This window comes from Pseudoalteromonas sp. H105 (assembly GCF_001469215.1).
Classification (GTDB): Bacteria; Pseudomonadota; Gammaproteobacteria; order Enterobacterales; family Alteromonadaceae; genus Pseudoalteromonas.
Genome location: NZ_LOFH01000002.1, coordinates 1 through 230686, shown reverse-complemented (window position 1 = coordinate 230686; position 230686 = coordinate 1). Strand labels below are relative to the sequence as shown.

Annotated in this window: 183 protein-coding genes and 5 pseudogenes (1 of these 188 cut by a window edge); 87 read left to right on the top strand and 101 right to left on the bottom strand. The window is 40.2% G+C overall.

The annotated features are described in order from the left end of the window. Positions 1-602 carry the 5' portion of a uracil phosphoribosyltransferase gene (gene upp, locus ATS75_RS04580; protein ID WP_058559252.1) on the bottom strand. The gene continues 28 nt to the left of window position 1, outside the view, so only the first 602 of its 630 coding nucleotides appear in the window; the start codon lies at positions 600-602; its stop codon lies beyond the left edge, outside the window. A 239-nt stretch (positions 603-841) separates the two neighbouring features. Between upp and ATS75_RS04575 the strand changes: the two genes are divergently transcribed. Continuing rightward, entirely contained in the window at positions 842-1636 is a 795-nt protein-coding gene (locus ATS75_RS04575) for an ABC transporter substrate-binding protein (RefSeq protein WP_152996182.1), read from the top strand. Here ATS75_RS04575 and ATS75_RS04570 read toward each other — a convergent pair. Continuing rightward, positions 1626-2600 (bottom strand): Gfo/Idh/MocA family protein, encoded by a 975-nt coding sequence (locus tag ATS75_RS04570; RefSeq protein WP_058559250.1) that lies wholly within the window; start codon positions 2598-2600, stop codon positions 1626-1628. The two genes, ATS75_RS04575 and ATS75_RS04570, sit on opposite strands and share 11 nt — an antisense overlap. Further along, a complete protein-coding gene (locus ATS75_RS04565) occupies positions 2601-3557 on the bottom strand; it encodes a kinase (protein WP_058559249.1) in 957 nt (318 codons plus the stop codon). Between the two features lie 372 nt (positions 3558-3929). Here ATS75_RS04565 and ATS75_RS04560 point away from each other — a divergent pair, with 372 nt between their 5' ends. Genes ATS75_RS04560 through ATS75_RS04545 form a run of 4 tightly spaced genes read left to right on the top strand, consistent with a single transcriptional unit; the run spans position 3930 to position 8421 of the window. After that, complete coding sequence (locus ATS75_RS04560) at positions 3930-5099, top strand: response regulator transcription factor (RefSeq protein ID WP_058559248.1); 1170 nt, start codon at positions 3930-3932, stop codon at positions 5097-5099. 16 nt (positions 5100-5115) lie between these two features. Then, on the top strand, positions 5116-6912 hold the full coding sequence (locus ATS75_RS04555; protein ID WP_058559247.1) for a PAS domain-containing sensor histidine kinase: 1797 nt from the start codon (positions 5116-5118) through the stop codon (positions 6910-6912). 2 nt (positions 6913-6914) lie between these two features. Continuing rightward, on the top strand, positions 6915-7262 hold the full coding sequence (locus ATS75_RS04550) for a response regulator (protein ID WP_058559246.1): 348 nt from the start codon (positions 6915-6917) through the stop codon (positions 7260-7262). Next, positions 7252-8421, top strand: a complete 1170-nt coding sequence (locus ATS75_RS04545) for an EAL domain-containing protein (protein WP_058559245.1) — start codon at positions 7252-7254, stop codon at positions 8419-8421. The genes ATS75_RS04550 and ATS75_RS04545 overlap by 11 nt, the downstream gene beginning before the upstream one ends. Before the next feature lie 492 nt (positions 8422-8913). On the opposite strand, the gene ATS75_RS04540 is transcribed toward ATS75_RS04545, so the two are convergent. Continuing rightward, a complete protein-coding gene (locus tag ATS75_RS04540; RefSeq protein WP_058559244.1) occupies positions 8914-9972 on the bottom strand; it encodes a serine hydrolase domain-containing protein in 1059 nt (352 codons plus the stop codon). 270 nt (positions 9973-10242) lie between these two features. Here ATS75_RS04540 and ATS75_RS04535 point away from each other — a divergent pair, with 270 nt between their 5' ends. After that, on the top strand, positions 10243-12168 hold the full coding sequence (locus ATS75_RS04535) for a hypothetical protein (protein WP_058559243.1): 1926 nt from the start codon (positions 10243-10245) through the stop codon (positions 12166-12168). Positions 12169-12466: 298 nt separating this feature from the next. On the opposite strand, the pseudogene ATS75_RS04530 reads toward ATS75_RS04535, so the two are convergent. The 12 genes and pseudogenes from ATS75_RS04530 to dnaK all read right to left on the bottom strand — a co-directional run bounded on the left by ATS75_RS04530 (position 12467) and on the right by dnaK (position 25231). Continuing rightward, positions 12467-13512 (bottom strand): annotated as a pseudogene (locus ATS75_RS04530) (transposase). 213 nt (positions 13513-13725) lie between these two features. Then, complete coding sequence (locus ATS75_RS04520) at positions 13726-14097, bottom strand: hypothetical protein (protein ID WP_058559241.1); 372 nt, start codon at positions 14095-14097, stop codon at positions 13726-13728. A gap of 17 nt (positions 14098-14114) precedes the next feature. Continuing rightward, positions 14115-14249, bottom strand: a complete 135-nt coding sequence (locus ATS75_RS20725) for a hypothetical protein (protein WP_268801556.1) — start codon at positions 14247-14249, stop codon at positions 14115-14117. 170 nt (positions 14250-14419) lie between these two features. Continuing rightward, on the bottom strand, positions 14420-14989 hold the full coding sequence (locus ATS75_RS04515; protein WP_058559240.1) for a hypothetical protein: 570 nt from the start codon (positions 14987-14989) through the stop codon (positions 14420-14422). A 242-nt stretch (positions 14990-15231) separates the two neighbouring features. Beyond that, positions 15232-15606, bottom strand: a complete 375-nt coding sequence (locus ATS75_RS04510) for a hypothetical protein (protein WP_058559239.1) — start codon at positions 15604-15606, stop codon at positions 15232-15234. Between the two features lie 626 nt (positions 15607-16232). Then, positions 16233-16865: a tyrosine-type recombinase/integrase gene (locus tag ATS75_RS04505; protein ID WP_082665399.1), complete on the bottom strand. Its 633-nt coding sequence runs from the start codon at positions 16863-16865 to the stop codon at positions 16233-16235. Between the two features lie 100 nt (positions 16866-16965). Continuing rightward, positions 16966-17376, bottom strand: a complete 411-nt coding sequence (locus ATS75_RS04500) for a hypothetical protein (protein ID WP_058559238.1) — start codon at positions 17374-17376, stop codon at positions 16966-16968. Continuing rightward, positions 17373-18323: pseudogene (locus ATS75_RS20580) on the bottom strand (RHS repeat domain-containing protein); the annotation flags it as partial. The gene ATS75_RS04500 and the pseudogene ATS75_RS20580, both read right to left, overlap by 4 nt. 302 nt (positions 18324-18625) lie before the next feature. Then, positions 18626-20881: an acyl-CoA dehydrogenase gene (locus ATS75_RS04490; RefSeq protein WP_058559236.1), complete on the bottom strand. Its 2256-nt coding sequence runs from the start codon at positions 20879-20881 to the stop codon at positions 18626-18628. 213 nt (positions 20882-21094) lie between these two features. Next, positions 21095-21556: a Cys-tRNA(Pro) deacylase gene (gene ybaK, locus ATS75_RS04485; RefSeq protein WP_058559235.1), complete on the bottom strand. Its 462-nt coding sequence runs from the start codon at positions 21554-21556 to the stop codon at positions 21095-21097. 400 nt (positions 21557-21956) lie between these two features. Further along, the gene (gene dnaJ, locus ATS75_RS04480) at positions 21957-23099 is read right to left on the bottom strand and encodes a molecular chaperone DnaJ (protein WP_058559234.1); all 1143 of its coding nucleotides are present in this window, start codon (positions 23097-23099) and stop codon (positions 21957-21959) included. A 212-nt stretch (positions 23100-23311) separates the two neighbouring features. Beyond that, positions 23312-25231, bottom strand: a complete 1920-nt coding sequence (gene dnaK / locus ATS75_RS04475) for a molecular chaperone DnaK (RefSeq protein ID WP_058559233.1) — start codon at positions 25229-25231, stop codon at positions 23312-23314. Between the two features lie 242 nt (positions 25232-25473). On the opposite strand from dnaK, the gene ATS75_RS04470 reads away from it, so the two are divergent. After that, positions 25474-26289, top strand: a complete 816-nt coding sequence (locus ATS75_RS04470) for an acyl-CoA thioesterase (RefSeq protein ID WP_058559232.1) — start codon at positions 25474-25476, stop codon at positions 26287-26289. Here ATS75_RS04470 and ATS75_RS20575 read toward each other — a convergent pair. Together ATS75_RS20575 and ATS75_RS20570 are read right to left on the bottom strand one after the other, a co-directional pair. Further along, entirely contained in the window at positions 26278-26769 is a 492-nt protein-coding gene (locus tag ATS75_RS20575) for a transporter substrate-binding domain-containing protein (RefSeq protein ID WP_235591128.1), read from the bottom strand. The genes ATS75_RS04470 and ATS75_RS20575 overlap by 12 nt on opposite strands. Further along, positions 26718-27053 (bottom strand): hypothetical protein, encoded by a 336-nt coding sequence (locus ATS75_RS20570; RefSeq protein WP_235591127.1) that lies wholly within the window; start codon positions 27051-27053, stop codon positions 26718-26720. The genes ATS75_RS20575 and ATS75_RS20570 overlap by 52 nt, the downstream gene beginning before the upstream one ends. A gap of 158 nt (positions 27054-27211) precedes the next feature. On the opposite strand from ATS75_RS20570, the gene ATS75_RS04460 reads away from it, so the two are divergent. The 3 genes from ATS75_RS04460 to ATS75_RS04450 are packed head-to-tail and all read left to right on the top strand — an operon-like array spanning position 27212 to position 30736. After that, entirely contained in the window at positions 27212-28432 is a 1221-nt protein-coding gene (locus tag ATS75_RS04460) for a PqiA/YebS family transporter subunit (RefSeq protein ID WP_058559566.1), read from the top strand. Between the two features lie 9 nt (positions 28433-28441). Then, entirely contained in the window at positions 28442-30097 is a 1656-nt protein-coding gene (gene pqiB, locus ATS75_RS04455) for an intermembrane transport protein PqiB (RefSeq protein ID WP_058559231.1), read from the top strand. After that, positions 30098-30736, top strand: a complete 639-nt coding sequence (locus ATS75_RS04450; RefSeq protein ID WP_058559230.1) for a PqiC family protein — start codon at positions 30098-30100, stop codon at positions 30734-30736. Here ATS75_RS04450 and ATS75_RS04445 read toward each other — a convergent pair. The 5 genes from ATS75_RS04445 to ATS75_RS04425 are packed head-to-tail and all read right to left on the bottom strand — an operon-like array spanning position 30723 to position 37990. Then, on the bottom strand, positions 30723-31223 hold the full coding sequence (locus tag ATS75_RS04445) for a GNAT family N-acetyltransferase (RefSeq protein WP_058559229.1): 501 nt from the start codon (positions 31221-31223) through the stop codon (positions 30723-30725). The genes ATS75_RS04450 and ATS75_RS04445 overlap by 14 nt on opposite strands. 22 nt (positions 31224-31245) lie before the next feature. After that, positions 31246-32271: a zinc-binding dehydrogenase gene (locus tag ATS75_RS04440; protein ID WP_058559228.1), complete on the bottom strand. Its 1026-nt coding sequence runs from the start codon at positions 32269-32271 to the stop codon at positions 31246-31248. A gap of 16 nt (positions 32272-32287) precedes the next feature. Next, a complete protein-coding gene (locus tag ATS75_RS04435; protein ID WP_058559227.1) occupies positions 32288-33664 on the bottom strand; it encodes a TolC family protein in 1377 nt (458 codons plus the stop codon). Beyond that, entirely contained in the window at positions 33657-36812 is a 3156-nt protein-coding gene (locus ATS75_RS04430) for an efflux RND transporter permease subunit (RefSeq protein WP_058559226.1), read from the bottom strand. Before ATS75_RS04430 ends, ATS75_RS04435 begins: the two co-directional genes overlap by 8 nt. A gap of 8 nt (positions 36813-36820) precedes the next feature. Further along, positions 36821-37990: an efflux RND transporter periplasmic adaptor subunit gene (locus tag ATS75_RS04425; RefSeq protein WP_058559225.1), complete on the bottom strand. Its 1170-nt coding sequence runs from the start codon at positions 37988-37990 to the stop codon at positions 36821-36823. Positions 37991-38111: 121 nt separating this feature from the next. On the opposite strand from ATS75_RS04425, the gene ATS75_RS04420 reads away from it, so the two are divergent. Continuing rightward, the gene (locus tag ATS75_RS04420) at positions 38112-39059 is read left to right on the top strand and encodes a LysR family transcriptional regulator (RefSeq protein WP_058559224.1); all 948 of its coding nucleotides are present in this window, start codon (positions 38112-38114) and stop codon (positions 39057-39059) included. 242 nt (positions 39060-39301) lie between these two features. Here the strand turns inward: ATS75_RS04420 and ATS75_RS04415 are convergent, their stop codons facing one another. Continuing rightward, the gene (locus ATS75_RS04415) at positions 39302-40165 is read right to left on the bottom strand and encodes a DUF6279 family lipoprotein (RefSeq protein ID WP_058559223.1); all 864 of its coding nucleotides are present in this window, start codon (positions 40163-40165) and stop codon (positions 39302-39304) included. A gap of 492 nt (positions 40166-40657) precedes the next feature. Between ATS75_RS04415 and ATS75_RS04410 the strand changes: the two genes are divergently transcribed. Beyond that, the gene (locus ATS75_RS04410) at positions 40658-41383 is read left to right on the top strand and encodes a tetratricopeptide repeat protein (RefSeq protein ID WP_058559222.1); all 726 of its coding nucleotides are present in this window, start codon (positions 40658-40660) and stop codon (positions 41381-41383) included. Positions 41384-41482: 99 nt separating this feature from the next. Here ATS75_RS04410 and ATS75_RS04405 read toward each other — a convergent pair whose 3' ends face one another. The 12 genes from ATS75_RS04405 to ATS75_RS04350 all read right to left on the bottom strand — a co-directional run bounded on the left by ATS75_RS04405 (position 41483) and on the right by ATS75_RS04350 (position 55341). Beyond that, positions 41483-42904 carry a coniferyl aldehyde dehydrogenase gene (locus ATS75_RS04405; RefSeq protein ID WP_058559221.1) on the bottom strand — a complete coding sequence of 474 codons (1422 nt, stop codon included), beginning with the start codon at positions 42902-42904 and terminating at the stop codon, positions 41483-41485. A 113-nt stretch (positions 42905-43017) separates the two neighbouring features. Next, a complete protein-coding gene (locus ATS75_RS04400) occupies positions 43018-44490 on the bottom strand; it encodes an SLC13 family permease (protein WP_058559220.1) in 1473 nt (490 codons plus the stop codon). Between the two features lie 10 nt (positions 44491-44500). Then, on the bottom strand, positions 44501-45463 hold the full coding sequence (locus tag ATS75_RS04395) for a porin (protein ID WP_058559219.1): 963 nt from the start codon (positions 45461-45463) through the stop codon (positions 44501-44503). Between the two features lie 198 nt (positions 45464-45661). Then, a complete protein-coding gene (locus ATS75_RS04390; RefSeq protein ID WP_058559218.1) occupies positions 45662-47026 on the bottom strand; it encodes a sigma-54-dependent transcriptional regulator in 1365 nt (454 codons plus the stop codon). Next, positions 47023-48759 (bottom strand): sensor histidine kinase, encoded by a 1737-nt coding sequence (locus tag ATS75_RS04385; protein ID WP_058559217.1) that lies wholly within the window; start codon positions 48757-48759, stop codon positions 47023-47025. The genes ATS75_RS04390 and ATS75_RS04385 overlap by 4 nt, the downstream gene beginning before the upstream one ends. 46 nt (positions 48760-48805) lie before the next feature. Further along, the gene (locus tag ATS75_RS04380) at positions 48806-50701 is read right to left on the bottom strand and encodes a TonB-dependent receptor plug domain-containing protein (protein WP_235591126.1); all 1896 of its coding nucleotides are present in this window, start codon (positions 50699-50701) and stop codon (positions 48806-48808) included. 203 nt (positions 50702-50904) lie between these two features. Beyond that, on the bottom strand, positions 50905-51168 hold the full coding sequence (locus ATS75_RS04375; protein WP_058559215.1) for a CBU_0592 family membrane protein: 264 nt from the start codon (positions 51166-51168) through the stop codon (positions 50905-50907). Between the two features lie 1021 nt (positions 51169-52189). Next, positions 52190-52441 (bottom strand): hypothetical protein, encoded by a 252-nt coding sequence (locus tag ATS75_RS04370; protein ID WP_058559214.1) that lies wholly within the window; start codon positions 52439-52441, stop codon positions 52190-52192. 48 nt (positions 52442-52489) lie between these two features. After that, positions 52490-52894, bottom strand: a complete 405-nt coding sequence (locus ATS75_RS04365) for a DUF1761 domain-containing protein (protein ID WP_058559213.1) — start codon at positions 52892-52894, stop codon at positions 52490-52492. 242 nt (positions 52895-53136) lie between these two features. Beyond that, positions 53137-53667, bottom strand: a complete 531-nt coding sequence (locus ATS75_RS04360; protein ID WP_058559212.1) for a response regulator transcription factor — start codon at positions 53665-53667, stop codon at positions 53137-53139. Continuing rightward, positions 53667-54914: an ATP-binding protein gene (locus ATS75_RS04355; protein WP_058559211.1), complete on the bottom strand. Its 1248-nt coding sequence runs from the start codon at positions 54912-54914 to the stop codon at positions 53667-53669. The genes ATS75_RS04360 and ATS75_RS04355 overlap by 1 nt, the downstream gene beginning before the upstream one ends. 22 nt (positions 54915-54936) lie before the next feature. After that, positions 54937-55341, bottom strand: a complete 405-nt coding sequence (locus ATS75_RS04350) for a DUF4440 domain-containing protein (protein ID WP_058559210.1) — start codon at positions 55339-55341, stop codon at positions 54937-54939. A 405-nt stretch (positions 55342-55746) separates the two neighbouring features. Here ATS75_RS04350 and ATS75_RS04345 point away from each other — a divergent pair, with 405 nt between their 5' ends. Both ATS75_RS04345 and ATS75_RS04340 read left to right on the top strand, forming a co-directional pair. After that, a complete protein-coding gene (locus ATS75_RS04345; protein WP_058559209.1) occupies positions 55747-56814 on the top strand; it encodes a ketoacyl-ACP synthase III in 1068 nt (355 codons plus the stop codon). Positions 56815-56999: 185 nt separating this feature from the next. After that, on the top strand, positions 57000-57386 hold the full coding sequence (locus ATS75_RS04340; RefSeq protein WP_058559208.1) for a VOC family protein: 387 nt from the start codon (positions 57000-57002) through the stop codon (positions 57384-57386). A 1-nt stretch (position 57387) separates the two neighbouring features. Here ATS75_RS04340 and ATS75_RS04335 read toward each other — a convergent pair whose 3' ends face one another. Together ATS75_RS04335 and ATS75_RS04330 are read right to left on the bottom strand one after the other, a co-directional pair. Continuing rightward, the gene (locus ATS75_RS04335) at positions 57388-58755 is read right to left on the bottom strand and encodes a leucyl aminopeptidase family protein (RefSeq protein WP_058559207.1); all 1368 of its coding nucleotides are present in this window, start codon (positions 58753-58755) and stop codon (positions 57388-57390) included. Positions 58756-58848: 93 nt separating this feature from the next. Beyond that, positions 58849-59274: a hypothetical protein gene (locus tag ATS75_RS04330; RefSeq protein WP_058559206.1), complete on the bottom strand. Its 426-nt coding sequence runs from the start codon at positions 59272-59274 to the stop codon at positions 58849-58851. A gap of 101 nt (positions 59275-59375) precedes the next feature. Between ATS75_RS04330 and ATS75_RS20065 the strand changes: the two genes are divergently transcribed. From ATS75_RS20065 to ATS75_RS04315, 3 genes are all read left to right on the top strand, one after another. Continuing rightward, complete coding sequence (locus tag ATS75_RS20065; RefSeq protein WP_082665421.1) at positions 59376-59549, top strand: oxidoreductase-like domain-containing protein; 174 nt, start codon at positions 59376-59378, stop codon at positions 59547-59549. Between the two features lie 278 nt (positions 59550-59827). Next, positions 59828-62407, top strand: coding sequence for a TonB-dependent receptor plug domain-containing protein (locus tag ATS75_RS04320; protein WP_058559204.1), 2580 nt, complete (start codon positions 59828-59830; stop codon positions 62405-62407). A 108-nt stretch (positions 62408-62515) separates the two neighbouring features. Continuing rightward, entirely contained in the window at positions 62516-63958 is a 1443-nt protein-coding gene (locus ATS75_RS04315) for a tetratricopeptide repeat-containing sulfotransferase family protein (RefSeq protein WP_058559565.1), read from the top strand. On the opposite strand, the gene ATS75_RS04310 is transcribed toward ATS75_RS04315, so the two are convergent. Continuing rightward, positions 63936-64835, bottom strand: a complete 900-nt coding sequence (locus ATS75_RS04310) for an alpha/beta fold hydrolase (protein ID WP_058559203.1) — start codon at positions 64833-64835, stop codon at positions 63936-63938. The genes ATS75_RS04315 and ATS75_RS04310 overlap by 23 nt on opposite strands. Positions 64836-64975: 140 nt before the next feature. On the opposite strand from ATS75_RS04310, the gene rlmF reads away from it, so the two are divergent. Both rlmF and ltaE read left to right on the top strand, forming a co-directional pair. Beyond that, positions 64976-65908: a 23S rRNA (adenine(1618)-N(6))-methyltransferase RlmF gene (rlmF, locus tag ATS75_RS04305; protein ID WP_058559202.1), complete on the top strand. Its 933-nt coding sequence runs from the start codon at positions 64976-64978 to the stop codon at positions 65906-65908. A 22-nt stretch (positions 65909-65930) separates the two neighbouring features. Further along, positions 65931-66938, top strand: coding sequence for a low-specificity L-threonine aldolase (ltaE, locus tag ATS75_RS04300; RefSeq protein ID WP_058559201.1), 1008 nt, complete (start codon positions 65931-65933; stop codon positions 66936-66938). Here the strand turns inward: ltaE and ATS75_RS04295 are convergent. From ATS75_RS04295 to ATS75_RS04250, 10 genes are all read right to left on the bottom strand, one after another. Next, entirely contained in the window at positions 66921-67505 is a 585-nt protein-coding gene (locus ATS75_RS04295) for a thymidine kinase (RefSeq protein ID WP_058559200.1), read from the bottom strand. The genes ltaE and ATS75_RS04295 overlap by 18 nt on opposite strands. A gap of 126 nt (positions 67506-67631) precedes the next feature. Further along, complete coding sequence (locus ATS75_RS04290) at positions 67632-68114, bottom strand: methylated-DNA--[protein]-cysteine S-methyltransferase (protein WP_058559199.1); 483 nt, start codon at positions 68112-68114, stop codon at positions 67632-67634. After that, the gene (locus ATS75_RS04285) at positions 68111-69475 is read right to left on the bottom strand and encodes a DNA-3-methyladenine glycosylase 2 family protein (protein ID WP_058559198.1); all 1365 of its coding nucleotides are present in this window, start codon (positions 69473-69475) and stop codon (positions 68111-68113) included. Before ATS75_RS04285 ends, ATS75_RS04290 begins: the two co-directional genes overlap by 4 nt. Before the next feature lie 83 nt (positions 69476-69558). Further along, on the bottom strand, positions 69559-70167 hold the full coding sequence (locus ATS75_RS04280; protein WP_058559197.1) for a superoxide dismutase: 609 nt from the start codon (positions 70165-70167) through the stop codon (positions 69559-69561). Between the two features lie 31 nt (positions 70168-70198). Then, positions 70199-70705, bottom strand: coding sequence for a hypothetical protein (locus ATS75_RS04275; protein ID WP_058559196.1), 507 nt, complete (start codon positions 70703-70705; stop codon positions 70199-70201). Positions 70706-70792: 87 nt separating this feature from the next. Then, positions 70793-71284, bottom strand: a complete 492-nt coding sequence (locus tag ATS75_RS04270; protein WP_058559195.1) for a GNAT family N-acetyltransferase — start codon at positions 71282-71284, stop codon at positions 70793-70795. Between the two features lie 4 nt (positions 71285-71288). Beyond that, on the bottom strand, positions 71289-76025 hold the full coding sequence (locus tag ATS75_RS04265; RefSeq protein ID WP_058559194.1) for a PAS domain-containing protein: 4737 nt from the start codon (positions 76023-76025) through the stop codon (positions 71289-71291). A 103-nt stretch (positions 76026-76128) separates the two neighbouring features. Then, on the bottom strand, positions 76129-79254 hold the full coding sequence (locus ATS75_RS04260) for an efflux RND transporter permease subunit (protein ID WP_058559193.1): 3126 nt from the start codon (positions 79252-79254) through the stop codon (positions 76129-76131). 10 nt (positions 79255-79264) lie between these two features. After that, positions 79265-80533, bottom strand: coding sequence for an efflux RND transporter periplasmic adaptor subunit (locus tag ATS75_RS04255; protein ID WP_235591125.1), 1269 nt, complete (start codon positions 80531-80533; stop codon positions 79265-79267). A gap of 52 nt (positions 80534-80585) precedes the next feature. Next, positions 80586-80966 (bottom strand): hypothetical protein, encoded by a 381-nt coding sequence (locus ATS75_RS04250; RefSeq protein ID WP_058559192.1) that lies wholly within the window; start codon positions 80964-80966, stop codon positions 80586-80588. A gap of 595 nt (positions 80967-81561) precedes the next feature. On the opposite strand from ATS75_RS04250, the gene bfr (ATS75_RS04245) reads away from it, so the two are divergent. Together bfr (ATS75_RS04245) and bfr (ATS75_RS04240) are read left to right on the top strand one after the other, a co-directional pair. Continuing rightward, positions 81562-82035, top strand: coding sequence for a bacterioferritin (gene bfr, locus ATS75_RS04245; protein ID WP_058559191.1), 474 nt, complete (start codon positions 81562-81564; stop codon positions 82033-82035). Positions 82036-82045: 10 nt separating this feature from the next. Next, on the top strand, positions 82046-82510 hold the full coding sequence (gene bfr, locus ATS75_RS04240; RefSeq protein ID WP_058559190.1) for a bacterioferritin: 465 nt from the start codon (positions 82046-82048) through the stop codon (positions 82508-82510). Positions 82511-82795: 285 nt separating this feature from the next. Here the strand turns inward: bfr (ATS75_RS04240) and ATS75_RS04235 are convergent, their stop codons facing one another. The 9 genes from ATS75_RS04235 to ATS75_RS04205 all read right to left on the bottom strand — a co-directional run bounded on the left by ATS75_RS04235 (position 82796) and on the right by ATS75_RS04205 (position 91897). Next, positions 82796-82990, bottom strand: coding sequence for a (2Fe-2S)-binding protein (locus ATS75_RS04235; protein ID WP_058559189.1), 195 nt, complete (start codon positions 82988-82990; stop codon positions 82796-82798). 469 nt (positions 82991-83459) lie between these two features. Further along, on the bottom strand, positions 83460-83561 hold the full coding sequence (locus ATS75_RS20720) for a transposase (RefSeq protein ID WP_082665398.1): 102 nt from the start codon (positions 83559-83561) through the stop codon (positions 83460-83462). Positions 83562-83709: 148 nt separating this feature from the next. After that, entirely contained in the window at positions 83710-84318 is a 609-nt protein-coding gene (locus tag ATS75_RS20715) for a transposase (protein ID WP_082665397.1), read from the bottom strand. Positions 84319-84372: 54 nt separating this feature from the next. Further along, on the bottom strand, positions 84373-85095 hold the full coding sequence (locus tag ATS75_RS20560; RefSeq protein WP_235591124.1) for a transposase: 723 nt from the start codon (positions 85093-85095) through the stop codon (positions 84373-84375). Positions 85096-85303: 208 nt separating this feature from the next. Next, a complete protein-coding gene (locus ATS75_RS04225) occupies positions 85304-86488 on the bottom strand; it encodes a hypothetical protein (RefSeq protein WP_058559188.1) in 1185 nt (394 codons plus the stop codon). Between the two features lie 353 nt (positions 86489-86841). Further along, positions 86842-87933 (bottom strand): IS91 family transposase, encoded by a 1092-nt coding sequence (locus tag ATS75_RS04220; protein WP_058559187.1) that lies wholly within the window; start codon positions 87931-87933, stop codon positions 86842-86844. After that, the gene (locus tag ATS75_RS04215; protein WP_058559186.1) at positions 87930-88763 is read right to left on the bottom strand and encodes a tyrosine-type recombinase/integrase; all 834 of its coding nucleotides are present in this window, start codon (positions 88761-88763) and stop codon (positions 87930-87932) included. The genes ATS75_RS04220 and ATS75_RS04215 overlap by 4 nt, the downstream gene beginning before the upstream one ends. An 859-nt stretch (positions 88764-89622) precedes the next feature. Further along, positions 89623-90573 carry a TolB family protein gene (locus ATS75_RS04210; RefSeq protein WP_058559185.1) on the bottom strand — a complete coding sequence of 317 codons (951 nt, stop codon included), beginning with the start codon at positions 90571-90573 and terminating at the stop codon, positions 89623-89625. A 142-nt stretch (positions 90574-90715) separates the two neighbouring features. Beyond that, complete coding sequence (locus tag ATS75_RS04205; protein WP_058559184.1) at positions 90716-91897, bottom strand: serine hydrolase domain-containing protein; 1182 nt, start codon at positions 91895-91897, stop codon at positions 90716-90718. Between the two features lie 291 nt (positions 91898-92188). On the opposite strand from ATS75_RS04205, the gene ATS75_RS04200 reads away from it, so the two are divergent. Beyond that, on the top strand, positions 92189-94474 hold the full coding sequence (locus ATS75_RS04200) for a winged helix-turn-helix domain-containing protein (RefSeq protein WP_161936883.1): 2286 nt from the start codon (positions 92189-92191) through the stop codon (positions 94472-94474). A gap of 142 nt (positions 94475-94616) precedes the next feature. Here ATS75_RS04200 and ATS75_RS04195 read toward each other — a convergent pair whose 3' ends face one another. The 4 genes from ATS75_RS04195 to ATS75_RS04180 form a co-directional block, all read right to left on the bottom strand. After that, positions 94617-95495 (bottom strand): PD40 domain-containing protein, encoded by an 879-nt coding sequence (locus ATS75_RS04195; RefSeq protein ID WP_058559182.1) that lies wholly within the window; start codon positions 95493-95495, stop codon positions 94617-94619. Positions 95496-95982: 487 nt separating this feature from the next. Continuing rightward, a complete protein-coding gene (locus ATS75_RS04190; protein ID WP_152996181.1) occupies positions 95983-96681 on the bottom strand; it encodes a transporter substrate-binding domain-containing protein in 699 nt (232 codons plus the stop codon). Between the two features lie 461 nt (positions 96682-97142). Continuing rightward, positions 97143-97877, bottom strand: a complete 735-nt coding sequence (locus ATS75_RS04185) for a substrate-binding periplasmic protein (protein ID WP_058559180.1) — start codon at positions 97875-97877, stop codon at positions 97143-97145. Between the two features lie 534 nt (positions 97878-98411). Then, on the bottom strand, positions 98412-99017 hold the full coding sequence (locus tag ATS75_RS04180; RefSeq protein ID WP_058559179.1) for a DUF998 domain-containing protein: 606 nt from the start codon (positions 99015-99017) through the stop codon (positions 98412-98414). A 319-nt stretch (positions 99018-99336) separates the two neighbouring features. Between ATS75_RS04180 and ATS75_RS04175 the strand changes: the two genes are divergently transcribed. Together ATS75_RS04175 and ATS75_RS04170 are read left to right on the top strand one after the other, a co-directional pair. After that, the gene (locus ATS75_RS04175; protein WP_082665419.1) at positions 99337-100077 is read left to right on the top strand and encodes an alpha/beta fold hydrolase; all 741 of its coding nucleotides are present in this window, start codon (positions 99337-99339) and stop codon (positions 100075-100077) included. Continuing rightward, a complete protein-coding gene (locus ATS75_RS04170) occupies positions 100070-100972 on the top strand; it encodes a GGDEF domain-containing protein (RefSeq protein ID WP_058559177.1) in 903 nt (300 codons plus the stop codon). Before ATS75_RS04175 ends, ATS75_RS04170 begins: the two co-directional genes overlap by 8 nt. Before the next feature lie 26 nt (positions 100973-100998). Here the strand turns inward: ATS75_RS04170 and ATS75_RS04165 are convergent, their stop codons facing one another. The 5 genes from ATS75_RS04165 to ATS75_RS04145 form a co-directional block, all read right to left on the bottom strand. Beyond that, positions 100999-101322, bottom strand: coding sequence for a hypothetical protein (locus tag ATS75_RS04165; protein WP_058559176.1), 324 nt, complete (start codon positions 101320-101322; stop codon positions 100999-101001). A gap of 82 nt (positions 101323-101404) precedes the next feature. Next, positions 101405-102166, bottom strand: coding sequence for a substrate-binding periplasmic protein (locus ATS75_RS04160; RefSeq protein ID WP_058559175.1), 762 nt, complete (start codon positions 102164-102166; stop codon positions 101405-101407). 275 nt (positions 102167-102441) lie between these two features. Beyond that, a complete protein-coding gene (locus tag ATS75_RS04155; protein ID WP_058559174.1) occupies positions 102442-102963 on the bottom strand; it encodes a DUF6436 domain-containing protein in 522 nt (173 codons plus the stop codon). Continuing rightward, positions 102947-104413: a methyl-accepting chemotaxis protein gene (locus ATS75_RS04150; RefSeq protein ID WP_058559173.1), complete on the bottom strand. Its 1467-nt coding sequence runs from the start codon at positions 104411-104413 to the stop codon at positions 102947-102949. Before ATS75_RS04150 ends, ATS75_RS04155 begins: the two co-directional genes overlap by 17 nt. Before the next feature lie 110 nt (positions 104414-104523). Further along, entirely contained in the window at positions 104524-105078 is a 555-nt protein-coding gene (locus ATS75_RS04145) for an isochorismatase family protein (RefSeq protein WP_058559172.1), read from the bottom strand. 127 nt (positions 105079-105205) lie between these two features. On the opposite strand from ATS75_RS04145, the gene ATS75_RS04140 reads away from it, so the two are divergent. Further along, entirely contained in the window at positions 105206-109732 is a 4527-nt protein-coding gene (locus ATS75_RS04140) for an EAL domain-containing protein (protein ID WP_235591123.1), read from the top strand. On the opposite strand, the gene ATS75_RS04135 is transcribed toward ATS75_RS04140, so the two are convergent. After that, positions 109729-112500: a hybrid sensor histidine kinase/response regulator gene (locus ATS75_RS04135; protein ID WP_058559171.1), complete on the bottom strand. Its 2772-nt coding sequence runs from the start codon at positions 112498-112500 to the stop codon at positions 109729-109731. The two genes, ATS75_RS04140 and ATS75_RS04135, sit on opposite strands and share 4 nt — an antisense overlap. A 377-nt stretch (positions 112501-112877) precedes the next feature. Beyond that, complete coding sequence (locus ATS75_RS04130) at positions 112878-113765, bottom strand: cation diffusion facilitator family transporter (protein ID WP_058559170.1); 888 nt, start codon at positions 113763-113765, stop codon at positions 112878-112880. 309 nt (positions 113766-114074) lie between these two features. On the opposite strand from ATS75_RS04130, the gene ATS75_RS04125 reads away from it, so the two are divergent. The 7 genes from ATS75_RS04125 (at position 114075) to ATS75_RS04095 (ending at position 120132) form a co-directional block, all read left to right on the top strand. Next, positions 114075-115448 carry a diguanylate cyclase domain-containing protein gene (locus tag ATS75_RS04125; protein ID WP_082665395.1) on the top strand — a complete coding sequence of 458 codons (1374 nt, stop codon included), beginning with the start codon at positions 114075-114077 and terminating at the stop codon, positions 115446-115448. A 183-nt stretch (positions 115449-115631) separates the two neighbouring features. Further along, complete coding sequence (locus ATS75_RS04120) at positions 115632-116585, top strand: SPFH domain-containing protein (protein WP_058559168.1); 954 nt, start codon at positions 115632-115634, stop codon at positions 116583-116585. Positions 116586-116601: 16 nt separating this feature from the next. Then, positions 116602-117054 (top strand): NfeD family protein, encoded by a 453-nt coding sequence (locus tag ATS75_RS04115; RefSeq protein ID WP_058559167.1) that lies wholly within the window; start codon positions 116602-116604, stop codon positions 117052-117054. 343 nt (positions 117055-117397) lie between these two features. Next, the gene (locus ATS75_RS04110) at positions 117398-118279 is read left to right on the top strand and encodes a patatin family protein (protein ID WP_058559166.1); all 882 of its coding nucleotides are present in this window, start codon (positions 117398-117400) and stop codon (positions 118277-118279) included. Further along, positions 118276-118716 carry a GNAT family N-acetyltransferase gene (locus ATS75_RS04105; RefSeq protein ID WP_058559165.1) on the top strand — a complete coding sequence of 147 codons (441 nt, stop codon included), beginning with the start codon at positions 118276-118278 and terminating at the stop codon, positions 118714-118716. Before ATS75_RS04110 ends, ATS75_RS04105 begins: the two co-directional genes overlap by 4 nt. Positions 118717-118845: 129 nt before the next feature. Next, positions 118846-119652, top strand: a complete 807-nt coding sequence (locus tag ATS75_RS04100; RefSeq protein WP_058559164.1) for a substrate-binding periplasmic protein — start codon at positions 118846-118848, stop codon at positions 119650-119652. A gap of 9 nt (positions 119653-119661) precedes the next feature. Beyond that, positions 119662-120132 carry a DM13 domain-containing protein gene (locus ATS75_RS04095; protein WP_058559163.1) on the top strand — a complete coding sequence of 157 codons (471 nt, stop codon included), beginning with the start codon at positions 119662-119664 and terminating at the stop codon, positions 120130-120132. Between the two features lie 22 nt (positions 120133-120154). On the opposite strand, the gene ATS75_RS04090 is transcribed toward ATS75_RS04095, so the two are convergent. From ATS75_RS04090 to ahpC, 3 genes are all read right to left on the bottom strand, one after another. Beyond that, the gene (locus ATS75_RS04090; RefSeq protein WP_058559162.1) at positions 120155-120559 is read right to left on the bottom strand and encodes a GFA family protein; all 405 of its coding nucleotides are present in this window, start codon (positions 120557-120559) and stop codon (positions 120155-120157) included. A 136-nt stretch (positions 120560-120695) separates the two neighbouring features. Continuing rightward, positions 120696-122279 (bottom strand): alkyl hydroperoxide reductase subunit F, encoded by a 1584-nt coding sequence (gene ahpF / locus ATS75_RS04085; RefSeq protein ID WP_058559161.1) that lies wholly within the window; start codon positions 122277-122279, stop codon positions 120696-120698. A 151-nt stretch (positions 122280-122430) separates the two neighbouring features. Next, a complete protein-coding gene (gene ahpC / locus ATS75_RS04080; RefSeq protein WP_058559160.1) occupies positions 122431-123000 on the bottom strand; it encodes an alkyl hydroperoxide reductase subunit C in 570 nt (189 codons plus the stop codon). A 222-nt stretch (positions 123001-123222) separates the two neighbouring features. Here ahpC and ATS75_RS04075 point away from each other — a divergent pair, with 222 nt between their 5' ends. The 16 genes from ATS75_RS04075 (at position 123223) to ATS75_RS04000 (ending at position 136553) form a co-directional block, all read left to right on the top strand. After that, entirely contained in the window at positions 123223-123642 is a 420-nt protein-coding gene (locus tag ATS75_RS04075; protein ID WP_058559159.1) for a DUF3429 domain-containing protein, read from the top strand. Between the two features lie 64 nt (positions 123643-123706). Next, positions 123707-124069 (top strand): hypothetical protein, encoded by a 363-nt coding sequence (locus ATS75_RS04070; RefSeq protein WP_058559158.1) that lies wholly within the window; start codon positions 123707-123709, stop codon positions 124067-124069. Between the two features lie 56 nt (positions 124070-124125). Then, complete coding sequence (locus tag ATS75_RS04065) at positions 124126-124965, top strand: GGDEF domain-containing protein (protein ID WP_058559157.1); 840 nt, start codon at positions 124126-124128, stop codon at positions 124963-124965. A gap of 47 nt (positions 124966-125012) precedes the next feature. Beyond that, positions 125013-125822 carry a class I SAM-dependent methyltransferase gene (locus ATS75_RS04060; RefSeq protein ID WP_058559156.1) on the top strand — a complete coding sequence of 270 codons (810 nt, stop codon included), beginning with the start codon at positions 125013-125015 and terminating at the stop codon, positions 125820-125822. Then, positions 125819-126808: a Gfo/Idh/MocA family protein gene (locus ATS75_RS04055; protein ID WP_058559155.1), complete on the top strand. Its 990-nt coding sequence runs from the start codon at positions 125819-125821 to the stop codon at positions 126806-126808. Before ATS75_RS04060 ends, ATS75_RS04055 begins: the two co-directional genes overlap by 4 nt. A gap of 291 nt (positions 126809-127099) precedes the next feature. After that, a complete protein-coding gene (locus tag ATS75_RS04050) occupies positions 127100-127960 on the top strand; it encodes an EamA family transporter (protein ID WP_058559154.1) in 861 nt (286 codons plus the stop codon). Positions 127961-128573: 613 nt separating this feature from the next. Next, on the top strand, positions 128574-129227 hold the full coding sequence (locus tag ATS75_RS04045; RefSeq protein WP_058559153.1) for a thermostable hemolysin: 654 nt from the start codon (positions 128574-128576) through the stop codon (positions 129225-129227). Further along, positions 129224-130693, top strand: a complete 1470-nt coding sequence (locus ATS75_RS04040) for an AMP-binding protein (RefSeq protein ID WP_058559152.1) — start codon at positions 129224-129226, stop codon at positions 130691-130693. The genes ATS75_RS04045 and ATS75_RS04040 overlap by 4 nt, the downstream gene beginning before the upstream one ends. After that, the gene (locus ATS75_RS04035) at positions 130686-131369 is read left to right on the top strand and encodes a TenA family transcriptional regulator (RefSeq protein WP_058559151.1); all 684 of its coding nucleotides are present in this window, start codon (positions 130686-130688) and stop codon (positions 131367-131369) included. Before ATS75_RS04040 ends, ATS75_RS04035 begins: the two co-directional genes overlap by 8 nt. Continuing rightward, positions 131366-132136, top strand: coding sequence for an SDR family oxidoreductase (locus ATS75_RS04030; RefSeq protein WP_058559150.1), 771 nt, complete (start codon positions 131366-131368; stop codon positions 132134-132136). Before ATS75_RS04035 ends, ATS75_RS04030 begins: the two co-directional genes overlap by 4 nt. A 17-nt stretch (positions 132137-132153) precedes the next feature. Continuing rightward, positions 132154-132801, top strand: coding sequence for a hypothetical protein (locus ATS75_RS04025; protein ID WP_058559149.1), 648 nt, complete (start codon positions 132154-132156; stop codon positions 132799-132801). Between the two features lie 8 nt (positions 132802-132809). Continuing rightward, on the top strand, positions 132810-133469 hold the full coding sequence (locus tag ATS75_RS04020; RefSeq protein WP_058559148.1) for a response regulator transcription factor: 660 nt from the start codon (positions 132810-132812) through the stop codon (positions 133467-133469). Then, positions 133469-134785, top strand: a complete 1317-nt coding sequence (locus ATS75_RS04015; protein ID WP_058559147.1) for an ATP-binding protein — start codon at positions 133469-133471, stop codon at positions 134783-134785. Before ATS75_RS04020 ends, ATS75_RS04015 begins: the two co-directional genes overlap by 1 nt. Then, complete coding sequence (locus tag ATS75_RS04010) at positions 134778-135122, top strand: cupredoxin domain-containing protein (protein WP_058559146.1); 345 nt, start codon at positions 134778-134780, stop codon at positions 135120-135122. Before ATS75_RS04015 ends, ATS75_RS04010 begins: the two co-directional genes overlap by 8 nt. Next, the gene (locus ATS75_RS04005; RefSeq protein WP_058559145.1) at positions 135109-135843 is read left to right on the top strand and encodes a hypothetical protein; all 735 of its coding nucleotides are present in this window, start codon (positions 135109-135111) and stop codon (positions 135841-135843) included. Before ATS75_RS04010 ends, ATS75_RS04005 begins: the two co-directional genes overlap by 14 nt. Before the next feature lie 26 nt (positions 135844-135869). Beyond that, entirely contained in the window at positions 135870-136553 is a 684-nt protein-coding gene (locus ATS75_RS04000; RefSeq protein ID WP_235591140.1) for a hypothetical protein, read from the top strand. Positions 136554-136595: 42 nt separating this feature from the next. Here ATS75_RS04000 and ATS75_RS03995 read toward each other — a convergent pair whose 3' ends face one another. Next, a complete protein-coding gene (locus tag ATS75_RS03995) occupies positions 136596-138620 on the bottom strand; it encodes an ATP-binding protein (protein WP_058559143.1) in 2025 nt (674 codons plus the stop codon). Positions 138621-138863: 243 nt separating this feature from the next. Between ATS75_RS03995 and ATS75_RS03990 the strand changes: the two genes are divergently transcribed. Further along, positions 138864-139553 carry a VC0807 family protein gene (locus ATS75_RS03990; RefSeq protein WP_058559142.1) on the top strand — a complete coding sequence of 230 codons (690 nt, stop codon included), beginning with the start codon at positions 138864-138866 and terminating at the stop codon, positions 139551-139553. Between the two features lie 11 nt (positions 139554-139564). On the opposite strand, the gene ATS75_RS03985 is transcribed toward ATS75_RS03990, so the two are convergent. Continuing rightward, a complete protein-coding gene (locus tag ATS75_RS03985; RefSeq protein WP_058559141.1) occupies positions 139565-140161 on the bottom strand; it encodes a TetR/AcrR family transcriptional regulator in 597 nt (198 codons plus the stop codon). A 159-nt stretch (positions 140162-140320) separates the two neighbouring features. Between ATS75_RS03985 and ATS75_RS03980 the strand changes: the two genes are divergently transcribed. Beyond that, entirely contained in the window at positions 140321-141370 is a 1050-nt protein-coding gene (locus ATS75_RS03980; protein WP_058559140.1) for an efflux RND transporter periplasmic adaptor subunit, read from the top strand. Beyond that, complete coding sequence (locus ATS75_RS03975) at positions 141370-144432, top strand: efflux RND transporter permease subunit (protein ID WP_058559139.1); 3063 nt, start codon at positions 141370-141372, stop codon at positions 144430-144432. Before ATS75_RS03980 ends, ATS75_RS03975 begins: the two co-directional genes overlap by 1 nt. Positions 144433-144594: 162 nt before the next feature. Here ATS75_RS03975 and ATS75_RS03970 read toward each other — a convergent pair whose 3' ends face one another. From ATS75_RS03970 to ATS75_RS03960, 3 genes and pseudogenes are all read right to left on the bottom strand, one after another. Then, positions 144595-144804 (bottom strand): hypothetical protein, encoded by a 210-nt coding sequence (locus tag ATS75_RS03970; RefSeq protein ID WP_058559138.1) that lies wholly within the window; start codon positions 144802-144804, stop codon positions 144595-144597. 64 nt (positions 144805-144868) lie between these two features. Continuing rightward, positions 144869-145066, bottom strand: a pseudogene (locus ATS75_RS03965) (alpha/beta hydrolase family protein); the annotation flags it as partial. 52 nt (positions 145067-145118) lie between these two features. Next, complete coding sequence (locus ATS75_RS03960; protein WP_414858275.1) at positions 145119-147545, bottom strand: S9 family peptidase; 2427 nt, start codon at positions 147543-147545, stop codon at positions 145119-145121. 196 nt (positions 147546-147741) lie between these two features. Between ATS75_RS03960 and ATS75_RS03955 the strand changes: the two genes are divergently transcribed. The 5 genes from ATS75_RS03955 (at position 147742) to ATS75_RS03935 (ending at position 156294) form a co-directional block, all read left to right on the top strand. Beyond that, positions 147742-148749 (top strand): LacI family DNA-binding transcriptional regulator, encoded by a 1008-nt coding sequence (locus ATS75_RS03955; RefSeq protein ID WP_058559135.1) that lies wholly within the window; start codon positions 147742-147744, stop codon positions 148747-148749. Further along, entirely contained in the window at positions 148746-149966 is a 1221-nt protein-coding gene (locus ATS75_RS03950; RefSeq protein WP_058559134.1) for a glycosyltransferase, read from the top strand. Before ATS75_RS03955 ends, ATS75_RS03950 begins: the two co-directional genes overlap by 4 nt. 226 nt (positions 149967-150192) lie before the next feature. After that, complete coding sequence (locus ATS75_RS03945; protein ID WP_082665394.1) at positions 150193-151425, top strand: threonine/serine ThrE exporter family protein; 1233 nt, start codon at positions 150193-150195, stop codon at positions 151423-151425. A 678-nt stretch (positions 151426-152103) separates the two neighbouring features. After that, on the top strand, positions 152104-154665 hold the full coding sequence (locus ATS75_RS03940; protein WP_058559133.1) for a TonB-dependent receptor: 2562 nt from the start codon (positions 152104-152106) through the stop codon (positions 154663-154665). Between the two features lie 219 nt (positions 154666-154884). Then, positions 154885-156294 carry a TonB family protein gene (locus ATS75_RS03935; RefSeq protein ID WP_235591122.1) on the top strand — a complete coding sequence of 470 codons (1410 nt, stop codon included), beginning with the start codon at positions 154885-154887 and terminating at the stop codon, positions 156292-156294. Here ATS75_RS03935 and ATS75_RS03930 read toward each other — a convergent pair. Then, a complete protein-coding gene (locus ATS75_RS03930; protein WP_058559132.1) occupies positions 156275-158410 on the bottom strand; it encodes a winged helix-turn-helix domain-containing protein in 2136 nt (711 codons plus the stop codon). The genes ATS75_RS03935 and ATS75_RS03930 overlap by 20 nt on opposite strands. Positions 158411-158568: 158 nt before the next feature. Between ATS75_RS03930 and ATS75_RS03925 the strand changes: the two genes are divergently transcribed. The 4 genes from ATS75_RS03925 to ATS75_RS03910 all read left to right on the top strand — a co-directional run bounded on the left by ATS75_RS03925 (position 158569) and on the right by ATS75_RS03910 (position 169882). Further along, positions 158569-161193 carry a TonB-dependent receptor gene (locus ATS75_RS03925; protein WP_058559131.1) on the top strand — a complete coding sequence of 875 codons (2625 nt, stop codon included), beginning with the start codon at positions 158569-158571 and terminating at the stop codon, positions 161191-161193. Positions 161194-161286: 93 nt separating this feature from the next. Further along, positions 161287-163335 carry a S9 family peptidase gene (locus tag ATS75_RS03920; RefSeq protein ID WP_058559130.1) on the top strand — a complete coding sequence of 683 codons (2049 nt, stop codon included), beginning with the start codon at positions 161287-161289 and terminating at the stop codon, positions 163333-163335. Between the two features lie 825 nt (positions 163336-164160). Further along, complete coding sequence (locus tag ATS75_RS03915; RefSeq protein WP_058559560.1) at positions 164161-166821, top strand: glycoside hydrolase family 16 protein; 2661 nt, start codon at positions 164161-164163, stop codon at positions 166819-166821. 79 nt (positions 166822-166900) lie between these two features. Beyond that, positions 166901-169882: a TonB-dependent receptor gene (locus ATS75_RS03910; protein WP_058559129.1), complete on the top strand. Its 2982-nt coding sequence runs from the start codon at positions 166901-166903 to the stop codon at positions 169880-169882. A 95-nt stretch (positions 169883-169977) separates the two neighbouring features. Here ATS75_RS03910 and ATS75_RS03905 read toward each other — a convergent pair whose 3' ends face one another. Continuing rightward, complete coding sequence (locus tag ATS75_RS03905) at positions 169978-170175, bottom strand: CPXCG motif-containing cysteine-rich protein (protein ID WP_058559128.1); 198 nt, start codon at positions 170173-170175, stop codon at positions 169978-169980. A 165-nt stretch (positions 170176-170340) separates the two neighbouring features. Further along, a pseudogene (locus ATS75_RS03900) lies at positions 170341-170765 on the bottom strand (hypothetical protein). Between the two features lie 156 nt (positions 170766-170921). Here ATS75_RS03900 and ATS75_RS03895 point away from each other — a divergent pair. Genes ATS75_RS03895 through ATS75_RS03860 form a run of 8 tightly spaced genes read left to right on the top strand, consistent with a single transcriptional unit; the run spans position 170922 to position 181237 of the window. Beyond that, entirely contained in the window at positions 170922-173252 is a 2331-nt protein-coding gene (locus ATS75_RS03895; protein WP_058559559.1) for a TonB-dependent receptor, read from the top strand. Positions 173253-173264: 12 nt separating this feature from the next. Then, a complete protein-coding gene (locus ATS75_RS03890) occupies positions 173265-175418 on the top strand; it encodes an FAD-dependent oxidoreductase (RefSeq protein WP_058559127.1) in 2154 nt (717 codons plus the stop codon). Position 175419: 1 nt separating this feature from the next. Continuing rightward, positions 175420-176238: a DUF547 domain-containing protein gene (locus ATS75_RS03885; protein ID WP_082665393.1), complete on the top strand. Its 819-nt coding sequence runs from the start codon at positions 175420-175422 to the stop codon at positions 176236-176238. Next, positions 176225-177472: an ABC transporter substrate-binding protein gene (locus ATS75_RS03880; protein WP_082665392.1), complete on the top strand. Its 1248-nt coding sequence runs from the start codon at positions 176225-176227 to the stop codon at positions 177470-177472. Before ATS75_RS03885 ends, ATS75_RS03880 begins: the two co-directional genes overlap by 14 nt. Next, positions 177473-179194: an ABC transporter permease gene (locus tag ATS75_RS03875; protein WP_058559126.1), complete on the top strand. Its 1722-nt coding sequence runs from the start codon at positions 177473-177475 to the stop codon at positions 179192-179194. Beyond that, positions 179184-179834, top strand: coding sequence for an ATP-binding cassette domain-containing protein (locus tag ATS75_RS03870; RefSeq protein ID WP_152996179.1), 651 nt, complete (start codon positions 179184-179186; stop codon positions 179832-179834). Before ATS75_RS03875 ends, ATS75_RS03870 begins: the two co-directional genes overlap by 11 nt. Further along, positions 179827-180459 carry a CDP-alcohol phosphatidyltransferase family protein gene (locus ATS75_RS03865; RefSeq protein WP_058559124.1) on the top strand — a complete coding sequence of 211 codons (633 nt, stop codon included), beginning with the start codon at positions 179827-179829 and terminating at the stop codon, positions 180457-180459. The genes ATS75_RS03870 and ATS75_RS03865 overlap by 8 nt, the downstream gene beginning before the upstream one ends. Further along, positions 180452-181237 carry a sterol desaturase family protein gene (locus tag ATS75_RS03860; protein WP_058559123.1) on the top strand — a complete coding sequence of 262 codons (786 nt, stop codon included), beginning with the start codon at positions 180452-180454 and terminating at the stop codon, positions 181235-181237. The genes ATS75_RS03865 and ATS75_RS03860 overlap by 8 nt, the downstream gene beginning before the upstream one ends. Positions 181238-181300: 63 nt before the next feature. On the opposite strand, the gene ATS75_RS03855 is transcribed toward ATS75_RS03860, so the two are convergent. The 5 genes from ATS75_RS03855 to ATS75_RS03840 form a co-directional block, all read right to left on the bottom strand. Next, complete coding sequence (locus ATS75_RS03855) at positions 181301-182782, bottom strand: S41 family peptidase (protein WP_058559122.1); 1482 nt, start codon at positions 182780-182782, stop codon at positions 181301-181303. A 189-nt stretch (positions 182783-182971) separates the two neighbouring features. Beyond that, the gene (locus ATS75_RS03850) at positions 182972-183409 is read right to left on the bottom strand and encodes a hypothetical protein (protein WP_058559121.1); all 438 of its coding nucleotides are present in this window, start codon (positions 183407-183409) and stop codon (positions 182972-182974) included. Between the two features lie 122 nt (positions 183410-183531). Further along, entirely contained in the window at positions 183532-183792 is a 261-nt protein-coding gene (locus tag ATS75_RS20045; protein WP_082665391.1) for a PspC domain-containing protein, read from the bottom strand. A gap of 293 nt (positions 183793-184085) precedes the next feature. Beyond that, on the bottom strand, positions 184086-184478 hold the full coding sequence (locus tag ATS75_RS03845; RefSeq protein ID WP_058559120.1) for a hypothetical protein: 393 nt from the start codon (positions 184476-184478) through the stop codon (positions 184086-184088). A 303-nt stretch (positions 184479-184781) separates the two neighbouring features. After that, positions 184782-186302, bottom strand: coding sequence for an aldehyde dehydrogenase family protein (locus tag ATS75_RS03840; RefSeq protein ID WP_058559119.1), 1521 nt, complete (start codon positions 186300-186302; stop codon positions 184782-184784). Between the two features lie 175 nt (positions 186303-186477). On the opposite strand from ATS75_RS03840, the gene ATS75_RS03835 reads away from it, so the two are divergent. From ATS75_RS03835 to ATS75_RS20815, 3 genes and pseudogenes are all read left to right on the top strand, one after another. Further along, the gene (locus ATS75_RS03835) at positions 186478-187398 is read left to right on the top strand and encodes an AraC family transcriptional regulator (protein ID WP_058559118.1); all 921 of its coding nucleotides are present in this window, start codon (positions 186478-186480) and stop codon (positions 187396-187398) included. Positions 187399-187612: 214 nt separating this feature from the next. Further along, positions 187613-188296, top strand: a pseudogene (locus ATS75_RS20820) (methyl-accepting chemotaxis protein); the annotation flags it as partial. A gap of 33 nt (positions 188297-188329) precedes the next feature. Further along, the gene (locus ATS75_RS20815) at positions 188330-188698 is read left to right on the top strand and encodes a CZB domain-containing protein (RefSeq protein WP_414858274.1); all 369 of its coding nucleotides are present in this window, start codon (positions 188330-188332) and stop codon (positions 188696-188698) included. A gap of 443 nt (positions 188699-189141) precedes the next feature. On the opposite strand, the gene ATS75_RS03825 is transcribed toward ATS75_RS20815, so the two are convergent. Beyond that, positions 189142-189558, bottom strand: a complete 417-nt coding sequence (locus tag ATS75_RS03825; protein ID WP_058559116.1) for a hypothetical protein — start codon at positions 189556-189558, stop codon at positions 189142-189144. Positions 189559-189568: 10 nt separating this feature from the next. Further along, positions 189569-190648, bottom strand: a complete 1080-nt coding sequence (locus ATS75_RS03820; protein ID WP_082665390.1) for a porin — start codon at positions 190646-190648, stop codon at positions 189569-189571. 394 nt (positions 190649-191042) lie between these two features. Here ATS75_RS03820 and ATS75_RS03815 point away from each other — a divergent pair, with 394 nt between their 5' ends. Then, a complete protein-coding gene (locus tag ATS75_RS03815; protein ID WP_058559115.1) occupies positions 191043-193235 on the top strand; it encodes an OsmC domain/YcaO domain-containing protein in 2193 nt (730 codons plus the stop codon). A 154-nt stretch (positions 193236-193389) separates the two neighbouring features. Here ATS75_RS03815 and ATS75_RS03810 read toward each other — a convergent pair whose 3' ends face one another. Further along, positions 193390-193986, bottom strand: a complete 597-nt coding sequence (locus ATS75_RS03810) for a lysophospholipid acyltransferase family protein (protein ID WP_058559114.1) — start codon at positions 193984-193986, stop codon at positions 193390-193392. A gap of 189 nt (positions 193987-194175) precedes the next feature. Between ATS75_RS03810 and ATS75_RS03805 the strand changes: the two genes are divergently transcribed. Together ATS75_RS03805 and ATS75_RS20710 are read left to right on the top strand one after the other, a co-directional pair. Beyond that, positions 194176-195057: a transporter substrate-binding domain-containing protein gene (locus ATS75_RS03805; protein WP_058559113.1), complete on the top strand. Its 882-nt coding sequence runs from the start codon at positions 194176-194178 to the stop codon at positions 195055-195057. A 261-nt stretch (positions 195058-195318) separates the two neighbouring features. Continuing rightward, on the top strand, positions 195319-195453 hold the full coding sequence (locus ATS75_RS20710; RefSeq protein WP_268801555.1) for a hypothetical protein: 135 nt from the start codon (positions 195319-195321) through the stop codon (positions 195451-195453). A gap of 95 nt (positions 195454-195548) precedes the next feature. Here the strand turns inward: ATS75_RS20710 and ATS75_RS03800 are convergent, their stop codons facing one another. Next, positions 195549-198431 carry an insulinase family protein gene (locus ATS75_RS03800; protein ID WP_058559112.1) on the bottom strand — a complete coding sequence of 961 codons (2883 nt, stop codon included), beginning with the start codon at positions 198429-198431 and terminating at the stop codon, positions 195549-195551. Positions 198432-198602: 171 nt separating this feature from the next. On the opposite strand from ATS75_RS03800, the gene ATS75_RS03795 reads away from it, so the two are divergent. Next, entirely contained in the window at positions 198603-199022 is a 420-nt protein-coding gene (locus ATS75_RS03795; protein WP_058559111.1) for an MAPEG family protein, read from the top strand. Between the two features lie 50 nt (positions 199023-199072). On the opposite strand, the gene ATS75_RS03790 is transcribed toward ATS75_RS03795, so the two are convergent. Then, a complete protein-coding gene (locus ATS75_RS03790) occupies positions 199073-199813 on the bottom strand; it encodes a peptidylprolyl isomerase (RefSeq protein WP_058559110.1) in 741 nt (246 codons plus the stop codon). 264 nt (positions 199814-200077) lie between these two features. Here ATS75_RS03790 and ATS75_RS03785 point away from each other — a divergent pair, with 264 nt between their 5' ends. Then, on the top strand, positions 200078-200260 hold the full coding sequence (locus ATS75_RS03785) for a hypothetical protein (RefSeq protein ID WP_058559109.1): 183 nt from the start codon (positions 200078-200080) through the stop codon (positions 200258-200260). A gap of 87 nt (positions 200261-200347) precedes the next feature. Next, complete coding sequence (gene ushA / locus ATS75_RS03780; protein WP_058559108.1) at positions 200348-201982, top strand: bifunctional UDP-sugar hydrolase/5'-nucleotidase UshA; 1635 nt, start codon at positions 200348-200350, stop codon at positions 201980-201982. A gap of 246 nt (positions 201983-202228) precedes the next feature. Here ushA and ATS75_RS03775 read toward each other — a convergent pair whose 3' ends face one another. Beyond that, on the bottom strand, positions 202229-203179 hold the full coding sequence (locus tag ATS75_RS03775) for a hypothetical protein (protein WP_235591121.1): 951 nt from the start codon (positions 203177-203179) through the stop codon (positions 202229-202231). Beyond that, positions 203169-204041 (bottom strand): hypothetical protein, encoded by an 873-nt coding sequence (locus ATS75_RS03770; RefSeq protein ID WP_058559106.1) that lies wholly within the window; start codon positions 204039-204041, stop codon positions 203169-203171. Before ATS75_RS03770 ends, ATS75_RS03775 begins: the two co-directional genes overlap by 11 nt. Positions 204042-204282: 241 nt before the next feature. On the opposite strand from ATS75_RS03770, the gene ATS75_RS03765 reads away from it, so the two are divergent. From ATS75_RS03765 to ATS75_RS03755, 3 genes are all read left to right on the top strand, one after another. Further along, positions 204283-205146: a S1/P1 nuclease gene (locus ATS75_RS03765; protein ID WP_058559105.1), complete on the top strand. Its 864-nt coding sequence runs from the start codon at positions 204283-204285 to the stop codon at positions 205144-205146. A 34-nt stretch (positions 205147-205180) separates the two neighbouring features. After that, the gene (locus ATS75_RS03760) at positions 205181-208387 is read left to right on the top strand and encodes a TonB-dependent receptor (protein WP_058559104.1); all 3207 of its coding nucleotides are present in this window, start codon (positions 205181-205183) and stop codon (positions 208385-208387) included. A gap of 279 nt (positions 208388-208666) precedes the next feature. Further along, positions 208667-211741, top strand: coding sequence for a TonB-dependent receptor (locus ATS75_RS03755; RefSeq protein ID WP_058559103.1), 3075 nt, complete (start codon positions 208667-208669; stop codon positions 211739-211741). A gap of 63 nt (positions 211742-211804) precedes the next feature. Here ATS75_RS03755 and ATS75_RS03750 read toward each other — a convergent pair whose 3' ends face one another. Then, the gene (locus ATS75_RS03750; RefSeq protein WP_058559102.1) at positions 211805-212236 is read right to left on the bottom strand and encodes a MarR family winged helix-turn-helix transcriptional regulator; all 432 of its coding nucleotides are present in this window, start codon (positions 212234-212236) and stop codon (positions 211805-211807) included. Between the two features lie 139 nt (positions 212237-212375). Here ATS75_RS03750 and hmgA point away from each other — a divergent pair, with 139 nt between their 5' ends. Continuing rightward, complete coding sequence (hmgA, locus tag ATS75_RS03745) at positions 212376-213668, top strand: homogentisate 1,2-dioxygenase (RefSeq protein WP_058559101.1); 1293 nt, start codon at positions 212376-212378, stop codon at positions 213666-213668. A gap of 12 nt (positions 213669-213680) precedes the next feature. After that, positions 213681-214310, top strand: a complete 630-nt coding sequence (maiA, locus tag ATS75_RS03740) for a maleylacetoacetate isomerase (protein WP_058559100.1) — start codon at positions 213681-213683, stop codon at positions 214308-214310. Here the strand turns inward: maiA and ATS75_RS03735 are convergent. Next, a complete protein-coding gene (locus tag ATS75_RS03735; RefSeq protein ID WP_058559099.1) occupies positions 214307-214540 on the bottom strand; it encodes a TIGR02647 family protein in 234 nt (77 codons plus the stop codon). The genes maiA and ATS75_RS03735 overlap by 4 nt on opposite strands. A 435-nt stretch (positions 214541-214975) precedes the next feature. Between ATS75_RS03735 and ATS75_RS03730 the strand changes: the two genes are divergently transcribed. Continuing rightward, on the top strand, positions 214976-215278 hold the full coding sequence (locus tag ATS75_RS03730; RefSeq protein WP_058559098.1) for a DUF1496 domain-containing protein: 303 nt from the start codon (positions 214976-214978) through the stop codon (positions 215276-215278). A gap of 100 nt (positions 215279-215378) precedes the next feature. Beyond that, positions 215379-215642, top strand: a complete 264-nt coding sequence (locus tag ATS75_RS03725; RefSeq protein WP_058559097.1) for a VF530 family DNA-binding protein — start codon at positions 215379-215381, stop codon at positions 215640-215642. On the opposite strand, the gene ATS75_RS03720 is transcribed toward ATS75_RS03725, so the two are convergent. The 3 genes from ATS75_RS03720 to ATS75_RS03710 all read right to left on the bottom strand — a co-directional run bounded on the left by ATS75_RS03720 (position 215643) and on the right by ATS75_RS03710 (position 220667). Beyond that, entirely contained in the window at positions 215643-217268 is a 1626-nt protein-coding gene (locus ATS75_RS03720) for a diacylglycerol kinase family protein (protein WP_058559096.1), read from the bottom strand. 263 nt (positions 217269-217531) lie between these two features. Next, positions 217532-218566, bottom strand: a complete 1035-nt coding sequence (locus tag ATS75_RS03715) for a branched-chain amino acid aminotransferase (RefSeq protein WP_268801554.1) — start codon at positions 218564-218566, stop codon at positions 217532-217534. 400 nt (positions 218567-218966) lie between these two features. After that, positions 218967-220667, bottom strand: coding sequence for a cyanophycinase (locus tag ATS75_RS03710; RefSeq protein WP_058559094.1), 1701 nt, complete (start codon positions 220665-220667; stop codon positions 218967-218969). Between the two features lie 443 nt (positions 220668-221110). On the opposite strand from ATS75_RS03710, the gene ATS75_RS03705 reads away from it, so the two are divergent. The 3 genes from ATS75_RS03705 (at position 221111) to iadA (ending at position 226776) form a co-directional block, all read left to right on the top strand. Next, positions 221111-224038, top strand: coding sequence for a TonB-dependent receptor domain-containing protein (locus tag ATS75_RS03705; RefSeq protein ID WP_058559093.1), 2928 nt, complete (start codon positions 221111-221113; stop codon positions 224036-224038). Between the two features lie 152 nt (positions 224039-224190). Next, on the top strand, positions 224191-225597 hold the full coding sequence (gene yfcC / locus ATS75_RS03700) for a putative basic amino acid antiporter YfcC (RefSeq protein ID WP_058559092.1): 1407 nt from the start codon (positions 224191-224193) through the stop codon (positions 225595-225597). 12 nt (positions 225598-225609) lie between these two features. After that, the gene (gene iadA / locus ATS75_RS03695; protein ID WP_058559091.1) at positions 225610-226776 is read left to right on the top strand and encodes a beta-aspartyl-peptidase; all 1167 of its coding nucleotides are present in this window, start codon (positions 225610-225612) and stop codon (positions 226774-226776) included. A gap of 278 nt (positions 226777-227054) precedes the next feature. Here the strand turns inward: iadA and ATS75_RS03690 are convergent, their stop codons facing one another. The 4 genes from ATS75_RS03690 to ATS75_RS03675 form a co-directional block, all read right to left on the bottom strand. After that, positions 227055-227381 carry a hypothetical protein gene (locus tag ATS75_RS03690; protein ID WP_058559090.1) on the bottom strand — a complete coding sequence of 109 codons (327 nt, stop codon included), beginning with the start codon at positions 227379-227381 and terminating at the stop codon, positions 227055-227057. A gap of 444 nt (positions 227382-227825) precedes the next feature. Next, the gene (locus ATS75_RS03685; protein WP_058559089.1) at positions 227826-228275 is read right to left on the bottom strand and encodes a hypothetical protein; all 450 of its coding nucleotides are present in this window, start codon (positions 228273-228275) and stop codon (positions 227826-227828) included. Positions 228276-228781: 506 nt separating this feature from the next. Beyond that, positions 228782-229318, bottom strand: a complete 537-nt coding sequence (locus ATS75_RS03680; RefSeq protein WP_058559088.1) for a hypothetical protein — start codon at positions 229316-229318, stop codon at positions 228782-228784. Between the two features lie 344 nt (positions 229319-229662). After that, positions 229663-230667 carry a transposase gene (locus ATS75_RS03675; RefSeq protein WP_201020947.1) on the bottom strand — a complete coding sequence of 335 codons (1005 nt, stop codon included), beginning with the start codon at positions 230665-230667 and terminating at the stop codon, positions 229663-229665. Between the last annotated feature and the right edge of the window lie 19 nt (positions 230668-230686).

Below are 230686 nucleotides of genomic sequence, written 5' to 3'. Positions count from 1 at the left end.
GCATCACCTAGACCAGGGATGATATACCCCTTTTCATTTAAATGTGAATCAAGTGCAGCCGTGAAAATCTCAACATCAGGATGTGCCGCCAAGGTTTTTTCAACCCCTTCAGGCGCCGCCACAAGTACAATGACTTTAATTTCTTTACAGCCTGCTTTTTTTAGCATATCGATTGTGGCAATCATCGATCCACCCGTTGCCAACATCGGATCAATCACTAAGCTTAAACGTTCATCAATTTTACCCACCAGCTTTTCAAAGTATGGAATTGGCTCTAGGGTCTCTTCGTTACGTTGTAAACCCACAACACTGACTTTTGCAGCTGGTAACAGTTGCATTACGCCATCCATCATACCAAGGCCTGCGCGTAAAATAGGCACCACGGTAATTTTTTTACCTTTAATGTGCTCAACGTCTAATTTATTGCCATCCCAACCTTGCACTTCTACCTTTTCAAGCGGTAAATTTTTAGTCGCCTCATAAGTTAATAACGTGCCGACTTCAGATGAGAGCTCACGAAAACTTTTTGTGCTTATACCAAATTCACGCATTAAACCAAGTTTATGCTGAACGAGAGGGTGATTAATTACATGAATTGCCATTATTGTTGCCTGATAAGGAGAAAAACATGATTTATTTTAACGTAAAAAATTACAATAAGCTGAAAAAACCAAAGATTAACAATAAAATTTTCTACCTATACACATAACGCTCAGATATAGGTCGCTTTAGCGCATTTTGTTTTAATTGCACTATAATCAATAATTATGCAGCCACTGAAATATGCGCTATGCCTCACTTTTTCTGCTATGTTTTATTATTTTTTATCGCATCAACACACATGGCCAATGCAGCAAGTAAAGTGGCCCCTTTGCATATTCAGCTTGTGACAGACTTTGCCCCACAGCTAGACGATACGCCGCAAAACGCTGCGACCAAACTCATGCTAGACATAGAAAAAGCATTAGATGGCCAATTAAGCTTGGCATTTGTACCTGCAAGCCGCTTACGAGAGTGGAAGCAACTTCACACTTCACCAGATGTGTGCTTGTATAGAAAAGTAAAAAACGCCGCAAGAGAAGAAAATGCTATTTTTAATCAGTATCCAATCATGGCCTTCCCCGCCAATCGTTTGATCACACTTAATAAACCTCACCTCCCAAAACAAATGTCCTTGGCTGATGCCATTGGCAAATACAGGCTTAAAGTAGGGTTTACCAGTGGTCGTTCCTATGGTGAAGAGATAGATAATTACCTAAGCGTAAACTCTGGATCGTTTATTGCTCTAGCAGGCACAACAAGCGCTGCCCGATTGAGCAGGATGCTATTTGAGAAAAAAATTGATGCCATTATTGAATTTACCGCCGTCTTTTTTTCGCGCCACAACAAAGACCCCCGCATAAATGATGCGCAGTACATCGAGATAAAAAATGCAAGTAACACACTGTTTGGTTATATAGCATGTTCAAAATCACCACAGGGTAAGCAAGCAATAAAACTGTTTGATAACGTATTGCAGCAAGAAAATATTCAACGACAAGTCATTAGCGCACACATTAATATTTTTGATTCAGCTGAAGAACGTCGATTGATTAGTGCGCTAAAACGTGCCTATCAAGTCCCAGTCAAGGAGTAAGAATTTGCTGCATCACCCAACTTGTGTGCGTCGCACTGTGCGCTGTTGACGGGTGAGTATGCCCCTTTAAAAGTGATTCAGCCATATTTTGCACATGATAAAGCTGAATATTTTGCGGATTAGCAATGTCATGTTGTTGCACCCCTTTATCATTCGTAACCGTTATAGGGCGCTCATCAAACACACTAAAACGTATCTCGCCGTTTGAGCCGTAAACAATCACATCATCAAAACGCGAAAAACCACCAAAGTTCCAGCTGCCAGAGCCAGTTACGCCTTTTTTGTGCTGCCAGCATGCTGTAATCGCATCAAACGCGCCATACAAACCTTGTTGATTAGTCGCCATCCCGCTGACTTTTTCATACTCACCAAATAAAAAGCCAAACAAATCTAACCCATGGCTGGCCAAGTCATCAAAATAGCCACCTGGCGCAATGTTTTTATCGGTTCGCCAATTATACTGCCCTGATAAATCAAGTGGGTTAGGTGCTTTGTTGAGATGCCAACTGATATGACGGACATCCCCAATGGCCTGTGCATCAAGCAATGCTTTAACGTGATTAAAGCGAGGTAACGAACGCCTATAATACGCAACAAATACAGCAAGGCCTTTATCAGCAAAGGCGTTATTAATTTGTAAACTTTCTTGGTACGTGGGTGCAAGTGGTTTTTCGATACAGCAAGGTTTGCCTGCGTCAGCCACTTTTAATGCGAGGGCTAAATGGCTATCCGGAGGCGTTGCAATGTACACCGCATCTATATGAGGGCAATTAATTAATGCATCAGCATCTGGATAGACATGGGGGATCTGATGGCGCGCAGCGTACTCAATGGCTAATGCCTTATCCCGACGAGTAACACCATACAATTCAAAGGCGTCTGTTTTTTGATAGGCTGGGCCACTTTTAACTTCAGTAACGGCACCACACCCTATCATTCCCCAGCGTATGACTTGGCTGCTCATTTATATTCGTCCTGTTTGTTCATAGTGAATAACTGTATCGTATTGCTTAAGCATGTACGCGTTTATTTTACCATGCGCCGGGCTCCAGCCTGCTAAAAAACGATAAAAATCGGTCCAGGCATAAGGCCAAAGTGCTTGCCATTGAGTAATGACTGACTGAGCGTCGCAAGGTATATTAAAATGTTTAATTGCACAGCTTAAAAAAGAGTAATATGCATCGAGGTATTTATCCGTGAGAGTGAGTAAGGCGTGTTCATCCAAACAGCTCCCCAGAAAATACATTAAATCAACAATGCCAACTCCTTTACCAACATATTGAAAATCATAACCTAATACATCTAATGTTTGGCTATTGATTGCAAAGTTTGCCAGTTTTGCATCTCCATGAATGAGTGTATTGTATTCACACGTATTGAGTTTATTTTCCACTCTATGAGCTAACTGCTTTAATTCCCCATTGGGCATGTTTGCATATTCATCTGGGCGAGTTGATAAATGCCAGTAATTTCCCTCATTCCAGAGTTCATCCCCATTATTATTCAGGTGATAAGCATGAAAATAAGCCAGCCATTTAACAATCGACAAAATGTGTTCATCGCAAGGGACTGCCGGGGTAAAACCTTGCTGTGTAAAATCAGCAAAAACAAGTACGTAATTTTGGTCTTTTTTTAATGTGTTAAAACACGTTAAAGCACGGCATTGCAGCGGTAGTGTGTCGCTATAACGACGATACCAGCTGTATTCAACGTGATAAGAGTGTTTTTTGCGGTCAATTGCCACAGCACTTTGTGTAATACGGGGATGGTTGATATGATCGGGTACGTTAATCGCTTTTAACACACAGGGTTTATCATCTAATGAACACCTAACTATTTCACCACACCCACTCCACAGTGACGTAATTGTCTCCCCTATGCAGACACGACTAAAGTGTGCGTTTAATAACTCGATGTACATTTATCAATAGGCTCCAAAAGTAAAGAGTTTCGCTTAGCGAAACATGGTCACAGGTATAAAAGTCATCATGTCACAAGCGCTCATGACCATATATCAATCTTTTAATTTAATTCACAGGTTATACCTTGATTCTTAAACTCATTATTAATAAAAAGTAATGACAAATACGTTCCTCAAATATCAATTTGACAGATTCAGTTACCATGGTTAAAGCACAGTAACGGAGTAAACCCGCTGATTAGCTCTGAAAAAATAAGGGGTTGCCCCTTTTATCTATCCATTCCTTATTTATTTAACTGTTTGTAATTTCTCATAGACAGTCTATAAATAAAATAGGCGTTAACTGTAGCGTCAGCTTTAATGGAGTATTCAATGGCAGCGGCAGTACCCAAAGATCCCATCTTTATCATAGAAGATGAAATTCATTACACAGAGCTCTACACTGAAGTCTTAAAAGATGATTTTAACTGCGTGTGTTTTGATAATGCGCGTAATGCCCTCACTGCACTAGAGTCAATGTCACCTAAAGTTATTGTTTTAGACTTACACTTACCGGACCTAAATGGTATTGATTTTTGTAAAGCACTCAAAGCACAAACAACTAACAATACAGAACCAGACATTATCTTTGTATCAGGAGAAACGGATAGTAATATTAAGTTAGCCGCTTTTGAGGTCGGTGCATCCGACTTTATAACTAAACCATTTGAGCTTAAAGAGTTACTCTTCAAAGTAAAAAGTAGTATCAAAAGAAAAGCCCAAGAAGAGTCATACAAACAAGATATTACAGATAGTCAAAAGCTCATTCACACCACCATGGAACAAGCATCGCAATACAGCATTGTAATGCGCTTTTTTAAGAATTTAAGCCATTGCCAATCAATTGAAGAAGTGGTTAATTTGTTTTTTACAACGATGGATAGCTTTCAACTTCCCTGTTCTATAAGAATCGCGCTTCCCACTATTGCCTACTTTCAAAGTAATAAAACAGACGTACCACCGATAGAAAAAGAGGTATTCGAAATCTTACATGATAAAGGCCGAATATTTCCTTTTTCCAACAGGATGATTATCAATGATAAACACGTTTCATTTATAATCAAAGCATTGCCAGACGATGAACATGCCATTGGGCAGATCCGCGATTATGTCGCTGCCATCATCGAGGGCCTAGAAGCAAAAGTACTTGAACTGTATTCGCAGCTAGGCATGAACGAAGCCATAAAAAAATTAACCGAAAACATTACAGCGCTAAAACAAGGCGTAAACGCGCACAATGAAATAACAAACTCTGTAATGTCTAATATGATGTTAGAAATAGCCAGTAGTTATCACGTCTTAGATATGACTGATGCCCAAGAGGTGTTTCTTAGTGGTTTAGTTGAAAAATCAACAAATGACTTAAGCAAAGCGGAAGAACATTTAGTGACAATAATGGGCGGATTGGAGGGCATTAGAGCGAGTATGTTGAATGTTCAAAAAGCAGTCGAAGGCGGGCATGATTCATCACAAGCAACATCAGATGATATAGAGCTGTTTTAAATTAAGAGACGTTAATATGTATAAAAAGTTTTTTAATTACTCTAATGAGTTACTTTGCATAGCCAACATGGATGGTTATTTTATCGATGTTAACAGTACGTTTGAAAAAACACTGGGTTACTCTAAAGCTGAATTGGTATCCAAAAAGTTTATAGATTTTATTCATCCCGACGACAAAGAAACCACAATAAAAGAGATGGAAAAACTGTCTAGTGGTGGGCAAACACTGAAATTTCAAAATCGGTACTTGGATTGTTCAGGCAACATATTATTTATTGAGTGGAACGCCTTCCCCGACACAGATACAGGGTTGATTTACGCTGTAGCGCGCAATGTAACGGACGAAAAAATAATCAACAATAATTATGTGCAATTACAATCAGCACTTACCAAGAATGTGATTTATGCAACAACCGATTTAAAAGGAAACATCACCCAAGTAAATGATAAGTTCTGTCAGGTCAGCGGATACTCTCGTGAGGAGTTGATTGGTAAAACGCATCGCATCGTTAACTCGGGTTTCCATGATATCTCTTTTTTCAAAGACATGTGGAAGACGATTTCTAAAGGCCATATCTGGACTGGTTCCATCACCAATAAAAGAAAAGATGGTCGCCTCTATTACCTAGAAAGCATTATTATCCCCATATTTGACATTAATAAAAAAATAGAAGGTTACACAGCAATTCGCTTTGATATTACTGACAAAATTGAATTTGAAGCCAAATCTAAAAAAATATTAAAAATACTCAACGAAACAAGCTCCATCGCTAAGATAGGTGGGTGGGAACTTGATGTGAAAACAGGTGAACTTTCTTGGACAGATGAAACCTTTAAAATACTCGGTGTAGAAAAAAAGAATAGTCAAACACCTGTTTTACCGCAAGGGCTTAGCTTATTTGTGGAAGAACATAAACCTCTCATTGATGAAGCGGTCTCAAAAGCGATTGAATTAGGCATACCCTACGAACTTGAACTTCAAGCACAATCTGAGGACGGTGACATAAAATGGATTTTCACCGATGGCAAACCAAATTATATTGATGGCAAAGTAGCAACACTTTCTGGCACAATCCAAGATATTCACGATAAAAAAATCACTGAAATTAAATATAATCAGGAGCGTCAAAAAAGCATTCAAAATGCTAAATTTGCTGCATTAGGAGAGTTATCCGCAAGCATAGCCCATGAGATTAACAACCCGCTGGGCATTATTTCGGGCTACTCGGAATTACTCAAGTATCAGGGAAACAGTGAGTCAAATGGAAAGTTAGACGCTATATTAAAATCATGCGACCGTATCTCGTATATTGTAAAAAACCTAAAGCGGTTTTCGCGAACAGATGATGAGCCTATAAAAACCCGATTTGAATTAACAGAACTGACTAAAGAAGCGATTTCATTGGTCATGCCTAAAATAAAGCGCAGTTTAATTAGGTTTACCCCTGCTTTGAATGGCCCAGCCTATATTTACGGCAATGAAATAGAAATAGAGCAAGTCATTATAAACCTGTTAAACAATTCGATAGATGCAATAAATGGCCAGGAGGAACCTTGGCTAAATATCGCGGTAAAAGTACATGCAAACTCAGTATTAATTGAAGTCACAGATTCAGGTGATGGCATACCAAGAGATATCCAACTTAAAATGTTTGAACCGTTTTACACCACCAAGGAAACCAATAAAGGCACAGGGCTTGGTCTTTCTGTTGCGAAAGGGATCGTAGATGACCATAACGCAATCATTGAGATTGATGATTCATCACCAAACACACTAATCAGGGTTACGTTTAATGTAGCTGAGGTAAGTTAACCATGGCTAATATTGTATATTTAGACGATGAAAAATGCCTAACGGACATTTTTGAATTGGTTTTTGAGGATTCTGCTCATACTATCATTACATTTAACCACGAAAACGACGCGATTAAACATTGCCAGCAAAGCCCACCTGATATCTTCTTTGTCGATTATAGATTAGAAAGCATGTTAGGCGATGCAGTTGCCCATCAATTACCTCACGGTATTGCGGTTGTTTTAGTGACTGGCGATTTGAAAATTGAAAGCGACTTTATATTCAGTCATATAATCAACAAACCATTTAAGCTTGATGAACTGGTTAATGTTGTTGAAAAATTAGGCGCTAATAAACATGAAAATTGAGCGTTTAATCGTACTCGACGACGACCCATTGTATGTAGAAATGTTTAGCGATTTTTCTAAGCACCTCAACATTGAATATAAAGGGGTTGCCACCTCTCGCGCACTCTTTGAAATTGATTTAAAACCATCCGATTTAATTTTGCTAGATGTTTATTTAACTGGAGAAGATGGCCTAGACACCATTACAGCACTAGAAAGCCAAGGGTATGAAGGATATTTAAGTTTAATGTCTGGTGCATCAGACAATGTGCTTACTCCATTGTATTGTTATATTGAGTCTTTACAAATAAAACAACTCCCCAGATTAAATAAGCCAGCGCGTTTTAAAGAAGTGATAACGCTCCTTGGAACTGAACCTAAAGAATTAATTAATCAGACGTCCCCTTCTTTAGGTATCGAAAATTCACAGATTCTATTAGATTCTCGCACGTTAAATGAATGGTTTAAAAAAGAGTATATTTTCCCTGTTTTTCAGCCTCAAGTATGTATTACGACAAACAAAATAATTGGAATTGAATGTTTAGTTAGAGTAAAACACCCTGACATAAAAAGCTTACAGCCACTAACCTTTATTAATTTATTAGAGGCAGCTAATTTGATCAGCGAATATACGCTGTTAATGCTTGATTGTGCGTTACATAAATTGAGTCAGTTATTGATTAATAATAGCAATTTATCCTGCTCATTCAATGTGTCTGCGCTTAGTTTAACTGAACAATTTGCAGATTCATTTCGTCTAAAAATAACGCAACATAATATTCCTCCAAAGCAAGTGATTATAGAACTGACCGAGTCCTCTGCCGTTAATATGAATAAAGAAGCCCTCTATGCCATATCACGATTAAAAGTATCAGAGTTTCCATTATCAATTGATGATTTTGGCACTGGGTACTCATCTATCAGGCAATTAGTGGATCTTCCTTTTGATGAATTAAAAATTGATCGAAGTTTCATTGTCGATGTCAAAGAAAACATCAAATCACAAGCGATCTTAAATGCAACTATCGGACTTGCTAAGAGCCTTAATTATCGACTTGTTGTAGAAGGTGTTGAAACACAAGAGCAAATAAACTTCTTTAAAGACAAGGGCAATTTAGTTATCCAAGGTTACTATAACTTTAAACCCCTTGAGTTTAATGAATTAAATAAACTGTTTTAAATCACATATAAAAAAACCACATTTAATATCGAGTACGTTATGTGGCTTTTTAAAAATCTGCGCTCATTGTTTTTACTCAAAGGCGTGTGCTGTTTACCCACCCAAACACAATACAAAGTGCAAAATGCGATTAAACTTACTAGGGCCTGTTTACCTTTCAAGGTTAAATTTACAGCAACCTGTTTGATATTTAGGCAAGGCAGCGCCTATGTGGTGTGCTATTCCCCATAAATAGGCGATAACGCAGCACCAATGCCAAACAGGCGCTGCCATTCGGGTTCTACCTAAGGGCGATTAGCTCTTTGTTGCCTACATGGAGGTGGTAAGGGGCGTGAGCACTTAGCTCGGTTTTGACTTAGCCCACTAGGTTACATACCTCACGCCGCGATCAAAACGCCCCGAGTTTGAACAAATTTTAATCCGCAAAGGTCAACAGACCCTAGCTAATAAAAACAAAAAGGGCCCGATGATTTCCTCTTGGCCCGTTCAAGTTTAGTCTATGTCAATTAAGCCCATAATGTTAGAAGCAAGCCTATCGGATGGAAATTCCTCTTCATTAGCAAGCACTGCAACAAAGTAACCGTTGTCTTCTGAGCGCAAAATATAACTAATAAACCCATCAATCCCGCCACCATGCTGATAAAATGTCTCATCATGACGATTAGTACTGACGCTCCACCCAAGCGCGTAGCCATTTAAGCCAACGGTATACATTTTTTGCGTCGACTCTTCAGAAATCAAGGCACGGTTTGTCACCCCATGATGCCATTTATACAAATCCTCCACAGTTGATACTAATGACCCAGCCGCATAGGGTGTTGTCATAGATAAATTACTTACAGCGCTATCGTTGCGGTAGCCTTGTGCAAATTGATCATAGCCAATGCGATCTTTACCGTAACTGCTATTGGCCATATCAAGCTTTTGAAATATAGACTGCTCAATAAAATCGGCATACGTCATTCCTGATACTTGTTCAATTATATACCCTGCAAGTACATAGTTAGAATTGGAATACGTATACTGGGTGCCGGGCTCAAACGTTTGCGGTTCATGTTTAAATTTTTCAATTAAAGCAAGAGGGGTAAGCGCCTTGTTTTTATATGACTTAAAATCATCGCGATCTGTATAATTTACAATCCCACTGGTCATGTTTAGCAAGTGAGTTAACGTAATATTATCGCCATTAGGGTAATCATTGATATACATTGATAGGGGATCATTAAGTGATAACAAACCTCGCTCTTCGAGCATTAACATCGCCATTGATGTAAATTGTTTGGTTATGGAACCAATCCGAAACACCGTATCGGGAGTATTTTCGACTTTGTTTTGCCGCTCGGCATAACCATAACCCCGACTCAGCAATACGTGTCCATCTTTAGCAACCAATACTGACCCCGAAAAATCTTGGCTTGCAACATACTCAGCTAATGTCTGGTTTTCTTTTGGTTTTGTCACCTCTACTTTTTTGTCATTCGTACAGGCAATAAGAGTGAGAGATATCACTGAAAAGATAAGTGATTTAAACAAAGGTTTCATAATATTCATTTTGGTTTACTCCGCTAGCAATCATTGGATTAATCGTATCAGAGCTTACGTAACAGCAATGTTGGCAATTTGTTTGAAAATGTTCACTTAATTTAACAATTAGTGTTTTTTGTATTTAAAAGAGGTGTGTTCTTTTAATCATAAATATCGATTGCCAAGTAATAATATTAATTAAAGTGTTTACTTTTAGTTACATAGTGCCTTTGACGGCTTTACCCTATTGAGGTAAATTACTGCTGCTAAAAAACAACAAAATATTAAAGGATGTAAATGAAAAAGCTGATTAGCATTTCACTGCTTGCAGTGGCATTAACTGCCTGCGAAGATACAAAAAAAGAGACTGACCCAATCGAGTTGAATACCGCACCGACGCTCTCAGCTCCTTTATCAATTAAAACAAAAGCCTTACAACCTTTTAGTTTAGAGGTTGATCTTTACGATGCCCAAAATGATGCAATCACGGCTATGCTAATAACCCCTCCTGAATGGGTGAGTGTTAGCACACGTGATAACAAAGCAACCTTTAATGTTGACCCCAGTCTTTTTGACGTTGATAGCCATACATTTATCGTTGAATTATCTGATGGCCAAGCAAGTAACCAATATCAGTTAACTGTTGACGTTGAAGAAAATAGAGATGCATGGCAGCCCATAGAACTTAACGATAGTGAAATAATAGGAAACTGGCACACCGAAGACCAAAACATGCTTATTTCGTTCGCTACCAAAGATAGAGGCATCCTATTCAATGACACTATTTTAAGCAGTTTTCTTTGGGCTAACCCTGATGTCATTACATTAAGCACGCAGTTCGTACCAAATTGTATTGGAGACGGCTGTGCGCAAAGAGAGCTAATAGAAATTGATGTGCTTGCAAAGCGTGATGATGCGATTCGCGTTGAATTTTTTAATGTGACTGAAGATAAAGGTGAAGTAGTCACGCTTTATAAAGATATTCCTTCGGCTATTTCTTCGGGGTATTACACTAATCACTCAATTTCATCATACAAGATAGTGAGTCACTTAAACGCAGAAAGTGAAGACAGCTTTTTTGAAACGCAAATTGCAATTTCGTTACCTATGTATGATAGCGCGGGTACAACAACAGACGCAGAATACGTCGACTTCTCTGCTGTATTACAAGGTACTCGACTCACAATAAACTCAGCTAAAACAGTTGCCACCATTGATAAGCTTCAAAAAAATAATGAAGGAAATACGTTTAATGCGCAGTTTGATGTAAACCTAGAGCATGCCGATGTGGTAGCGCAATTTAATGAATTCCTCGTGCTCAAGTTATCTCATTCATTAAGCTACCATGATGACTTAACAGCCAATAACATTCTTGAAACACCTGAACTACTCGCTGCTATGGACACGCAAGAAAGCATTTTTGCTGTAAGGGTAATAAAGCCTATGGCAGTGCCAACACTAGAAACAGGCAAACGCTATACAGGGCGCCTCATACAAGGGCAAGTAGACACAGGTGAAGGCCTTGCTATTCGGTATGTACCTTCAAGCTTTTTAGTCTCTGCAAATGACAATGCAACCGTATCCTTTGACAACCCAAAAACGGGCGAGACGTTTAATTGGCATTTAAGCCTTGATAATAATGGCGAGACAATCAAAGTATCAGGCAATGGTGAAGAATCGACATTACATTTCTTTGAGCTTTTTGATGGGCAAACAATCGTAGCGCATGCACGTAATAAAGAGCAACGCCATACTATGCTAGGTTACCCACTTCTTGAGGTAATCGATGAAGAAGAGGTAACACTCGCAGATTACAAACATTTCTTTAATTACCTGCGCGAAGACTATAACTCTGGCTACAGTTCAGCTTACTGGTATTTAAATGATGACAATACCGGTTCTTTCCTAAGTTTTGCACAAAATGGGCTTACAAATTCTTCTAGCTTAGAACCAAACACATACTGGCAATTTGAAGAAGATAACAGCATTACATTTGCAATGATGTCAAACTGCCCAGAAGCAACTGATTTTACAACCTGTAAAACCAGCATTTTAGCAAATGAAACAGGTACATACCTTTCCCTTATTAACTTTAAGTTACTCCACAAAGATGGCAATAACTACTTGTTAGACCGTTTGTTTTGGCAACGCGTGTACGATTATAGCGAATCAACGTACAAGGAAAATATCTACCAAAACAGCTACTGGTTAGGCAAATCATAAATTAAATCCAGAGTGCCGCTTTTGTATAAAGGTATAAAAGCAGCACACTAATTATCATAAAAAACTAAATATAACCGCGCATAGGGCTCTAGAATCGTAAATAAACTAGACAGCCACTTTAATTAAGTAAATATGACTGTGCGACTAAGTTTACTCTTTTGGACTAAAAACTTATTTCTTTTCTGTTTTCACTAACACATCGCTCATTAAGTGAGCGTTTATCACTGTTACACCTAAATTACACGCATAAAAATAACTGCATGATTGCAGTTTTCATTCTTATTGAGGACTTTTAACTTTATGCCAACAGCTTTTCGCTGTTGCTGACGTTGCTACGCCGTTTTCTGTTCAAGTTTTCACAGTAACTCTCTTGTGAGGTCGTCCTACCTACTGCGCCATGAAATACCCGCGTAAGTTGCGTAGTCAGTTTTAACCAGTTTTCTGGGGAAATATTGACTCTTTCTAGTAAAGGTAAATGTGTGCTTTCAATATACCCGCGTTTACCTTCTCGTATACAACGCCCTGTTAATTCAACTAGTTCAAGGTAGGATTTAAGTTCAAACGGTAATCCTTTTGGCATAATTTGACGTGGCATGCCGGCAAAACGCAATAGTTTTTTTGGTTGCTTGCCTTCTGTTACGCTTTCTAATCGTTTTTGTACGCTTGTGTGGTCCGATGCTTCCGGTGTTTGCGCCATTTTTGCTCTGATAGGATTTAAATCAACGTATGCCATACAGGCGGCGAGTGCGGCTTCATCAAGCAAGGCTTGTGACTTGAACCTTCCTTCCCACAAAGTTGTAAGGAAAAACTTTGAACGCCTTAGGCGGCCCGAAGGGTGAGCGCCATGGATGGCAGCGAGTAAAACCTACCTGTGCAGTTATCTTCTTTATTTGCTTTGCGCGCTATATCTTCATTTAGCAAACGCATAAACCAGCTAATACTTGATAAGCGTTCGCGATACTGTTTGACCGTTTGATTAAAAAAGATGAGTTCTGCTTTACTTAGCTTCTCACCTTGTACGTATTTCTGCGTTAACAAGGTGCCTTTACACAGTTTATGCCAGCGAATAACAATCGCTTTGTCATTAAGTCTGTTGGCTTTTTTATCATCTACATACAGCACTAAATGAGTGTGGTTACTCATGACTGCATAAGCACATACATCAATGCAAAATACCTTGGCTAATCCAAGCAGCTTATCTTCAACCCAGCCTCTGTGATGCTCAAAAGACTGACCTGTAAAACGATCTTCACCGCACAAAAAAGCACGTCGAACACAACGTGAAATACAGTGATAATACTTTGTATCTGCCAAACTTACTTGACGCTTTCTTGCAATTGCCATGTGACACCCTAATCATATTTTGCACTAATTAAAAGTTAGTGCAAAATATAAAAAATACAAACATTAGGATGGGTGTCTTCTTTATTTCTCTTCTTTATTTCACCAGCCTTTTGATTGATATTAAGAGTATAGCCAGTATTCAAATCTACAAACTTAGTTGCACCAAAGCACTCGAATGAAAAAAAAGCCAACCACAATAAAATTCTCATAAATTTACTCTCCAGTATCATGATTCATTACCGCCTGAGACCACTTGTATGCAGGAGTTTCAAAATCACCTCCCCCTTTGAAGGCGGCGGTGCCCGGTGATGATGTGTGCCAGTATTCATGCAGAAGAACCTCAGCTAATCCCGATGTAGTTGTCTTTCCTTGCAAAACAATCCCTCCTGCAAACAATTGAACTGACTTAACTTTCTTGTCTGGACCAAAACGCTCAACTATAGCGCCAGTATGTTTTTTCTTGGATATTTTGTCATCTAGGTGTAGGGAGCCCTTGTTCTTGGACCACTCAAAAGGGGTGCTATCGAACTCATCAACACTTAGGCCTGCGCAGTCAGATGGTGATGCAGCGCAAAATGAAGTCATTTTCTCCCTAGCCAGCCTCAAACATTAAGATGGGTGTCTTCTTTGTTTTTGCGTTCACGAACATCTTTATATTTGCGGGTATTGGTAACTTTCGAGTTTTCGGTGTTTGGGGTGGGTGTTCTGTAATCTTCTAAGTTGCTGATATTACTCATCGGGTTCTCCGTAACTTTCGAGATTATAGCTGAAAGTGGGAATGTTTTATACGGTGATGAAGATTGCTAGTAATGCTGAAGAAGGTGTGACGCTGTGATGATGGATGAATTGAAACGGGTGTAAATGATCAAAATACCAGCAAAGCTGGTATTTTGATCATTTTTGAAGGTTACTTACAGCTTAATCTACTAGGTAGGTTTGTTAGGTGCTTTTTTATTAACCCCCACTCATCAAGCGCAGCGAGTGGTATATCAGCCTTTAGATGATATTTAGCAGAGTTGGTTGTTATCGTGCATTCACCCATAGTATCGGATAAGGTGAAGCAACTACCGATATAGCCCTTCATTGAGAGCGAACTTGAAGAATCAAATAGGTGAAATACACCCACAGACTCCTCATCTTCCACCTTCACCAAATTGTTGACTGTTGATAACTGGTCTTTGTCCAGCATGGCTACGTGTGACTCAAGCTCACTAAAAAACTTTGATGTAACGGCTTTATCTGATGCCGTTATGTGAACATATACATCACCAGAAAGGTTGCTACTCCAGTCATTTAAGTCTTGAGTGATTGTGACCTCTTTCGTGACACTAGAATTCAGCATATCCGCAGCAACAAGTTGTTCGTTGCTAACACATATTTTCTGGTTTGATATTAATTCAAACTCTGTCTCTGACGAACAGGAAGCCAAAGAAACTAATGCGAGCATCCCGCAAAGCAATCTCATGTTTATATTCATATTACCTACCTTGCTGGGTCATGGTGCGAGTCTTCATTAGATATATAGCCTTGTCCAAAGCACATATGCCCACACCAAGAATCAAATACTCTTGTTGCGCCGTTTCTGGTTGGAAACCAAATTCCAAAACTTGGTAAATTGGCTATTTTATTTGTCATCCACGCCTGTGCTGATACGAATGGAACATAACCTCCAAACCCTATTGGAGTTCCTCCGTAAACGTGTGGACTTAAACCTTGGTTTTAGAATACCTTATGATGAAAAACAGCAGCTTGATACTTATCTAGAACTCCCCACCTTTCACCTAGCTTACCAGTGAAATCCCTTTGAACTGCAGTTGCATGACCTCTCATTACTGCAATCCCAACATTTTCCATAAAAGAGTTTACATCACCAATACTGGCATCTGAAGATAACTTCCCAGACATGACGCCATCGTATATTAACCTACCCTTTAAAACTTGAGCCATATCCCTATGCGCATCAGTTACAGCCGAGTGTTCAGGGTCCCACAATGCGAGCCCAGCTAATGACCACGGGTCTCCACTCTCGTGACGGGAGTTCCAATATTCCTTCATTTTACCGTCGGCTGCAAACTGCCTTTGCTCAGCAGTCAATGGTGCATGACCTTCTCCACTGGTACAACAGTATCACCTACCGCTAGTCCAACACTAACCTACCCAATTTCCCAACATCATCAATCCGTTAGTAATCATTTCATAGTTGCCCATCATCATCAACAAAAGTTGACCCCATGATGCGTTTATCTTGGTTAGCATCATCAAGACTTCAAGAGCCACAACTTATCATCAAGGTATTAGTAGCAATTTAAAACCGCCTAATGCTTGCTGATAGGGGGTTGGATAGTTGAAGTGGCGGAGATGGTGATGATGTGTAGAGATGACTGGGTGGTGATTATGATGAATGGTGTTTGAATATTAAGTATGACTTGGACGCTGCACGACAAGGTTGCCTATTGAACACTTTACATTGCTTGCGGAAGAAACCGACCAGCAATTACGCTAACCCTTATCTTCACTGGCTTTCATGCTGGTTATTGCAAGCCGACTAGAGACCGACCACATAGCTAACAACCATCAGTGTAGTTAGTGTAGTTTTACCTTTCATTTAACAAAACTATTTTAAATTTTTCTCTATGAATAGTTTATAAAAAAGGGGGCTAAAACTACACTGCTACACCAAAACTACACTAGTCATCAGCAATGTCAGATTGCTAGTAATGTTAATTCCAGAAGTTATCGAACCGACCAACAGCAAGCTCTGTATAGCGAACAGTGTGCTGGATATTCTTGTGACCCATGTAATGCTGAATGGCACGAGTATCTTGTTGAGAGTTCACGAGAGCAAAGCCAGTGCTATGTCTTAACATGTGATGATGGATGGGGAATGGTAACTTAGCTTTATCACCAGCACGTTTTATCATCTTACGAACTGTACTGGTTGTTATAGGGCTTTTTCGTTCAGTAATGAAAATGTATTGGGTGTCGGGGTAATCACGTTTCAGTTTACGTAATGCCCGAATTTCGTCACCTGATAATGGATGAACACTGGCAACGCCATTCTTCAGTCGGTTCACATGAATCAAACCTTGGTTCAAATCAATCTGCGACCACTTCAAATTGACCAACTCAGACACACGCAATGCATGACGGTAACTCATCATCACCATTGTCATATCTCTGTGACCATGGCGTCCGACATTCTTTGCAGCTTTGATGATGCGATTTACTTCATCGGGTAGAAGATATTCACGTTCACGAACTTGGCTGTATTTGGGTGGGACTGGAAGAACTTTCCGATTTTCGATGGTTGGGGTGGTGCTGTGATGATGCTTGAACTCTACAACTTTACTCATATTGGCTCCGTTAACTTTCCCGATTATACGCGAAAATGGGAATGTTTTATACGGTGATGATGGGTTACCTGCCACAATAAGGTGACAGGTAACAGACCTGTTACTTAGAGTGCCTTATTATCTGTTTAACATTGAATATTTGACCTTTATTAAACCCTCCATAGCCCCTGTTTTTCGCATCAAACTCCCCTGTAACCCTAACATACTCTCCATCTAATTCAGTAAGCCCCTCTAAGTTTTCAGAGGTAATCCATACAGGTAGGTGTATGCTTAGTGATGACTCAAAAACGTCTTCAATAAAATATTCCTTACTAGGGTATAGAGTGGCCAAGTCTAAATCAAATTTATATACACCAGTTATCTCAATATTCTTTCCATGAAATTTATCTGGGCTAACAAGTACTTCATACATGGAAACTGAAATAACCTCTATATCACTTTTTGCATGACCCCTTACGAATAAAGAAGTCGACATGAACATTAAAATCAGTATTAATTTAAAATTTTTCATCTTTTCAGTGCCTTTTTTATTTCTCTTCTTGATAAATTTGCGTCCGAAGGATTCCAGTTTGGAGAAATAGAGCCTGTACTTAACGTCCTGACCTGATACTGCCCACCCTTGTACTCGAGCACCTTTATAACTCCAGATGGTGTTCGAAAGTAATTAGGCGCATTTTTTTTGACCAGAAACGAATGGTCGCCAGGTCCTGGCATTTCCCTTTTTTTTGTAGTTGCCTCTGCCATACCACTATGAGGATGGTTGCTTTCAACATGTGAATGAGCTACAAAACGAATATTTTTAGGTGAGTCGAAACTGCAACCTTTATTATTGCAAGACTCAGGTTCTATGTGTTTCCCTGATTTATCAACTAAAATCCCCTGTTCCTTGGTCCCACCACTTTCAAAGTTATTGATTATTTCTGTAGCTTGACTGTCCATTTCCTTTGTACCTAGTACATCTTTGCTGGGTACCGAAAGTTTTGCACTAGTTGACTCTTCAGCACTGCCTGTAACAGATATTTGACTTTGATTGGTACCACCATTCCCTTCTCCCGACTTTTGAGCAATATTTTTCTGACTGCCTATATCCATACTGGCGACTTTGCCACCGCTGTAAGTCGCTGAAAAAGATTGTGTCTTTGTTGCCCCATTCCCCGTTGTAAAGGTAGCAGTACCAGACACATCAGTCGTCACTGTACGTTTAATTCTTGATCCAGTTACAGCAACTTTTTCTGTGGTTTTGGTGTGCTCTATTTTTGTAAGCTCTTCTTTAGCATACCCAGTCGGATCAGTCCCCGCCAGAGGATTATTCATAATATACGAATACGGGTTTATCGACTGTGAATTTCCAGGTGACTGAATAAGCGGATCTACACTCATAAACCTGCCAAGGTTATAATCGTACACCCGCCCGTTCATATGAATGAGCTCTACATTATCTAAATGTTCGTGATCGGTAAAGCCTCTTCGTGTTTTAGCATCCTCTAAGTCATCAAGTTTTGAATTGCCATACGGCTTTAACTCGCCACTGGCTAGCCGTGGTTTACCAAATGGGTCAAAATTACGCTGTGCTGTGGGCCATACGTAAAGGTGAGGGTTTTATCGTCTTTTATAATTTGTGTTGGCTTGTCCATTTCGTTTTAAATGGCACGAGTAATTTAATAACCGCGAACAAAAAAGCCCACACAATTTTGTATGGGCTTTTGAATATAAAAGCGCCCGAACTGCTGGGCGCTTACATTGTTGAATTAAATCAAATATTACTGATTAACAACGCTTTTCAGTGGGTTTACTGGCTTTGCATTTTCATCTAACAAGTTTAAGTCAAAATCAAACTCATCAACACGAATTGCGCGTTCACGCTTTTTGTTGTAATCAATTAGTTTTGCATACTCATCTTCTGTGATGATGTTAGCCACAAGCGCATTATCAAGTGTTAACGCAAAACGGATACCTGGCTTGATTGTTTTGCTGCGCAACGCTTTTTTAACTTTTGCAAGTAAGTCTAAACACGCCATTTTAGCTTGGTATGCTTGTTCATTAATATGATGACCGTCGCCTTCAACTGGCTTAACTAAATGCGTGATTTGCTTTTTAAACGCTGTATCTAGCTGTGCTTGCTTAGAAAGTTCACGGATTAAGTCATCACTGATCTTTGGCATTTTAGTTGAGTAGTTCATGGTAATGAAACGCATAAACTTACGTGTACCACTTGCTGGGAAGTTATCTAAAAACTTGTGCAATGCTTCTTCAGCGCTTTGAAGAGCAAAACGAGTTGCATAGTGGAAGTATGGCGCTGCTTGTTCACGCTCACTGCTCGCTACTTTTTGCTCGTAGTACTTGATTGATGCCATCGCCGCATATAAAAAGCTCATCACATCACCTAGGCGTGCAGAAAGCATTTCAGCTTGCTTAAGTTTACCGCCAAGCACTAGTAACGAGAAGTCAGCATATACAGCGAGTTTAGCAGATAACTTTTGCGCTGCTTTTTCGTATTCGCGCACTTCTGGCAATTTAGACTCAGCACCCGCGGTAAATGGTAAAACACCTAAACGGAATGCACGTAAGCTGTTACCTACACTGTAACCAACTGTTTTACGTAGTATGCTGTTGAATTCTTTGTCTGCGTTTTTATCTTCACTGTGGATTGACTCAACCATAGATTGTAAATATGGGTGGCAACGCATAACACCTTGACCAAAAATCATTAGGTTACGAGTTAGAATGTTTGCACCTTCTACCGTGATAGCAATAGGCTGTGCCACATAGCCACTGGCTAATGTATTTTGCGGGCCATTTTGAATCGCTTTACCTGCTTGGATATCCATTGCTGAATCAAGTACATCGCGACCAATCTCTGTCATGTGGTATTTTGCAATCGCTGTAACAACGGATGGTTTTAAGCCCATGCCTAAGCCTTCAGTTGTCAGCACTCGCATCGCTTCTTGAAGGTATGTTTTACCTGCAATGTCTGCTAGTTTTTCTTGAATACCTTCAAACTGACCAATGGCTAAGCCAAATTGCTCACGCACTGCGGCATACTCAGATGCACCTTTAAATGCAACTTGTGACGAACTTACACCTAATGCCGGTAATGAAATACCACGGCCAGCGCCTAAGCAGCTAACAAGCATTTGCCAACCGCGGCCGATGTTCTTTTGACCACCAATAATGAAGTCCATTGGTACAAATACTTTGTTACCACGGGTAGTACCGTTGTAAAAGCGAATACCCATAGGATCGTGGCGATTACCAAGCTCAACACCTGGGTGCTCTTTTGGAATAAGCGCACAGGTAATGCCTAGGTTTTCTTTGCCGCCAAGTAGACCATCAGGGTCAACTACTTTAAAGGCTAAACCAAGCACAGTCGCGATAGGTGCTAACGTGATGTAACGTTTGTCCCATGTAATTTCAAGGCCTAATACTTCTTCACCTTTATACATGCCTTTAGTCACGGTGCCTAAATCAGGGATACCGCCTGCATCAGAACCCGCTTCTGGGCTAGTCAATGCAAAACAGGGAATATCACGGCCATTTGCTAAGCGTGGTAAGTAATGAGCTTGTTGCTCTTTTGTACCAAAATGAAGGAGTAACTCACCCGGACCTAATGAGTTAGGTACCATTACCGTTACCGCCACCGCAGAGCTTTTAGTCGCAATGGTTCCTACGATAGTTGAGTTAGCATAAGGGCTAAACTCTAACCCGCCGAACGACTTAGGGATGATAAGTGAAAAGAAACGTTCTTTTTTAAGAAAATCGAGAATGTAATCAGGTAAATGAATACCATTTTGAATCTCTGTATCATCAATCATACCCATTAGTTCTTGTAACGGGCCATCTATAAAGGCTTGCTCGTCTGCACTTAATGTTGCAGCTGGCACAGCGCGCAAGGCGCTAAAATCAGGCTTACCTTGGTAGATAGAGCCCTCTAACCAAACATCACCCGCATCAAGCGCTTCTTGTTCAGTAATAGAAATACTAGGTAACACTTTTTTTAATTTTGTACGTAAACTCATGATTAACTCATCCGACCAGATAATTTATAGTACTATTACGTCATAAAAATCGCTTTAGATCAATTGCTCTAACCAACTTTTTAACACTTTTTTCAATTTATTTATTTTTGGTATGCATAAGTTATTGAATAAAAACAGCTTACACGTGTAAGCTGAATTGAGGGTATTTTTGATTTTTGGTTCAATAAAAGCGCAAATCTATCATCTTATTTATCAAAAACACGCAAACGTTGCCTGTGTAAGTTTTTTTAAATCGAAAGGACAAAGCGCTATCTCAAGGCCGCGCTTACCTGCACTCACATAAATGGTGTTAAACTTTTCGGCACTGTGATGAATATACGTATCAAGGCGCTTTTTTTGCCCAAGCGGGCTGACTCCCCCTAAAATATAGCCCGTACTGGCAGTCACTTTTTTTGGTTCACCCATCGCTACTTTTTTAACTCCACATGCTTTAGCCAGTTGCTTTAAATTGACCTGCTGCGATACCGGCGTAATTGCTACAACGAGTTTGTTATTATTGGCTTCTAACACTAACGTTTTAAATACTTTTTCTGCATTTAATTCAAGATTTTCAATCGCTTCGAGTCCAAAGTGTGCTGCTGTTGCATCATGTTCATAACTTAATACGGTAAAGTTAATGTGCTCTTTTTCTAAAAGTATAATGGCCGGTGTCATTATTATTTATCCTTAAACCTGTACGTTAACCGTACTGCAAATGATTACATAGTTTGTAGAATATTTGGCCAGCAATAAAGCAAAAGTTGATTTTTATTTGGTTATTCATTGCACTAAAAAAAACATTATAAATAACCTGAATTCTGGATAATAAATTTATCTCCAGCGGCGACTTGTAAAAATTTATCATTTAATATCCGTATATTGATACATCTCTTAACCAGAGTTCAGGTTAAATAAAAATCTGGTTTTAATTTTATGCAGGGAAGGTTAACGCTTAGGCGGAGGGAGTGCTGCTAAATATAAGCGCGTACTTATGATTGAATACACACGCTATTTCTTTCAAAATATATTAAAAATGGCGCCATTTGGCACCATTTTTTAAATCACTTAACGATTGTTACTTGGTCAAATCATCAAAGAATTTTTTCACGCCATCAAAGAAGCCTTTTTCTTTAGGGCGGTTTTTTGAACCATCTTTGCCCATGCTCAGCTCAAGCTCTTCAAGTAATTCACGTTGACGTTCGTTTAAGTTAACCGGTGTTTCAATAACCACTTTGCAAAGCAAATCACCAACTGCACCACTGCGCACTGATTTAACACCTTTGCCACGCATGCGGAACATTTTGCCCGTTTGGCTCTCCGCAGGTATTTTAAGCTTAGCGCGACCGTCAAGCGTAGGTACTTCAATCTCACCGCCTAGGGCTGCTGTGGTGTAACCGATTGGTACTTCACAGTAGAGGTTGTTACCATCACGCACGAAGATTGGGTGTTCACGTACCGATACTTGCACATATAAGTCACCCGCAGGTGCTCCATGAGCGCCCGCTTCACCTTCACCAGACAAACGAATACGGTCGCCCGTATCAACACCCGCTGGTATTTTAACTGATAAAGTTTTGGTTTTCTCTACACGGCCTTGGCCATGACAACTGTTACAGGGATCAGAAATTATCTGGCCTGTGCCATGACACGTAGGACAAGTTTGCTGCACTGCAAAGAAACCTTGGCGCATTTGTACTTGGCCTGCACCGTGACACGTTGTACATGTTTTTGGTTTAGAACCAGGTTTTGCACCGCTGCCGTCACATGGAGAGCAACTCACCCACGTTGGCACTTTAATTTCAACTTCTTTACCACGAACCGCTTCTTCTAAGCTTAAGTCCATGTTGTAACGTAAATCGGCACCACGTTGTTGGCGAGATTGACGACGTCCACCGCCACCTCCGCCAAAGATATCACCGAAAACATCACCAAAAATATCACCAAAATCACCTTGGCCGCCACCAAATCCACCGTGGCCACCGCCACCACCTTGTTCAAAGGCTGCATGGCCATATTGGTCATACATTTGGCGCTTTTGATCGTCGGTTAAAATTTCGTACGCTTCTTTTACTTCTTTAAACTTACTCTCAAGCTCTTTATCACCGGCGGTACGATCTGGATGATATTTCATCGCTAAGCGTTTATACGCTTTTTTAATGTCTCTTTCGCTGGCATCTTTTGCCACACCAAGAACTTCATAATAATCGCGTTTTGACATATCTATCACACTACTCTTTTGCTACTGCAGCTTGGCTGCGGATAAACCGATAAATCAAATCGATTTACCATTCATTTTTAAGCTATTTTACATGTACGTCTTACATGCAAAAGGCGCGTTAAGCTTTAGCCTACGCGCCTCATTTGTTCATCCTAACTTAAACACCCAATTTAGTCATGGTGTTTTGCATTAGTGAGAAGCGTTGGCAACAATTACTTGTCGTCTTTTACTTCTTCGAACTCTGCATCTACAACGTCGTCATCTTGTTTAGCTGACTGTTGTGGTTGCTCGCCAGCGTCACTGCCAGTTTGTTGTGCTTTAGCTTGCGCGATTTCCATCAATTTTTGTGACTTTTCAGCAAGCGCTTGAGTTTTAGCCTCAATCTCTTCTTTGTTGTCACTCTTAATAGCCGCTTCTAGTTCTACAACAGCCGCTTCAATTGCTTCTTTGTCTTCACTAGGCAGTGCATCGCCAGCTTCATCGATTTGCTTACGCGTACCGTGAACCATTGCATCAGCTTGGTTACGTGTCGCTACTAGCTCTTCGAATTTTTTATCTTCTTCAGCGTTAGCTTCTGCATCACGAACCATTTTCTCTACTTCTTCATCGCTTAAGCCTGAAGACGCTTGAATCGTGATCTTTTGCTCTTTACCTGTATCTTTGTCTTTCGCTGATACATGTAAGATACCATCCGCATCTACATCGAAAGTAACTTCGATTTGTGGTGTACCACGTTGTGCTGGACGAATACCTTCTAGGTTAAATTGACCTAGAGATTTATTGTCGCTAGAACGTTTACGCTCACCTTGTAAGACGTGGATTGTTACCGCAGCTTGATTGTCTTCAGCTGTTGAGAACGTTTGCGATTTCTTAGTAGGAATCGTTGTATTTTTCTCAATTAGCGCAGTCATTACTGAACCCATCGTCTCAATACCTAAAGACAGTGGAGAAACATCGAGTAATAATACGTCTTTAACGTCACCTGCAAGTACACCACCTTGAATTGCAGCGCCTACGGCTACTGCTTCATCTGGGTTAACATCTTTACGTGGCTCTTTACCAAAGAACTCAGCCACAGTTTTTTGTACTAATGGCATACGTGTTTGACCACCAACAAGAATGATGTCGTTGATGTCGCTTACAGATAAGTCTGCATCAGCAAGTGCGCGTTTAAGCGGCTCAATTGACTGAGTAACTAAATCTTCAACAAGTGACTCAAGCTTAGCACGTGTTAGTTTCACGTTCATGTGCTTAGGACCTGTTGCATCTGCTGTTACATACGGAAGATTTACTTCTGTTGATTGTGCAGATGAAAGTTCAATTTTTGCTTTTTCTGCTGCTTCTTTAACACGTTGCATTGCAAGTGGATCGGTTTTTAAGTCGATACCTTGGTCTTTCTTGAATTCAGCTACTAAGTAGTTGATTACACGGTTATCGAAATCTTCACCACCTAAGTGAGTATCACCGTTTGTCGCAAGTACTTCAAATGTGTGCTCACCTTCAACTTCATCAATTTCAATGATTGATAAATCAAAAGTACCACCACCTAAGTCGTATACTGCAACGATGTTCTCGCCTTTATTTTTATCCATGCCGTATGCAAGTGCAGCAGCTGTTGGCTCATTGATAATACGTTTAACTTCAAGACCCGCAATACGACCCGCATCTTTTGTTGCTTGACGTTGTGAATCATTAAAGTATGCAGGTACAGTGATAACCGCTTCTGTTACTTCTTCACCTAAGAAGTCTTCCGCCGTCTTCTTCATTTTTTTAAGTACTTCTGCTGAAATTTGTGGAGCAGCACGTTTTTCGCCGCCCGCTTCAACCCATGCATCGCCATTATCTGCTTTGATAATTTCAAAAGGCATGATGCCGATATCACGTTGTACTTCTTCGTCTTCAAAACGACGGCCGATTAAACGCTTAATCGCAAATAATGTGTTAGTTGGATTTGTCACTGCTTGACGTTTTGCAGGTTGACCAACTAATGTTTCACCATCTTGCGTGTACGCAATGATTGACGGTGTTGTGCGATCGCCTTCCGCATTTTCAATTACGCGTGCTTTATCGCCATCTAGTACTGCAACACAAGAGTTAGTAGTACCTAAATCGATTCCAATAATTTTACCCATGAATCATCTCCAACTTCAAAATTCGTTAATACGTTCGATGACTAGTAAATAGGGATGCCCCAAACTGAATTCAACTGTAAAAATGAAAAAAAAGTAATTTTTTGTCATTTATTTTGCAAATAACCTTATAAGAAGTGTGGATTGCTGTTTTTTAGACCATTCCCGCCCGTTTTCGCAAGTGGTCTGATCAGTTTTTGTGTGATATAAATTACGTTAACAACTTATTATTAATAGGAACAGTTATGCACTTTGATGATTTATTACACGCTGCAACAAATATTGGTAACATGCCAGCGCTTGAGCAAAAATCAGCGACCATGCAATTTCCAGCTAATTGGTGCCAAGGTAGAACCGCATTTGGCGGGTTATCTGCTTCACTACTTTATCAAGCTATGCGCCAACAAATTGAGCCATCGCGGCGTTTACTATCATTAAGCACAAATTTTGTCGGTCCCTTATTAGCCGATACAGATTTTTCATTGCATGTTGAAATATTGCGTGAAGGTAAAAATAGTACACAGGTATTAGCAAAAGCCATGCAAAATGATCAAGTAAGCGTGATTGTTCAAGCATGTTTTGCTAAATCACGTAATTCTGGAATTCATGTACCCGTGTCAAAAGAAATGACTTTAACCCCTGTGGATCCTCGCTATACGCTTCCTTTTAAGTCAGGTGCCATGCCTGAATTTTTCCAACATGTCGATTTATGTCCACAACAAGGTGGTATGCCGTTTGTTGGTGCAGATACTTCGCATTTAGGTGGTTGGATGAAATTAAAGCACACTCCACAACATTTAAATGAAGCACACATTATCGCGCTTACCGATGCTTGGCCCCCCACTCTATTACAAATGTTTCAGCAACCTGCGCCGGCAAGCAGTATGTCTTGGTATTTAGAATTCGTGCAAGAACCACAATTAGCTGCGAGTGAATGGCTAGGGTTTGAAGCAATAACCCATCATTGTAAAGATGGGTATGGACTTGAAGATGGGGCTATTTGGTCACAATCCGGTGAGCTCATTGCGCTAACACGACAAACTGTGGCCTTATTTGACTAAGCCATCGTCTGGGGCAATCGCATAATTAGTGCCATCAAAGGCCATAATTGCGTTATATTCACCACTTTTTTTGATATGGGCTAGTCCCGTATCAAAAAGCGCTTGCAACTTCTTATTGTTAAAATATGCAGGACGCGCGGCTTCACTGAATATAGGGTGTATTGTTATCTCTTTTGTGTCGTTGTCTTGCTGATATTGCTGTAGATAATACAAAAATACACGCTTTTCGAGTACGACTACATCGACCCACTCTTTCATTAAATGATCAACCTGGGCTTCCTGATTTACAACTTCTTCGTAGTAATTTAATCTCGCAGTCACCCTTTTATAAGGATGAGGTAAAAATGAAGTGGCATTTTGAAAAGCTAATACACTTTTACCTGTTAACGCATAAACAGAATTTATCTTAAAATTATTTTTAGTCAGGCTTACTGCCACATTTTGATAGGACAAAAGGCTTTGACTCGGGTAGATTCCCATAATACGGAGCCTGCGTAATTCACCGCAACATCTATTTCAGATTGCTCTAAGGAGTACTCTACGCGTTTATTAGACATGTAGATAATATTCAAATCAGTGATGCCTTGGCTTTTAAAAGCCGCTTTGATTAGTTCTAGCTGCAAACCTGAATTGTCTTTACTAAATACGTAAGGAGGTAATGAAGGGCTTACGCCAATATTGATAGGATTAGTCGATTTTTGCTCTGTCAGAGCATGCGTGTTGACGCAAAATAAAATGAGGCAGAAACAAAATAATTTATTCACAAATGGACCCTTGAGGCATAGATTCCGCCCAAATGCGTACGTATATGACTCTATTCACTGTAATACTAATAATAGTGTATTTAAAACAATCATCCAATTGTAATTCATATTTATTTAATGCAGACTTTAATTAGTGTGTACTTTATTTGGCCATCGCATTGCAAACAGCTTGTCCTAACTGTGACTTAATTATTGAGCTACCTCAAATAGCAGCCAAGCAGATAGCTGTGTGCCCTCATTGCCGCACTAAATTGTCTAGCGCAAATACAAACAATGACATCCTTATTGTTGCATTAAGTATCAGTGCATTAATCATGCTTTTAAGCAGTATGTTCTACCCTTTTATTTCATTCAGTAGCAGCGGTATTACGCAAACCATCACGTTACCTGATGCAGCAAAAATTTTATTTAATTATGACAGTGAATTACTCGGTATCTTTATTGACGTAAGCATCATTGGTTTGCCCATGGCGTTACTTGCATTACTCATTCCACTTCACTTAGGGCTTTTAAAAGTACTGCCGTTTGCTATTGCAAAACGTTTACTCAAATTCACGTTGGCGTTAGAGCCATGGATCATGTCAGAAATTTTTCTGATTGGTGTGCTTGTCAGCATGGTCAAAATAATGTCGATGGCGGACATTAGCTTTGGGATTAGCTTTTGGGCTTATATCTGTTTTGTCATTTTTTATATTGCGGCCCTCACACATTTAAATCGTCAACGCCTATGGGAGCAGGTGCGGCCACTTGCTAATATTAGTGAAGCAAACAGCGGCGACAGAGGTATTGATAGAAATATTAGAGCATGCCACGTGTGTCATCAATTGTCAGAACATGAATATTGCCCTCGCTGCCACAGTAAGGCCCATGTTCGTAACCCTAATAGTATTCAAAAAGCGCTCGCGTGGTTGTTAACTTCCGTAGCGTGTTATATCCCTGCAAATGTATACCCAATAATGTATACCACCAGCTTAGGGGATCAATCTGCGTCTACGCTAATCGGTGGAGTGATTGTGCTATGGCAAGCAGGCTCCTACCCTATCGCGATAATTATATTTCTAGCGAGTGTGGTTGTGCCACTGGCAAAAGCGCTGATATTAATCTTTTTGTGTATTATCGTGAAATACCCAGCAAATAGTCAGTCAATACGGTATACCAAAGTGTATCAATTAACTGAGTTTATTGGTAAATGGTCTATGATTGATGTATTTGTAGTCGCAATTCTAGTAGCCTTGGTGCAGTTGGGTAATTTAATGTCTGTGAGTCCGGGTATCGGGACTGTGTTTTTTACTGCCATGGTGCTCAGCCAAATGATGGCTGCACACGCATTCGACCCTCGACTTCTTTGGGATTCGCCAAATAACGTAACACGTAATTAGAGAAAGTGCATGAGTGAAACAGCCAACGTAAAACAAGAGCCTCGAATTTCTGCTATCTGGATTATCCCAATAATAGCGTTATTTGTGGGCACGTGGATGTTATACCAGTACCAAGCAAATAAGGGCGCGACGATATACATCACCATGACACAAGCGGAAGGAATTATAGCCGGTAAAACGGAAATAAAAGTGCGTAGTGTCAAAATAGGCCAAATTGATCATATTCGACTTTCTGATGATACAAATAGCGTCATTGCGCGCGCGCAAATAGAAAAACATTACGATAGTTTACTGACAGAAGACGCCACTATGTGGGTCGTAAAACCGCGTATTGATGAAACCGGTATTAGTGGCATGAGCACCTTGTTATCTGGTGTGTATTTAGAATTTGCCCCAGGAGAAAGCAAGCAAACAAAAGAACATTTTACGTTACAAGATGAACCGGCATTGATTGGCAAGGATGTCAAAGGTGGACGCTTTGAATTACAAAGCTATCATGCCGAGGTAATGGATGTTAGCACCAGTATTTATTATAAAAATTATAAAATTGGCCAAGTAGAAACCGCTACCTTTGATTGGAAAAACCAAGCGATGAAATACGGCATCTTCATTAATGAGCCGTATCAAAATTTAATTACTCTTAACTCAATCTTCTGGGTGAATGCAGGAGTAGAAATTGACTTATCTGCCGATGGCATTAACGTCAATACTGGGTCTTTAAGTAAACTACTTAAAGGCGGTATTTCTGTTGGCTTACCAGAACAGCAAGCCCCTGGTGACAGCGCCAATGATGGTCATGTGTTTTCATTGAGTAAAAGTTATAAACATGCCCTTGAAGAACGCTTTTATGATTTTGACTACTACCTGATTGAATTTGAACAGTCGATACGTGGTTTAAGAGCAGGTGCCCCCGTTGAATATCGAGGTATGCGCGTTGGTACTGTCGTCGAGGCTCCTGCCAATGTGATGATCGACGGCGTGCCCGCTCACTTTAGAACAGATAATACCGCAGTCCCTGCACTGATAAAAATTGAATATGGCCGCATATCTCATAACAGTGATCAGGCCCGTGACTTTTGGCGGAACAGTGTAGACGGATGGATAAAAAATGGTTTGCGAGCTTCTCTTAAACCAGGAAACCTGCTTACTGGTGCCGTTTATGTTGATTTTGACATTTACCAAGATGCCGTCGAAGCAGAGCTAACAACGGTTTCTCAATACCAAGTATTCCCAAGCGTTTCCAGTGGGATCACGGTCTTGGCGGATCAAGTCTCAGATGTACTCAATAAAGTGAATAACTTAAAGATTGAAGACAGCCTTGCTCAAATGCAATCTACATTCACTGATTATCAAGCGCTTGCCAATGAAATGCGTGACTTGCTTAATCAACAAGATACACAAGATTTGCCCGGCGATATTAATCGTAATTTTGCAGAAATGACCAAAAGCATGCAACAATTTGATGTCACGATGAAACAGTTCGAAAAAACCATGGCAAGTTATCAGCAAGGTTCGCAATTTCATCATCAATTACAACAAACGCTTTCTGAATTTAAGCGCTTAAGTGAAGAGTTACAACCTTTAACACGTGGCTTAAATGAACAGCCAAACATGTTTATTTTTGATAAATCACTACCAGCCGATCCCACACCGAGGAAACAATAAATGCGCATTTCTACGTTAATAAACACGCTGCTCGTTACCTGCTGCATGCTTGGAATTGGCGGCTGTAGCCAAGCATTAAATGCGCCAGTGAAGTATTTTCAGTTCAATCAAAAAATAACCCCCATGGTTCGCACCAGCGATAATACCGATGCTCAATTACGTATATTAACCGTCAATTTGCGGGGGGCATTAAACAATCGCGGTATTGCCTTAGAAGTTGACAATAATCAGATCACGGCTGCAAATTATCACTTATGGAGTGAAGCACCAGATAAAATGCTAACAGCAAGCGCACACCAAACTCTGTTTAGTCAATTAGATAAGTGGATGGTCGTAAAAGGCTTACCTGTCATAACCGATACCGATCAGCAAAGCTTTTATGAAATTGAATATGAAATTCATCATTTCAATGGAGACAACGCAGGGAATGCAGACATATCAGGATTATGGCGCTTGTATCACAGCACATTCGAAAATGGCCGCACATTAAAGGAAATTCACTATTTTAGTGAACTTACGCCCTTAAAGGATGATGATTATAGTGGCCTCGTTGAGACCCTCGAACAAACTTGGTTAACTATTAACTTAAAGGTTGCGGCGCAATTGAAAGCAATCCAACTTAACATTAAAACCCCCTAATATATAAGCTAATTGGCTGTTTATCAGAACTTGCTATAACATCCGTTACCTTTGAAAAGTTTAGCTTTTTAAGTATTCGCTGTGACGCTGTGTTACCTGTTGATGTAATTGCTGTGATCTTTTTAAAACGATTTTTTACATGACGAATCAACATATCACATGACTCTGTTGCGTAGCCTCTCCCAGTATATTGTGATAAAAATGCATAACCAATATCTGGAAAATGTAAATAATCTCGCTTAAACAGACCGACCATACCAATCGGTGTAGAATCTTTAAGTGTTACGATGTAAGGGCCAAAGCCATTTATTTGATGGGAATTGATGAATGCGTTTTGAATATAATCCTCCGCCTGCTCGCGTGTATAAATCCCTTTATCTGCAATGTTTTCATAAAAACAGGGCTGATTTAGCAGCATCAAAATAAAAACGCTGTCACTCAATTGACCTTTTCGCATTATTAAGCGTTGTGATTTGATATTATCCATAACATCCTTTATGCCCACGTTTTTAACTTTGGCTCACCTTTACAACTTGCTTACCAGTAAACCCACCTTGTAGCTGTTTATTAAGTGCTGTAGAGACATTAGAAGCATTAAACTCAACAGAAATAATACAAGGAATGGTCAATGTTTTGTTTGCAAGGCTTTCTAATAGCAAATTACCCATAAAGCTCATTCTTTGCTGTGCACATAGGCTATTTGCAAGCCACGCACCACCTAATGAAACAATACCGATATTGGGAGCTCGGCGAAACATCAACTCTTGCTCAAAGGCAGGTAACGGGTTCAAACACGCGATGCGCCCACAAAAACGCATTAACTCAACATTACGGATGGTCGCTTCTCCCCCAATTGAATCTAGGACGGCATCAAAGCCTTGCGGCCCAAGCTCTCGGCGAATTTTATCGGCTAATTTTTTATCTTGATAATCAAATGCAACATCGGCGCCTAATTGCTTAACAAGCTTATGGTTTCGTTTACTCGCCGTCGTAAACACTGTAGCACCACGTTGTTTAGCAAACTGAATTGCAAATTGACCAACAGCACCTGCTCCGGCCTCAATTAATATTGAATCCCCTTCGCTTAATTGCAATTTGTCCAACGCAACTAATGCCGACATTCCTGCGCAAGGTAATGTTGCAGCATGGCTTGATTTAACCGAATCTGGGATCACTGACACCGCAAAATTAGGGACTTTTACGTATTCAGATAACACACCTTGCTCACCTAAATTTCCGTGGAACATCACGCGGCTACCTACACCGGGGAACACGCCTTTATCAGCCTTAACCACTACACCAACAGCATCTAAGCCTAATGTATGTGGGTAACTCCATTTACAAAAACCCGTTTTAGCGAACTGCGCATCCGTGGGGTTTAACCCCACATACTCCACTTTTATTAACAAATCATTCCCTGATACATCAGGCACAGGTATTTCACGTTCACAAAGTAAAATCTGCTCGTTAGGTTCCTCAAGTACAATTGCACGCATGGACCTTGGAATTGTCGATAAAATATCAGTATGTGGCATTAATGACTCTATTTAACTAATTAACTAGCGCATAGCTCCAACGTCCATTGAATACTTGATAGGTAGCTACCTTAGCAAGTAACGATGAAACGGTTGAATCAACTGCATTCTCTTGGGCTATTAAAACATCCTGTCGCGCATCTAACAACTCTAAGTAGGGTATTTGCCCTTCTTCATACATCGCTTGTGCTTGTAGAAATGCATTATTTGCATAGTTAAAACGCGCGTTGGCGTACGTACTTTGTTCAGCGTGTTTAACTAAACGCTGCAACGCTAATTCACTTTCGCTCATCGCATTTAACACGACTTGTTGGTATTGACTGTAAGCCGCTTGCGTTAAATATTGCTGGGCATCACGTTGAGCAAGTAAAGCAGGGTAGCTTAATAATGACCACTGGACCTGCGGGGTTAACTGCCATTGCTGTTGTGTATCCGATAACCCAGTACTCCCTAAACTAATAACCCCTGCAAATGCATTTAAGCTAATATCAGGCAATAATGCTTTACTTGCTGCCACGCTAAGTGAGTTGGCTTGACTAAATTCAAACAGTGCTCGGCTAATATCTGGCCTCAATGCAATCGCATCGCTTGGATTAACCAAACTGACCGCAAATTGGTGAGTAAATACGTCTCTCTCGTCCGCGATAGTCAAGTCACTTGCAAGCTGCCCTGTGAGTAAAGCTAACATAGACAAGTCACTAAATTGAGCAAATTCAATCTCAGGTAACAATGCTTGTTGTTGCTTTAACTGCGCTAGCGTACGATTCAAATCAAGCTCACTTGCCATCCCTTCTTCAACACGTGCTTTCAATACATCAATACTTTGTAAGAGTGCGTCTATTTGAAACGTGATGATTTGCCTTTTTTGTAAGTTACCTTGGTAACTTACAAAACCTTTCACCACTGAAGAAAGTGTTTCTATTTGCAATACCCTTACTTGCTCAGCTTGACTCATTGCACCGGCATTTGCAGCATCAACCAGTGCAGTGACTTTACCAAACAAGTCTATTTGCCAATCTAAATTAGCACCACCTTGCGATTGCTGTGATTGACTATTTCCAACGCTGGTACGTGTCGCACTTACGCTAATATTCCCTTGCGGTAAATACTCCGCGCGTTTGGCACCTAACCGCGCTAACGCACTTTGTAATTCAAACTGGCGGGTTTTTAAATCAAAATTATTACTGCGTGCTTTCATCACCAAGTCATTGAGTTGCTGTGAGCCTAATTGTTGCCACCAATTGAGCTCATCGGTCCCTTGTAATTGCTGTGCGATTTGCGTTTTCTCAACAAATGACTGTAAATCTGATTGATACTGCTGCTCATCAATTTTGCTCGCACAACCGCTTAGTAAACCAGCAATAATCACAGCCGTTAATCGTAACTTATTCATTAATTTGTTCCTTTACTGGTGCTTTACGTGTCTTGGTTACTAAGATATAAAATACCGGCGTAAACAATAAGCCAAACACGGTGACCCCTATCATGCCTGAAAATACCGCATTTCCCATTGCATGACGCATTTCAGCACCAGCCCCTGTTGCGAACACAAGTGGAATAACACCAGCGGTAAAAGCAATTGATGTCATTAGTATTGGACGTAAACGCATCCGACAGGCTTCTAAAATGGCGTCAAAATGACTCATGTCCTGTTTGGTTTTATCTCTTGCAAATTCAACCATCAAGATGGCATTTTTCGATGCCAGTGCCACTAACACAATTAACGCAATTTGCGTAAAAATATTATTATCATCGCCCACTAACCACACACCCATTAATGCAGAGAATATCGTCATGGGTACAATCAAAATAATAGCTAATGGCAAACGTAAACTTTCATACGTCGCTGCTAATACCATAAACACAAGTAAAACAACTAATGGGAAGACATACACCATGGTGTTACCCGCTAAAATTTGCTGGAATGTCACTTCAGTCCATTCATACTCAATGCCTGTAGGAAGTGTATCGGCTAAAATAGCTTCAATTGCTTGCTGTGCTTGATCAGAGCTAAAACCAGGTGCAGGACTGCCATTGAGTTCAGCACTTGGGTAACCGTTGTAGTGCATAACGCGATCTGGCCCAATAGTCGAAGTGGCAGTTAGTACAGAACCAAGTGGCACCATGTTGCCTTGATTATTACGCACTTTGAGGTTTAATATCTGCTCTGGATCGAGCCTGTATTGAGCATCTGCTTGCGCGTTCACTTGGTACGTACGACCAAACATATTAAAATCATTTACATACATTGAACCTAAGTATATTTGCAACGCATTAAAGACTTCATCCAGAGGAATGCCCTGTATTAAAGCTTGCTCACGGTCAATATCAATATCCATTTGCGGCACTTGAATACGAAAGCTTGAATACATCCCCATTAACGCAGGATCTTGCTGTGCTTGTCCAATCACCGCTTGAAGGCTATTAAATAAGGCTTCAAAGCCTTTATTGGCACGATCTTCAATTTGTAGTTTAAAGCCACCCGTAGTCCCTAAACCTTGAATTGGCGGTGGCGGGAATACAGCAACAAATGCCTCATCAATTGCTGAAAAACGCTGGTTCAATTGTGCGGCAATTGCCATGGCAGATAGATGTGGATCTGCTCTTTCGCTAAATGCATCTAAAGGAGTAAACACAATGGCGCTGTTGGGGCTATTCGTGAATCCGTTAACAGACAATCCAGGAAACGCCACTGTATTTGCAACACCGGGCACGTTTAATGCGATTTCTTGCATTTGCTTTACAACATCTTGTGTGCGATCAAGGCTTGCAGCATCAGGCAGCTGCGCGATGGCAACTAAGTATTGTTTATCCTGCGCAGGAATAAACCCACCTGGAACAGCATCAAACAGCTTAATTGTGCCGCCAACTAATGCAATATAAACAACCATGACGATCACACTCATACGCATTAATTTTTGTACCAGCTTTTGATAGCCCTTAGCGCCGCGGTCAAATAGGCGATTAAACGGATTAAACAACCAACGACCAAATAAGCGATTAAGTAAACGTGTTAATGCATCAGGTTTTGCATCATGGCTTTTAAGTAATAAAGCAGATAATGCAGGTGACAGTGTCAAAGAGTTGAAGGCTGAGATGACCGTTGATATGGTGATCGTTAATGCAAATTGTTTATAAAATTGACCCGATAGACCACTAATAAACGCGGTAGGAATAAACACGGCACACAATACCAATGCAATCGCAATAATTGGACCGGTAACTTCAGTCATCGCCACCCGTGTCGCTTCGATAGGTGATAACCCTTGGCCGATATTTCGCTCAACATTTTCAACCACCACAATCGCATCATCAACCACAATACCAATAGCCAAGACTAAACCAAATAACGATAATGTATTAATTGAGACACCTAACCATTGCATAACCGCAAACGTACCAATCAACGAAACTGGAACAGCAATTAATGGGATAATCGATGCTCGCCACGTTTGTAAAAACAATACGACCACAATCACAACCAGCGCAATGGCTTCAAGTAAAGTAGCAATAACGGCATCGATTGAGCCACGTACAAATACGGTCGGATCATAAACGATATCGTACTCAACACCGGCAGGAAACGCCTCTGATAATCGCGCCATAGTCTCACGCACTTGATCCGAAAGCTCAATCGCATTTGAACCCGGTCGTTGGAATATAGGCATAGCCAATGCAGGTTGATTATCAAGCTCAGCACGCAATGAGTACGTGTTTTGCCCCAAATCCACTCGTGCAACATCACTCAAGCGTGTTAACTGACCCTGCTCACCCACTTTAATAATGACCTGCTCAAATTCTTCAACACTGTTCAAACGCCCTTTAACATTCAGCAATACTTGAAATTGACTCTCTGTGGACGCAGGCTGTGCACCTAAACTCCCTGCCGCCACTTGTTTGTTTTGAGCCCGAAGCGATGAAACAACATCCATGGCTGTCAAACCACGGGCAGACAATGCATCTGGGTTTAGCCACACTCGCATAGAATACTGGCCACCGCCAAATAACTGCACATCACCCACACCCGCTAATCGTGCGATCTGGTCTTTAATATATAAATCAGCATAATTCGATAGGTAGGCTGTATCATGTGTTTTCTGTGGTGAATATAAATGTACAACCATGGTCAAATCAGGCGATGATTTTTCTGCAACCACACCCAAGCGTTGAACTTCTTGAGGTAGGCGGGGTAACGCACTGTTTACGCGGTTTTGCACTTGTACTTGTGCTCTATCAAGATCGGTACCAAGCGCAAATGTGACCGTTAGCGTCATTCGGCCATCACTGGTCGCTTGTGAAAACATGTACAACATGTTTTCAGTACCATTTATTTCTTGCTCCAAAGGTGTTGCCACCGTTTGAGCTATAACCGTTGGGTTTGCACCTGGGTAGTTAGCGGTTACAACCACGGTAGGGGGAACGACTTCAGGATATTCACTCACGGGGAGCTGAAATAGGGAGATCCCACCAGCAATGAGAATAATTAACGACAGCATCGCTGCAAAAATCGGTCGCTGAATAAAAAAGTGCGAAAATTTCATGGTGCGTCCTACTTCTTAGCCATTAAGTTATGAGAAGACGGTTGTAACGTAAAGGCAATACCCGAGGTATCTAATGTTACTGTGTTAGGTGCTACAGGCATCCCTGGGCCAACTCTAGCAGGGCCATTGACAGCAATAACATCAGTGTCAGATAAGCCTGACGTTACCACCCTAAAACGCCCATACCGTTCACCCACAGTGACCAACTTGTACTGCAAAATATTGTTCTCGCCAATGGTTAATACAAAACGGTTTTTAAGGTCGGTGCCAATAGCACGATCAGGCACAATTATGTGCTCTTGCACTACATTAGCTGCGAGTTTTATACGCGCAAATGACCCTGCACGTAATTCATTTTGCGATTGTTCAAAACGTGCTCTTACGCGCAATGTGCCTGTCGCAACGTTAATCTGATTATCGATAAAATCGATATACCCTGCATGGTCAAATGTTGCTTCACCGACTTTTTGCATCACAACCGCTTGCTTATCTTCGCGAGTCACATCGCTAAGTGAACGATTCCATGTGCGTTCGTCTACATCAAAATACGCATACATGGTTTTATTCGACACAATCGAGGTTAAAACAGAGTGCCCAGCTTGCACATTATTGCCTTTAGTAATGTTCGCGCGAGAGATAATACCGTCTATCGGTGAGCGAATTTGAGTAAAAGCCAAATCAAGCTCGGCTGCGGTTAATTGCGCTTCATAAGCCGTAAGCTGTGCTTGGCGTTGATGCAATGTTGAAGTGCGTGATTCAGCTTGTTCTGTTGAAATTGCTTTGCGCTGCGTTAATCGTTCAGCTCTTTTTGCTTCGCTGCGCGCTTGTTCTAATGCAGCTTGGGCGCTGGTGACTTGCGCTTTCAAACTTGCTACATTAGCCGCGTAAGGACGTGCATCTAGCTCAAATAATAAGTCGCCTTTTTTAACCGCATCCCCTTCTTCAAACGCTATATTCTCAATGACACCCGAAACACGCGGCATCAAAGAGACTTCCTCAGGTGCCTCTAAGCGTGTTGTGTATGTATGCCAGCTTTGCACTGGTTTTGTAACAACCGTTGCCACATCTATGGGTTGTAGCTGTTGTTGTTGTGAATTTTGTTGTGCTGGCTCTTCTGCACACCCGCTTAAAGTTAACAATGCCGCTAAAATTGCGGTAGCTATTAAATGTTTGTTCATATCGACGCTTCTCCATTTTATCTATTGCTAAATGGTACGGAACAAACATGCGGACAAAAACCATAGATTTTCAAATTCATTAATGCCAAAATGGCATCAATTATTGCTGAGTGGATTAATTATGGACACAACGAGTCGTTTATTGATGCTATTAGAAGTCGTCGAGAGAGGATCGTTTGCTAAAGCGGCTGAAACACGCAATATCGACCGCTCAGTGATCTCAAAACAAATTAGTCGCTTAGAAGATGACTTAGGTGTTCGATTGCTAAATAGAACAACACGGTCTTTTTCGCTAACCGCTGCTGGCGCTGAAATGATAAAGAAAGCGGCAGAGCTCAGAGAGCTGCTAGGTGAAACCGTTCGCCTTGCTGAGAATTACCATCAAGAACCTCGCGGTGTACTTAAAATAACCTCCTCTACAATTATTGGCAGACGTTACTTACAACCCGTTATAAACGACTTTCAGAAACGCTTTCCGCAAGTAGAAGTTGAATTGAGACTTGATGATAAGTTAGTGGATTTAGTATCTGAAGGGTTTGACTTGGCTTTTCGTGTTGGTGAACCCAAAGACTCTTCGCTCATTGCCCGTAAAATTGCACGCAATAGATTATTACTATTAGCGTCACCTGAATTTATAAGCACTTATGGGATGCCTAAATGCATTGAAGACTTGGCCGATTTACCTGCCGCAAGCTACTCAAGTACGTCATTAAGGGTCGAAGGAGTACGCTACCTTGATCAATATGGTGATGCCCAAGAGCAAAAAATAAAAAGTGTGTTTAGAGCAAATGATGCCGAAGTGTTGCTGGATAAAACGCTCTCTGGTACAACTTATGTGCTGGCCCCCGCATTTATAATAGATGACGAGGTCACTTCAGGGCGATTAATACCGTTATTAACAGATCTACACCTTACAGAGTATAGTGCAATGTACGCAGTGTATCCTCATCGAGATTTACCCGTTAGAACACGTCTTTTCTTTGATGCTATAAGAGAACATTTAGGCAAAGACACGCCACTTTGGGAAAAAAATGTGCCTGATTTTGATCGTATGTATCGTGGGCGTTAGGACGTCTTTTTAAGATTATTAATCAAAATTAGCTTCTATCAGTGCCATAATGACACGGTTTCTGCTATTTCGTTTTGCTTTGTCGCACCTGCCATTAAACACTGTAACAATGAAGTTCATTTGTTTATATTGCGCAACGCCCAGAACTACCTAGTAGCTATAGGCTGTTCATTAATAAAATACTTAAGAAACGAACTAAAATAGAAAGTCTTAACCAGTAGACTTACCACCGTCGGATCGGGCTAATCGGCTATTAAGTCATCTATTTCTTCAATCATATCGCTAAACTTATCCTGTGCATGTTCTATCTGCTTTGCTGTTAATGTTTCACGTAATGAGACTAATAGTCTCGCGTACTGCGCGCGATTTTGCTTGTTCAACGCAATCAACTCATCACTCATAAAAGCCTCGCGATCGGTAATAATATGCATCATATTTTGTTCAAATACTGGCGGAGTGATGGCTGGATCATCAAATACAGTGATCAAGGCCTCTAACCGTGTCGTTTTGTAACTTTGCCACAGGTTGAATCGTGATACATAATTATCATTTGCTATCGAAATGAGCGTTACTTGTTGCTTAGAAAGCTTACCTAACCACTCTTTGTATGTGTCTATTTGTTTTTTTAGTCGCGAATCGCTTCGTTCTCTGTCTGTTTGCTTATTGTATTCTACCTGCTCTTCATTCATATCATCACGAATTGTAGAAATAAGATGTGTTCTTTGCTTGTCGTCAAGCGTTTTAGCCACTTCAATTAAGGGCATCGCAATATGATTTACCAATGTCTGCCAATGACCGCTTGAACGATTAAAGTGCTCAATCAATGCTTGCTCTGTTGGGGAGTTATTCAGTAACGTTTCTAGATGAATAAGATCTGTTTTATAGAGGGGTAACTGGCTTTCTCTATGCCAATCACGTGTGTCTTTTACTAACGACTTCATTATTTTTGATTGCTGTTTGTTCAAGTCGATATAATCATCAATCCAAAAACCAGACAACCACCCTATATTATTATAAGTAAAAGTTGCTGAGCATCCACTTAGGAACACAATGAGCGCAACCAACAAAGTATTTCTAAAATTTAACTTATTATTTTTTTTATGCATGTAATAGACCCGCGGTTATTCTAACAATAACTTAATTAACTTTAGTTATACCACAAATAAATGTGTTTAGATCACAAACAAATGATAATGATTACCACTTAGTTGTTGACTAAACAATCAAACTAAGTGATAATCATTTGCATCATCGCAAAGTAAACTATTTTATGTCCCGACCTCAGTGCCTAAGGATAGAGTAACCAGCACGGATGCTGGACCTATTATATTTTGCGTTGATGAAGAGCGTGCCGCTTCAGTGAAACCCTTTACTCGACCCAATGTGTTTCATTTTAAGATCACACTTACTTGCTACATTGCTCATATCGGTGACGGTAGATATGAATCAAAAAGCCCCTCAGGGGCTTTTTTTATTTCTTTAATTTATTCCTTAATATCTGTATCTTACCCTCATTATTACGATTTTTAATTATAAGTTGGGGTTTTCTGCAGCTTAGAACTAAAATTACATAGTTACAACTTATTGGAGGTTTTGTCATGTGGCAACCGAAATTAAAAGTATTGTTAATGATGGGTGCGTTAAGCATATCTAGTTTTACTCATGCGGGCTTAGAGGAAGGGATTAAAGCCGCCAATGAAGGGCAATTTGAAGAAGCATTAAAAGAGTTTAATTACCTTGCAGACAAAGGGTTTGCACCAGGTATTTATGAACTTGGACAGTTATACGAAAATGGCCACGGTGTAACACGAAATTATCGTAAAGCGGCTGAACTTTACCAACAAGCCGTTAAGAAAAAGCACGTTGACTCTATGTTTGCGCTCGCTGTGCTCTATGATGAAGGCAAAGGGGTAAAGCTCGATAAACAAATGGCCGTGTCTTTATTTAAACAAGCTGCTGAAAAGAACTTACCAGCCGCGCAATTTAATTTAGGTGTTATGTATTCAAATGGCGATGGCGTTATACTTGACTACAAAGAAGCACTTAAATGGTATGAGAAAGCGGCAGGCAATAACTACTCTCTCGCTCAATTCAATATTGCGTTAATGTATTTTGAAGGACTAGGCGTACAAAAAAATATCGAAAAATCGTATATTTGGAACTCAGTGGCTGAGTTTAACGGCAATTTAAATGCCAGCCATAGCCGTAAACTTGATGAAAGAAAGATGCTTCCAGCCGAAATAGCTGAAGCTAAAGAAAAAGCGAATGAATTATACGAACGAATTCAGGCTGGTCTTTACGCTGGTGAAGGCAGAATATATTAATAATTAGTAGTCCTAATGAACCTGCCCGTTACAACAACTAATTAAAAGAAGTTGAATCGGGCGTGTATTATTTTAATATCACTGCGTCGCTGGTGTGTTTTAATTGCGAAAGTACATCCATCTAAGCAGCTTAATAAGCAACCTATTTTGTGATAACAGTAAATTTAAGCGCGGGTTAAATTTACCACTTACTAATTTACTTCTTACATGGCTAAAGGTAATAAACCCTTCTCTGCCATGATAATTCCCCATACCAGATTGCCCTAAGCCACCAAATGGAATATCTTCTGCTGTCACTTGCATCAGCGTATCATTGAGCGCTAATGTACCACTTTGTGTTTGCATCTCAATAGAATGGTTTATCTCCTTATCATGACCCATTACATACAATGCCAAAGGTTGAGGATGGTTATTAATGTATGCGACTGCATCAGGTAATGCCTCATAACCCATAATGGGTAATATCGGCCCAAATAACTCTTCTTGCATCATCAACATATCATCATTCACATGTGTCACTATGTGCAAACCCATACGATGCTTCTGCTGGTCTGTCATATTCTCATCAAGGGGCTGTATTATTTGTGCGCCTTTATTTTTTGCATCCTCAAGTAAACAACTTAGCCGTTTATAATGGTGCGCATTTATTACAGATGTTAAGTTTTTTCCCTCAACACCAAGCCCATAATGCTTTTTATATAACCTGCACAACGCTTGCGTTAACTGATGCTGTAAAGTGTTAGGCACTAAGACATAATCCGGTGCGACACAAATTTGACCTGCATTTGACATTTTACCAAATAAAATCGCTTTGGCTGCTTTATCAATATCTGTTACTGGTGTGATCAAAACAGGAGATTTCCCGCCTAACTCTAGCGTTACTTGGGTCAAGTTTTTACTCGCAGCAGCCATGACATGGCGCCCAACATTGGTCGACCCAGTAAAAAATAAATGCGCAAATGGCAAACTTGAAAATTGCTGACTTAATGGCGCCTCACCTTCTATTACCGTGCAATGCTCACTCAATTCTTCACTAAAAAGTCGCTTTATGATTTGGTTAGTCTGAGGCGTAAATTCACTCAGCTTAAGAAGCACGCGGTTACCCGCTGCAAGCGCAGTAGCAACAGGGACCAAGGCTAGTTGTATAGGATAGTTCCAAGGAGAAATTATACCCACGACTCCCATTGGTTGGTAACTAACAGAGACTGAAGAAGGCGCTAACGATATACCCGCATGACGAGGCGTATCCTTTGACCACTTAGGAAGGTGTTTAATATTATGAGAAATTGCTTTTATTGTCGGTAATATATCACCCATTACGGTATCAAAACCCGTTCTATACCCAAAGTCCTTCGACGTTGCTGCTACTAACTCATCTTCCAATGAAATAATCTTGCTTTTAAGTATTTTGAGTAAAGTAATACGATCTTTAATTGCGGGATAAGGAGTACCATTAAAACGCGTTTGCATTACAGTAAATGCAGACGTTAAATCAGCCGAAATACTCGTACTATCAGTCAAAAGAATGCCTGTTTATTAAAATAAGGAGTGGATTACTATAACTTTGTTTACTTAGATGGGCAATAAAGAGTGCTTATGCATCGCCTAAGCACTCTGGGTTGGGTAACTATGATTTAGAATTTAAAAATAGATGCTGCTAACGTCATTGTAACTAATGTTATCAACACAATAGCGATGATGTTTAAAACGAACCCTGACTTAATCATATCGCGAATCTGTATCTGACCAGAGCCAAAGACAATCGCGTTAGGGGGCGTTGCAACAGGCATCATAAAGGCACAACTACATGCAATTGCAGCAGGAATAACCCACACTAATGGTGTGCCTGTGATAGATTCTGCCACCGGCCCTAGTAATGGTAAAAAGCCAGCAGCAGTTGCTGTATTACTGGTTATTTCAGTTAAAAATGTGATTAAAGTTGCCACCAACAATACACTCAACACTAAGGGTATGGTGTCTGCTCCTTCAATCATGTGCGCAATGTATTCAGCTAAACCAGAGGATTTTATTTGCGCAGCGAGAGTTAAACCGCCACCAAAGAGCAATAACACGCCCCAAGGTACGCCTGATGTACTTTGCCAATCTAAAATACGCTCATTACTGCCTTTGTTTGCTGGTAAAACAAATAACAGTAATGCAGCAGCAATCGCAATTCCCGTATCAGATATTTTCAAGCCCGTGACATCACCAAGTAAAGGCCTAAAAATCCAACACACAGCTGCCAATGCAAATACCACTAGCACACCTTTTTCTGCACGTTGCATAGAACCTAGCTCTATCAACTGAGAACTAAAAAGTGATTTAGTATCTATTTTTGCAGTACCTGTCTCTGATCTATCAACTTTATACGCAAACTGTGTGAGCCATACCCAACAAATAAACAACATAACGAGAGATAAAGGAACACCCACCATCATCCATTGTGAAAAACCAATTTCAATTTGATAACTATCCGATAAATAGGCTGCCATTAATGCATTAGGTGGCGTTCCAATCAATGTAGCGATACCACCGATACTTGCGCCATACGCAATCGATAATAATAGTGCTTTACCAAAGCCATTGTTATCAGGGTTCGACTGTTGGACTAGGTGCGTGATTGATAATGCAATCGGCAACATCATCACTGCGGTCGCTGTGTTAGACATCCACATTGATAAAAAAGCAGTTACAAGCATCATCGCTAAAATTTGGTAACTAGGCTTAGTTCCCGCATAAAGCATTGTTTTCAATGCTATACGTTTATGTAGGCCCCAGCGTTCCATGGCAATCGATATTAAAAACCCGCCCAAAAATAAAAAAATCAGAGGATGAGCATAAGGTGCAGCAACACTTTTAATCGATGCAATATCCGCTAAAGGTGAAAACACGAGCGGCAAAAGTGATGTCGCGGGTATAGGCACTACTTCACTTACCCACCACGATGCCATCCAAAATGCTAAACCAGCAGTTCGAAAAGCGGCTACACTCAGCCCTGATGGAGGATCCATTAGGCAGGTGATTAACATTATGCATGGACCTAACAACAGCATAATATACTGCATAAGCGGTGACTTACCTTGATCGTTATTGATTAATTCACTCATCACTTACCCCTTAAAATTTGTACTTAAGGCCTAATGCAAGGCTGCTATCGCTTTGTTGATCAAGATCTAAATCTGTATAAAACAAATAAGCACGTGTTTGTTTGTCAAAAACATAATCAACCCCTGCAGTCCATTGACTACCATCGTTACCATGACGTAATTGTGAATCGTCGCTGGCAAATTGGATCTTAGGTACCCATTTATTTAATGTATAACTTGCACTAACCACATAGCCATTACCTGATTTGCTGCCATCGAGGGATTCACTGCGCTGATAAATTGCACCAAATTGCCATTGTGCTTGTTTAAGCACACCCGCTACACGAGTTGCATTAATATTATTTAAAGAATCAACATGGCTAATAGCGACATAATAGTCTTTATTTTTTAATCCACGATCGCCGTAAATAACCGTCGCAGCAAAGCCAGCTTCATTATTCGCACTGTCATCTTTTGGTGCGTAAGTTAGGGATAGTTGTACACCCGAAAAAGATTTTGATGTGTATGTTAGCGTGTCACCTAATCTATCTTGCCCTGGTAAAAGCTGAGCGATATCCGCTTGCGTTTCATTAAAGTTATCGACTTTTCCCTCAGAGTATTTGAATCGTGTATCGTTACGCCCAATAACCACTTCACCAAAACTTCCCTTTAAACCTAAATAGGTATTTCGCGCACTAAACGGCTCGCTGGTATTATCGTGTTCAAACCCTTTAACTTGCACTTCGTACTTAAAAACTGCGCTAAGTGACTCAGTTAATGCGTGGTTACCTTTAACGCCAATACGAGAAAAAGGTGCGTCAATTTGAGTGCCTTCACTTGCATATCGCATGATGCCTTCATCTGTATGGGCTATTTGTACTTCTGCTTTTCCGTAAATATCGTACTCGGCTGCATATGCATTTTGCAAAGGGGCCAATAAAGCAAGCGTGGAGGCTGCAAGTAGTAACGTTTGATTTTTATCTATTTTAGTCATTGTGTGCCTTCATTATTATTAAGGTTATTTGTTGTTCCTAGATATAAAGGCAAATTTGTTGCCAACCTGTAAATTAAAATTAAAGGCATTATAAATCATAACTTTAAAATAAATTAAAAGAATATTAATCACATTTATGGGTAGAAGTCCACACAATAAGAAAAGACCTTTGTCACCAAATCCACCCATTTGGAATCGCTAATCTTTAAACATATCTTTATTCAAACCATACTTGCTCATCTTGTCGTACAGTGTTTTACGAGCAAGTTGTAGTGTTTGCATGGTTTGCTTAATGCTTCCTTGATTACGCTCTAACGCTTCTTCCAATAATGATTGCTCATAAAAGCTTACCTTCTCTGCTAAGCTAAGATCCATAGGAGGAGTTGATTGATTTACATTGTTTGCCCCAAAGGCAAGGTCAGCACCCAACAAAACAGCCCGTTCGGCCTGGTTTCGAAGCTCTCTAACATTACCAGGCCAATCATACTGCAATAAGTATTGTTGCGATTGGGCATTTAATGGGGCTGGAGGTTTATGAAAACGCGTAGCGGCAATTGAACTAAAGTGCTTAAACAGTAGAGGAATATCTGCTTTTCTATCTCGCAGTGCAGGAATACTGACTTTCACCAAGTTTAAGCGATAATATAAATCCGCGCGAAACTTGCCTTCATCCACTAACGTTAATAGCTCAACTTTTGTTGCGGCGACGATTCTAACGTCTAAATCGATTGGCGTATTTTCGCCGACAGGTGTCACTTTTCTTTCTTCAAGCACTCGCAATAGCTTTATTTGCAATGACATTGGCGTACTTTCTATTTCATCAAGAAATAAAGTGCCGCCTTGTGCAAATTCAAATTTACCTTTTCTGCTTTGCGTTGCCCCTGTATAAGCACCGCTGGCAGCCCCAAAAAGCTCACTTTCAATTAATTGTTCTGGAACGGCACCACAGTTAATTGCCACAAAATTACAATTTGAACGATTACTCTGGTCGTGTAAGTACCGAGCCACCAGCTCTTTACCTGTGCCCGTTTCACCTTCAATCATTACATCAGCAGGTGTATCAATGACCGTGTTTAATAGGTGCATCATATGTTGCATTTGGGGCGTGTCGCCTAAAATTCTAACGCCTGGCGCCGATGTTTTCTCAACCGCCAACTTCAATGCACGGTTTTCCATAACAAGCGCACGCTTGTCACATGCGCGTGCAAGACAATCCAGTAGTTGTTCATTGAGGGGCTTTTCAAACAAATCGTATGCCCCTAGTTGCATTGCTTTTACGGCAACAGACACATCTGCAAATCCGGTTAAAAATATAACAGGGAGTTCGCTGTCAAATGCACGGACTTGCTCAAGCATCGCCAAACCATCCATTTTTGGCATATTAATATCACTGATCACAACACCGTTAAATCGCCTCGTTAATTTAGATAAAACAACAATGGGGTCACTAAAACATTGCACTTGATAACCTTCTATCTCAAGCAGTTGCTTGAGCGAGTCTCGGATCATTGCTTCATCATCTATAACAATGACCTGTTTACACGGCTGATCTAACTCAGTCATATACTTCCTTTATCCGAGGCTAAAGTAATCATAAATTGTGCTCCTCCATTTGGTCGGTTATGTGCTGTCAGGCAACCATCAAACGAATGAATTATCTGTTTCGAAATTGATAAACCAAGGCCCAGTCCATTACTGGACTTAGTGCTATAAAATGGTTCAAATATAGTCCCCAAGGCATGTTGCTCAATCCCTGGACCGGTATCTAATATTGAAAATTTAACTCGCCCATCAAACCGCTCAAGTTCAAAGCTTAACTCTTTAATACTTTGATCCGCCATTGCTTGGCTCGCATTGGTGATCACATTCACTAACACTTGCTCAAATTTAACACCATCCACCCAAACTGTAACTGCACTCTCTATCTCTATGGGCTTTACCACAATTTGATTTTGCTTGAGCTGTGCATTCGCAATCAACATCGCATTTTTTAATAGTTGAGAAAGGCTTTGTGAGCGCAACTGTGTTTGCGCAGGTTTACTAAAATGTTTCAACTGCCCTACTATTTGATGTACACGTTCAATCAAGCCCTGCACAATAACAATATTATCTTGAGCTGCTTGAACATTTCCTTTAGCAATCAATTTTTTTGCGCTCACTAAGTAGGTACTCATCGCGCTGAGCGGTTGGTTGATTTCATGATTTATGCCCGCACTCAACTGCCCTATTGTGGCTAACTTAGCAGATTGCACTAGTGCCATTTGTGCTTTTTCTAAAGCATCTGTTCGTTCAATAACTTCTTGTTCGAGGCTATGGCGCGAATAAAGTAACTTTTTGTAACCTGCAAAACGTGACATTAATACATAACCCATTATGAGGGTTAAAATATAAAAAACGCTTAACCAGAAAAGGCGAGGTATTTGAGAAAAGTTAACTGAGGACACATCCACCAAAACAGTCATTTTAGCGTCCAGTTGCTTGATTTTAGATTCTGCAAAAACAAACTGAGTAAATTCTGTATCTTGCTTTATATTTAATAACTCAATCTCTTGGGCATGACTTGTAAAAGTCGCTATTTTTTTAGGTATATGATTCAGGTAACTTCGTTTACTAATTAGTTTTTCAAGCTCTGTTTCACTAAACAATCTCAGTGTGTTCAATCGCCATTGCGCTTTACTAGACATCGCAATAACACCATCGCTAAGTGTTAAATAAAAGTGACTTGTTTGGGACGCATTAAGTAACAGTCGGTCATTTTCAAATTTAGACACGTTTACTTTTAACGCCACAACACCAATAATATTTTCACCCTCATATATGGGTTCTGAAAAATATATCCCCCGTTCGTTTGAGCGTAACCCAAGGGCAAAGTAAGCAACTTTGCGACCTGCTACGGCCTCATAAAAATAAGGCCGAAAAGCAAAGTTATTACCAATATAAGAATAATCTAACTGCCAGTTACTAGAAGCAACTACGTCCCCTTTGAGATTAAGTACATACACATCGGACGCACCGCTTGATTGCTGTATGTCTGCCAAGTAGTTATTAACCGCACTGGCGGATTTGTCATTATTATGAATAAGGCCTGATAGCAATTGATTGTCTGTCACAAGGTGGGGGATCGCAGTAAATCGAGCCAGCTCAGTGTCTAAATAACGACTTAATTGGGTTACTTGTTGCTTGGCTTGCTCTGCGCTTTGTTGTAAATCATACTGGCGCCCAAGCCAAAATGCGCACACAAGTAGAGTAAGCAATATACCAAAACTCACTATATATTTTTTTGAAATGCGCTGCATTACCTATTGTTTACCTAGAAGAGTGTTGTAAGGGCGCGGCTCCCTTTTAAAAGTCCATTGAATAGTTTAACGATATTTCTCTAGATACGCCAGCCACGGCGCCATTTTCCACTCTGGGATCATAGGTATTATATTGTTTATCAAATAGGTTATACACTTTAAATGTTAAACGGCTTGTATCATTTATCGCGTATTGTGATGTCGCGTAAAATAACATATAACTTGACTGCTGGAAGACGTCTGCCCCTAAAGTTTCGCCTTTGACTTCACCACGCCATAAACCGTTTATACTGAATAGCCATTGGTCCAACTGGTAGCTGGTGACAATGCTTGCAACGCGCTTAAAGGTTGGCTTTATCGGTTTATCAAAATACTGGGTGTAGGTGCCCGTTACCGAAAAATCCGCCGTTATGTTCCATCGGCTATCAAACTCTAAACCTCGATTAGTGTCATCTAACTGATTTGAAAAAGTGAACATATTAGTATTATTCAACTGGGGCACGGTGGTTATAAAATCATTTAACTGATTATGAAATAAAACCATATTCGAATGCCAGGTATTCGCTTCATGCCGCCATACAAGTTCTGTTGTTTTAACATATTCAGATCTAAGATCTGGATTACCGACAGTAACATCATCATTTGAATATAACTCATTAGTAACAGGCGTTCTAAATGACTCACCGTACTGTAATTTAAACGTATTTGCGGGCGTAGGTTGATAAATAGTGGCAAAACGTGGTGACAATTTACTGTCAATATCTTTTACGTCGTCAAAACGACTGCCCAAAAAGACAGTAATGTGTTCAGAGAAAGGGATTTTTAACTGTCCGTACAAACTGTGTGTCTCGAATGTGGCTTTGAGGCTTGCAAACGGTGCAAACTCTTCAAACGTCATAACACTGCCTAAATAATAAGCATCTTCTAAGATGATGTTGCCACTAATTGGGTCATAAAAATTGGTCCGCACGCCAGCCGTTTTCTGCTCAGCATCAGAGTATTCAAACCCGGCATTAAGCACCCAGTCGTTAGTAAGCTGATGTTTAAAATCTATGTTAACTTTTAAGTCAGTCGTTTGCCATGCGGGTCCATTTAAAAAATCATTGCTTGCAAAAGGGTTATCGTTAGCTGCTAAAATTAACCCCGCACTTTCAATATCATGTTCTGAGTACGCCACCTTAGTCGTTAATTCTGTATGTGTATTTTGCAACCAGTCGTATCCTAATGAGATAAATCTGTTCTCACTACGATGTTGATTTTGTTTAGAATAACCAGCAAGATTTATGAACTCATTCAGTTCAACTTTGTTATAGCGGCCTCGTACTTGCAGCGCATTGATATTTAGACCTGCCTCGAAATACATTGACTCTAATGGATCTCTTACACCTTGCGGATAATATTCACCGTCTTTTTTATTAATTGCCAAAGTAGCAAATGCGTTTATATCTTCATTAAATTTATAATGCCCACTTAACGACAAGCCTTGCTTAGCGTTTGACCCTAGCATAGCAGTAACTTCATTAACATCTTGTTTAGTAACAACATTCATCACACCCATAAACGCATTACTGCCATAAAGTGCAGAGCCAGGACCACGGATAAATTCAACTTTTTCAATAATCTCAATAGGTATGAATGGCATATAAACAGATGCCTTACCAAAAGAAGATTCGTTAATACGCTCACCATTGATCATGACTAAAACATTACCACTGTCTAAGTAAACACCGCGAGCGTGATCCTTGGGGACAGCGCCTACCCAATCTCCACGTGTAGATTGCATGCCAGGCACAAAATTCATAAGTTCGTAGGCGCTATCGACACCTAAAAGGCTTATTTTTTGTTTATTAAAAACGGTAATAGTAGAGGGAGCTGAGGCAAGTGTTTCTGAGGTGTTAGAACCAATATCGACCTGAACGTCGAGTAAATCTTCAAAACTCATAGAGAATAAGTCTTCAGATTCCACAGCTAATAGTGGAGCTGCGCTTAAGGACAATAATATAAGAAAAGATCGCTTTAAAATCATTACGCCACTCAACACCTGTAATTAATAAAAATGCAATTGGTACGTTATGATACCACCCATTTACAATATTAATACAAATGTGTCATGGCGTAAGTTTTTTTTCGATAATTTTTCGCGTTTTAGGCGTTTGAGCTTACTGGTTTTGCTTTTAAATATTTATATAAGCCGATTAACGAAGCTGCTATCCAGAAAATCTCAATAACAAAACTCGCTAAATTGAAGTTATAACAAAGACTTATCAGTAGCAATATCGCACCAGATAAATTCATTATGTTATAAAGCAAACCAGTCGGTGTTGCTTTGCCCAGTTGCAGCATAAAAAACGCGCCTACAACTAAAAAAGTACCTGTCATACCAATAATATCAAATAAAAGTGCAATCACGGGGGGTTCCCTTGTCCATTACTATAATTACCCACACTACTGGCCCATTCCATGGGGAGGGTTGTTTTCATTCATTGAAACAGCAAACCGAGCAAGTTTAGCAGGGTAAGAAAATTGCCACAGGATAAATGTCCGCTTTTAAAATGAACTATCTCTAAAAAGGTCTGTAAGCTTGATCAACAATAGCGCTTTATTTTTGCATAACACATTTACTTCACCGAAGAATCTGTTGGCATCTGATTATATGTATTTAACATTAAGCTGAATCGCCTCGCACTTTTAGGTATGCAAGAGAAAAAACTGCCTCTATGTTGTTCTTAAGCCTCATATTTATGTCACATAAAGTATAAATCGAGTGATAAACTGAGACTCATTTAACAAAGTGAGTCTTATTAAAACAAGGTTAACTGCAAAATTCACTGATATTTAAGTGTGTTTAAAGCGATATTTATATAATCTAAAAAACAAGTAAAAAGGCGAAATTAATGTGAAGAACATTCCAATAAAAAATGCATAAAGAACAACTTTTCTTTTTGATACAGAGTGGTCGGCTGATATCCATAGGTTTGAACATACAAATATAAGGCTGTATAAAGTTAAGATTGGTATTAAAACCGATGCATCAAAATTGTATCCTTCCATACCTAAACTCCTCGCTGAAATTAAATTTAAAAACGGTAAAATAATTTTTACCGCAAATGCTACCACGATGTTAATTATGTAACCATGTTTAGTTTTTTATTGGGGTTACTAAAAATGTGTGAGGGTAATTTAGCCTCATACTAACTTGGCATTTATTCAGTGTTATTTGACCTATTACCTTTCATCAAAAAGTGTTCACTCTATTTACCAGTTTAAAGCCGTTGAATAACCTTACACTAAAGACAGTAAATTGAGCTCAATAGAGTCAGAGCATAAATTTATTAAAGCAACTATATTGGACTTGATATAGTAATATTCAACCACTCCAGACTTTGCTTTACACATTTTTAATTCACAAAATCGCTGAGGTTTTGTACAGTCACTTCAACGTTACTTTACCGCCAATTATTTTATAAGCAGGTGCGCCGCGGATCATGGTTTCGCGGGCAAAAGGACGTTCGCATTGAGGGCATATACACGGTGTAGAAGTGAAGTCTTGGCTTATGCGCTCAACAAAGCATTTAACGAGTGCGCCTTTTCCGCCTTTGCGGTATTTATATAGCTGCGCTTTGCAGTGCCCGCAAAAGATATCAACTGTTTTTGTCGGTCCTTTTTTATTCGGCTTTGCCATAACTCACAGGGGGATATGTTGTAAATAACAGGCTTAAAGTGTATCAGCTTAGGGCAGTAAACCCAAAATTAAGCCCATAATTGTAAATTGCAAAATATGATAACCGCTGTTAATCATAAATAATTTAAGAGGGCGCTGTTCAAATAAGTAAGTGATACCGTAAGCGCTTCCAATCCAACAGACACCAATTAAAAAAGCGGCTCCAACGCTAAACCCCACGCTAGGTGTTGGTCCAAAAAATAACGACAAACTAAAGGCAATAATTAAAGACAGAATAAAACTACCACCAAAGACCCTTTTTGGATTCACTGTTTTTAAATCTAACTCTGTCAGACCACACCCCTCCATCCATGCTCGCTGAAAAAGTAAAGGTGAATACCAAAGACCGCCCAGAGCAAACGAAGATAGAGCAGCAATAAAAACGGCAAAAAAATTAACTTGGGAAAAATCCATAAGAGCTCATTATGACAACTTAAATAAAATGAATATTTTTACTATAGTTAATGAATCCTATTGCAGCAACAAAAGCTAACAGCAAAATTTAACAAGCTCAGCTATTCAATCCGATGTTGAATAACAAGGTATTGATTTTTATTTATTATATAGCATGTTCTCTTATACATAGAACATGCTATTTAATTAGAAAATCTGACTTTTCCGATGATCGTATAGCTAAATTACATATGTCATTGAAGCTATCGCTTAACAGGTTTTTTCTGTAATTTTCGCTGTAATGTACGCCGGTGCATATTGAGTTGTCGCGCTGTTGCAGAAATATTCCCCTGATTACAATGCAATACTTGTTGAATATGTTCCCACTCTAACCGCTCTGCTGACATCACTGTATCGGATGCACTAACCACCTCTGTTGGCAGATCCGTATTTGGGCATAATGCATTCACTAGCGTAGGCATATCCACCGGCTTTGTTAGATAATCATTAGCGCCTAAGCGCATGGCTTCCACGGCTGTTGCAATACTTGCAAACCCCGTTAACAAAACGATGTGGCACTGAGGTAATAAGCCCCTCAATGGAGTAAGAAGCGCCATTCCATTCTCATCTGCAAGCTTCATGTCTAATAAAAGATGGGTCGGTGTAATTTGCTCTGCGAGCACTAAAGCCTGTTGGCTAGTATGTGCCACATTGCAAATAAACCCTTGTTTGGTTAATCGTCTTGATAAAGTGCTGGCGAGGCTTTCATCATCTTCGATTATGAGCAGTCTCATTAATCACCTTCGTTCGTTAATGCCAGTTTTACTTTTGCCACAGCACCGCCTTGTTCATGGTTAAACAAGGTTAAAGAGCCCTGCAGACGCTCAAATGTTGCATTTGATAGCATTACAGCTAACCCCATGCCTGAGTTACTCGGCATTAACTGCCCGCCAAGCTGGTTTAGTTGCTCTTTAGTAAAGCCTTTCCCATAATCGCGTATTAATAAGCTTAGGTCTTGCTCACTGCCTTGATTAGAAAATTGCCAGCTTAATGTCAACTGATTTTGATTATTTTGTTGGTTCGCCGTTGTGGCATTTTGTAATAAATTTAATATTGCTGGCAATAACATTGCATCGCTTACAACACTCACATTGGGCGTTTCATTTTGCCATGTGAGCTGCTGATCTGGATAGTGTAACAATATTGTATCTTGAATTTGTTGCGCTAGATCTAATAACCGGACAGAACTTATATTACTGTGTGTTCTCAACTGCGCCGACAGCTCTCTGAAATGATTTAATTGCGCTTTACACTGCGCAAGGGGTTTTTGCATCTCAGTGATTAATGCATTGTCAGGTTGTTCTTCCTGGAGCTCTTCAAATATCAATTGAAGATTAGCGATTGGACTTGCTAACTGGTGAGTTATTTGCACCGCTGCACCATCAAGTGTGACAATTTGCTCGGAGCGTAATTGCTTCTCTCTAACGCTAGCAATAGTTTGCTCTCGAAAACGTAAAGCGCGATTCATTGCCCCCACAACTAAGGCAATCACACTGGCACTGATCACAAAATTGACCCACATTCCAATAAAGTGACTGGTCATATCCATATCATGCATGCTGTGTTGAGGCACTTTTACTAGTAATAAGCTGTATGCCGCGATAGCCAAAATTGCAATGTAAGCTAAGCCCTTAGCGCTGACACTCACCGCAGCAATCATAATTGGTAACAGTAATAGCGACACAAACGCATTCGTTGCACCACCACTGAGTGATAATAATATAGTTAAAAATAACACATCAGCTGTGAGCTGCATTAACATGCCTATCTCGTTGGCTTTGCTAACATTACGATAAGCAATCACACTAAAAATTTGAAAAAGCGCCTCTAACGAGATAACGAGTAATAACTCATAAAGGGCAATTTGATGCTCAAGTAGAAAGTAAACAGCGATCACTGCGAGCAGTTGTATTGCAATTGCGCCAGATCGTAACATCAACAATCGGCTAATGGCGGGGTCTGTCCGCGTTAAAAATGCCATAACAGTAAAACCTAAAAAAGAGTTAATCTTCGTCCATTGAGATGGAAAAAACTGCACATGGGGTTCCTTGATGAAACACCATTTTCCAAGATGAATTTGTATAACGCCATAATGACATTCGAATTGAATAATTAAATTCTGCGCGTGCTGAGCGTCGATAAGCAGCTTGGTAACTTAATTGTGCAATCTCCTCGCTGAGCATGCGGCCTTTAAAATTTTGATTATAAAACTGCGGAACGACTTCTGTAGGAAGACGCGTTAATACTTCAAACTTACTAAACACAGTTCCATTACTGGCTATTTCAATAAAATCATCATCGAGCAACGCATCTAGAGCGTTAGCCGACTGACGGACTTCTGGCTCAAGTAATTGACGTTCTACCTCTATTAAGTGGTTAAATAATGAAACCTTAATTTTACTACTCATAGTAGCTCCTAATGTTGTTTGAAACTCTATTAGTAAGTGTGATCAGCACTAGTGATATGCTAAGTTTGCTGCTAGCTTTTCTTATTGATAATAAACAGTTGTATATAATTACTCAACAAAGAGACCAGCTGTAAAGTCAACTTGCGATTTGATATTGAAATGAGCTACGTATTTAGGCACCTCATTAATTGTACGCGCTCTGAGTAGTCAAATTTACTTGATTAAACAAGTAAATTATAAGCCGAATTCATTTTATATAGCTAATTTATCAACGACCATTGACGCAAATTTGTTTAAATACCAATATTTACAGTGTAAACCTGCATCTAACTAGTGTTACAAGCTGAATTTTGGTATAAACACATCATTAATGACAGATGTCTGACCACTTAAAGAGAACACACTATGTCTTACGCACACATTACTGGTTGGGGTAAATGCATTCCACCAGCACGCATTAGCAATGATGAAATAAGCCAACTAGTTGATACTAATGATGAATGGATCACATCTCGTACAGGTATAAAATCGCGCAGAGTCAGTCATGTAAGCACCGCAGAGTTAGCGACCGTTGCTGCTAAACATGCCATTGCATGCGCTGGTATTGATGCTAAAGACATTGATCTTGTTCTTCTGGCAACCTGCACACCGTCAACGATGGTGGCAAATACAGCCTCATTGGTACAAAAAAATATTGGTGCTATAGGTGCCGCTGCCATGGATACAAACGCTGCATGCTCAGGCTTTTTATATGCAATGCAAGCCGCAACAGCACAAATTCAAGCGGGTATGATTAAAAAAGCGGTGGTGATCGCTGCTGAGCGCATGACGTGGTATGTAAACTGGGATCGTCGAGATAGTGCCGTATTATTTGGCGATGGCGCGGGTGCTGTTGTTTTAGAAGCTGCGGATACGCCTGCGGGTCTACTGGGCACCAAAACGGGCTGCGACAGTGAAGACCGTGATATTTTACACATTACCAATTTTGGCAGTGACATAGATAAATACAGCCCAGCGGGTCCATCTGATTTGTTGTTTGAAGGCCGTGAAATATTTAAACGTGCTGTTAAAGGCATGAGTGAAGCATGCGATGATGTTCTTACTCAAGCAAACTTAAGTTTAGACGAAATCGATGTATTGGTTCCTCACCAAGCTAACCTTCGAATCATTCAAGCAATTCAGCACCGTTTGAAGGTTGATGATGAAAAAGTAATGGTAAACATTGGCGAATATGGTAATACTTCAGCTGCAACAATCGCTATCGCGTTATGTGAGGCTGTTGAACAAGGCTTAATAAAGCCGCATGCAAATATTATGTCAGCCGCTTTTGGGGCTGGTTTAACGTGGGCAGCAAGTTATATCAAATGGGGGGATCGGGTAAAGCCTATAGCAATAAGTGACGCGACACTACCACCTTGTGAACAATCAGGATTAGAGCTTGTTGCTGCAGCGGCCGCTGCGTGTAAGCAATAAGTACAAACTTAGCTAGTGCCTGTTTTGACCTTTCAAGGTTAAGTGTACAGCAATTTGCTTAGTATTTAGACAAGGCAGAGACTGTGTAGTGTGGTAATTCCCTATAGATAGGTGATAACGCAGCATCAATGCCAAACAGACCCTAGTCTTAAGCGCGTATATACGCGCTTTTTTTATGGAGCATTATGGAACTTTTAGCCATTCATCATGCTGCAATAATCTGCAGTAATTACATTGAATCCAAGGCTTTTTACACAAAGATACTCGGATTAACGGTTATCAATGAGCACTATCGTGAAGAACGGGATTCTTATAAGTTGGATCTTGCACTTGCGGATGGCAGTCAAATAGAACTTTTTTCGTTTCCTGATGCGCCTATCAGGCCTAGCTACCCCGAAGCACAAGGACTTAGACACTTAGCATTTGCAGTCAAAGATATAAAACAAGCAAAACACGTATTAGAAGCGCAAGGTGTTGATGTTGAGGAGATAAGAGTGGACGAAATCACCGGGAAAGCGTTTACATTTTTTGCCGATCCCGATGATTTACCTTTAGAGTTATACCAAGTTTAATTTACGCACTTTCAAAACGACTTTGTAGGTAATTAAATACGGCACGAACACCCAGCGCTTCGCCGCCTGCAGGGCGACCCGGTAATGAACGTAAGTTCCATGCCATTACATCAAAGTGAACCCAATCAGTTGTAGGCTCTACAAACTCTTTTAAGTAAAGCGCAGCTGTTATTGCGCCACCAAATGGTGTATTTGAGCAGTTAGTCATATCAGCAACATCACTCTTTAAAAAGCCTTTGTATTGTTCAAATAACGGTAACTGCCACACAGGGTCGTTCACCCCCATGCCTGAGTCGATAATACCATTAGCTACATCACGATTCGTTGAGAAAAAGCCTGGTAGCTCCGTCCCCAATGCAACACGACATGCGCCTGTAAGGGTTGCAAAATCGATCAGTAATTCCGGCTCATCATTTTGCGCTTCACTAAGTGCATCACATAACACTAAGCGGCCTTCTGCATCTGTATTATCAATCTCAACCATAATACCCTTACGGGTTTTAATCACGTCACCTGGACGAAATGCGTTACGCGACACGGCATTTTCTACTGCTGGTACCAGCACACGAAGCCGAATAGGTAAACCAGCGGCCATAATAAGCTGCGCGAGACCAATAACATGGGCAGCGCCTCCCATGTCCTTTTTCATGTTACGCATACCAGAGCTTGGCTTTAAATCTAATCCACCTGAGTCAAAACACACACCTTTACCTACAAGGGTAACTAGAGGTGCATTTTTATCGCCCCACTTTAAATCAAGCAAGCGAGGTTTATTTTCACTCGCACGGCCAACCATATGAATAGTAGGGTAATTTTGTTCTAATAATTCATCACCAACCCATTCACTAAATTCGCCTTGATATGTAGTAGCAAGGTCAGCCATCACTTGCGATAAGTGCTGAGGCATCATATCTGCAGCAGGTGTATTCACCAAGTCACGAACAAGATTAATAGCACTCGCTTGGTGGTTTAAGCGTGTAAAAATAGCTTTATCTTCGATAGCCAATTGTGCTTTTACCGCACTGTTGACTTTATATTCGCTAAACTCATAACCACCTAACATAAAACCAAGTGCTATTTGTTCTAATTTTTCATCAAGGTCTTGAATTTGATAACGGCCTTCAGGTAATTTTGATGCTAAATCACCCGCCAACCAAAAATCATCAAGACTATCAACCAAGCAGTATGCATGTGCCAATGAGCCTGATTGTTCATTAACAACCAGGGCTAAACCGTGCTTTTTGAAATCACAACTTTTCAACCAGTTTTGTAAAAAAATGGACTGCTGCTCTAACCAATCTGAAAGATTACTTCTAGTAACAAAAGATAAAGGAATTCCAGAAGAAGTATGACAAATTAATGCACTCATTGAATGACTCATTTAGTAAAAATTTATACCTAGCATACCAATAACCCTAAACAAAAGGTATAGGTTAAACGTCGACTTCCCTAAGTTGCGGCATTATTTTTTTACAGATTGATCACTTGAATGGTTTTTCTGTTCATCTTTTACGATTTGTTGATCTATTTCTTTTAGTGGCTTATTGATGTTAAAAGAACTAGGCAGCACATCAACCCCCACCCATCGTCCTAACTTCACAACCAAAGGAATTGTAATGGGTGCAAAGGGTAAAACAGCAAATACCCCAAGCCCTAATCCCTTAAGAATATCAACAAATTGACTATTCGCCTTTGCTAACTCTTCTTTAGTCACATCACCTTGGGTATAACGACGGTAAATTGAAAGCATTTCTTTAGTTTCGTGTTTTTCTTGCGCCAAAGCAATTTTTAACGCCACCATCGCGCGCTTAAAACGCAAATGCTGGCGCCTCTTACCTATTTTGACAACGCGAATAGGTGCCCGGTGAATTACTTTGTATAATTTCATTGCGGCATTTTCACATAGCCGAGCGTGTTCACAAAGTAGAATTTACATTTGCTGTGATATACTTTCTCTACTTAAAAACAAATGAAATCGTACCTGTTAAAATGAACCCACACGCGTGTCAACCAAAAACACAAGAACAACCCAAAAAACCACAAAGGCCTGCTTCAGACGAATGCTGTGGAGGCGGCAGTTGTTGCCCATGTGTATGGGATGAATACCGCGATGCATTAAAGCAATGGCGCGAATTAACAACTCAAAACACTCCTGATTCATAATATTCTTATGAGTCTATGAAAAAATTAAATTAATTTTTAAAATAATCGGGCCGATCAGGCTTAAGTTTGAGCAAATCGTATGATGCCCACCTAAAAAACTCGTTATTTTTCAGGTAGGTTAGCAACTTTTAATTTTCCTCTATATAAAAAACAAAAAAACCTTTCTTTTTAACATCTTGCACAACTGGTTAACAATATGTATAAATAAATCACACGGTTTAGTTTACAACGCTAAAATTAGTGTGAAAATTATAATAATTCTAACTGGGGAAATTAGAATGAAATTGAAAAACAACATGTTAAACAAAGCAGTTAAACTTGCATTGACGACCACAACAGCCGGCTTATTTATGTCTGGTACTGTTATGGCTGAAGAAGCGCAAACGACTGTAGTAAAGAAAAATGTAGAGAAAATAGCCGTTGTGGGTACGCGCTCTGCGCCTCGCTCAATTGGTGACTCACCTGTTCCTATTGATATTATCGGTGGAGAAGAATTAGGCAAATCAGGTAACACTGACATGCTAGAACTCCTTAAAGGGTCGGTGCCTTCTTTTAACGTTCACCAAAACCCTATCAGTGATGCTGCATCACTGGTTCGTCCTGCTAACTTACGCGGCCTTCCATCTGACAGCACATTGGTTTTATTAAACGGTAAACGCCGTCATCGTGCATCAGTTATTGCTTTTTTAGGTGGCGGTATTAATGATGGCGCCCAAGGTGCTGATATCTCAGTTATTCCTAGCATTGCGTTGAAACAAGTGGAAGTACTGCGTGATGGTGCTGCTGCGCAATACGGTTCAGACGCCATTGCAGGTGTTATGAACTTTGTGTTGAAAGATGCCTCTGAAGGCGGAAGCTTTGAAGTACGCCAAGGTGAATACTTCGAAGGCGACGGCGATACAACACAAATCTCTGGTAACGTCGGTTTACCGTTTACTGATAGCGGTTTTGCAAACTTGAGCTTTCAATATAAAACGGCCGATGCTACAAGCCGCTCTGTCCAACGCCCTGATGCCGCAGGACTTGCAGCGGCAGGTGTTCCTGACGTTTCTTCATTAGCACAGATCTGGGGTGCACCAGAAGTTAATGACGATATCTCTATTTTTGGTAATGTTGGTTTAGAGCTAACCAATGACTCTGAGTTTTACATGTTTGGTAACTATTCAGAACGTGACGTACGTGGTGGTTTCTATTATCGTAATCCACACACTCGCCCTGGCGCTTACTCAAATGACGGTGGCAAAACACTGCTTGTTGGTGATTTAACCGGCGACATGAGCGGTAACTGCCCAACTGACATTGCAATAGATGATAATGTGTTAGACAACCCTGATTACATTAACCTTGTTGCTAACAACCCAGACTGTTTTGCATTCAATGAAATGATCCCTGGTGGTTTTACACCAAACTTCGGCGGTAATATCACCGATACGTCATTAACAATTGGTACCAAAGGCGAGTTTACGGGTGGGTACCTTGAAGGTGCTTATTATGACTTAAGTGGTACAGTGGGTCTTAACGAGTCACGCTACTTTATTTATGACACTATCAATGCGTCATTAGGTCCAGAAACGCCTCGTGATTTTAGCCCTGGTAAGTATTCTCAACTTGAGAAAAACTTTAATTTTGATTTATCAAAAGGTTTCGATTTTGGTCTAGCATACGATGTTAACGTTGCGGGTGGCCTTGAATGGCATGAAGAAACATTTACTGTTACTTCAGGTGATGTTGCTTCATTCACAGCAGGCCCATTGACTGAGCAAGGGTTTGGTATTGGTTCTAATGGTTTCCCTGGCTTTAAGCCGTCAGATGCGGGGGAATATACACGTCGCAACTACGCAGCTTATATGGACGTGGAAGCGCCATTCACAGAAGAATTTTTACTGGGCTTAGCACTTCGTTTCGAAGACTACGACTCATTTGGCTCTACAACAAACTACAAGCTTACGGGTCAATATCATTTGACCGACGATTTGAATGTTCGTGGTTCAATCAGTACGGGCTTTAGAGCACCTACGGTTGGTCAGGCTAATGTTAGTAATGTTCAAACAAACTTAAGTAGTGGTGTATTAGTGGATTCTGCGCTTTTACCACCAACAAACCCAATTGCGGTTCAATTAGGCGGTACAGAACTACAACCTGAAGAATCACAAAGCTATACCTTTGGTGCTGTTTATACTATTGGCGACTTATTTTTCACCGTTGACTACTACAACATTCAAGTAGAAGACCGTATCAGTCAATCAGATAAAATTGAGCTAAGCCAAGCTGATAAAGACACGCTAGAAGCCGCAGGTGTTCCAAATGTACAAAACTTAGCGCAAGTAAGCTTTTTTACTAATGACTTTGATACGACCACACAAGGTGTTGACTTAGTTGCTAACTATTCTGCGGAATTACTGGGTGGTAGTTCAACATTTAGCTTCGCCTATAACTGGAATGACACTGAAGTCACTCGCTCAAGCCCAATTACAGGTGAATTTAAAGTAAGCCGACTTGAAAACGATTTACCAAATCATCGTTCAACATTGAGCTGGGCTCAGCAATGGGAAAGCTTCTCTGCATTCACTCGCTTAAACTACTATGGTGAATACCAGGGCGTGCACGTTGATTATGATGCAACAGCTAAAACAGCAGATGCAGCATTTACATTAGACGCAGAAGTGACTTACTTCTTAAATGATGAAATGAGCTTCTCTGTAGGTGCACAAAATTTACTCGACCAAGAAGCAGAAAAGTTAGATTTCTTTAATGCGACGCAAATCCCTAACAATAACTGGGGTGGTAAATATTATGAAACATCGCCTTATGGTATCAACGGTGGTTTCTACTACGTAAAAGCAACGTATACTTTCTAACCTAAGATTGTAACGTCAATTAACGTCTCTGGCGAAATGTAGAAAGAGTTCTCTTTCACATTTCGCCTTTTTCGTTTTATAGTGACAAAAAAACAAATATATAAACGCATGCTACTGAAAAAAGCCAATGAACTTCTCGCACAAAATAAATTAAAAGACGCTGAATTTCATTATAAAACAATACTAAAAACCGACCCTCAAAACGGCGGCGCCTTATTTGGTTTAGGCCGAATAGCACTTCGTTTAGGACGTTTTGATGCAGCGGTGTATCTTTTGCAAAAAGCGTGTGAACGCCTTCCTAACATGCTTGAGCCATTGCATGCTCTTGCTGATGCATTTAACGGCGTGAACTCCCCTGAAGATGCGTTAAAAGTATTAGAGTATGCAAAATCTCTGGCAAGCCATAACCCTGATCCGCATTACTATCTTGCACAGCATTACCTTACCCATGGTGAACTAGATAAAGCGCATACCACATTTGCCCAAGCACTGAGTATCGGACTTTACCCCGTTACTGCCTACATTCTGTACGAGCTTGTTCAATTGGGTCGTTTTGATAAACAACACAACTACATCAGTAATTTGCACCACCTGTTAACACAAACGAATAACTTACGGCTAAAAATGGTGTGTTATTACGCCTTAGCTAGAAGTTATGACACACTTGATGATATCGACCAAGCTGTAAATTATTATAAGCTCGCTAATAACCTACAGTTTCAATTGACTGATTTTAAAACGTGGCAGTTAAATGATTTTTATAGCGCGTTGATTGAGCACCACCCTGCGTCAATTTTTGCTGATATAGATAAACACTTTACAGGGTCTGTTACTCCTGTATTTATTATTGGCATGCCGCGCAGTGGTTCAACACTATTAGAGCAGATTATTGCCAGTCACAGTGAATGCGCGAGCATTGGTGAAGATACAACAATCAGCAGAGATGTGGTACCGTTTATAGAACATAAAACACAACTATCATACCCAGCCTGTGTCATGGCATTGACGCCTGCAATAATAGAACAAGCCCGCGACATTTATACACAAAGGTTAAAGCAGGCTAAACCTATTCGCCAATTCATGATTAATAAATTACCGGCTAATTACCAATCAATGGGGTTAATTAAGTTGCTTTTCCCAAATGCAAAATTTATTGATATGCAACGTAATTTTGAAGCAACAGCGTGGTCAGTTTACAGCAATTATTTTGCTGAAAATGAGCCCTACTTTTGCTCAATACCTGAGTTCAAAACATACTATAGTTTATATCAATCACTCATGGAGCACTGGCATCGTTCGTTTTCACACTCCATACTTACAGTACAATATGAAGAGCTTGTGAACGATCCTAACGTTCAACTCAACACCGTGTTTGATTTTTTAGGCTGCGAATTTGAACCCACCTGCCTCGACTTTTATAAGTCCAAAAAACCCGTTACAACACTGAGTAAAGGCGCTGTTCGCGAACCAATAAACACCAAAGCAACAGCGCATTACAAACGCTTTGATAGGGCGCTACAGCTTTTACTTAATGAGCCGCAAACCAACTGAGCAAATCTGTAAACTGATCATGTTTTGCGTTCGGGTGAGTCAGCATATTTATGTGATCATAATCATGCTTATGTCCATGCCTGCGGCCATAAATTTGCAGTGACTGCTTGCCTTTGCCCGACTCGTCCATAAACTTTTGAATATCGATAGGCTGGGCCAAAGCTTTATCTTTTACACCCGCAATATGTAAGGTGGGGGGTAATTGCATCTGACGAACCACTTTTGCGTAATCAAAGCCGTCGTCAGAATCTACCCATGGTCGTCTTTTTGCCCACTGCATGCTTTGATAGTGAGACTTTTGTGTTTCATCGTCACTACCCCACCTTAATTTTTTGGCCGGCAGGTAGCCGTACTTTTTAGCTAAAATAGGCGCTAAAAAATACCAAATAACATTACCTTGAAAATATTTTTTTGGGTGGTGATTATACAGAGAGCGCTTAGTGCCAAAATACGCGCACGCTTTTACCTCATTGATGTAGTTTGGGTAACGTGCAAAAACGCTGTTCATCAACACGCCTCCCCATGAATGCGCAACCCAATATGAAGGCGGTGCTCCCTCAAGCTCTTTAATTTTAGCAATATAAGCGGGAATATCTTCAGTTATAGCTTCTGTTTGTCCGTACTGGGCCCTTGGTGAAATAGCAGGACGGCTCTCTCCCCTGCCTCGTAAATCTGCAACATAGCAAACATACCCGTGCTCAGCTAAAAATGGCGCCAAGCCTTTATTACTGTGGGTATAAAATATTTTGCCATTTTCAACGGCGCCGTGAACAAACAACACCGAAGGGCCTGATTTAGTCGCATTATAAATGCGCCTTAAATGTAATGTTTGCTGTTCGTCGAGCTGAATATATATAGATTCTTGGGTTACAGACATAGTCGCATACCGTGTTATTATTTTATCCTTTAATGCAACTCATCCTACCAGTATTTAAAAAATATAACACTGCTAATTTTACAGCACTTTTGCAATCAAAATGATAAACTACCCTCTTGTTCTCTCTGCAAATAGTACCCATGAAATCTGCGCCTAAAAAATCAAAACTTCATCCTCGTAATCGCCATAACCAAGGGTATGACTTTGCGCTGCTAACACACAATGAGCCTGCACTATCAACGTATTTAGTTGAAACACCTACAGGTCAAAGAAGTATTGACTTTAGTGACAATAAAGCAGTTAAAACGCTCAACCAAGCCTTATTAAAAAGCTATTATAATGTCGATTTTTGGGACCTGCCGGCGCATAACCTGTGCCCCCCGATCCCCGGGCGCGTCGATTACATACACTACCTCGCTGATTTAATTGCGGATGATAATAACGGCGTGATCCCAACAGGAAAACAAGTAAACGTTTTAGATATTGGTACTGGCGCCAGTTTAGTTTACCCGCTCACAGGCAGTGCTGAGTATAATTGGGCATTCACAGGCACAGACATTGACCCCGTTTCAGTTAAACTTGCAAAGCAACTTGCGCAATTTAATCACCGTAAAATGAGTATTAAATTACAAAAAGATCCTAAACACATTTTTCAAGGTGTCATTAACGCAAAAGATTTATTTCATCTAACGCTTTGCAATCCGCCTTTTCATGCCAGTGAGCAAGCAGCCGCACAAGGTAGCGAACGCAAGTGGCGTAACCTTGGTAAAGCACCTAAATCAACGCTTAATTTTGGTGGCCAAAATAACGAATTATGGTGCGAAGGTGGCGAGGTAAAATTTATAACAACCATGATCAACGAAAGTACAGACTTTTCAGAGCAGTGCTTATGGTTTACCTCCTTAGTGTCGAAAAAAGAATCGCTTCCAATCTTACAAGAGATATTAAGCCAACACCCTGTAGCCGAAGTTAAGGTCGTAGACATGGCACAAGGTCAGAAAGTAAGCCGTTTTATCGCGTGGTCTTACTTTGACAAAACAACACGCGAAGAAATATGCCAAACGTTAAGCTAAAGGCCCAAATAAGGAACTCAAAATGATCGACTTTCGTTCAGACACGGTTACCCAACCTTGTGATGCAATGCGCCAAACCATGAACAATGCCCCATTAGGTGATGATGTTTATGGCGATGATCCCAGTGTTAATGCTCTCGAGAAATACGCCGCGCAAAAGCATGGCTTTGCCAGTGCATTATTTTGTAGTTCAGGTACTCAAGCTAACTTATTGGCGTTAATGGCGCATTGTGAACGTGGGGATGAATATATCTGCGGCCAACGTGCCCATAACTATAAGTTTGAAGGCGGTGGTGCAGCCGTACTCGGTTCGATTCAACCGCAGCCAATAGAAAACGAAGCAGACGGCAGTCTATGCTTAGACAAAGTAAAAGCGGCGATTAAAGCCGATGACTTTCACTTTGCTAAAACCAAATTAGTCAGCCTTGAAAATACCATTGGTGGCCAAGTGCTTTCCCTTGAATACCTTAGCAAGGCACGTGAGTTTGTTGATGCGCATAAACTTGCGCTGCATTTAGATGGCGCAAGAGTCTATAACGCGGCAGCTAAACTGGGTGTCGATATAACACGTATAACGGGCCACTTCGATTCAGTCTCGGTGTGTTTATCTAAAGGTCTTGGCGCACCTGTAGGCTCGGTGCTGCTTGGCAGCGAAGCGCTTGTTGCAAAAGCACGCCGCTGGCGTAAAGTGCTTGGCGGAGGTATGCGCCAAGCAGGTATGCTCGCAGCGGCCGGGCAATATGCACTTGAACACAATACTAAGCGCTTATCCGATGATCATGACAATGCGTTGTATTTAGCAATGCAACTCAACACCCTCAGTGGCTTTAATGTAGAGCTTAATAGCGTAGAAACAAATATTGTCTACGTAAATGTCGATGCCAATATTGACTTAGCGGTTATGTGTCAACGATTAGCAACTCAAAATATACTGTTTTCACCCGGAACCCCACTTCGTTTAGTGACACATTTGGGTATCACTAAAGAGTCGGTCAATACGTTTATACAGGCATTAGCGGCTGAGATTTAACGCCGCTTTATAATGTTTGCGGCAAACTGAGACATAACGGTCATTGCCGCCAATTTCTACTTGATTACCATCAGCAATCGCTTGCCCATTTTCATCTGTTCGCAGCACATGGTTTGCTTTACGACCACAATGACACACGGTTTTTAGCTCAATTAATTTGTCAGCCCACGCCAATAAATACTGTGACCCAATAAAGAGCTCGCCTCTAAAGTCATTACGCAAGCCATAGCACAATACAGGGATCCCCAGTTCATCAACCACATCCGTTAATTGTAAAACCTGTTTTTTTGATAAAAATTGACTCTCATCGACTAAAACACAGTGGCGTTTTTGTTCTGAATTAAGGTTTTTTATGAGTTCAAATACATCTTTATCTGCATCAAAAGTATGCGCGTCAGCTTGCAACCCTATGCGTGATGACACTTTACCCACACCGGCTCTATCATCTATCGCAGCAGTTAATATCACAGGCTCCATGCCTCTTTCGCGATAATTAAATGCCGATTGTAGTAATGTGGTTGATTTACCCGCGTTCATTGCAGAGTAATAAAAATACAGCTGAGCCATCTATTTACCTTGAACTGATCACCATAAAAAAGAGCAAGTATGCTAGCGCATATTCGCCCTTTCATCACCTTTTATATGCCATCCTGAACAAAAACAGTTATTCATCGGCCTTTTGAAGTCTCGTTATTATATCCCTTCATGTTTTAACAACCACTCTTTTCGCTCTAGCCCACCTGCATAACCTGTTAATTTACCGCTAGCACCAATAATACGATGGCATGGCACAATAATACTGATTGGATTTTTACCATTGGCCGCCCCAACTGCGCGAACAGCTTTAGGATTATTTAACGCATTAGCGATATCACTGTAGCTTTGGGTTTGACCAAAAGGCACCATCATTAACGCCTGCCATACCGACTGCTGAAACGCAGTACCTTGGGTATCTAAAGAAAGCGAAAAACTCTCTCGTTGCTTATTAAAGTATTGCGCTAACTGCTTTGCACATTCAATAATATGCTTGTTGGTGACTTGCTCAATGCTTATTTGCGGGTGTTGCGTCGGTGGATAAAAACCAACGTAACTGACCCCTTTATCTGTTGCTTGGATAATAATAGAGTCAATGGGGCTTGATATGCTCGTTTGAATTACATGCTTGGGCTTGTTCATACTAATTGCTGCCATAGTTGAAATGTTAAGTAGCTGCGAAAAGGTGAACAGCTATCAGTATCAAAATGCGGTGCGCTAGCTTGCGCTTTTTTAACACCTAAATCACCATCAAGTAAAATATCTGGCTGACTTTGTCCTCGCAGTTTTGCATAGTTCACAGTCCATGGGCCTATTCCTTTGAGTTCTAACCACTCGTCTAAATCCTCACAATGAGGATGTTGCACACAAAACTCCGCCAGGTTCCGCAGTGCATTTTTTCTTGCTTGCGGCATTTTGAAGAAGCTCAGCTCACTGGCTGCTACGGCATCTGGGGTTGGAAAATATATGTGCTCATTGTCTTGTTTATCACCCAGCTCACTCACTAAAAGCGCCACTAAGTTATGAGCAGCCGTCACACTTACCTGCTGTCCTAACACCGCTCTGATCCCCGCCTCAAATGAAGACCAAATACCGGGCAGTCTCAGCCCTTTAGTTAAAGAAATCGCGTCATTGATATGCTCATCTAAATGGCTCTCAATTAAAGTAGTATCAGCATCTAAATCCAGTACGCGGCGTATAATCATTAAAACTGGATGCAAATAACGTGGCTCACTTATTTCTATCTCAACTAAAAAACAATGCTTTTCTTGTTCGAATCTAGCTGTAAATTGCCCTTGATATAACTCAGTCTTAAAGCTTCGCCCATAGCTACACTCTGTCAACCATTCAATCGGTGTAATCAAGCGTTTGGCTAAAAATTGGTGTAATGCTTGCCAGTTATAAGGCGGGCGAAAAGGTAGCTTTAATTTTATGGTCGATTCGCTGGGTTTAACACTGGTCCGCATTTTACTTGGGCAAATATGTAGTTGCTGCAAAAACGCATCGTTAAAACGTCGAATACTATTAAACCCCGCTGCAAAAGCAATATCAGCAATAGGTAAACTGGTTTCTTGTAACAACCTTTTGGCAAAATGGCATTGATTAAAAATACGATATTGCGTTATTGAAATACCAAAGTGTTGACTAAATAAACGCCGAAGGTATCGGCTGGTTACACCTAATCGATCTGCTAACTTTTCGCAGCTTTGCGGCTCGCTAAAGTTACTGTCAAGAAGCTGTTTAGCACGTAGTGCCGTGGTTTTTACGCCTTGCCATGCACTACTCCCTGGCGCACTATCAGGGCGACAACGAATACACGGCCGAAAGCCTGCTTGGGCAGCACTGTGCGCATATTGATAATATTCGACGTTGTGCTCTTTTGCGGTGGGAGCAGGGCAAATTGGCCTGCAATATATACCTGTGCTTTTAACAGCAATAAAAAAGAGTCCGTCAAAGCGATGATCGCGACTTTGACGGGCATGTTGCCAATGACGAGTATCCATAAATTAATGCTCAAACTAACTGCTACTGGCAACTAGATTACGCGAAAAAAAACAGTTTACTAGCCATTTTCGGCACTCAACGTTTAAATTGCAGCAAGGTAGCGACGCTGCACTTCGTCCCAATTAATAACATTATAAAACGCTGCAATGTATTCTGGACGACGGTTTTGATATTTTAAGTAGTAGGCGTGCTCCCACACATCTAATGCTAAAATAGGCGTATTACCCTGCATCAAAGGACTATCTTGGTTCAAGCTGCTTTGAACCACTAGCTCTTTATTTTCAGTAACACATAACCACGCCCAACCACTACCAAAGCGACTTACAGCAGCATTGGTAAATTGCGTCTTAAAACTATCAAAATCAGTAAATGCACTGTCAATTGCCTGAGCCAATTCGCCTTGCGGTTCGCCTCCCCCATCAGGGCTCATAATAGTCCAAAATAAGGAATGGTTGTTATGGCCACCAACATGCTCTTGCACCGCTTTTTGTAATGACTCTGGTAGTGTCGTTATTTTACGTAATAATGTTTCTGTGTCTTGCTGCGCGTAATGAGTCCCTTCAAGCGCTGCATTGGCTTTATTTATATAGGTTTGGTGATGCAATGTATGGTGTATTTCCATAGTTTTAGCGTCAATATATGGCTCTAATGCATCGTACTCATAAGGTAGTACAGGTAGTGTGTATGCCATGATTACTCCTTTAAGGCTTAAGGTTTGTTGATCAATGCACGGTTGCAGCTTGATCAAATGAAAAACTTAACGTGTAATTTATTTGTTCAATCAAATGTGGGTGATGGCTGTGCATCTGGGCAAATTGGACAAGTTCTAAATAGGTTTTATGGTGATGATGTACCACAACAGCTCGCACCGAATTACACGGATGCTCAATAAGGTGGCTCAAAGTAAGGTGTACATTGCACAACCATTTACAAGCCTGTTCACATTGATTCATAGCACGGTAGGTATCGGCGAGGTTATGGGCTGCAACCACTAATGCCGGACAACAATGTTCAATTGCACCGATAACCGACTGGCAAACTTTTGCTCGACTAAACTGGCTTAATAGATGGGCTGCAAGAGTGTGCGCTGTGGTGTATTTATCTCTTGCTTCAAGCAAAGCTCCGCGTTCAAAGGCATAGTTGCCCGCCATTATGTTGGATTGCCAAGGAGTCAGTGCTTGATCGACTTGTGGTAAGTCTAACTTGTCATTAAGTTGAGGGCGTGCCATTAAATCACCTGCACAAAATTATATTGATACGTTTAACTTACACAGCAACACAACTTAATGCAAATGATTTTTATTTATATTGCGATTTCAGCATTTAGCAAAATCGCTCAATTCTTGCCCTGTTAATCGGTAGATAATCCACTCATCTTGTGGCTTTGCGTTAATGCTATTATAAAAATCAATCGCAGGTTTATTCCAATCCAATACTACCCATTCGAAACGACCACAGTCTTTACTAATTGCTTGGCGTGCTAGGTGCTTCATTATTAATTTGCCCGCTCCTTTACCTCTGCTATCGGGGCTCACATATAAATCTTCTAAGTACAGACCATTTTTACCAAGCCACGTAGAGTAGTTATAAAAATAAACAGCAAAGCCAATTGGCGTATCGCCCTCTAAACAAATTATGCTATGTGCTGTGGCGTCATCACTAAACAAGGTGTTTAAAATTGCTTGCTCATCAGTTTTAACCGCATCGGGCTCTTTCTCATAAATGGCCAGCTCAGTAATAAAATGAAGGATAGTAGCAGCATCTGAAGGCTGAGCATCCCTAATAATTATCGATTTAGAAGTGTTCATTGTTTTAGTATTGTCCTAATTTATCTTTTAATCTGTCTAGTTGAATAGGTTTTGCTAGGTAGTCATTCATGCCAGCCGCTAAACAATTATCGCGATCGGAATCCATTGCATTAGCTGTTAAAGCAATTATAACAATGTCTTGGTGCTTAACCCCAGCTTTGCCTTCACGAATAGCCTGTGTTGTCTCAAACCCGTCCATTATAGGCATTTGGCAATCCATTAATACCAGACTAAAGTAATGTTCTGGCGATTTTGACAGTGCAGTTAAGGCTTGAACACCGTTTTCAGCTAATGTGTAATCATACCCTAATTTATTCAGCATGAGTTTTGCGACTTGTTGATTAATCGGGTTATCCTCAACTAACAAAACACGATGGTGCTGGTTTTTTTTATTCATCCTTAAAGATGAAATGTAACTCGACGTTACCAAAGGCAAGTTACCCAAATCCGCCTTTTGAGTAATAACAGCCATCGTCGCAATTAAGTCAGCCGTGGTAATTGGTTTTGGGAAATAAGCCTGAAACCCTGCATCGCTGTATTTTTGTGCGCCTTCCATGCCAGCAATACTGGTCATCATTACCAGCGGCATATTTTTAATATTATCATCCGCCTTCATTATGCGGCACAGCTCAATACCATTCATTTTGGGCATTTGCATATCAAGTACAGCAATATCATAAAGCGGCTTATTTTCTTCAAAGCACTTTTTGCACAACTCAAGCGCTTGGTCAGCATCACTAGCAAGCTCAACACTTGCCCCCCAATGTTCAAGCTGTTGGCTAATAACAATTCTATTTGTTTCATTGTCATCTACAACGAGCACTTTAAGATGGCTTATATCTGCACTTGGCAAGCTTTGTTGGCTTTCAACCCCTCCGCGCAAAGTGAACGTTGCGGTAAATTCACTCCCTTTACCCACTTCACTGTGGACACTCACTCTTCCACCCATAAGCTCTGTTAACTGCTTGCAAATAGCTAAACCTAAACCGGTGCCACCGTATTCACGAGTTGTCGATGCATCCACTTGTGAAAATGGAGTAAACAACTCTTTTTGTTTCGCCACGTCTATCCCGATGCCCGAATCTTTAACGCTCACAGTCAATTTATATTCATCAGCGTTTGATTGTACATCAGCACTGATCACCACTTCGCCAGCGGGTGTAAACTTAACGGCATTACTTATCAAATTTGTTATAACTTGGCGAATACGTCCTGGATCACCCTTTAGATCGGCAGGCACAACACCTACAACATCTAAGATAATTTCAACATTTTTACCCTGTGCAGAATGTGCTTGGGCTTCGGCTATTTCGCCCAGTAAATCACACGCATTAAAATTAATACTTTCAAGCTCGATTTTACCGGCTTCAACTTTTGAGAAATCTAAAATATCATTGATGACCGAGAGCAAAGAATTCGCACTATTTTTAGCAATAGAGACTTTGGTTTGTATTGGTTTATTTAAGGGCTCTAACTCAATGAGTTCAAGCATGCCTAATACGCCATTCATAGGTGTTCTTATTTCATGGCTCATGGTCGCTAAAAACTGGCTTTTTGCAAGTGCAGCTTCGTTTGCTTTTGCCAAAGCAACTTTTAGTTTTTCAGCCGTTTGCTTACGCCGTTCAGACATTAAAACACTGCCAATCAGTGTAGCCAGTGACCGCAAGTATGTTTCTTCATTCTGACTCCACGCCCGAGTTTCACCCACACATTCTGCACTTAATACACCTAAAACCCCCTCTCCTGTTGATATAACAGTATCAAGTATAGATTTAATATTATGTGCCTTAGTGTAGTCTTCAACAAATTCGGACGTGGTGGAATGAACCGTTATATCTTCAATAGCAACAACGCCATTATCAAAGAGCGTGTTATAATAAGAAGGATAATCACCCACTCTCAATGTTAAATGCTGAGGTTGCACACCCTCTTCGCTAATGTATAAACTCATGCATTTCATTTCTTGTTTATGAGCATCAAATAACCAAATAGACGCCCGTTTAACATCGAGTACATCACACATTGCATGAGTAATTATATCTTTGACAAGCTCGAAGCTCCCTGTTTGTATCTCTGGTGACACAGTTAAACTGGCTAAGTTTTTATTGTATCTATTTGCTTTAATACTCTCTAATTCAAGCCGTTTATGTGTATCTATGTTTTGGAATGAACCATAAACACGAACGCATTGTTGGCCTTTGAATTCACTTTGGCCTATTGATCTTACCCATCGTTCTTTGCCCGTTTTAGTGATGATGATCAGATCAACATCCCAACTTTTACCTTGGCTCACAGCGCGTTCAAATAATCCACTAATGGCTTCTCTGTGTTCACCCGCTTTATAAAAGTTGAGTGCTTGATCTAAAGCAGGCTCAAAATCAACATCAACCTCATGAATGACTTTAACCTCTTCAGACCAATAGAGCGTGCTTTTTTCAAGGTCAACTTCCCATGCACCAATTTGACCCTGTTTACTCATTGCTTCAAGCAAACTTTGTTGGCGAGAAATCTGAGATTGGGTTAGGTATCGTTCAGTAATATCTAATATAAAGCCATCTAAATACAATACATTACCTTGTGCGTCATAAACCGCCTGCCCTTTTTCATGCACCCAACGAATACTGCCATCCAACGCAATTAATCGAAACTCGATTGACCACGGTGCTTGTTTTGCCACTTGCTGATGCACTTGCTGCTCAACAGTGACCACATCATCTTGGTGTATAAGTTGAGTAAATTCAACGCTGTAATTATTAACAATGTCCAGCGGATCATAGCCCGTTATGGCTTTGGTTTGATCGCTCATATACAGCATTGTCCAGGTTTTATCATATTTACAGCGGTATACAATGCCAGGAATATTCTCAACTAAAGACGTGAAACGATCACGCCCTTGCTTCAGTTGAACTTCAATTTCTTTTCGATCAGTAATATCGAGATGAGTACCAATCATACGTTTTGGTGTGCCATCGTTGTTCCATTCAACAACACGTCCAGTGTCTAAAATCCATATCCAGTGACCATTTCTATGCCTCATCCGTGTTTCAGCCACGTAGTAATCCGTTTGACCACAGAAGTGCTCAGATAGCTTTTTCTCTGACTCTCTCAGATCATCAGGGTGTGCATTATCAAGCCAAGTACTTATTGCTGGTTCAAGCTCATCCAGTGAATAGCCAATAATCTCAGCCCAACGGTTATTAAATGTCACCTTGTCGGTCTCAATATTCCAATCCCAAATCCCCACCGCAGTACTGTCAAGCACCAGCTCTAATTGCGTTTTGTGCTGCTCCAACTCAAACTCTTTCTGTTTGAGGGCAGTAATATCATTACGGATAGCAATGAAACTTTGTGGGTACCCTCGCTCATCTAGAAATGGAGAAATAGTTGTATCAACCCAATACAAATCACCCCTTTTTGATTTATTGCATATTTTCCCACGCCATACTTGGCCACTTTTAATCGTTTTATAAAGTGTTTCAAAAAAGCTCGCGGGGTGTTCGCCTGAGTTCAAAATGCGATGATTCTGACCGATTAATTCAGACTCAGCGTAGCCACTAATTTCGCAAAATTTTCGATTTACAAACGTGATTGTCCCTTTTACATCCGTAATCGCAACAATCGAGTGTTCGTCTAGTGCTGCCTTTTGATCTTCCAACTGCTTCAGTGCGCCTTTGAGCGCATCGCTTTGTTGCTCCAAATCAGTTTGTTGGTTTGCTTTATTTATGACAAGTTCATTTAGATCTGACGATAACTGGTATAGCTCTACACTGTCGGTAAAAATCGGAATATGCCTTTGTTCCCCTTTACTGACTTGCTCTGTTGCTTGAGCTAACTTTATTAATGGATTTGATAAACGTCGACCATACCACCAAGACAAAACCAGAATTGCAAGAATGGCTAAGGCGTTAGCTAAAACAGCAACTTTTTTAAAATCTTCGCCACTTTTTATAATAGCCTCGGCAGGCTTAACAATTAACAATTCCCACCCAGCTGACTCGGCAAAATTGATGGGGACTAAACTTGCGTAATAAAGTTCATCACCCATTTTTTTATAAGAAAAAGCGGGGCCTTCATGATATGCACTGTTTAGCGGTGTAGATAATAGAGGGGGGTTATTTCCTAGGAGCACACCACTTTGAACAACGTAAAAATTAATATCACCGCGTGCACCTGCAATATCTTGCAAGCTGTTTAATAGACCATTTAAGTTAATTTCAACAAAAGCAATGCCTGTAAGCTGCTGACTATTATCATATTTAAAAATAGCGATAAAATGCTGATTACCAGGCTGTTCGGACGAGATAAACGCGCTTGCCCTGCCCCGTTCTAATGCTTCAAGCAGACTGTTTATTTGGTTTGTATCAAATTTTTTAGAGAGTTGTCGGCTCAGTGAAACGGGTTTACCAGTTTGCATCAATAACAGATCAATATCATTGACGAAGTCATAGCGAGCAATGAATTGCTCAATAATATACTGTTTATTCGAATCACTATCATCTAATTGATCTTTGAGTAAGTATAGGCTTTTTAGATGATCATCAAACCATGTATCAACAAACTGTTTACCTACATAGCTTAAATTATTCAGTTCGCTTTCTGCATTTCTTTTCAATAAATCGGTAATGTAATTAAAACTAAAAAACGACAACAATAATAATGGTGAAAGCGCAATAACAAAGTAGGTAAAGATTATTTTGCTACGTAATGACTGGCCTTTATAATTACTCTTTTTTTGGGTCATACTATTTTAACACCAACCTATAAGTCGCTTATCTATTAATAATGCACTAAATAGAACAAGACTCAAGTATAGCGCCTGTGCAATTTAGTGCATAAACCCCTTTCTAACGTTTGAAAGGGGGCGTACTAAATTTAGTATATAGGCTTGGTATAACAAACAAATTTAAAAGTGTGGCGGTGAATAACCCCCCAACAATCACGCTCGCAAGGGGCTTTTGTATTTCAGCGCCAACCCCTGTCGACAGTAACATCGGCAATAAACCCAGCACAGAGGTGAGCGCTGTCATAAGTATTGGCCGCAATCGCGAAACAGCACCATTGTAAGCAGCATCATGTAATGACTCACCTAATGAAACTCGGTGGTTAATACTCTCAACCATGACAACACCATTTAAAACAGCCACGCCAAATAAAGTGATAAAACCGATTGAGCTTGGAACAGATAAGTATTGCCCGCTAACATACAAAGAAACGACACCGCCAATAATAGCCAGAGGTACATTTATTAAAATCAGTGCAGCATGGGAAATCGACGAAAACGCAAAGTACAGCAACACTGCGATGAGTAATAATGAAACAGGAACAACCACGGATAAACTGCGTTGTGCACGTTGTTGGCTTTCAAATTGGCCTCCAATTTCTATCCCGTAACCTGTGGGCAAGTCGATACGCTTTTTGATATTCGAACGAATGTCAGCAACCACTGAGCCCATATCACGGCCTTGAACATTTGCTTGAATCACAACCGTGCGCTGCACATCATTACGACGAATTTGCACTGCCCCTGACTCAATCACAACGTCAGCCACATCCGCCACTCTTACAATTGCACCCGAATCAGACGCTATGCGCAAGTCACCGATAGCTTGCGCACTGTCACGGAGATCCTCTTTAATGCGAACATAGATATCATAGCGTTCGTTGGCATTTATTATCTGTCCTGCAGATTGTCCCCCAATGCCATTTTGTACCAGCGACATAAGATCGCCCACAGAAAGGCCATAACGCGAAAGTGCCAAGCGATTTGGCTTTATGACGAGTTGCGGCTCACCAGTAATTTGCTCAAGCGCGACATCTTGGGTGCCCTTGACTCTTTTAATGACCTCCTCTATTTCTTGGCCTTTTGCTGCCAATATAGCTAAATCTGTGCCAAAGAGCTTTATCGCTAGCTGCGCTTTAACGCCTGATAGTAACTCATCCACACGCGTTGCGATGGGTTGTGAAAAGTTAAATAGTAAACCTGGAAACTGTTGGAGCTTAGCCTGCATTAACGTTTGCAGCTCAACCCTATTGCTGGCACTTTGCCATTGTGAAATGGGTGTAAGACCAATATAAATTTCAATGTTGTTAACAGGTTCAGGGTCGCCGCCAAGCTCAGGGCGACCAATTCGACTCAATGCATATTCAACCTCAGGAAACGTAAGTAACATGGCTTCTAATTTTGGCGCAACTGACAAGGTGGTGTCTAAACTTGCCGACGGTGCAAGCGTCACCCTCAGATTAATAGTGCCTTCTTCTAACTCAGGAACAAACTCAGTGCCTAGTTTCGGTAGTAAGTATCCAGCAAATATAACCAATGTCATTGCAAGCAATATGACCGTTTTTACTCTACTCATGGCCCAACTTAGCCCCACCCTATAGGCAGATTCTATTGGCATTAATACAGCGCTTTGTCGTACTTTTACACCGCGCTTAAATACATAAACGGCCAGTGCTGGCACAACAACCAACGCAACAACAACCGCTGTCATAACTGCTAACATGATTGATACTGCCATAGGTTGAAATAACTTAGCTTCTACCCCTTCAAAACTAAACAAGGGCATAAACACCACTAAAATAATCAGTGCAGCAAAAAAGATTGGCCGAGCGACTTCCTGCGAAGCCAGCTTGATAATACTGGGTAAGTCCACCGAACCTTGTTTTTTACTTGTTAAATGGCGAAATATATTTTCAACCATCACCACTGAGCCATCAACTAACATGCCTATCGCAACCGCGATCCCGCCCAATGACATTAAATTTGCAGATATTCCTAACCAAGCCATTATGCTCAACGCCATGCCAATCGAAATTGGTATAGACAACAACACCAACAGTGTTGCCCTCAGGTTCATTAAAAATAAAGCCAATACAACAACAATTAAAACAAACGCAAATAACAGTGCATTAAGCACCGTGTTCACCGCGTGTTTTATAAGGTCTGCTTGATCATAAAGTGGTTTAAATGTAACACCTTCTGGCAACGCTTGATTAATAAGCTCAATGCGTTCTTTGATACCATCAATCGTCTGCTTTGTATTGGCGCCAATGCGTTTTAATACCACCCCCGTTACCACTTCACCACGATTATGGGTAACCCCCTTTTTATCTTTTATGCTCATAGTGGCGGCACCTTGACGTATTTCACTGCCAAGGCTAACGTCAGCGACATCCGCAACAGTAATAACAGTGCCTGCTTGCGTTTTTAATGGCGTATTCGCAATATCGTTTATCCCTTGCTCTGCTGCACTAAACCAGCCAGTGCCACGAATGACCAATTGTTCTTGCCCTCGATTTAAATACCACCCACCTGCATTTTGGTTATTTGCTTCAATGGCATCAACAACATGTTGCTGATCAAGTTGATAGGCTAACAATTTATTCGGGTCGACATTAACGTGATATTGCTGAACAGCCCCGCCAAAAGATAATACTTCTGTTACTCCATCGATCGGCAATAAAAGTAGTTTAACAACCCAATCGTTTAAACTACGTAGCGTCATTGCATCGATATTTGATTCAGGCGAGGCCGATAATAAGTATTGATATATTTGCCCTAAACCAGACGTATTCGGCCCCATCTCTGGTAACCCGACTCCCTCAGGTATAAAGGCTTTTGCAGCTTGTAGACGTTCAAACACTAATTGTCTGGCAAAATAAATATCCACGCCTTCTTTAAACACAACCGTAATACCAGATAAACCGGTTTTAGATAGTGAGCGTACCTCATCAACATCAGGCAAAGCATACATGACCGCCTCAATAGGATAAGTAATTAACTGCTCAACTTCTAGCGCAGCTAATCCGGGCGCCTGTGTATTAATAGCGACTTGTACATTGGTCACATCGGGAAACGCATCTAAGTTTAAGCGCCCCATGCTCATTACACTTACCACAATGAAGAGTATTAAACTAAGCACCACCATAAGCCGGTTATTCACTGCTGCGTGTATAAGTTTCGTAAACATAGTGAACCTCCTAATGATTATGTGGATCAAAGCCAGTTTTGGCTTGCTCTGACATGACAAAAAAGGCCCCATGGGTAACCACACGCACGCCTTCTTTTAAGCCAATAATTTGCTGCATACCCACAAACTTTTTGCCAAGCTCAACGTCGGTTGCAGTAAACTCATTCGCTTCACCTGCAACAAAGACAGACCAATCGCCATCAGCAGTGCGCATCAGGGCGCTCTCTGGCACAGCAAGTGCTTTGCGATCCGCTTGAAAAGAAAAATAGACATCCGTAAACATACCTGGGTGTAATGTGTGGTCCGTATTTTCAACCGTCAACCTCACCACTCTTGTACGGGTAATTTGATTAATCGTGTGTGCTTCTTGAGAGACCTTCGCTGAATAATATCGATTATTAACTTTGATTTTAACTGGGGTGTCCATGGCTATGTTGAGTGTTTGATTTGCTGATAACTGCGCATCCACCCAGAGGTTAGCTTCATCTGCAATGAGCATCAACTCTGTGCCTGAATCAACCCGCTGCCCTTGTGCAAAATCATCGCTTAAAATTGCTCCTGACGTCTGTGCGTATAAAGTGTATTCCCCTAAGCTTTGCGGTGTTAAATCAATCGATTGTTCAATATCAGTGTTTGTTAAACCAAACGCTGCCAGCTGGCTATAAGCAACCTCATATTCAACTTGTGCAATGAGTGCCTCTTTTTCACTCACTGTACCCGCTTTCATTTTTTTTAACCTGTTCCATTGCGCTTTTGCTAACCGATACTGTGTTTGGCCAGTGGCAACATCGGCACTAAATAAAGTCACTAAAGGCGCCCCCTTAGTAATGTGTTGTCCTAAGGTTGCATGACGCTTTACAACAAGAGAGACAACACGTGGCGAGAGCACATAACTTGTGTATCCGTTCGCTTTAATTTCACCCGGCGCATACATTTGTGATTGAAAAAACTGTTTAATTAGCGTTGTCACTTTAATGCCCGCTAACCTTTGCTGTGCTTGGGTTAAGTGAGTGACCTGTTTTGGCTCGTTTTCATGCCCACCCTCTGCATGCTCGCTAGCGAACTCTGTACTATTTGCGGCCCATGATGCCAGGCTTAACAGCACCCCCCCCAAATAAATAGGCCCCATATGTAAAGCCCCCTTAAAGCGATGAGGCCTTTGGCAAGTGCGCTCACCATGACTACGTTGAGCAACCGTATGTGAAAACGTTATAAAAAAACGAGGGCGATTTGTTCGCACGCGCGCACGCACAAACTTAAATAGTTTGGTAAAAATCATGATTTATTCTCTAATTTATAAATTAATAACAGGCCTTTAGGCCAGCAATCCGTTAACTTATTAGAGAAGAAATGGGCGGTCTTAAATCAGGAGAAATCAGATGAGAATTAAAATGTATATCAGGTAAGTTTATTTCATCTTTAATGGCAGGTAAAACAGGGTAATGCCAAACGTAACTAAAAAAGGCAGGAATATGGCACACATGACAGTGACTGTCTTCAAGTGCGTCGGTCAAAGCGGTATTCAGCGCGTCATGCTCAACTTGATGTGATAGATGATCGCGATTCAATAAACAATGCTCATCTAAGGCTGATTGCTGTTGCAGTAAATTAGAGGTGTGTTTAATCGCACTATTATAATTAGCCACATCAAAGCTATCCAACACGGGTTGAATTAATATAAAAGCTAAAAGAAATAACAGCGACTGTTTCAAAAAGTAAACCTCAAAAGCACATACCGCAAACAGTAACAGAAATTAAGAAAACTAAAAAGCACATTCATTTTGAAGCCCTAATTATTTCTTCCTTAAAACCATTGTGACTAATTATCGCATCCTCAGCACTGTTCTAAGCCAAAACCACCAGCATTATAGGCATGCAAAGCCCCTGTTAAAAGCACCAACGTAGTTTAAGTTAAGTGGCAATCCGCAGTTAACCAACTGCTGGAAAGGGTTATAAACTTAGAAAACCGATTTAATGAAGCCTACTTTCCTGCTCCCGCTCAGTCGCACATACGATAGCTACAATATAAAAGGCCTTTACATCAGTATCACAATTGGCATTAACTACCTGTTTTAATTAAGCAAACGTGTTCTTTGCTTGTGCTAGTAAGCGCGTTTGTTTCTTCATTTTTGAAGTCACGTTTGGAATAGCAAATATAAATCGCAATCTGTTCATAATTAAACCAACAATGCAAACTTAAACGAGAATCACACTCAATAGTAACCAACTGATTATTAAGGAAAATACTTGCAAATGCCCCATTTTATACTAAACTAGCCACAATCAATGTTTTAAAAGGTCGCTATTATGAAAGGTAATCAAAAAGTTATCGACAGCTTCAATAAGTTGTTAGCCAATGAGCTTGCAGCCATTGACCAATATTTTATCCACTCTCGCATGTATGATGATTGGGGTTTAGATAAGCTTTATGTTCGCCTCAATCATGAAATGGAAGAAGAAAAAGACCACGCTGATTGGCTAATAAAGCGTATTTTATTCTTAGAAGGTGTTCCAAACATGACTAAGCGCCGTGACCTTATTATTGGTCATGATGTAAAAAGCATGATGCAAAATGATCTCACGCTAGAACTTGAAGTTGTTGAATGTGTGAAAGAAGTAATTGCTATTTGTGAACAAGAGAAAGACTACCAATCTCGTGAAATCTTAGAAAAGCTCTTGTTCGACACTGAAGAAGACCACGTATATTGGTTAGAACAACAACTGGGTTTGATTGATAAAATTGGTAGCCAAAATTACCATCAATCACAAATGGGCGAATAGGAGCTAACACATGAAAGGCGATAAAGACGTAATTGTTGCATTAAACAAAGTATTGGCCAATGAACTCGTTGGTATTAACCAGTACTTTTTACATGCACGTATGTTTAAAGATTTTGGTTTCAGTGTACTCGATAAAGCCGATTACAAAGTGTCTATTCAAAAAATGAAAAATGCAGATCGTTTAATCGAGCGTATTTTATTTTTAGAAGGTTTGCCAAACTTACAAGATCTTGGCCGTTTACGCATCGGCGAAAACAGCGAAGAGATGATTAATTGCAATATGAGCTTTGAAATCGATTCACTTGTTGATCTTAAAGAAGCCATTAAGCTTGCGGAAGCCAAACAAGATTATATCAGCCGTGAAGCGCTTGATAATATTTTGAACGAGCAAGAAGAGCAAATTGATTGGCTGGAAACACAGCAACTGCTTATTAAGAGCACGGGGCTCGAAAACTACCTACAATCACAAATGTAAACATAATACCAATCTGCAATAATACTTAATCATTTTGCGGGGTTAAACGTGTCGCTACCTGCGTTAAAAAATTCTCATTTAGAACAACTAAATAGCGAATTTTTTGCCTTGCTATCAACACGTTTTTCTACCTTCAAATAGATCACTTAACTAATCGAATTGGTATAGTAAACACACAAAAAGCAGCCTAGGCTGCTTTTTTAGTTTTGTCGTTAATAAAATCACGACACAAAGTAAGAATTTAACTAATGAGAAAAGTATCAATGAAATGCTTTGAACAAATACCTACGCAACTTGATCTGTGATATCCGCTATTTCAATAAGTTTACGATTAAGGATTTTTTTAGTACAGCAACAACATTTACCACACTGACTGCCGACCTTAAGCTCTTTACTAAGCTCACGCATCGTCATCGCCCCTTCGTCGATTGTTTGTTCAATTTTTTTATCTGTCACACCGTGACATAAACAGATATACATGAATACAAACCACTCTCAATTACATTTGAGTCTGTATATTAATCTAAACGTTAACTGTTCGCAATTAGTTTTTAAATAAACTGAGAATTATTTTTATTTGTGTAGCCAGCGCCACTTAAATTGAGATTTATTAAATAAAGTCTGACCTTGAATTTAAGTAGGTTTATATTTAGGTAAATAGTTGAATGATTAAAATGAATTTCATTAAACCTGAAGAAGCCTTAATGTATAAATATAGGATTAGTGCCTGGGCTATTTCCGGTTTGTGTAAGTGTAGGTCGGATAAGTGAAGCGCCATCCGACACAGTAAAATAAATAGACCATAGCCGAGTTCCTATTTTGGTTCAATCAGTTATCGCTAGTTTACGTAAAATAGAAAAAGAGAATGTGCGGTTGTTTTAATGGCTGTTTTAGAGGGAATTACAGGTGCTTGAGTCGCTATATTTCGGCTTAAAAAGGCTCCCCTTTTTTAATGTAGCCTGTTTTGCAGCTTTTCTATGTTATGAACAAGGCAGTACAGTTGCCATTGCGCATTCACTTTTGTTTGACCCCGTAAGGTCAATTTATTCATGCCTTTATTGACGGTAATATTCCGCTTTTTATTTAAAGGAAAGCAGGCTCTATACGGCCTAGTCGTTTGCCATTCCTTCTATAAAAAGCTGCCGTCGCCCCATCGGGCTGTCTATTTTGACCTTCATTTTGTCGATGTAGCTTAGCTTTTAACGCGATTCATCATTTTTAAACTGCACTTGTCGCCCTGTTTTTATCGGTGGCTTTCGCATGCACTGCTGTTGCAGTGGGCATACTTTACAGTCTTTTAAGTAACCACAGAATCGGGTGTATTGTTGGTTATGGCTGTTTACATTAACCCCACTTCGCCACATATCATTGCCTGCGGGACAGCGGCAGGTTTGGGTTGCTTCATCATAGTGGAAGTCGTCTGAGGTAAATAAACGTGGCTTGCCTTTACTGCGTTTTAGTCGGCGCTTTTCTTGCTCTGTTTCGTATGTTTCGCTGTCTTTAAACAGCGGATTTCGTTTTCTAAATTGATTATCAGCTATGTAACTATCAAAGCCACTTTGCGACATATATTCAAGGTTAGCTTCGCTGTTAAACCCACTGCCTGCGGTAAATTTGATGGTATGTCCGTCTGTCATTTTTTCTGTATTGAGTTTATCGAGCTGTTGTTTTAATTGTGTAACGGCTGGCTGCAGAGTTTGTTGTTCGCCCACTGAACCCCATGCTTGTGCTTGCAGGATGATTTGGTGCTTATCGTCATTAATAGCGATGCCGTTGTAGCCTTGAATTGTCCCTTTTGAGGTCGTCATTTTCGCGCACTACTCGTCCTATCCCTTGACTCGCCTTTCAGGCCAGCTTTGCTGTTAAAATTCATTCCCGATGAATTTTTCAGCGTCGGTAATATTACTTTTAACTGGCTTGCCTTTACTGCCTGTTTTCTCTTCGTGGGTTGATAAGAATGCGGTGATTTTATCTGCACTTTTATCCAGCTTTTCTTTTTGCTTTAAATCCTGAGTTATCAGCTCTTCGCTCAGGCTATCGTGTGATTGGTGGCGTTCAATGATGCGTTTACTTGCGCGCTCTAGTTTTACTTTTTTACGGCCTAGCTCATCGAATGTGCCACTCCACTCTTTACTCGCATTGGACTTTAATTTACACCCATCAATGGCAAACATGTTGCGGCCTATCAAGCCTTCCTCATCACATATCATCAGCACTTGCGTAAAAAGCGCCTCAATCTGTTCATGCATTTTGGCTACGAAACCCGCTATTGATGTGTAATGCGGCTGAATATCTCCCGACACACTCATGAACAGAATATTGTTCTCACAGGCCTTGGCTATTCGGCGACTACTAATTAACCCATGCGCATAACCGAGTAAAATAATCTTTAACATCACCGTGGGCGGATACGCCGCTGCACCCGTTTTATCGTTGTTATACCACGCGTCAAAGCCCGACAAGTCGAGTTTATTTTCGACAATATAACAAAGCGCATACTCAAAGGTACCTGGCAGAATTTGCTCAGCGAAATTGATAGGAATGAATTTATTTTGGCAGGATAAGTCAGGCTTGTAGTTGGCCATAACAATTTACCGTGGGTGAATAATATCTATTAGATCACAGTCACCCTGTGGTTTCAAGGTTAAAAAACAATCAGTTTTGAATAGTAGGATATGTTTCTAAAAAGAGTAACTCTACAGCCTCAACGCCGCATTAAGGTGTGAGCAGCGCTTGGCTATACTTGAGCGAAGCGAAAATGCCAAGCGTTGCGAATCACTCTTGAATGCTTTGTTATGTACGTGTTTTGACTTTGATTTCCTGTAAGTTACCTTGACATGTAGCAACTATATCGACCAATTCTTGGTCACCATGCCCTTTATAGTCTTCGATAATGCTTTCATAAATGGAAATGGCATTCAAAAAGCTACCATTATTTTCATGAACAATTGCTTTTAACATACGAGCTTTAGCTACACTCCTAACTACTTCAACATCACTATCTCTTATATAAGATGAAACCAGAGCATCAATAAGTTCTATTGTGTCGTGGTTGTTTTTTGATGTATCTATTGGGTATTTGTTCATTACAACATTCAATTGTGTAGCTGCACCTAGACTACTTGGCTTGCCATGGGAATATAGAGTCACCCATTCTTGAAGCTTTTCATTGTATTTAATAGAAAGCTCATTTAGGTTAAGTGCTTGATAGCTATTTGCAATAATCTTAGTTGCTTCAATTCTTTGCTTAAGATCTATATCTTTTTCAAGAACAAGCTTGCTTGTTAGGATTGCAACAGGAAAGTCCGCCTCTTTATAAGAGCGAATTGCAGACTTTAGTTGTTGAGAATGGCTTTCTTGGTCTTGGGTTGTTTCACTCGCTGTTATCGACACATTAGCTTCTAAGCTTTTAGATAGGCTTTGTCGTGCAATTTTTTCTCTATTACTAACACGCTCTAAACGCTCCTCAGCTTCTGATGCAATACTCTCAATTTTATCTAGAGCTGTTGTATTTAACCAAGCATCTATTTTGCTTGAGTGCTCCCTAATTGAGCTATCTAGACGACTCTCATTTTCAGATATTGCCTTTTTTAGGCTACCAAAATGTAGATATACTAATCCCCCCATGAGAAAGGTCACAATAAAACCCCAAGCAGTAGCTATATTTCCTATAAATGTGAGTAACGACCCAACGCTTTCATCTGTTGAATCCACACGAGATAGCACCGAATGGGACATTTCAGCAAACTGATTGGTAGTAACAAATTGACTCCAATCAAGATCAGATGTATCACTTCGAGATGACTCTGTTATTAGCTGAATTTCTAGCTTTCTTTGTTCTTTCAGTGATTCAATCTCTTCAGTTAAGAATGAAATTTTCTCATGAAGAGCAACCAAGTTTTTTTCATAATCGACCTTATCGTCGGCACTTACCCCAAAATTTACGAACAGAACAAACAAAAGTGCCCAATATTTCACAACAACTCCTAAGTTGAATTTTGCTAAAAGTACATAACATTTTAGTATTTATGCGACACGCAGTTTGTGTTGCATAATCGCTTGTTGGACTGAGGCGCTACCTGCTCGGTGTGTTAGAGTTGGTGTTGTTTATGCTATGGGAATTTGCTTTTTAGAGGCTCTCACTTTCCTCGCTAATTTAATCAGCTTAGCGAGTGTTATGTAAGCTTTCCCTGCATTGCTCAGCGTTTATTATCTATTCATTAAACCGAATGTTTAACCGTTAAGCAAGGATATTTTTCGCTCGCACAGTCGCTATTAGCCTGAGCAATTAAGCAGGTTAACTTATTGATTTGATGCAGCAAGCAAGGCTGCTAACTCGTTCGCGCTACTTTATTCGTCGCCTCATCTAAATTCATCACACCAATAAATCGTAAAGTACCCGTCTTGCATGACTGGCAAGGCCAATGGGGTATTAATCGTTCTTGCTCTACCTTCGGCTTCACCGCTTTGCATGGGGTTGCTGATACTTGAGCCTTTATTAACCCTAACTTTCGCTTGCGACACGCATTAGCTAAAAAGCCATAGTGGCGAATGCGCATAAACCCTTTGGGCAATACATGTTGTAAGTAGCGCCGTAAAAATTCATCACAACTTAGCGTCATGACTTTATCGCGGTTGTTATCTGCATAATCCCGATATTTAAAGCTCACTGACTGCTCATTCGCTGACACTAAGCGCGATTCTGACATCACGCCTTTTCGTGTATAACGAGCAAGGTAACTAACTAGCTTTTCACTGTACGTTAAACAGGTTTTGCTATACACGCACCATTTTGTTGGCGTGTTTATCTTCGCGAATGAACCATCGCCTTCATTGAGCGCCGCCAGCATTTTACCTCTAAAGACTGTTGATAACGCTTTTACGGGGTATAAATAGCCTTTTTCTATTTCATGCCAGTGCGTTTTTTCAAGTGCACCTGCGGGTATCAAACAATGCAAGTGGATATGCTGACTTAAGTTTTGCCCCCATGTATGCAGTACGCTTGTCATGCCTAACTGACCATGCCTCTTTCGTTTCGCAAATTTACACAGCGTTTGCCATGCGGCTTTAAATAAACACTGGTACAACGCGTTTGGGTTGTAGTGCGCAATGATATTTAACTCATGCGGGAGCGTAAAAACAAGGTGGAAATACCGGCACGGTAATAAATCCTCTTGCTGCCTTTGCACCCACTTAGCAGTAGCCATGCCTTGGCAACGCGGACAATGACGGTCTCGACAACTACATCCAATCTTTTGTGACTCACCACAGTTATCACATTGCCATGCTTGGTAACCAAGCTGACCTGTTCTGCATGATTGAAGGTGCTGACAGACACGCAGTTGTTGATAGCTCATCGTATGATGCTGTCGATAATTCTCAAGATTCGAGTTTAAAATATCAGCGAGGTGTAAAGCGCTCACTGTTTACCCCAGCTCGCAAGTAAATCAATGCCGCCATGACCTAACTCTGGTAACCAATGTAAGAAACTTTGTGTGGTTTTAATATCACTGTGGCCAAGCTGATGTTGAAGTTGATGAAGTGGCATACCTGATTCAAGTTGGTGTGTTGCATAAGCATGGCGTAAAGCATGTGGATTACAGTGCTTTAAGCCACACGCTTGTGCATGTTTTCTCAATGGCTTTCTGAAACTTGAGGGTGACATGGGTTTATCCATTAACCATCGTGAATAAAACATCCAGCCTGTTGGATGATACATTTTCCAATAACAACGTAATTGATTCAGTACGCTGTCTGATATAACCACATACCGTGACTTATCTCCTTTACCTTGTTCAATTAAAATGGTTTTGCGCTGCCCATCGATATCTTGTATTTTAATGCGTAGCAGTTCGCTTATACGTAAGCCACACCCATAGCACACCATAATCAATGTTTTTAAGCGCATATCGGTGCAACTCTCTATAAGCCGTCGCATGTCATCGCGCGATAAATACGTGGGTGCACGCAGTTTTACTTTTGGCAGTGTAATATCTAAGTTAAGTGGCCGATGTAAAATATTCTTAAACAAGAACCAAATACTGTTTATCTGTATTTTTTGACTCGCTCTAGAAAGTTTACGAATCGCAGGATCGTTAAAAAAGGCGTTAAGTTCCTCATCCGTAATCGAATCGAGTGGTTTATTAAAATAATGACTGAGTTTTAGTAAATGTTCACAGTAGCTTTTACAGGTACTTTGCGAATAACCACGATAGGCTATTTCAGTTTTGACTTGTTCAATGAGTGTATTCATGACTTACCTCCAAGTTATGGGATAACCCCAAGGTAAGTGTGGCTCAAATGGTAAGAATAGGATCTCCGCGTAGCGGCTTAGTTCAACAATTTAATAGTGCGCTCATCGCGCATATTTCTGCCGACTTAACGCTCATTTATCTACTTTATATAGTTTTAACAAATTACCTAAGGCATTACTATCACTAAGTTTTCTAAAATTTTTGGGTGGAGTTAAATAAACCAATATACGCGCAGCGCTCATTTTCATGAATATATGCGCAAAGAGCTTTTTAATAAATCAATTAACGATGATATTTAGCAAACTATGGGAAGTCCACTGCATTGGTTTATAAACGGTAAATATTGGATCGATATAAGATTCTTGAGGCGAAATGATTTCCCAGCCTTGATTTCGAGTATGTTAATTAAATTGCCTAAATACAAAGCTGCCAGCTCATTCTAGTGTAACAACAGATGCTTTGGTGAACGCTTAAAATGCTTTATAGCCAAATTATCGTAAAAACGAATTCCTGCCACCCAAGTAACTACGTAAAGCTGTCCTAAATTGTCATAATCAATACCTAGCCCCTCATTTTATGCGGCTAAAACTTTGGGTTGATGTGTATTTTGCAGCCCACCCATGCTCTTAGTACCTGCCAATGGCGCATCGTCAAAAGTAATAGCGATTTGCTTAGCGAACGAAAACTTTTATCGACAATACAAATAAGCAAATTGCCATCAGAAATATAAGCTGTTAAGAAACATGCTTATACATTAAAAACAGAGTCCCTTACGTTGGAAGTCAATATCGACGAAATATTTGGTGATCAAGTTGGGCTGCTGGTTTCGCTGTACATACCCATATTTTAAAATCTTAATTAGTTAACTTTATCCTCTAAGCTTTCTAAAGCAGGGCTATTAACACCGAATAGCCCTGCCGCTTGAGAAGCATTCTCTACTACTTTTTCGATCTCTGAACCGTATTTGTTCGCTTTGTAAATATCGTAAAAACCATGAACATTTTGTGCTGAGAATAGAACCTTAGAACCGTCCAACGACCAAGCTGGATCCCACTCGGAAATCGAGTTTTTCGTTATACGTGTTTGATTACTGCCATCTATACCCATAACGTAAACTTCTTGGCTGCCATCTCTATTTGCCAAATAGGCTATGTGCTTGCCGTCTGGTGAAATTTTAGGGTGATAATTATTGGAGTCGTCATTGGTTAACTGAGTTATCTCAGTACCATCAATAGTCGCAATATTAATTTGACTTGGACGTGTTTTGGTTTGGTAAAGCAACCTGCCATCGGGCATAAATTCAGGAGAACTACCTTTTAATGCTTTTATTTGTTGTTTATTGCTACCATCCGCGTTCATAAGCCAGATCTCTTCGTGGAATTGACCGTCGTCCCCTCGGTACTCTCTTGCGTACGCTATCGTTTTATTATCGGGTGACCAAGTCGGAGAGCTATCCCATACGAGCTTTTTATCGGTTAAACGGCGAACATTTTTCCCATCTAAATCAACCGTATGAATGGACCAAGTTTTATAGTTGTCGTACTTGCCGTAAAAAGCAACTTGTTTGCCTGAAGGTGAAACTGCAGGGTAACCATCACTTAGCGTCGCACCGACGATTCTAATACGCCTTTTACCTTCTTCATCGGTTATATAAATTGACTTATGCTTGTCTTGAGCAGTCTTTGAGCCGTATACAATAGAAAAAGGGAGTACCGTTTCAGAGTCAATCATTTTGCAGCCTGCAAATAAACACACAGCAAAGACCGATGACACCATAACTTTAAACTTGGAATTACTCTTAACGTTCATAGATAATCTCTAATTACTTATGGTTGAAATGAAATAGAATAAAAAACAAAATCAACACCAGACGTTTAACTGTTTTTTCTGAAAATTAGCAGCTGGTAACTAACTATACCTATATTTAGTCACATGCCTATGTACATTCGCCCTAAATAAAGGCTGGCAATATTGCTTCTATAAGCGATTCAAATACCGTGTCTTCTCTGTCATAGCCAGTAACGACTATTACTAAATCAAGTTCGTTGACCACTATTACTCGGTTTCCACCTGCTCCCCACGCAAAATTAACATTGTAGTTTTTATTATTGACAGGGATGTCTGTCTGGTACCATAAATAGCCATAATTAAAGCTCTCTGGTATCCAGCTTTCGGTTGGTTTTGTTATTGCGTCGAAAGCTGTTAGCAAATATTCTTTAGAAAGAAGTTGTTTATTTTGCCACTTTCCTAGGTTCACAAGCATTTCACCAACTTTAAGCATGTCGCGAGAAGTCAAATCAACACCGCTGTCTGCGACCAGCAGGCCTTTAGAATCTAACGCCCACTTGTAGTCCACAATGCCCATTTTGTTGAAGAACTCTTTTTCAACAAACTTTTTGGCAGTTTCTGGTACAACTGCATCTAAAACATGCATGACTAAAATCGGGTCTACCCCCTGATATTTAAATACTTGGGTTTCTTGAGTTATCGGTTGAGTGAATTCCAGAAAAGCTTGTACTTCGGCAATACCTGAATACTTCTCTCGGTTTTCTCTAAAGTCTTTAAGTTGATCATCACTAAATCTAAGACCTGAACTCATTGATAACACGTGATGCAACGTGATTTTTTCTGCGCCTACTGCCAATGTTCTAGTGTCTAGGTCTTTGAAAAAGTTCAACAAAGGTTTATGCAAGTCAGCCATAGTAATATGACCTAATTCTATGGCTCTCGCCAGCATTAAGCTGGTGTAGCCTTTAGTCGCCGAAAATTGAAAATGAGGTAAATCTATTCGTCCACGTTTGTAATAAGATTCGAATAATAACTTCCCCTTGTGGCTAATTAGTAAACTGTCATACTTACCGTGTTTATTATCCGCTAGTTGTTTAGCGAACCTCAAAATTGGAGCCTTATTACCGCCATCAACGCCTAACTTACCTACGTCTAAATCACCGGCTAATTTTTCTGGTGCAATGTTGATATAGGACTTTTCTAGTAATGGCATATCCCAAAAGTCCATTGTAACTTCTTCTTCAGAAGCTCTTGGCGCCTTAAGTTCAGCTTCATGTGAAAATCCCTTAAATGAAATAAGTATGACCAAAGCGGTTAGTAATTTGGTTCGACAGTTTATGAACATGTTATCTCCTATATAGTCGAAAATATTTTCGATCTAACTCTCAAGCTTGATTTAAAACTAGCTATCACAGCGAATATAAAGTACACACAAAGTAAACTTGAACCGCACCTTATCCAACTTAAATCATATTAAATGTTCTTAAATTAACCATTAAACAATTGAATTTATTGTTTTTTATAATTTAAAGGCGATATTGCGACTAGGCGTGGTTAGCATAGATAAAAAGTAAATGATAATCAGCATTTTTCCGTTATAATGCTTTGCAGCAGAAATTACTTTTCGGATATCTCTTTGCATAACAATCAGAAATATCAATTAGGACGATGGGTTGTCTGTCCAATAACGAATACCTTCCAAGACGCTAACGAGCAAATATCAATTGATAATAAAAGCATGCAAGTGCTCTTATTTCTCATCCAGAAATCAGGGCAAAATGTAACAAAAGAGCAAATAATAGCGCATGTATGGAATGGGAGTATTGTCAATGAAGAGATATTGTCTGTAGCTATAAGTAAAATTAGAAAATCATTAGGAGATAACGCTCGTCAGCCAACGTTTATCAAAACGATACCCAATGTTGGCTATTGTTTGGTTGCAGCCGTAAAACCGTTAGTTGAAAAAACACCACCACTAGAAGCGCCTTCAAATACGCTTAGTTTGCAAAATAACAATCATAAACACTATTTTATTGGAAGTACGCTATTATCTCTTACCATCATTTTTATCGTTATTTTCTACCAAACCTATCAAGAGTCTACTCATGATGGTCAGGTAGCTATTAGCTCAATTGCAGTACTGCCCTTCGAAGACCTGAGCGAAGGTCAAGACAATCAATACTTTTCCGACGGGCTTTCAGACAGCATTATTAATCAACTTTCTCAAACAAAACCCTTGAAAGTAATTTCTCGTTATTCCTCTTTTAACTTCAGAGGAAATCGAGATCCCTCCACAATTGGTAATTCGCTTAAGGTAGAAGCCTTTTTAGATGGCAGTGTGCAAAAATCAGCAGAGCAAATAAGAGTCAGTGTAAGAATATTTAGTACATTTGATGGTCGCTTGCTTTGGTCTAAAAACTTTGACAGTAACAACAAAGATGTATTCAACTTACAAGATCAAATAAGTCGTGAGGTTCAAAGTGCTATTCAGCCAAATTCAAAACCTCAACTAGGGACCACCAGGCAGATTAACAGCCAAGCTTATGAATGGTTCTTAATGGCTCAATATCATTGGCAACAAAGAACTCCAGCCTCACTATCAAAAGCAGAGACTTATTTTAAACACAGTCTCGAATTAGAGCCCAATTATGTGGACGCATACATTGGACTTGCGATTACTTATGCTCAGTTTCATTATCACGCGAATTGGAGTGCAAAAGAATCGGTATATAAAGGGCTTCCTTACATAGAGCAAGCATTGGCATTAGATCCCAATTCACCAAGGGCACTAGCAGCTAAAGGCATGTTATTGACTCTCAAAGGAAGCTACTCAAACGCAACTATTTCTATCCAGAACGAAGCACAAGACATGTTTATACGTTCTTTAGAATTAGAAGACAACGCAACGACACACCATTGGTATAGCTCATTGCTAAACAATATGGGTAAAAAAGCGTTAGTAGCTAAACATATGGAACATGCCATTGATTTAAATCCTCTATCGGCATCATTAAAAATCACATTTAGCGAATATTTAGCAAAGAGAGGAAAATTAGATACTGCACAAAAGCTATTTAATAGAGCGCAAATTTTGGAGCCAGACAGAGACTCTAGTATTATTAAATCTACTCATGTATTTCGCAACACACCAAGATCGATTATAGCTATCGCTGAATGGCACTCAAGAAATAGCCAACTGTTTGAGTATTGCTCTAGTTACGAATATTGTGAGCAGGTTATTTTTTCGTATTTAAGTATTGGGCAGGAAAGCGAAGCCAATAAAATTTTAGCCCGCATGCCCTCAAAGCATCAACATTTTACAGACTCATTAAAACTAATCGACTACGGACTGACTGGCAAGACAAATGACGCTGTATTATTGTTTGAAAATTTAAGTGAAAAACGACCAAACAACTATAAGTACAAATACAGTTTGGCTGTAGCACAATTTCGAGCTGGCTTGTTTGAGCAAGCCAAATCTTCAACTTTAAAACTTTATCCTAATTGGAGTAAATCCTCCCTAGGACTTGCTTCAATAGTCAACAGTGACAACTACTTAGCCTTAGTTCTATATGGCGGAATTCTACTAGAATTAGGAGAGCAAGAGTTCGCCACTGCATTATTGAATAATGTAAGCGAATTTCTCAAATTAAATAAAGTTCAAGATAAAGCACAAGCCGAATTGACGTTGGCAGAAATTAACGCCCTACTAAGCAACACAACTGAAGCAATTAAACATCTGGAAAAAGCATTAAACAAAGGCTGGTTAGAAACATATGATAGAGAGTGGTGGCCATTGCAAGACAACCATCTCTTGAAGTCAATAAATTCTAATCCTAAGTTCAAAAACTTGATTGCTGAGCACTCTGAAAATTTGGCAAAAATGTCAAATCAAATAAGTTTAAAACTTGCTCCATTGTGATAGACGGCAGTTGCCTAGTTTCACATTGTTTCAACGTCCTCAAATAAAGCACTTACATTAACGCGTTAAGGGGCAGTAACGGGTTACGCTTTAATGTCAGCTTGAAAGTCCAGCGGCGTTCTTGCCGCGATTGTTATATCGTTTACTTTCTAGGCCTAAGCGTCTCAATAATATGCGCGTCTACCCAGAAGATATCCACATTTTCGAACTTGTCGGAGCCCATATTTCTAACAAAGAAAAGATATTTTCCGTCTGGCGTAACTTTTGGCCCTGCTTCGTAAGCATCTGTATTTATTTTGTCACCCATGTTAATAGCATCCCCCCATGAGCCATCGTGCTGACGAAAACTGATATAAAGATCTACATTACCAAACCCGCTGTCTTTTATGCCGTCCCACATAATGTAAGATTCATCTGGTGCGATGAAGGGGTGAGAATTCCTTGTTCCTGAGTTAATCTCTTTGCTAAACGGTTTTGGCGCTTCGCGCTTGCCACCTATCAAGCGTGAATATCTTAGCAGGCCGTGTTCTTCTGGGTGTCTTTCATCGATGGCATAGGTCCCTTTCAATGATGTAGAAAGGCTCATGATGTTTATTTCAGAAAAAGAAACTTCAATATTCTTTATCTCTGACCAGCCAGTATCTGTACGTTCCCTATATTGCTTGCCCAAATGCATAGTTTTGCCGTCCGGCGAGAAGAAAGGATAAAAGGGGCGAGATTCTTTACTAATTGTCTCTACCCATTGATTACCCTCTTGTTTATAAATGACAGTTTCAAATTTATTATTATCTATTCGTTTTCTAATAAAGTAAAACTCATCCATGTCAGGTGAGAAAACGCCGCCATCATCAAACCCCTCGGTCGTAACAATGCCTTGGGCAAACGGTTCAGGCATTAATCCAGGTGGCTTTTGTCCAAGATAAGGACCTTCAAGTACTGGCAAATTATCTTTGGCCTGGCTCACACTGCTCACCATCAGCGCAGAAAGTATCATCGGTAGTGAAAAGTATATAGATTTCATGATCTTTTCCTTTTGATCTAAACCCGTAGGCTATTTAATTTTCTATTGATGTTGGCTTTTATAGATATAACGAGCCTGTAGATTAACTCGTTTTAAATTTATTTTTATTGATGGAGCAACCATAACCGAGTTCCTATTTTGGTTCAATCGTTTACTGAACTCCCAGACACAATATAAAAAGTATTTGCTGTTGTTTTAATGGGCTTTTTAGAAGAGTTACGGGGGTTGGGTGGATTTGTTGAAGGGAATATCAACGTGCTCATCTCAGTCCCGCTGTTTGGCGGCTTTTCTATAGGATGAACTAAGCAATACGTGCCAGGCTGCGTTCACTTTCACTTGTCTGCGTAAGGTCATTTTATTTGTACGTTTAATTAGCGGAACATTGTGTTTTTCACTTTGAGGTCAGTTGGCTCAATACACCCATGCTGTCCCCCTTTTTTCAATAAAAAGTGGGGGAATCGTGGGAAATATTTAAAAACCTTAGTGTTTAGCCCTCATTGAGTGAATCTTCCACTTTCTTGCGTTGAACTGCAATATTGCGCCATATGTTTTCTACTAACGCTGTGTGTGACTTATAAAAGTGTTTATTAAAGGGAAGGTACCAATTTGATTGCAACATTAAATACTCACTCACGTCGACGTCTGCGGTGTGATTGATGACCTCCAATAAGTGTATTCCAATCTGACGTTCCACTACATAGCCATCCAGTTTATTCATTGCAACCATTTTCAAACCAGCTTGAGGTTCATATTGGTATGGACTTAACCACTTTTTGTCGTTGAGCATATCTAACACAACATAACCAAATGGTGCACCTATTCCCATATTAGGTTGATACTCTGCCGCGACAAATGGCTTTCCTTTTGCTTTAAAAACAGGGTATTGTGCTAGCCATAAGTACCATTGTGATAATTCTTTCTCTGGTGGGAACGCAAATAGGTGTTTTCTTTCATCTGTTTGGATCATGGCAAATAAAGCATGGGCTTCACCTGATATTACGTCTTGTTGACAGCGCATCCAAGGCTTCGAATATAACGCGACTGAAACATTAACATCTTTAATTGCGGCAGTGATTATATCGGCCAAGATACCCTTTGCAATATTATCTTCACTATAAATATAGGGAGGATTAGCAAAGTCTTCATAGCAAATTTTAAGTAACGGCTGTTCAGCTGAACTCGGCATGGCCATCATTATCATAGCAACAAAAATAAATGTATTTGCTGAAAACGAACAGAAGCGTTTAATAACCTTTCCTTAATAGTAAAATTTAACTAAAAAGCCCCCACAAGTAAGGTCACCTCTCAGTGCATTGATATAATACTAATCCGCAATAATACTTAATCATTTTGCGGGGCTAAACGTGCCGCTACCTGCGTTAAAAAACTCCCATTTAGAACAACTAAATAGCGAATTTTTTGCCTAGCTATCAACACGTTTCTCTACCCTCAAAATAGATCACTTAATTAACCGAATTGGTATAAGTATAGACATTAATAGCAATTTATTTAAGGCAATTACCTATCGGCAGATTTCTTAATGCTTACGCTGGGCGGATTACAAATGGATATCTAACACGTTGGCTTTAAATTGAGCTGCGCTTTATAGAGAGTCAGTGTGAATAATTCACGCTCAAAAGATTAAGTCTACTTTGCCAGTAAAGCCTCGTAATGCTGTTGTCTGATCCGTTTAAAGTCATTCGCTTCAATACTGTGCTTTATTGCCGATTCGAATTTATTTTTATATTGGTACAAGGGAGACTGTGTGCTAATTATAATGTAGTAATCGTTCTTGATGCCATCTTTAAGTGATGCTTTGATAACTTTGTCAGCCAACCCTTTTTGCTTTAATACATAGTGAGCACTTTGGCCAAAATGGAGAAAAGTATCGATTCTTCCTAACAGTAACAATTCAATTTTTTGATTTAACGTAGTCACTGTCACAATATCTAGGTATTTTTTTTCTGAATTTTTTAGCGTGGTTTGCTCATCAATCGTCAGACCAACAACAAGCTTTTTTAAGTCCTCTCGTTTAACAAGTATATCAGCGTCTTTACTTCTGACGAAATATAAGCTTTGAACTTGCTCATAAGAGGGTTGTAATTTATCGTAGTTATCACTAATCGGTTGGGCACCTTTCACACCGACCATGATATCAATCTCGCCCTTTTTGATAGCCCTAATACGCCGAGCAAATGGCATGGGATAGATTTTAAGATCCATATCCATCTTTTTTGCGAGGTAGCGAAGGTATTTCTCTTGAAGTCCATCACGAAATTCTGGCGACACCGAACTCCTGATTGTCTCATTTGCATCAACACGACTGACTACAAAAAGAAGCGTAAATAAGCAATAACACAGTTTAAATCTCACTTTACGCATTTAATCAGCTACACCACAAAAATAAAAAATCACTATAATCAGTTTCCCTATTCAATTCAACCTAAGTAATTACGCATTAAGTATGCGAACACGCACCCTTTAAGTACCCTTCATGATATTAAGAAAACAGCTGTGCTTTGCTGTATTAAGTTTTTGGTTGTTGCGCTGCGATGCCACATACCACCACTAAAATTAAATATTGAATGCTTTTTAATTCCCAAATAAAGAACAACATCTTGAACATCGCGTTGATACTGCCTGTAACTCAATCAACGGTTATCCAAAAGCGACTTTCAATGACCGCGATCTATACTTACCAATTGATAATCAGTGTTCAAATACATATGAAGTTGAGTCAGTTCACCCTGTGACTCTAAGCCACTGTAAAGCATTAATAATGATGTACTAATTGGGTTGCCCGACACCGAGCAATAAAGTTACGAACCATTCACCTCTCTATACCTTTGTATTGTCAATAATGTCCCCCGTTGCACATTATTTAATGTTGGCGGTTTAACGTTTTTTACCTTGTGATCATACTAATATTAAAGAAAAAACACTGAGCCAAATGAGCTGAAAACCGTATGAAACTCTTTGATAGATCCCCGGGTTGCTTTGATTTTTTATGGCTTTAGCCATAACGTAAAGATAGTACACAGCAGCGACCACACTCACGATTGAAAAAGCACGGAAATAAAATGGGATTATTGCATCTGTTGAACTGAAAACTATCAATATTGGGGCTATAACTAACGAAAGTAACATAATAAAACCAGCCCAAGAATGCACCTTACATTTAAAGGTAGGTTGTTTTGTAAAGGGATCTGCATCCATGGGAAAATAACCGGCAACCCAAGTACCAACACCATGAAGAATTATAAGCCAGCCTGCCAAATTCACGAAGAGTGAAGCCTCAGGGTGTTGTGTCAGATACCAGCCAAACAAGCAAAATAGGCAACCCAGCGGGTAATTATTAATGAAAGGAGACAGTTTTTCAGTCGGGCTTCCCGTTGCACCTAATTCACTACAGAACTGCTTAGCATGACTGTAGCCATCGTAATATCGGCTTGTTGCATAAACACCTATCGTTATCCAAATTGTTGCAATTAACCCTGAGTAAATAGCGATTGTTTCAAACATCACCAAAATCCTTTTTGTAAACTAGCGTTTAAAAACATAATTAAGTACCTATTTTAGTACGATTATTTGGCTATTTCCTAGCGCCTGCATTGTAATTGTTACTCAAAAGAGGTTCGACGAGAGTTCCCTATCTGTTCCTGATAGTTTAACACACAACTAGATTTACTTATGTTTTCTCGTTATACGGCTTTTGGTGCTTGCATTAACACGCTAAAATACACATTATGAATAAACAATTTGTACTGGGTTTTTAGTTGTGGCTGTAAACATACAAGAGCGTAACAATGTTAAAATAATTGGCGATGGTGATACAACACTCATGCTGGCACATGGCTTTGGTTGTGACCAAAATATGTGGCGATTTATTCAACCCCTATTAACGCCCAACTATAAATTAGTATTGTTCGATTATGTTGGATGTGGTCAATCAGACCCCGCTGCTTTTAATAAGCAAAGGTATCAGTCATTGAATGGCTATGCCCAAGATGTGATTGAAATCTGTGATGAATTATCACTGAAAGACATTGTGTTTATTGGGCATTCGGTCAGTAGTATTATCGGAATGCTTGCCTCAATTAAGTCGCCGGCTCTGTTTAGAAAAATAGTAATGATTTGCCCATCCCCCTGTTTTCTTAACTTCCCACCCCACTATTTTGGCGGCTTTGACAAAGATGATTTAGAAGAGCTTATCGACTTAATGGATAAAAATTATATTGGTTGGGCTAATTATTTAGCACCTTTGGTGATGGGGCAAACGAATAAGCCAGAATTAATTAATGAATTGTCAGAGAGCTTTTGCTCTACCGACCCTAACTATGCCAAACCTTTTGCTAAAGCCACCTTTTTTTCTGATGACCGAGAGAGGCTTCAAAAGCTCACCTTACCCACATTAATATTGCAAAGTAAGCAAGACAACTTGGCATCGGTTGAAATAGGCGAATACATGCATGAAAAAATGCCTAATTCTACTTTAGAGGTCATTGACTCTCATGGGCATTGCTTGCATATGACGGACCCCGAGACTGTTTTCCATTTGATTAATACATTTTTAGATGAGTAAACCCACGCTTGACGCGTTTCCCTGCGTATTAATTGTCACTGATATGGATACCAATAAACTCGAATATAGTAATCAATTTGCAAATGAGCTGTTGGGCCTAGATGCAAATTCTAATTACAGCTTATTTGACATTATTTCAAAGGCAAGCTCTATATTATTCGAAAGCTACATCCGACCTGCCATCTTTAGCAATGGTTCATGCGAAGAAATACAAATATCGTTAATCCTAAACGATAAAAATAAAGCGCCAGCCGTTGCTCACATTAAACTGATAGACTCAAAACTATATTGGTCTATTTACGTCGCCATTGCACGTGACCAGCTGTACCAAGAGCTGCTAGCCGCAAGGGAACATTTAGAAAGCAAAACGGAAAAGCTCACCTTTCTCACCCGGGTTGATCCTCTTACCAACTTACATAACCGGCGAGCAGCAATTGATGATTTGACTAAAATAATTAATCAACTAAAACGAAAGTTTATGCCGGTGTCTTTTTTAACTATTGATATTGATTGGTTTAAAAAAATTAATGACCACTTAGGCCATAACCGAGGGGATGAAGTGTTAATAGAGCTGTCCTGTATCTTAAAACAGGTTACACGCACCAGTGATATTGTTGCACGCTGGGGAGGGGAAGAATTTTTAGTTGTGTTATACAACGCAAACCTTGAGGATACTCGCGCCTTTTGCATGCGATTGCACAAAGAAGTCAGTAAAGTGAGACCAAGTGCAGACACTACATTGTCTATCAGTATTGGGGTTTCCGTTTTGCAACCTGAAGATTTGGCTTATTCTGATGTTATCGACAAACAAATCAACGAAGCAGACAATGCCTTGTATGAAGCTAAAAATAGTGGCCGTAACAAAACAGCGTTTTATGAAGTAAAGCGTGGCTGAGCCTACTAATTTTTAAAAAAATAAAATTACATGGGTGGATATTCATTATTCAGTTGCGCTTGTAATTCTTTTGCTCTTATGACTGTTTGTCTATCGTGTTGTGAGGGTGAGACCCAAACAGAGGATTCTCCATTATCCGCTAAGTGGATAAATCGTTCTAACGAAGAGGCTATCGCAGACTGCGTTAGTGCGGGTTGTCCCTGTTCAATTTGCTGGTAAAAAATTGTATTATCAGCCAATTTACCTATAACTGATTGATATCCCTGTTCCATTAGCAGCTTAAACCCAATCACTGCGCTTAAAGTCGCACCAAGTAAAAAGGCGATTAACGCTGTAATTGTTTTATTCATGTATTCTCCGAAAGCTCGCGCTTTTATTATATTTTTACTTTGTAAAGGAAGTACTTAATTTGTTGGATTGGTAAATAAAATATTAATCGAAATAACGTGGAAAGTACTTTTGTTGAAATAGCTGTTGGTTTTTTGAAAATGACAGTAACGAATCTATCAATGGAATAACTTCAGTCTCTTCTGCATACAATGGGTTAAAAGCCATATAAAATGGGATTTTATTTAAACACCCCGCCTCTCGCAAAGCACTCTGTTGAAACATCCATTGTACGACATGCTTATCTTCAATAAATGCATCAATTCGTTTTTTTGCTAACAGCTTCTCGAGTCGAAGTAAGCTATCTGTTCCACCAATTTTGATCATATTTGTGTAGTTATGCATTTCTGTTGCGTAACTGTCTACTGGTTCACCGTAACCATAATCACTAATTATCCCCAATTTTATGTTCGCTAAATCTTGTTCGGATTGATAGATCCAAGTTGATTCCCTTCTGGTGTAAAAACACATTTGATAATACATACTAGGCACATTTGTAAAATCTAAGGTTGGTGCTTCGGATTTTATTGCGGTCACTAAACCATTTAACCGACCAGAACGAACTTCTTGTATCGCTCTAGACCAAGGAAAAAACTTAACATTTAAGCTAATATTCTCTGCCTCTAATACTTCCCTGAGGTAATCCAGTATTAAGCCTTCGCCACGTTGTTCATTCTTACATACATAAGGACACCATTCGGTTGTCGCTAAGTTAATAACGCTTTTATCTTGGTTGACGTCTTGAGGGTTTGCGAAAATATTAAAGCTTAATATCTGACCCAACAAAGTTAAAATAATAAATCGCATTATTTGACCATTTAATTCTCTATTTAAAAATTGTAGTTCTATTTCGCTTTTTTGAACAGTCAGAAAGCAAAGCAGTTAAGTTAGCATTTCATTATTTAATTGACGCCAATCAAAATAGAGAGTGGCTAAACACTTGTTGGGCTCTGACCATTTACGTTAGTCAAATTCTTGATGGGGTTTCAATGAAGTTAATTCGAGTTGAGCTTCAGCATAACTATACTTCGGGTAAGTTTAACCAATACTTAAGCTGCGGTTCGAAGGCAAGGGAACTATCCTTAACTACCTCGACAATAACACCCTTGTGCTTGTGTAACCGTTAAGTTTGAATTGAACCCCGATTGCAAATTATTCATTACAAGTTCAATAAAACCACTGGAAGATGAACATGCAATACCTTCTGAAAGTGGCCCTGCATAGGCAAGTGATCCGACAGAGTCAATGAGCACAGCTCCCGGCACATTTGGCAGCAGCTCTTTGCTCATTTTAGCGGCGTCTAAGACGGTCACTTTGACATCATACGTATCCGCTAATGAAGCTAACTGCTTTACATGCTCAGCTGAACGCTTCGAGCAACCACATTCAGAATCAATCACAATGGTTAAAGTAGCGTCGCTAGGGTTTTGCCAGTGAGTTAGTGTTTTAAAATCTTCAAACCAATCATTTTCCAACATTTTTTGTTGTGGATCAAAGGTTCTGATAGACGACAACTGAAAGTAGACAAGCCCTGTTACAACGCTGATGAACCAAATAAAAATAATGGTGTAAAGCTTCAGGTTTTTCTTACTTGAATTTTGCAATGCTTTGCTCTAGCACATCTATGCTGACGTCTATCATTTGAACTTTAGCCGTTAGTTTAGCAACAATGGCAGAATCTTGCTCCTGACTCATGCGCAAAGCATCTGCACTCGCTGATATCTGTTCTGTATTGCCGACTTGCTCAGCAACAACCTTAGCCACAGACGTGGTACTGCTGGCTACCGTTTCGATTTGTTGCGTCATACCTAAAATATTCTCTTTCATAGTAAAGCTGATGTCTGTCAACTCTTGTACCACACTCATACATTGGCTCATCGACTGAGTTGATGTGCGGCTATTACTCACGAGATCTTTAAGGGTGTTTGAAATTTTATCGGTAATCGCTTTACTGCTGTTTGCAAGGGAGCGCACTTCATCCGCAACGACTGCGAACCCCCTTCCCTGTTCACCCGCTCTAGCCGCTTCAATTGCCGCGTTTAGAGCAAGTAAGTTGGTCTGTTCAGCAATGCCTGAAATATCGTTAAGTAAGTTTGATATTACATCCCCCGCCGCAACAAGCAGTTTAATTTGTTCATCTGTGTGATTTAAGTGACCACGTAGTTCCTGGCTTTTGTTATCTGTTTTTTCAACATCATTTAAAGTATCTTCAGCTGCCAATGTAATTGCATCAACCTGCTGTTTTAATACATTACTTTCATGTTCTACAGAAGTAAAACCATGTGCAACAGAACTACCTGAATGGGCTATTTCGTCTGTTTGCTGAGCACGTTGATCCGCGGCATTAGCCAATTCGTCGTGCACCTCAACCAACTCTTTAGAATTACTTTTTAATGATAAAGATTGCATTTTCACTTGTTCAATCACTGAATTCAAAGTTTCTAAAAGTGAATTGAAACCATTCACAGCCACGTTTTCTGTTTCATCTGCACGCGTTGTCAGTAAAATACGCTCAGGGTCGCTCATAATTTGCTCTGTTGCAGATGTAAGCGAAAGGCCTGCGCTGCGCTCCCTTTGAAGCGTTATTGCAATGTAACCTGCAACTACCGCCTCAACAATTGCATAAACTGCATGAATCATCACCGTACTAAACGCTAAACGATCAGGATCGAATACATAGAACCCAGTGTCTTGCGTTTGTAAAAAGTAAAAAGACACGTGGTGTATCGCCACTAACACAATGGCAGTAATAAACACTTGCCATTGTACAAACATAATTAATACAGCCATGAGTATAAATATTTCAAAATGGACTTCAATTAAGCCAAATGATTGTTGTATGTGCAGAAATGAAAACATTATCAACGCAGCGCTTGCGACATGCGCTGTCAGCTTGCTTTCTGGTTGCGTCTTTAATAACCAAATAGGGAGTAAGCAAAGAGGTAAACCCACAAAAAAGGCAGGGGCAAGAGTTGAAAAATATGCCCCTAAGGCAATTGACTCAATAAAAAGTAAAACAAAAAGACATGTAAACAGCCGGCTTCTATCAGTCATATATACCCCTAAAAACAATTCAAAACGTTTAACACTTTAAAGTAGATCATTTAGCAATAGAAAATTCATTAATGGCCAATCTACTTTACCTGCTATTTCAAAATTATAGATTACTTTACAATTTTAAGTATTTTTTTAAACGCCTCTGTATCTGATACCTCAGCCCATTGAAAAATAATAGTTTCAGCGCAAGTAATAATAGCACCTGCACTACGCAATTGATTTATCGCAATATCACAATGGCGCGAATTTCGAGAACAAATAGCATCAGCAACCAAAAAAACATGGTAACCGTATGCAAGTAGGTCTAAACACGTCTGCAGTACGCAAACATGTGCCTCCATACCGACAACGATCACCTGTGGTTTATTATAATTTTCTATGAACGACTTAAAACCGGGCTCTTTAAAAGCACTAAAATGCACTTTATCGAAATAGCTTACATTGTTAAATGTGCCTTTTAGCACCGCGTCTGTTTCACCCAAGCCTTTTACATATTGTTGTGTTACCAGCACTGGAATATCATAAATAGCGGCAGCGTTAGCAAGTTGTAAAGTGGCACTTTTGACTTGTTCAAATTTTGCCATCACTGGACTCAACTTGTTTTGTATATCGATAACTAACATCAAGCTATTAGCATTGTTAGGTGATAGAGCATGTTTCATGTAAGTTCCTTATTAAGAGTATATTTTTTTACATTTGACTAAACATATTGCAATAATTCACTCATTAATCATTCATTGCTATGCTATATTAGTGTGTAGGGGCAAATTAAGCAGGGTCAACTTATACGTGCGTTTTAGTACTTTACTTATTCTAGTTTTAAGTTTTTCATATGCTGCGATTTATCAAGTTGCTCATGCTACAAATTATGCTCAGCAGTTACAGCGTTTATCACCTGATGAGGGCCTTTCTCAAGGCTATGTAACTGACATCTTACAAGACGATTTGGGTTACATTTGGATAGCAACACACCAAGGCCTGAATCGATTTGATGGTTATAATGTCAACATTTTCCCTAATTTTGACCAATATTCTATCTTGCTGCTTGCAAAAACACATGATAACAAAGTGTTTGTCTCTACAGAGTTTGCAGGCGCGTTTATAATAGACCCAATTAGTTTAACCGTAGAACAAATTTATTCTGGTAAATTAAACAAAGAAGACAAAAACTTTTCACCTATCTTAGCTATCGCTCAAGACAAAAGCGCATTTTACTTTGCAATTAATCACCATGTTTACATTTATAATACGTCAACAAAATCAATGTCTCATGAGTTCTCAATTAATAAGAATGAACATATTGTAAGAGCCCTTACCCTCCACAACGATTACTTATATATCGGCACAAGCAATGGCCTTTACTCTCAGTCAATTATTGACGATTACACCACCAGAATTCCTTATCTATCGGAATCACAGCAAAATGAAGACAATACAAATGTAAAGCATTTATCTATAGACGAAGAGTTTGGTCTGATGGTTGGGACTGTTGAAGGGCTTTATTCTATTGCGTTAACTGAAGGCACAAAGCTTGACCTAGCGCATGTAAAGACATTAATAAATGACAACAATATCTGGGACTACACTGCATCAGAATACGGCGAGTACGTAGCGACTGAGAATGGCCTTTACCAGTATCATCGCCAGACAAATGAAAAAGAGCTGATTCTAAAATTTGATCAAAGCAAGTTTTATTTTACTGATAACACTATACTGAAAGTCATGGTCGATAGATCAGGTTCCATGTGGTTAGCATCACGCTCCCAAGGTGTGTTTACTTGGCCAACTCTCGCCCGCCGTTTTGAGAATATGACAATTAACCACAATGGTAAATTACATAACAATGTCATATTTAGTGTGTACCAAGACGAGCAAAACTCAATCTGGTTAGGCACAGAAAATGGTATTACTCGTCAAAGCGATGATGAAAGTACAACATTTCTAGACTCCAATGACGCAAAAGCGTTTTATGGCCAATACAGTGTTTATGGGATAACAAATGCTGATTTGGGCGAGCCGGGTCGCTATTTGTGGTTACTACTCTATGAAGGACTTGCCCTTTTTGATAAACAAGCAGAAAAGCTTGCACCACTGCCTGCTGAAGGGCTTACAAAAGAGGTTATTAATCAGCCTGATACATATGGGCTCCATCAAATAACAACGGATACCTTCGCATTTTTTAATAGTGATAATTATTACCTCTATGACGGGCAAACTGGGCAGACTCGCATTATCAAGGGCTTAAGCGATCTCATCGATCCTGAAACTAGCTACGCTTTTTTAAAACCTCTCTCGAATGTGCCTGATGAGTTGCTTATTAGCGTCTCTGGCGCGCTTTATCGTTACAATGAAATAACACAAAAATTAACGACGATTTATGAGGTTGAAAGCTACAACCCCCTAACGTACGTTGTAACTTATGATACCGTCATTGACTATAACAACACGCTCTGGCTTGCCTCTTCTCATGAAGGACTGATAGCGCTAGACGCAACAACATACGAAGAAAAAGCACGAGTTAATTTTGCTCAAGGCATCAACACTAAATCTATTTTTGCACTACAAATCGATCAATTTGGTTTTCTGTGGGCAAGTAGCCAAAACGGTTTATATCGCGTGAACCTCAATTCGATGCAAGTAAATGATTATTCAGTTAAAGACGGATTGACTGTAAATGAATTTAACCTAGACTCACATGCTTTACTCAATGATGGCCGCCTTGCCTTTGGCACTACAAACGGTTTACTCACGTTATCACCCCAAGACTTTTTAAGTGTGCCAAATTCAGAAGCAGATCTAAGTACTCAGATAACTTCAATCGATTTATTTTCAAGGGAACTGAGCTTTCACCCACAACAATTTAAAAACGACACATTGCAGTTAAATGCGGATGACATGGGCTTAGAGGTCAGTTTTTCTAACTTTGACTTTTTAAACATAGATAAAACTCGCTACAAAGTAACATTAACAGGCCCTACTGCATTTTCTTATGATAATTATAAAAAGAATAAAATCTTTTTTACCAAGCTTGCCCCAGGTAGCTACGAGCTTTCAATTGCTGCTTACTTCAACAATAGTGTAGGAATGGGCAAACCTACTACACTTGCTTTCAATGTTGCTTATGCGCCATGGCGCTCACCACTTGCACTATTTATATATGGTTTAATCTCAATTTTTATTCTGTTTATCATTGTTTGGCAGTACAGAACGAAGCGAAATACCATTGAGAAATCACACAAAAAAGTTTTACTTTCTCAACAGCAAACAGAATTGGCACTTAACAGTAGCAATAGTGGGGTGTGGGAGATTAATGTCGAAACACGCTCAGGGACACAGAATCGTTTAAACCAAGAACTTGGCTATAACTTAATAGGGCATAAAATTGGCAATAAAGAGTTTGGCCGGCTTATTCACCCAGACGATAGAGAACAATTAATTAAAGCATGGAGAGAATTTCTATCGCAAAATAGTAATAATCAATGGCAAGCGACTTATCGACTGAAACATGCACAAGGACATTGGCTCTGGTATCAAGACACAGGGCGAGTATCGAAAAGAAATGAGCAGGGCGAAGTAAGCAAAGTCTCTGGCATTTATACTAACATTACTCAACATCGAGCAAATGCTCAACTTGCAGCTGTGTTAGGTGAAGCATTTAGCCAAATAAATGATTGGCTTTTGATTTTAGATAGTAATTTTCAGCCTATTTCTGTTAATAATAGCTTTTCTGAAGCATTTTCTATCAATGCTACTACTAATAAGCTTAATATCAGACGCTTTTTATCTGCGCTTGGTAAGTTGCAATACAGAGAATACACGCAAGTATTAAAAACGCTCAAAGCGAAAGATAACTGGCGTGGTGATGCTTATATAAAAAGCAAAACCAACCCCTCACACCCTATTCACGTTAGTATTACAGCTATTGCAAAGGAAACAAAAGATATTAGCTACTACGTGATCGTTATTACTGACCTAACAGAGCAAAAACGAGCAGAAAATGAGCTGCGTTATTTAGCTAATTATGATCCGTTAACAAAGCTGCCTAACCGTACTTTAATGCACCATAAAATAAGTCAAGTCATTAAAAATGCAAATAAAAAAGGCACGCTTGCTGCCCTGTTATTTATTGATTTAGATAAATTTAAACCTGTCAATGACTCCTTTGGCCATGCAGTGGGTGATCAACTACTGTGCAATATTACTCAGCGAATCAACAGGATGATCAGTAGTCATTCTATTTTAGGGCGTCAAAGCGGCGATGAATTCTTACTGTTAGTAGAAAATATAGAATCACCTCAATCATTAAGCAGTTTAGTCAAATCCGTCTCTGAAGAATTGGGAAAAAGGGTCGAAATCAATGACTTTGCGATAAATATAACGGCGAGTATAGGGGTCGCACTTTACCCATTTGATGCTGACTCCGCAGACACATTAATTCGTCATTCCGATATTGCTATGATGCATGCAAAGCAAGCTGGCAGGAACGGGTTTAAGTTTTTTACGGAGCAAATGAATGACAAAATAACCCAAAAGTTACTGTTAGAAAATGCATTAAAAGACGCATTCAAAGATGATTTATTGTTCAACTATTATCAACCTATCGTGAATAGTAAGACAAAGAAAATTAATGCGGTTGAATTACTTATGCGATGGAAACATGAAGGAAATTTTGTGTCTCCCGCTGAATTCATTCCTATCGCCGAAGAAGCTGGTTTGATTGATGTGCTCACTGAGCAAGCATTAGATAGAGCTCTCTCAGAGCTTGCTCCACTGCTTCGCGCAAACCCCCGCTTTTACCTCTCATTAAATTTATCACCTGTGCATATTTTAAAATCAAACCTGAGTGAACGGTTGCTGTTAATTTTAGCGCAGCACCATATTAAGCCCTCTCAGTTAAGGCTAGAAATTACCGAAAATACTTTACTTGAAGACAAAGTAAAAGCTTCAAAGCAATTACATGTTCTGAAAAATGCTGGGTTTAAGCTGTTTTTAGACGACTTTGGTACAGGGTATTCATCATTAACTTACTTAAGTCAATTTCCAATTGATGTTATCAAAATAGATCAGAGCTTTGTGAGAAATATCGGCGCAGATATCTCTAACGAATCAATTATAAAAACCATTTATTTGCTTGCTGAAAACTTAGACCTTTATTGTATTGCAGAAGGTGTTGAAACAATCGAACAAATTCAATTTTTACAAAAGCTTGGGTGTTATGATTTTCAGGGCTACTACTTTGCCAAACCTATGCCTGCAACTGAACTGCTAGATGAGTCTGTATTAAATTTAGTTATACAGAGATTAAACAGTATCTAAACCTGTGACCATTTATATAAGCAATTGTATAACTGATTTCTATCAACCGGTTTTGAGATAAAGTCGTTCATGCCAACGTGTAAGCATTTCTTTTTATCTTCTTCAAACGCATTAGCGGTGATTGCAATAATAGTGACTTCACCAAACTGTTTCACATTTTTACGGATCTCTCTGGTACATTCAAAACCATCCATATTTGGCATCTGACAGTCCATCAAAATTAAATCCACTTCAATCTCTAGCAGACGTGCGATCGCTTTTTCACCATCGTCAGCGGTTTCAAGAGAACATCCGGTCTGCGCGAGCATTTTTGAAATAACAATCTGATTAATAGGATTGTCTTCTACCAACAGAATGCGAAGGCTAGATAAATCAGGTGTCTCCATGTGCTTGTCTACTATTTCATTGGTTTGTGCAAGTGTCACAGGCAGTGATACAGTAAAGTCGCTTCCCTTTCCTTGTTCACTAATAACGTCAAGTTTTCCCCCCATCAAAGTGACTATTCGCTGACATATTGCCAACCCTAACCCTGTACCACCATAAAGCCGGGTAGTTGAAATATCTGCTTGCGTGAACTCCTTAAATAACGATGCCAGTTGTTTTTGAGAAATACCGATCCCTGTATCATGTACTTTAACCACCAAGCGCGCATCTTTATAATCAACCAGTAACTGAATTTTGCCTTGTGCTGTGAATTTACCTGCATTACTGAGTAGGTTGTTAATCACTTGGCTTAACCTTAACCCATCAATGTGTATTATTTTTGGAACATCGGGAGCAATAAGCATTTCAAAACTCACTCCTTTTTTGACACCCGTGTTACTGAAGACGGCCCCTATTTGGTTTATTAATTGATGCACCTCTACACTTTGATCATCCAGTTTTAAAGCACCGGCTTCAATTTTAGAAAAATCTAAAATATCATTTAAAATGAGTAGTAAATTATTCGCGCTTTGTTGGATCATTTGCAACTGTTCACTACTCTCACTTTTGAGGGTATTTTCATTAAGCAAAATATCCGTTAAACCAATAATACCATTGAGAGGAGTGCGTATTTCGTGACTCATATTCGCTAAAAATTGCGATTTAGCCTGACTCGCTTTGTTTGCTAAAGCAACCGCCTTGATCAATTCATTTGTTTTTTCATTAACTTGATATTCAAGTTTTACATTAAAGTCTTTTAATTTTGAATTTAGCGCTTTATTTTCAACATTTGCTTGCTCTAATTCATTGAAGCTATTGCTTAGTTTAATCCCAAGTTCACCAAATTGCTGTTTTAGATTATGCACTTCCAACCATGAACGATCATCTTGAGATAGCGTAACCGTTGATTCTTTAGGATCAAAGTCATCTATTTGTGTGTTCAACTCTTCAATTGGCCTCACTAACCATTTACACAGACGTGTGATAAAGATTCCTATCAATATAATAATAACAGTGGCCAAAAAGAGTGATTGAAGCCACGCACCCGCAGCAACTAAATTAGCATGTTTTCTATTAAACATTGTGATCACAAACCAACCTTGATCTGGAGACTTTACTAATTGTGCGTAATATTCCTCTCCATCGATTGTTTGCTCCATAATAGCGCGGTCATTAACAGTAAACTGTGTCAAATCTGAATCACTGATAGACGTTAATACTGGAAACTTATCAGCCAACGTACTAAAGACAATTTGGTGACTTGCATCAAGTACGATTAGCTCGCCTTCACTGTCAAAAAAGCTTGGCTTAAATTGAAGCAATGAACCGAATACCAATGACCCTTCAACAATTCCTTGAAACTTGCCATCCTTCTCTATAGGCGCGGAAACACCGACAATAGGGACATCGCCTAACCCCCTACTTTTAAATATATTAGAAATATAACCATTCGGCTTTTCTCTCCCAATAGTGTAGTAATCACGATCAGCAATAGATGGGGCATCATCATTTAAACTTTCTTTGAGACTAATTGGGTTAAATACACGAGCAATTGCATTTGCATCACTAATAATTGACGAGCGCAGATTTGGATATTGTGCCATTAAATTTTCAAGCGCAACCTCTTCATCCATTCCGTGCTCAATTGCTTTTGCTGTTAACACTACACCACGTCGAAAATCATTAAGATACATGTCAATTTTTACAGCAATATCTTTTGACTTATCCAGTAGCTGAGACTTCACCTCATACTCAATGCGCGAGTAATGATTATTGGTTAATAAAATAGTGGTTAAAAGAACAACGAGAACAACCAGTAAACTGACGATGTAATTAAGGATTTTGTATAAAGACAAACCACTGCGTTGCCACGTTTGCCCTATAAAAAAGAAGCTGATTAAATCAATGACAATCAGCGTTATTGCTGCATTTAAAAAATATTTAACTAATGCAGTAAAAACACCCAGTAAGTGTATATCGACAACAAAGAAGCCAATTAATCCAAGAATGGGTAATCCTATAATGAACCAATAAGCAATCCCTATGAAAAATAAAGGTTTAGCACGACAATAGCAAAAATAGTATAGCCAAAAGACCTCCCCAATAAAAACAATTGAAGGCCAGCAATGACCCCACCTATAGAAGATGAAAGCAGCACTGATACAACACGCAAACAGCGCATAGCGAAGCCCGAAGAATAAAAGAGAGAGTAGAACAAAAAGTTGACCGAACAAAAACTCGGAACTGTCTAGAAACCAAAAGGGTAATAAATTTGCAAAACCTGCTAGCACCGCCAATATGATGGAGAAAAAAAGTGCAAAATAACGGTGCTGTAATATAACCAATGACTTGACCTAACGAGCGTAACTTTAACTAAAAATAAGGGAAAAAATGTTGTTTGCCAAGTAAAGCTCGTAATAATCTCTATTATAATTAAAAATTAATTAAATCATCAGCTAGGGTCTGTTGGCCTGTCAAGATTAAATTTGCAGCAGTCTGTTCGGTATTCAGGCAAAGTAGCACCTATCTGGTGTGGTTGTTCCCCATAAATAGGTGATAACGCAGCATCTATGCCAAACAGGCGCCGCCCTTCGGGTTCTACCTAGGAGCGATTTACTCTTTGATGCTTGGTTTTAACTTAGCCCACTAGGTTACAAACCTCGCGCCGCGATTAAATCGCTCCTAGTTTAAACAAATTTTAATCCGCAAAGGTCAACAGACCCTAGTGAACGCATCCGTTACTTTCAATTTGTAAAACACTTTCGGCAATGTTAAATCGTTTTGCCAATAACTGCTCTACTTTTAAACGACACGCTTCATCATGTTTCTCTTTCGTACAATGCTGCTTTAAAACTACGTGCGCACCAACAACTAACTTTTTTTCACGGCGAGTAATTGTGACATTGTGAACATTTTCTACATGCTCAACTTGGCTAATTGATGTCTCTATTTCATTTACGTCAGGGAGTTTTGCTTTACTTTGAGAAAAACCTTTTATACACGATATGATGACTTTAATACCTGTGAAGAAAACAAAAAGAGCAATCAACATACTTGATAATATATCTATTATTGTCCAACCAGTTAGGTAAATAAGCACACCGGCAATAAACGTTGAAACGGTTGAAATGAGGTCAAAAAATGAGTGAAGGAAAACAGCATATACATTAATACTCGCTTTTCGTCCTTTATATAACACCCACGCAGCTGCCCCATGAAATAAGAAGCCCGTTGCTGCGATCACAGACATTAAATAACTATTTACTGTGACGCCTTCTCCCTCGTGATGGTGAAGAATACGTTCACCGCCTTCAAACAATATGACTAAACTAATTGCCAAGTACAAACAGCCATTAATTAACCCTCCGGTTAATTCAGCCTTTTGATAACCATCGTTATAATTTTTAGCTAAATGAATCGCCAAACTGGAGGCGAGTAATGCAATAAACAAAGAACTATTGTGAACAAACAAGTGCCCAGCATCAGCAAGCACTGCTAATGAGTTTGCATAATAGGCACCTATAATTTGAATAACCATAAAAGAACACGTAATTGAAAGTGCAATTAATAGCCTGCGACGTGAATCTTTATGCGTCGTGATATCTGTCATGAAGGTTTGAATTACCTGTACTGAATTGAAGAAAAATGAATCATCGATGAAACGAAAAACGGTAATGATATACAATATCAATTGTAATACGTCCTACTATTAAACGCACTAAAAAAATGCCCCCATATTTAAGCAAATAGGGATAAAAGCTAATTAAACAAAAAAGTACCAATTTAAACAATTTGAATGTAAGCTAACATTGTTAACAAGACGTTATTAGGTGGTTGGGTTATTAACTTTTCAGCTAACAATCAACAAGATCCTCAAAGTGTATGGCGAACTCTTAATTCCCTGCCATTTGCCATTGTGATGTTCGATAATTCGACATCAACTGCCCACATTAATCAATTGGCACAGGGTTTATTTGGTCTGGCGCCTGAACTGAACATTACGTCAGTCACTTTAAGTAACCTTCACATACACTTTCCGTCAACTGAGAAATCGGTTTCAATGGCAACATTCTTGTCATCAAAGCACAATTGGCTTACTGAAACATTGACCATGGTAGAAAGCAATCAAGCCATTCAAGTAAAAAAAACGGCATTATCAATAGCTGATATTTACTTTTTCGAGCCCGTAGCGCTAGAACAAAAACATGATGATTTTGATAAAGTCATTGCAAATATATCCAGTCAACTTATTGATATTCAATCAGACAGCGTAGATAAAAAAATAGAAGATGCATTACGGACAATGGGGACATTTTGCCAAGCGGATCGCAGCTATTTGTTCCAGTTTAGCCCAGATGGCATGTTAATGAGCAACACTCATGAATGGGTAAATCATGGTATCGCTCCATTTAAAGAGCAATTGCAAGATGTTCCCCAAGAAGCGTTGCCTTACTTTTTTAATACGCTCAAAGCCTCTGGAATATTTATGGTGCCAGATGTAAACACATTACCACCCGCAGCAGAGCTTGAAAGAACTGAGTTTCAATCTGAAGGAATAAAGTCTCTGTTATGTATAGCACTTTTCTCAGAAAACGCTTTATTTGGGTTTATTGGGTGTGATTGCGTACATTCGAAACACAATTGGACTGAAACTGATCTATTAAGAATTAAACTCGTCGGTGAAATACTCACTAGCGCTTTAAAAAATGCATCATACAAGCTCCACATTGAAGACATGCAAAACCAATTATTAAAAGTGAACAAAGAGCTTAAATCGCAAGCAAACATCGACAGCCTTACAACGATTGCCAACCGAAGGTGCTTTGATAAAACATTGAGTACTGAAATTCAGCGAGCAGCTCGTATCAAGAAGCCTTTAAGTTTAATTATTTGCGATATAGATTATTTCAAACTTTATAATGATAACTTCGGGCATCAACAAGGTGATCAGGTTTTAAAACAAGTCGCAATTGCGCTACATGACTTGTGCAAACGAGAAGGTGATTTAGCCGCCCGTTATGGTGGTGAAGAATTTGCAATTATTCTGCCATGCTTAAACGAATCAGATTGCTACCATTTTGCACAGTTACTACAGAAAAAAGTCCGCGAACTTAAAATTGATCATCCTTATTCAAATGTTTCAAAGTATTTAACATTGAGCGTTGGTTGTTTTAGCTGTATCCCAGACAAACACACACAAGAAGATCTCATGATCTTAGCTGCAGATAGCGCACTTTATCAAGCAAAAAGCGCTGGCAGGAACCTCATCAATACCTTTACTAAACATCGTTAATACCAGAGAGCCCTAACGCCAACAATCCAAATCCGTCAGCAACAAGTGCGCCCTTTGATTACAGCGTATAAGTCAGGTTTTACTAGTCGAATTACAACAGTGGTGGTAATGTGGAAAGCGTTACATTTGTACATAATTAACAAACAAGCACAGTAACAATATCATATTCTAAGGAGAGTATTTATGGATCCAATCACACAAATTATCAACATGGTTTTCACTGTTGAAGCGTTTTTACTGATTTTCGTTTTAGTCCTACTGAAAAGTAGTGTTAAGTTTGTTCCTCAAAACCGAGCCTGGCTAATTGAACGCTTTGGTAAATATCAATCAACAAAAGAAGCTGGCCTAAATTTCATTGTTCCATTTGTTGATAGAATTGCAGCCGATCGTAGCTTAAAAGAACAAGCCCAAGATGTGCCATCTCAATCTGCAATTACGAAAGATAACATCTCACTTATTGTAGATGGTGTACTGTATTTTCGAGTATTAGACCCTTACAAAGCGACTTATGGCGTAGATGATTATGTATTCGCAGTCACTCAGCTTTCGCAAACTACTATGCGCTCAGAGCTGGGTAAAATGGAACTGGATAAAACATTTGAAGAACGTGATTTGCTGAATACCAATATCGTCACTGCAATCAACCAAGCTGCAGAGCCATGGGGTATCCAGGTATTACGTTACGAGATTAAAGACATTGTGCCACCACAATCGGTTATGGAAGCCATGGAAGCACAAATGAAAGCTGAACGTGTTAAGCGAGCACAGATTTTAGAATCAGAAGGTGACCGCCAAGCAAATATCAATGTGGCTGAAGGTAAAAAACAAGCGCAGGTTCTTGCCGCAGAAGCAGACAAAGCCGAACAAATTTTACGTGCAGAAGGTGAAGCTAAAGCCATTATTGCCGTGGCAGAAGCTCAAGCTGATGCACTGAGAAAAGTGGGTGAAGCTGCAGATACTGAAGAAGGTCAAAAAGCGATTCAACTTGATTTAGCAACTAAAGCAATTGCAGCAAAAGAGGCCATTGCACGTGAATCATCGGTGGTTTTATTGCCTGATAGTGGCACTGACGCAAGCTCGCTCGTTGCGCAAGGTATGTCTATTATCAACTCATTAAACCTAAAGCAAAAAAGCTAACACCGTGGAGTAAGTGATGGAGTTTATTGTTAATAATTTACCCGAAGCGTTGATGATTATTGGTGTAATAGCCTTAATCATAGAAGTAGCTGTGCTTGGCCTATCTACATTTATACTGCTTTTTTTAGGCATTTCATTGTTTTCAACAGGCTTAATGATGAATGTTGGTTTACTTGAAGCATCCATGACAACCGCCCTTTGGAGCAATACCCTAATCACATCAGCGTGTGCCATTTTATTGTGGAAGCCATTAAAGCGCATGCAAGACAATGTAGATAATAAAGAAGTGAAAAGTGACTTTGCAGAACTTGATTTTATCATTAAAGCAGACGTGAATGATTTAGGCTTAACGACACATGCCTATTCAGGCATCGATTGGAAATTAAAAAGTCATCAGCCATTATGTGCAGGTACCCATGTAAAGGTAATAAAAAAAGAAGTCGGTGTAATGTGGGTTGAAGCAATCTAACACCTATTATCTCGGCTCAAACAAACAAGTGGCATGGATGTATGTTCACGCCACTTAGCCATCACTTTAACAATGCAACTTAAACCAGACAGACTAACGTTGCAGATGCCATAAAATACAGCAATAAGAATTTAATAAGCCCGCCGTTTTCATCAAGTAAACAACTTAAATGAATAGCACACAACGATATAGCCAAGCCAGAATAATGGTATTATCTTATTTATGTAGTGAGTGAATGCCTATTAATAGCATAAAGATAACGCTAAAAATGGTGCTTGCGTATCCTAAATAAGATTAGTATTGTCATAAAGTTAAAGCGTATAAAAGATAAATTGGAGCTGTTATGAGTCAGTCAAGCCATGCTCTAGTCGTCGAAGGTGGCGCTATGCGAGGTATTTTTGCAACGGGCGTATTAGATGGCTTTTTAAGTGCCCATTATCAGCCTTTCAATCAATGTTTTGGCGTATCTGCTGGGGCGACAAACATCGCGGCTTATTTATGTAAACAGCCTAAGCGTAATCACACTGTCATCACAGACTATTCATGTCGGCCAGAGTTTATTAGTTTGCCACGATTTTTAACTGGTGGGCACCTATTTGATCTCGACTGGCTGTGGCAGCAAACGATTGCAGATATACGGTTAGACTTGACCATATTCAGTCAACAAAAGTGTGAATTTTACATTGTAGCCACGTCTATTAACTCTGGCCAAGCACATTACTTAAAAGCCACAAAAGAGGGACTCGAGCAGCAACTCAAAGCGTCATGTGCTATACCTATTGCATACAGAGATTATCCCGTAATAGATGGAATTAAAATGACTGACGGCGGAGTGGCTGACTCAATCCCTGTTCGCAAGGCATACCAAATGGGCGCAACAGAGATAACAGTGATTTTGTCTCAACCTCTGGGTTATCGAAAAAAGAGAAAAAAATCGTCTTGGTTTACTAAAACACTTTACAAAAAACACCCAGAACTTGCCAAAGCATCCCTCAAACGTGCAGAAGATTACAATGAAAGTATTGATTTTATAAACACGCCACCCTCAGATTGTAAAATACATATTATAGCGCCACCATGTGATTTTAAAGTGGGCCGAATGACTACGGACATGAAGAAGCTTGCTGAGGGTTATCAGATGGGAATAAACGCAAGTGAACACTACTTTAGTCAAACCCAAGGCTCTTCCTTAGTCAAAGTAACAAAAGGCCACCCAAAGCAATGAACTATCAAGTCAGCTGTCAAAAATCACGCTTAAATATTGAGCTCATACATGAGTTCATTAGTGGCACATATTGGGCGAAAGGGATTCCCATTGAGATTATGCTTAGGGCTATACAGAACTCTTTGTGTTTTGGTGTGTATGATGAGCAAGGTGAACAAGTTGGTTTTGCGAGAGTTATTTCTGACTTTGCAACATTTGGCTATCTAGCAGACGTGTTCATTCTACAAGCACACAGGGGGCAAGGGTTAAGCAAACTATTACTCACAGAAATCATGTCTCACCCGAGACTACAAAACTTACGCCGCTTTTGTTTAGCAACTGCTGATGCACATACCTTGTATCAGCAATTTGGTTTTACGCCTTTAACCGCTCCTGAAACAATGATGGAAGTTCGCGTCGCTGATATATATCAGCAGCTAAACAACACACATAAGTAAGTATATTTTACACAAACCCACTTTCATATCATGTCAGTGCGCGTATAGCGTGTGTTTTTGACCTATAATGATTACTATTACATAGGGTTGGTTATAATAACTGATATTATTGATGAGTAAATTTTCCGCATGTGCTTACACTACAAAATAACATGGCTATCTATTGTACTGCTATTACAAACATTCAATGTATTCGCTAATGACTCTATCATTAACTTACATTTAGCCACTCCGCATAGTTTCAATTCGCCAAAAAATAGTTATATGCATGCTTTACTAACAGCTAGCTTGGCTGCTGAAAATAAACGCGTTACGTTCACTTACTCTACCATCCCAATGAATAAAAAAAGAGCGACAGAAGAGCTAAGTAAACCGAACAGCATTAACTTAGTGTGGCTTTCAATTGCTCCCACAAGCCAACCGTCATTAATAAAAACATCCATGCCGCTATACAAAGGGTTGCACGGAAAACGATTATTGATGATCCATAAGTCTCAATTGCATCGCTTTGAAAATATTAATTCACTGGATGAGCTAAAACCACTTGTCGCTTTGCAAAAACAAACTTGGTCTGATTACGATGTTCTAATACGCAATGGCCTAACAGTGAATGGCGAACATGATTATGATGTTATGCTTAAATTGCTAGCCGCAGGCTTAGCTGATTACTTCCCACGCTCTGTTTCTGCTATAAAAGCTGAAACATCAAAACAGCCATATAAAGACCTAGTTATTGAACCGACCATTATGCTGCAATATTCAAATCATTATCACTTTTACTCCCATAAAAGTAACCAGCAACTCATTAATTTATTAGACAACGGCTTGCAAAAAATTCGCAAAAGTGGTGAGTTTGAGAGACTTTACCAACAATATATAGGTGGACCTGAGCAAGGTTTGAATCTCCCATTTAAAAAAGTATTTCACTTGAAATAAGGGCATACGATGCTTAAACATTTACTTAGGGCCGTGAGTTATATTGGCGTTTTTATTATCGGATTTGCAGCAGGCATGTATATGCTGCCAATTTTAACAGCCCCACCATCACCAAGTGCACAAGCACTTGAAAGCCACGCTCAACGCGCTTCATATCATGGTAACTTCATTAAAAATTTGCCGGGTTCTGATGCCTTTCACTATGGTGTTGGTGATGTAAGATTAACAAGCGATCTTATTTCATTTGAAGGAAAACTGAGCCCAGGACCGGATTACCATGTGTACTTAGCTAATCGCTTCATTGACAACGAAGCTGACTTTTTAGCCTACAAAGGTACCTTTACACGCGTTGCAAGTGTTAATACATTTGACAACTTTTTAGTAAAAATACCTCAAGATGTTGATATAAAAAAATTCAATACCGTTATTGTATGGTGTGAAAGCTTCGATGAATTTATCAGTGCTGCTAAATACCAGTAACTCAATTCATAGAAGCAAACACCTACCGGCTAGGTTCAAAACCATCGTAATGAGGCAATTTATTTCCGAATTCTTCCCAATTGGCTTTTGAGCTGCAAAAATTATGACTAATAGGTCGCTCTTCTATGTCAGTGTCGAGTATCCCTAAACGTAGCCTTAACCTTGATATATCATCCGTGTTTTCACTGTAAACAGGGCTGCCGCAAGATAAACAAAAATGACGAATTCGCCCTGGTTTAAATTCAAACGCCGAAAGGTTTTTAACCCCTCGGGTGACAGTGAAGTCTTCACGGTTAATAAACCCATTTGTAGCAAATGCAGTGCCGCTAGACTTTCGGCATAACGAACAATGGCAATGGATAATGCTGCTTATTGGGCCATTGACTTCTATTGCTACTCTTTTACACAAACAACTACCTTGATACATTGCGCTCTCCTTTTTCACAAATATACCATAAGGTCCCTATACAGCACATAAAAAAGCCGCCTTTGGAGAGGGCGGCTTGGGTTAACAAACAGCTTTGGGTGTATCTTGCTGTTATATCAAGAGAGAGTGCTGCGCATTAAGCAGCTGTTTTGTCTTGCTCGCTTTCTTCACTGTTGCGAATTAAGTAATCAAAAGCACCTAAACTGGCTGTTGCACCGCTCCCCATGGCAATGATAATTTGCTTAAATGGAGTGTTCGTTGCATCACCTGCGCCATAAACACCTGGTAATGAGGTAGCACCTTTTGCGTCAATCAAAATTTCACCAAATTTACTAAGCTCAATATCGGTTTTTTGTAACCATTCCGTGTTGGGTATTAGCCCTATTTGCACAAAAATACCGGCAATCTCGAGTGCTTTACTGTCACCTGTAGCTCGGTCTGTGTAAGTAAGCCCTGTTACCTTTTTACCATCGCCAAGTACTTCTGTAGTTTGGGCGTTTTTAATAATAGTAATATTATTCAAACTGTTTGCTTTGCGAATAAGTACTTCATCGGCGCGTAATGTATCTGCAAACTCAAGTACCGTTACATGCTCGACAATGTTTGCTAAATCGATTGCAGCTTCAATGCCAGAGTTACCACCACCAATGACAGCAACAGGCTTACCTTTAAATAAAGGGCCGTCACAATGCGGGCAGTATGCTACACCATGTCCGCGATACGCTTGTTCACCGGGTACGTTCATTTCGCGCCAGCGTGCACCGGTTGCTAAAACAAGCGATTTGGCCTTTAAAGTAGCCCCGTTTTCAAGCGTAATTTCGTATTTTTTATTAACGCGATCAAGCCCGGCAGCACGTTGATTATGCATTACATCAACATCGTACTCTTTCACATGCTCTTCAAGCTGGGCAACAAGCTTTGGCCCTTCAGTGGCTTTAACAGAGATAAAGTTTTCAATGCCAAGTGTATCGGCAACTTGCCCGCCAAATCGCTCTGCAACAATACCGGTATTTAACCCTTTACGTGCAGAATAAATAGCAGCTGATGCACCGGCAGGTCCGCCACCGACTACTAATACGTCAAATTCGTCTTTTTCGCTAAGTGCCGCAGCTTGACGCGCAGCCCCTTTACTATCAACTTTATTTAATATGTCCGTTAAGCTTAATGCACCTTGGCTAAATGGTTCACCATTTAAATAAACAGCCGGTACGGCTAAAATATTGCGCTCTTCTACTTCCTGTTGAAACAGTGCACCATCAATCATTGTCGCTTTAATTTTGCTATTAGCCGCGGCCATTGTATTTAGTGCCTGCACTACTTGCGGGCAGGTTTGGCAACTCAAGCTAATGTAAATCTCAAAATTAAGTTCTTGATCAAGTGATTGTATTTGTTCAATGTCTTCGCTTTTTGCTTTACTTGCATGCCCGCCAGTATGTAAAAGCGCCAACACTAAACTTGTAAATTCGTGTCCCATCGGTACGCCTGCAAACGTAATATGGGTATTTTTGACCGATGAGTGAACAACCATAGACGGGCGACGTACGCTGCTATCTGGGTTGTTAATTACCGTCAATTTTTCGCTTAATGATGCTAAATCGTTAGCTAAACTTTCAACTTCTGCTGATTTTTTGCTGTTATCCAAGGCAATAAGCAGCTCAACAGGTTGAGTCAGCGATTCAAAATGGCTCTTCAATTGGTTTTTTATATTGCTATCTAACATGGCTTAACCTTTAGTGGAAATTTGAACAGCAAACCTCCCGCGTTTGGTAGTGGATGTGCTTAATAAACGCTACAAACACAGGAAGTACCAATAGCAATTGCTAATGGTTTAAGGGCAGCTAACTGCCCTAATCGAAATGGGCAAATCTGCGTTAGATTTTGCCAACTAAATCAAGTGAAGGAGCAAGCGTTTCTTCACCAGGCTGCCAAGAAGCTGGGCATACTTCACCATCATGCGTTGCGATGTATTGTGCAGCTTGCACTTTACGCACTAACTCTTTAGCGCTACGGCCAATACCTAAATCGTGAGTTTCGATTACTTTGATTTCACCCTCAGGGTTCATTACAAAAGTACCACGAAGTGCTAAACCTTCTTCTTCGATCATTACGCCAAAGCTGCGAGTGATACGACCCGTTGGGTCGCCAATCATTGGGTACGTAATTTTACCGATTGTGTCTGACGTATCGTGCCATGCTTTGTGAGTAAAGTGTGTATCCGTTGATACTGAATAGACTTCTACGCCCATTTCTTGAAGTTGTGCATAATAATCCGCTAAGTCACCTAATTCTGTTGGACACACAAAGGTAAAATCCGCAGGGTAGAAAAAGAAGATAGACCACTTACCTAAAACATCTTGTTCGCTTAGCTCAACGAAGTCACCATTGTGGTATGCTGTTGCATTGAAAGGCTGTAGTTTTGTGTTAATTAATGAAGTGCTCATAGTATTCCTCATTGGTATTTAAAAGTATAAACAACGCAGTTCGTCGCGTTGGCTTGGTACATACAATAGAGCCATTGAAAAATTAAATAAAATTGATTGTTTAGATTATATCAATCCATTTTTATGATTAAACTTTTACGAAGCACATTTCGTATAGAATTTGTTATGTAGATTGCTGCTACAATAGCCGCCAAACAAACTGAATATTAAGGGTATGCTGTAATGGAAAAATTTATCAATCACATCCAACTTGGTTATTTAGGCTTATTGCCCTTTCTTGGGTGTGTGGCATGGCCATTAATTGCTGGCAGTAATGCAGTCAATCTAGAGTTTTTTACCTTTTACAGTATTGCTATTTTAGCTTTTATGGCCGGAAACCAATGGCATGCTGGCAATCAAAGTTACAGCAGCGCAATTAAAGCCGTCGCGCCTGTTATACCAATCCCTTTTCTCACTTTTTTACCTATTGAATGGACATTGGCATGGTTGGCGACGAGTTTTTGGCTGGTGCTGCTTTTTGAGAAGTCGACATTAGCGTGGAAAACATATCACCCTGACTACCAAAAAATGCGATTTATCCTAACCTCAGTCGTTTTTGTGTGCCACATATTAATGATTGGTATGAGCATATACCCAGAGTAAACACCGTGGTGGTGCTAAAGAGCTGAATGTTGTAGTATCTGCCTCCTCAAATTAAGGAGCTTTCATGATAGATCAACTGCGCCAACAACTCGATCAACTCGGCGAAAATTACGTCGAAAAAAATGGCTTATTCAAGATTAAAGTATTGCCATTTTTCTGTGCTATACACATAAAAAAAGATCGTAAAGGTGAAGGTCGTTTATCGTTTTATTCAAACCAATTAATTGAAATATTGTTAGTGGTTCTTTTCTTACTCTTTGGTGTCATGATTTTTGACCCCGCAGCGGGTTTTACGCATGGACCAATTCATATTGTATTTGCTGTATTGATTACGTTTAATCTAATTTTAAAGCAAATCGCCGTTGAAGGACTCAAAACCCGTATCGCTTTACTCGTTGCTGTGCAGAATCAAATCACTGAAAACTAACGAGCACTGACTTTTTCTGCTATACCTTAAACAAATGAGTTGTCGTAAGGTATAAAATGAAACATCCCTACTGGTTGGCAATAATTTGGCTGTTTGTTCTTGTCTGTAGCATACACTTACTCAATAGTGATCTGTTTGATATGGATCTTTTAGAGGAACTTTTTTGGGCTGCGCTCTCGGTATCTCTGACTTTACAAGTATATGCTTACTTAGGTAATAAACTATTAATAACTGCATGGGTAGTTTACTGCACAGGGTTAATTTTGGATTTACTTGATGATTTAGTTGATACCGAAATATTTCCGGTTTTACTGTTTGACACGGCATTAAAAAATATTGGCTTTTTGTTAACGTGCATGGGCTTGTACCTGCTAATTTTAGAAAAACGTAAGACGATTAAAAAGCTCAATCACGAAATACAGCTTAGCCAAAAACTGCAGCAACAGTTAGAACAAGAAGCAAACCACGATCAACTTACTGGGCTTGGCAACCGCCGAGCATGCTTCACTCGGTTTGAACAATTAAAGAGCCATTATCAACGTGTTTATTATTTTGACCTTGATAACTTTAAGTTTGCAAACGATAAATACGGTCATCAATGTGGCGACCTCATTTTAACGAGCTTTGCAAAGCGATTATCGACTAAGTTTAGACAACATAATTGTTTTCGGCTGGGCGGCGATGAGTTCATTGCATTTTGTAATGACGACAGTCCTAATCTGAACGAACTACGTGAATACCTCATCGCTGATATGAAAGAGTTTCAAGTAAGTGTGAGTATTGGTACCGCACCTCTTTGTCCAGAGCAAGACCCAGATACCATTTTGCATAACGCAGACCAAAATATGTATGTTGATAAATCGCACAAAGCTGAGCGCAATAAAGAACCCTCTTGATATCTTTGGTATACTTAGTCTATGAAATGACTGCAATGAACGAATACATGTTTTTAAACCCGAATTGGCGCATCCTCACAGTAGGCGATGGCGATCTTTCTTTTTCTCATGCACTGCTTAGTGCTATTAAACCCAAAGCACTCGTAGCATCAACTTATGACAGCAAAGAAACTCTTTGCAATAAATACACCGACAACGCGCTTGAATTGCTAGAAAATGCCGAGGTTAGTGTACTGACGCAATTTGATGTAACAGACCAAGCAGATTGGCAGCGCCTTAACGGGCAACAATTTGACTTGGTTATATTTCAGTTCCCCCTCATTCCTGCTTTTACGAGTGAGCGTGTATTTAAAGAACAAACTCAATCAACAAGTGCTAATACGCTCAATCGTGCTCTACTGCATCAGTTTATAAAAAATGCCTGTGAACATGCGCTTGATAAAGCAGGTCCGCAACTTTGTTACATTACCTCTAAAGATGTAAAACCGTACCTTCATTGGAACATTGAAGGGAGCTTAGTCAACAATCTTGATGCACATTACCTTGGCCAAATGAACTTTGATATTAAGCAATTTCCTGGTTATAAAGTCCGCAATGTGGATAGAGACAAACACGTCAAAGATACCAGCGGTATTACCTATGTATTTAGTCCTATAAAAAATAGCGAGTTGTGCAATACGCTAAGTTACCCTAGCTACTTAACCGCTAACTATTGTGACTTATGCCGCGCAGGTCCTTTTTGTTTTGAAGAAGATAAGCAAAAACACGTTAACGCAAAAAAACATCAGCAAATGTTAAAGCTAGAAGCTGATTGGCTACAGTGGCTTACACAATTTCATAAAAGGGATCATGCATGAACTTTGTCATCGTTGGCACAAACTTTATTAGTGACACTTTAGTAAACGCCGCAAACTCAGTCAGTGAATTTACTCTCTATGGTGTATGCTCACGTAAAGTGTCAAGCGGTGAAGCTTTTTTAGCGAAGCATAATCAGTCACATGCCAAAGTATTCACTGATATCGCTCAAGTATGCGCTGATAAACGTGTCGATGCGGTGTACATTGCTTCCCCAAATAGCTTACACATGAACTATGCAATTGCTTGTTTAAAAGCCAAAAAGCATGTGCTCGGTGAAAAACCTTCTGCAGCAAATAGTGCTGAGCTAGCAAAAATTATTGACGTAGCTAAACAAAACCAGTGCTTGTACATGGAAGCGATGATGACCACATTACTGCCAAATTTTGCACGTTTAAAATTAGCGATTCAAAAAATTGGTAAGCCTAGAAAGTACATAGGTCAATTTAGTCAGTACTCTTCTCGCTATGATAAATACAAGAACGGAGAACAGCCAAATACCTTTTTACCTGAATTTGCCAATGGCGCACTTGTTGATCTAGGGATATACCCGCTTTATATCTTAATTGCACTATGGGGAGCACCAAACAGTGTGCAAGCAAGTGGGGTGTTACTTGATACTGGCGTAGATGGTGCGGGTGATATTTTACTTAATTATGATACAAAACAAGCCGTGATCAGTTATTCAAAGATATCTCAAGGCGATAACGTTACTGAAATTCAAGGTGAAAAAGGCCGCATTCGCATTGAAGCAGTGTCCTTACTTAAAAACATGACATTTATCGCTAACGACGGTTCTGTCGAAAATCTATCATCTGAGTTTGATGAACACTATATGCGTTATGAAATAGCGCATTTTATTGCGACAATAAATTCGGCAAGTAACGAATCGACAGTAAACACCCACGCATTATCACAGCATGTTATGTCAGTGCTCGATGAGGCAAGGCTGCAACTAGGCGTTGTGTACCCCAATGACCTAGTTTAACTTGAAGGCTGTTAGGTTTTAAATGTGCAGCCCTCAGTGTTACTTTTTTGTCTAAAATAACCCATAAAGAAACCACTGATTATTTTTACACGTTACCTTTTGTTGCGCTATATTTAATAATGACAGCGCGATTATGGGGAAGCCCCTTGTCACGTCAGGGTATATTTTGCGCAGCTTTCACATAAATCATACTCCTAACTATTATGCTGTTTATAGAAAAACATTTCTTAAAGACTAAAAGGTAAGTAGAATCGCCGCAAATTTAGCTTCACAATTATCAAAAGGACAGTGATGCTGCGTACCATTCCCCCATTTTTTATTGCTGTTGTTTGTGTTTTACTAGCCATGGTAACCATCCAGTCTGGTGCATCTGTTGCCAAACAACTGTTTCCTTTGATTGGGCCTGAAGGGACCACGGCTTTACGTTTAGGTTTTTCTGCTGCTATTTTATGCCTTGTCTTTCAACCCTGGAAAGCATTTCCTCAATTAGGTCAGCGCGTGCCTGTCATTGTCTATGGTTTAAGCCTAGGCGGCATGAATATTTTATTTTACTATGCCATCGAACGAATTCCATTAGGCATTGGTGTTGCATTAGAGTTCACAGGCCCGCTTGCCGTGGCATTATTATCATCACGAAAGAAACGCGACTTATTTTGGGTGGCATGCGCGATAACAGGCATTGTATTGCTACTCCCTGACATGAAAGGTGACGAGCGCTTAGACCCTGTTGGTGTGGTTTTAGCGTTAGGTGCAGGTGCCTGCTGGGCGTTTTATATTTTGTTTGGTAAAAAAACCGGCAATCAAGGTTCAGGCGGGATGACGGTTGCGCTAGGAATGAGTGTTGCCGCTATTGTGCTTGTGCCTTATGGGGCGTTTCATCAAGGTGTTGCTTTACTGAGCTGGGAAGTTATTCCGCTTGGATTTTTAGTGGCAATTATGTCAAGTGCCCTACCCTATACGCTAGAAATGGTTGCCCTTCGCAATATGCCAGCACAAGGTTTTAGCATTATGATGAGTTTGGAACCTGCGATTGCTGCGATGGCAGGCTTCATAATTTTAGCTGAGTTATTGAGCATTTGGCAGTGGCTCGCTATTTTACTGGTGATAATTGCCTCTGTTGGCAGCTCTATATCGACCACAAAAAGCAGCTAATTGTTATTATTTTTATTTGATGCTTTTACCACCTAACACTTTTACGATGCCGCTGTATATTGCTTGATCTCAGTATTGATTCAGCTGTTCAAAATGAGTGTCTTATTTAGATAAACAGCAATGAAATACGGTGAAACCTGAAGCCGCCTTAAGTTCATACATGTGTAATTCAGACTTTCTAACAAACTAAAGCGTGTGTGCTAATGTTTATTTTTGCAAATACAGCGAATATGACCTCAAAGGCAGCACTTACAAATACACAATCTCCCTTCTATATACAACACACATCACCTGATATTTAATCAATCACCGCACTTAAACAAGCTCATTTTGTTTTGTGTATTGCCAGTTCTAAAGATTTACAAATTAGTGAACATCAGACTGAGGCTTTAAACCTCAATAAAAAAAAGCTCGCACGTGGTCCTGTGCATTATTCAAAATAAATGAGGTCCTTAGACCTTTAATTTAACAAACTTAGTGACCCATTTTTTAACTAAATAATAGTCACTCGAAGCCGCGTTATAGATTCTTTTTAATCTCTTAAGGTTTACTTAAGTTTTAACCTCTAAATTAAAGATCAGCCACTCATTAACCATTAAAAGCGAGTACGCTTATGTTACTAGCACCCATGCATTTACCAGATACCCATGAGTCTGTTAAAGCATCATTCATCAGTGCTCACATTGCTGATTTACACCGGGGCACACTAGAGCAAGTAATCTCTAAGGGGTTCCAATTAGCATATAGCGCAAAACTTACTGCGTTTATGCCGTTACTTTGCCAATACACCACACCTTATGGCCAATGTACGCTTGGTTTAAGGAGGGCTTCTTCAGCTTTATTTATCGAACAATATTTAGCGTCACCAATTGAATCGTTCATAAACGAGCAAACACATCGTTCTGACATCTTCGAACTGGGCAATTTGTTTTCCACAGAGCGAAAAGCAACGCTTACAAACTTTGTTATTGTTAATGAAGCACTGCAACACGTGGGGGCTAAATATTTAGCATTTTGTGCAACAAAAAAAGTCCGCGCATTGTTAAGGGTCCTAGGTGTTACATGCACTGAAATTGCATTAGCAAGTAGCTTTGTGCTTGATCATCCTGACAACTGGGGAAGTTACTACACAAACCAGCCAACGGTCTGCCTGGTTAATTTAAAACAAGCCCATGAGCAAGTTCTTCACACCCCCATGCTCTATGACCTCATGCAACATAATCATCACAACATTGACTCATTAGCTCGCAGGTTAGAAAAATTATGAATTATTTTAATTCGTTATCTACTGAGCCAGTATTAGTGGCTCATAACAAAGAAAAAACCATTTCATTTAGCGGTGTTGAACTTGACCATCAAATACACACCTTAGTCACTTTGCTCGAAGGGGTTGAGGGAAGCGCGTTAGCATTTAAACTTGATAACACACCGACATGGCTAGCCTTTGACGTAGCGTGCGCAAGAACGAACAATGTTGCCGTGCCTATTGCATACTTTTTTAGTGACGAACAAACTCAGTTTATTATTAAACAATGTCATGCAGCTTTATTCATAAGCGATACGCCTACTGAGGGTGTGGGTGTGTTAGTGAAAACACTGACATTGTTTGACCTATACACGGTATATATTTATCAATGTGGCAATGCAGGACACACAGACTTTTTTGCCACAACACAAAAAGTGACCTTCACTTCAGGTTCAACAGGAACACCGAAAGGCGTCTGTTTATCATCCACCAGCCAAATGCGGGTCGCTCAGTCACTGTGTGATGCAATCAATATCAAACAGCCTGTGCATTTGTGTTTGTTACCCCTTGCTGTCTTACTTGAGAACATAGCGGGTGTGTACGCCCCGCTTAAAAGTCACGGTGTTGTGCATCTTATGCCACTTGAACAGCTTGGCTTTATTGAATCGTCTTTGCATAACCCAGCCCACCTTATTGCCGCAATCGATAAAGTACAACCAACCACATTAATATTAGTGCCTGAACTTTTAACATGCTTAGTTACCTTTGCGGAGCAAGGCTGGCAAGTACCCACATCATTGAAATTTGTTGCTGTGGGTGGTGCTGTGGTGAGTGAAGAAATGATAGCCAAAGCGCGCAGTCTAAACCTGCCTGTTTTTCAAGGATACGGTCTCTCTGAAGCGGGTTCTGTCGTTAGCTTAAATACCCCTCATAATGATGATTTAAACAGCGCAGGAACTGTGCTCACTCATCTAAAAAGTAAAGTCGAAAATGGCCAGCTATTTATCAAAGGTGATCTTTTCCTTGGGTATTTAAACCAACAGCCACACGATTCTAAACAATGGTATGCCACGGGTGATTTAGTTGAACTAACTGATAACACACTTTTTATTAAAGGGCGCCTAAAAAATCTGATTATTACTAGCATGGGTAGAAATGTCAGTGCTGAATGGCCTGAATCACTTTTACTCAGCAATAGCCATATTCTGCAAGCTGTCGTCTTTGGCGAAGGAAAAGCTTATCTAAGCGTACTTGTTTTTGCTAGTAAAGCATTAAGCAACGAACAATTAGCGCACCATATCAACATCATGAACCTTAAACTTCCGGACTATGCACGTATCAAAAAGTGGCATCGATTAACATCTCCCCTAACGATACAAAATGGCCAGCTTACAACAAATAACCGACCTAAACGTAACGTTATAAGTCAATTTTATAGTTCCATCATTGAACAACTTTACCCTTGTGGAGATGCAATAAATGAATGATTTTTTTAATACACTTAATGAACACACCAAGCATGAGAGAGAATACTTGCTTGCAGCACCTATTATTCAGCGCGTTTTCAAAGGCCAAGCCTCAGTTGAAGAGTACGTCTCCTTTTTGGCACAAGCGTATCATCATGTAAAACACACTGTGCCATTGTTGATGGCTGCTGGTGCTCGCCTACAAGACCATCAAGAATGGCTTCGCGAAGCAGTTGCTGAGTATATTGAAGAAGAATTGGGGCACCAAGAATGGGTGTTGAATGACATTGCAGCCTGCGGCTTTGATAAACAGTCCGTACGAAACAGTAAACCACAGTTTGCCACTGAAATGATGGTTGCTTATGCATACGACACTATTCATCGAAAAAATCCGTTGAGCTTTTTTGGTATGGTCCATGTCCTTGAAGGCACTTCGATCGCTTTAGCCGATGGCGCAGCAACGCATATTGCTAACAGCGCCGGGTTACCTAAAAAAGCATTCAGTTATCTCACGTCTCATGGGGCACTGGACATTGAGCATGTTAAGTTTTTTGAAGGCCTAATGAATAAAATTACCAATGAAGATGATCAACACGCGATATTACACGCCGCAAAATGTTTCTATCGGCTATATGGTGATGTGTTTAGAGGTTTAGACTCCGAACCCTTCTTCTCAAAAAGTGAGGCATCCGCATGAAACGTCGAGTATGTATATTAACGGGGGCAACGGGAGGGATAGGCCAAGCGATTGCTAAAACCTTATCTGAACAAGGTTGGCACTTATTACTGGTAGGCAGGGATGCCCAGTTATTGGCTACCTTGAGTACTCAATGTACTCGCTGTGATGTCTTTGCCGGTGACTTAACTAAACGTGAGACGCAGCTAGCGTTGCTCGAAAAGGCACAGCAAATAGGTGGTGCAAGCTTACTTATTAACAATGCAGGCATCAACAGTATGCAAAGCATTGAGAGCATGAAAGAGCAGCAAATTGAGGCCATTCTTGATACAAATTTAACGGTACCGATAAAGCTATGCCAACTGTTTTTAAATCAACTGCGTGAAAGTGAAGGGACTATCGTCAATGTGGGGTCATCATTTGGCAGCATTGGTTACCCTTATCAAACAGCATACTGTGCCAGCAAATTTGGCTTAAGAGGTTTTACTGAAGCGCTATCCCGTGAGCTCACCGATTCAAAGGTTAGTGTGACTTATTTGGCTCCTCGCGCAACAGATACAGCGATTAATAACTGTCAAATTCGTGCACTAAATGAAAAGCTAGGAAATAAAATGGATCCACCAGAAGTGGTTGCAAAAGATCTTGTCGCACTGATTAATTCAAAGAAAACACAGCGCTTTATAGGTTATCCTGAAAAAATTTTTGCACGTATTAATGCGCTATTTCCACATCTTGTTGATAAAGCCATCGCGAAGCAGCTCCCTATCATCAAACGCTTTATCCATTAACTAACCCGAGAAAAATTATGTATAAATTAACAATGACAGTCTATTTAATACTCACTTGCTTGTTTACTGGTTCGGTAAGTGCCAATGAAGCTGAGCAATTGCTCTCTATTCAACACACATGGGCTGAAGCCAATTACGAATTAACTGATGACGCACAAATAAACGCGTTTACAACATTATCAGCGCACACTGCGCTATTTGTAAAAAGCTATCCAGACTCAGCACAAACACACATTTGGCATGGCATCGTGCTCGCTAGCTTTGCAGGAGCAAAAGGAGGATTGAGCGCATTAGGATTGGCAAAAGATGCAAAGTTATCGCTTGAGCAAGCTATAAACTTAGATGGAAATGCACTTAACGGATCTGCTTATGCCAGCCTTGCTACACTTTACAGTAAAGTACCTGGCTGGCCCATCGGTTTTGGCAGTGATAAAAAAGCGCAAGAAAATTTTAAGCTTGCACTCGCTTTAAATGAAAAAGGCATAGATAATAATTACTTATATGCCGAGTTTTTGTATGGCGAAAAGCAGTATAATCAAGCCAAAACGCATTTGCTCACTGCACAGGCTGCTGGGGTGAGAGATAATCGCCAAAAAGCAGATCAATACCGTCAACATGCGATTAGTCAGTTATTGGCAAAAGTGAATAAAAAACTAGAGAGATAACGCACGCTATGCATTTATTGTTAGTTGAAGACGATACTCTTGTGGCGCAAGGGCTTTGCCGCTCTTTGCGCCAAGAGGGCTACACGGTTGAACACAGTGGCACAATTAAGCATGCCTTGCAGTCTTTAGCCAGCAACGAGATTGAACTAGTCATACTCGATTTAGGCTTACCTGATGGCGACGGTTCAACAATATTGCAGCACATTAAGCAGCGCGTAAACGTGATCCCTGTGGTTATTCTAACAGCTCGTGGCAGTATTGATGACAAAGTGCAGGGGTTGGACATGGGGGCTGATGATTATTTAGCGAAACCATTTGACCCTGCAGAGTTATTTGCACGGCTTCGGGTCGCAAGTCGTCGTATAAATAAAGCACATACAAGCACATTACAGTGTGATGATGTTGTCATGGATACCTCTGCCCATACCGTGTTTGCAAATCAACGCCCACTCACGCTACCTCGCAAAGAATACATGCTATTGAAAGCCCTTATGGAAAACCAGGGTCGGGTATTGTCTAAGCAGCAACTTGAAAATAAGCTGTACCAATGGGGAGAAGAAGTCGGCTCGAATGCAATTGAGGTGCACATACATCATCTAAGGAAAAAGTTCCCGAGCGATTTTATAAAAACCTTACGCGGCATTGGCTATGTGGTAGGTAAACGTTAGTGTCTATTCGTAAGCGCCTCACGTTAATTTTACTCTCAATGATGGTGCTAACCTGTTTTTTAGCCTTCGTTAAAGGCTATCAAAAAAGCATGCGTCATGGTCAACAGCTGCTTGATAATGAAATGAAAATAATCGCTGCGGTGTTAATCCGGCAACCTCTTAACAGTGATACGCCCCCTATAGAGCTTAACAACAACAGTCCCTATTTGCTCTATCAAATTTGGCAAAAAGATAAACTGCTCAGTAGCTCCAGTCACTTAACATCCTCCGTGCTTAAATTTGATGATGGATTTCATACCGCGAACATCGCTGGTCAGCGTATGCGTGTGTTTATTCTCACGACGCCACTTCGTAAGGTGATTATTGCTGAGCCGTTTGCTAAACGTTACGAGTTGGCCGAAGCCGTTATTTTATCTGCCATGCTACCTATGTTGTGGGCCGTTCCTTTACTCGCTATCTTTATTAGTTTTTTTGTTAAATATGCGCTGGCGCCTTTAACCCGCTTATCAAAACAATTAGCTAAGCGCCAAGCGAATGACTTTACTCCCATTCACTGGCCAATTACCGATAAAGAAATCAAGCCCGTCATACAGCGTTTGAATGATCTATTTGAACGCGTTGAAGCAGCGTATTTACGTGAGCGTTTTTTTGCCTCTGATGCCGCACATGAACTTCGCACACCGTTGAGCAGTTTAAAAATAAACGTACATAATCTGCACAATAATGCACAGCATAGTCAACTCCATAGCGAAGAGTTAAATGCGATGGTGCAAGGCATTGACAGGTTAGGCAATATTGTTGAGCAAATGTTGATACTTGGGCGAACACACCCCGAGCAATGGCAAACACAGTTCAGCGCACAATCATTACTCTCTATTACACAACAAACCGTATCCTTACTCTACGAAAAAATAGATACAAAAAATCAAACTATTAGCCTCGAAGGCGATGATTTCACACTCTCTGGTGATGAATTCACATTAACGACTTTAATATCAAATTTACTCAGTAATGCGATAAAATACACGCCCCACAATGGCAATATCGTGATTAAAATGAGCCACCACGGGACACGCTATCATTGGCAAATTGATGATTCAGGCCCTGGAATGAGCGATGAACAAAAGCAGCGGGTTTTTAATCGTTTTTACCGTGTTGGTGGCGATAAACACCCATCAGGCGAGCAAGGGACTGGTTTAGGAATGGCCATTGTTGAACACATCATTGCTATTTACAATGCTCGAATCGATTTATCAAACAGTCCTCTGGGCGGGCTTTGCGTAAAAGTTACCTTTACAGGAGCGGCCTGTGGCTAAACAGTGCTTGTGGCTTTTTTGTGTCGTATTTTTATCTTTTACCGCAAACAGTAAAGAATACCGCGTGGTACTAAAAAACCACTTATTTTACCCTGCGAAAATAACCATTCCCTCAAACAAAAAAGTTAAACTGCTGATTGAAAATCAAGACCGAACTCCCGAAGAGTTCGACAGTTTTGATCTCAATAGAGAAAAGGTACTTTATCCAAATCGCACAAGTGTCATTTACATTGGGCCACTGGTCAAAGGAGACTATGAGTTTTTTGGTGAGTTTTCACCTAATACGGCCCGCGGTGTCGTTATTGTGGTAGATGAGGTGCAACATGCTGATAACTAGTTTAATGATGAGCCTTAACCAATTACTCCCCGTGGCAATTTTGTGGGTGATTTTACAAGTTTATAGCAAACAACCTGTCTTTATTATGTGGACAACGCTTATTTCAGGCTTACTCATGTCATTTTTTTATATGCAAGCCTCGCCGTGGTTAAGCCAATTGTATTCTTACCAAGGTTTAGAGTTTTCTCAAATAATGTTGTGTGTAATAACATTTATAGCTGTCTTAATATTTACGATAAAACGCCGTACTCTGGCATTTTATATTGCCGTTGTTAGTTCAATGACGCTGTATTTAAGTCATTATATTATTTATCTGACTAGTTTTTGGCAAAACGATGATGCAGGTATGAGCTTACTTGTTGGCTCTATTTTAGGCGTAGGCATCTGCATGAGCTTTAGCACCCTGTTGTTTTTTTTAATCCACGCCTTAAAACGTCAATGTGGGCTGCATTTAGTCATCACATTATTAGCATTAAACAGCGCAGCTAAACTACTTTTAGCGCTGGATTTAGCAAGCCAAACAGATTTAATTGCTAGCACAATGATAGTCTGGGATTTAAGGCATATTTTAAGTGAACAATCAGAACTTGGACGTGTATTACGTGCCTTAATTGGTTACGAAGCCACGCCTAATGTATTAAGTGTCATCACCTATTTTGCAAGTGCCACTGTATTTATCTTACTGTGCTATCACCCCTTTAAGTCTAAGGAGCAACAATGAATTTCGTTATTCGACTGTCAACCTTAATGTCGATGCTGGCTTGTATATTAACGCCATTTCAAGCCTATAGCGATGGCACGGTGGTTGATAAAGTATATCATCCATACGTGCTGCCATTTGAACGTGAGTTTGAATGGCGTTTAGTGTCCCATCAAACCGACAGTGGTAATAAACTAGCTCAGCGCATAGGAGTCGGTAGCGCAATCACTGACACCATAGCGTTAGAAGCATATGTCGTGGGGGAGCGTGATGACTATGGCGATTTTGGTCTCGCGGCTTACGAACTTGAGCTTCGCTGGCAGTTGATAGAACAAGGCAAGCTGTGGGCTGACTGGGGTGCGTTGTTTGAAATTGAAAAACAACACACAAAAGATATTTTTGAGGCCACGTCCGGTTTTGTCTTAGAAAAAGAGTTTGGTAAAACCAGCCTAACATTGAACGCTTTCTTAGTATACGAGTGGGGAAAGGATATAAAAAATGAATGGGAAACTGAATTTAGAGCACAGTATCGTTACCGTTATCGCGCCGCCTTCCAACCATCAATAGAGTTATATATGGGGGAAGACTTTGTTGGTATCGGCCCTGGTTTTATTGGCTTACAACGTTTTAATGGGCAAAAGCAATTAAAATGGGAAGCCGGGTTTATCACTGAAGTTAGCCAATCAGAGAAAAACCACAGCGTGCGATTCGCACTCGAATTTGAGTTTTAATCTTCTTGCTAATCGCTCATGCAATGACAACGTTTATTGCATTTAAGCTTTATGTAATGCTCGCTTTTCAACGGCACATTTTACTGCTTCTTCGATTGCATGTAACTTAAATGGTTTTGATATAAACATGTCCATCCCCGCTTCTTTACATGCTACTTTATCAGTTGCTGATGTATTGGCTGTCAACGCGACGATAAGCGTGTCTTCAAATGCGCTGATATTTTGTTTTCTTAATACCTTAGTTGCCTCAAGCCCATCGAGTACAGGCATGACACAATCCATAAATATGAGATCATATTTATGCTGTTTACACTTAAACACAGCATCTTGACCATCAACAGCAACATCCGCTTTAATATTAAACTTTTCCAGAGATGCATCCAAAACGAGTCTGTTTATTTGATTATCATCAACCACCAGCACAGATAAACCGCTTGTATCGATAGCACCCTCACTAAACTGTACTTTTTCGACTTGCATTTCACCTTCGGTTAACGGTATTTGTAACGAAAACGTGGTGCCTTGTTGGTACACACTATCAACATTTATCGTCCCTTTCATGTAATCAACAAGCTCTTTAACTATCGCTAAGCCAAGCCCACTTCCACCGACGCTTTTCTGGGTATCAACCTCTTGAGTAAACGGAGAGAAAAGCGACTCAAGAAACTCCTCTGTCATTCCCCTACCTGTATCACTGACCTTAATATCAAGCATCAAGTTTGAATCAGTATTTAGTGCATTCACTGAAAACTCAACACAACCAATCTCGGTAAATTTAAGGGCATTACTCAATAAATTTGACACAATTTGACTCAAACGCGTGTTGTCGCAATATGCCCAACAATCGTCAGGAACATGAATACTTGTTTTAAACTCAACGTTTGCTGTTTTAAATAAAGGAATATACAGCGAACTTAAATCTACAAAAATAGTTTTTAATAAAAAGTGGCTAGGCTCAAGCTTAAGTTCGCCGTGATTTATTTTTGAAAAATCCATCACCTCATTGATAATGCTGAGTAATATATCTGCACTTCTTAAGCCCACTTTTAATTTTTCTACTCGTCGGGTTTCATCTTTTTCCCCTAACAAGGTCGTTAGCATACCTGTAATTCCATTCAGCGGTGTGCGTAACTCATGACTTATTTTTGCCAATAGCATGCTTCTATCTTCTAGCATTCTTTGCGCTAAAGCTTGCTTGCTTTTTAACTCAAGCCTCAGTTCAACAGACTCAGTAACATCTTGAAGCGTGCCAAATAACCGAACACATTTACCATCAACAAACTCAGCTTCACCAAAAGAGGACACCCAAATATGCTTACCCTTGCCAGTTAACAGCTCAAGTTCCAAATGCCATTTATCACCTACTGTCATGGCTTTTTCAACAGCTCGTATTATGTCTTCGCGGCTTTTTCCAGTTTTAAAAAACTCAATCGTTGATTTCAGCTCTGGTTGAAACGACATAGGAACTTGATAAATCCGCCTGACTTGGTCACTGCATGTTACTTTTTTATTTGATAAATCAACTTCCCACGTACCAATATTGGCTATGCCTTCTAGTTTTAGCAATGTGTTGTTATTTTTTATTAACTTTTCTGAAGCTATGCGTCGAGCAAATTCAGCCCCTAGCCATTGAGCAAATAGTTCGACATAATCGTATGCTTGTTCTGTAAAAGGTGCGGATGCGTTAGATGATGAAAAATTAACGGTGCCATAAGTGTCTGCACCCACTTTTATAGGCGCGCCAATATATGACTCTAACTGAAAGTTTATATAACAAGGGTGATTTGCAATTCGACTTGTTGAAGCTTGGTGAAACGCCAATGCACCATCAGCCGCCAAAGTGTGAAGGCAGTAGGTTCCAGATAAATCAAACGTTGTGTCAACGGGTAATGAATCATCAGGTGTGATTACATACTTAACGAGGTAAGATTGCTCGGTTATTTTACTCACTATCGCAATATCAAGTTTGAACACTTCAAGCCCAAAGCTTAATAAACTATATATTTTCTCATCAAAACTTTGAGTTTGATCTGAGACGATATCATGAAACCTTCTTAGGAAATTCAACCGTTTCACCCTTGATTTTTGAAGCAATAAAAATTAAATTTAACAATAAGCTACCCATAGTGAAAGGTCAATTAATCTTATGTTTTTATTATAATTAATAGGGTGTTAACCTTACTTCCAAGGCCTTTAAATGCATGTATCAAAAACAAACAATCGCTTAAAATAACTGTCTAATTAGAAATATGTATCTTAGAAGCAGATATGTATATACTAAATTTAAATAACGTAAGAAAAAATAGACCTATGACAACTCAAAAAAAGAAAAGCAATTTTTTCAGTAATCTAATCTTTAACATTATTTTACCTGCGGTTATTTTAAGCCGCTTCAGTACACCGGATACATTAGGCCCGGTTTGGGCTGTGGTCGTAGCACTGGCCTTTCCGTTATTATTTGGTTTATGGGAACTTAAGCAATCTGGAAAGGTTAACTTCTTCTCCATTTTAGGTATTATCAGTGTACTTTTAACAGGGGGGATTAGCCTCTTTGAACTAGATCCAAAGTACATTGCAATAAAAGAAGCGATGGTACCTGCCATTATCGGGCTTATCGTCCTTATTAGCCAATACACGCCCTACCCACTGATTAGAAAACTCTTGATCAATCCTGAACTGTTAGACATTGAGAAGCTAAATTTAGCCCTTGATGAACAAAATAATACCGCTGTTTTTGATAAAAAAATGCGTTTTGCCGGTTTCATTGTTGCCAGTGCCTTCTTTTTATCAGCAACATTAAATTACTTTTTAGCAAAAACCATTGTCGTCAGCATGCCTGGTACAACCGAATATGCTGAGGAGCTAGGCCGTATGACATGGCTAAGTTACCCGGTTATTGTCGCACCTACGATGATATTACTAGTGGGTGCAATTATTTTCACTTTTATGCAAATTGGTAAGTTAACAAAGCAGTCTATTGATGACTTTATATTGCAATAAAAAAGTGACCGTTAACGATACATTTTTATAAATCGCGTGACGCAATCCGCAACATACTCTGCTGGCGGAATTTCGTCAGCGGCTGCGTGACCCAATGCATGACGCAACTTCCAATCACCTGTAGTCATTCCTAGTAATTGTAAAGTGGCAAACTTAGGGTTATCGATATTAAGTAAGCCCGCCTCAGCAATATGACATATACATGTTTCAACTTGCTTTCTCACTACTTTTGGCGCAGCGTCATAAAACAATAATGCCAGCTCAGGGTATTCATCTTTATGTGCAACGCACGTGTCGTACACTTTTAACGCCTCGGGTGAAAATACTAAAGAAATAAAGCTGGTTAACACCCGTAAAAGGTTTTCTTGTAATGTTTGCGTGGCATCAAACTGCTCTTTACGTAAATTAGATGATGAACAGTGTGCAGTCACTGTTTCAACAAACAAGTTATTTTTATCTTTAAAATGGCTATACACAGTCTGCTTAGAAACCTCAGCTAACTTAGCTATTTGGTCCATACTGGTATTTGGAAAGCCTTTATCCATAAACAAGGTTGTTGCCGCAAAAATAATTTGTTGCCGCTTTTGTTCTGATCGATTTAAAGTCATTGCTTTCACCTTAAATCAAACTAGACAGTCTAGTTTGATTGGTTTATATTTACTCAAAATTAGACTCAACAGTCTAGTGTTAATCATAATGTGTACATACCAAAGTGCAAACTTTGTTCGCGACACAAAAATTCATTATTACTTGATACGGATATAGTCATGAAAAAATACTTTTTTAGTGCTTTTATCTTACTAACACCGCTGGTTAACTACGCACAAAGTTCAGTGCAAGTTGCAGCTTATACGCTTAAAAAAGAGCCTGGTTTTCATCAAGTACGCACGCTTAGCGGACAAGTCATTAAACAACATGATGCAAAGCTGAGCTTTGAATTTGCTGGTAAAGTAAAACATATCTACTTTGATCAAGGACAACATGTTAAACAAGGCGATGTCATAGCACAACTAGATAGCCAACTTTTAGATGTCGAGATTCAAAAATTACAGGCGCAGAAACAACGAATTAAAGCACAACGTGATTTAATTAAACTAGAAATAAACCGTTTAGCCACTCTCGACAAAAAAAACTACTCTGCCACGTCAGCACTTGATCAAGCCAAAACAAATTTAGCCGTTATAGATGCTGAAACTGCAGGTATTGCAGCTAACATGAATGAACTAAAGATCCGAAAACAAAAGTCGCAGTTAACCGCCCCCTTTACAGGTAAATTAGGACAACGATTTGTCTCTCAGGGCGAAACAGTTAGTGCAGGCACTGCTGTGGTTAGATTAATTGAGAATAACAATACCCAAGTCGTGATGAGCGTTCCATTAGTTTTAAGAGAAGCCGTTAATGACTCTGTGGAGATAACGATTGCTGATCAAAGCTACAAAGCTCAAGCTCTGAGTAAAGGCGCAAGCATTAACCCAAAAACGCAAACACTCACTATGCGTTTTGCGTTACCAAATGACGCCCAAGTATACCCTGGCCAATTAGCAAAATTAATGCTCACACAATTTAAGCCACAAGTTGGTTTTTGGGTGCCACTTGATGCACTTACTGATGGTATTCGTGGTACATGGCAGGTTTATCAAATAAAAAGCAATGTATTAGAGCCTATTATTATACAGCTTTATTATGCCCATGATGGCTATGCGTTTATAGCTGGGCCCCTTTCTGATGGCGATAAAGTTGTTGCTAACGGCATGCATAAGCTCTCAGCGAATATAGCCGTTCATATTGTTGAAAATCACAACGCAAAGGCATTGTAATGATTCGCTATCTATTTAATCATGGCCGTGTACAAGCATTAGTTGTTGCACTGCTTATTGTTAGTGGCTTAGCTGCATTAAGCGGCTTACCTCGCAGTGAGGATCCTCGTATCACCAACCGCGTGGCAATCATCACGACCGCACTTCCCGGTGCAAGTGCCGAGCGGGTGGAAGTGCAAATAAGCGAGAAAATTGAACAAAAACTAAAATCACAAGCAGAAATAAAGCACCTATCGTCGATTTCTCGCCCTGGTTTATCAGTGATCACTGTTGAATTAAAAGACGAAATAACCAAAGTCAAACCAATCTGGTCACGTATGCGTGACTTACTTGGCGATGTAACGAGCCAGCTCCCAATAAATGCATCACAACCGCTCCTTGATGATGAACGCGGGTACGCTTATACACGAATATTATCGCTTAATGCCAATGACGGCATCACAACCTTAGCAAACGTTAATCGCTACGCAAAAGAGCTACAAAACCAATTACGAAATGTACAAGGTGTTGAACTGGTGCATTTCTTTGGTCAGATTGATGAAGAAATATTGGTTGCTGTAGATCAACAAAAAGCGAGTTTGGCTAATCTGCCATTAACGCATATTTACGCTGCAATAAAAGGTGCTGATGCAAAAGTTGCCGCTGGTACATTAACCAATGATAAAACACAGATGCAGATTGAAGTGACAGGTGCATTTGATTCTATTGCACGCATTGGTGCCATTCCATTAATAAGCAATCAAACAACTGGGCAATACCAACTCTCTGATGTTGCTACAATCACTCGCTCTGTTAAGACTCCTGTTAGTGAAATAGCATTAATTGATGGGAAACCTGGAATTTATATTGCGATTCGCATGCTACCTAATTTGCGTATTGATACTTTTTCAGAGCGTATTGATGTTGCGATCAATAAATTCAAACAAGACTTACCTAAGCAAATTATATTACAGGATATTTTTGACCAACGCGGTTATACACAACAGCGTTTAACCGATTTATTGGGAAATATTACCCTGGGTTTTGTGCTTATTTTAACGGTGTTATTTGTAACTTTAGGCTTTAAAGCTGCACTTGTCGTGGGCACAGCTTTACCGTTAACAGTGCTATTTACACTGATCAGTATGCAATTATATGGATTACCAATCCATCAGATGTCGGTCACTGGTTTAGTTGTGGCACTCGGCATTATGGTTGATAACGCCATTGTGATCACCGACGCAGTTCAGCGCTTTCGACAACAAGGGCTCAATGCGATTGCTGCTGTTGAAAAAGCCGTTGCTCACTTTTGGTTACCACTTCTGGGTTCTACGCTAACCACTATTTTAGCCTTTGCGCCCATTGTTTTGATGCCGGGCGCCGCTGGAGAGTTTATCGGTGGGATTGCTTTAAGCGTTATTTTTGCATTAATTGGTTCTTACCTGATCTCACATTCTTTGGTTGTCGTATTTGCAGGGCAATTTATCACAAGCGAACAACGTCAAGGTATTTTTCATCGAGGTATAAGTACTCCGAAACTAAGTAAGCGCTTTAAATCAACCCTAGAACGGAGCTTAGAAAAACCAAAACTGACATTATTGTGCGTTTTCGCATTTCCCGTCGCAGGCTTCTTTGCTGCAGGGCAGCTTACCGAACAATTTTTTCCGCCTTCTGACCGAGATATGTTTCAAATTGAAGTGCACTTTGCTCCTCATGTAAGTATAGAGTCAACTCGCCAAGCCATTATCAAAATGGATAAAGAAATTCGCCAATCCCCAGGTATTGAAAAACTTGATTGGATGATCGGGACTAATTTCCCAAGCTTTTATTACAATATGTTGCAGCGAAACCGCGGCGCAAATAACTATGCTCAAGCCATGGTAAAAGTATCCGATTTTAAACGCGCGAATACGTTAATAACCGATCTTCAAGTGCAACTTGATAAATCCTTCCCAAGTGCACAAACGTTGGTGCGGAAACTAGAGCAAGGACCACCGTTTAATGCCCCAATTGAAATGCGTATTTATGGCCCAAACTTGGATAAACTCGCTGAACTGGGACAACAATTACGCACTATCCTCATTAGTCATAAGGATATAGTCCACACTCGACCTACTCTACTTTCAGGTTCACCTAAACTTTGGTTAAATACCGACGAAGCAGCACTTAAACATGCCGGCCTGAGCCTAAGCGATATGGCCAACCAATTGCAAAATCAATTTAATGGCGTCATTGCAGGCAGTATCATCGATAATACTGAAACGGTTCCTGTTCGTTTGCGAGTGGGAGATCAAAATCGTAATGATATTAGCGCACTGTTTAGCACTACACTAAATTCTGATCAGACTTTATTGGTAGAATCGTATGCAACAATTAAGTTAACCCCTTCACGTGGCTCTATTACCAGGCGCGACGGTGAACGAGTTAACATTATAGAGGCCTACCTAACCACAGACGTGTTACCGCAAACAGTACTAAATAAAGTGACTGCAGAAATAGATAAGTCGAACTTTGTTTTACCCCATGGCTACAGGCTAGATATTGGCGGTGAATCGCAAAAGCGCAATGAGGCTGTTGGAAAACTACTTGCCCAAGTCGGTATTATTATGGTGCTATTAATAACCGTGCTGGTAATGTCATTTAATTCATTTACCATTACAGGGCTAATATTAATCAACGCACTACAAGCGGCTATGCTTGGCTTGTTAAGTGTTTATATTGCTGGATACCCATTTGGTTTCACTGTAATTATCGGTTTGCTTGGTTTGATGGGGCTTGCCATCAACGCCGCAATTGTTATTTTATCTGAGCTTAACGCCAATCAGGCTTTAACAGATAAAACCAAAATAATAGCCGCAGTGATGACTTGCTCCCGCCATATTAGTTCTACCACAATCACCACAGTTGGTGGGTTCTTACCCCTGATATTAGCTGGCGGAGGTTTTTGGCCTCCCTTTGCCGTAGCGATTGCCGGGGGCACCGTCTTAACGACTATGCTGTCGTTTTACTTTGTGCCAGTAGCATATTATTTACTCGCTAAACGAAAAGTAAGCAGCAAAAAAAGACTAAGCCATACACGTTAATTTATACCACGTCGCTTAATTAAGTGATCTATTTTGAGGATGGAAAAACGTGTTGGTAGCTAGGCAAAAAACTTGCTATTTATTTGTTCTGAATGAGAATTTTATAACGCAAGTAGCGACACGTTTAGCCCCTCAAAATGATTAAGTATTATTGCTGTTAGTTTAGGTAAATACTAACAGCAATAAAATCGCTTTAATCAGTATTAGCTTGTTTATCGGTGAGTAGATACTTACAAGCCGCAGCTCTTGCTCCCAAAGCACATGCAGTAAACTCTTTCGTGCTTTGTAGCCATGTGCTTCATATGGCAACATAACCAAGCGAGCTTCTTTGCCTAATCCTTTGAGCGCAGCGTACATACGCTCACTTTGCATTGGGAACGTGCCGTGAGATTAAGAGTGGAGCTTCTTGTGCCCACGGCATTAATTGAAGTAATAGTTATTCACCTTTTACTTGTGTATCACTATCATTGAGTAGGTATTTATCAAGCCATTGTTCTTGCTCCCAAAGCACATGCAGTAAACTCTTTCGTGCTTTGTAGCCATGTGCTTCATATGGCAACATAACCAAGCGAGCTTCTTTGCCTAATCCTTTGAGCGCAGCGTACATACGCTCACTTTGCATTGGGAACGTGCCGTGAGATTAAGAGTGGAGCTTCTTGTGCCCACGGCATTAATTGAAGTAATAGTTATTCACCTTTTACTTGTGTATCACTATCATTGAGTAGGTATTTATCAAGCCATTGTTCTTGCTCCCAAAGCACATGCAGTAAACTCTTTCGTGCTTTGTAGCCATGTGCTTCATATGGCAACATAACCAAGCGAGCTTCTTTGCCTAACCCTTTGAGCGCAGCGTACATACGCTCACTTTGCATTGGAAATGTGCCTGAGTTCGGATCTTCCTGTCCGTGGATCATGAGCATTGGTTCATTTATTTTTTCAGCATGGAAGAATGGAGACATCGCACCATATACACCTTGCGCTTGCCAAAAATCACGCTCTTCACCTTGGAAACCAAATGGCGTTAGTGTTCGGTTATAAGCGCCACTGCGCGCAATACCCGTTTTAAATAAGTCACTGTGCGCTAATAAATTAGCAACCATAAATGCACCGTATGAATGCCCTGCAATGGCTATTTTATCTTTATTTGCAATGCCTTTTTCTACAAGCACATCAACAGCTGCCTTAGCACTGGCTACGAGTTGCTTGCGAAATAAGTCATTTGGCTCTTTTCCATCAACACCGACAATGGGCATTTTAGGATCATCAAAAACAGCCACCCCTTTTGCAAGGTATGGCATAGGTCCCCAGTAACCTATATAGGTAAACTCATAAGGCGATTCACGTACTTGAGATGCAACCGCTTTATCTTTATATTCGAGTGGGTATGCCCACATTAATACGGGTAACGTGCCTTGAGTTTTATCGTAACCTGGCGGTAAATAAAGCGTGCCTGAAAGTTCAACACCATCATCTCGTTTATAACGCACAAGTTCTTTGGTTACCCCTTTAAATGCAGGGTATGGGTGTTCAAACGTTGTTAACTGAGTCAGTGTGTTTTTACTTAAATCACGAATAAAAAAGTTCGGTTGTTCGACTTTAGACTCACGAATAGTAATCAACCTGTCACCATCATCGTCAAGCATTGCTCTAATTCGTTCATAGTATGGCGCTTTGGATTGCCACAAACGTTTTGTCGTATTTGTTTTGATATCGTATTGATCTAAAAACGGGACATTCCCTTCATCAGAGGCCCCGTTACCACGCAAGTAAATATAACGCCCCCCCACCACTTTGATCACACTACTACCTTGATCATTTCGTTCGTATATAGCACGGCCGGGATCTTTGTATGCATCATTATAACTACGCTCAGAAAACAGCACTCGATTTCTGTCAGCATTACGAGGCTGAATCACAAACGTGCGAACTTGGCGGTCACTAAAGCGCCAATCACTGAGCATAGCGACATTATCATTTGCCCATTCAATGCCCGCAAAACGTCGCTCTACTTTTGCAAATAGTTTAGGTTCACGCTTAAAAGGTGCGCGTAAGCTATATAAATAATCATGGTGCTCGACTTCAGTTTTCATATCACCACCATCTTGGGCCTCTGCCCAAATAACTTCGGCACCTTGATCTGCACGCCATTCAAAGTCACGGCGACCAACACGAACGCTGTCGTAGCCTTGAGGAATATTATCTGCAAGTGGTTGCTTGGCCAACTCTAGCAGCGCATAACCACGCATACCCCATATTTGCCATGTGGTTGCAAAGCGATTGTAAGGCACTTGATACGAAAACGGCTCATCAATCCCCCCAACAAGCAAATTTGTAGAATCAGGCGAAACAGAAAACGACTTAAACAATGCTGGCTTACCGATAGGACGAGCAATCCCACTGAGTGGAATATAGGTTAGTTGACCTTGCCCATAAAATTTAAATTGTTGTTCATCAAAGGGACTGGTTAGCAAGTTTTGATAAGTACGCGCAGGGGCTTTTTCACCCGTACTTTGCTGAATCACTGGCACCACATTTTGTGTGTTAGTTGTAAGGCGTGGCTTAGTAATATTAACCGCTGCGTTAGCAACAATTGCTGTACTATCTGGTAGCCAAGCATACGGGCTGCTAGTTAATACCGAGTTTAATGCCACATCAGATAATTGACGTGCTTGTTTTGTTTGTGTGTTGTAAAGCCATAAGTTAGCTTGGTCTACTTGCTCAACAATAAATGCTAAATATTGGCTATCTGAAGACCATTTAGGTGAACGTAAAATACCTGCAGGTAAATTATTAACCTCTATAACACTCCCTGTTTCTATATGCTTTAAAGTCAAAGCGGTAAACTTGGTACGTGCACGCGAGCGAGAAAAATTAGCAGGATTAAGCTTAACACCAGCAAGTTTAAACTCTTCTTTGGCAAGATCATCCAGTGACTCAATACGTTTACGGTCAAACAGTGCAAGCCACTGACCATCTGCTGATAAATAGCTGCTCGGGGCTAACTTAGCGTCAACTACTGCAGCCAAATCAGTCGATGGGGTTTGGTAACCTTCGTTCGCATGGGCGTTTTTAACGACCCCAAAACTCATTATCAGGGCTAAAAAAAGCGGCATCGCTCTCATAGTGTGTCCTTTGTTATTTTTAAAATAGCTGTGCATATATAAGCATGATTTATAAAACGCATAAAGTTTTTACGTTAATTCACTGTTATCAACACAAACATCAATGCTAAATACAAGCTTTTATGACTTTATGACTAAATTTAAGTTAGACTAAGCGCTTAAATTGCATCCGTGTATACTAAAGTTAATGAATAACAATTCCCCCAAAGTCACAATTTTTGACGTAGCAAGAGAAGCTCAAGTATCTAAATCAACGGTATCTTTAGTACTCACACGCAGCACGAAAGTAAGTGAAAAACGTAAAGAAAGAGTGTTGCACGCTATTGATAAGTTAGGCTACGTCTATAACCGTGATGCAGCAGCATTGAGAAGTAAACGTTCAAATTTAGTTGCCTTGGTTATAAATGATTTAACCAACCCATATTCAGCGCAATTGGCCGTTGGCCTTGAAAGCCATATTCATGATATGGGGATGCTGCCAATGGTCGTGAATACAGGTGAAAGCTGGGAGCGTCAGCAACATATTGTCAAAACGCTGAAAGAATATAATGTCGCTGCTTTTATAATGTGCCCAGCACCAAGAACAGAACAACGCTGGATTGATGACCTCATTGCAAATGGTTCTCATGTTATTAATATTATGCGCGAAGTGCCTTTTAGTGGCGCCCCAACCATTTTACCTGACAATAAAAAAGGGACGCACTTGGCAACCACGCATATTCTAGAACAAGGTATTACTGATATTGCATTTTTAGGGGGCACCGATGACCTATCTGATCACCAAGAACGTATCAGTGGATTCTTGTCTGCACTTGCAAAGTTCAATATCAGTGAAGAGAAGCCCATCATTCAAGCTGCAACCAACCGTCAAGGTGGTCGAGATTCATTTAAAACGCTTTATTCACGTAACCCAAAGATAAAAGCGGTAATTTGTTTTAGTGACGTTATTGCGTATGGCGTTATTGAAGCGATTCAACAGTTAGGTCTCACCCCAGGTAAAGATATAAAAGTGGTTGGTTTTGATGACTTAGCAGATTCAAAATTAATGTCGCCCTCATTAAGTACAGTTAGCATTAGCGCTGATGAGATTGGCAAACGGAGCTGCAAAATTTTACAAGAGCTACTAAGCAGTAATACTGCCCCTCTTAGAACATTGATCGATGTAAACTTACAAATTAGAGATTCAAGCAAATGAAAAAAGTGTTAGTGATTGGCTATGTATGGCCAGAGCCAAATTCATCCGCGGCAGGTACCCATATGATGTCGTTGCTTAACACATTTAGAGCACAAAATTGGCAAGTAGAATTTGCCAGCCCGGCACAAAAAACTGAGCATATGGAAAATTTAGATCAATATGGCATAACAACTCAAACGATTGCACTTAACTGCAGTAGTTTTGATGAATATGTCAGTGCCTATGCTCCTGACATTGTTATGTTTGATCGTTTCATGATGGAAGAACAGTTTGGTTGGCGTGTTGATAAACACTGTCCTACTGCAACCAAAATACTCGATACAGAAGACCTACAATGTTTAAGAAATGCACGCCATGAAGCCCATAAAGGTAATCGAGCATTCAGTAAAAGTGATTTACATTCAGATATAGCAAAACGTGAGATAGCCGCTATTTTACGATGTGATCTAAGCTTAATAATTTCAAGTTTTGAAATGCAATTACTGGCTGAGGTTTTTAATGTTGATAGCCGCTTATTACACCTTTTACCTTTTATGGTAGATTTGCAGGCACTTCCCACCCAAACAAAGTCATTTTCTGAACGCACACACTTTATGACGATAGGCAACTTCCGTCATGCCCCTAATTGGGACGCGGTGCTTTATTTACAAAAGATTTGGCCTCTTATTCGCAAACAGCTTCCCGCTGCTGAACTTCATATTTATGGCTCTTACCCACCACCAAAGGCAACGGCATTACATAACCCTAAAACAGGTTTTCTAATCAAAGGGTGGGCTGATGATGCCTATAAAGTGATGGAAGACGCCAGAGTCTGTTTATCGCCATTGCGTTTTGGGGCCGGAATTAAAGGTAAATTACTCGAAGCCATGATTATGCAAACACCCAGCATTACCACCTCCATTGGTAGTGAAGGAATGCATGGTGAACTACCTTGGCCTGGGAAAATAGAAAACGACCCACATGATTTTGCAAATGCTGCCGTTGCGTTATATCAAAATGAATGTGATTTTTTAAATGCCCAAAAAAATGCACATACATTACTTAATATTCGCTACGATAAATCCCAGTTAGCGGTTGATTTTATAAATAAGATTAACGCTATTGAAGCTGAATTGCCTGCCCATAGAGAAGCAAATTTTACAGGCCAAATGCTTAAACATCACACAATGCGCAGCACACAGTATATGGCTCAATGGATTGAAGCCAAAAACAGGTAAAAAAAACTAGACAGACGCTAATTTGTGTTTAAAATCGCCGCGAAACAGGGGGTATTAACTGCTGATCTATTCTAGCAGTAATCAGGTCTCCGGCGCTGTGAATTGAAAGCAGCCACTGTTGAACATAATTTCAACTATAAAAGAAATACAGCTCCTAAGTAGGCAAGTTTATAAGCATTGTCTATATTTTTTAACTGAATAATTTAAACTTTGGTTCAATAATCATTTGAAAACCGCAACGTTTACTGAAAAACGAAAATTTATAGTAAAACTTGGTAAGATGCTTCATAAGTACGGTACCCCTGCGTACCGACTTGAAGCTCATTTAATGGAAATTGCCACTTACTTAGGCCTTAAGTCGTCATTCGTCATGTCACCAACCTCTGTTACGTTCGTGATATGGACCGATGGCCATGAAGATGAGTACACACATGTAGCTAGAGTAGATCCTGGCGATCATGATTTAGGCTCATTAGCTGATACAGATGATCTCGTAAATAAAATGCTCAATGGGGAGCTAACGCTTCAAGAGGTTGATCAACAGCTTGACATTATTTTTGATGCCCCCCCTCCTTACAACCGAGTATTAACCGGTATCGCATTTGCAACCTCTGGCGGCGCGTTTGCAATGTTGATGGGCACGAGTTGGAATGACGTTATATGGTCAGCTCTGTTAACCTTAGTTGTTTATTTATTCGTGCTTTGGTCTGCGCGGTCTAAACGTGTTGGGCACATGCTTGAACCCCTCGTCGCTATTGTTTCAGCAATATTGGCCTGTGCAATTAGTGTTTATATAGACGCACAAATAAATATTCGTCTTATTGTGCTTTCCGCCATCATTGTTTTTATACCAGGACTTGCATTAGCACTGGGTTTAGCGGAGCTTGCTGCTAGGCACCTAGTCTCTGGCACAGCGCGAGTCATGGACTCGTTTATGCTCTTATTTAAACTGTACTTTGGCGCATTTATTGGTATTGCGATTGGTTTTGCGCTCTTTGGTCAAACTGACTTTGTGCCACCAGAGCCACTACCAAAGTGGACTGCATGGCTAGCAATACTGCTTTTATGTAGTAGCTTAATCGTTATTTTTAGAACTAAACTTAAGCATGCAGTCTGGTCAATTGCTTCTGGCTTTATAGCTTATGGGACTAGTGTTGGCCCTGCTATTTATTTAGACCTAGATTACACCCTAGGCACATTTATTGGCGCATTTTCAGTGGGTGTATTTAGTAATCTATTTAACCGAGTGGCCAATGCACCCGCCTCTATTGTCGCTATGCAAGGCTTGATTGTGCTAGTGCCTGGTAGTAAAACCTATATCGGCTTAAACTCCTTGATTGAAGGTCAAGATTTTGTTCACGCCGACCACATTGGACAACAAACGTTTTTAATCTTTATGTCGCTCGTCGCTGGGTTAATCTTTGCGAACGTTGCGCTGCCCCCTAAGAAAAGCCTATAAATGAGTGCTTAGCGCAGGCTAAGCACCATTTCTACCTATTTTTGTTGTAGACTTATTTCCAATAATATTTATTACACATTACCTCTCGTTATTTCACTGTGTATATACCTCCTACAATCGGCGTGTTTTCACCAAAGCGCTATTTAAAAAACAGAAAATATCAACAAACATAAAACAAAATTCACAATGAATTGAATGATGACAGTGTAAGCCTCTTTCGAATGTGACTTCTCTAGCATTAATACCAACAGTGCAACGCCATAAATAACTTGAGTGGCTATATATTAGTGAAAAGTGATTGCTATACACATCACAAGTTGTGAAATGATTAAAAAGTTAAAAAATATTCTTTGAGTAAACTTAATTTATTAAAAAATAACTTTCAAAAAACAATTTTAAATTAGTGTTTTTAAATAAGAAAAATAAAGTATAAAATAATTTCATTATCATTTTTGTTACTTTCACAACTATTCACTTAGTTTCAAGACTCAGCAAATCAAAAGGCGTTTAATGGATACAACAAACTCAAGCCAATAAATGTTATCGCCATATACCTAACATCATTTGCAGCTTTGGGGGCGTGAGTCGGTTGATAAAGGCTGTATTTAAAAATGAATTAGGCCAATGAACCATACCGTTAAACATTAAAACGAAGTGTTGATTCAAGGGGAATCGAAAATGATAAATATAAAAATGAATAAACTTCATCTGGCAATAAGTGCATCACTGTTCACATCCACATTAAGCTTACCTATGGTAGCACACAGTGCTCAAGCGCAAAATACAGACGAAGTTGAGGTTATTCAAGTACGTGGTATTCGCGGTAGTGTTGTGAAATCGCTCAATACTAAACGTTATGCAAATACAATTGTCGATGCAGTTACCGCTGAAGATATTGGCAAATTCCCCGATCAAAATGTCGCCGAATCATTGCAACGTATCACGGGTGTTTCTATGAGTCGTGCATTTGGTGAAGGTGAAAGAATCAGTATTCGTGGTACATCTGAAAACCAGAACCGTACATTACTCAACGGCCAAGCGGTTGGATCAGCTGATTGGTGGGTTGATTCGTCAGCAAGTCGTGGTTTTAATTTTACTATGTTGCCTTCTGAAATTGTGTCTGGCCTTGAGGTCTATAAGTCGCCTGAAGCTGATATCGATGAAGGCTCGATCGGTGGTACGGTTATTGTAAGAACCCGTAAACCACTTGACCTTGATGCAAACAAAATTGCGGGTTCTATTTTAATGCAGCACAGTGAAGTTTCAGGTGAGACAGACCCTCAACTGGCTGGTTTATATAGTTGGAAGAACGATGAAGAAACGCTTGGTGCACTTATATCTGTATTCAAGCAGGTTCGTAATCTTCGCCGAGATGGTATTGAATCTTGGAGCTGGACGCACCGTGACATCACACTCGAAGACGGCACCGAAATAGACAATGTATATACACCTGGCGGTGGTGGCTCTGCAATGTTTACGCAAGAGCGGATCCGAACGGGTTTTAACCTAACATTACAATACCGCCCAACAGATGATATTGATATTACTTTCAATGCACTTGATTCGACAATGAAAGCCAACAATGCAAATCAAAACTTCTTATGGCTACCGGGCTATGGCGATTCTAAGTACACGTCTTTAGATGTAGTTCAACATGATAAAGTGGGCAACTTTGCACAAGCTGGCACACTAGGCCTATCTCCTGGCGGAAACAACATTCTTGATGAAACAAAGGTTCGTAATTCAGAATTAAAAACAAACTCATACGATTTAAAGCTTATTCATGAAGGTGAAAACTGGAAATCATCTTACCACCTAGGCGTGACCGAAGGCTCTGGTGGTACGCAGACTGACAGAAGTGTCGGTTGGGAAGGAAACGCAGTACATAGCTACAATGCAGCTAATGTTGAAAGTATTGAAACAAACTATGCAAAAAGCCCTGCTGATGGTTCACAGTGGGATTTAGGTTTTTTACGTTACGACTCAAATGATGCATTAGATAAAGAATACTACGCGCAAACAGACTTTGAACGGGCGATTGATGTTTCCGTTTTTAGCAAGCTCAAATTTGGTGTTAAATACCGTGATCATAAACGTGAAAATGTTCGCTTACAGTCTCAAACTCGCACGGATTTAGATTGGAGCTTAGCGGATTATTCAAACGCTTCACCCAGTGACTTTTTATCCGGAATTGGGACGAGTGGCACGCTAAGAAACTACGCAATGACTGATTTATCGAAAGTACGTAAAGACGGTGACGCACTCGATTGGCAATATAATTTATTATTTGATAGTAATTTTGCAATTGAAGAAAATATTTTTGCAGGTTACGTAAAAGCAGATATTGATGTTGAAGGAATGCGCGGGAATATTGGTGTTCGTTTAGTTGAGACAAAACAAACGACAGGCGCTTACGTAGGCCCGTCAGATGCCAAAGTATGGCAAGAAGAAGACACCAATTATTTTGATATATTACCCAGTTTAAACTTAGCAATCGATCTGAATGATGAGATGCTATTGCGCATTGGTGCAGCGCGCGTTATGACACGCCCAGACTATGCTGCAATGACAAATGCGACTACCTACAATACTGAAACTCGCGTGGGCACCGGTGGTAACTCAAACATTGACCCATACCGTGCAACTCAATTCGATGTAGGCTACGAATGGTACTTTGCTGATGCGGGTATTTTTTCGGCCGCCATTTTCTATAAAGACTTACAATCTACGCTAGGAAATAACACCCAAACCGAAGTATTTGATGGCATTGAAATTGAGATTAGTCGACCTATTAATGGCCCTTCTGGCACACTCAAAGGTTTAGAGCTTGGTTTTCAAACCGAAATCACGCAGGGCTTTGGCGTTGCAGCTAATTACACGTTTGTAGATGGTGAGTCAAAAGACGTCGAAGGTAATGATGTTTTAATACCTGGGATTTCAGAGCACACCTATAATATTAGCACGTACTATGAGTCAGACACATTTGGTGGACGTATTTCATATAACTACCGCACAGGCTATGATACGGGTCGTGCATGGCCAGGGTACCAAGATGATTATGGCCAAGTTGATGCAACATTTAATTATAATGTGACTGAAAACATCACCGCCGTTTTTGAAGCAACTAACTTAACCGACGAACATACGTTTAGCTATCAAGAAAAAGGCGTCAAACAAGCATTAACGGGTGTTTATGCTGATGGCCGCCGCTTTTCTGCAGGTATTCGTTTCAACTTTTGATAACGATTTAGTCGATACTCCTAGCTAACACAGGTCATCGACTCTCGCCAAGGATGGCCGCCCCTATGCCCAGGGGTTTAAAGCAGGCAACCTTTTTGGTTGCCTGCTTTTTTTATTAAATACATCGCATAATCGCGCTAGTAATAATAAACAAAACAAGTACAATCAGTAAGTAAAAACACCACTAAGTATATGTTAGCAATAACGCAAGTTTATTAAGTGTCAGCAAAATTATTTAACTACTCAGCCAAACTTACACCATGCTTTTTATTTTTAAAAGTGTGTATTTTTGTGTGTGGACTGCTGTCCGGGTTTAACGCTAAAGCAGACCTCCTGAGTGCAACACTTGATTACCACCAAGGCCACTTTTCAAAAGCAAAACAAGAATTTTTACAACTCGCGCAACTTGGCAATCCAGATGCGATTTACAACATAGCAGTAATGTATTTACACGGGCAAGGTGTTGAAAAAAATACAGCACAAGCCTATGCATGGTTTAGCCTAGCAGCTGATTTTGGCTTAATTGATGCGCGAGATACCGCCATGCTAATCGCTAAGCAAACGCAAAACAGACAACCTCTTGATGATGCTTATGATGCACTGTTAAAGCAACTTAGTTTTCAATGGTATAGCGAGCAGTTAAAACCCGAACTGACTATGACCCCCATTGATGACGCGGCAATCGTACGTGATTATATGGTCGAGCCTAAATACCCAGAGCATGCGTATAAAAATGGCATAGAAGGCTGGGTCTGGCTTGAATTTGATATAGACGAAAGCGGTGCGGTTACTGATATAACCATTATTGATTCCAACCCTGAAAAAACATTCGATAAAGCCATCATTAATGCCGTTAAACGCTGGCATTACCAAGCCAATAAAGATAACTTGCCTCACTACAATAGGTCACTAATTTACCATTTCACGACTTATAAAGGAAAACAATACGCGCAAAGCTTTAAAAGCCAACAACGTCAGTATAATGAAAAAATCACTGATTTAATTGATGCTGCTGAGCAAGGTAATGCCATTGTTCAATACTATATTGCAAATTGGCTTAGTTCTGATGAATACAATGCAACGCGTTTATTGAAATACCATTGGCAACAAAGTAATGCCAGTGATGAACTTTTATTAAAATCTGCAACAAATGGCTACGCCAATTCGCAATATCGTATTGGAGCAAATTTATTACGGGGTGAATACGGCAAAGTAGAGCGAGAAAAAGGCCTCAATTGGGTGTTACTCGCCGCGCAAAATGGATTCGCCCAAGCTCAATACCGATTAGGCAGAGAATTACTCGATAAAAAGTACCTTGATTATGCACCTAATAAGGCAATGAAGTGGCTAACAGCGGCTGCAGAACAAGGGTTATTTAGTGCTAAGAGAGAGCTTGCAAAGCTGCTATTCTCACTTGACAATGCAGATATGCCCGCCGTAAATAGAGCACTGGAATCAGCGTTAGCTGATGATCCAACTCACCCCGCCCTGCTCTTGATACAAGCGAAAATAATAACCCAAAAGGACCCGCGCGCAGCCAAAAGAATCGCACAAAAGGCATTAAAAGAAGCCAAAAGCAGACTTTGGTATACTGGCAATATTGACACTTTTATTGCATCACTGCCTTAATTGCTTTGTGTAAAAGAATATCGGTTTCAATGCCATCGACTTGGCTAAAGACCACGTGCGTTCCGTCAGCTGAGCTACTTATGTTTAAATTAATATCCAAATCGTAGCCATACACACCAAGTTCCTTGATGAACACGTTGCGCTTTTGCTCTGTTAAATAGCAATATAGCCGGAGTTGATGTCCTTGCCTGAGTACATAATACACTCCTGCATTAAACACCGCAGGCTTAAAAAGCGCTAGCGAAGGCAACAATTGTGATAACGGCAATTGATGCTCAAGCTCTGCAGCTAAAAAACTCGCGACATGTTGCTCATATTCAATATAAGAGGCATTAAGTTGCCAAAGTGAATGCTCTCCATCAAGCGTTTCTAATGATGCCTTGTCTTTTACTAAGGTATTACTTGTTAATTGAATATCATAACGCCAATCTTGCCATTGCCCTTGCGGATTCATTGCTTGGTAATAAATACTGTGGCTGTCTTGTGCCCAATGAACGCCATTGAGTTGTTCAAAACCAGAAATAATCGGCACTAACCGCCGAGAGAAGGTATTGATCAAATAAACATTATTCAGCTTATCCGCTAATAAAATGTTATCGCCATTTGGCGAAAATAATAAATACTTAGGTGTTATATCGCTGGGCAAAGTCGCAATCAAATTAGCACTTTTTCGTTGTTTATGTTTCAGCCATACTTCACTACGTGTAAACCCTGTTACCCCCCGTTTCTGTAATGAAATAAACGCACTTTGCTGGCCATCTAACGATACTGCTGGCAATATATCCATACGTGATGACGATGATAACTGCTGAGCACTTTTTAGTATTTTCTCTGTGCGTAAATCTAGTTCAATCTGATATAAATTAATACGAGCGTGCCCTTCAGCATGCGCAATATCGCCAGTAAGCGGGTTTATCGCAATGTCAGCAATAAAGCCTAAAGGTTGATGAATCGTTTGCTCGTTACTATCATACCCATAGCGTCTTAACGCATCATCCCCAAGCCAATAATAACCGCGCTCACTGTCTAATAGTAATGGCGCATGCGAATGGCGGCTTTGCTTTATCACGCTTCGTTTAAGCTTTGCATTTAAATCCACTTCGCTAAGGCTATACCAGCCAGCGTTCTTTTCTAATATAAGTAGCTTATTGTCAGTATTAATATCAAATGCTAATGGCTTAAAATCCCCGACCACTTGTTGTGATACTAATTTAGGGCTCGGGGTAAGTGATAATGTGTACTTAATTAAACGTGGTTGTTCATCCTGCCAGTGAGTTGTGTATATGGTGCGCTCATCAACCCAGTGTAACTTAGTTGGTCCGTGGCGTTGTTGGCATCTTGTAAGCCTAAACTCAGGGCTTAAACGCCACGTCTCAATGGCATTGGCAACAGACATAACTCGAATATCACAACTAATTGGGTCATATCTGAAGTAAGCTAACCATTTTCCATCAGGCGACCAAACCGGTGCTTCCTCAGAGTAACCTGAGTTTTTAATACTATGGACCGTTTTACTCTGATTATCGTACACTGCCAAATCAAATTGACTTTGTTGATCGTTTGATTGACTAAAGGCCAAGTATCGGCCATTCGGTGAATAACGTAAAAACACTTCAGCGCCAGGCGCAGAGGTTAATCGCGATTGATATTGATAATCTAACTGCGCCTGTTCGGGAGCTAATAAATATTGGCTTAATAAAGTAAATAATGCACCCAATACTAACCCAGCAAAAATAAACAGTGCAGAAGTGCGTGGACTCGCTGGCACAACCTTTTCAAGTATGGTCGGTGCATCACTCACGCTAGCAATCAGTTGATAACCTACCCGTGGAACTGTACGAATAAAATACGCTGTATTTTTATCATCGCGTAAACTTTTTCGTAATTGGGTCACCAATTGGCTAACAGAATTATCACTGACAACGACATCAGGCCAAACAGCATCCATTATCGTGTCTCGCGTTACCGCTTGCCCTTTTTGGGAAATCAGTAATCGAAGCAGCTGCAACTGTTTAGCCTCAATTGGGCACCATTTTCCTGCCACCTTAATTTTTAATGCGGCAAAATCAATAAGCACATCATTGAGTAATAACTTTTTTGGTTCTGCTTTTGACATTGTTTGGTTTTTACACAGGTTAATCTATGGTTAAATAAGCGGATAAAGCGTATTATAGGCAAATACGGTACACAATAGCATAGCAAACTGCGACGTACTTATTTTATAACTGCTTCTCATAATTAGTATTTTCTCATGTTGTTTTAGTTGGGTTGAATATGACAATAAAAATCATAAGTTTTGTTAACATAACCGTTATTCTTAGTGTCTTCTTCGCCTCGCTCGGGGTCGCTAAAACGGATCCTCAAACAAACCCAAGTCAATTAGAAACCATACAAATTAGGGGTTACCATGACAGCGCTGTCAAGTCTCTTTTGGACAAACGCGATAGTCAATCTATTATAGATACTATTAGCGCACAAGACATCGGGAAATTTCCTGATAAAAATGTGGCAGAAGCACTCCAAAGGGTGACTGGCATTTCACTTTCAAGGGCACAAGGTGAAGGTGAACGCGTAGGAGTCAGAGGCACAACACCAGAGCAAAACCGGACATTTTTGAATGGCCAGTCTATTGCATCAGCTGATTGGTGGATCTCGACCCAGCCCAACAGAGGATTTAATTACACATTATTGCCCGCGGAATTAGTCGCCTCTTTGGAGGTATATAAAACACCGCAAGCAGATCACAATGAAGGGTCATTAGGGGGCACTGTCAATATAAAAACCCAGCGCCCTTTGCACATACAAAGTAATCAGTTTGTAATTAATGCGCAAATGCAATACAACGATTTATCTGGTGAATTTGACCCTCAGCTAAATACGTTTTACAGCTGGAAAAACCCTGAAAAAGATCTCGGGATACACCTTACATTTACTCGAAATCATCGCTCTTTAAGACGTGACGGTCTAGAATCATGGGGCTGGCACGAGCAAAACTTTAATAAAAATACGCAAAACCAACTGACCGCAACAACAGATGAAAATGCAGATGTAAAAAACATTTGGACAGCTGGCGGTGGCGGCTCTGCTATTTTTCAACAACAACGAATATTAACAAGCGCAACAGCAAGCATCGAATACCAACCTAATCTTAACTGGAACATACAACTCAACACCTTATACTCAGTGCTTAATGCTGATAACAGTAATCAAAATTTTTTATGGCAACCAAGCACCGTATTTGCAAGAGGCGGTCACATTAGTTCTCCAGTGATTGTTGATGGTACGCTTGCTTATGCTAAATACTCAACAGTGCCCAACAATAACTCACAAAACTTACCTTTTAGCACAGCCATGGAGGCTATTTGGCGTGAATCACAAATTGATACCAGTAACCTGCACTTATTAATAACACAACAAGCAAATTTGTGGCAAAACCAGTATCAAATAGGTTTCACAAAAGGGGGGGGAGGCTCTAAACAAGATTACACATCTCAGTTTTCGACTAATACCGCGTTTACAGTTGATACACGCCAAAACAAGAATATAATCGCAAACTATGATGTATCACCACTTGATGCGCAGGCGTGGCAACTGACTGAAGCACGCAATGATAGCCAAGACTCAAATGATCAAGAGCTATATCTGCAAGGTGATTTTGAACGTGTGGTTGATCATTCACTCATTAGCGCTTTTAAACTGGGTGCGAAATATAGAGATCATAAGCGTGATTTTATTCGTTACCGCTCTTTTAATGGTGCATTTGATGGTTTAGTCCAACAACTTGATTGGACTTTAGCCGATTACCCTGGGCAATTTCCAACGGGCTTTTTAGCTGACATTGGTAATGCACAAACACTAAAAGAATATAGCTATGCAGATATTAATAAACTATCTCGCGATTTTAAAAATATAAATTTTAACCAGCAAGAAGAAAAAGCAAGCCGATTTGATATTCAAGAACGCACATTAGCAGGTTATGTTAAATTAATGCTGGAAGGACAAGATTACCGCGCAAACCTAGGGTTAAGACTAGTAAACACAGAACAAGATGCGAGTGCATATAAGCGCATTGGCTCACCGATTTCACAACAGCAAAATTTTGTTTGGCAGCAACATAATAAAAGCTATATTGATATTTTGCCCAGCGTCAATGTGAGTATCGACCTGACTGAAAACCTAATTGCGCGGATCAGTGCAGCTCGTGTGATGTCGCGTCCACAATATAACCACTTAATGCCTTCAACTAACTACAATGTTACTCAAGCACAAGGCCAAGGCGGGAATCCAGATTTAGATCCCTATCGTGCAAGCCAATTTGATTTTAGCCTCGAATGGTATTTTGATGATGCCGCCTTACTTTCGATGGCCCTATTTAACAAAGACGTTGAGTCATTTGTTGAATTTAAGCGTACCATTGAACAGCATGAAGGTATAAACATGACCATAGATCGCCCAATCAATGGGAATGGAGGCACAATACGTGGTGTTGAATTAGGGTATCAGCAAGAGCTGTTTTATGGTGTAGGTCTCATTGCTAATTACACCTTCGTGGATGGTAACCGCACTGATAGCTCAACAGGTCGCAAAAATTATGTGCCTGGCACCTCAAAACACACGGTTAATTTAACAAGCTACTATGACAATGAATGGCTCAGTGCACGCTTAGCTTATAATTATCGAACACATTTTGCCACTGGCGTCGGCGAAGCTATCATGGACGATTTTGGCCAACTAGATGGGAATCTCACTTTTAAAATCAGTAATCACCTCGATTTTATCATTGAAGCAATTAATCTCACTGATGAAATTACACATATCTACGAACGTAACCGCTATGCACCCACTGGCATTTATCAAAATGGCCGACGGTTTTATTTTGGTGTACGCTACAGCCATTAGTCGTTAGTGTTTGGACATTAATCGCATATTTTAGTATTTGAGGGACACCTTGATATACTGTCAAAATAACTATTACAAGCGAAGGAAATACCCATGCTAAAAACCAGCTTAGCGTTAGCCATTGGACTTTCAAGTTCATTAGCTTTTGCTGCGACCCCTCTTACAATTGAAGATATCCCAAAAATTCAATCTGTAATTCAAACAAGTGTTAGCCCTGATGGCGATTCAGTTGCTTTTACTCGCTCAGTACCTCGCACCCTTTATGTCGATGAAAACGGCAGTAATTACAGTGAATTATATGTCGTTGACGATGAAGGTTTAGAACGCCCTTTCATTACCGGCTCTGTTAGCATTAAGAGTATTCAATGGTCAAACGACAGTAAAACAATTTATTTTTTAGCCAAATTAAAAGATGAAAAATTTACTGCACTTTACCAAATTCCTGTTGATGGCGGTGAAGCACAAAAAGTACTTTCACTTAAAGGCACATCGATTTCTAGCTACCAACTTAGCCCGAATAATAAGCAACTTGCAATTTTAGCAATGCCTGCTGCTGACAAGTCTGAAAAAGAACTAAAAAAATTAGGCTTTAAAGCTGAAGTATATGAACTTGGCTTAAAGAACAAGCAACTTTTTATTGTTGATTTAGAACAATCAGATAAAGCGCTGACTCCGACAGCGTTGAACGTTGAAAATTATGTTAGTGATGTTAATTGGGCTGCCAACGGCGAAAAACTTCTTGTTAAAACACAGCCTACCGCTTTAATTGACGACCGATACACTAAATCTATGTGGCATTTATATGACGTTGCCAGTAACCAAGTGACATTGTCGTTTAAAACGGAAGGTAAATTAGGCGATGCAGAGCTTTCTCATGATGGTAAATACATTGCAATCATCGGTGCTGAAGATAAACATGACCCAGCTACAGGTCGTTTATACATAGCAGACACCAAAACAGCAAAAATCACTGAATGGCTGCCAAACTTTATGGGCCATATCGCTGACATAGAGTGGTCAAACAAGCGCAACACACTTAATTTTATTGCAAATGTTGGCACGCAAAGCTACGTAGCAAGTATTAAAACTGGCTCTAAAAAATACAAAAAGCTGATCAAAGAAGGTCAATTTATCGCGTCAAACTTAAGCATTTCTGACTCAGATAAAACAATTGCGCTTCGTGGTAACACAGCTAAGCACCCTAACGAAGTATTTATCGTACGTAAGAGTAAAGCCGAGCGTTTAACTGATTCAAATAGCTGGTTGAACGATAAGCGCTTTGCAAAACAAGAAACGATTTCTTTAAAAGCCCGCGATGGCGTTGAAATTGATGGCGTACTAGTCTACCCGCTTGATTACAAAGAAGGCACGCGTTACCCATTAATTATGTCTGTCCATGGAGGCCCAGAAAGTCATGATAAAGACGGTTGGATAACAAACTACTCTCGTCCAGGCCAAATGGGGGCTGCACGGGGTTATGCCGTATTTTATCCGAATTACCGTGGCTCGACGGGTAAAGGGGTTGATTACTCAAAGCTTGGTCAAAATGACTATGCAGGAAAAGAGTTTGACGATCTTGTTGATTTTAAAAATCACCTCGTTGATATGGGCTTAGTTGATACTAGCCGTGTAGGTATCACGGGTGGCTCTTATGGTGGCTATGCATCAGCATGGGCAGCAACCAAATTAACAAAACACTTTGCAGCAAGCGTGATGTTTGTCGGTGTAACGAACCAACTATCTAAATTTGGTACAACTGATATTTCAAACGAAATGAACTTAGTTCACGCACGTTCATACCCGTGGGATAAATGGCAGTGGTACTTAGAGCGCAGCCCTATCTATTGGGCTGGGCAGTCTGAAACCCCTTTATTGATTATGCACGGTAAGGACGACCCACGTGTTCACCCTGCCCAGTCAATGGAAATGTACCGCTACATGAAAGTACAAGGTAAAGATGTTCGCTTGATTTACTACCCAGGTGAAGGTCACGGTAACCGTAAAGTGGCTGCACAATACGATTACAGCTTACGTTTAATGCGCTGGATGGACAATTATTTAATTGACGGTAAGAAAGACATGCCAGCCTTTGAAATTGATCACGCGGCTAAATTAAAAGCAATAAAAGACGCGAATAAATAAGCATAAAATTAAAAATGTAATGAGTCCAAAGGCTAGCCATTCTGCGCTAGCCTTTTTCATTTTAGCCTGTAATTTTTACAAATAGCTACTTACAAAACCTATCACTGTATATATAAAAAAGGTGAAAAAGCCACCTATCAAGACTAAACAACACGTTAATAAGCAAAGAGCACTATTGAAGTTTTAAGCATAACGTTACGATCACGATAAACTACGTTCAGTTGTAAATGCATTCAGGCAACTCTGAAAATCGTCAACGCCAGATGAATAAACTAAACCATGAATTTAAGCACCACGCTAAATTCGTAGGGCTATTTTTATAACCCTTTAACGTGTAAAGATTAACGCAATAAAAACGCGCATAGTGTTGCTGAACATCCCGGTCAACTACTACCCGTCATTTATCCAACTTAATGACTTAACTGGGCGCATTAAAATCGAGTTTTCCGTCCCTACCTTAATAAAATGTATTACCATTTAGTAAAAGTAAGAAAATCAGCCAATTAAAAAGCAATATAACAAAGCATTTAAATGGTAAACAACACCGAATTTCATTGAAAAAATAAAATAACTAACTATTTATCAAAAAGATAAACCATTATTAATCTCTCCCTCACTGCCTTTCAAAGTATCGATGGTTAAAAATAAGTTAATTAAAAACATTAAATATGTTGACCTAATGGAAGCATTATCATACGCTTTGTAAGCGCTTACATAGAGAGCGCGAATTTTATCACACACATGTAAGCGCTTACATGCACATTTGTAAAAATGAACTATGCTAAAAAAGCGCTTCCATTTATTAAGTCGACTGGGGTTCACATAATGAACATGACAACATCCAATCTTAGCCGTTTCTTTGCAGCCACTTCATTAACAATGTTGGTCGGGTGCGGTGGCGGTGCTGAAACAAAATCTGATTTAACAGCTGTCGAACCAAGCGAGCCCGTCTCTGATTGGGTGATGGTTTGGAGCGATGACTTCGACGGCCAAGCTATTGATACAGCAAAATGGAATTTCGAGCTAAATTGCGCTGGAGGTGGTAATAATGAAAAACAATGCTACACCGACAGCAGTGAAAACGCATTCATAAGCGAAGGCATCCTAAACATTGTTGCCTTACCCGCAGAAGAAGGGGCAGAAAAACCGTACACTTCAGCTCGCTTAACAACACAGTACAAAGCCGATTTTACTTACGGTCGGTTTGAAATGAGAGCAAAGCTCCCTTCAGGTCAAGGTAGCTGGCCTGCATTTTGGATGATGCCAACAGACTCAGAATATGGTGGTTGGCCTCGCTCTGGTGAAATTGATATTCTTGAAGCGGTAAATTTAAAGGCAGTTGCTGAAGACGGCACTGTTGAATCAAACATTTACGGCACACTCCATTACGGTCGTGAATGGCCAAATAATGCAAGTTCAGGCAAAGCCTATACATTTCCAGAAGGCATGAACCCAGCAGACGACTTTCACACTTATGCAATTGAGTGGCAAGAAGGCGAAATACGCTGGTATGTTGACGGCTATTTATATGCAACACAACGCCGCTCTGAAATACGCTATAACTCAAAAGATGAAGCTGTTGGCCTGAAACACAAAGGTTGGTTTGCAGAATACTTTGAACAAGGTAGTGGCGAACTCACAACTCATTGGGATACTGCCCCCTTCGATAAAGACTTTTTCCTCATTCTAAACCATGCAGTTGGTGGTGACTGGCCTGAGAATGTAAATAATCTAGGCATTGATGAAACGGCATTTGCAGAAGGTCAAAGCTTTGAAGTTGACTATGTACGTGTTTATGAATGTAAATCAGACCCAGCCACAGGCAAAGGCTGTGAAACGGTTCGTCCAGGTTACGATAGCTTAGATGATGCACTTGTCGAAGGTGCAGCCCCAGTGCCAACACCACCGAGTGATGGCGTAGCTAAAAACTTAAACATCTTTGACGGCGGCTTAAACTCAAGCTGGATCGCATGGGATTGCTGTGGTGGCACAGTGCCAGCTATTATTACTGATGCAGACAAAGGCGATGTAGTACAATTTAATATCAATGACAATAACGGCACTGTGTTGGGCTTCTCTACACGTGGTGGTCACTTTCCTGATGACTTTGCAGGTACATCTGCACCATTTGATGCATCTCCATTAGTAGACGTAAATGGCCGTGTAAGCTTTGAAATGAAAGTCGTTACTCCGCCTAATGCTGATACAACATGGTTATTAAAAGCCGAAGCCGGTGACGGTGGTCCAAATACCGGTGATGTTGCACTAAACGAGAGTTTAGAAGGTGTAGACCCTGTTGTTGGCCAATGGCAAACCTATACATTCCCCCTTTCTTTCTTACAAGAAAAAGGACTTGATCTAAGCGCGATTGACGTATTAATGATTTTCCCAGCATGGCAAACAGGCGAAGGTGCAGAGTACCTTATTGCTAATATTGCGATTGAAGGTGACCTAGGTGCATCGCCAGAGGTTGTTTTATTTACTGATGGACAAAACCTTGATTGGCCAATGTGGGATTGCTGTGGTGGTTCAACACCAGTTGAAGCAATGGATGACGACGAACATGGTTTAACTGCCGAGTTTAGTATTGGTGAAGCGCCGACTGTAATGGGCTTCAACACCCGCACGTCAGCAGGTGGTAGCGGCAAGCCATTTGACGCAAGTAGCATTTTAGAAAGTGGTGTACTTCAGTTTGACGTGAAAGTGATGACGGCTCCTAATAGTCCAGACTCAACATGGGTCATGAAAATTGAATCGAACGAAGGTGACTCAGCGGTAGAACTTCCATTAACAGACGCAGGTGATGCACCCGTTGTAGGTGAGTGGAAAACATATACGTACACACTTTCTGATCTTGCAGGCGCAGGTTTAGATGTAAGTGCACTGGATGTAGTGATGATCTTTCCAGCATGGGGCACAGGTGAAGGTGCGGTATACCGTGTTGATAACGCAAAAATATACGACCCAAGCGCAGTTGCACCAGCAGGCAACGAACTGACCGTATTTAAAGATACAGCTGCCGATATGTGGAGTATCTGGGATTGCTGTGGTGGCTCGACACCAACAGAGCCAACAGATGATGACGCACATGGCACAGTTGCACAATTTGAAATTGGTGCTGCACCTACGGTAATGGGCTTTTTAGCTGATGAAGGTGTTTCGTTTGATGCATCAGCTATTTTAGCGACTGGCGTTGTTCAATTTGAAATGAAAATGGTGACTCCACCTAATGCTACAGATGCACAATGGTTGTTTAAAATTGAGTCAACAGGCGCCGCAACGGCTGTAGAGCTGCCTCTTGCTGACAGTGCTGAAGGCGAAGTTCCCGTTATTGGGCAGTGGCAAACATATACATTTACATTGCAGTCCTTGTTTGATGCAGGCTTAGATATTAGTGATATCAACGTACTTATGATTTTCCCAGCGTGGGGCTCAGGTGAAGGTGCCGTGTATCGTGTTGATAATGTAGTTATCGCGAACCCGTAATACACCTTATTAAGTGGCAAATAACCAACAGCATTGTTTATTTGCCTACCCTAACAAATTTAGTAAAAGCAGAGCAATTATGAACACAATTAAGTTTAAAAAAAGCCAATTAGCGGCTTCTGTGTCACTTATCATCGCTGCAAGCACATTTAATTTAGCTTACGCAGCGCAAGAAGAAACTGCCGAACCAGAGCTAGAAATTATTGAAGTAAAAGGTATTCGTGGCTCATTGATTCGTTCAATGGATGTTAAACGTGATGCATCGGGTGTGGTTGATGCAATATCAGCTGAAGAAATGGGGAAGTTCCCTGACACCAATCTAGCAGAATCACTGCAACGTATTACCGGTGTATCTGTGAGTCGTTCAAATGGTGAAGGCAGCCAAATTACTGTGCGTGGTTTTGGCCCATCCTTTAACCTAGTAACACTAAATGGTCGCCAAATGGCGGGCACAGGTTTCACACGCTCTTTCAACTTTGAAAACTTATCATCTGAAGGCGTGAGTTCTTTAGAGGTAATGAAAACAGCTCGTGCAGAAATGCCAACGGGTGGCTTGGGTGCAACCGTTAATATAGTTACCGCAAAGCCATTACAAAAACCGGGTGAACGGTTTTCATTCATGGCTAAAGGGATTCATGATTCGTCTGTAGCAGAAGGTGATGAAGTAACCCCTGAGATTGCTGGCATCTATAGCAATACATTTGATGATGAGCGCTTTGGTGTATCGGCAAACTTCTCTTACCACCGCCGTGATTTTCAACGACAATCAGCCAATGTCCGCTCATGGTTAGTGAACCCTAACTTATCTTTAGATGCTGAAAACATTACTGATAATCGCCCAACCGATGCCGACGGTAACCCAGCACAACAGTATACGGATGCTAATGGAGAACGCGTTGCAGCGGCTTTCTTCCCACAAGAGATCAGTTTTGCTAAAGACGACATTCAACGTGAACGCCTTAATGCACAAGCAACGTTCCAGTTTGCCCCTACTGATGATTTAACCTTTACCCTTGATCACACAATTTCAAATGCCGTGACGGGTAATAACTCATTATCGTGGGGTATTTGGAATGGCTCATTCGGCGGTAATGCTAACGCATATGAACTTGATGAAAATGGCACAGCCATCTATTACAATTCAGCGGGTGATGACGCATCATTTACCGCATTTCGTGAAACGACTGAAGTTGATGCAAAAGCAACTGGCTTAAACGTTGAGTGGCTCGCCACCGAAAACCTTAGTTTTACGCTTGATGCTCATACGTCAAAAACAACCATTGATAATGGTAAAGACACGGGGTTAAATGCCAATGGCCGTATTATCTTAGGGTCAGCTGATATTGCCTCAAAAGAATACTCCTTCCGTGAAGGCGATGTACCCGGTTTTAACGTTAACTGGAACAATGGCACACAAGAAATCAGCCCAAATCAGATTGGCTCTAATTTCAGTATTTTCACTCGCACTCCCGGTGAATCTGAAGTATCTCAAGTGCAGCTTGATGGTAAATTATTTACCTATACCGATATTGGCCTTGAAACAGTTAAATTTGGTGCCGCTTTCACTAAGCAATCATTAAGTGGCTGGGGGGGATCAAACAATGCTAATGCACCAGGCTTTAATAATGGCACCTTTGCTGAAATATTCCCTGACGCAATGTTTGAGCGTGTTGACTTAGCGAACTTCCTTGATGAGTTTTCGTTTGGTCCAAACGGCGTAGCGCCAGGTTATGCATACACGTATGATTTTGATGAAGCGTTTGCACGTCAAAGTGCATTCCTAACAGAAGACGTACTGGGTAGCGACGTGTATCAAATTGGTAACTTTGATGGCTTCCCAACCAACAAAGTTGAAGAAGAAACCATCAGTTTATACCTTTCTACAAACTGGGTATTTAACGTTAGTGATTACGATGTATTCGTAAATCTCGGCGTGCGCTACGAAGAAACTGATATTGTCAGTCCAGCTAAAAGCCGCGTGGCTGAACAAGTATATTGGGCAGGCGGCTCTGAGTGGATAACGCAGTTTGCCAGTGGCGGTGAGTTAGTCGAAGTTGACTTTAAAGGCGAGTACGACTTACTGCTTCCGATGATCGATATTAAAGTCGATTTATCTGACGATTTAGTCTCTCGCGTATCCTGGGGTCAAACAATATCAAGACCTACGTTAGGCGCTATGCTAGGTAACCTAAGCCTTACCCCCTCTCCTAAGTTAAACTCACGCAGTGGTAGTCGTGGTAATCCAAACTTAAAACCATTTAAATCAACTAACTTTGATTTAAGCTTGGAGTATTACTACAACGAAGGCAGTTATGCAGCGGTTGGTCTATTTTGGAAAGACGTTGATGACTGGATTGATAACACGCAAGTTAATGCAACCTACGAAGGCCTGCATGACGTCTACTTAGGTGAGCGCTGGAACAATGCAGTGGCTGCCATTGAAGGCCGTGGTGAACAAGCAACCGACGGGGCAATTTACAATGAAATTGTTGCAAATGGCGTAGGTATTGGTGAAAACAACCGTATTTTACCAGACCCAGCAACCGATCCTTTAATTGAGTGGACCATTGAGTCGCCTGAAAATGTTGGCGCACGTAAAGTTAATGGTGTCGAAGTCTCTATTCAGCATTTATTTGGTGAATCTGGCTTCGGTGCGGGCTTTAATGCGACCATGGTAGACGGTGATGTAGAGTATGATAACTACATACTTGCCTCTCAAGCCGTTTTAGCAGGATTAAGTGACTCTGCAAATCTGCAAGGTTTTTATGAAAAAGATGGCTTATCTGTAAAAATTACCGGTGCATGGCGCGACCAATACCTAATAGCTCAAGGCTTACCTGACTCAGGTGCAACTGCACCACCGCAGTATGCTGAGGAATACCTACAATGGGATGTCAGTGTTAACTATGAAGTTAGCGAAAGTACCACTGTCTTTTTCGAAGGTGTTAACTTAACGAATGAAACTGAACGCTCATTTAGTCGCTTCGAAAGTCAGTTCTTGAGCGCAGCTCAATACGGGCCGCGATATGCAATTGGCTTTAGATATTCAATGGGTAACTAAAACACTTTAAATAACACGGCATTTCCCTATTGCTAACACTAAAAGCCGCTCTAAGAGCGGCTTTTTTATGTCTATATGCCCATGCCCTATAGCAATTAAAACCCCTCATCATCACTTGAAACAGTCACGAAAAGCGTCTCATCAATATCCATTTGCACTAAAAAGTTAATAGGCTTACAACACACTTGGCAATCTTCAATGTACTGCTGATCCAAATCACTGGGATCAATCAAGATATCTAAACGTTCACCACAGTAAGGGCATGTGATGGTACTCTGTGTTAATTGATTCATTACAATAGCTCCTTACACTATAAAGTTTAATGAGTGCATACTGCTTTACTTAGAGACTCAGCTCATCTGCTTGATACTTTATCATTGTGATAAAAAACCTAAAACAATTCATCGCTTTTCAAAGTAGCCATTGCCTAAACGCACTTAATTTACTGTAAGTCTAGTTTAAGACGCACGCCTCGCTGCTGTAAACTTAACGTCTTGGTCGCGCAATAAGTAAAGCGCAAAACATGCCGCCCACATTGGCCATGCTGCAAAAACAGTAAATTATTAAATCCATCAAGGTATTGTGCGTAAGATGAGAGTGTTGAAGCGCCATGCATTAAAAAGATTAAACCATAAGTAATACGCTTTTTGATACCCGCCATAAATGCAAGAACCAATACCAACTGTAAACTCCCCAAAATATAGGCTATGGTATCAGTAGATCCGCTAATACCATAAAAATGTTCGAAAACGCGTGCGCTGTGCCCTGGGTTAACAAACTTATCTAGCGTCCACATTAGCATAACGATGAAGACACCTAAGCGCAGTGAAAAAAGCGCCCAGTGCAAACGTTTTTGTGTATCCGGGGTGATTGAATGTGTCATTGTTTATCCTTTTGGATTAATTGCATAAAAGACAACAAGACCGAATAAACAGGTTTTTATTACAAAAAGTAATAAAATACATTCTTTTGAAAGTATTTTTACCCCCTTAGGGTCTCATACATCGTATATAAACTATTTAATTCCAGTGAGATGATTTTGAAATACGCATTTTTAGCACTAAGCATTTGTGCCAGCTTTACATCTGTCGTAAAAGCAAACAACGAAATTGAAGTAATCCAAGTATCCGCAGAAAAACTAAAGGCCCATCAGTTATCACCTAAAGATGCGAAAATAAGCGGACCATTCGGGGATGACCTCGCCCTTGCTGATATAGCCCGTGCGATTACTCCAATTAGTAGCGACATGATTGAGCAACTCAACATCACCACTTTACAAGATATTTTAGCGGTTACACCAAACAGTTACGCCGCCAGTGGCTTTGGTGCTCCGAGTTTACCCACACTTCGCGGTCAATTGGGTGAACTTTATCAAGATGGCGTTCGTCGACAAGCGGGTAACAATGGCTTTGGTATTCCCGTATCGTTTAATGCAATAGAGCAAATTGATGTGGTAAAAGGCGCGCCGCCAGTCTTATTTGGCAGTAGCCAACGCAATGGTGGATTCGTTAATTTACATTCAAAAACAGCCAACACTGAAACCTCACAAGGCAAAGCGAGCTTATCAGCAGGGCGTTGGGATCACTACAGTGCGCAACTCGATTATTCAGCGCCTATTGTAAAAGGTGAAAGTGGTTTCAGAGTGAGTGCTGAACATATTGATAATGGAAGTTTTTATGACTATGCAGGATACCAAAGTGATAGCTTATTTGCCGCCGTGCGATTTTTGCCCGATGACAAAACCAGCTGGGATCTAAACTTTGAGCTCTATCATGTTGAGTTTACTGATAACGCAGGTATAAACCGCCCCACGCAGGCATTAATTGATGACGGACTTTATATTACCGGCCAAGGCACACAACCTAATGGCAGCACAGTGCCTGGTGCAGGGGCTATTGTCTCTCCCACTGGCCAAGTGGTTTTACCACGTAATCAAGTTTTGACAGACCCCGACAATATAAATGATGCTACAACGTATTTATTTCATAGCGTGTATAAACGTGAGCTCAGTAATCAATTAACCCTCAAAAATATTACTTATTTTCAGCATTTAGAACGCGAAGAAATTGCGCAAAATAGCTTTGTAGAAATTATTGATGGCGCCAACACCGCGCAAAACCGTACTGAATTAAGTTATCAATGGGCTGATAATCAAAATACTTTATTCGCCTTTGATGTGCGGTATAACAAGGTAAAAGGCTTCAGCCAATTTACCACTGAAGCAGACTCCCCTATTGACTTAACCGGCCCCATTGAAAGCCGTCGTATACCGCTTACAGCAGAGCAACAAGCACGCCTAGTTGAGTTACGTCCCGGCGTGTTTGTATCACCCGGTGGCCAATACGATATAAATAATGACGGAAGTGGTGATTTTTCACTTTCAGACACCACTAACTCCACCAGCTTGCAAACAGGTATTGCGATTCAACACGATAGCCAATGGACAAGTAAGGTTCGTACCAGCGTAGGTTACCGTATTGACTATTATGACGTTAAAGCAAGCGACCCTATTGCACCTCTGGGGCAAATAGCTGCCAGTGATAACATTTATGAAACCCTTCACTCAGGCCAAGCAAGTATTAACTACAAACTAACGCCTGCAATCACAAGTTACATGGCAGGAAGTTACAACCAAGCAACCTCGAACAGTATGGCTGGGGGGAATGTATTAGGGGGTGACAACAAAATTAGTGCACAAAACTTTGCAACTGATAACACGCTAGCTGAAGTGGGCTTAAAATACGCACCAGCAGACAGTGCATGGTACGTCGACGGCGCGCTATTTAATCAACGCCGCAGCTTGCGTAATCGAGATGGTAGTAATACTGGCATTCGCACTCAAGGCTTCGAAAGTCAGGCGTTTTATGATGCAACCAATTATTGGTTTAGTGTTGGTTATAGTTATATTGATGCCCGATACGACAACTCAGCTAGCAGCCAAGGTGCAAAACAAGTTTCCGATATATTTGACAACTCACGACCTGACATAATAATCGGCACCGGAGGTGGCGCACCTAATTTTACTGCATTCGCGCCGTCTTCTCAGCGCGTGCAAGGGATACCTGAACAGTCCGTAAGTATAAATGGCGGTTTTTCAATTACCCCAAAGTGGGATATTGGGCTGGGCGGTATTTATACCAAAAGCTATCCTTTAGACTATTTAGCAACTGTTTATGTGCGCGACCAATACACACTCAATCTAAACAGTCGCTATGCATTCAATGAACAAATGGCTTTGCGTTTAGATATTACCAATGTAACAAACCAAGAGAACTGGCGACCTGTGTTTGAAGGCGGTTACTTTGGCGCAACACTGGTTTATCCAGAGCTGCCAATTCATGGCAAATTGACGTTTACCTATAATTTTTAATAGCGAGTGCACATGTTAAAAAAATTACTATTATTGATTGTTGCCTTGCTGGGTGTAGGGTTGTTTTTCCACTTTGATTTACACCAATTGCTAACCCTTGATGGCTTAAAAGGCTCAATGGAAGAATTTAGCCAATGGCGTGAACAATCGCCTTTATTGGTGATCGGGGGGTTCTTTTTACTCTACGTTGTTGTCACTGCGCTTTCATTACCCGGTGCAGCTATTTTAACGCTTGCTGCGGGTGCGTTATTTGGTCTTGCTGAAGGACTATTAGTTGCCTCATTTGCATCAACCATTGGGGCAACGTTAGCATTTTTAGTCTCGCGGTATTTATTACGCGACGTGGTCAAAAAGCGTTTTCCAGAGCGCTTGTCTGCCATTGATGCGGGGGTTGAAAAAGAAGGCAGCTTTTACTTATTTACCTTAAGGTTAGTGCCTGTTTTCCCATTCTTTTTGATAAACTTGCTGATGGGCCTAACAGCTATTAAGTCATGGACATTCTATTGGGTCAGTCAAATAGGCATGTTAGCCGGCACGTTTGTATTTGTTAATGCTGGTACGCAATTAGCACAAATTGATAGCTTATCGGGCATTTTATCTTTAGACCTTATTGTTTCTTTTGCATTGTTGGGTGTATTTCCGCTTATTGCAAAAGCAATTATCAATGTAATAAAAAAACGTAAAGTATATAAAAACTATACTAAACCCAAGCAGTTTGACCGCAATATGATTGTGATCGGGGGAGGCGCTGGCGGTTTGGTGACCAGCTACATAGCAGCTGCTGTGAAAGCAAAAGTCACGTTAATTGAAGCCGGTGAAATGGGTGGTGATTGCCTAAATTACGGCTGTGTGCCAAGTAAAGCAATTATAAAAAGCGCCAAAGTTGCTGAACAAATTAGACAGGCTGATAAATACGGTTTAGAAAGTATCAGCCCTGAATTTTCATTTAAAAAAGTTATGGCCCGTGTGCACCAAGTTATTGCTGATATTGCCCCGCACGATAGTGTTGAGCGTTATACTAATTTAGGGGTTGAAGTACTCAAAGGCTACGCCAAGATTACTGACCCGTGGACAGTTGAAATACAACTAAACGACGGTGGAACACAAACCCTAACAGCCAGAACAATTGTTATTGCCACGGGCGCACGCCCTTTTGTGCCTCCTTTGCCTGGCATTGAAGAAACAGGCTATGTTACCAGCGATACATTGTGGACAAAGTTTGCTAATTACGAACAGGCACCTAAAAAGCTAGTGGTACTTGGTGGTGGGCCAATTGGCTCTGAACTTGCGCAAAGTTTTTCACGCTTGGGCTCATCAGTGACACAACTCGAAATGGCTGATCGCATCATGATCAAAGAAGATGTTGAGGTGTCTGAATTTGCAACTGAAGCACTAAAAGCCAGTGGTGTTAACATATTAACGAACCATCAGGCACTTCGCTGTGAAGCACGTGATGGTAAAAAGTACCTTATTGTTAAGCACAACGAGCAAGAAATTGAACTAGAGTACGATGAATTACTTTGTGCAGTCGGTCGTAGCGCACGTTTAACTGGTTACGGACTTGAAGAGTTAGGTATTGAGACCGAGCGCACCATAGTAACAAACGACTATTTAGAAACCCTTTACCCAAATATTTTTGCTGCAGGCGACATCGTTGGCCCGTACCAATTTACCCATGTTGCAGCGCATCAGGGCTGGTACGCTGCTGTAAACGGTTTGTTTGGCAATTTAAAGAAATTTAAAGTGGATTATCGTGTTATCCCATGGACCACTTTTATTGACCCAGAGGTCGCTCGCGTAGGTATCAATGAACAGGAAGCGATTGAACAGGGGCTAGACTACGAAGTGACTCGCTTTGAATTTAAAGAGCTAGACCGTGCTATCACTGAGAGCGCAACTCAAGGCTTTATTAAAGTGATTACGCCCAAAGGTAAAGACAAGATATTAGGTGTGACCGTTGTATCTGAACACGCGGGTGATTTGATTGCTGAATTTATATTAGCGATGAAACACGGGCTAGGCCTCAATAAAATACTTGGCACAATTCACAGCTACCCAACCTGGGCTGAGGGCAATAAATACGCAGCGGGTGAATGGAAACGTGCGCATGCCCCCCAGACAGTGCTCAATTGGCTTGAAAAATACCATACTTGGCGCAGAGGCTAAAATGAAATTAGTCTTTTATTTTGTTTTTAAGATTACAGTGTTGTTGGCTTTTTTAGCCAGCATCACTGTGAAGGCTGATGAATCGGATTCAATTCATCAGCCTTGGGACCAATTGCTAAGCAAACATGTACAAAGCATTAGTGGAGGCACCAGTACTGGAGTTAACTACAGCGGGTTTAAAGCTGACCAAGTGATGTTAACGAGCTACTTAGATGCTCTATCACAGGTCAATCAAAATGAATTCAACACCTGGTCGAAATCAAGGCAGTTAGCGTTTTTGATCAACGCTTACAATGCATGGACTGTGGCATTTATTTTAACCCAATACCCAGATATCGCATCGATAAAAGAGCTAGGCAGCTTTTTTAGTTCGCCTTGGCGTAAAGAGTTTATCCCTTTATTAGGCAAAACTCGTAGTTTAGATAACATAGAACACACATTAATTCGTGGTGAAGGAAATTATAACGAGCCTCGTATTCATTTTGCCGTTAACTGTGCCAGCATAGGCTGCCCTGCCCTACGTGCACAAGCCTACCGTGCTGAGCAGTTAGATAGGCAGTTGGAGCAACAAACAACGCTCTTTTTAGCAGATACAACACGCAATTATATATCCGATGATACTCTCTATTTGTCATCAATTTTTAAATGGTATCGTGATGATTTTGAGCAAGGCTTTGGTGGTGCAAATAACTTAAATGCATTTATACTGCTGTACTCAAATGCGCTAAACTTGACAGCAACCGAGCAAAGCAAAATTAAAAGTAACACAGTGCAAATTAAGTTTTTAGATTACAACTGGGCATTGAATGATACGCCATAAACAACCGCACATTGTTATCTGTAATACACTTTGTGGCCTGATTTTATTGCTGACAGCTCCTTTTTTCAGTATTGCAACAGAGCATAGCCCTACTTGGCAAACCATCGTTAACAATGGCAGTAACAAGCCTGTTTATTTTCATGCTTGGGGTGGCGACCCACAAATAAATATTTATATACAATGGCTTAGTGAGCAAGTTAGGCAGCGGTACAATATAGAGCTACATCATATAAAACTTACCGACACCAGCGAAGCTGTAAGCCGTGTGTTAGCTGAAAAGTCAGCAGGTAATTACGATGAAGGAAAAGTTGATCTCATTTGGATCAACGGCGCTAACTTTGCAGTCATGGCCCAAAATGGTTTATTAGCACCTAATTGGGCACAATCACTTCCCAACTTTGCCCTAACAAACCCGGATAAAAACCCTGCTGTTACACTTGATTTTGGTGTACCAACTCAAGGTATGGAATCCCCCTGGGGGCAAGCTGCTTTAACCTTTTACTATGATAGTAGAGCGATGTCAGCCCCTCCTTATAGTTTGGCTGAATTATTAACATGGAGTGCTCAACATCAAGGTCGCTTTACCTACCCAAAGCCCCCTGACTTTATTGGTGTAAGTTTTTTAAAATACGCGCTTATTGGCCTTACACCAGAGTCATTAAAACACTTACTTTATCAACCAGCTACTGAGCAAAGTGCAACATTGCTATTACCTACCCTTTGGCGATACCTAGATGCCCTGCACCCAAACTTATGGCGTAAGGGTCGTTACTTTGTTAACAACAGCACCGCACTCAGGCGTTTAATGGGCGACACTGAGTTAAGTTTAGCACTTACATTTTCAGCGCCTGAAGTGCCCGCTGCAGTACAAAGGTATGATTTACCCACCAGCATTCGCAGTTATGCTATGCATGATGGCAGTTTGAGCAATACCCATTTCGTGGCGATCCCATACAACGCCAGCCACATCAATGGTGCAAAACTCGTTGCCAACTTTATGTTGAGCATAGACGCACAAGCAAAAAAACAACAGCCACATATTTGGGGAGATCGCACCGTGCTTGATTTGTCGCTATTAAGTGAGCATCAAGCCCACTTGTTTACACAGCCTAACCCTCACCCTAGTAGCTTAATCTCAACAGTCCAAAGCCCTGCACTGGCTGAGCCGCATCCTAGTTGGGTTAAGGTTATCAACCACGGTTGGCTCATGCGTTACGGCGCGAAAGGTCAATAAATGTTTAATCCAAATAATGTGTTTACCAAAGTAATCACGCTAAGCCCCGCACTACTTCTTGCGTTACTTATATTGCCAGTAATCGGAGGGCTAGTGGGTGTTCTTTTGCCTGCGTTTAGTTATATCCCTGCACTTGGCGAAATAGGTCTATCCATGAAAGGCTTTAGCGCTCTGATAAATACTGCAGGATTCAGTGACATGGTACGTCTGAGTATAAGTAGTGCATTTATAAGCACCTTACTCGCATTTAGTATTAACCTCTTACTTGTAGCGGCCTATTTTACGAGCCCTTGGCTGAACCGTATTCAACGCCTGCTTGGTCCCGTTTTAGTTATTCCTCACGCAGCAGCAGCCATTGCAATTAGCTTTTTGATCACACCATCTGGCATGATTGCACGACTATTTTCGCCTTGGCTAAGTGGTTGGCAAAGCCCTGCTGATTGGTTATTACCTCATGATCCATGGGGTATTAGTATGATTTTAGGGCTTACACTCAAAGAACTGCCTTTTTTGTTATTGATGACACTCGCCGCCCTTGCACAAACCGACTTAGCAACCAATTTACGTGCGCAGCACAAAATGGCATTAAGTTTAGGCTACAGTCCTGTAACGGCATTCTTTAAAGTTGTATTACCCAATCTATACCCTTTTTTACGCCTGCCAGTCTTAGCCGTTTTAGCTTATGCTAGTGCCAATGTAGAAGTACCTTTGATTTTAGGCCCCAATGCGCCACCCACATTGGCCGTGGCAATTATGAATTGGTTTAACGATGTAGATTTAACCTTACGTATTAAAGCCTCTGCAGGTGCCATTATTCAGCTCTTACTCACCATAGGATTACTCATTGTTTGGTGGTGCGGTGAAAAGATCATTAAACGTATCACACAACTGAGCCTAGTAAATGGCACACGTAATTATGCAGATAAAGGCATTACATGGTTTGTTCATTTACTAACGACAGTTATTGTTAGCTGTGTTTTACTCTCGCTTGTGGGGCTTATCCTCTGGTCTTTTGCTGGTTATTGGCGTTTCCCCGAGTCGCTACCCGACCAATTGGTATTAATGCACTGGCAAAGTGCCTTTTCACATATGCAAACACCGATCATGAATACCCTTTTAATTGGCTTTATAGCAACGCTTGCGGCAATTGTATTGACGTTATTTACCTTAGAAGCTGAACAGCAACGTGGCTACACATTATCGCGCTTTGCTACTATCGTCATTTATTTACCCATGCTTATTCCTAGCATCGCTTTTTTGTTTGGTCTGGTGTGGTTTCAAGAGCAAATAAACAGTCAACACGCTTTATTTAATGTAATATTTAGTCACTTATTGTTTGTGGTACCGTATGTATTTTTATCATTAGCCAATAGTTACCGACGCTTAGACCCACGGTTTATGAACTTAGCAGCCAGTCTTGGAGCAACGCCGACAAAAGTATTTTGGCAAATTAAACTGCCCATGTTAGCAACACCAATATGCATTGCCTGCGCACTGGGGCTTGCAGTCAGTTTTAGCCAATATTTGCCTACGTTACTTAACGGCGGCGGGCGTATAAACACTCTCACAACTGAAGCCGTGGCGCTTGCCAGCGGTGCAAGTCGACGAGTCAGCGCGGTGTACGCATTAGTCCAAATGCTATTACCAGCACTGGCTTTCGCCCTTGCTTGGTTCATCCCCAAGCTCTTAATACAAAACCAGCACAAGGGAAATCATGCATAGTTTAGCAATTAAACACCTGACGATCTGGCAACAGAGCACCCCACTTATTTCACTTGATGAGACAATTCAAGGAGGTGATATTCTGAGTGTTATGGGCCCCTCAGGCAGTGGTAAATCAACCCTATTGAACTGGTTAACAGGCATGTTACCAGCTACATTTCACGCACAAGGTCAGTTATATTTAGGTCAACAAGAGCTCACTCATACAGCAAGTCACAGTCGCCGTTTGGGACTGCTCTATCAAGACGCACTGTTGTTTCCGCATTTATCTGTTGCGGGCAATATTGCATTTGCAATGCCAAAAACGACTAGAAAGCAGCGTACAGATAAAATACATCACGCACTTGATCAAGTGGGTCTAAAAGGGTTTGAAAACCGATCTCCCGCGAGTTTATCGGGTGGACAACAAGCACGTGTTGCTTTGCTTCGTGTTTTATTAAGTGAGCCTAAAGCCATTTTATTGGACGAACCCTTCAGTAAACTCGACAGTCAACTTCGCCATGAAATACGCGAGCTGGTGTTCGCACAAATTCGCGAACATAAACTACCTGCCATAATGGTGACACACGACTGTGTTGATGCCCAAGCCGCACAGGGTAAAATTGTTAACCTCGGAACACAGGAATACAATCATGCTTGATAAATACGTAACTCAAATTATAAAACCCTTACTCACCCCTGCCGTCAAGCTGTTACACAAAAAAGGGGTTACACCCAGTCAACTCACTGTAGTCGGCTTTATCATTGGGTTATTAGCATTGCCACTACTTGCATTTGAACTTTGGTATTTAGCACTTGGGGCTATTATCGTTAACAGAGTTTTTGACGGGCTTGATGGCGCCTTGGCACGTTATAGCAAGCTAAGCTCCAGTGCCGGTGGCTTTTTAGATATTACCTTAGACTTTTTATTTTATGCTGCAATACCGCTTGGGTTTATACTTGCCAACCCTGCGCAAAATGCCATTGCGGGCGCTATTTTATTAGCGACATTTATTGGTACCGGCTCAAGCTTTTTAGCATTTGCCATAGCCGCCGAAAAATTTAAGCTAGACAAGCCGCAGTTTAAATATAAAAGCTTTTATTATTTAAATGGCCTGACTGAAGGCACAGAAACCATTGCGCTATTTTTTGCCTTTTGTATTTGGCCTCAGCACTTTGCCCTTATGGCCTACGTTTTTGCCTTTGCCTGCGCTATTACAATTATTACTCGTATTTATGGCGGTTATGTAACACTCAAACAACAAGAGTCAATCACAGATGAATAATGAGCTTTATTGGCGTCTCGGTTTTTTTATCTGTATTTTAGCAATCATGATGTTGCTTGAGGGGTTAAAGCCTGCCCGCCAATCTTTGGTTGCGGCTAAGCACCGTTGGTTTGCAAACTTTGGCTTAGTGTTTATATCATCTGTGATCGCCCGCTTAACTGTGCCCATCGGCTTAACTGCATTAGCAATTTACAATACAGAGCAAGGTTTTGGACTTTTTAACTTAATCCAACTACCACTTTGGTTAACTATTCTGCTGAGTGTCTTAATACTCGATATACTTATATATTGGCAACACAGGCTATTCCACCAAGTACCAATGCTATGGCGTTTACACAAAGTTCACCATGCTGACAGCCATATAGATGCAAGTACAGGGCTACGCTTTCACCCATTTGAAATTGTGCTCAGTATTTTAGTTAAGCTAATTGCCGTTACAGCGCTGGGCGCACCTGCGATTGCAGTACTCATATTTGAAATTGCACTGAACGGCTTTGCCTTGTTTAACCATGCCAATATACGATTACCGAAAAAGCTAGAGCAGGTATTACGGTTTGTAGTAATCACTCAGCAACTACACCGTATCCATCATAGCCAGCGGCCTGATGAAACCAACAGTAACTTTGGCTTTAGTGTAATCTGGTGGGATAAACTCTTTGCAAGTTATAAACCGCATGCCAGCGAAACCGACGAAACATTGAAAGTCGGCCTAAGCCAATACCCCGCAAGCAAAAAAAATGCATCAGTAATAACGTTATTACTGATGCCCTTTAAATAAATGCAAACCACCGAGAGTGTAACCACTTATCATATTAAAAATAGGATAAGTGGTTAGTGGAAGCTAACGTTTTTTTATACGTGCTAATAAAGCATCAGTTGTCCACTCAAGTTTATTAAAAGGAATATCCGGCTTGTAATAAGCACCGTTTCCGCGGGGTCTATTCACATAGACTTTATTAGGAATAATCACCTTAGTCAGCCCCGAAGGAGTATCAACTAGCCTCACTTCCATATACGTTGAATCTGAACTACTGGGCGCACCTAATAGCACCGTATTTGGAAATAATTTAAATGTATCAATTGCATCAAGACAAGCACTGGCACACTGCCCCGGCACAATCACGACAACGTTATTATTAAAATCACTCTTTGCCACTACTTCTTCTTGTGCTAACGCTGGCTTCTCCTCGACATAAAATATTGCATCTTTTTCTAACGATAACGTCATACCGGCAGATACTTTGTCAACCATGTCATACATTTGAGGTTGCTCTTTCAGTAGTACTTTTAATGATTCAACATAATTAGTATTTTCATCAGACGCTCGCCACCATACTTGCGTGTTGCGCCCATATTGCGCTTGTTTTTGGTTAACAATGTGCTCTCCCCATAATTGCTCAGCAACTTTTAAACTCCAAAAAGAAGAGCCACCTTGATTATGACGAAGATCGAGCACTACCGTTTTAGCATTGAGTAACTTACCTCGTTGTTTTGCAAGATCATCAAGCAATGTTTGGTAATCAGCTATTTGCAACTCATCTGGGCTAAAAGTTGGCATTGCAATCCACGCTATATTTTCGCTTGGCCAGCCTAAGCCAATAGGCAATTCATCGCCATTGTAGGCGTACTTTAACTGCTTACTCACGCTCTTTGGACGAACAGACCACTTCAGTATCACACTATAGGTTGTGCCATTAGCGTTAACAAAATCACAGTTTTTTATTTTAGGCAAAAATGGATTTCCATCATCAATCAATAAACGCCATCCTTGGTTCCACCAATGCCCTGGCTGGTCAACCTCACCATGAAAATTAAAGAGTGTTTCGCGCATCAGGGTTTTAATATGCGTATTATTACAACGTATTATTTTGTCACCTTTGTTCACGTTAGCGTGTTCGCTGTAATAGACCCTTAAGCTGTCACCACGCCATACAGCAGAAAACCTGGGCCACCGTCTTGGAAGTTTAAACTTGGTAGGTAAAACAGCGACCGCCCCGGCATGTCCATCTTGTAAAATCGTATTAAAGTGGGCTATTGCAGCCTCGTACCCTTGAGGCGTTTTCACCTGCTTAGCAAGTGTTAAAGCGTGTTGTTTGGCGTCTTCAAGTAACGTGGGGAAGTTTGGATTATCACTGTCATACATACCGGGGTGATTTGCCGCAGTCTGTGCATAAGCATATTCAATATCATGCTCTGTTAGCGCCTGCCATTGTGTTGCGGTTCGTGGGAAGTTTGGTTTCACAAAGTCATCATTTTGCGAAAAGCTATTGAACGAAATAAGCGTTAACAAACCCATTAAGCACAAATTAATGTCGTTTTTCATCTAAATCCTTCTATATTATTGAGGCTGACTTATAGGTTACCGTTTTATGTAAATTAAGAACAAAACCAATCCTCAGTTACACAAAGCCATATTTTCGAAAATGACTCTTTTATTTTAAACTTTTGTTCAATATGGTGCTTTGACTTTCTCACAAATATGCAAGACCGCAATTTGCTTATTAATCGTTTTTTACTCTGTGTTTCTCACCGTCACCTGATTAATTTTATACTGCATGTAAATCACATGAAATAATGAAGTAGCTAACGGATTTAACCAAAGCGCGTCACCCTTTTTAGCCTGCGTCATTAAATTAATCCGGTTTCGTACCATGATTATCCAAGTGACATCAAAAGAACTTGAAACCACATGCAGGCTAATTGAGTTTCTTAAAATGGTAATATCATGAAAGTTCACAAGCCCGTAGATTAAACTAACCAATGAAACAACAAATAACATACTCGCTGCAACAATAAACAACGTGGGGATTTTATGCTCTGTGTGTTTATTTATCTGGTTAGAAAAAACGTATAGTTTGTAGATTAGATATCCGCCAATCGTCAGCACACACAAAACAAGTGTTTTTAGCACTGAGTCAACATCAAACACCTCTGTCAGTCCTTTTTGCATTTTATTTCCTTGAATTGACGACTCTATAACGCGTTTTTAAACAGCACAACCACAAATGAATAGTGACAAAAACTAAACGTGCTGGATTTACAAAGCACCTCTCCCTATTAAATAAATGAGGGCTAATCTGCGCTGCTTTTATGATGCAGTACTTTGCGCCTTAAATGCCTGGCCATAGCCTGTGTTGACGGATAACAAGGTAAAATAAGCCACAAAACAATGTATAACAATACGGGAATAACTAAAAACAAGCTGCTAAATATAAACGCTAATCGTAAGCCATTCTTTCTCAAATTGTAATGATCCGCCAACCCCGAACATACACCGCCGAGAACACAGGATTCGCCACGTGTTAATAATTTTACTTTTGATAGATCCTGCATGCTTTTTATATATTCCTAATTTATGCAAATTAAATACTCAGTATCGCTCAATCAACTCTAAAACTAACTAATCACCACAAAACGTTTAACCTATGTTTTGCTAAGGAAGTTTATTAAGTCCTGCTTCATAGACCGTCAATTTACTCAAAATGGCCTGATGAATGCCTTATCACTATTCGTTGATATGAGGGTAAACCCAAAATTAGCCTCTTTTTGTTAATAGATTACATAGCTAAATCTGTGCGCCACCCATTAATATCAATAGTGACTGTTAGCTTCTAGTTAATAAACGCTTAAGCATTGTTTTCAGGGCAGCTTTCATCATCAAATGAATATTCATAAATTCCCTGATCTCGTTGTAACATCACTTTATTTGAGTTCACAATAGTAAACTCAGCTTGCATATTTAATAACGCTTTTAATAAACCACGACAATCACCGATATCTTTTGGTTGAGGAAGAGTCTGCATTAGCGCAAGTGCACCCATGAAGTTGCTTTCTTTATTTTTTTTATTTAAACCCATTTTTAATTTAGGGCCGGAGGGTAAATCGGAGCGTTTAATTCTTGTTCCTGTAATTGTTATTTTTTGTCCGCTCGTGAAGGTTGTTTTATTTTCCTTTTGCTCAGGACTTGTTGTACATGCTGACAACAACACACAAGCGATTACCAAATACAACATTTTCATAAAAACACCTTTTCAAAATGATATAAAACGAATTTCTCGATTAACTCGCTATGATTTTATTTCTATTCTGATATGAACCATAACTAAGCTCCTATTTGAGTTCAATTAGTTACTTCTCAGTGACATAAAATTGAGATGCGAGATAATCGTAAGTTTAGTTGTTAGATTTAACTGAATTTAACAAGGTGATTAAGGGGTATCATTTCACGGTCAAAATAGAAAAGCCAATGCTTTGAATAACGAAAAAAGCGCTGCAAAAATACAACGCTTGTCATTACTTAATTTATTATGGGTTTTTAGGGTTTAAAAAAAGCCGAGTGGATCTTCGCTATAGCTTACCAATAAGTTTTTGGTTTGTTGGTAATGATCGAGTGCGAGTTTATGGGTTTCGCGACCAATACCTGATTTTTTATAACCACCAAATGCGGCATGGGCTGGGTACATATGGTAACAATTCGTCCACACACGCCCCGCTTCTATTTTGCGGCCAAAGTGATAAGCACGGTTCATATTACGGCTCCACACACCTGCGCCTAAACCAAACTCTGAGCTATTAGCCAGCTCCAACGCTTCGGCCTCATCTTTAAAGGTCGACATAGAAATAACCGGGCCAAAAATTTCTTCTTGGAATACCCGCATATCGTTCGTGCCTTTAAGTAAAGTAGGCTGAATATAATAGCCGCCGTTTAGCTCTTCACTTAACTGTTCAATATTGCCGCCAGTGAGTACTTCTGCCCCTTCTTTTTTACCAATTTCAATGTAACTAAGTATTTTATCAAACTGTGCTTGAGACGCTTGCGCTCCTACCATGGTTTCACTATCCAGTGGGTTGCCACGTTTGATTTGTAAAGTGCGTTCTAAAATACGCTCAATAAACTGTTCATAAATGTCTTCTTGAATAAACAAACGTGATGGGCAAGTACACACTTCACCTTGATTAAAGTAAGCAAGCACCGCCCCTTCAATAGCTTTACTTAAAAATGAATCGTCTTTGTCCATCACATCATTAAAGAAAATATTGGGCGATTTGCCCCCCAGCTCAACAGTCGATGGAATAATGTTATCTGCGGCGCATTTTAAAATATGTGAGCCAACAGGAGTCGATCCAGTAAAAGCAATTTTTGCGATACGAGTGTTTGTTGCGAGTGCTTCACCAGCTTCTTTACCAAAGCCGTTAACAACATTTAATACACCAGCGGGCAATAAATCACCGATGATTTCCATTAACACTAAAATGGAGGCTGGGGTTTGCTCTGCCGGTTTAAGCACAACACAGTTACCCGCAGCAAGCGCTGGGGCTAATTTCCATGCTGCCATTAAAATTGGGAAGTTCCAAGGGATTATTTGCCCAACGACACCCAGTGGCTCGTGAAAATGATACGCAACAGTGGTTTCATCTATTTCACCGATAGAGCCTTCTTGGGCACGTAAACAGCCGGCAAAATAACGAAAATGATCAGCCGCAAGCGGAATATCTGCCGCTAACGTTTCGCGAATTGCCTTACCGTTATCCCATGTTTCTGCAACGGCCAACAGCTCTAAATTTTGCTCAATGCGATCAGCAATTTTAAGCAAAACATTGCTGCGCTCAGTGACGGAGGTTACACCCCAAGCAGCGCGTGCTTCATGCGCTTTATCGAGTGCCAACTCGATATCCGCTTTATCTGAACGAGGGATTTTACAAAACACCTTACCATTTACAGGGCTAATATTATCAAAGTACTGCCCGTTTACCGGCTCGACCCATTGCCCGCCAATATAATTACCATAGTGTGATTTAAAGTTGATGAGTGCGCCATCGCTACCCGGGTTTGCATAGATCATTGTGTGTGTCCTTTATTCAAGTTGTTGTTTTCAATACCGGCCTTAAGGCTCAATTTATGGGGTGATTGTTGATTGTTTATCCACCAATTGTTGACATTAACGCATAACCAGCATACAAACTTGTTTACCTGTCCAAAAAACGTGTCTGTGTGTCCAGATTTTAAAAGGGAGAAAAATGGCAGCTTACTTAGCAACGGAAAAACTCATAAAGCAACGACAGCAGATTGATGTGCTTATTGAAAACAAACTAACGTTTGCAGCAGACAGTGCACATTTAAGCATCTACGATACCTATCAAGATGCGCAAAAAGTGGCACTGCACTCAAGTGAGTTATTATTTTGTGGCATGATCAGCGGGAAAAAAATCATGCATGTTGGCGAGTGTGATTACCACAAAGAGTTTTTACCACAGCAATCTTTTGTATTAGCACCAGAACAAGGCGTGCTGATAGATTTTCCAGAAGCGTCTTTACACCAACCCACGACCTGTTTGGCCATAGAAATTAGCCGAGATAAAATCAACCAAGTCGCTGATGCATTAAACGTTAAGCAGCAAATTTGTCATGATGATTTTTTTCATTACACACCGCAGCTTGTGCATACTGAGCATAACCAGATCACACAAAATTTATTAGAACGCATGGTCGGTTTATTTAGCGAGAATGAGCAAGACAGGCAGTATTTAATCGATCTCTCAATCAATGAGCTAATCACCCGCTTATTACAACAACAAAGCCGTGATTTGCTCTTGTATAATAGCCAACGAGCCGGAAAGGAATGTGGACTCACTCACGTTTTAGAGCATATTGAACATAACTTAACCGTTCCACTTAATATTGATACGTTATGTAAGATCGCATGCATGAGCCGCAGTAAATTTTATCAGCAATTTAAATTAGCTTTTGGTCAAAGCCCCGCTCAATGGCAACAACAACTCAGACTAAAAAAAGCATATGAGCAATTGAAGTGCGGTAAGCCTGTAAGTCAACTTTGTTACGAGTTAGGCTTTGCTAGCCCAAGTCATTTTAGCCGGTTGTTCAAGCAGGCGTACGGAAAAACACCGAAAAGCGTGATGATGCATATTAAAGGTATGTAGTCAGTACAAATTACATAAACCTAAAACGGTTAAAAGTAACGTTTAACTCGACGCTGACTGACATTTTAATGAGCACACTGTGGAAAAAGTGCATATACAATACTAAAATCATAAATTTAGGTTAATAAATTGTATAAGAATATATATACTCAAGTTAGGTCTACGCTGATTTCGGTAATGATCACCTTTTTATTCCAACTTACAGGAAGTCTTCATGTTTGTTTCAAGTAAAACTTTTTTAGCAGCACAAAGTCAATGTGATGCTTTGTTAAAAGAAATTGAACTATTAAAATCAGAAAACCAAGCACTGGCTATTGAAAATGAACAACTGCAGGATCAGCTTAACCAACAATCATCGAATGAAGAACAACTCTTTAACGAAAATCTGCTTAACAGCAGCATCCATTGTATAAATCAAATTGAAGGCATAAGACAAACCGTTTTAGAGTCTTACTTGACCATTGATGAAGAAAGTAAAGTCAGTTATCAAATTAGTGACTTACTCGAAAATTCGAGCAAATCACTTGGCCATATCGTTGACGAAATGGAACAGATGGCAAATAAAATGGGGAGCATGACTGAAAATATTTCTGGCCTTTCAAATATGGCTGACAGTATAAACAATTTCGTTATCACCATTTCTAAAATTTCAGATCAAACTAACCTGTTAGCACTTAATGCGGCTATTGAGGCCGCTCGCGCAGGTGAAGCAGGAAGAGGCTTCAGTGTAGTTGCTGACGAAGTAAGAACCCTGGCCACCAATACCAATAAGTCTGCCCAAGAAGTCTCTGAACTGGTAAAAGGCATTATCAGTAAAACAGGTGAAACGGTAGACTCAGTATCAAATATTCAGGATAACAACGCTCAACTTACAACTAATTTTGGTTCATTAAATAGTGACTACGGCACCATTATTAACCACTGCACAAGTATGAAAAACACAATTGCCACAGCTGCTATACGTTCTTTTGTTCAAACTGTTAAGCTTGATCATATTGTGTGGAAGGGTGAGGTATATGCAGTAGCAAATGGTAGCTTAAACAAATCAATTGACGATTTTAGCGATCATACTATGTGCCGTTTAGGCAAGTGGTACAACTCTGAGCAGGCACAGACTTTCAAACAAATGAATGTTTTTAAGCAGCTTGAAGAGCCACATAAAGAAGTTCACCGTAACGGTGTTGAAGCACTTGTGTTGATTCACAGTGGTGAAAAAGCAAATGCCATCAAGCATATTAACCTGATGGAAGCTGCCAGTCAGCGTGTTATGAATCTACTTGATGATTTAGCAAACCAATAACCCACAACTGATCACTGAGCTCGGATTGAGTATGCCGAGTTCAGACTCCCCTCACACTCTCACATGTTCTTGAATGGCATTATTAATTGCATGCCAAACAATTTTTTAGTCATAAATAGTATCATAGCGCGATCGACCTATGCGCCTCCTCTGACTCAATAAGCTTTCACTCTCATCGCTGTTATACCAACCCGCAATATTACTTAATCATTTTCGGGGCTAAACGTGTCGCTACCGGCGTTATAAAATTCTCATTTAGAACAAATAAATAGCAAATTTTTTGCCTAGCTATCAACACGTTTTTCCATCCTCAAAATAGAGCACTTAATTAAGCGAATTGGTATCATTTAGGCGTGAATCAGTTTTTAGTTTTAATTTGAAAATAAAGACAAAAAAATCGATTACAGTTTAACCGTAATCGATTTTTACACTCACATATATGATCAGAACTTACCCACCGACTTAACAGTATCGTTGAGTGATGCTGCATCAACGTAACCAATCATACTTGGGTTTTTACTGATTAAATCAATCACATCAGAATCATTAGAAACTTCTTTTGGCGGTGAACCTTTACCCGTAAAAATAAGCTTTGACCAATACGCTTTCAGCTGGCTTCCTGATTTAGATAACACGTTGCTATCAAATTCTTTGCGGGCTGAGGAGCTATCTTCTTGGTTAATAGGGACGGCTTGATTTCCATCAGAAAACGATTTCGCTTTACCTAAAAAAAACTTAGCTATTTCTGATTGATCAAAACTACTACTGTTAGATGGGTGAACAATAACAACAACTTCTGCACTTACTGAATAACAACTCAGGAATAAAAGTGGTAAGAATATTTTTTTAAACACTATCATAACGTATTCCTTAAAATACCAAATCAATGCCAAGCGTGATTGATTCACTATCACCCGCTACAGCGAGATCAAATGATTCATCATTCACTTTATCAAATTGCACTTTAAACGCAGCCGATGAATGAAAATCCCAACGCATCCCGACTGACGTCGTATTGTGTTGCTCACCATCTTGAGAATCCTCTTTAAATTGAGAGTAAGAAACATAAGGCGTTAAGGCATCAAATCGATAACCTAACGTAATCATTGAAGTGTCAAGATTGCCATTTAAATCTAAGCGGTTTAACTCTGTTAATACAAATATGTTGTCAAAGTCTAAGTTAACTGCAACACCATAAAACTTACCTGTGCGGCTCGTTTCTCCGTCAAATAGCACCCGTTCGCCACTACGATAGCGTTCGTTTTTGTATGTCATGTGAGTGAGTCGTACTTCAAACCAATCTTTGTTTAACTGTAAAACACCGCCCAACATATCACGCCAAATTTCACGTGTGGGTTCTTTGAAGAAAAACTCACTGAGCAATTTATTATCTTTATCGTCTTCTTCCCCGTAATAAAGATTACCCATTACAGACCAATCCCCAATTTCTCCGCTGTATAGGGCGTTCACACCATTGTAATTAAAGATTTGCCAAGTGTAGTTATCTGCCGGTGGACGCATCCATACATAGGCATAACCTACGTCATAGAAATCAGAATAATAAAACAGTGGTAAACGTTTTTTACCCGCTTGAATTGTCCAGTTATCATTAAGATCGTAGGATAAATAGGCCCATTCAATGGATGCATTAAAATCATCAGCACCCCGTGCTACTATTTGCCCAGTCATAGACAAACCATCGGCTAAGTCTGCACTGATCTGTAGCCCAAATAAGCTCTCAGGTTTGAATGAAACATCTTCGTCATAAGCTGAAACAATTGGGTAATCAGCTAAAAAGGTAGGAGGTATATCGTATTGCGGGACACCACTTCCGGATAAAACTTTACCAGCATTAATACTGGTAAACCCTGAGAAATTAATCTCGCCGTAAGAAGCCCCCGTAAACAATAAACAATTTACAGTTAATAACCAATACAGCTTTTTCATCATTTGCGTTACCTTATGCTATTAGTATTTTGCAATATGCACTATTAAAACTAGACCAACATGAATTTTTTGCTTGTTAATCCAACAGATTATTTAGAAATAAGCATGAATAGCCCGTGCATACCGCAATAAAAAGCGACTATTTTGCAAAAGCGCCCCTCTTAATTTAACGCTAACAGACTCCATGTATCCGTATTTAAGCTTTAAAGCTTTTTTCAACATTAACGTCTCACACACATTGTCATTACGTGTATTTATTTTGGTTAACCCGAGACTATTACTTGTATGTAAGGGCCGAAAAAGCGGATAATTACACATTAATGAAAATACACTGATTTAGTATGGCTCAAAACTTAAAGCCAACTAAACAACGTGCGCATGAAGGTGGACCAACTCAATGGAAATTAAAGTTAATTTTCTCGATAACCTTAGATTAGAAGCTAAGTTTGACGATTTCTCAGTCATTGCGGATCAACCAATCCGTTACAAAGGCGATGGCTCAGCGCCGAGCCCTTTTGACTACTTCCTCGCTTCTTCAGCTTTATGTGCTGCGTATTTTATAAAAGTGTATTGCAACGCGCGTGATATATCGACCGACGGCATACGTGTTGCGCAAAACAACATTGTTGATCCGGAAGATCGCTACAACCAAATATTCCAAATTCAAGTTGAGCTGCCTGAAAGCATTTCAGAAAAAGACCGTACCGGTATTTTACGCTCAGTTGACCGCTGCACAGTAAAGCGTGTTATTCAAACCAAGCCTGAGTTTAAGATTGACGCGGTAGACAGCCTCGATAACGACGCACAAGCCATGTTAATGGCAAAACCTGAAGGCAGCGAAAACACCTTTATTCTCGGAAAAGACTTACCGCTCGAGCAAACCATTGCCGATATGACCGCGATTTTAGCCGAATTAGGCATGAAAATTGAAATTTCATCATGGCGAAATATTGTACCAAACGTGTGGTCGTTACATATTCGTGATGCCGCCTCACCTATGTGTTTTACCAACGGTAAAGGCGCCACCAAAGAAAGTGCATTATGCTCTGCTCTTGGTGAGTTTATTGAGCGTTTAAACTGTAATTTTTTCTATAATGATCAGTTTCTTGGTGAAGAAATTGCCAACAGTGAGTTTGTGCACTACCCGAACGAAAAATGGTTCCAGCTCACTGATGATGACTCTCTACCTGCAGGTATTTTAGACGACTACACACTGAACATTTACAACCCTGAAGATGAACTTTGTGGCTCGCACTTAATCGATACAAACTCAGGCAATGTTGAGCGCGGTATTTGCTCTATTCCGTATGTTCGCCAGTCTGATGGTAAAACAGTGTATTTCCCATCAAATTTAATTGAAAACTTATTTTTAAGTAACGGTATGAGCGCCGGTAACAACTTTGCCGAAGCGAAAGTACAGTGCTTATCAGAGATTTTTGAGCGTGCGGTTAAACGCCAAATTATCGAACAAGAACTTGTATTACCTGATGTACCAGAAGCGGTACTTGCTAAGTTCCCGGGGATTGTGGCTGGTATTAAAGGCTTGGAAGAGCAAGGCTTTCCGGTTGTCGTAAAAGATGCCTCTCTTGGCGGTCAATTTCCTGTCATGTGCGTAACATTAATGAACCCGAAAACCGGTGGTGTATTTGCCTCATTTGGTGCACACCCAAGCTTTGAAGTCGCCCTAGAGCGCAGCTTAACAGAGCTGTTACAAGGTCGCAGCTTTGAAGGCTTGAATGACGTACCAAAACCTACATTTAACAGTATGGCCGTGTCAGAGCCTGAAAACTTTGTTGAGCACTTTATTGATTCTACAGGCAAAATATCATGGCGCTTTTTCAGTGCCAAGCATGATTATGATTTTGTTGAGTGGGATTTTTCAGGCACTAACGAAGAAGAAACGGCGAGCTTATTTGGCATTTTAAAAGACTTAGGCAAAGAAGCCTATATCGCTGAGTTTTCAGACTTAGGGACTGCATGTCGTATTTTAGTACCGGATTACTCTGAAGTTTACCCGGTAGAAGACTTAATATGGGATAACACCAACAAAGCCCTTAAATACCGTAAAGACATTTTAAATCTGCACAGCTTAGATGAAGATCAACTCGCTGATTTAGTAGAGCGACTCGAAGAAAGTCAGCTTGATAACTACACAGATATTATCACTCTAATTGGTGTTGAATTTGATGAAAACACAGTATGGGGCCAGCTAACAATTCTTGAGCTTAAATTGCTCATTTACTTAGCACTGGGTGATTTAGAAGCGACGATGGAACTGGTTGAAACCTTCTTACAGTTTAACGATAACACCGTTGAACGCGGCTTATTTTACCAAGCAATGCACTCGACACTCGAAGTTGCCCTGAGTGAAGAGTTAGAAATTGAAGACTATATTCACAGCTTTACCCGCATGTTTGGGCAGGAAGTAATGGATGCCGTGGTAGGGTCTATCAATGGTGATGTGTTGTTCTATGGCTTAACGCCAACCAACATGCAACTTGAAGGGCTTGAGCGTCATCAGCGTTTAATCGACAGCTATAAAAAACTCCACGCGGCACGCGCGGCAAGAGCTAATAAGCTACTATACTGAATGTAAGACACACATCAAATTTAAGCACCTAGCAATCGCAGGTGCTTTTTTATAGCATAAAAAACAAACCATACCTCCGTTCTAATGCTTAAGTCAGCCAGGTAGTGCTTGCCTGATTAGCTTAGGACTTGTGACTCAGGGGTAAAGTAAGGGGCTAATCAGACACATTGGCAGGGTATTTAGCAAAGTGTGTTGGAAAAAGTTGTTTCATTCTGTTTAGTTCCCGTGGAATGTCATCAGAGGTGGTTTCACAAGGCATAATAACAAACAACTTACGCGAGTAATCGAGCGCCATCGGAACAACAGGCACATGACTTTGATTGGCGATATACAAAAAACCACTTTTCCAGCTAGCCGATTTTTTGCGAGTTCCCTCTGGAGCAATACCAACTATCAGCGTCTCGTGCTGTTTGAATGTGTCACTGACTTGAGCAACAATGCCATGAGCAGACGTGCGATCAACCGCAATCCCTCCTAGCTTTTTCAGTAACCAGCCTAATGGGCCGACAAACAGTGTGTGTTTTCCTAGAAATTGAATTTTGATATCAAGGCTGAGTTTAACCCCAAGGGCAATAATAAAATCCCAGTTTGAGGTATGAGGAGCAACCGCCGCCACAAACTTCCCTTGTGCGGGAAATTGCCCAATAACTTGCCAACCACTGAGCTTAAGTATTATATGTCCAACCCATCGTCCAAGTCGGCTGTTGGTTCGGGGTAACGCTTTAGGGAGGTTATCGCGGTTGATATGCATAGATTTTCCTGGTGGAAGTGATCAACATTTACGATCAAGATTATCATAGCAAGATACGACTTCACATAACTTGATGACACGGGCTGCATGCTACTTTTTTACGCTGCATGCTGAATGTTCCTTTTTCGTTACAAGACGAACGACATATTATTTTATATACTTAGCGAAAATGCAGTACAGAGTGTCCTTTTGAAATACCTTTTATTGGCAATTAGTTTAATTTTTTTTCATCTCAGTGTCAGTGCAAAACAGCGTGTTTTATTACTGAGTGATGATGAAAATGACCGCCAGCAACTATTGAGTTTACAGCCAGTTTCATTAGCAACCGACACGCTTAATTTAGTGCTTAATCAGTTAACGGATGAGTTCGATTTTGACGTGCAAAGTGCGCCCATTTCGCGGATTGAACCATTATTAAATCGCCATACAAATGCATGTGTAGTAAACCGAGTCAAAACCCCAGAACGACAAGCACACTATCTATTTAGTTTGCCCATACACATGTTTCCTAATCATCGTCTGTATTACGATGCTTCTTGGGTGAAGATTAATGCTAAGCAACTCAATGAACAAGGGAAATTATTGTCACTACAAACACTGTTCACGGCAAAATCAGATCACAAGCTGTTATTAGTAAAAGATAAATCGTATGGAGACTATCTAGACTCGCAATTAGCATTGCTTAATAAAAATAATACACAATATCGCTCAGGCGGCGATTATTACGCCGCGTTGGTGGCCATGCTCGAGCGGCATCGTTCGGAATATGCCTTGATGTTCCCGGCTACTTTTTTTGAGCAGACTCGTCAAAAGGTGCAAAATGAACAGCTTCGTTCAGTGGCGATTGCTGGTAATCCTACTTATATTTTAGGCCATATTGCATGTAAACAATCCGATATAACAACCACGTTTATTGCTAAAGTTAATCACGTTTTAAAACAGCTTTACAATGATGAACGTTTATATCAAGCTCATATACGATATCTTAGTGAGGCTGATAAAACTCATTTCAAACAAGACTATCGCAACGTTTTACAGTGCTCTGACAATGCAGCTACGCCGTGTCAATGATGTATAAATAACGTCAACAAGTAAGTTACCCTGCCATGAAATAGACACGTAAATGCGCAACGTATACTCGCTTACACACCTTTTTGAATTACACCGCTTTTAATTCAACACATATCTCCTCATCTTGATCGCATCATTTCTATTATTCACCTAAATACATAAAAGCAATAAGGAGTACTTGGTAATCATATGGCAAGCCCCTCGCGTTTTTCTATACAGTTGTGTTGACCAAAACATAAACCGCATCTCGTGGTGCTTAGTTTGAAACTATATGGCCAAATTGACTTTCATTCAAATAACAGTGTTATCGCTATCATTAATGAGCAAGGTGAAACGCTTGCAGCTAAGCGTTGTAATAATGACCTGCCTGTCATTTCAACTTTGATTGTCACTTAGTCTCATCTGGTATATAAAAAAGCCTGAGCAGTTTTGCTCAGGCTTTTATTCATTTTATGCCTCTGTTAATCAGAAGCTTTTACCTTCTCGCCAAATCACTTTTGTAATTTAATACCATTAAAGTGTGCTTGTAAGTCTGTGACTTTTATTTGCTCTGGTAAATCAGCAAATGGCTTATCCGCAAATTTGCTACCACGAAGTTGCACATTCATTCGCGCAGCGTGTGGGTTTAGCATTGTTTGCTTGTAGTAGTCTTTAATATCCGCCAGCGTTACTTTTTCGACTTCTGTGATTAGCTTTGCTTTTGAGTCAAAATCAAAGTTTTCACGGTACCAATCGCCAATCAACGGGCCCATTTCATCACTTAAGTTTTTAGGTTGCTCTTTAAGTGATACAAGCGTGGCATTTTTAAGCTGAGCGAATGTTTCTTCACTCATATTCTCAAGCTCCACAGCGTATTGCTTTTTAAACTCATCAAAGCGCGCTTGCATTTCTTTCGGGCCTTTCACTGGTGTTTGTATAAACAGGCCAATTGCAGAGTAATCTTCAATTGGTCGAGCCAGTGCGCCTACGGCATAAGCAAGTTGCTCTTCGGTACGCATTTTATCAAACGCGATGGTTCTAAAGTGATCACGCAATACTTGTGCTTGCGCTTTTTGCTTATACCCTGCTACTGGGTGAACGGTCATATCGATAATCGCAACATCCGCAACATCAATGTCTTTTTGCAATACGATAGTTTCACCTACTTGTGGTAACCATGCTTTACTACGCGCAAAAGCTGTAGATTGGTGGTTTTTAGGTAAAACATCGGTTAGTTCTTTTGCAATGGCTTCAACGTCTTGCTGATTGTAGTTACCAAACGTAAAGACTCGCAGTTCGTTATTGCTAAATGTACGTTGTTTCACTTGTTCAAAATCAGCCAGTGTGATGGCTTGAGCTGTGTCTATTAACGCATCCGTATCGAAGCTACCCGTTCTAATCAGGTTTGAATACTCGTCAAACGCTTGATAAAAAGGGAATTGCTTTTGTTTATTAAGTAAATCACGCTGATAGCGGTCAAGTGCTTGGGCTAAACCTTGCTCAGTCGTTTGCACATTAATTGATTCAAGCGCTTGTGCCAGCAAAACATCTTGCTTATCCGTAAAACCACTCAATGACAAAATTAAGCCATTACTTGATTGAAGGCTCACACTCATACCGGCAACAGCCGCTTCTGTGCTGAGTTTACTCTGTTGTAAGTTGTATAAATCTGCCCACACTGAATACAATACTTTGGCTTTTATATCATCCAGCGCATCCGGTGTATTAACGTATATTTCAACTAAACCTTTAGGCTGCTCCGCAAAATTTTGACTTGCTTGGCGCCATACTTTTACGCCTTGCTTGTCATAGACCAATTCTGGGTTCTTTTGCTCATCAAACTGGGCTGTTTTAATAGCAAAGCTTTCTGGTAATAAACGGTTTACCGTTGGCAGTGCAAGTGAAAAATCACTTGGCTTATCCCAGCTGGCAATTTCTTCATCGCTAATGTCTTCAATGCGATATTTACCATCGTAAAAATGTAATTTTGAATCGGTTTCTTCTTGCTTAGAGGTATACCAAACTCGCAGTGTGTCTGCATTTAATTGCTTAAGCACATTATTGATAGCAGCAGCATCAAACTTCGCATAATGGTATGGCGCGTTAATAGCATGATTAATTGGGTACGCTTGCATACTACCAGCTAAGTTACTGACATAACCAAACTCATCGCCTTTTTCCAAGAACTGAAACTGGTTATTTAATGATGTACGAATTTCATTAAAGTATTTGCTATCAACCCCTTCTTTTTTGATAAGGTCGATGTATTGCATAATCGTCGCCACGATTGTTTCGCGGTTTTTCATGCCTTCATCTGTTAGCTGAATATCAACCGTTAAGGTGCCGTAGTTACCATAATGTGTTGGCGATGTATTGGCCGATAATTGTGATACCCAGCCTTTATCACGCAATATTTGTGCAGGGCTACCTTGCATTTCATTACTTAATAAATACGATACAAAACGGTTTGGTTTAACCGCAAACTCATCGCTGTTATCGGTAATAGTAAAATCAAGCTGAAGCTGCTTTACGTCTTCGTTTGGTGCATAATGCACACGTTTACCACCAACATTATCAAAGTCGAGCTTAGTAGTGACTGTTGGCTTTTCGATTTTCTTATCTTCAATATCAGCAAAGTACTTTTGCGCTTTTGCTTCCATTTCACTCAACGGTAAGTTTGAGATCATGGCCACTTTCATAATATTTGAAGAATAATATGTGTTGTAAAAATCAACGGTTTCTTTGTGCAGAGAACTGCCTTCTTTATCACCGAGCGTTTCAAGGTTACCGATTAAAAAGCGGTTAGCTGGGTGATCACCCATCATTTTACGTGCAAGTTTAAATTGGCCAAAGAAGTCCATTTCGCGGCGCATTGACCACTCAGCATTCACGGCGTTTTTTTCTTTATCTGTGTATTCTGGGTATAGTTTTGGTGATTTAAAGAAGTCAGCAAAACGGTCAAGGGCTTCATCGTAAGCATCATTATTTACTTTAAACATGTAATTAGTGATATCAAGCCACGTATACGCGTTATGCGCGCCACCATTTTTAGTCATGAAATCAGAATACCCTTTCGTGTCTGGGTAGCGCTCAGTGCCTAAGAACAACATATGTTCTAAATAATGTGCCATACCTTGCTGGGTCATTGGGTCGTGCAGTAAGCCAACCCCTACACTCAGCGCCGCTGCTGACTTTTCTGCGCTAGGATCAGACACTAAAATTACTTCAATCTCATTCGCTAATTTAAGTGTTTTGTATTCGCGATTGTCATTTGGGCTTATTACTAAGGTATCTGATAATAATGCCGTATTTTGTTGAGCGGGTGGTGTTGTCGTTGTACCGCAACCTGATAAAACAGCAAGCGCTATTGCACTTAGGGTGATAATCTTTTTCATAGTAAGAGCTAATCCATCACTTTATTGATTGTTTGAATGATCGGTAAATATCAAAATGCATGCAATCATTTTCCTATTTACTTTGTAACACATTGTAAATTGTAAAAACAAACTGGTAGTCTGGGTAAGTTTTAAAACACTCAGTAAAGTAAATAATAAAAGGGACACACAATGGATAAGTATTTGTTATTGGCGATGTTTGCACAAATCTTACTCACTTTTAGCGTCATGATTATCATGGGGCGTCGCCGTTTCACCGCTGCAAAAAACCGAACAATCTCAATGTCAGATTTTGCCACTATGAAGCTCGAACACGCTGGTGACAAAGTAAGGGTTGCTGATAGGAATTTTATAAATCAGTTTGAAATGCCGATGTTTTTCTTTGTTGCCTGCTTAGCAGCAATGCAAATGAGCGCAGTAGGCACACTATTCACGGCAGTTGCATGGGGCTTTGTAGTATCAAGAATAGTTCACACGCTGATTCATATCGGCTCAAATAAAGTAAAACCTCGTTATTACAGTTTTTTAACGGGTTGCTTATTAATTTTGGCCTTATGGGTACTCATCATCTTGCGCATATTTGGCGTTTAAGTAAACGTATTAAAAGTGCTATCAAACAGTTGATAGCACTTTTAACATACTTAAGCAGTACGGCGGCGTTTAAAACCTAATAACGCCAATGGCAGTACAAACCAGCCAATAGCGCCACCAGAACTACTTTTATCAGGGTTCACATTTGAACCATCACCATTGGTACTTTCTTTAGGTGACAAATTAATTGACGAGTTTGGATCATCATCCAAAACAACAACATTGTTAATCGATACCAAATTAGCAGAAGTAATAACAGTATCAGGATCTGCACACTGCTCAGTAGTGATGCCAACAACAGGTATTTCACCGCAATGTGTTAGTTCACGAATTGCATCAATTACATCATAGCTATCTGCCGTAATTTGGCCAAATACAGTAAAACCACCATTTTGATTATCTAAATTTTCGCTGTTGTCTTTTAAATTAAAAAACCATTGGCTGGTGGCACTGTTTGCGTCACTGCCCAACTTTGCCATAGCGATAGTGCCTTTTACATTTGATAAAACAGGTTCATTGGTGACTGCCTCAGCTGTTTCTATAGCTTTAAACTCATCGTCATAAGTAAACCCGCCACCTTGAATCACAAAGTTATTAACTGAACGATGAATAACCGTATTGTTATACGCATCGTTACTTACATAATTCAAAAAGTTTTCAACTGTTTTTGGTGTACGTTTGTCAAATAAGTTAATCGTGATCGTGCCTTGAGAGGTTTGCATTTCAACAACAGTCGCGCTGCTAGCAAATGTTGTTACCGCTAAAAGCCCAGCTAATATCATCTTTTTCATTGTTATTATTTCCAGTTAGGGTGTTGTTCTAATGTAAATTTAATGAAAATAGTATACAAACACCTCGCCAATTACGAGCAATAAACCACGAATAATACAAAACACACCGCAGCGATTACATACTCGTTACATTTAATTACACCCTGTTCTTTATTCGTTGACGTTATAGAAAAATGCTGCTTAAAACTAAATGATCTCAATTTTATCGTTTTTATTTGTTACGATGACCGCGACAACAAAAAATACACAACAGGATAAACCGTCATGGCACAAAGCAATGAGCCTATTTGTGACTTTGGATTACATCAAGGTCAATCGTATACAAAGCTCCCGGCTAGCTTTTTAAATTGGATGGTGGGCAATAATCATGAAAAATCAGCGCTCGCTGAACAAGAACTAAACCGCAGACAGTTAGCAGCCACGGGACAATTAGAGGCTGAAAACTAAAAAAGTAGCGTTGCATACGTTATTTAGTCATAAATTTAGTTTAAACTACGCGTTTAATGAACAGCATCTGACAACACGGGTCACATTATGCGCGTAATGATTAGTTTTCTCTTACTATTAAGTGTTACTGCTTGTAGTAATAACAACACCTCACTCGAATCACCCTCTTCAAATGAAGCTCGCTATTTAACCGTCTTACATACCAATGATAATCATGGTCGCTTTTGGCACAATGAAAAAGGCGAGTATGGTATGGCTGCACGTAAAACGTTAATTGATCAATTGCGTAATGATGCGCAAAAACAAGGTCATGCAGTTTTGCTGCTGTCTGGTGGGGATATTAATACCGGTATCCCTGAGTCTGATTTACAGTTTGCTGAACCCGACTTTAAAGGGATGTCGTTGATCGGCTATGATGCCATGGCATTGGGAAACCATGAGTTTGACAATCCATTAAGCGTATTAAAAAAACAACAGCAATGGGCTAACTTCCCATTACTGTCTGCAAACATTTTTGATAAAGAAACCGGTAAAAATGCGTTTCAAGCCTACAAGGTATTTAATAAGCAAGGGCTTAAAATTGCAGTAATTGGCTTAACCACTACCGACACAGCAAAAATTGGTAACCCGCAATATATTGGTGGCTTAGAGTTTAGAGAACCAATAGACGTAACCAATGCATTAGTTGACAAGATTAAAAAGCAATATCAACCAGACATTACTATAGCTGTAACGCATATGGGGCACTTTGTCGATGCTGCATTTGGTATTAATGCCCCCGGGGATGTTACACTTGCCCGTTCACTGCCAAATAATACACTTGATATGATCATAGGTGGCCACTCTCAAGAACCTATCTGTATGAAAGCTAAAAACATCAGTGATGATGAATTCGGTCCTGGTAAAACATGTAAACCGGATCAACAAAATGGCACCTGGATCATGCAAGCGCACGAGTGGGGTAAGTATGTGGGTAAAGCTGAATTTAAACTGCAAGACGGGCAACTAACATTAATTGATTATAAATTACTTCCTGTCAATTTATACATAGCACAACCGCAAGCTGACGGCACGACAAAACCCGTTTTGGCTGCAAAGTACATTACCCCAAATCCTGAGCTAGAATCATTCTTAGCTGACTACCAAGCCAAAGGCGCGAAACAAATTGAAGGCAAAATCGGCTTTGTTGATGCAAAATTAGAAGGTGATCGTAATAAAGTACGCTATGAACAAACTAACCTTGCGCGCGTTATTATTGCAGCCCAAATGAGTACGGTTGGTGCAGACTTTGGCCTAATCAGTGGCGGTGGTATTCGCGACAGCATTGCTGCAGGTGAAGTAAGCTACAAGGATATTTTAAAAGTTCACCCTTTTAAAAATCGCATTACTTACATGGACTGGCAAGGCCAAGATTTATGGGATTACTTAGAGGTTGTAACACGCTTTCCACCTGATGCGGGTGCCTATATGCAATACCATAAACTAAGCTTCAAACGTGAAAACGGCAAACTGGTTAGTGTACTTATTAATAACAAACCATTGGATTTAAATACGACCTACCGAATGAGCATTAATAGTTATAACGCCTCTGGTGGTGATGGATACCCAACACTCACAGACCGTAAAGGGTTTGTTAGCACTGACGAAACCGATGCCCAAGCATTAAAGCGCTTCTTTATAGAAAATAGCCCTGTCAATGCAGCAGCGTTTGCACCTGAGTAACTTTAAGCAAACAGTTTACAGCACGGAAGTTCTATTAACCTCCGTGCTGACACAACCTGTTTCAAGCCTGTTTAACCTAAACTGAGTTTACACGTTTGATAAATTGCTACCATGGCATTCTGTTATTCCTTTTTGATAGCTAGCCTCAAAACTCATAAAGCAAAGTACCACGGTATAAATTCTACATTTCAGGTTATTACACGAGGTGAACGTTAAAACCTGCTTGTGTTGAGATATCTGGCTAAGTTATTTGCCGATCACTTCGATACTCTCGCTGCTTATATGGCTCAGGCCGTAACTGTGTAGACGCGAACGAGACCCTTCTCCATGCGCTTTGGGTGGGTAATAAACCTCTTTTAACTCAGGGTATTCAACTAATACCTCATCCAACGCAGCACGAATCTCACTGAGTGTTTTTTCTAGGCTATTAGAAAAGTTAGGGCGTTTACGGATCGTATGCCCAAGTTCAATTAAACGGTAAAAATATTTGTTCGCTATGTCTATTAATTCATCTGGCACATGTTTGTTTTGATTTAAAATCGTATCAGGTTGCTCGCTGCAAAATTCAATCAGCGCTAAATAAAAGCATAACGGCTTATTGGCTAACGACACCTCTAACGAGGTGTTATGCGTATTACCCAGCGTTTTGGTATTTAGGTCTACCACTAACTTAAATGGCTCAGGAGTGAGAGTTTCGTCTACTTGCTTAAGTGCTTTAATCGCGCAGACTTTAGAGCGTTTGATACTCCCAGCCCAGTAACCAAAGGCCAAAGCAAACACAGCCAAAATGAATGCGTTGACTAAGTCACCGAGCTGCCATAATGAATGCTTTATACTAAACGTGATGCCAATGCTGTCATCACTGGTTGCAAGTTGACGAATAATAAGCGGCTCATTACTTAAATATGCAGCTTCTATCATCGTATCGCCAATCCCCTCTACCGTCACTGCATCACTGTTTAATGCCTTATTTAAACGTGTGAGATAACCTTTAATCGCGGCACTATTGCCTGAGTGTTTTAAAAACGCATTAGACAAATCCAACCGAGGTAAATCTAACGCAATGCGTCTTTCAGCTTGCGCGATATCATTTTCGATATTATGTTGTTGCTCTAGGTATGTCGACGTTTTAACTATCACCATGGCGATCACAAAAACAAGCACGCTTACAACTTGGCAAACTCTGTTAATCATCATCTTCTCCTAAGAAATCAGCACCAGAATCGCTACATTGCCAGTAAGGCTCAACATGATTGAAGTAAGAAGACGTTTGTGATTGCGACAATGCCAGTAAACGCGTTTGAATAGCGCACAGCAGATCGGTGTTCTCGTGTTGCATTTTTAAATACCAACGCGTACCAATAATATTACTGCTGATAGGGGTAATGTAGTTTTTTGAAAAACTTTGTTGATCGGTTTTTTTCCAAAACGAGGCAATAATATCAACTTCACCATTTGCGAGTAAGTCCCTAAGTTCAGTGTGGGAGCTGGCATAGGTTACGTCTAGGTTTTCTAAGTTGATATCTAACTCTTTAAACGTTTGTTTGGGCAAAATATGACCCGACCGACTGGTTGGATAATCTAATAAACCAATTCGTTTATCTAAAAAATACTGTTTTTCGATTTTAGGCTTTTCTTTTGATGAAATAAAAAATGCGGTATAGCTTGGAAAGCCGACTATTGGTTGATAGTTATATGTAGATTCAGCTTTAAACGCAGCCATAATATTGTTTTTCGCCAATATGAGGTCTGCAATTCCTTTACCTACAAACTCAATGCTGTCAGCAGTGCGATACCCCCAAAAGCCACGCACTGCACCATATTGCTTTGCGACTACAGCATCTTCGCACAAACTATTAATGATTGATTTAGCTACTTTTTGCGACGTGGCATACACAATCAGTTGCGCTTTGTTTTGCGACGCAGATGTAAAACAACGGCTCGACGTTTCTATTAATGGCTCAAGCGTTTTAGGTTGATTAGCCACAAACACTTGGCTAACAAACCAAAGCAGCACAAAAAACAGTAGTAAAACTGTAATAAATGTAGAGTGAGACAAAAACAGCCGCTTAATTTTCAAATCTTCAACAATCCAAAATAGAATATATCGCTATTTGAACAATTTTAATTACTTATTACAATAGGTAATTTTACTCAAAACAAATAAACCATTGATATAATTGAATTATGAACAAGAAATTATGAATCTTGTTGAGTCCTTCCTATTCCACTAAAAATCAGGACAATTGACCGCTAAGAATCGTGCACTACGCAGTTAATTTATTTTTAGGAAAATAAAAATGTTACGCAATCGAATAAGCGGACTCAGTTGTTTTTTAGCTATTAGCATTCTTTTTACATCTCATAATGCATCTGCATGGGGTCAAAATGGTCACCGAGTGGTGGGGAAAATTGCTGATAATCACATTACTAATACAACCCGTTCTTCGCTTAGCGAGCTCTTAGAAGGTGAAAGCCTTGCACAGATTTCTACCTGGGCTGACGAGATGCGTTCTAATCCGGGTGAGTTTTGGCAAAAGAAATCGTCACGCTGGCATTACATTAATTCCCCCACTAATTCTTCACAATTTACCCATGACCATTCTCATCAATTAAACAAAGACAACGTAAAAAATATTCTTGAAGGGATGTACTTTGCCATTGAGACACTCAATGACAAAAAAAGTTCTCTAGACGCCAAACGTTTCAGCCTACGTTTTCTTGTTCACTTAGTCGGTGATGCACACCAACCTTTTCATGCTGGCCGCGCAGAAGATAGAGGCGGTAATCGTATCAAAGTGTCTTTTTTTGGTGAAAACACCAACCTCCATTCACTGTGGGATACCAAGTTGGTTGAAAACCAAAACCTATCGTTCACTGAGTTTGCACAGTTTATTGACAGTAACAACGCAGAATTAATTGCTGAATACCTTTCAAGTTCACCAGAGCAGTGGTTAACAGAATCACACAATTTAGCCACTAACTTATACAAACTAGAAAACGACAAAATTAGTTATGGCTACATTTACGACAATACACCCATTGTCAAAACACGATTACTCCAAGCCGGGATCAGGCTTGCGGGATTATTAAATACCCTCTTTGATAGCTCTGCAAAACCGTTAGACAAGGCACTTAAGATGCCATCTAGCATTAATCAATAAACACTTAAATAACCTACACACGGGAATCAACAAAATGAACAAGCTTCGTCTTTCGAAATTAACTGGAGCAGTAATACTTGCTCTAGGTGTTTCAACGAGTGCTATGGCGGCAGATACTTCATCAGCAATGCGCGGTAAAATTACAACGCCTTCTGGTGGCGCTGCTGCAAACGTTAAAATTAAAGTTATCCACCAACCTACGGGGACTGTTAGCGAGTTAACAACCAACGAAAGTGGTACATTTATCGCAAATGGTCTTCGCGTAGGCGGTCCTTACACGGTTGTTGTCGATTCAGACACGTTTAACGACACAACCTTGAATAACATTTATTTAGAATTAGGTGATACATACCGTTTATCATCACAGCTAGCACCGCTAAACATGGAAAAGATCGAAGTATCTGGCTATAAAATAGTACAACAGTCAGGTGGTTCAAGCAGCGTATTTGGTGAAGACACCATCGATAATATGCCAAGCTTTAACCGTGATATTAAAGATGTTGCGCGTTTAAACCCACTTGCAAGCATCAACGGTAATGGCGAATTAACATTTGCAGGTAGCAACCCACGTTCAAACAGCCTTACGGTTGACGGTATTGGCCAAAACGATGATTTCGGTCTTAACTATGGCGGTTACCCAACTGCGCAACCACCTGTTGCCCTTGATGCGATAGAACAAATTTCTGTTGATGTATCTCCTTTCTCAGCATCTAAAGGCAACTTTGGTGGCGGTACCATTAACGCAGTAACAAAATCAGGTACTAACGAGTTTAAGTTTTCTGGTTTTTACGAAACGTCCACGCCTGATATCGCTGGTGATGTAGACAGCATTTCACAAATTACTGCCGATGGCCGCCCTGTATTAGATGAAGATGGCCACCGCACCTATGAAGTTAACAAAGTATCACCAAATCAAACAGAAGAGCGTTTTGGCTTTAATGTGGGCGGTCCGTTAATTGAAGACAAACTGTTTTACTTTGTAAACTACAACAGCTGGAAAAGCGAGCTTGACCTAGATTACGGTTTTGAAGGTTCAGGCGCGACCAATGAGTACGATGTATCAGAAGAGAGCTATAACCAGTTTATCTCAATCTTAGATTCAGTTTATGGCATGCAAGATTCTCTAGGTGGCGACCCTGAAGACACGAATGAATCACTATTAGTTAAGTTAAGCTGGAACGTAAACGATGATCACCGTTTAGACTTCACTTACCAGTGGCAAGATGACCAAGACGAGCGTAATTTTGGTACAGGTGGTAGCACGGTTGATCTAGCTTCATCACGTTACACCTATGCAACTAAGTTTAATAACTTCTCATCAAAGCTTTACTCTGATTGGAATGAAGATTTCTCAACTGAAATCGGTATTGCATATAAAGATGTAAGCTCTGACAGCATTACTAACTCAAACATTGGTAGTGTAAAAGTTGAAGAACGCTTCCGCGGTCCTGCATTCCAGTTTGGTACTGATCAATTCCGTCATGCAAACTCTTCTGCCACTGAAACCCTTACGTTAACGCTTGATGCAACCTACCTGTTAGATGAACATGAGCTTAGCTTTGGTGCACGTTATGAGTCACTTAACCTTTACAATCTATTCGCCGCAAACTCACTAGGCTCGTGGGAGTTCGATACGTTTGACGGGTTTGCAAACCGTGAAGTAGGTAACTTTAGAGATACGTATGACTTCTCTTACAGCAATGCGTACACAAATAACCCAGCAGATACAGCATACGATGCAACACGCAGTCAATTAGCGCTATATATTGAAGATACTTTCTACATTGGCGACGATTTAGAATTGTCAGCAGGTATTCGTTATGAGCGCTTAGCGTCAGATGACAAACCAACGCTGAATGAAAACTTCGCAAGCACCTATGGCTTTACTAACCAAGAAAACCTAGATGGTTTAGATATTATTTTACCACGTGTTGGCTTTAAGTATTATGCAACCGAAGCCCTTACTATTAATGGTGGTATCGGTCGTTTCCAAGGTGGTATTCCTAATGTTTGGTATAACAATTCATACCAAAATGACGGTATTACATTCGTTGCAGCACCACAAAGCGCTATCGACGAATACTATGCGGCTAACCCTGCAGACATTACCGTTGTACCAGATGAAATCAAAAACACGTTAGTTCAAGGTGCAGGTAGCACGAACTATGTTGATCCAAACTTTGAATTACCTTCAAGCATTCGTTCGCAAATAGGCTTTGAATACGATTTTGATTCAGCATTACTAGGCAACGGCTTTAAATGGCAGGCAGAAATTGCTTACCACATCAAAGAAAATGAAGCGGTTTGGCACAACACAGCCATTCGTCCTGTTGGCGCAGCTGCTGATGGTGATCGTTTAATTCAAGAGAGTATCTACACTGGCGATTTACAAGATAACTTTGATATTGCGATGACCAACTCGTCTGAAGATGGCCGTTCAGTTGTATTCTCAACAGCCCTTGCAAAAGAGTGGGACAACGGTCTTTATATTTCAACAAGCTATGCGCACCAAGATATCACTGAAGCAGCATCAGGTTCTTCATCGCGTGCACAAAGTAACTACCAGTACAACATTACGCAAAACCGCAACCAAGATTTAGCGCACCGTGGTTCATATGAAGTTGAGCACAGCTTTAAAATCAACGTGAGCTACAACACTGAGTTTTTCGCAGGTTATGCAACTAAGTTCAACATGTACTTTGAGCGCCGTTCAGGTCGTCCATTTAGTTACACTATGGGTATGTTCCGAGATGGTGATTTAGGTGACTCACGTGATTTTAACTCAAGCTCTGCTTACTTAGCGTATATCCCAACAGGGGCTGATGACGCTAATGTAAACTGGGAAGAATCAGGTATGACTTGGTCAGAACTTGAAACACTCCTTAATCGTGCAGGTATTTCTGAGCGTGGCACTATCCTAAACCGTAACACAGGTACTCAACCTTGGGTTACCACAATGGATGTAAGCATCAAGCAACAAATCCCTGGTTTTGCTAAAGGCCACAGCGGTGAGGTTTACTTCATGGTTGATAACTTCGCAAACTTGCTTAATAGCGATTGGGGTGTTGAAAAACGCCTAGGTTTCTCTGACCAAGCTGTGTATGACTTTGGTGGTCTAGATGACCAAGGCCGCTACATCATCGATAGCCGTTATAACGGTGCTGATGTTCGTAACTACAGCCAAATCACAACGTCATCGTCTGCATGGCAAGCCAAAATTGGTATTAGCTACAAGTTCTAATACGCTGTGTAAGTGAATAATCAAAAACCCGCTTTATTGGCGGGTTTTTTTATATCTAAAATAATCAGTTTCATACTATTGTCATATAAAATGCCTAAATTACAGTGTATTTTATGATTAAGGCACTCATTTCAGCGCCTATCATTATTTTTATTACAAAATTGTGTGCAATGTAATCTATTTGTAATAAAATGAACGGGTACAAATTATTGCTTAGCAAACCAAGCATGTTACAACTTAAAATTACTAAAATATAATACCTTACACGGGAAATTAATAATGAAAATTCAACTACGCAAAACTGCTCTATCACTTGCTATTGCTGCATGTGTTGGCGCAAGTGGTGCTGCTTTTGCAAATGAAACTGCATCATCTGTAAAAGGTCAAATCACAGGCCCTAATGGTAACCCTGCATCAGGAACGCAAATTACTATTATCCACATACCTTCTGGTTCAACAAAAACAACAATAGTAAATGACCAAGGTAACTTCTCTACAAAAGGTTTACGTGTTGGTGGTCCATACAAAATTATTGTTGACTCTGATACTTACGAAGATGCACAACTAGATGACATTTACCTAACGCTAGGTCAAACTTACCCTGTTTCTGTGGCACTTCGTTCACAACAAATGGAACAGATTGTTGTAAGTGGCGCGCCAATCAGCGCACAATCTGGCAGCACAGGTCCAGCTTCTCACTTCTCATTAGAAGATTTAGAAAATAAGCCTGCTATCAACCGTGATTTAAAAGACATTATTCGTGCCGACCCACGTATTTATATCGATGAAACAAACGCAGGCGCTATTAACTGTGGTGGTGGTAACCCACGTTTTAACAGCTTAACAGTCGACGGCGTTCGCATGAACGATAACTTCGGTTTGAACTCAAGCGGTTACCCGACTGAAAGAATGCCATTCTCTTTTGACTCTATTGCGCAAGTAGCGGTAGAGCTTGCACCATTTGATGTACAGTATGGTGGTTTTACTTCATGTAACATCAACGCAGTAACTAAGTCTGGTACTAACGAAATCAAAGGTGGTTTTTTCTACGATTACACCAATGATGCAATGTCGGGCGATTCAATCGAAGGCGAAAAGCAAGAGCTAGGTGATTACACTGAAAAGCGTTATGGCTTTAATGTTGGCCTTCCACTTATCGAAGATAAGTTATTCTTGTTCACTTCATATGAAAAGCTTGAAGGCGCACAAATTTTTGACTATGCCCCGTTTGCAAATGGCCGCATAGACCAAGCAACGGTTGATCGTATTACTCAAATTTCAAAAGATGTGTATAACTACGACCCAGGTACTATGGTACCGAGTATGCCAGTTGAAGATGAAAAAATCTTAATCAAACTTGATTGGAACATCAGCAACGATCACCGTGCAAGCTTTGTTTATAACTACAACGATGGTTATTCACTGGCACAGTCTGATAGTGGTTCAAGCCGTTTATCTTTATCAAACCACTTCTATGAGCGTGGCGCAGAGCTTCAATCATACGTAACATCGTTCTACTCAGATTGGACAGATGATTTTTCAACAGAAGTACGTGTAGGTTACTCAAAGCTTGATAACCGTCAAAATTCACTTGATGCTGCATCGGGCTTTGGTGAATTCAGAATTGATACTGGTGATGTTGACGTATACCTTGGTCCAGACGATTCTCGCCAAGCTAACAAACTAAAATACGATAACTTATCGCTTAAACTTGCAGGTACTTACTACCTAGAAGATCACGAACTATCATTTGGTTATGAACGTGAAGAGCTAGATGTATTCAACTTATTCGTACAACACAATGAGGGTGAATACCGTTTCTCTAACATGGATGACTTTGAAAATGGTATTGCACGTGTTTACTACGGTAACGCATCAAGCCATAACCCTGATGACGCCGCGGGTGAATTCAAATACGCATTAAACACGTTATATTTCCAAGATAAATTTGACCTAATTGATTACGATATCTCAATTGTTGCCGGTCTTCGTTATGATTTTTACACCAGCGATGATGTACCAACACATAACCAAAACTTTGAAGACCGTTACGGTTTTTCAAACAGCCAAAACTTAGACGGTATTGATTTATTACAACCGCGTTTAGGTGTTAACTGGATTTACAGCGACCAGTTAGAGTTCCGTGGTGGTATCGGCCTTTACTCAGGCGGTAACCCAAATGTTTGGATTTCAAACAGCTACTCAAACGATGGCGTTCGTAATATCCAAGTTAACCAACGTGGTATGCAAATCTTAGGTGATAATGCAGTTGCATTTAATGGCAATGGCCAACCTGGTTTTGATATTCCACAAGACCTTTATGACAAAGTCAGTCAAGGTGGTGCGGATGCCGGTGTTAACGTAACTGATCCTAACTTTGAAATTCCTTCAGAATGGAAGTTCTCTTTAGGTGGTACTTATATCACTGAAAACGATTACGTGTTCAACGTTGATTATCTTTACACTGATAAGCAAGACTCAGCAGTCGTTCAAAACCTAGCTTACGAGCAAACAGGTGTTGCACCAGACGGCCGCCCGGTTTACAACGGTGGTTCAGACTTCCTTCTTACCAATGTAAAAGGCACTGATGCATACTCGCAAATCTTATCATTAGCGATGAATAAATCTTTCGATAACGGTATTGATTTAGCACTTTCATATGCTTATACCATTGCTAAAGATGTTCACCCAATGACTAGCTCTGTGGCATTCTCAAACTACCATGGTGTTGCGGTATCTGATTCAGAAAACCCAGGCCTTGCAACGTCTAACTACGAAATCCCTCATCGTTTCACTATGAGCGTATCGTATAACCATGAAATTTTTGATGGCTACGAGACTAAGTTCAACTTATTTGGTCAAGCACAGCAAACAAACCCGTATTCGTACGCGTTTGATTCGCGCTCAGGTGGCTTAGGTTATAACGATAACAGCCGTCAATTACTTTACGTACCAACACTTGACGACAGCCAAGTTGTGTATGGCGATGACTTTGACCAAGCGGCATTTAATGAGTGGGTTGAAAGTGAAGGCCTAACACGCGGTAAAATTAATAACCGTAACAGCATTGATGGCGACTGGTGGGTAACGCTAGATTTCAAAGTTGAGCAAGAGTTTATGGGCTTTGGCGAAGGTCAGAAAGGTTCAGCATACTTTGTTATTAAGAACATCGGTAACATGTTAAACGATGACTGGGGCGTACTTGAAACGGGTAGCCCACTGCAAAGCGCTGTTTCAGCTGACATCGTAAACGGACAATACGTATTTAATGAGTTTAAAGACCCATCAGGTACAAGTGTTGAATCAAGACCATCACTGTGGGAAATGCGTGTTGGTGTTAAATACACCTTCTAATTTGCCCCGTTAACTTGATACATTCAGTTATTTTAAAGCCCATCTTTTGATGGGCTTTTTGTTTTATGCCTCTAATTTTGTGTGTAACTTATCTAAACAACTCAATAACGTTGCATACTCATCACCCGTCAGCGACGCCAATAAGTTTTGCTCCCACGCTAATGCCGCTGGGGCTAAGTGTTGATATAAACTCAGCCCTTCATGACTCAAAGCTAATAAACTCGCCCGCTTATCTTGTGGGTTAACCAAACTCACTACATAACGTTTATCTATTAATGCTTTGATCGCGCGTGACACAGTTGATTTATCCATTCCCGCTTGTTGGCACAATGCTTTTGCATGGCTTTGTCCAAACTGCGCTAAATTGAACAGAATACGCCATTGTGGGATGGTTAAATCGCTTTGTTGTTGATATACATCGGCAAATTCCTCACTCATTTTACTGGCTAGGTTTGCTAATCGATAAGGTAAAAAGGTCGCTAAATCGAGTGCCATCTTCTTAAAATCTCCGCCCAAATTGGCTTTACAGTCGTGTTTAAACTGTCCATAAATATGTACAGCACGATAGAAACAGAAGGTTTGAATTTAATCTCACATGAGAGTATCTTACAGTAAAACACAAAGGAGTCGAGTGATGACAAGCGAATTAAAATACATGACAGGGTTTGGTAATGAGTTTGAAACCGAAGCCCTACCTGGTGCATTACCCATTGGTCAATTTAGTCCACAGAAAGTAAACTACGGTTTATATGCCGAACAGTTTAATAGCACCGCTTTTACTGCACCTCGAGCAACTAATCGCCGTACTTGGATGTATCGTATCCGTCCGTCAGTGGTACAAGGCGATTACACATCAATAGATAATGGTTTAATTCGCACAGCGCCCATCACTGAAGTGCCAACTCCACCAACAATGTTACGTTGGAACCCCATCGAGATACCTAGTCAACCCACTGATTTTATTGATGGCTTAATCACAATGGCAGCCAATGGCAGTGCTAATGGCCAATCGGGCATTGGCATCCATGTTTATGTTGCGAACAAATCGATGACAAACCGCTATTTTTATAATGCCGATGGCGAAATGTTGTTTGTACCGCAACAAGGCGAACTACTGCTAAAAACAGAATGCGGTCACTTGACGATTAAAGCGGGTGAAATTGCAGTTATCCCTCGTGGCATTAAGTTTCAAGTTGAACTATTAACTGACACAGTACGTGGGTATATTTGCGAAAATTATGGCCATGAATATGTCTTAGCTGAGCGAGGCCCTGTGGGTGCAAATGGCTATGCTAATGACCGCGATTTTCAATACCCGGTTGCAGCATTTGAAGACAAAGAAGGCAACTTTGAACTCATTGCTAAATTTAATGGCAATATGTTTAGTTGCGATATTGGCCACTCACCACTTGATGTGGTTGCGTGGACTGGTAATAGTGCTCCATATAAATATGATTTAGCACGCTTCAATGTCATGAATACCGTGAGCTTTGATCACCCTGATCCCTCTATTTTTACTGTACTTACGTCGCCATCTGGTACTGAAGGTGTGGCAAATATTGATTTTGCTATCTTCCCGCCACGTTGGATGGTTGCAGAAAACACTTTCCGCCCGCCGTATTATCACCGTAATATAATGAGTGAATTTATGGGCCTCATTGAAGGGGTGTACGATGCAAAAGAACACGGTTTCGTGCCTGGTGGAATGAGCTTACACAACTGTATGTCACCGCATGGTCCTGAAGCCGATGTATTTGAAAAAGCGTCAAATGCTGAGCTTGAACCACAACGCTATGAAAATACGCTCGCCTTTATGTTCGAATCGCGTTATGTAATTTCGCCAACTAAATATGCCCTTGAAGGCAAAGAACGCCAACCAAACTATACTGACTGCTGGCGTACAATTAAAAAGCATTTTAAAGCTTAATAAGGTCATATTATGAAACTATATACTTATTTCCGTTCGTCAGCGGCTTACCGTGTACGCATTGCCCTTAATTTAAAGGCCATTGAGCATGAGCTAGTGCCGGTAAACTTATTAAAGTCAGAGCAGCAAGCTGAGCACTACCTCAGTAAAAACCCTCAAGGATTATTGCCAGCGCTTGAAACCGATGACGGTGTGCTGGGACAATCTTTAGCTATTTTAGAATACCTTGATGAAACTTACCCTCAACATCCCTTGATTTACGGCAATGCGTGGGAAAAAGCACATATCCGTAATTTAAGTTATGCCGTAGCGTGTGATATTCACCCTATCGATAACTTGCGTGTACTTAAGTATTTAAGTACTGAACTTGGGGTTGATGATGAAGCCAAAAATAAATGGTACCGTCACTGGGTTGAAGTCGGCTTTGAAAAGCTGGAGTTATTACTTAATGCTGAGAATGATTTTTGTGTTGGGGATAAACCGAGCCTCGCAGATGTATGCTTAGTACCACAAGTATTTAATGCGTTGCGCTTTAATGTCGATATGACTGCGTATCCTAAAATAGCAGCCATATACGCGCATTGTAATACGCTGGCTGCATTTAGTGATGCAGCACCACAAAATCAGCCTGATGCTGGTTAACTGCTCAGTGCGCTATGTAATACCGTAATATGTTCAATTAAATCTAAGCCCAGATCAGTTAAGTACCCGCCGTCTGGGCTATCTATAATCCCTTTTTCAAATAAACGTTGCGCAGCGCTAATAACACTGTCGTTTGCATCGCTATGAATCTTAATACCTTGCATTTTGCTGCTAACAGGAAATTTAGCAAGCAGTTCAAATTCATCCATCATCTTTTGGTTAAATTGCATGTGTTCACCTTGTTTTCGAAATTATTATTTTATTGATTATTTACCCTAACACATTTTATACCCAAGTCACTCTAAAACGCCTACTCAAAACATATCACTCACTCTCTACTAGCAATTTTTGGTAACTTGGGTATATACCCAAGCCATCTCAAGATGCAGATTTCAGCGTTTCGCAGGGGTTTAATATCAAGGCGTTACTTTGCAACAATGGTCATCCCTTATAATAAGTAACAACGATGAGAGTAAGCGCCTACGAAACGCCCAGCGGGTTGGTTTAAAAGCGATTTATACTGCGTTACTGATTTTAACAATAGAACCACTATTACTTACAATCAATGCCTTGGCTAAATCGATTTTAATTCCAACTGACACTCGCATCTTGAGGTGGTTTGGGTATAAGCTTAGTGGAGTTATTTTTTAATGCAAAGGCTGAACATGAGAATTTTAAATACGATAGGTCTATGTTTTGTTTGTTTTATTTACTCAGTAAATAGCTTTGGGAACAATTCAAAAACAACATTGTTATTAAACCCTCAAGATGCAATAGCGCAGCAGTCTGTGTGCTGGTTTGATGATAAACGCTACAGTGAAGGGGCTGTCATTGTAATGGCTAACTTAAAAGTCATATGTGCTGCAAAAAAGCCACATCATAATAACAGTGCGTTGATCTGGTTAATGCTTAATGATAAGAATGAGATTATTTATCCAAAAACAGTGAAAACAATTCGGGTTAACTAACCACAATCCAGGTTATTTAATAGCGCGCAAGGATATCGCATTGGTATCAACGGCCACATAGGCTACAATACCCCCGAATTTTTTAACGCTATAGTGAATTATGAATCAGCAAGCTAACAATCCATTACACGGTATCACTCTTGAACAAATCGTGGTAAAACTTGAACAAACAATCGGCTGGAAAGCCATGGGCGAACAAGTGGACATTCGCTGTTTTAAGGCTGATCCTAGCGTAAAATCGAGCCTTAAATTTTTACGTAAAACCCCTTGGGCGCGCACAAAAGTTGAGCAGCTTTATTTAGATAACTGTGTAGAAGCAAAGCCTCAAGCAGGCGGCTTTGTTTGGCCAAGTATTAAAAAATAGTTACTCAGGCAACTCTGCACATACTACCGCGAGTGAGTTGGGTTCAATTTCGATGACTAATTCGCTTGCTGTTTTCACCTCGCCATCTATCACATATTTAATCTCATCAGCAGCGCTTACCACTACCCGACGAGCATTCGTGTGATGCGAGTTTATTGCTAAATGAGCCTGAGTAACACTGCTTAAAACAAGCTCTGCAATACTAAGCACATTGGTCGAATTATCCACATTAGGTGTTAACCAATTAACATCTAATAAGCCATCATTATGATCGGGCTGCCCGCTCCCTTGTGCAAGTATAGTGGTGAATGGTGCCGCATTTGCCACTACCAAACTGTTTGTACACAATTCTTGGGGCTCATTACCGTCTAACTGCACCTTAAACGTTTGTGCTTTTTGCTGGCCTAATGCCTGCCAAAAACCGTGCAAATAGGCCACTTGCCCTACCGCATTTTTACTTTGGCGATCCGCTTTCTCAATCATTGCCTGCTCAAAACCAATCCCTGCCAATAGCAGCATAAGCTCACCATTACAGTACGCTGTATCCATACGTTGAGTTTGACCGTCAATAATAAGGTCACACGCCATTTCAACTGGAATAAGTTTTGACCTTATCCCCATTAATACATGGGCGAGTGCATTCGCGGTGCCAAGTGGAATGATGCCAAGCTTACAATCGGTATTGACAAGCACGCTGGCAACCTCCGCTACCGTGCCATCCCCCCCACAGGAAATAATTAAATGAGGGCTATCTGTCATTGCTTGCTGAGCTAAGACAATGCCATTTGCTTCTTTCGAGGTTATTAAAACCGTCAAATCATAATAAGCTGACAAACGCTTAACTATCATTTCCTGTTTGTGTTGCCAAAGCTGCGTGCCCGACACGGGATTAGCAATCAGTACTGCTTTATTTTTAATGAGTAATTCACCATTACGGTGGCGTTTAACTAAATGACGTAACTGATGTCTATTAAGATTAGCGGTTTCGCGAGTTTCTTTTATTTGTGCTAGTACATGGTGCACATCTGCGTCTTTGTTTTGACTCAATAAGTAAGCCGCCATAACAAACACAGATCGCCCGCGACCGAGCGCGCAATGCACGACAACGTGGCGTTCTGCTTTAACATGGTGATCTATCCAATTAATGGCCTGATTTAACTGAGCCCGTGTAGGCACCCGATGATCAAGTACAGGTATATTTAAATAATGAATATTCTCATGGGCTGAAGACCACTCTAAGCCATCGAACTCACAGGTTACATCCAAAATAGCCGTGATGCGGTTTGCTTTCATTGCCTCTATGTCTGATGGAAATAACCGACACGCTAAAAATAGATACTTATTAATTTGTTGTAATGGAGGCACTTTATCGTGTTTTCGACTCCATGCATTGTAAGCTTGTGCGCCTAATAAAAACGGCACGAAAGCCCAACGAATATAAAAAGGGATCATGCCATTTTCGCGTTTACGAAAAATTTTTGCGACGTTAAAGACATACGCGCCGCCAACCAGCAGTAACGAGAGAGCTGTCCAGTAAAACATGATTGCAAAATACACAACCTCGACTTGCCATCCCATAACAATAAAGACAAGTGCTAACACGATATAACTCATTGCAGCCCACATAGATTCTCCTTTGTTATTCATTTTGGTTGGTAGGTGGTTGATGACTTAACCATTATGTAAGATTAGATTGCAATAATTACATCGCATTACCTAAAGTAAAAATTTTTTATTTCAATGATTAAGCCAGCTATCCGTTAACCAGACACATTGGTATGAGTTACTTACAGCTAAAGGGTAGGATACGCAAACGAAAAAGCCTAGGTTTGATATGACAACATATACTTTGTCATATCAAAACCTAGGCTCATTAAATGGCGCAGGGGTTAAACGTCGACTTTTGTTAACCAACCATGGGTATCGGGTGCGTTACCCCATTGAATATCATTCAGTGCTTGACGTAAACGCGCTGTTGTTGGGCCAGGCTCGCCAGTACCTACTTTATATTCTTTATCATTATGGATAAAGGTCCCCACAGCAGTAAGCACTGCAGCCGTACCTGAAAGTGCCGCCTCAGTACCAGGCTTAGCAGCACGCTCCAATAACTCAGTGACTGTAAAGTTACGCTCTGACACCGTCATGCCTAAATCTTTGGCAATAGTCAAAATACTATGACGTGTTACACCATGTAAAAAAGTGCTGTCGAGGGCTTTAGTAATGATCTCATTGCCATCAATTAATATAAAGTTAGCAGCACCGGTTTCTTGCACGTCACCACCTGGACAAAATAATATTTGATCTGCTTGGTATTTTTCACGTGCTGCTGAAATAGGGGCTAATGCACTGGCATAGTTACCACCACTTTTCACCATTCCCATGTGCGGTGCGCAGCGCATGCCATCTTCTTCTAATAGCACTCTTAATGCAGTTGAACCACCAGCAAAATAGTCACCCACTGGCGAAAGTAAAACATACATGAGTGAGCTGGCAGAAGGCACAGCCGCTTTACCAATTGCAGCCTCAGTACCAATATGCGTTGGGCGGATATACATAGAGCCCGGTGGTAAAGGGGTTTCGTCTGCGTATTCTTTAACGATATCAGTGATCATTGTTTTTAGCTTTGGGCCTTCAAAGCTTGGCAAACTCAATAATTTTGAGCTTTGCTGCATGCGCGCGATGTTTGCGTCCATTCTAAAAATGTATACAGAGCCATCATCGTGGCGAAAGGCTTTTAAACCTTCAAAACATGTACTTGAATAGTGAAGAACGTGCGCCCCAGCATGGAGTTCTATTTTATCTGAAGGAACAATTTCGCTTTCACTCCAAGCATTATCCGTAAATCTCGCTTGGATCATTTGTGGCATAAATACCGTACCAAATGCTGCCATTTTACTCTCTCTTTTGTTGTGTGCTTTTCCCACAGTGTATTACATTCAAGCACTGTTTAACCATAACTAATCCAGTGCTTTTAATAGGGAAAACACACTTTTTTAACGTTTAAGCTTATTTTCTGCTTAATTGTTCTCATTTAGTCCATTTTTAGTGTTTAAAAGCGACTCTATTATTCGCGCTAAGCGCAATTATTACTCATGCTGTTTATTCTAATTGTTGAAAATAACCGCGTAAATTCTGCACGCTTCAAAAATCCCTTTCAAAATAAACGAATGCATGCCTTTCAACAGACCCTAATAAATAGAGATAATAAAAAAAGCCACAAATACGGTTTGTAACATGGCACTTTTATTTAACCGAATATAAATGCGATTCGCCGAAAACTAAACAGCCAACAATACTCTTGTGTTTACGGCGAACCAAAGCTGGTTACTGAATTTTACTAATGCCTATGTTTAAACTATCCACTAAACAGCCATGTTTTGAACTATTAACGCGGTAAAAATGGCTGTTTGCATCGCCAGAGAGCACGACCGAAAACTCATCTTGTTGCGCTGCGGCTTGGGTATCGTTAGTTAAGCACATAGCTTGAGTTAACGACCGTAACTTAGCATCCGTAAATATACTGGTAAATCGTTGCATTGGCAGTGACGGTATTTTAATAGCAGGAAGCGCCTCTGTAATTGTGCGTTCACTCACTTTGTAGCCATTGTTAGTCATGTTAATAACGGTGCCTACAGGCCAATATGAATATTCAAATGTGCGCTTGTCTGCTGGCTTATGTAAATAAACAACACCATTTTTACCAATCACTGTCATTAATTTAGTACTACCAGAGTTAATAACCACCAACGCAGTTGTTTCATCAACACCAAAGCCATGAGGCTGTTTTGTCGCATCTAACAACGTTGCCAAACGTGCGGTGCGATCACGTTCACTAAAGTGGGTATCTAATATACCGAAGTTAAAACTGCCAAGGCCACCCTCGCCTTGGTAGGTTAATGAGTCACATGATAAACCTTTATCACAGTCAGTAGTGCAACGTTCACTCGGTGCTGATTGAGCAAAAGCGCCATTACGCAAAGCACTAAGGCTTGTGCCATTAGTGATCATCGCCACCTGCCCATATTGATTTTCACCACCACTTTGAATCGCTGTTCCGGCGCTTGTTCCTACCAACAACGGACGTGAGCGTAATACTTCTGTCCACGGGTAAGGTTTTCCTGCATCATCAAATAATACTTTGCGCGTTAAACTTTGGTCACCGCCATTAAGCATTACACCTGTTGCCGACCCAATTACATTAACCAAATTTTCAACACCTAGCTCGCACAGCGCCAACTCTGCTTTGATACGATCGGGGTAAATAGCATCACGATTATACACATTCATGGTTTTTTCGCGGATACTCGCCAATTGCGCGCATTGTCCGCTGGTAATCGCCTTTGCAAGTGCCGGTGTTAACGCCAGCCACTTAGAGGCAACACCATCAAAATTTAGTAGACCTTCATAAAAGTCTGCTGATTCATAAGGGTCGCGACTAGAAGCTGTAATAGCTAAAAGGCTCGGCTTAGTTGCACTTACTTTTGCAGTAGCCGATATAAAATCTAAAATATCATTAGCCGCAGTTTCAGTATTAAGTGTGGTATTAACGACTTCCTTAAGGCGCACTTGCTTGGCATCAATAACTGGAATTTCGATACTATCGATAACAAAGTTATACTCAGCATCGGTTAATTGATTAAGTAGTGCATTATCTAAGTCTCGCCAAGCCCATAACAGGTCGCTCTTAGTGTATGGTGAAGGGTGTTGGCGCGCCATTTTAGCTAAAACCTGCAATGTTTTATTGCGATGTCCTGCATTATCATTGGGCCAATTTAATTTTACTTGATTTAATGTTTCGCGGGTTAACTGATATTGGTTAGCGTTTTTACCACTTAACTGCTTTTTATCTTGGCAGTTTTTGGCGCTCATACTTGAACATGTTGTTAAAGCGCCTCCGACTAAAACCAAGGTCTGATTTTTTTCATTTGCAGATATCGTGGAAGAATAAGAAGCTAAAATCAGCAAAGATGCTGCCAAAAAACCATCAAACCGCCTAACCTTAAGTTGTTCCTGAAAGATTTCCATAATGTTACTCGCATGTAAAATATAATGATAAATAGCTTGCAGTCAGTCTTTATGCTTGCTATAAAAAAAAGGAACTTTTAAATCGCGAGTAAGCTAGCACTCAATAACTAGCTTTGTCAAAAACCTTTTGGATTGGAATTATGTTTAAAAACGCAACATCGCTTTGTACATATTTCTACTCTCCTCACTACCTTTCGGAGTGGTTTGACGAGTAGCCACACCTCACATTCTCGTGAGGGGCTAACTGTGTCTAAACATCACTGCCCTGTCTAACACCAATCAAATTTAAAGCAAATAAAGCTAAATTAACGTTAGTTTTAGCAGCGCTTTGCAGTTGCTATTAATTTTGCCAAAAATCGATTGGAAAAATCATAATAAAAATGAGCAAGCTGCTGTATTTAAAGCATGTTTTGACTCTTGAATAAGACAAAAGGTAAATTAATATGTTTCGTCAACTAACTATTGCAGCGGCAATAAGCGCATCGCTTTGCCCTGTCACCACTGTGTATGCACAAGAAAATGATGAATCAACAAACATTGAGCGAGTAGAAATTACTGGATCGCGCTTAAAAGGCGTAGACCTTGAAGGTACAATCCCACTAACGGTATTAGACCAAGACGCAATAAAACGCTCAGGGGCGAATACGATTCATGAGTTATTAAAAGACTTATCAGTATTTAAAGGCGGCAGCGGCACCTTTTCAACCTCAGAAAGTGGCGGCACCTCAACCTCAACACCGGCTGGCCAATCTGCTGCAAGCCTTCGTGGTATGGGCCCTTCAGCAACATTAACGCTTATTAATGGTCGTCGTGTTGCCCCCAGCTCTTTTGCAGCAGGCACTGAAAACTTCGTCGATGTAAACTCTATTCCACTGGCTGCTATCGAGCGTATTGATATTTTAGCCACGGGTGCCTCAGCTGTTTATGGTGCTGATGCCGTCGCTGGCGTAATCAACTACATCTTAAAAGATGACTTTGAAGGCGCTGAAATAAATGCTTCTTTAGGCAATAGCTTTAACAGTCACGATGAAGGTAAAAAACAACTAAATCTGGTTTATGGTACTAAAATTGGCGACAGTAACTTAACCGTATTTGCCGACATTTATGACCGAAACGCATTTAAAGCAACAGATCGTGATTATACTGCATCGCCTTCACTGGTTAATGGCTATTCGTATTTACCAAAACTCGAAAACTCACCAAATATTTATTATTTCAGCAGCCGTGATGGTAATGAGTTACCGGCTCAAAACTGCAAAACTGAGCTAGTCACCACTGAATTTGGTGAACAAATATGTGCCTATTACCCTAATCAAGATGATTATTTGGATACGCCATTTGAAAGTTTATCAACTGGATTCATGTTTAACAGCAATGTGGGTGAACTTGATTGGCACACTGACTTTTTCTACAGTCAAACAAAGTCTAGAGCCTATTCGTCTCCATCACCAATCGATCAAATCAATGATGATGAAGGCCCTTTTATCTTAGAGGATGCTTTATTTATTTATGATAATGCAGACGGCAGTAATGACTTGATGGATCAGCTCTATATTGACCCATTTGACACCCAAGCGGGTCGCGAAGTTTATGGTTTTGGTTTTGATGCACGCTTTAACGCCCCACGTACTGTGGAAGTTGAAACCAAGAATTTTCGTTTAGTTAGTAGCCTTGCTGGCGATATTGGCGATTGGGGCTGGGAGTCTGGCGTAACGTTCTCTCGCTCAAGTTCAGAACAAGAAGCCATTGATGGTGTCTACAATCGTTATCAATTCCACGGTGCGATTACAGGTGAGCTATGTTCAGACGGCACACTGGCAAGCTATGATGGCGAAAACCTTAACTGTGCATCTGGGGAATTACTGCCTTTTTATAATCCATTTGTGCAAGGCGATGCAGCGAATGATGCGGTTTTAGCAACAGCACAGGCACGCCCAACACGCAGCGGTGAAAGCACAGTATACGGCTGGGATGCAAACTTTAACGGTGAGCTATTTACCTTTAATGACTTACCCGCTTATGCGTCATTTGGTGTTGAAGCCCGTCGTGAAGAATTAAGCGACATACCATCACTTGATTCACAAGCACGCCCTGAAAACGGTTTCTTAGTGGATGTATTTGGTTTTGGTTCAAGCCTATCAGAGGCTGATCGTACTCAATACGCTGCATTTGCTGAGCTGAATGTGTCATTAACCGACCAGATAGAATTACAAGCAGCGGGTCGTTACGATCATTATGATGACTTTGGTGGCACATTTAACCCGAAAATCGGCCTAAGCTATCGCCCTACAGACTCATTAGTAGTAAGAGGCTCGTGGTCTACGTCATTCCGTGCGCCTTCACTAACCCAAGCGGGTGTTAAATTAAAAACGACTCAATCAACCTTTGATTGCGGTGCGAACCAATCCGTATCAGACCTATACTGCATGGGTGATGGCACTGAGGTAAGCGTTAACTCACTTGAGCTGGGTAATAAAGACCTTAAAGCCGAAGAGTCTGAAGCAATCAGTGTTGGTTTTGCGTGGAGCCCAAGCGTTGATACTAACTTAACGGTGGATTACTGGCAGTTTGATCACGAAGAAGTGATTGATACAAACATGACTGCGGTACTTGATCGTGCAAACACAGATGCTTCACTTCGTCATTGCGGTATTGTGCCAGAAGGCCAACAAGGCATCTCTTATGATAGTGAACTGTGTGAAATCAGTGACAACAGCGGATTAAACATAGAGCAAGAAGGCGCTAATTTAGACGAAATTTTGGAAAATTATATAACTGAGTTCAACCCGCGAGACGATGAGCTATTTCTACCATTATTTCGTGATCATGTTATCCCACTTGAAAATACCGGTACACAAACGTTAGCAGGTATTGATATTAAATTTGATCATCGCTTTGCCTTATCTGGCGGCGACTTAACATTTGCATTTGATGGTACTCACTACCTTGAGTTTGAACGTAATAAACCGGGCTCTGATGCAATTGAAAAACTCATTGGTACCTATCGCTACCCTGAAAATATTGGCCGTGTATCAATCGATTGGGAAGCACAAAGCTACTACCTAAACCTTGGCGCGAATTACACCAGCAGTTATGAAGATGATATTGAAGGGCTTAAAGGCCGTGAAATTGACGAAATTGATAAACTCGGTGAACTTGATTCACAAGGTAACCACCAAGTGGATGATTGGCTAGTATGGGATTTATCAGCAGGTTATTTTGTTAACGACGCACTCGCGATAAGAGTGCGTATAGATAACATTTTTGATAAAGAGCCGCCTAAACTATATGGCTCAAGCCGTGGTTTTGACTCAATAAATCACAATGCCTTCGGCACACGCTACACGCTCAGTGCCAGCTATCGCTTTTAAAGTTACTTGCGGATAGCCGTGCTATCCGCTACACCATCCAAATTGCACTCAGTGGCACAACAGTTAAATTGTTGTGCCACTTATTATGAGTGTTAGACTTGTTGGATGCTGATCTTTTTAAGCAATAACCTTCCTTGGTTAAAAGTGAAATTATGAAAAACAAACAATTTACCATGCCTGATGCAAGTATCATCTTGTTATCAGTGGCTGTTATTGCCTACCTGGCCACCTTATTTATTACACCCGGTTTTTTTAATGCTGAGCAGGGCAGCAACCGAGTTGAACTTGCTCAATACCAATCTGTCACACAGAGCACAACAGCTCCTATTTTTGCCGAAGGCGGTGAAATAGGCCTTGCAAATGTGTTATTTGAAGGACTAGTGTCGGGCGATAAATATGGCGCAACCATAGGTGTAATGGCGTTTATACTCATTACCGGTGGTGCGTTTGGCATTATTATGAAAACGGGTGCAATTAATAACGGCATTATGGCCCTCATTCATAAAACACAACGTGTTGAATGGCTGTTTATTCCACTCATTTTTTTATTATTTTCGTTGGGTGGGGCCGTATTTGGCATGGGCGAAGAAGCCATTGCTTTTTGCATTGTGCTACTCCCTATCATGAAGCAACTAGGCTATGACGCAAAAGTTACGGTCTTAACGACTTACGTAGCAACTCAAATTGGTTTTGCCACCTCATGGATGAACCCATTTAGCATTGCTATTGCCCAATCTATCGCAGAAATTCCGGTGTTTTCTGGCGCGGGTTTTAGAATGGCGGCTTGGTGTGTGTTCACGCTGTTTGGCTTGGTGTTTACCGTGCGTTATGCCAATTCAATAAGGCAGACTAAAAATGAACAAACACAGTCAAGTAACCAACCAACATTAGATATAGCCGATAAGCTCATTCTATTAACCTTTGTCGCTGGTATTGCATGGGTTATCTGGGGTGTCATGGCTCGCCAGTACTATATTCCTGAACTGGCGGCGCAGTTTTTCTGTATAGGTTTAATCAGTGCATGCATTGCCAGTGTGTTTAATAAACAAAGTGCCAATGAAAGCGCCGATGCCTTTAAACATGGCGCGCAAGAGTTATTACCCGCAGCCCTATTAGTGGCTTTGGCAAAAGGCGTTGTATTGCTTTTAGGTGGCAGCGATTTGAGCACGCCCTCTACACTTAATACGCTTTTGTATTACAGTGCAAGTAGTATCGCTGCAGTGCCTGACTACGTTGCGGCATGGGGAATGTTGTTATTTCAAAGTGTATTTAATTTCTTTGTGTCATCAGGATCTGGGCAAGCTGCCATCACCATGCCTTTAATGGCACCTTTAGGCGATTTACTCAACGTATCTCGTCAAATTGTGGTACTGGCTTTTCAGTTGGGTGATGGGCTCACTAATATACTCATTCCTACCTCTGCCAGCCTCATCGGCTGCTTAGGAATTGTTAAATTAGATTGGAGCGAATGGGCGGCCTTTATTTGGCGTTTTACCGCAGCACTTTTTGCATTAGCAAGCGGCTTTATCTTTCTTGCTTATTTTATTAATTATCAATAAAAAGACGTTTATATGTTAACACTTATTTGTGGGGCACACCTTTACACCCCCAGCCCTCATGGGAAAATGGATGTACTAATAGCTGGTACTAAGATCATTGATTTTCAAAAAAAGATAAATATAGACAGCAATACAAATATAAAAGTAATTGACGGTACAGGCTGTATACTCACACCCGGCTTTGTTGACTCACTGGTACATATTACCGGCGGTGGTGGCGAGGCAGGCTTTGCCAGCCGAACACCTGAAATGAACTTAACCGATGCAACCTTACATGGCATAACAACTGTTGTTGCAGCACTTGGTACAGATTCAAGCAGCCGAACACTCACTAATTTAGTCGCAAAAGCGAAAGGATTAAAAGAGTTGGGGTTAAATGTATTTTGCCACACGGGTTCATACCACCTTCCGGCAAAAACACTCACTGGCAGTATTAATGACGACTTGATGTATATTGATGAGTTTATTGGTGTGGGTGAAGTGGCAATTTCAGATCACCGCAGTAGCCAACCTACGGTTCAGCAGCTAGCAGAACTTGCCGCACAAGCTAAAGTGGCAGGAATGCTCAGCGGTAAAAAAGGCACGGTGAGTATTCATGTTGGCCCTATCGATAGTCACCTCAGCATTTTGCATGATATTGAGCAACAAACGGATATCTCGTTAGCGCAGTTTTATCCTACTCATATGAACCGTAATAAAGCCCTGTTAGATGCCGGTATTGAGTTTTGCAAAGGCGGTGGCACGATTGACTTTACCACCAGTACCACAGAATACGATTTAGCGAACGGTGAATACGCAGCAGCAAGAGCCCTTGCTTATTGTTTAGACCAAGGTGTTGATAAAACAAAGCTAACAATGAGTTCAGACGGCCATGCCAGCCTACCAATTTTTGATGCTGATTTTAATTTAATTGGCCTAGAGGTAGGTAAAGAAGCGTCCTTACACGACTCTTTTGTAGAGGCTGTAAATGTGTATGGGGTGAGTATTGAAGACGCATTAATGGCGATTACCCGTAACCCAGCCAATGTATTAGGCCTTAAAAAAGGCAATATCGCGATAAACGCTGATGCTGATTTAGTGTTAATGGATAGCCAAAGCCTCAAGCCGGTTCATGTTTGGAGCCAAGGCCGTCCAATGGTAAACAATGGATTTGCAGTGACCAAGGGTCCATTTGAGTAACAAAAGGGGTGATTAATACCCTTAATTGAATAAGCTGTAACTTTAACAGTCAGATTTGATCAGCTTAACTCAATCAAATCTGACCGTTGCATTTGTGCCAGTTGCGGGACTTCAAGGCGTGAATTTGAAATTCTGTTAGGTCATACCTTCGGCTTAACCAACCTACCTTTTGACATAGCTCGGATAAATGGCGAAGCGAAGCCATGTCATCCGACAATTAATTTATAAGCAAAAGTAATAGTTTATTGCGTTGATAATTAGGATGGGTGTCATCCTAATTACCAATTAACTTTTTCGGTTTTGGTATTCCGGTAAGCTTTAATACTTGAAGCTATAGCCGCACCCCACAATAGACTATTTAATGCGTAAGTTACAAGTGAGACAAAATCACTATTCCAGAAGTTATCCTTTGGTAGGTTTACCCACAAATCATTTAACGGAAAAAGTAACAGCTCTGTAAAGTTTGCCCAATAGGTTGCGAACGCATTCATATATTCTGGTGTATCTTCGGAGAAACCATAACCTAGAGATAACGCAAGTAATGCGACTAAATTTACAGCCGTAAAAATTGCGTGAATAAAACTCCATTTTATGAGTAGCTTCATAGAAACCTAACGAGCCTGTAGATTAACTCGTTTTAAATTTATTTTTATTGATGCATTAACCATAGCCGAGTTCCTGTTTTGGTTCAATCAGTTATCGCTAGTTTACATAAAATTTAAAAAATAATGTGCGGTTGTTTTAATGACTATTTTAGAGAGATTACAGGAGCTTGATTGGCAGCTTTTCTATATTACAAAGAAGGCAATACTGTTGCCGTAGAATGAAGTGAATGCATTCATTTTCGGTTGTCACCGTAAGGTCAACTTATCCCCTTATTCACGTTAATATTCCGCCTTTTATTTAAAAGAAAGCAGGCTCTATATACCCGAATTATTGACTGTTTTTTAAAAAAGATCTTGAAGTATGAAGTCATGATTTGACCCCGTTCACTTCAGTTGATTGAGATAGAATTAACCGTCACTGTATAAAACGGACAAAAAAGTATACTAATGCCTAATGACAGAGTTAAGGCTCATATGTGTTATACGTTTAAACGCCAACAACCAAATAACGGGTAAAAATACAATTTCTAAAAGTACACCTATAGAGCCCCAGTCACCATATATGATGGTACTTTCAAAAAAGCGAACAAAACCATTAGGATCTAGCGGCATGTAATTGATATTACCTTGATAAAGTATTGAAGCTAAAATAACGATTGAAATACTTAACCACTTTTTATCTGGTTCATAACTGTGAACTAAATAAGCAGGAATGAGTGAAGCTAAACCAATACCTATAAAATTTTGACCAATGTGAACTAAATGTGGATTATAAGGCCATTCACTCCACCAAAAAATCCCATTTGCAGCTGCGATACCTATAGCTGATATTGTCAGAACATAGTAAAAAATTGCTATACACATGCTTAGTAATACTAATCTTATGTAATTCATACTCTACCCTTGAGAAACGTATAACGAGCTTGAAGATTAACTCGTTTTAAATTTATATTTATTGGTGAATAAACCATAGCCGAGCTCCTATTTTGATTCAATCAGTTCTCACTATTTTAAATAAGATATAAAAATAGAATTTGCTATTTTTAAAAAAGGTCTCGAAGTCTGAAGTCAAGATTTGCCTCAGAGGGATCAACTCATGCACTAAGCTTTTAAGGCAACCGTTTGTAGAGTCGGCAAGATTATCTGTGCACTATTCATTTTGGGCAAAAGCCTATTATCGGCAGCAAGAAGCCAAAGGAAAACCTCTTAATACCAACATCAGATCATTGGCATTTAAGTGGATACGAATCCTATTTGATGCTGGAAAACACATACGCCCTACGATGAATCAACTTACTTAACGGCATTGAAATGTAAGGGATCACCGCTGTTAAAATTTGCGGTGGAAAGTGGGCTTTAGTGCTTGCTGTCCACCTCAGGGCGTGTTGTTATGTAGCGATTTACTCGGTGTATATATCTATCTCTTCGCTCTTTTTCACCACTTTGAAAAGTTTACTTTCAAGGTCGTATTTAATTATTGCGACAACTGGTACTTCAGCTATTACTCTCTCTGTTTCTTCATCAGATCTTACTGCTACTCCCCACAGTAATAACTCTTTGTAACCATTAGAATCTATGTCTACAAGTTCATTTTTAAGTAAACCAGATTTAAAGTAAACTGCATCATCGTGTTGGTCATAAATTCTAATTAGAAAGAGACCCGGTAAACTAAAGCCACCATTTCCTTTTGAGGTTATTAAGAATTCAATAGGAACATTAACATTACTGCCTATAGCAAGAACCTTATTAATCCCTTTGCTTTCTGAATTGCTAGCATATAGTTGAGAAATCTCAGCTTGGCTTATTATCTCAGCGCCAAAGGTTTTAAAAGACAAGAATAGAGCCATCATTAAAATTAAACGCATAACTTCCCTAGCTACATAACGAGCCTGTAGATTAACTCGTTTTAAATTTATTTTTATTGATAAATCAACCATAGCCGAGTTCCTATTTTGGTTCAATCAGTTATCGCTAGTTTACATAAAATTTAAAAAGAGAATGTACGGTTGTTTTAATGGCTGTTTTAGAGGGAATTACAGGTGCTTGAGTCGCTATATTTCGGCTTAAAAAGGCTCCCCTTTTTTAATGCAAAAGAGGGGTCAAAAAAGGACAGGCATATAATTTTATCAATAAATTAAGTTACTCAGTCGTAGTTAACCTTGTCGTTATATTTCACACTAAAAGCGTTAAGTTGATTTGCTTGCAAGGGGTTTTAAGTCACAAGGATAAGTTAAAAATTGAATTCTTTAATTTGTATCAATAACTTAATGGGTTAAATTGTTTAACCTACGCCTTTGTACCATTTCACATCGTTGGTGGCAGCTTGTTGCTTTAACCGTTGTTTACTGCCTGCAAAATTTGAATATTGCTGCCTAAAGCGTTGAATTGATTCAAGCCAGTGCGCTTCTTCTATATTTAGAGTGAGCAGCACTTTTGGTACTGCCCTGTTGATATGTCCTTTTTTCTTTGGATCTATGTGACGACCACTCCAGTCAACTAATTCAATGTAATCGACTAAGGCAAAAGGAATTGTGTTTTTAATGTGGTTTCCACCAAATGGTTTTAGCTTTGCGGGTTGACTTTCATGCTGAAGAGCCTCTATGTGTTTGAGGGGCTTATTCTCTTTGACCGTTTCTGTGGTGAAGGCTTTAAAATGCGCTATACGTTCTTGAATTGAGGTGAAGTCACTGTCTTCAAGCGTGTCGGCTATGTTTGCTCTGATAGGATTCAAGTCAACGTAGGCCATACAACTAAGCACTGCGGTTTCATCTAATAATGCTTGTGATTTGTAGCGTCCTTCCCAGTATTTACCTGTGCAGTTATCTTCTTTATTGGCTTCGCGGGCAATGTATTCATTAAGGTTTTTCATATACCAGCTGATGTCGTAGAGTCGTTCTCGCCACCTAGCAATGAGTTCATTGAAAAAGAGTAAACTCGCCTTATCTAACTGCTCTCCATTTAAGTAGCGATCAACTAAAATATGGCCGTTATAAAGCTGATACCAGCGGGTAATTACTTCATCATCAGACCAATCAAGAGCTTGTCGCCTATTGACGTTCACAACTAGGTGGTAGTGATTACTCATAATTGCGTAGGCGGCAATGTCTATGGCAAATACGCTACTTAATAACTTTATCCGATCTACTAGCCACTCCCGACGATGATCAAAGTTCTTACCTGTGTATTTATCATCTCCGCACAAAAACGCTCGTCTAACACATCGTGATATTAGGTGATAATAAGATGTGGATGCTAAATCAATCAGCTTTTTTCTTGCGCGAGTCATAAAATACCAACTTTATTTT

Bases quoted from the DNA above. Each gene is read 5' to 3' on its own strand.
- ATS75_RS04095 (WP_058559163.1), top strand. From the start codon at position 119,662: ATGCTTAAACATTTACTTAGGGCCGTGAGTTATATTGGCGTTTTTATT.
- ATS75_RS04075 (WP_058559159.1), top strand. From the start codon at position 123,223: ATGGAAAAATTTATCAATCACATCCAACTTGGTTATTTAGGCTTATTG.
- ATS75_RS03985 (WP_058559141.1), bottom strand. From the start codon at position 140,161: ATGACTTTAAATCGATCAGAACAAAAGCGGCAACAAATTATTTTTGCG.
- ATS75_RS04125 (WP_082665395.1), top strand. From the start codon at position 114,075: ATGTTCGATAATTCGACATCAACTGCCCACATTAATCAATTGGCACAG.
- ATS75_RS03975 (WP_058559139.1), top strand. From the start codon at position 141,370: ATGATTCGCTATCTATTTAATCATGGCCGTGTACAAGCATTAGTTGTT.
- ATS75_RS04520 (WP_058559241.1), bottom strand. From the start codon at position 14,097: ATGACTTCATTTTGCGCTGCATCACCATCTGACTGCGCAGGCCTAAGT.
- ATS75_RS03790 (WP_058559110.1), bottom strand. From the start codon at position 199,813: ATGAAAAAGATGATATTAGCTGGGCTTTTAGCGGTAACAACATTTGCT.
- ATS75_RS03940 (WP_058559133.1), top strand. From the start codon at position 152,104: ATGATAAATATAAAAATGAATAAACTTCATCTGGCAATAAGTGCATCA.
- ATS75_RS04400 (WP_058559220.1), bottom strand. From the start codon at position 44,490: ATGAGTGAATTAATCAATAACGATCAAGGTAAGTCACCGCTTATGCAG.
- ahpF (WP_058559161.1), bottom strand. From the start codon at position 122,279: ATGTTAGATAGCAATATAAAAAACCAATTGAAGAGCCATTTTGAATCG.
- ATS75_RS04310 (WP_058559203.1), bottom strand. From the start codon at position 64,835: ATGTCTGTAACCCAAGAATCTATATATATTCAGCTCGACGAACAGCAA.
- ATS75_RS03845 (WP_058559120.1), bottom strand. From the start codon at position 184,478: ATGAAAATGTTGTATTTGGTAATCGCTTGTGTGTTGTTGTCAGCATGT.
- ATS75_RS03710 (WP_058559094.1), bottom strand. From the start codon at position 220,667: ATGGAAATCTTTCAGGAACAACTTAAGGTTAGGCGGTTTGATGGTTTT.
- iadA (WP_058559091.1), top strand. From the start codon at position 225,610: ATGTTAACACTTATTTGTGGGGCACACCTTTACACCCCCAGCCCTCAT.
- ATS75_RS04215 (WP_058559186.1), bottom strand. From the start codon at position 88,763: ATGAATACACTCATTGAACAAGTCAAAACTGAAATAGCCTATCGTGGT.
- ATS75_RS04235 (WP_058559189.1), bottom strand. From the start codon at position 82,990: ATGTATATCTGTTTATGTCACGGTGTGACAGATAAAAAAATTGAACAA.
- ATS75_RS04030 (WP_058559150.1), top strand. From the start codon at position 131,366: ATGAAACGTCGAGTATGTATATTAACGGGGGCAACGGGAGGGATAGGC.
- ATS75_RS04360 (WP_058559212.1), bottom strand. From the start codon at position 53,667: ATGAGACTGCTCATAATCGAAGATGATGAAAGCCTCGCCAGCACTTTA.
- dnaK (WP_058559233.1), bottom strand. From the start codon at position 25,231: ATGGGTAAAATTATTGGAATCGATTTAGGTACTACTAACTCTTGTGTT.
- ATS75_RS20725 (WP_268801556.1), bottom strand. From the start codon at position 14,249: ATGAGTAATATCAGCAACTTAGAAGATTACAGAACACCCACCCCAAAC.
- ATS75_RS03925 (WP_058559131.1), top strand. From the start codon at position 158,569: ATGACAATAAAAATCATAAGTTTTGTTAACATAACCGTTATTCTTAGT.
- ATS75_RS04345 (WP_058559209.1), top strand. From the start codon at position 55,747: ATGTCTTACGCACACATTACTGGTTGGGGTAAATGCATTCCACCAGCA.
- ATS75_RS03750 (WP_058559102.1), bottom strand. From the start codon at position 212,236: ATGGCACTCGATTTAGCGACCTTTTTACCTTATCGATTAGCAAACCTA.
- ATS75_RS03685 (WP_058559089.1), bottom strand. From the start codon at position 228,275: ATGAATTACATAAGATTAGTATTACTAAGCATGTGTATAGCAATTTTT.
- ATS75_RS04035 (WP_058559151.1), top strand. From the start codon at position 130,686: ATGAATGATTTTTTTAATACACTTAATGAACACACCAAGCATGAGAGA.
- ATS75_RS04415 (WP_058559223.1), bottom strand. From the start codon at position 40,165: ATGCATAAAAAAAATAATAAGTTAAATTTTAGAAATACTTTGTTGGTT.
- ATS75_RS03850 (WP_058559121.1), bottom strand. From the start codon at position 183,409: ATGCAAAAAGGACTGACAGAGGTGTTTGATGTTGACTCAGTGCTAAAA.
- ATS75_RS03930 (WP_058559132.1), bottom strand. From the start codon at position 158,410: ATGTCAAAAGCAGAACCAAAAAAGTTATTACTCAATGATGTGCTTATT.
- ATS75_RS04105 (WP_058559165.1), top strand. From the start codon at position 118,276: ATGAACTATCAAGTCAGCTGTCAAAAATCACGCTTAAATATTGAGCTC.
- ATS75_RS04535 (WP_058559243.1), top strand. From the start codon at position 10,243: ATGAAAAAGCTGATTAGCATTTCACTGCTTGCAGTGGCATTAACTGCC.
- ATS75_RS04275 (WP_058559196.1), bottom strand. From the start codon at position 70,705: ATGGCACGCCCTCAACTTAATGACAAGTTAGACTTACCACAAGTCGAT.
- ATS75_RS03725 (WP_058559097.1), top strand. From the start codon at position 215,379: ATGAATCAGCAAGCTAACAATCCATTACACGGTATCACTCTTGAACAA.
- ATS75_RS04380 (WP_235591126.1), bottom strand. From the start codon at position 50,701: ATGAGTTTTGAAGATTTACTCGACGTTCAGGTCGATATTGGTTCTAAC.
- ATS75_RS03905 (WP_058559128.1), bottom strand. From the start codon at position 170,175: ATGAATCAATTAACACAGAGTACCATCACATGCCCTTACTGTGGTGAA.
- ATS75_RS03835 (WP_058559118.1), top strand. From the start codon at position 186,478: ATGGCAGCTTACTTAGCAACGGAAAAACTCATAAAGCAACGACAGCAG.
- ATS75_RS04370 (WP_058559214.1), bottom strand. From the start codon at position 52,441: ATGGCAAAGCCGAATAAAAAAGGACCGACAAAAACAGTTGATATCTTT.
- ATS75_RS03760 (WP_058559104.1), top strand. From the start codon at position 205,181: ATGAACAAGCTTCGTCTTTCGAAATTAACTGGAGCAGTAATACTTGCT.
- ATS75_RS04090 (WP_058559162.1), bottom strand. From the start codon at position 120,559: ATGTATCAAGGTAGTTGTTTGTGTAAAAGAGTAGCAATAGAAGTCAAT.
- ATS75_RS04540 (WP_058559244.1), bottom strand. From the start codon at position 9,972: ATGAATATTATGAAACCTTTGTTTAAATCACTTATCTTTTCAGTGATA.
- ahpC (WP_058559160.1), bottom strand. From the start codon at position 123,000: ATGAGCACTTCATTAATTAACACAAAACTACAGCCTTTCAATGCAACA.
- ATS75_RS04555 (WP_058559247.1), top strand. From the start codon at position 5,116: ATGTATAAAAAGTTTTTTAATTACTCTAATGAGTTACTTTGCATAGCC.
- ATS75_RS04435 (WP_058559227.1), bottom strand. From the start codon at position 33,664: ATGAATAAGTTACGATTAACGGCTGTGATTATTGCTGGTTTACTAAGC.
- ATS75_RS04185 (WP_058559180.1), bottom strand. From the start codon at position 97,877: ATGCGTAAAGTGAGATTTAAACTGTGTTATTGCTTATTTACGCTTCTT.
- ATS75_RS04295 (WP_058559200.1), bottom strand. From the start codon at position 67,505: ATGGCTCAGCTGTATTTTTATTACTCTGCAATGAACGCGGGTAAATCA.
- ATS75_RS03815 (WP_058559115.1), top strand. From the start codon at position 191,043: ATGGAAATTAAAGTTAATTTTCTCGATAACCTTAGATTAGAAGCTAAG.
- ATS75_RS03990 (WP_058559142.1), top strand. From the start codon at position 138,864: ATGACAACTCAAAAAAAGAAAAGCAATTTTTTCAGTAATCTAATCTTT.
- ATS75_RS03970 (WP_058559138.1), bottom strand. From the start codon at position 144,804: ATGCAAAGTGAGCGTATGTACGCTGCGCTCAAAGGATTAGGCAAAGAA.
- ATS75_RS03960 (WP_414858275.1), bottom strand. From the start codon at position 147,545: ATGCCGCTTTTTTTAGCCCTGATAATGAGTTTTGGGGTCGTTAAAAAC.
- ATS75_RS04570 (WP_058559250.1), bottom strand. From the start codon at position 2,600: ATGAGCAGCCAAGTCATACGCTGGGGAATGATAGGGTGTGGTGCCGTT.
- ATS75_RS03680 (WP_058559088.1), bottom strand. From the start codon at position 229,318: ATGGTTGATTTATCAATAAAAATAAATTTAAAACGAGTTAATCTACAG.
- ATS75_RS03775 (WP_235591121.1), bottom strand. From the start codon at position 203,179: ATGATGATTAACAGAGTTTGCCAAGTTGTAAGCGTGCTTGTTTTTGTG.
- ATS75_RS04110 (WP_058559166.1), top strand. From the start codon at position 117,398: ATGAGTCAGTCAAGCCATGCTCTAGTCGTCGAAGGTGGCGCTATGCGA.
- ATS75_RS04055 (WP_058559155.1), top strand. From the start codon at position 125,819: ATGAACTTTGTCATCGTTGGCACAAACTTTATTAGTGACACTTTAGTA.
- ATS75_RS04430 (WP_058559226.1), bottom strand. From the start codon at position 36,812: ATGAAATTTTCGCACTTTTTTATTCAGCGACCGATTTTTGCAGCGATG.
- ATS75_RS03910 (WP_058559129.1), top strand. From the start codon at position 166,901: ATGAACACAATTAAGTTTAAAAAAAGCCAATTAGCGGCTTCTGTGTCA.
- ATS75_RS04145 (WP_058559172.1), bottom strand. From the start codon at position 105,078: ATGAAACATGCTCTATCACCTAACAATGCTAATAGCTTGATGTTAGTT.
- ATS75_RS04160 (WP_058559175.1), bottom strand. From the start codon at position 102,166: ATGCGATTTATTATTTTAACTTTGTTGGGTCAGATATTAAGCTTTAAT.
- ATS75_RS04045 (WP_058559153.1), top strand. From the start codon at position 128,574: ATGTTACTAGCACCCATGCATTTACCAGATACCCATGAGTCTGTTAAA.
- ATS75_RS04180 (WP_058559179.1), bottom strand. From the start codon at position 99,017: ATGTTTGAAACAATCGCTATTTACTCAGGGTTAATTGCAACAATTTGG.
- ATS75_RS03720 (WP_058559096.1), bottom strand. From the start codon at position 217,268: ATGTGGGCTGCAATGAGTTATATCGTGTTAGCACTTGTCTTTATTGTT.
- ATS75_RS03880 (WP_082665392.1), top strand. From the start codon at position 176,225: ATGATACGCCATAAACAACCGCACATTGTTATCTGTAATACACTTTGT.
- ATS75_RS04260 (WP_058559193.1), bottom strand. From the start codon at position 79,254: ATGTTTACGAAACTTATACACGCAGCAGTGAATAACCGGCTTATGGTG.
- ATS75_RS04280 (WP_058559197.1), bottom strand. From the start codon at position 70,167: ATGGCATACACACTACCTGTACTACCTTATGAGTACGATGCATTAGAG.
- ATS75_RS20715 (WP_082665397.1), bottom strand. From the start codon at position 84,318: ATGACGACCTCAAAAGGGACAATTCAAGGCTACAACGGCATCGCTATT.
- ATS75_RS04040 (WP_058559152.1), top strand. From the start codon at position 129,224: ATGAATTATTTTAATTCGTTATCTACTGAGCCAGTATTAGTGGCTCAT.
- ATS75_RS03820 (WP_082665390.1), bottom strand. From the start codon at position 190,648: ATGATGAAAAAGCTGTATTGGTTATTAACTGTAAATTGTTTATTGTTT.
- ATS75_RS03800 (WP_058559112.1), bottom strand. From the start codon at position 198,431: ATGAAAAAGATTATCACCCTAAGTGCAATAGCGCTTGCTGTTTTATCA.
- maiA (WP_058559100.1), top strand. From the start codon at position 213,681: ATGAAACTATATACTTATTTCCGTTCGTCAGCGGCTTACCGTGTACGC.
- ATS75_RS03675 (WP_201020947.1), bottom strand. From the start codon at position 230,667: ATGACTCGCGCAAGAAAAAAGCTGATTGATTTAGCATCCACATCTTAT.
- ATS75_RS04285 (WP_058559198.1), bottom strand. From the start codon at position 69,475: ATGGATACTCGTCATTGGCAACATGCCCGTCAAAGTCGCGATCATCGC.
- ATS75_RS04120 (WP_058559168.1), top strand. From the start codon at position 115,632: ATGGATCCAATCACACAAATTATCAACATGGTTTTCACTGTTGAAGCG.
- bfr (WP_058559191.1), top strand. From the start codon at position 81,562: ATGAAAGGTAATCAAAAAGTTATCGACAGCTTCAATAAGTTGTTAGCC.
- ATS75_RS03735 (WP_058559099.1), bottom strand. From the start codon at position 214,540: ATGCAATTTAACCAAAAGATGATGGATGAATTTGAACTGCTTGCTAAA.
- ATS75_RS04020 (WP_058559148.1), top strand. From the start codon at position 132,810: ATGCATTTATTGTTAGTTGAAGACGATACTCTTGTGGCGCAAGGGCTT.
- ATS75_RS04175 (WP_082665419.1), top strand. From the start codon at position 99,337: ATGCTGGCACATGGCTTTGGTTGTGACCAAAATATGTGGCGATTTATT.
- ybaK (WP_058559235.1), bottom strand. From the start codon at position 21,556: ATGACACCGGCCATTATACTTTTAGAAAAAGAGCACATTAACTTTACC.
- ATS75_RS04575 (WP_152996182.1), top strand. From the start codon at position 842: ATGGCCAATGCAGCAAGTAAAGTGGCCCCTTTGCATATTCAGCTTGTG.
- ATS75_RS04470 (WP_058559232.1), top strand. From the start codon at position 25,474: ATGCACTTTGATGATTTATTACACGCTGCAACAAATATTGGTAACATG.
- ATS75_RS04355 (WP_058559211.1), bottom strand. From the start codon at position 54,914: ATGGCATTTTTAACGCGGACAGACCCCGCCATTAGCCGATTGTTGATG.
- ATS75_RS04050 (WP_058559154.1), top strand. From the start codon at position 127,100: ATGCTGCGTACCATTCCCCCATTTTTTATTGCTGTTGTTTGTGTTTTA.
- ATS75_RS03855 (WP_058559122.1), bottom strand. From the start codon at position 182,782: ATGAAAAACGACATTAATTTGTGCTTAATGGGTTTGTTAACGCTTATT.
- bfr (WP_058559190.1), top strand. From the start codon at position 82,046: ATGAAAGGCGATAAAGACGTAATTGTTGCATTAAACAAAGTATTGGCC.
- ATS75_RS20815 (WP_414858274.1), top strand. From the start codon at position 188,330: ATGAAAAACACAATTGCCACAGCTGCTATACGTTCTTTTGTTCAAACT.
- ATS75_RS03920 (WP_058559130.1), top strand. From the start codon at position 161,287: ATGCTAAAAACCAGCTTAGCGTTAGCCATTGGACTTTCAAGTTCATTA.
- ATS75_RS03730 (WP_058559098.1), top strand. From the start codon at position 214,976: ATGAGAATTTTAAATACGATAGGTCTATGTTTTGTTTGTTTTATTTAC.
- ATS75_RS03980 (WP_058559140.1), top strand. From the start codon at position 140,321: ATGAAAAAATACTTTTTTAGTGCTTTTATCTTACTAACACCGCTGGTT.
- ATS75_RS20065 (WP_082665421.1), top strand. From the start codon at position 59,376: ATGAACCCACACGCGTGTCAACCAAAAACACAAGAACAACCCAAAAAA.
- ATS75_RS04420 (WP_058559224.1), top strand. From the start codon at position 38,112: ATGGACACAACGAGTCGTTTATTGATGCTATTAGAAGTCGTCGAGAGA.
- ATS75_RS03755 (WP_058559103.1), top strand. From the start codon at position 208,667: ATGAAAATTCAACTACGCAAAACTGCTCTATCACTTGCTATTGCTGCA.
- ATS75_RS04335 (WP_058559207.1), bottom strand. From the start codon at position 58,755: ATGAGTGCATTAATTTGTCATACTTCTTCTGGAATTCCTTTATCTTTT.
- ATS75_RS03705 (WP_058559093.1), top strand. From the start codon at position 221,111: ATGTTTCGTCAACTAACTATTGCAGCGGCAATAAGCGCATCGCTTTGC.
- ATS75_RS04450 (WP_058559230.1), top strand. From the start codon at position 30,098: ATGCGCATTTCTACGTTAATAAACACGCTGCTCGTTACCTGCTGCATG.
- ATS75_RS04365 (WP_058559213.1), bottom strand. From the start codon at position 52,894: ATGGATTTTTCCCAAGTTAATTTTTTTGCCGTTTTTATTGCTGCTCTA.
- hmgA (WP_058559101.1), top strand. From the start codon at position 212,376: ATGACAAGCGAATTAAAATACATGACAGGGTTTGGTAATGAGTTTGAA.
- ATS75_RS04350 (WP_058559210.1), bottom strand. From the start codon at position 55,341: ATGAGTAGTAAAATTAAGGTTTCATTATTTAACCACTTAATAGAGGTA.
- ATS75_RS03950 (WP_058559134.1), top strand. From the start codon at position 148,746: ATGAAAAAAGTGTTAGTGATTGGCTATGTATGGCCAGAGCCAAATTCA.
- ATS75_RS04210 (WP_058559185.1), bottom strand. From the start codon at position 90,573: ATGAACGTTAAGAGTAATTCCAAGTTTAAAGTTATGGTGTCATCGGTC.
- ATS75_RS04115 (WP_058559167.1), top strand. From the start codon at position 116,602: ATGGAGTTTATTGTTAATAATTTACCCGAAGCGTTGATGATTATTGGT.
- ATS75_RS03810 (WP_058559114.1), bottom strand. From the start codon at position 193,986: ATGCATATCAACCGCGATAACCTCCCTAAAGCGTTACCCCGAACCAAC.
- ATS75_RS04340 (WP_058559208.1), top strand. From the start codon at position 57,000: ATGGAACTTTTAGCCATTCATCATGCTGCAATAATCTGCAGTAATTAC.
- ATS75_RS04560 (WP_058559248.1), top strand. From the start codon at position 3,930: ATGGCAGCGGCAGTACCCAAAGATCCCATCTTTATCATAGAAGATGAA.
- ATS75_RS03875 (WP_058559126.1), top strand. From the start codon at position 177,473: ATGTTTAATCCAAATAATGTGTTTACCAAAGTAATCACGCTAAGCCCC.
- ATS75_RS04445 (WP_058559229.1), bottom strand. From the start codon at position 31,223: ATGGATAATATCAAATCACAACGCTTAATAATGCGAAAAGGTCAATTG.
- ATS75_RS04315 (WP_058559565.1), top strand. From the start codon at position 62,516: ATGCTACTGAAAAAAGCCAATGAACTTCTCGCACAAAATAAATTAAAA.
- ATS75_RS04165 (WP_058559176.1), bottom strand. From the start codon at position 101,322: ATGAATAAAACAATTACAGCGTTAATCGCCTTTTTACTTGGTGCGACT.
- ATS75_RS04565 (WP_058559249.1), bottom strand. From the start codon at position 3,557: ATGTACATCGAGTTATTAAACGCACACTTTAGTCGTGTCTGCATAGGG.
- ATS75_RS03955 (WP_058559135.1), top strand. From the start codon at position 147,742: ATGAATAACAATTCCCCCAAAGTCACAATTTTTGACGTAGCAAGAGAA.
- ATS75_RS04330 (WP_058559206.1), bottom strand. From the start codon at position 59,274: ATGAAATTATACAAAGTAATTCACCGGGCACCTATTCGCGTTGTCAAA.
- pqiB (WP_058559231.1), top strand. From the start codon at position 28,442: ATGAGTGAAACAGCCAACGTAAAACAAGAGCCTCGAATTTCTGCTATC.
- ATS75_RS04265 (WP_058559194.1), bottom strand. From the start codon at position 76,025: ATGACCCAAAAAAAGAGTAATTATAAAGGCCAGTCATTACGTAGCAAA.
- ATS75_RS04410 (WP_058559222.1), top strand. From the start codon at position 40,658: ATGTGGCAACCGAAATTAAAAGTATTGTTAATGATGGGTGCGTTAAGC.
- ATS75_RS04545 (WP_058559245.1), top strand. From the start codon at position 7,252: ATGAAAATTGAGCGTTTAATCGTACTCGACGACGACCCATTGTATGTA.
- ushA (WP_058559108.1), top strand. From the start codon at position 200,348: ATGCGCGTAATGATTAGTTTTCTCTTACTATTAAGTGTTACTGCTTGT.
- ATS75_RS03865 (WP_058559124.1), top strand. From the start codon at position 179,827: ATGCTTGATAAATACGTAACTCAAATTATAAAACCCTTACTCACCCCT.
- ATS75_RS03690 (WP_058559090.1), bottom strand. From the start codon at position 227,381: ATGAAGCTACTCATAAAATGGAGTTTTATTCACGCAATTTTTACGGCT.
- ATS75_RS04065 (WP_058559157.1), top strand. From the start codon at position 124,126: ATGAAACATCCCTACTGGTTGGCAATAATTTGGCTGTTTGTTCTTGTC.
- ATS75_RS04320 (WP_058559204.1), top strand. From the start codon at position 59,828: ATGAAATTGAAAAACAACATGTTAAACAAAGCAGTTAAACTTGCATTG.
- ATS75_RS03785 (WP_058559109.1), top strand. From the start codon at position 200,078: ATGGCACAAAGCAATGAGCCTATTTGTGACTTTGGATTACATCAAGGT.
- ATS75_RS04170 (WP_058559177.1), top strand. From the start codon at position 100,070: ATGAGTAAACCCACGCTTGACGCGTTTCCCTGCGTATTAATTGTCACT.
- ATS75_RS04440 (WP_058559228.1), bottom strand. From the start codon at position 32,271: ATGCCACATACTGATATTTTATCGACAATTCCAAGGTCCATGCGTGCA.
- yfcC (WP_058559092.1), top strand. From the start codon at position 224,191: ATGAAAAACAAACAATTTACCATGCCTGATGCAAGTATCATCTTGTTA.
- ATS75_RS04390 (WP_058559218.1), bottom strand. From the start codon at position 47,026: ATGACTGAGTTAGATCAGCCGTGTAAACAGGTCATTGTTATAGATGAT.
- ATS75_RS04395 (WP_058559219.1), bottom strand. From the start codon at position 45,463: ATGACTAAAATAGATAAAAATCAAACGTTACTACTTGCAGCCTCCACG.
- ATS75_RS03840 (WP_058559119.1), bottom strand. From the start codon at position 186,302: ATGATCTATGCAAACCCGGGTAGCGATGGCGCACTCATCAACTTTAAA.
- ATS75_RS04000 (WP_235591140.1), top strand. From the start codon at position 135,870: ATGTCGATGCTGGCTTGTATATTAACGCCATTTCAAGCCTATAGCGAT.
- ATS75_RS03860 (WP_058559123.1), top strand. From the start codon at position 180,452: ATGAATAATGAGCTTTATTGGCGTCTCGGTTTTTTTATCTGTATTTTA.
- ATS75_RS03795 (WP_058559111.1), top strand. From the start codon at position 198,603: ATGGATAAGTATTTGTTATTGGCGATGTTTGCACAAATCTTACTCACT.
- ATS75_RS04290 (WP_058559199.1), bottom strand. From the start codon at position 68,114: ATGAACAAGCCCAAGCATGTAATTCAAACGAGCATATCAAGCCCCATT.
- ATS75_RS03825 (WP_058559116.1), bottom strand. From the start codon at position 189,558: ATGATAGTGTTTAAAAAAATATTCTTACCACTTTTATTCCTGAGTTGT.
- ATS75_RS04500 (WP_058559238.1), bottom strand. From the start codon at position 17,376: ATGAAAAATTTTAAATTAATACTGATTTTAATGTTCATGTCGACTTCT.
- ATS75_RS04025 (WP_058559149.1), top strand. From the start codon at position 132,154: ATGTATAAATTAACAATGACAGTCTATTTAATACTCACTTGCTTGTTT.
- ATS75_RS20560 (WP_235591124.1), bottom strand. From the start codon at position 85,095: ATGGCCAACTACAAGCCTGACTTATCCTGCCAAAATAAATTCATTCCT.
- ATS75_RS20045 (WP_082665391.1), bottom strand. From the start codon at position 183,792: ATGCAGGATCTATCAAAAGTAAAATTATTAACACGTGGCGAATCCTGT.
- ATS75_RS03915 (WP_058559560.1), top strand. From the start codon at position 164,161: ATGAACATGACAACATCCAATCTTAGCCGTTTCTTTGCAGCCACTTCA.
- rlmF (WP_058559202.1), top strand. From the start codon at position 64,976: ATGAAATCTGCGCCTAAAAAATCAAAACTTCATCCTCGTAATCGCCAT.
- ATS75_RS04255 (WP_235591125.1), bottom strand. From the start codon at position 80,533: ATGATTTTTACCAAACTATTTAAGTTTGTGCGTGCGCGCGTGCGAACA.
- ATS75_RS04190 (WP_152996181.1), bottom strand. From the start codon at position 96,681: ATGCCGAGTTCAGCTGAACAGCCGTTACTTAAAATTTGCTATGAAGAC.
- ATS75_RS03765 (WP_058559105.1), top strand. From the start codon at position 204,283: ATGTTACGCAATCGAATAAGCGGACTCAGTTGTTTTTTAGCTATTAGC.
- dnaJ (WP_058559234.1), bottom strand. From the start codon at position 23,099: ATGTCAAAACGCGATTATTATGAAGTTCTTGGTGTGGCAAAAGATGCC.
- ATS75_RS04070 (WP_058559158.1), top strand. From the start codon at position 123,707: ATGATAGATCAACTGCGCCAACAACTCGATCAACTCGGCGAAAATTAC.
- ATS75_RS04550 (WP_058559246.1), top strand. From the start codon at position 6,915: ATGGCTAATATTGTATATTTAGACGATGAAAAATGCCTAACGGACATT.
- ATS75_RS04490 (WP_058559236.1), bottom strand. From the start codon at position 20,881: ATGAGTTTACGTACAAAATTAAAAAAAGTGTTACCTAGTATTTCTATT.
- ATS75_RS04150 (WP_058559173.1), bottom strand. From the start codon at position 104,413: ATGACTGATAGAAGCCGGCTGTTTACATGTCTTTTTGTTTTACTTTTT.
- ATS75_RS04100 (WP_058559164.1), top strand. From the start codon at position 118,846: ATGTGCTTACACTACAAAATAACATGGCTATCTATTGTACTGCTATTA.
- ATS75_RS03885 (WP_082665393.1), top strand. From the start codon at position 175,420: ATGAAATTAGTCTTTTATTTTGTTTTTAAGATTACAGTGTTGTTGGCT.
- ATS75_RS04205 (WP_058559184.1), bottom strand. From the start codon at position 91,897: ATGTTCATAAACTGTCGAACCAAATTACTAACCGCTTTGGTCATACTT.
- ATS75_RS04425 (WP_058559225.1), bottom strand. From the start codon at position 37,990: ATGAACAAACATTTAATAGCTACCGCAATTTTAGCGGCATTGTTAACT.
- ATS75_RS04195 (WP_058559182.1), bottom strand. From the start codon at position 95,495: ATGAAATCTATATACTTTTCACTACCGATGATACTTTCTGCGCTGATG.
- ATS75_RS03890 (WP_058559127.1), top strand. From the start codon at position 173,265: ATGTTAAAAAAATTACTATTATTGATTGTTGCCTTGCTGGGTGTAGGG.
- ATS75_RS04505 (WP_082665399.1), bottom strand. From the start codon at position 16,865: ATGAGTAAAGTTGTAGAGTTCAAGCATCATCACAGCACCACCCCAACC.
- ATS75_RS20575 (WP_235591128.1), bottom strand. From the start codon at position 26,769: ATGGGAATCTACCCGAGTCAAAGCCTTTTGTCCTATCAAAATGTGGCA.
- ltaE (WP_058559201.1), top strand. From the start codon at position 65,931: ATGATCGACTTTCGTTCAGACACGGTTACCCAACCTTGTGATGCAATG.
- ATS75_RS04385 (WP_058559217.1), bottom strand. From the start codon at position 48,759: ATGCAGCGCATTTCAAAAAAATATATAGTGAGTTTTGGTATATTGCTT.
- ATS75_RS04270 (WP_058559195.1), bottom strand. From the start codon at position 71,284: ATGAACACTTCTAAATCGATAATTATTAGGGATGCTCAGCCTTCAGAT.
- ATS75_RS04005 (WP_058559145.1), top strand. From the start codon at position 135,109: ATGCTGATAACTAGTTTAATGATGAGCCTTAACCAATTACTCCCCGTG.
- ATS75_RS04515 (WP_058559240.1), bottom strand. From the start codon at position 14,989: ATGAATATAAACATGAGATTGCTTTGCGGGATGCTCGCATTAGTTTCT.
- ATS75_RS04060 (WP_058559156.1), top strand. From the start codon at position 125,013: ATGTTTTTAAACCCGAATTGGCGCATCCTCACAGTAGGCGATGGCGAT.
- ATS75_RS04130 (WP_058559170.1), bottom strand. From the start codon at position 113,765: ATGACAGATATCACGACGCATAAAGATTCACGTCGCAGGCTATTAATT.
- ATS75_RS20720 (WP_082665398.1), bottom strand. From the start codon at position 83,561: ATGAATAAATTGACCTTACGGGGTCAAACAAAAGTGAATGCGCAATGG.